Source organism: Flavobacterium sp. UBA2787 (assembly GCA_002352205.1).
Classification (GTDB): domain Bacteria; phylum Bacteroidota; class Bacteroidia; order Flavobacteriales; family Flavobacteriaceae; genus Flavobacterium.
Genome location: DEHZ01000014.1, coordinates 1 through 208,670, shown reverse-complemented (window position 1 = coordinate 208,670; position 208,670 = coordinate 1). Strand labels below are relative to the sequence as shown.

Sequence of the window (208,670 nt, the reverse complement as noted above, 5' to 3'; positions counted from 1 at the left end):
GCTCCGGGATAAACGGTGTTGTTTTCGTCGTCGCAGTCGCCACCAACGGAAACAAATCCTATAGGTTGTTCACATGCATCAATTGTCTCTTCATCATTTCCAAAACCGTCGTTGTCAGTATCTGCATACCAAAGGGTAGGAGGTGATGTTAAAACAGTTACAGTATTAGAATTTATAGATACTGAAGTTGCATCAGTTGAACGCACTCTGTAGTAATAATTTGTTTCTGCTTCCAAACCAGATACTTCAAGCGATAATCCATTTACTGGTGCATCTTCGTAGTTTACAACAAAACTTGGTACAAATATATTTTCATCGCCTGTTACAGTGATGTTATCTAAACCAATTCCTCTAGAACCTGTTGCATTAGGAGTTTCAAACCTTAGGCGAACTTGAGAGCCCAAATAACTATCCAAACTATAAGGTGCTGCTGGATTCAAACTTGAACCTGCTGCTGTAGTAGTTCCTAACGGAGACCAACTTACTCCATTATCAGTTGAAATGGAAATAACAACTTGATTACTGTTACCTGTTACACCACCAAAAGTTCTAATTAAAAAATTCAACTCAACTCCTGTAAAAGATGAAATGTTAAAAGCTGCAGTAATCACTTGAGAGGTAGGAGTTACCATTTGTAGAGCACCGGATGATATTGTTACATTTGTTTCAGACCAACCTGACAATCCCAAAACACCAGTATTGGATAATAATGTTTGTTCCGGATTTACAGTAACTGAACCAAAATTTGGAAAAGTACTCACATCCAACCCATAACCCGTAGCTCCTTCAACAGATTCCCAATTAGCCGTAAAGCTGTTACAAGTTGTATCTGATGCAGCAACAGCAGTTGGCTCAGAAATAGTAAGCGTTGTAAAAGTACCTTGAGAAGTATAAACTGATACATCATCAGCTCCTCTTGCAAAGGCTTTGTAATAGTATATCGTTCCTGTTGATAATCCTGTAACGTCTACAGAAAATGCACCCGTTTCAAATGAAGTGGAAGTTTCAGAGACTTTAGTTCCGGCACCATCTGCAAAACCGTTGGTAGTGCTGTAAAAAATTCCTCTTTCAATAATTTCACTACAACCTATAACAGTAATATCTCCACCTAAAGAAGCTTGAGTAGAACCAATCGTAGTACTCGTTGGTGAATTAATTGACGATGGGATTGAAACTCCTAAAGCACTTACAGCTTGAAACACAGAAGGAGCTCCAATGCTTGAAACTTCAATTGAATCACTAAAGTCAGCGACAGTAGTTGGAACAAATTTTATAAAAATTGTTTTAGAAGCTAAATCTCCACCAGAATGCATAAAATCAAGTGTAGTAGTATAAACACCATCAACTGTTTCAGAATATTCAAAGCCATCTAAGACTGCAAGTGATATATTTCCTGATTTTAAATTAGTTCCGGAAACTTCAAAAGATTCGATTTCGCTTTCTTGACCAACACAAACATCTTGAAATGATACTAGGTCTGAAATTTCAAGAGTTTCTATAACAGCATTTACTGTCATATCTAATGTTGTCAAAGTAGTATTAGAGTCTAAAGTTGAAGCATCAATAGTAATTGAAAAATTGGTAATATCTACATCAAAATCTTCATCATTGTAAGAGAAATTTACTTGTGCTTCAGTAGAATTTATCCATGTAATTTGATCTAAAGTAAGTCCTGAAGGAGCATTGTTTAAAGTAAAATCAGTAACTTCAAGTGTGTTTGTATTGAATGTGTCGTTTACTAATGTTAAAGTAACCACATCTGTATTCAAGCTATTTTCAGATAGAGTACCAGCAGCCACAACAGAAGGTGCATCTTGCGAAAGAATTGGCCCTGCCCAATTTCCAAACACTTCATCACCCGGTGTTGAACCACTTGTTGCAATAGGAATCACTCCAAAGCGAATATATTTTGCTAAATCTGCTGCGTCTAACGTATAAGCTATTGCATTTGCTCCTAAAATAGCTTCACTGTTCGTTCCTAATTCATCATCGGCACGATACCATTGGTAGGAGGAAATCCCTTCTAAATCATTATCAACATCGGCAAATGAATAGGTTGCTGAAACTTCTTCAGAAACATTTAAAATACCGGTTACATTTACAGAAGAAGCAACCGGACGTGAATTCACTAATTCCCAATCACTAAACGATTCAGAACCTTGAACATCATTAATATCTGTTGGAACAACTCCAAATCTCAGGTACTTTCCTTCATCGGCTAATTGAATAACATAGGTTAATGATGTTGCTCCTAAAATAGCTGACTGGTTTAAACCAAAGCCATCATCGGCCACATACCATTGATATTCTGAATCACCTTCTTCATCGCCGGGAAATTCAGAATATTCATAAGATCCTTCTAACGTTTCGCCAATATTTAAAATTCCGCTAAAACTTGTAGTAATAGGTAAGGCGAGTGTAGCTTGACTATTAGGATTATTAGTTGCAGTTGATACTAAGTAGTCGGTACTTGTACCTGAGCCATTGTATTCATAAACTCTAACCCAATACGTAGTGAAGGGATCTAAATTTGATAAGTTAACTGTAGAAGCCTCACCATTATAAACACAAAAATAACCTGAAGCTCCTAATTGAGTTCCGGCTGGAGCTCCATTATTCCAATTGTTATTGGCGGTAAATTCATCACCATCTGCAGGATCTTCAATTGTGCCCTGAGAACCTTCTTTTACAAAGACAACTCTGTTGGCTCCATTACCACTTGTCCAATTTATGGAAAGAGAATTTGTTGTAACATTTTCAAAAGAGATGTTACTTGCTTGAGTTGTAGGTTCTACGATAGGGTTGAACTGCGTTACATCAAAACCACTTAAATTAACATTTCCACTAAAATTGAATCGTACAAATGTATTGTTTGGTATTGAAATATTAGAAATAACTATTGTGCCGCAAACACTACTACTATTGATAGTTGAAGAAGAAGAAACACCTGTAAGTGCTGTGTATGGACCAGACAAAGTAGAAGAAGTTTCTATTGATGATAAATTTCGAATACTCGATCCACTACTTTGACCATGAATTACTATGTTGTTTGTAGCAGAACTGTTTAATCTTAGAATAACAGTGTTCATTTGAACTCTGTAAGTGGCACCAGAACAAATATTTCCTGTATTTCTATTATTCACAAAAGCAGTTCCGGCGGCATTTTGATACATAATATCACCAGAAGGGAAAGTGTAGGAGGTTGGTGCGGCACTAGGGTAGTTAGCCCCAATTCTATTGACTGTTACTTGTGCATAGGAAAAAATTCCTATCCAAAGGAGCACAAAGCTAAATAATAATTTTTTTTTCATAATATAAAAGGTTTTTGTTGTTTAGTAAGTGTAATGAAGGAATAGTGAATAAAAAAAAGTTGTATTAAACTTTTAATTATTACTAAACTATAATTGATATTTTATGTTAATTTATTACGGATTGATAATTTCAATATCATCAATTCTAAATTCTGTTGTAGATGCTGATGACCTGCTAAATCTTATAGTTTGAATGGTATTCGGAACATCGATTGCTAATACTCTTTGATACCAAGTATTTGTAGTCGCACCTGTTGGTAAATCAGTAACAGAAACATCAACCCAAACAGTTCCATCAAAATAATCAATTGTTAAATCTGAACCATTAGATGTAGTAGTACTTTTATAAATTAGCAATTGTAAAGTCAGAGGACCAGCATGTGCTGTTAAATCAATAGAGCCAATTGTAAAGTTTCTATTAGCACTAGCTTGTAAAAAAAGAAATCCTGATCCGGATGCCCCTGTAAATACAGTTGAAGATGTTGGAGCTGTATTTCTTATTTGAGGAGGAGAAGATGATGTATATGTATACGAACAAACTCCTGAATTATCAAAACCATTATTGGTATCATGAGTCAGTACACTTGTATTTGCAGTTACATTACCCATAGATTCAAAAAATACCGGTCCGGTTACAGGAGGAATTCCAAAACATGTTATGTTTTCCCATGCCATAGTAGAACCATTGTAAAGCTGTAAACATCGCAAACCACCTGGATAGGCAGTGTAAACAATTAATCCGTCTTCAGCAGCGGTTACAGGAATTGAATTTCTTTGAGCCAAAGTTACTCTTGGAGGCATAAAACCACCATAGTTTGTACCACCTAAATGGCTATTCAAATCCAAAACAGATGATGCATTTGGAGTTGTTGTGTTGATGCCCACTTGTGCGTTAGAGAAAATAGCACAATTTAAAAAGAACAATACAATTAATTTTTTTTTCATGTCTTATCGTATTAAAATTAGATAACCATAAAAGTGCTTTCTCGTCTGTGTAGTATGGATAGATCAGTGGGGCTAATCTGTGTAATATAATGTGAGCTTTGTCTATTTTCAACTCAACTGAACATAAACCGTCTAAAGTGATATTTAGACGGCCTGTTCACTAAAAATAATATGAAAAAACAATTGCTTTAAGCCTATTTCTTTATGATTTTTTGATCAATAACACCTTGATTTGTTTGGATTTTCACCATATAAACACCGCTAGTTAAATCATCCATGTTGATTGTTGTTACATTGCTTCCATCAACTGATTTTACCAATTGTCCAATCAAACTATAAATTGATATTTGCTCAACTGTAATAAAATTTGCTATTGAAATATTTAAATCATTCGTTACCGGATTTGGATATAAAATAATATCTTTCTTAGAAATCGGAGTATCTAAACTTAAATTGGTGTACGCTGTTTTGATATAATATAAATTGGCAACACTTCCTTTAGTTATTGTATGGCTTCCTGCTGGAACAGATGGAATAACAACTAAACCATTTGAAGCTGTGTAATTTACATTATCCAATTTAATTGTTCCGTTAAAGTTAGGATCTAGAACTAATGTTAATTCTGATTCTGCAAAAGTGGTATAACTAATAATTGTAGGTGTTTCTATTTTTAATCGAGCTGTCAAAGTCAAACCGTTATACGTAGTATTACCTGGTGTAGAATTCATATTAGCCGATGTAAAGGTGTAGAATGAACTATTTAAAACAGATTCTGTAAAGTTGTGAATTTCTTCTCCTTGAACAGTTCCGTCTCCAATAGAAATACTTCCACCACCTGATACCGGTGTTCCGGAAGTTCCAATTGTAGTTATTGTAAAATCTACATCATCAGTTGGTGTTCCTGAAACCGTTACCGTTTTAGCGGTCATATCTTTAACAAAACTAATTCCAAAAGAAGGTAAGCCGGCAACTGTTACATCTGTTGCTGTTCCGCCCCAAGTAAATACCATGTTAGCGATTGCAGTTTCTTCCGGAACTGTTTGATCGTTGTTAGAAGGTATAGAAAGTGTTTGTGTACTCACAACCGGATTACCAATTCCTTGCACAGAAACCAAAGAAGAAGTATAATTTTGTAATAATGCCAATAATCCTGGATTGATTGCATACGAAGCATCATCACCTGGGGCATCAAATGTCCAATCGATATCACCACCGCCAACTCTACCTGAATATTGAATAACTTTATCTCTAGCAACTTCAGGCTCATCAATTACTAAACTATTCACGTAATGTGAAGGATCTGTGTCAAAATTATTATATGTTGCTCCTCCTTGAAATGCACTAATACTGTTACTTATAACTTCACTTCTTGTTGTAGCCACATAAGCATCAAATTGATTAGGATTTGTTGCAGCATTATAAGGAAGGAAACTTTGTTGTCCAACCATAAAATTATTATACGCTTTGATTATTCCTCCGTTTTCGCCAGAGAAAGTTCCCGGAGCACCACCGGCTATATCTGATCCTTGTTTAGAGATCAACATTGGGTATTTTGAATTAAAGAAATAGTTTCCTTCAACAAATAGTGAAGATGCTAGAGTAGAACCCGCTCCATATTTTGAAACTCCATCATAAAAATTGTTGTAAATATGAACGGTATGACTTCTCACACGTGGATGACGACTATCAGAGTGATCATACCAATTGTGATGATACGTTAATAATCTTGGTGTTTCACTTCCATTTCCTAAAAGATTTGATTTTCCTGTATCCCAGAAGTGATTGTATGAAATAGTCACATTTCCTGATCTTTTTACATCCAATGCTCCATCTCCTTTAGCTTGATCGGAAGCACCACCGGGATTTCCGTAAAATAAATCGTTATTGTGAACCCAAACGTAGTCATTATCTTGCTGTAATCCGATGTTATCACCTTCGCCAGAAGCGGTTAGCATAAAACCAAGGTTACGAATTTCAATATTTGTTCCTTTTTTAATTCGAATTCCCCATCCATTTGCATAAGCATCTGAACCCACTCCTTCAAAAGTGATAGAACCGTTAACATTATTTTTATTTTCAATTACAATATCACCATTATACATATTACTAAAACCGGTAATATTACCAATTAATCGAATAATTAAAGGACGATTATCAAATCCTTTTTTAAATCCATCAATAATAGTTTGTAAACCAACACACGGATTAGAAGTAGCTCCCGTAACCGTTAATGAAACTGTGTTTTTGTTCTCTTCTGTAATATATAAAATTACTGCACCTGGTTTCACTAATCCAGTTAATGTATAACCTCCGGGTACTCTTCCGTTGCTGTGAGCAAATCCGTTTCTTTCTTGTGGTAAAACAGCAACACTATTTGATACAGCTTCTGCTCCCTCGACACCACCTGTAACAGGTACAACTTTAATAGTATAATCTCCAGCAGCTAAACCTAATACGTCTGCTCTGTAATAACTTCCATAATTTCTTATAAGCTGCGTGTCAATAGATTGATCTGTTAAACCTTCTCCTGTATAATAAACATTATAACTGTCAACACCTTCTAATGGAGTCCAAGTTACATAAGCAGTTTCAAGCCAACCGGTAGCTTGGGTAATTGTGACTTGTGCATTGATTTGCAAAGCCATAAACAAAAGTGTCAAAAAAGGTAAAACTCGTTTCATAATTAAAATTTGATAATATGTATTTATTTAAAGAATCTATGCAATGGATTACACAAAACTATATAATTAAAAATTATGTTCCAAATAAATTATAAATAATAAAATTATTTTGCTTATTTTTTAAGATATTAATTTTTTAAACCCTTTATTTTATTGAACTGTAGCGAATATTTATTTTTATTTTTAGACACTAAAACGATGTAGTTGATAAGAAAATTCTATCTATTTAAAATAATTTCAATTAGTTTTATTGATACGAAATTCTAAAAAGTATTGCTTTTAAAATGTTTTTATCCAAAATATCATTTATTATTTTTGAGTTTTATGCTATTTTAGTTCCTATTAATAAAGGAATTGAAAATTTTAAGCTTTAATTTTTATTAATTTAATATTTTTCATACTTTTGTGTAATCGATTGCAAATTTTCCAATAAAATAGTGTAATTACAAACAATACTATAATGTTATGTTGCTGATTAGAAGTAGATTGAACAAATAATTTATTTTATGAATAAACTACTGTATATCCTTGTATTAACTTTTTGTAATTTGATCTTTGCACAAGTTTCAAAAGATACATCCTATACTTTGTTTTCAGAATTTAATAAACAAATAAAAAAGTATCATTTTATAAAAAGTGTTCAATCAACTGAAAATGAGTTAATTAATGTTAAAAAAAAATATTATTTATCATACTGTTTCAAATAGAAATTTACATTTAGATAGCTATTGTAATAATTTTGAGAAAAAATTACCAGCAATTATTTTAATACATGGAGGAGGATGGAAGTCAGGAAATAAATCAATGCTTCAACCATTAGCTCAAAAAATTGCATTGGACGGATATCATTGTTTTGTTATAGAATACAGATTATCAGACGAAGCAATCTATCCTGCAGCTATTGAAGATATACTGAATGCTATTGATTTTATAAAAAATAATGCAACTAAATTTTCATTAGATAGCGAGAATATTGCAATTTTGGGATGTTCTTCCGGTGCACAAGTAGCTTCTTTAATTGGAACAAAATATCCAAAAGGAATAAAAGCTGTTGTTAACCTTGACGGAATTCTTGCTTTTCATCATCCGCAATCACAAGAAGGAAAATTGGCTTCGCAATGGCTCGGTGGAAGTTATGAAGAAAAACCGGAAGTTTGGGAAGATGCTTCGGCTTTAACGCACGTTAGCAAAAACACACCTCCTTTTCTTTTTATCAATAGTCAACACAAACGATTTCATGCCGGAAGAGACGAAATGATTGCTAAAATGAAGACTTTTAACATCGATTCAAAAGTAGAAACAATTCCAGATAGTCCGCACACTTTCTGGCTATTTCACCCTTGGTTCAACACAACAGTAAATTATATACTAACTTTCTTAAACGAAAAATTAAAATCATAAACAAATGAACTTTACAAAATCAATTGTTGCTTTGACTTCAATTTGTATGTTATCAAGTTGCAACACTACAAAAACAACAGCACAAAATTCAACTACTTCCAAAACATACGCAGAAATTTCAGTAAAAGAAGGAGGAAAGTGGAATAACAGAAAATATGAAGGCGGAACATTTAAAAATATTTCCGAATTAAAAGTTCCCGCAACACATACCGATCATTCCTTCTACATTAGGTACGAAGGTCCGGGTTGGGAAAGCAACAAAGTGGGCTATCGTTTGTATTTAGATTGGCGAAATGCTATTGATATTTTTGGAAAATTAACTGATGAAATGGTTTTACCGCAAGTTGGTCAAGACGGTTTTGATTCCTATCACAACATGAGCGATTGGGGAGCCGATATTCTAAAAGTGGGCAAAGGTCTCGGAATCGGTTCCATCGGAAGAATGGTCAACAACGAAATGCAACATTTTAAAGAAGTAGATTCTACTTTTGCAAAAGTGGATAACAGTAAAAATAAATCAGTTGTCAATGTTGATTATTTTGGATGGAAAACAAATGATCAAAAAACAAATCTCCAGTCAGAATTAACTATTTTTCCGGACGAAAGATATACGCAACACACCATAAAATCTTCCGTTCCTTTGAACGGAATTTGTACAGGAATCGTAAATTTGTATAATCTTCCAATGGTACAAAAAGTGAGTGAAAACAAAAAATGGGCTTACATTGCAACCTACGGAAAACAAACTCTGTTTGATGATAATCTCGGAATGGCAGTATTTTATGAAGTGTACACAGCCGAAAAAGTGTATCAAGGTCCTCACGATCATTTAATTCAGTTTAAACCAACCGCTAATGAAATTACGTTTTACTTTTTAGGAGCTTGGGAAAAAGAAGTTGATGGAATTAAAACTGAACAGCAGTTTTATAATTATTTAGATGAGAAATTGACTAAATTGAACAAATCAAACAAATTAAACTAACATGGAAGAAAGATTGAAATCAGTCCGCATATTTTTTTGGGCAATAGCATTCGCCGTTTTGTTGGTTATTCTATTTACGAATTGTAAACCGGCTTCCACAAGTTCTTCTGAAAAAATGGTTGTTTCAGATAAGTTAAAATGGTCTGAACGAATGGCTCAAACTCTAATGAAAAAGCATCCAAACGCATTTGAAATCGATGACAAAACCGCTCCAAAATGGGATTATGTGCATGGTTTAGTGATGACTTCCTTTGAAGAATTATACAAAAAAACGAATAATCAAATGTATTATGATTATTTGAAAGGGTATGCAGATGCTACGATTTCTCCTGATGGTTCAATTCCGAGTTACAGTATGGAAAAGTATAATATCGACATGATTGTTTCAGGAAATATTATGTTTTTTTTATACGATAAAACCAAAGAAGAAAAATATTTGAAAGCAATGCAAACGATGCGTGAGCAACTGCAAAATCAGCCTCGTACTTCCGAAGGTGGTTTTTGGCATAAAAAAATATACCCAAATCAAATGTGGTTAGACGGATTGTATATGGGTTCACCGTTTTACGCACGATATACCTTAAAATATGAAAACGGAAAGCAATTGGACGACGTTGCCAAGCAATTTGAATTAATTCAAAAAAACTTACTCGATCCCAAAACGGGTTTGCTTTACCACGGTTGGGATGAAAGCAAAGAAATGGCTTGGGCAAATAAAGAAACCGGTACGTCACCCAACTTTTGGTCACGTTCGTTAGGTTGGTATGCAATGGCTTTGGTGGATGCTTTGGATTATTTTCCTGAAAATCATCCTAAAAGAGGTGAGTTAATTTCGTATTTAAATTCGTTATCAAATACATTACTAAAATACCAACATTCATCCGGATTATGGTACCAAGTTACTGATCAAGGAAATAGGGAAGGTAATTATTTGGAAGCTTCCGGTTCGGCTATGTTTGCGTACGCTTTTGCAAAAGGTGTTAACAAAGGTTACTTACCAAAAGAGTTTAAAAACCATGCCAACAAAGCTTTTGACGGACTCACTCGCGATTTGATACAAGTTACTCCCGAAGGCTATACCATTTTAACTCAAGCATGTGCTGTGGCCGGTTTGGGTGGAAAACCATTTCGAGATGGTTCTTACGATTATTATATCAACGAACGCAAAAAAGACAATGATCCAAAAGCAACCGGACCTTTTATTTTAGCTGCTTTAGAATTAAATAAATAAGATGTTCAAAATCAAAAACATAGTTCATTTACTTGTGGTTTCACTTTATGTCTCGATTTCAAATGCACAAGTAAATGATCAATCTTGGCGAAATCTTATTCACAAAAGTGAGAAAGCTTGGTTCGGTTCAGCTGAAGCAAAAAAAATAGCCGAACAAGTGTTGTTGTATCAAAAAGAAAATGGTTGTTGGCCGAAGAATATTCAAATGCATCATCTACTTTCGGAAGATGAAAAAAAGGCGGTGATTGCAAAAAAATCAACGTTAAAAGATTGCACGATTGACAACGGAGCTACAAGTCAGGAAATGATTTTTCTATCAAAAGTCAACCAACAAATTCCTGATGAACGTTATGAAAAGGCGTTTCTTGCCGGATTGAATTATTTGCTCGAAGCTCAATACGAAAACGGTGGTTGGCCACAATTTTATCCCCTAAAAAAAGGCTATTCTTCACACATTACCTACAATGATGATGCGATGATTAATGTGCTTTATTTGCTAAAAGACATTAAAGATCAAAAGGATTTTATTTCGATAAAACCATCAGCTGAAATTGAAAATAAAATCACAAATGCCATCAATAAAGGAATAGATTGTATTTTAAAAACCCAATACAAACAAAATAATTTGCTCACGGCTTGGTGTGCTCAACACGATGAATTTACATTTTTGCCGGCAGATGCTCGAAGTTTCGAATTGGCTTCACTAAGTGGTGGAGAATCGGCTAAGATTGTTCTGTTTTTGATGGATGTAAAAAACCCTTCCAACAAAGTAATTAATGCCGTAAACAGTGCTGTTGCTTGGTTTGAAAAGACAAAAATCACCAATTTGAGAGAAGAATTAAAATTGGATGATAAAGGAAAAGTGATTGATAAAATTATGATTCCGTCACAAAATGAAAAACCAATTTGGGCTCGTTTTATGGAATTGAAAGACAATAAACCTTTCTTTTGTGATCGTGACGGTATCAAAAAAGATTCGATTTCGCAAATTGGTTTAGAAAGAAGAGTAGGATATGCTTGGTATGTGAATTGGCCTCAAAAAGTACTAGATAAGTACGAAAAATGGAAAATCAAAAATGTCATCAAACAACCTAAAGATGACCAAAATTTAGTGGTTTCTTTAGATGATACTGGTGATTTTGCATCCATTCAAGAAGCGATTGATTATTCGAAAGCTTTTCCGTATGAGCGAATTACCATTTTCATCAAAAACGGAAAATACAAAGAGAAAATTAAAATTCACGAATGGAATACAAATCTAACTCTCATCGGCGAAAGCCAAGAAAATACCATCATTACTTTTGATGATTATTTTGATAAGATGGGAATGGGAAGAAATAGTACGTTTTACACTTACACTTTACTAGTTCAAGCCGATGATGTGATTTTGAATAACCTAACCATCGAAAATTCTTCCGGTGAATTAGGTCAAGCAGTAGCTTTGTCAGTAACTTCCAATCGCGTAATAATCAACAATTGTAAATTACTCGGAAATCAAGATACATTGTACGCCAACGGAACCGGAAAGCAATATTATAAAAATTGCTATATAGAAGGAACCACCGATTTTATCTTCGGAAGTGCGACAGCTTACTTTGAAAATTGTCAAATTCACAGTAAAAAAGATTCGTATATCACGGCAGCATCTACACCAAAAGATACCAATTATGGTTATGTTTTTAAGGATTGTAAACTAACGTCGGATGAAAAAATAACAAAAGTGTATTTAGGTCGACCGTGGAGAATTTACGCAAAAACCGTTTTCATCAATTGTGAATTAGGAAAGCATATTCTACCCGAAGGATGGCACAATTGGTCAAAACCGGAAGCTGAAAAAACGACTTTTTATGCCGAATTTAATAGTAGCGGAGAAGGAGCTAATGCAAAATCAAGAGTAAATTGGTCGCATCAATTATCCAAACGACAAGCAAAAAAATATACGTTGAAAAACATTTTAAGCGATGATTCATCAAATCCATTATGGTATGACAAATTATAAATTAGTTCTACTTGCAGCCATTTTATTTTTAGGATGTAAAAGTGCTCAAACCGATGAAACTTCATCACCTGCGATCACCATTCACATGATTGGCGATTCCACGATGGCTAATAAAAAAAATCCAGATGAAAATCCGGAACGTGGTTGGGGACAAGTACTTCCGCAATTTTTTAATGAAAAAGTAACCATCAAAAATCACGCAGTAAATGGGCGAAGCACAAAAAGTTTCAGAGATTTAAATCATTGGCAACCCGTTTTAGATTCATTACAACCCGGAAATTATGTCTTCATTCAATTTGGGCATAATGATGGAAAAGAAACGGATCCGGCACGATATACCAATCCGCAAACGGCATATCGTTATAACTTAATTCGATACATCGAAGAAACGAGAGCCAAAGGAGCGATTCCGATTTTGTTTTCATCGATTGCGAGAAGAAAATTTAATCCCGAAGGTGTTTTGTTGGATGCTCATGGAAATTATACTTTGCAAGCTCGATTAGTAGCTCAAGAAATGAATGTTCCTTTTTTTGATATGCAATACCTTACTGAACAAATGGAAGTTTCGTTTGGTGTAGAAGAATCAAAAAAATTACACCTTCATTTTGTTGCAGGCGAAAACGCTTATTTTCCGGAAGGAATTACGGATAACACACATTTATCAATACTTGGAGCAACTGAAATTTGTAAACTATTTGTGAGTGAATTACGAAAGCAACAATTGCCTTTGGCTATGTTTTTGAAGTAAAAAAATAATTTCTATAAAACAAAAAAGTGACTCCGAAAAATCACTTTTTTTTATCTATTTATTCAACATCACGTTGTAGGTTGGATCTTCAATTACGTTTACTTCAATGATGCTTTCTGCATTTTTAATTAACGATCGGCAATCAGGACTCAAGTGTCTCAACTGTATTTTTTTTCCTTGTTTATGATAACGTTCAGTCAATCGGTTTAACGCTTCAATGGCCGACATATCTACGACACGGCTTTCTTTAAAATCGATGATAATTTCTGTTGGATCATTCAAAATATCAAACTTTTCAATAAAAGCGGTGGTTGAACCAAAGAATAATGGTCCGTAAATTTCATAATGCTTAATGCCATTGTCATCAATATATTTTCTGGCACGAATTCGCTTTGCATTATCCCATGCAAAAACCAAGGCAGCTATGATTACGCCAATTAAAACAGCTAACGCTAAATTATGTAGAAACACAGTTACTAAAGTTACCAAAACCATCACTAAAATATCTGATTTTGGGAATTTGGTAAATGTTTTTAAACTTGCCCATTCAAATGTTCCAATTGCCACCATAATCATTAATCCGGTGAGTGCTGCCATAGGAACTTTTTCAATTAAACTACTACCAAACATCACAAAAACCAAAAGCATTACCGAGGCTACGATGCCGGATAATCTCGCTCTTGCTCCATTGGACACGTTGATTAAACTTTGTCCAATCATAGCACAACCACCCATACCGGAGAAAAACCCCGATAAAATATTTGCTGTTCCTTGTGCAACAGCTTCTCTATTACTGTGTCCGTGACTTTCTGTTAATTCGTCAACAATGTTTAAAGTTAACAAACTTTCTATCAAACCAACTCCGGCAACAATGGCTGCATATGGAAAAATTATTTGTAATGTTTCAAATGTAAATGGGATGGAAGGGATGTGAAACGGCGGAAAACCTCCTTTGATTGAAGCGATATCACCAACCGTTTTAGTATCTAATTTTAAGAAATAAACCAATCCGAAAACTACTAATATTGCTGTTAATGAAGCAGGAATTGCTTTGGTTAATTTTGGTAAACCCCAAATAATTAACATAGTTAAAAATACTAAACTAAGTAATAAATAGAGATTTCCACCAGTTAACCAATTTCCGGAAACATCTTTAAATTGATCTAATTGAGACATAAAAATAATGATGGCCAAACCGTTTACAAATCCGAAAATTACGGGATGCGGAACCAATCGAATGAGTTTACCCAATTTTAAAAAGCCGGCTGCCATTTGAATAATTCCGGCAAGAATTACTGTTGCAAAAATATATTCCACACCGTGACTTTGGGCTAAAGTAACCACAACAACTGCAACAGCACCTGTAGCACCTGAAATCATTCCGGGACGACCACCTAAAATACTGGTCACTAATCCCATCATAAACGCGGCATAAAGTCCGACTAATGGTGAAACTCCTGCTATCATTGCAAATGCAACAGCTTCCGGAACTAAAGCCAAGGCAACGGTTAATCCTGATAGTATTTCTGTTTTATAATTTACTTTTTGTCTAAAATCGAATAAATTGATGATTTTTTGCATATAAATAGTTTGAATATGAATAAATTATGAACTCCTCCAAAAAAGAGTTGGATGTAAAAATGAGCCAATAAAAATCATTGGAGATTTAAAATAATGAACCGACCATCAAGGCGGCGTAAGCTCAAAAGTTTTGGTAGCTACTTTTTTCATGGAGCGGCAAAAGTAAGATAAAAAAACAAAAATAGCACTAAATAGGGGATTTGAAATGGTTATATGAAGTTAATGTTACCTAATCAAAAGCCTTTTCTTTAACTTCAAAAATACCAAAGCTGTAATAAAAGCATCACCTGAAGCAGTGTGTCGGTCGCTTTTTTCCACTTTTAAAATTTTACAAAGTTCATCTAACGTAGAGTGTTGATCTTCTTGCAAACCTTTGAATTTTTGATACATGGCATCGGTATCCATGTTGTCGTTTTTGAGTTTTCCTACATCTAACCGTTTGAGAGCTTGGTTAATCATTTCGATGTCAAAATTCACGTTATGGCCTACTAAAGTAGAATTTTTGATGAATTCTAAAAAGCGAATAATTGCTTCGGCTTCCACAATTTTTTCTTCTTTACCTTCTTTTAAAATACCGTGAATAGAAGCGGTTTCCGTTTTATAGAGATCTTGTTTTAAAAAAAGTTCAAGCGAATCGTTTACGATCACAGCATTTTCAACTACAGCAACTGCTCCGATTGATAAAATAACATCTTTTCGATGATCTAACCCAGTCGTTTCACAATCAAAAACCACATATCGTTTTGGTTGTGATTCATCGGATTCTTGCTCGAAATAATAGAGGTAATTTTCCCAAAATTTTGGATAATCTTTGCTAACTTTTTTAAACCAATCTAATACCATTTTTAGGTGAAATATGTGAGTTGAAAACGATTTTTGATAGCATCTTGAATATCGCGAATGGGTTGAAAAGCATTCTTAAGCTTTACTTTATCTGATTTAGATAACTCATTCAAATTCAAGTACCTACCATTGTTACTATTTAGCAAACCCTCTTCTGTTCTAAAGAGGGAAAGGGTAGAAAAAGCTTCTGCACAACTTTCAAACAAATCGGCGTTTTGAGGTTCAAATTCGGCTAATTTTTTATATCGTTGATAGGTATTATTGATTCCTTTTAAACCTTGACTTAACACCAATAAACGTGCTGCATCTATCAATGGCATTAAAGCACGACTTTTTATATCGAAAGTATCTTTGTGTTCACCATCATCTTCAACCAAAAACTGACGGAAAAAGCCCAATGGTGGTGGATTTTTCAATGCATCCGTACCCAAATAAGCAAAAAATAACTGGTTATTATGCACATTGGCAAAGATGTTTTCTGTAATTAAATCAACCAAACTTTCATCACCCACGATAAAATCATAATCAAAGAAAATGGAACACATTAAAATTCCTTTTTCACCGGGTTTATTAATCCACGAATTATATTGTTTGTTCCAATCTGTAACCGATTTGCACCACATAGGATTGCTGGCCATCATATCTGCCGGACAAAATTCGTAACCAACTTTATTGAGTGTTTTGGTCACTTTTTCGGCTAATTCGAGGAAATATTTTTTTACATCATCATAACGATCTTCTTCTACATCATCAAAAACTAACGCATTATCTTGGTCGGTCATCAACAATTGCTCTTTACGTCCTTGACTGCCAATGTTCATCCAAGCAAATCGGGTAGGGGGTTGCTCCTCCATTTTTTCAATGGCTAATTCCACCGCTCTTTTAGTGATAGCAATATTGATTTCGCCTACAATATTAGAAATATGTTGAATTGGAATGTTTTTATCTAACGAATTCTGAATCAAATCGTTCAGTTTTTCACGAACCGCTTTTAATTCTTTAGAACGTGTTGCACGTTTGGTTTGTTTAAGCAAAACTCCCGGATTATTTGCCTGAGCTGATACTACATCATGTTCAGAAATAATTCCCATAATTTTGGATTTATTTGTTCCGTCAACGGTAACACAAAGATGACCAACATTATGTTTGAGCATCATCATTTGGGTTTCTGCAATTGAAATGTTTTCTGCTACCGTAATCACCGGAGCAGACATGATTTGATCTACTGTAATATCAATAGGGAAGAGGCCTGTAGCGATTTTTGAACGTAAATCTTTATCTGTAACAATGCCAACCGGAAGATTATTATCCTGAATAATTACGCTACCAATTTTGCTTTGTGTCATCGTTTGAGCAACAAATTTCACAATATCTTTTCTGGATGCCGTAATTGGACTTTTTGTATACGATATTGGTTGAAAATATTGAATTTCAGAACTTTGTTCTGTATAAATGACATTTTCAGATATCAGTTTTCCTTTATTTTCTTTATCATAAGGGTTTCGTGTATTGGAAGCAAAACTTTCCAATAAAAAACTCAAAATTTCAGCATTTTGGCTTACATACGGTTTAAAAACATCAATCGGAATGGCATACAAAAGGCTTTCTTCACGAGCTTTGGCGGTCATTAAGTAATTGTCTTTGGCAAAAAAGGGGCGAAGACCAAGAATATCACCTTCATCACATTTATCAATTAACGTTTCTTCTGCATCGGAAGTAACAGAAAGTCCGATAGCACCTTCTTTTACAACATAAAAGAAAGGATGCGTTTTGTCACCAATTTTGAATAAAACATGATTTTTTTCAACATGAACTACCTGAATTTCATTGGAAATAGTGACCAATTCAGGATAAGTGAGACTGAAAAAAGGTGGAAAATTCTTGAGAAAATCCGCTATTCGTTCAGCAATTGAGTTTTTCATACTAATAGTAATTAAAATGATAAAGTTACATAAAATCTAGTAGTCGATTCAAATTTACAATCAGATTTGTTAACTTTATCAAAAATAGAATGATATGCAAAATAAAAAACTTTTTTCGCTTTTTGGTTTTATTTTAGGATGGTTTTCATTGATAGCCCAATTTGTTATTATGATGCAATCGAGTGAAGTTAGTGTTATTGATACAATCGTTCGTTTTTTTACTTTCTTTACGATACTGTCGAATATTTTGGTATCGATATGTTTTACTGCAGTTTTATTTAATTTTTCCTCCTTTTTTAAATCCTATAAAACTCAGACGGCTATTGCTGTTTATATAAGCATTGTAGCAATCGTTTATAATATTATTTTACGCTTTATTTGGGAACCAACCGGTTTGCAGAGAATTGTTGATGAATTGTTGCATGTTGTGAATCCAATAATTTTCGTGATCTATTGGTTTATGAGTAAAAATGAAATTTCTCTATCATATAAATACATTTTTAAAATTTTGATATTTCCATTGGTTTATTTGTTTACTGTTTTATTGATTGGAAGCTATACAAATTATTATCCATATCCGTTTTTAGATGTGAATGCAATAGGTTATACCAAGGTAATTATAAACAGTATTGGAATATCAACAGTATTTGCTATTGTTTCATTATTATTCGTATTCATCTGCAATAGAAGGGATTAATCTTATTTCACAATATATTCTATTTTACATAATATAAATTATAGTTCAAAAAGATGTGATCTTAAATTGTCATCCTTTTAATTTAAATAATCCAAATTATTACTTCAAATATAAATTACAAATTTTAAAAAATAGTGATTTTCAATACGGTCTATAAAATTTTTTTAAGATATAATAAATGTAAACTCAGTCATAAAAAATGATATAAAAACAATCAAATTATGATTAAAAAAATCATTGCAAATCAAAATCAAGTTGAAATTAAAAAATTTGCGTAATCATTTTCTTAAGTCACTGATAACGAGCTGTTCATAATTCTCACAAATCTTTAAAAAAAGTGAACCAAAACCTACATAAAATTATGTTAAAAATAGCAAATAATCTTACAATAAAAACGAAATAATGCATTTCATCGATTTTTAATGTATTTTTTTAACGTAGTTCATCGATAAAAAAATACATTTAATCTATATTTGAATCCGTAATACAATGAGCCACAACATCGTATTATACTAAAAAAACTAAAACGTTTAATCCGCTAACCCAAATTTAGCACAAAACTAACCTACTACTATGAGAAAAGTTTTTACCTTTTTTGGTGCTCTTCTGTTTATTTACGGAGGTGCACAAACAACTACAGTAACCTATACTGCTTCGAGTGCTAACTTTCCAAATCCAGAACGTGGATTTTATAAGTACAGTGATACTGAATCGTCATCGTCAAATGGTTACAATCTTTTGAACCAATCTTCCTTGACAAACTATAGAGTAAATCAAAATATTACATTAGTTTTCAGGTATTTTTATTTGAATGATTTTGTGAATTCTTCAATTCCTCAATCTTATTTAGATAACATGCAGACGGATTTTAACCGAATTCGTAATGCCGGATTAAAAAGTGTAATTCGTTTCGCTTATTCTGATGATTATGGTGATGATGTTGTTCTTGATGCCACCAAAGCGAGAATGTTGGAGCATATTAATCAAATTAAACCCATTTTAATAGCTAATACAGATGTAATTGCTGTTATGCAAGCAGGATTTATTGGTGCTTGGGGTGAATGGTATTATACAGACCAAGCCGAATTTGGCGGTTGGGGTTATAATGAAACTAGTTTGACGGCGGCTAATTATGCTCACAGAAAAAATATCACTGATGCTATTTTAAATGCTTTGCCAAACACGCGGGCTGTTCAAATTAGATATCCAAAAATGAAACAGCAGATGTACAACACTACTGCTCCTCTCCCACCAAGTCAAGCCTATACAAATACTAGTTTAGCTAGAATAGGACACCATAATGATTGCTTTTTATCTAGTAATACGGATGTTGGAACCTATTCAAATGTAAACACTGAATACCCTTATCTTGATCAAGAAACTCAATTTGTACCAATGGGTGGCGAAACATGTGCTGTTTTTGAATCCAGAACTAATTGTACAACAGCTCAATTTGAAATGGAAAAATTTCATTGGTCCTATCTAAATTTAGATTATCATCCAAGTGTAATTAATGGATGGCAAACAGGAGATTGCTATCAAGAAATTCAAAAAAATCTAGGATATCGATTTGTCTTAACTAGTGCTGTACTGCCACAAAGTATTTCACTCGATAATCAATTGTCTGTTACATTAAACATTAATAATGTTGGTTATGCCGCTCCATTTAATGAGCGATATGCTTATATTGTTTTGAAAAACCTTGTTACTAATGATGTGTTTTCAATTATGTTGGATTCTGATCCTAGAAATTGGCAAGATGAAGTTACTATAACAGAAAACTTAACATTACCCGATGGAGTTATTCCGGGTAATTATGATATGTTTTTACATTTACCTGATGCTTATGCATCGTTAGCAAACAGACCGGAATATGCAATTCGTTTTGCAAATAATAATGTTTGGGAATCCTCAACAGGTTATAACCGCTTAAACCATAAAATCGAAGTAACCGAAACACTTGGTATTGCTGACAACAATCGTTTGAAAGTTGTTTTGCATCCTGTTCCTGCAGACAACGAGTTAATTGTTGAAATGGATGCAGCATCTGAATATAGTTATGCCATTTACAATTCCGTAGGACAGCAAATGAAATTAAACTCAACTCAAAACGGTAATAAAGTAAGTTTTGATACACAAGTTTTATCAAATGGTGTTTATTTCATTCAATTTAATAATGGTGAAATCAATGATTCCAGAAGGTTTATAGTGAAACACTAAAACAAGTTCTTGTTTTTTTAAATGATGAAGTACAAACTTTTGTACTTCATCATTTTTTATTTGGTACGATTCTTTTCTCTAAAACTATGTTTTAAACCAAATTGAACTGTATTGGAATAGAATTTATCTTGATTAAATACTTCAAAACCGGCAACTAAAGCAGTATAGTTAAATAATCTATATGATATTGTTCCCGAAAATCGTTGAAATACTTCTGCATAATCATCAAAAAAGTAAGCAGCTTCAACTTTTGCTTTGAAATCATTAGCTTCCAAACCGTAGCTATAGCTTAATCCTCCTCCTCCAAATAAACGTTTATCCAGCATCCAATAGGGATATCCATCGCTTAAATCTGCAGATCCCGATTGTATAGAAGATTCTAAAAACGGAATCAATTTTGATTTTTTCTCTTCACCATCATCCCAACCAACTCTAAGTGTTGCTGAAATATCAATGTTATTATCGGTTATGAAATCGGTATTCGTCTTACTTTTGGTATAATAATTTGATTCGATTCCCAATGTTGCATTAATTTTTTTCATTAAAAAAACACTTTGGTAAAGAACAGATTGAACATGATAAATTTCTTTAGCATGTCCCGGAGCTGTTTGAACCGGGAAAACATTCACTTGGGCTGAACTAAAGTTTTTCTTGAATGTTTTATTGATACCGGCTCCAAACTGAAAATAAGTCTGTTGATAATTATCCATTTCAAATCTTATACGTGACCAATATTGATATTTATCAAACGAAAACGGATTTTTATATTGATATTCAACACCATAAACTCTGGTAAATTTATTGTCATCAGAAATTATCAATTGTTCGTTATCTTCTCTATTTTGTAAGCGTAAATTAGTAATAATCGTATCAACTGTGGATCTAATCAACGGGAAAAATTCAGAATACGTAGCCGCAAATCGATGAAGATTCTTCTTCTTGTCGTAAAAATTATAGGAATGTCTTGTCATTAACGAAGCCATTCTATCTTTGTTAGTTTGAACTTCATTTTCAGATTCAATAAAATTACCGTATTTTAAACGATTGGTTTTGGTAACGGCCATTTTTACATTATCTAAAAATAATTCGGGGTAATTGGCCAACAAATCCTGTTGAAGAAAGTCATCTTGATAAACAACATCAGCGTTTAGTGATTTTCTAAGCGATTCTTTTTCTTTTGATTCGGGTAATTCGCTTGCTAAAATCCATGCTTCTTTAAATTTACCCATGTCGTGGTAATAATTAGCCATTAAAGCTTTTGTTTTATAATCGTCAGGATTTTTTTCTATATGTGTATTATATTCACTTATAAGGTTATCATATTGTTTCAACTGAAAAAGCCATTCCATTTTGTTTGCAATATCAATTTCGTTACTATAAAACGACCAATCATAGGCTTTTTGATAATTTTTTTCGTTAGCATAGAGCCAAGTTATATTTGTTGCCATTTCACGATAATCGTTAGATGGTTCAATTTTTTCTAATTCAACTAAAGCACTTTGAGGTTCATACCAAAGTAAATGTTGAAGATAATTAAACATACTTTCTTTACCGGTATCAACACTTAAAAGAGCAATTAACGCTTGTTTAATTTTTTCTTTATTCTCTGGTGTATTAAAATTTGCAACATAACTATTTAATAAGTCTTTATCTCTTGGATTCACCAGTAATTGAGCATTGATCCATTTTTCCATTGCTAAATCATTAGGATAGCCAATTAGTTTTTCTAGTTCTTGCGAATACATCACGTTTTCTTTGGTTGGATATTTTGCACAATGTTTTTCGAGCATGGTCCAGACTTCTTCACCTTTATTATCCCAAGACATATATTCGGCATATTGATTCCAAGTTGGATAATCAATTTTTGATTCTGAAAGCATTCGTTGTTTTAATGCCGCTTTTTCCAATCGAATCTGTTCTTCATAATTTTCACCGCTTTCTTCTCCTTGCTCAAATTCTCTTACTTTGGCAGCATACGCATAGTAATCATTTTTTACTTTACTATAGATAAAGTCTAACTCTTTCTCTCTGTATTCGCGATAATCTTTGATTTTAATTATAGGTTCATTCGTATAAACAGAATATAAAAATCCATCTAAATAGTTAGTTTTGGAATAAATTACGGCTATTGATTTTAATTGAAGTTCAATATTCTCAGCATTTTCTGAAGTTCCGTAAAGAAACCAATATTGACTGTTAGACATTGAATTTTCCGGATTCAGCTCTTCCACAATATATTTTCCATCATACGTTTTGTGATTAAATTTAGAGGCTCTCCAATCTAATGCAATAAAACCGCCTTCACCAGCATTTAAAAAGCGAGATTGAGGAAATGCTGATGTAAATTCTTTTAGATATTTATCAAACTCCGCCAATAAACCACCCGATTTTCCTTTTGTTTTTCGCCAACCTAAACCTTTTGCATTTCTGAGTTCAAAATCTCCCGCACTTTTATTAAACGGACTTGGAATTTGATATACGTCGTCCGGATGAACGAAGTGATTCCAAATTCCTGTGTATAAATACATGGATTGAATATTGTATTTCGAATTATTATCTATTTGAAAACCACTTGAAATACGGGGATAATCGAACATGCCATGATGATACGGATCAAAATCAAATTCGCGATTTCCACCGTCATACGTTTCACCTAAATATAAACTACACATAAAACTAATTGATGGAAGCCCTTCTTTTAGTCTTTTTAAACCCATTTGATCGATATAATTTGATGGTGGAACATACGAAATCGGTAAATCACCAAAGCTGCTAACTTTCCATTTTTTCTGAACACCTTCTAATGCGGTAACGATAAATTCTGGTTTTTTCCAATCTCTTTTTACTAACGAAACGTGGTTATAACCATGAAAACCTAATTCGTGTCCGTTTTTCATACAATCTCTCATCAACCAGCTACTTGTTGGTTCTACTCTGCCTCCTAATGAAACTTTTTTAGCATCCCATTGGCTGAAAAGAAAAGGCGGATCTGTTTTAGCATTATAATCAAATGCAGGAACGGCAGTGTAGCTCATTTGATATTTTTTAGCTAAATCTTTCATGTCCGGCCACCAAACTTTTCTAACAAAATCGGAAATAGAAAGATTCATTTCAGATTTAATTGGTTCCATTTTCGTGTCATATAATGGAGAAGGAAAGTCATCTAGAAAAATGGTACTTGTATTTGCAATTGGGTAAGGAATCCCTTCTAAACCCATCATAACTCCTGAGAATAATAATCCCCTATCCATTTTTTCAAATTCAAAAGTAGAGTTCAAATTGATGACTCTCCCCTTCCCTATTTTGGACTCTAAAATAGCCGGAAAAGATGGATTATTAATTGATGTGGCATAGATTTTAATTTTAGTTAAATCGAAATTTTCCCCACTCATTCCGAAGTGTATAATCGATTCTCGAGTGGAAGTTCCCGCTAAAGTTGGAATAAAATTTTCTTTGAAGTTGATACCAACAGAAGTAACATCGGTTAAATAATCTGAATTTGTCTTCATACCTACCATAAAACCAAACCGTTTGTCTTCGCAAGCATAGGGCAAGTATAATGTTCCTCCATCAGAAACAAATTTTAAAATTTTTGCTACAGAAGCATCATTCAATTTTTTAGTTTCCAAAACACACAAAACTCGCGTTGATGGTGCAATTTCAAGGTTTGCATTCCACGCTTTTATATTGATGTTTTTATATGGAATTTTAGTATAACTACATACTTTTTTAATGTGGTTGCTGTATTTCACACTCATCGGATTTTCAAAATCCACGATATATTCAACCAAAGGAGGAAGATTCAAATCGGTGTCTGAATAATGTCTTAATAAACCATTTTTTCCTGCTTGATCTTTAGAGAATAAATCAATATTGTTGGGATTCATAATCGCATCAAAGTCGGCACAGCTTGAAAAAATCAACACAAACGCCATAAGGCTGTGTATCATTAATCGATTTAGGGTTGCACGGGTTTTCATACTTAATAGATTAGGTCATCAATCTTACTTGATTTGGGTTCATTTTCAATTTCATACACGTTTACATAGGGGCTTTCGTAATATAAAGAGACTTTTCTTCCTCTTTTTTCTAACGTGTTAAAATGTTCTTTTAAAAGTGGTTCTAATTGATTTTGATCTGCAAAGTGATTTTCTGATTCAGAATTATCATGATACACAAATACCAAAACACTTTTAGGAATTACATACTGTGGGTTTTCAACAAAAAACTTGGGTTTCATTTTATTGTGATGATAGATGGAATCACTTTCTAAATAACTAAATAAAAAATCTTCGTAATTGATGAAAAAGTGTTTATTTAAACTCAGTGTTTGAGCAATATTATCATTCACCACCGCATAGCTATGTGGAAAATATTCATGAAGAATCTTATCATAAGCGTCCAAAACCATTCGAGGAGTTTTGTCTGATGTTTTGATATTGTTTAGAGGTTGAATTTGTGAATATACTATTCCTCCAAATGCCAAAAGCGAAACTGCTACAGCAATTGGTATTTTATATCGAAATACTTTTTTGTAAATTGGAAACAATAATCTTAATAGAACAGCAGTAGTAATTCCGAAACAAATTGGAATAAAAACAGATAGTGCTAATCGTAATAGATCCGAATCAATCCATTCTACTTGTAAAAAACTTAAAGTAACTAATAGATTAAAATACAGCATAAATACTAACGATGGTTTCCATTGTTCTTTTTTATACCAAATTAAGAAGGGTAAAATAACAATACTAAACAAAGAACCATATTGATAGTATTTGAGTAATTCATCAAACGGAATAATCAAATTTGGCATGTAAGTAAAAGACGTTACTGAAATTAAACTTGATTGCAAGAATATTAAAAAATCATTTTGATAATAAACACACATAAAATAATAAGTTGCCAAAATAGAAGCTGTTCCAACAATGTAGGCCAATAAAGCTATCCATTTGAATGACAGGTAGTTTTTATTTACAAACACTAATGCAATTACAAAAAATGGAGGCATTAGTATTAATAATGTAAACAAATCGATTAATCCTATTGCAAAAAAACAAATCGTTAAACTGGTGAAATAATTAATTTTTTTAAAATTAATTACATCAGGCTTTAAAATATAAACCATACAGGGTATAGCAAAGCTTAAGGCCATTAAAACCGGCTCATTTTGCAATAAGTAATGTATTTCTATTGGTGAAAATGTATATAAAAACACATACGTAAGAAAAGCAATCATGGGGGCTAAAATTCGGGAAGAAGTGATTTTACGAATTGTCCAAAAAACCACAAGACTTAATATGATGTCTTCTAAAATTGATAGACTTTGCAAACCTACTTCTGGACTCACATCAACTAATTTAGAATATAAATTACTCATTGCCAATTCTCCTTCAGCTGAAACGGTGCCGTTAAACCAGATGTCTTCATCAAAAAGTATAACCTCATTTAAATTTGCTACCCATAAATCGGAAAGCAAATAGGTGTCATAAATGTAGAAATAATATCTTCCTATAAAAGCCGCTACAATTAAAACTAATGTTGCATAAAAGATAAAGACACGATCATCTTTTAATTTTTTAGGTTTTTCTAAGCGAATCAGATCAGTTAAAGGTTTTTTGTTTTCACTATCTTTTAAGAATTCAAAGAAACGAGATTTAGATACTTCTTTAAAATAACGTACCGGATTTTTAAAGTTTTTGATTCCAACTACATCAATTAAAATTACTAACATCATGATTAGTACATAATTAATTAAGCTGTAAACACTGCATTGAATCAATACAAAAATGATAACTAATGATAAGCTTCCATATTTAAACCATTCATTAACAATAAATTGCAATAAATTATGACTATATTCCCGTTTTACTAACTTATTGTTGCAGTAATACAGAAACATGAGCAAGAAAACGAGCCGAATGAAACCTATTAATATGGAACTAGAAAGTATCATTTTAATTTTGTAAAATTGGGGACAGATTGCAAATCTATTTTTCCAATAAAATATTCAAAGTTGGTTGATGAAAGACGTTTTACTATTTGATCGTGAAGCATAATATTATCTGCATATTCAATAAGTAAAACAGGTATTTTATATTTTGTACTTATTGCTTTTATATTTTTTAATCGTTCGATAAAATCATTGTTTTCACGAAGCTTATATGTATTTCCGTTAAAATTAAAATCAGTTGCTACAGACTCAAACAAAACCGATTCTATAAAGTTCTTGGTATCAGGTATTAATTCTAATCCTGAATTTTGAACCAAAACATGATTAGGATATTCTTTTTTAATTCTCTGAATTAAAGCAACCAAATCATTTCGTTGAGCAAATTGAGGTCCGAATGATGAAAAATTATCAATATTATCTAAAAATAAACCGTCGAATCCTTTATCTAAGACTTTTTTAATTAATGACATTAAGACAACAGGAGTTGTTTTATCTTTTAAATTTAAATAATAACTATCCCAATTATTGTTTTTTCCTAATGTTCTGTTTTTTAATATCTTATAATGTATTGCATTACTATTTACTTCACCTAAACTAATGTAGGCTAAAACATTTTTATTGTTCTTTTTTAGAATTGTTATTTCTTCCGTTTTAAAGTTTTTTTCTTCTAAAATAACATAATTATATCCTTTAATTTTTGCAGGATCTAATTTGCCATAGCACACCAAAACAGTACTCTTATTTACAGGATTACTGAAAACAGGTGTGGAAAGCAACGATGGCAAAAGCCATAAAAACAAATTAAAACGACGCATAATAATGATAATCTAGTTTTTTGAAAAAACGGAAAATATGCTTTAATGTATAAAACATAAAAAACATTGCACCAGCTAACATTCCCACGACACTATATTCAAAACTCACAAACCGGCTAAGAATAAAACCAATTGTTAGGTTAATAACAATTGCATAAATAATTCCTTTGAGCGGATGTTCAGTTTGACCTAATGTAAAGAGATATAGCGTATTAAGCATTCCCCAAGCTAGGAAAAAATACCCTAAACCACCAATGTAGGTAACTTTTACACTTAAAGCCTCTAACTCTTCATGAAATTGACCTTTGTAACCCCAAGAAGCAAACATCAGTTGATAAATAATTACAAATATAACCGCTGCAGTTAGTAGTAAAATAAGAATGTTTTGCCAATATAATTTGTGTAATTCTTTATTAAAAAGTTTTGAATTTTCAAATTGAACTAATTTTTGGGTAATGTCTAAAAAGCGAGTGAATGAAGCAATGCTAAATTCTAACACACCGGACAGCAATAAGAAAACTAAAATCGCCATATCCATTCCTAATTCGTAATCTTTTTCAAAATAAACCATAAATGGAAGTTGACCGTCTGCCGTAGTAGACCAAGCAAGGATTCTATCTATAAATATAAAAAGATAAATACAAATTCCGTACAAAAAATATCGGTGATTTTGATAAATAAACACAGATGTTTTAATATTTAAATCGGCTTTTGGTGGATGTTTTTTTAAGAAACTTCTAAAGAAAAAATACAAGTAAGTTTTTGCAGAAATTATAGCAATACTAATTCCAAACCAATGCGTATAATAAATTAATAGATTTGTATATTTATTTAAAACAACTGTTACAAATGTTCCCAAAACAACAGCAACAGTAATCATCCAACGTTGTCTGATTGTGTGTAACGGTGCTAATACCAATAATAGTAAGCCTATTAAAAACGCATAAGCAAATATGATAAATAATACCTTGTAGGGATAAATATGGATGAAGGAATTAATGAATAGAATAACAGCAAAAACGACAAAAAGTGTTTTTATTCCTAATTTTAAAAGGTAATCAATTGTTTTTTTGGTCATGGAATAGTCAAGATAATTCCAATAAAAAGTTGCTTGACGACCAATTACTTGAACAAATCCTCCGGTGGAAACAATACCAATGATTACTCCCAAAACAACTGCGGTTGACTGCAAATGATTAAAATGAACATGTGTCCACAACGAATAACCAAAAACAACAATGGCTGCAATTTGAAGAAAAACAGGAAGAAGATGAAAAATTCCTAAAGGGTAATATTGAGCAAAAATTTTAGCCTTTACAGCCATGTAATCAGAAAGCTGAATAGTTTCAGGATTAGTGACAATATACTCTCTTTCTTTAGCATTCAAGCTTTCTTTATGCTCCAAAGACGTTGTGAGTTGTCTGTACACATAGTTTGCTAAATCCTGAATGTCTGAAACACCATAATCAGCTTGTGTATCTATATCTCTAATACCAAAAGATTCAATGGTAGCAGCAACAACTCTGCTGCTTACAGGCTTACCAATTTTATCTTTTACATTATTTATTAATACCTTTATATTTTCACTATGCTTTTCCATTTTGCATTAGTAGAACACATACATTCTATTTTTTGGTTAGGTTTGGATTTAGGTGTAAATTTGGGTGGGGTTTATGAGGCTTTCACAGATTGAATTTCATCAAGTGATTGGATTAAAATTGGCATTTGTACTTCTTTAACTTCACGAGTAACAACTCTTTCATATACTTCTTCATAAGCATTAACGAATTTTCCAATAGTAAAATTCTCAATTACTTTTTTTCTCGCATTGATTCCCATTTGCTCTCTTAATTCTTTGTTATTAAGAAGCTCCACTACTCTATTTCCAATATCTTCGGCATCTTTTGGTTTACAAATATAACCACAAGAATTATCAAGAGCCTCAGTTACACCACCAACATCAGTTGCAACAACCGGAATTCCACAACTCATTGATTCCAATACAGTGTATGGAAAACCCTCAGATATAGAAGTTAATATCGAAATATCACCTTCACAAAACAATTCACTTGGCTTGTCATGGTAACCGGCTAATTTGAAATTTTCTTTTAAATCCAGTTCATCAATCAATCGTTCGCATTCTGCAGTATATTCAGGAACAGCATTGTTGTCACCATAAACCAAATACTGAATATTCGGTATTTGACGTTTTGCAACTTCACATGATTTTATCATTGTAACAATATCTTTCAAATCAAAAATACGAGCTGCTGCTACCACTGTTGGAATATCTTTTAAATGTTCCGGTTTTGGTGTAGGTTTAAACACATTGTGATCAATTCCGTTGTAAATGATTTCAATTTTTTCCGGATCAGCTCCGTACATTTTTTCCCATTTGATATTGAATTTGTTTACAGACAGAATTTTATCTGCTTTGTAGTAAACCAATTCAGTTACACATTCAGAAAATTTAATCAACATCTTTTTAAGGAAAAATGAATATTCTGATGAATTTATTGCTAACAAACGTTCACGGATAAAGACACCATGCTCAGTAACAATCATAGGAGTTCCGTATTTATACTTTAAAACCAAGGCCGGAATAACAGGAAAACCGGATAAGGTTAAATGCGAAACGTCAACTCTAGGAACATCAACAGAAAGCGGAATTAAAAAACGGTAAATCCAACGCATCCCGGAAGTTAAATCATATAAAGATACTTTTTCGTTTTCTTGTTCAGAATTCAAATCAGAAACCATGTAACAGAATGTTCTCCAAACTGGCTCACTCTTCATTGTTTTTTTATAATCATGCTTTTGAAAATAACGCCACATTTTTTGAATGGTTTCGTCAAAAGCTCTTACATCTCTATTGTTTGAGAAAATATGTCTTAGTAAATCTTGAAAAACAGGAATAAAAACTTGGTTGATTTTGTCTAAATCATTTTTCTCTTTCTGAGAAATAATTTTATAGTATTTTTTGCCATAATCAATCATTTCCTGTGGTTCCATAGGAGACCATAAAGGAACTTGGATTAGACTCTTTACGTTTTCACTTAATTTATATTTAGATTTAGACTCAAATTCTGCATTAATTGAATAAAGTGTAAAATTTGAATTTTTTACTTCATTACACAGCATATGTGCCCAAGTAGAAACTCCACCACCATTAAAAGGGTAAGTACCTTCTAAAATTAACATTACATCGTACTTTTTGCTCATAACTTTTAGATAATAAGATTCCATTCGTCGATGAGTCTGCCTATGCAGAACCAGACAATTTGGTGCACTTTAACAATCTTAGGGTGGTTTTGTGGTATTTTTTGGAACGCCGGCTCTTTGGGGACGACTTCAAAAAAGTAATTTAATTGACAAAAAAATACATTAACATCTTATTAATTAAAATTCAATCAGTTAAATCACAATTCAAATGTAGAACTAATTCTATATCAGACAAAATAAAAACCTTGAAATCTGTTGAAAACACTCATTTCATCGACGAAATACACATCAAAAAGATGAGTAACCCATAATGTCGATAAACGGTAAATTAAATTTTACAGAGTTTAAAATTAAGAGATATTTAACATCAAAAAAGACAGAATTATTCCTCTGAAAACAATTTTTCTCTAAATTTTCGACCAATAGCAACTGCAAGTCGTGTTTTATAATCTTCAATTAACCAATCGCGATAGTTTTTAGTTGAGCTGCTCAAACAATTGGTAAAATGGCGTACTCTACTTTCGATGTCATCTGCTAATTCTTTAGCCAAATATTTTGCTTCAATTAAAGTTTCCGAATTATCTACACACATCGAAGCATGATGATCTATTGATTTTTCAATCACTACTTTTGGACGTAGATTTTTTGCTAAAGCTATACGATATTCAGATTCTACATCAAAATCTATATCTGCAGTTTTGGCAAACTTAGCCCGAAGTTCAGGTGGCATTTTATAAAAGAAATTCAATTCAATTTCTACATCGCCTTTTAAATTATGAATGTATTGTTCCGGGTATTTAAAAATATGCTGCCAATCCAATTTATCAGTCCAAAGTCCAAACCGTGCCGCATTGTTTCCTAAATCGATAATAGTAAATTCATCTTTGTTTGGAAGTTTACGTGAACCGCGACCAATCATCTGAAAATAAAGTGTTAATGATTTGGTGGCTCGATTAAGAATAATAGATTCAACGGTAGGTTCGTCGAATCCTGTGGTTAGAATTCCAACCGAAGTTAAAATTGCATCAGGTGTTTCTTTAAACCATTTTAATATATCTTTTCGTTCTTCATTTGAATTGGTATTATCTAAATGTCGAATATTTTTAAAACCTGCTTCTTTAAAAACATCTAAAACACCTAAAGATGTAATTATTCCGTTATTAAAAATCAGGGTTTTCTTTCCAAGACAATGAGCAGTATAGGAATGTATCAATTTCTCCTGCATTGCCATGTTGGTATAGAGTTCATCTGAGGATTTTACTGTATAATCACCATTAATACCAATCTTTAATGAAGTTAAACCAACATCGTAACTATAAGTAGTTGCTTTGGCCAAATAACCTTTGTCAATCAATGAACCAATGCTATTTCCAACAACTAACTCATGATAGTTTTCATTCATTGGAAGTTTAATATTGGAGCTTAATGGTGTTGCAGTAACTCCGAGAAAAAAAGTATTTTTAAAAGCATGAAATAATTTTCGAAAAGAATTAAAATGAGCTTCGTCTATGATCAATAAACCAACATTATCAATAAGTAATTTTTCATCATTCAAACGATTTTTCAATGTTTCAACCATTGCAACAAAACAAGAATATTCATCTTGATCCGGTAATTCTTTTACAATGCTGTTAATAATTTTATTCTTCACATCAAACCCTTTCAACATTTTTGAGGTTTGTTTACACAACTCAATTCGATGCGTTAAAACAACTACTTTCTTATTATACTTTTCTAAATAACGACGTGTAATCTCAGAAAAAATTACGGTTTTTCCCCCACCGGTTGGCAATTGATAGAGTAAATGATAGTTGTGTGGAGCGTTTTCTATTTTATCAAAAATAAGGTCAATATCACCCAATTGATAGCTGTAGAGCTTTTTTTTCTCTTCAATTTCTAGCAATATATCTTTTTTTGACATTATGAAAATTTAAAAATTCGATTTTTGCAAAAATAAGCAGATAAAGTCCTACTATTCAATTTTTAGGTTAATTAATTTCAAAATTTCAATACACTATTGCTAAAAGGTTAAATTATACATAAAATCACATAAAAAAAAATCTCAGCGGTTTCATATTCAATGAATATTCTTAATTTTACACTCCTTTTCAGAAAGCCTTTAAAATAATATGAAGTATAGAATTAAAATCACTCCGATAGACAAATGGGTAATTGATCCTGTTAACCGGTTTATTGGTAAATCAACCACGGGCGGAATTGTTTTATTTCTATCTGCTGTTGTAGCTTTAATTTTAGCAAATTCTCCTTGGAAAGATGCTTATCATCATATTTGGGAACATAAAATAAGTTTCGGTATCGATAGTGATTTCTTGTTAGACAAAACTCTTCATCATTGGATAAATGACGGTTTAATGGCTGTTTTTTTCTTTGTAGTAGGATTAGAATTAAAACGAGAAATTATTGGTGGTGAATTATCTAATCCAAGGAAAGCAATATTACCAATCGTAGCAGGCTTTGGTGGAATGATTTTTCCGGCATTAATCTATTTGCTATTTAATCCTACGGGAGAGGCTCATAGCGGATGGGGAATTCCGATGGCAACAGATATTGCATTTGCTTTAGGTGTTTTGTTTTTACTTGGCAAGAGGGTTCCAACCTCACTAAAAGTTTTCCTAACAGTTTTGGCTATTGCAGATGATTTAGGTGCCGTTTTAGTAATTGCGTTTTTCTATACATCCGATATTTCTTTTACTAGTTTGATTGTAGGATCTATATTCTTAGTTCTATTAATTGCGTCAAACCTATTAGGAGTTAGAAATACATTTTATTATGGAATTTTAGGTATTGGTGGCGTCTGGATGGCTTTTATGTTATCCGGTGTTCATGCCACGATTGCTGGAGTTTTAGCTGCATTTACAATTCCGGCCAACGTTAAAGTTGATGAAATTGGTTTCATAGAAAAAATGAAAGATTATTTAAATAAATTTAAACATGCCGATCCAAATGGAGTGCCAACCGTTACACCGGAACAACTTCACATATTGGAAGATATGCGAACACTTTCCAAACAAGCAATGACACCGCTTCAACGTTTGGAACACGGAATGCATCCTTTTGTTACCTATGTTGTAATGCCGATTTTTGCTTTAGCTAATGCAGGCGTAACAATAACATCTGATTCAACCAGTTCAGGAATGAGTTTTGTTGCTTTAGGGGTAATTTTTGGATTATTATTAGGTAAATTTATTGGTATAGTTGGTGTTTCTACTTTATTTATTAAATTAAAATTAGCTCCTCTTCCAATAGGAATGACTATTAAACATTTAATTGGTGTAGGTTTATTAGCCTCCATTGGTTTTACAATGTCATTATTTATAGCAAACCTAGCTTTTAAAAATCAAGAATTAATTCAACAAGCAAAAATGGGAATTCTAATTGCATCATTAATTGGTGGTATAGTAGGATTCTTGTTTTTATATTTTAGCAACAACAAATCAGACGTAAAAATCACAGAAGCTGATACCCATTAATTATGCAACGCGAGAAAATTAAAAAAAATAAATGGAGGCAACTCCACATGTATTATACCTATACAGGTTTTTACAAATTCATTCTTGATGGATTAAAAAGTGCTTTTTTACCAACGGCATTAATAGTTGGTGCATTGTTTTATGTACATTATTATGTAATCAATATTAATGAAGGATTGACATTATTGACACAACGGTATAGTGATTTAACAATATTTTCAGTGTTTTTTGCTTCAGAATCAATTCTGGGTTTACTTCCACCGGACATTTGGATTGCGTGGACAAAAAATACCGACTACCCTATTCTTTACCTATCACTTTTAGCAATTTTGTCTTATTTGGGAGGAGTTGTTTCTTATTTATTAGGTAAAGCAATGTTGATTATTCCTTCTGTGAACAATTTTATGTTCAATAAAATGAGTAAACATATTGCCAACATGCGAAAATGGGGAGGTCTGTTAATTGCTGTTGGAGCACTACTACCACTTCCTTTTGCAATGGCAGCTATGGCGGCAGGAATGATTAAATTTAATTTTAAAAACTTTTTGTTGTTTGCATTATTAAGACTATTGCGTTTTGTTATTTATGGATTTGCAATCTATCAAATGTTGTAGTATGTTGGAGTTATTTAAAAAAACTGCTCTATTAGAAGGTATTTCGCTTTTGGCTCTTTTATTTTTTGCCATGCCAATGAAATATATGTTTGACCAAGAAATATATGTAAAAACTATCGGAATGGCACATGGAATTCTTTTTATAGTCTATATTATATTGTCAGTGATACTTAAATTCACTTTAAATTGGAGTTATAAATTATTAGCAATAATAGGTTTGGCTTCTATTATTCCATTCGGAACATTTTATGTAGAACGAAAATATTTGACTAACTAATTTATTATCTCTCAAGTCTGTCTTTTACATATTCAATTTTGGTTTTGCCGTGAGCAAGGGGTTTTCCATCATCACTTAAGTTGACCATAGTGATTGAATCCACAGAAATAATCGTTTCGCGTGTCATGATGTTTCGAACTTCGCAAGTAAGCGTAATAGATGTGTGCCCGAATTTAACAACATCTATTCCTATTTCAACTATATCGCCAGGTTTTGCTGAGCTTCTGAAGTTTATTTCAGACATGTGCTTGGTAACCACTTTTGCATTTTCCAACTGAATAATAGAATATAGAGCAACTTCTTCATCTATCCAAGCCAATAATCTACCTCCAAATAACGTTCCATTCGGATTCAAATCTTCGGGTTTTACCCATTTTCTGGTATGAAATCTCATCATTAACATATTAAATACACTCACAAAATTAAAATTAAAATCAGCAACTGCCAGAATTTTATAACATATTTAGCGAAAAGGTTTTCGTAATTCAACTAAATCATTTCTACCTTATTATGTAAGTAAACTACATGCATTTCATCGCTAACTTCTTTTAAACTAAGAGATTGTTTTTTATTTTTTTAAACAAAAAGGTTGATTATCTCAACTTTTAAACTATATTTGCACCCGTATAAAATTTGAATTTTAAATAAAATAAACACCAAAATGAAGAAAAACCTACTTATTATTTCTCTGTCAATCTTTGCATGTGCAACTTCTTTCGCACAAGATTCTACAGAAGTATCTAAAGTTGATGAATACAATAAATGGTCTATTGAGTTAAATGCAGGTCAAAGTAAAGGTATTAAGCCTTATTCTACAGGCTATTTCGCCAGTAATCCTGACAAAGTTTTAGGAAGTTTTACCGTAAACCACTACGAACTTGGAGTACGCTATATGTTTAGCCCTACTTTTGGTTTAAAATTAGACGGAGCATACGATAATCTTAAAAATTTAAGTGATGAGAGTTTAGATTTCGAAATGCAACAAATCAGAATTGGACTTCAAGGTGTTATTAACGCTGCACGTCTTTTTGATATACAAGAAAGTTTAGGCCGTTTTGGAATGTTATTCCATGGTGGTGTTCAAGTAGCTCAAATGACTCCTCAAATGGGAATCAACGAAGGACGTAACGAGTGGAATGGCGGAATCATGGTTGGTTTTACTCCGGAAGTTAGAATTACTAAAAATTTAGCTTTAACTGCTGATTTTACTTTAATATCAAATGTTAGACAACATTTCAATTGGGATGGTTCTTATTCTGATTCTAATAACAACTTAGCAGGTAGTATGTACACCACTTCATTAGGTTTATCCTATTCTTTTGGTCCTCACAAAGTTCACGGAGATTGGGCAACAATCACTAACAAACAACAAGAAGAAATTAATGCCCTTGAAAAACGTGTAGGTCAAATTGAAAATGATTTGAGTGATAGCGATCAAGACGGTGTGCCTGATTATTTAGATGTTGAACCAAACTCTATTGCGGGTGTTGCAGTTGATACTAAAGGAAGAATGGTTGATATTAACCAAAATGGCGTTCCGGACGAATTGGAGAGATACTTAAATAACACTTATGTAACCAACGAAAGTTATACTGCTGACGGAAAATCTTCTGAGATGATGAAAAAATTCATTAATGATGGTTATGTTGCAACTTACTTTGATTTCAACAAAAGACAACCAACAAATGTTTCTACAGAAGGAATTGACTTTATTAGAACTTATTTGTTAAACAATCCTACAGCTACTGTTGATATTATTGGTTATGCAGATGAAATTGGAAACACTCCATATAACAACAAGTTAGCTAATGATAGAGCTACTAACGTGAAAAACATCTTAATGAAAGCTGGAATTACTGAAGAAAGATTAAATGTAATTTCAAAAGGTGAAGATACATCAGTAGATAAAGATTCTGCAGGTGCAAGAAAATTGGTAAGAAGAGTAACTTTCAAAGTGAAATAATTAACAATCGATTCTTAATAACTATAAATCAACCTCTGTTTTACGACAGAGGTTTTTTTATAACTTTAAAATAAAAAATCATGACAACAAGAGATAGTTATATTATCGAAAACAGAGGTGAAGCTCTTGGCGTGGTAACAGAACAATCTTCTAACGAAGAAAGGTTTCAAAATCTAACCATCCGCCCTATTCTTAAACTTCAAAATGATTTGTTTGTTGATGTGTTTAAAAACTATATTTCAAAACACAAGAATGATTTTTATTCCTATTCAACGGAAAAGAAATTGCAGTTTATTGAGAATTCAATTCAAAAGGATATTAAGTTCAGAAACTCATTAAAAGGAATGGTGATCGGATTATTCACTATAAATGAATATGAAGACTACATTAAAAATTCATCAAACCTTAATAAAAGAATGATGAATATGTTGATTGAACGATTAAAAAGTAACATCATGCTGTTTGATACGCAGCAAGCTTCTTAATCTATTTTCTTAAAGATAACTTTCATGCCGTCTTGATTTATTAAATGCAAGCGATTGTTTTTAATTTTATATCCCGTAGAACTTTGTAAAGCTTTCAGAAATTCATTTTCCTTATTATTTTCGCCACAAGCCATTTTTGTGGAAATAATGTTCGTAAACCGTAGCAATTCTCTTTCTTGAAAAATTGTTCCGGAAATGCGATTGCAACCACCGTGACCACTAAATTTCTTTTCGGATGAATTTATTTCAATAATCGGAATTTCTTTAGCAAAATTATCTATCGTAACTTTTTTGCCTTCTAATTCTTCTAAAAGCCAAATGTCAAATAATCTATAGTCGGCAATATAATTTCCACAACCGGAATAGTTTACATTTTCCTTTTGATTATTTCTTCTCAAATTAATATCAACTTTATAATCATGTTTATTATCAGACATGCCGTCAGAACAGTTTTGCATACTAATCGTTACTTCTATTTCTCCACTTTCAGTGTTTACGCGATATAATTTCACATTCGAATCCATGGCACGAATGGGTTCCACGTGCGTTGAAGTAAAAAAATCACTTTCTTCAATTCCTTGAAAACGAATCATATCTTCAGAAATCTCTAAACTCCAAAATGGTTCTGTACCAATAGCTTTAAAATAACCTTCTGTTTTAGATTTCAACAAAGGAGCTTCCGGAATAATGGTTTTACTTTCTGTATTGGTTTTAGTGGAACATCCCACAAAAATTCCAATAATAACCATGTATACTATATTTTTCATCTCTTAACAAATTAAAAATTACTACACTAAATTTACATCTTTTAATTAAGATTTTTCATTCTTTCGATTAATTTATTTCACTTTTTTGATTGATTTAGTATGGTTTTAAGTACATTATTACTTATTCCTATCAAAAAAGAAGACATTTTTTTTGCAAATACTTAAATCGAATCCTTAAAATCAATAGTTTTTTTGAGCTTTTTACACACATTTTAAATTGTTAAAGACTATATCACAAAAATAATCAAAACTCAATATTTTGTATTTTAATATGATATTTTTTCATTATTATTGTTAAAACGAATGATATGAGAGAAGAATACTTCAAATGGCACTCCCCCAACCTTGGCAGAGAAATTCAAATGTTAGTTTTTGGTCACGCCGGTTATCCGGTAATTTTATTTCCAACTTCGATGGGAAGTTATCACGAAAATAGAGATCAAGGTCTGATTGCTTCTGCTAAATGGTACATCGAACAAGGATTAATTCAGATATTCTGTCCAGATAGTATTGATAAAGACAGCTTTTATAACAAAAAAATTCATCCTACACATCGAATTCAAAACCATGTTTGGTATGATAAAATGATTTGTCATGAAATTGTAGAACGAGTGAAAAACAATACCTATTCAGGAAAAGTTGCCGTTGCCGGTTGCAGTTTTGGCGGTTATCATGCGGCTAACTTTGCATTTCGTCATCCTGGTTATGTAAGCCATATGTTTTCGATGGGTGGAGCTTTTAATATCAAAAGTTTTATGGATGGCTTTCACGATGATAATGTTTTTTACAACAGTCCGGAAGATTATCTCCACGGATTAAATGATCGTGAATTGTGGAATATGGACATCGTACTAGGAACTTCTAACTGGGATATTTGTTTTGATGCCAATTTAAAACTCAGCCGAGTCCTCGCCCATCGCGATGTTCCACATTGGCTAGATGTCCGGCAAGACCGCGAACACGATTGGCCGGCTTGGAAAGAAATGTTTCCACACTATTTATCAAGAATTAAATTTTTTTAAACAACATAACACTTACCAACCATGAAGAAAATTGGAATTTTATTTGGAATGGAAGATACTTTCCCCCAAGCATTTATTGATCGAGTAAATTCAAAAAAAGAAAAAGGTATCGTTGCCGAAGCCGTTTCTATTGATAAAGTCGTACAAAACAAAGCCACAGAATATGCCGTTATCATCGACCGAATTTCGCAAGACGTACCGTTTTACAGAGCATACTTAAAAAATGCAGCTTTAACCGGAACTGCCGTCATTAATAATCCATTTTGGTGGAGTGCAGATGATAAGTTTTTCAACAACTGTTTAGCGGATGTTTTAGGCGTTCCGTTGCCAAATACAGTGATTTTACCATCTGCTGAACATCCAACAGACACAACCAGCAAATCTTTCCGAAATTTAGCCTATCCAATGGATTGGGAAGCGATTTTTGATTATGTAAAATTTCCGGCTTATATGAAACCGTATGCCGGTGGTGGCTGGAAAAATGTCTATCGTCTTGAAAACCGTGATGAATTTTGGGAAGTTCACCGTGAAACCGGACAATTAGTGATGCTTTTGCAAGAAGAAATTGTTTTTGATCAATATTTCCGTGTATATTGTTTAGGTGGAAAAGCAGTTAAAATTATGCCATACGAACCTAGAAATCCTCACCATTTACGTTATGTTGTCGATGGACCTCCGGCTGATAAAAAATTGTTGGCTACCGTAAAAGATTATACGTTGCGTTTGTGCAAAGGTTTAGGCTATGATTTCAATACGGTTGAATTTGCCGTTCGAGACGGAATTCCGTATGCCATCGATTTTGGAAACCCTGCTCCTGATGCTGAATTGACATCTGTTGGAAAAGAAAATTTTGAATGGGTTGTCGAAGAAGCAGCGAATATGGCTATTGAATACGCCAAAAAGCATAAAGATGGTCAAATGAACCTAACTTGGGGAACTTTTATGAAAGGTTCTGTAAACGACGCCAAACGATTTTAATAAACTCCTTTTTAAGAATAGAATAAAAGAACGACTATGAAGAAAGATTTACCCGTTTTTACACTCGGTGTAGAAGAAGAATACTTGATTATTGACCCACAAACGAGAGATTTGCGTTCGCATATGTCTAAAATTGTGGATGGAGCCAAAATCATTCTTCAGGAACAAGTGAAAGCCGAAATGCACCAATCTGTAGTAGAAGTTGGTACAAACATCTGTAAAAACGTTAAAGAAGCAAGAGAAGAAATTACATTTTTACGTAAAAAAATTGTCGAATTAGCCGCCAATCAAGGTTTGGTAGTTGGTGCTGCCGGAACACATCCGTTTTCCAAATGGCAAGACCAACCCATCACCGATGATCCTCGTTATCATATGATTGTCAATGAATTGCAAGATGCCGCTCGTTCCAATCTGATTTTCGGAATGCATTGCCACGTTGGAATTGAAAGCCGAGAAGTGGGTTTACAATTGATTAACCAAGCGTGCTATTTTTTACCGCATATTTTCTCGCTTTCCACAAATTCGCCTTTTTGGGAAGGAAGAAATACAGGCTACAAATCGTTTAGAACGAAGGTTTTTGACAAATTTCCTCGAACAGGTTTACCGGAATATTTTGATTCGGTTCAATCGTATGACAATTTCTTAGAAACATTAGTTAAAACGAATTGCATCGATAATCCGAAGAAAATTTGGTGGGATTTGCGTTTGCATCCTTTTTATAACACGATTGAATTCCGCATTTGCGATATGAGTTTAACAGTGGATGAAACAATTTGTATTGTCGCAATTATTCAAGCGATTGTAGCAAAATTGTATAAACTGAATACAGCAAACACGAGTTTCAATGTGTATCGATTGGCTCTGATTAAAGAAAATAAATTCCGTGCCGCTCGTTATGGTGTGCAAGGAAATATGATTGATTTTGGCTTACAAAAAGAAGTTCCAACCAAAGATTTAATTCTTGAACTACTTGAATTTATTGATGATGTTGTAGATGAATTAGGAAGTCGAGACGAAATCAATTATGTACACACCATTCTTCGTGAAGGAACCGGAGCCGCCAAACAATTAGCCATTTTCGAACAAACACAAGATCTAACCAAAGTAGTCGATTTTATTACAAGCGAGTTTACGAAAGGAATTTAGAACCATTTTTGTCATTCCGAAAGACGACGAAGTCGAAATAGGAATCTCCCGTTTTGACGGGCAAAAATGTTGAAAAGATTTCTAATAAACCAAAAAACAGCAAATAACTTATTCTTTTCAAAAAAGTTATCTTTGCATCAATAAATAGTTACCAAATGAATTCACACATAAAAATAGCGATTTTAGATATGTACGACGGCGAACCTAATCAGGGAATGCGTTGTATTTATGACATTATCAACCGATTTAATCAAATGGTTTCCTTTCAGGTTTTTGATGTTCGAGGTAAAAATGAATTACCCGACATTAAAAAATTTGATATTTTCATATCAACCGGTGGTCCCGGAAATCCATTGGAAGGGGACGGAAAATGGGACGTGAACTATTTCAATCTACTCGATTCATTGTGGAATTGGAATAATGAAAACGAAATGAAAAAGCACGTTTTATTCATTTGTCATTCATTTCAAATGGCTTGCAAGCACTTTGGTTTAGCCGAAATCACAAAGCGAAAAGACACTTCTTTTGGTGTAATGACTACACATAAAGTGAATGAAGGTCTGACAGATCCATTATTTGAAGGTTTGGACAATCCGTTTTACACAATAGATAGCCGTGATTTTCAAGTGATTCAACCCAAGTTGAAGAACATCAAAAAAATGGGTGCTCAAATCATTGCGTTAGAAAAAATCCGTGATCACGTGCAATACGAACGAGCGATTATGGGAATTCGTTTTTCCAATGAATTTGTTGGTTTACAATTTCATCCGGAAGCCGACCCATTGAGTTTCTTGGCTCATATGAAAAATAAAAGTTTCAAAGAAAAAATCATCAAGATGAAAGGTCGTCCGAAGTTTCTAAAAATGTTAGAAGATTTGGTGGATGAGGAAAAAATCTATCGTACAAACGAAACCATTATTCCAAACTTTCTTCGCATCGCCATCAACGATTTGATGAAACATAAAAAAATACTCTCTAACTAAGTTTCAAATTTTAAATTTTAAAAAAGGCACACTAGTAATTTCTTTTGTGTCTTTTTTTTAAAAATGTTTTACAATGAATACAGCTTTCAGAAAACAATTCAACGAAGAATTCTCAACCGAAAAATACAATCAGTTAATTGATTCAATCACCGCTGATTTTAATTATAAACCGACTTTCAGAATTGGAGAAACGCCTTTTTTCATTTCAAACGAGTTAAAAGCTCAATTATTAGAAGGTTGTAATGAAGTGATAGCTTTCATTCAACAAGACAACTTCAAAGAATTAACAAACAGAGCATTAGAATTAAACAGAAAAGTTCCAAACGAAGACAATCACACCACTTTTTTAGCCATCGATTTTGGTATTTGTGAAGAAAATGGAAAAGTTATTCCGAAGCTAATTGAAGTACAAGGATTTCCTTCATTGTTTAATTTTCAGAATCACTTGTCTCAAAAATTTGCTGACCTCTACCCTTTTCTAAATGAATTGACTCCTTATTTAAATGGTTTGGATAACGAATCGTATTTGAAATTAATCGAAGAAGTGATTTGCAATAATTACCCAAAAGAAAATGTCATTCTGTTGGAAATTGAACCGGAAAAGCAAAACACTAAAATTGATTTCTATTACTGCAAACGCGACATCGGAATTCCGGTAGTTTGTGTGACAGAATTAATTCAAAAAGGAAAAAAACTGTTTTATACCAATGATAAAGGAGTTGAAATTGAAGTAAAACGAATCTATAACCGAGTAATTTTTGACGAATTGGATTTGCGTACCGATTTGCAACTCAACTTTGATTTTTCTGCCGATTTAGACGTAGAATGGGCCGGACATCCGAATTGGTTTTTCCGTATCAGTAAATTTATTTTGCCTTATTTAAAAGGAAAATATTTTATTGAAACTACATTATTAAGCGATTTAAAAGAAATTCCGACCGATTTAGAAAACTATGTACTCAAACCGTTGTTTTCCTTCTCAGGAAGTGGTGTAATCTTCCACGTCAAAAAAGAAGACATCGAAGCCGTTACAGAAAAAGACTTATACATTCTCCAAAAGAAAGTAAATTATCTTCCCATCATTCAATCACCGGATGGCAAAGTAAAAGCCGAAGTTCGCTTGTTAGCCGTTTGGAAAAAAGATGCTCCCTCGCCTACCTTGGTTACCAATTTAGTCCGACTAAGCCGTGGCGAAATGATTGGTGTGAAATTCAATAAAGATAAAGATTGGGTTGGTGGAACAGTTGGGATGTTTGAGGATGAGTAGTTTATATTTAGTTAAATAAAAAATTATGACAGAAACTAAACAAGAAAATATAATTGCTAAATCTATAGATTATCAAAGATTGTTAAAAAATTTCAAAGATAATTTACCCTTAGGATTGGCAATTGCTTCAATATTAGGAGGAATCAATCAATTTTATAGCTTGTTATCGATAGGACCGTATTATGTTAGATTTTTTTCAGTTTCTCAGCTTTTGAGTGATGGTCTATGGATTTCATACTTGTTGTTGCCATTTTACTTTGTATTAATTTTTACTTTACCTTTCATAATAGCGACCGATGATGATTATCTAAGTATTTTTTATCCAACTAATAGTAAAGGAGGTTTTGACAAGACAAAAGTGAAAGCGGTTAATTTACTTATTATCATATTTGTATATGCACCCTTCTTCTATTATATTTTAACAGAAACATGGAAATATGGAAGTATTTTTACAATGATGACATCATTTGTTGCATTATTGGCAAATATGAAACTTGGGAAAAAATTTGATAAAGAAAATGTATTTGACATTTTTGCTGTCATTTCAATGTTGATTTTTATTTCTTCAATTTATTTTACATGGAAATGGACGTTCAGAGATAACCAAATTCCAAAAAACTTAATTAATAAATCAGTAATAGAAAAATCAATTGAAAAAAATCATCCTTCATATGAATATAAAATATTATATATGAATGATAAATACATTTTTTCAAAAATTTATTGTGATTCTATAAATGATCCAAATGCTAGAATTTTTATATTACCATCTGAGGTTTTTTCAGAATTAGAACTTAAACCTTAAATGGTCTCAATTTAACAGTTAGAATAAAGAAATTATTTTTTTATTAAGTTCATAAAAGATAAGTACTACATCATCCAATTCCTCCTCACCTCCCCAAAACTCATCCCATCATAAATCATTTTCGTCACAATTTTTTTTCGTAAACCCTCCAAATCCTCATACTCCAAATACTTCGCCCAATCTTCTTCATTCAAAATTTGTTTGATGTTTTTGATTGTTTTGGCAGTTTCAGAAGCATTTCGTAAAACGACTTTTCCATCATAAAACGACATATCTTTATGAAAAAAATCAATGGTTTTCTGTTCAAAATCCACTTGAATAAAGAATAAGTTGGCGGTTTCATCATTGGGGTAAAAATCTGTCCAGCGAGCAAAACCAATTTTGGTGTGTTGGTTTTTATAGTCGGTTAATGGTAGCAAACGCCAACGACAATTAGCGGCTCTTCCCCAATGGTTGGAGATGCGGTAAACACCATCTTCAGTAAAAAAATATTCACTACCTGACTTACTTTTGAAATGCGATTTTTGCAACTCAAAATCCGTTTGAGAAACTTCTTTCCAAAGGCAAAAAGTGTGTTTATGAAAATTATATGAATTATATTTTTTCATTTTGTAAGTTGCCACGAATTACACGAATTTCCACTAATTTTTAAAAAAAAGCAATACAAATAATTCGTGAAATTAGTTTAATTCGTGGCTAAAATTTAATGCAACTTCTTCACCGCCTGTTGTTCAGCAACTGTAGCAAAGTCTCTCACCAATCGCTCAGCATAATCATCTAATAATTCTCGAACTCGTTCGTGCTTATCACACTTGACAATCAATCCTGCGTGGTATTCCAACGGCACACGGAAACACACTTCACTATCATTAAATCCACTCAAATCTGGCTGTTCAAATTTGGATAACGTCAACACGATTCCTGCAAATTGTTTCTTTTGCGAAGGAACTTTGTATTCTTTTCCTCTTACCAACGCATCTTCAATTCTAGCCCATTCTCCCCATAAATTAATGTTGGAAGCGGCTTCAACCATCTCAGCCAAATGAGCTCCACCCACACGCGAAGAAGTTTCTAAAAAGTAAATTTTTCCATCTTCATTACATTTGATAAACTCGGTGTGAGTAGCTCCGTGTTTCATCCCAAACGCTTTCATCACTTGTTCATTCACTTTTTTAATGGCTTTGTCATCGGCAGAATTATACGGAATATTGGCACTTCTAAAAATTCCTCCACCTTGCGAAATTTCCATCGGTGTTGCCAAATATTGCGATGTTAAACTGAATAAAACTTTGCTGTTAAAATTCAATCCGTCACAATGATAAACTGCTCCCGGTTTGAATTGTTCCACTAAATATTTAATGCGATTTCCGCCTAATTCGTGTATTTTTTCCCATAACTCCTCTTTCGAATGTACTTTCATAATTCCGGATGCAGAAGCTTCCGAACGCGGTTTCAATACCCAAGGAGGCGAAACCGTTTCTGCAAAATGATTGATATATTCATCATTAAACAACGCACTAAATGGCGGAACCGGAACACCTTCGGCGTGAGCTTTTACTCGCATAGCTAACTTGTCACGGAAATACCTTCCGGTGGTTTGCCCCATTCCGTCAACACGCAAATTTTCACGCAAATAAGTTGCTTTTTCTACATCAAAATCGTCCAAAGCCACAATAGCATCTACTTTTTCAGTTCGCATTAATCCGGCGACACCTTGCAAAAGCATATCTAAATCCCAATCGATATCTTGGCCCGGCATATAAAAAATTTCATCAATCGAATCAAAAGCCCACGGTTTGTCACGCAGTTTTTCGGAAGTGATCAGAAAAACTTTGTTTCCTAATTTCTTCAAATTAATTAAAAAATCATTTCCTTTAAAATAATTGGAAATACAGATGAAGGTTTTGGTATTATTTTCCATATACTATTGGTTTTCAATAAAATTAGTAATTAAATGTACTCCAAAAGCCGTTGCGTGTTTGGTTTTGGCAAATTCATCATCCACGAAAGTGACACCGGCAATGTCAAGATGTGCCCAAGAGGTATGATTTTCGGTAAAAAATTCTAAAAATTTAGCTGCAGAAATCGCTCCGGCAACCGGTTTTCCTGAATAATTTTTTACATCAGCAATTTCACTTTCAATGTCCGATTTGTAAGCATCCCATAATGGTAATGGCCACAAACGCTCTCCTATTCCATCTCCAGCAAGTTGTAATTGTTTGACTAGCAATTCATTATTTGTAAACAATGCTCCACATTCATTACCAAAAGTGGCAACGCTACTTCCGGTTAATGTAGCTAAATCAATAACCGTTTCAGGTTTGAAATTTTTAATTAAATACGATAAACCATCGGCTAAAATCAATCGTCCTTCGGCATCTGTATCAATAATTTCGATGGAATGACCACTGTAACTTCCAATCACATCACTTGGCAAAAAGGAATTGGCATCCACCGAATTTTCACAAGCCGGGACAATCGCCGTCACTCGATAAGGAAGTTGTAAATCAGCAATCAATTGCATTGCTCCTAAAACTGCAGCAGCACCAGCCATATCGCATTTCATATGAACCATCCCGGCCGTTTTGATGTTGAGTCCGCCCGTGTCAAATGTGATGCCTTTTCCAACTAAACCGATGTGTTTTTTAGCATTTTCGGGTTGATAATCCATCACGATAAATTGCGATTCATTCGCACTTCCTTTTCCTACGGAAACAAAAGCATCTAAACCTAATTCTTTTGATTTTTGATGACCGAAAACTTCCACTGAAAATCCGAAATTTTTACCCGTTTCAATCGCCCAATCAGCTAAATGTTTTGGGGTAATTTTATTAGGAGGTAAATCTACTAAATGATACGTTTCTAATTGAGCATTGGCAATTTTTAGACCTTTATCAATGGCATTTTTGACATCCGAATACGAATTCACTTCAAAAATAAAATCGTCTGTTTCTAATGAATGTTGCTTTTTATCTTTTTTGTAATGACCTAATTGATAGGTTCCGAGCCATAAACCGGAAATAATCGCTTCGATATTATCTGTGGATAAATCGCCGGAAAGAAACAATTTGGCTTCTTCTTTAAAATAGGATTTTTGCTTCGTAGAAATTCTTCTGAAAGTAGTTTTAATCGATTTGTAATCCGGATCTTTTCCTAAACCAATGAATAAAAAGATATTTTCATCCTTTTCATAAAAATAAAGACTGTCTTTTTTTCCTGAAAAAATGGTTTTAGATAAATGGATTTCATCAAAAATAATCGCCTCTTCTGTTTCCAAAAGCGGAATTAAATTTAATTTTTTATGGGATTGATTGTTTGTATAATGGATTTTCATTGTAAATTTTTATTGATTTTTGACATTGATATTGTCATTGAAATTGATTTTATTCTTCTTTCGTACTAAAAAATAACCATTCAATTGCTTTCGGAAATTCATCACTCCAATACACTTCGTTGTGTTTTCCTTGTTCGTTAATGCTTAATCGTACTTTCATTTTATCGTTTAATGCATCTTTTTTGAGTAATCGCTTTTTGAAATTCTTCACGTGGTCAATCATCGTGGCACTTTCATCACCGCCGGCATACAAGTAAATTCGGGTATCTTGCGGTTCATCCATATCCAAAAAAGACAATTTTATTTTTGGAACAACCCAAAGTGATGGCGAAAAAATCATCAGTTTTCCAAACACTTCAGGATACATAATTCCACTAAAAATACTGACTAATCCACCCATTGAACTTCCTCCAATTCCTGTAAACTCACGTTCCGGTTTAGTTCTGAAATTTTCATCAATAAAGGGTTTCAAGGTATCAGTTAAAAATCGAATGTACTTTTTGCCCTGACCGGTTCCAAGAACCGTATTACCAACATTGTATTCTAAAATTCGTTCACTATCAGCGTGTTCGACGGCAATTACGATTATTTTTCCAATGCTATATTCAGCCATTACGGCTAACTTTTTATCAATTTCCCAGTTACCGTATTTTGCATTTTCATTAAATAAATTCTGAGCATCTTGCAAATACATTACCGGATAATGATCTTTTGAAGTCTCATAATCATACGGCAATAAAGCCCAAACTTTACGTTTTTTATTTAACTGCGGAATTTCAAATTCTTCGGAAACTAAATGCACTTTTGGTAAAAAATTGGGTTTAAAAGGCAACCAATTGTGACGCCATTTCGCTACATGTTCCTTTTTAACGCCACTATGTTGTTTGCACGAACGATTTTCTGTCCGATTTCCGTATTTATCAATTTCAACTTCGCTCCAATCACCTCGTGTAAATTTGTATAAAAGTTCGTCGGGATACTTAAAATCAAATGGGAATTTATAGTGATAAAGTCCTTTTCCAACTTTTTCCATTAGAAAATTCTTGTCTTGCGTAATCCAATTGTTAAAATTTCCGGATATGTAAACCGGCCGATCGTCATCTTCATCGGTGGTTAAAAGTAAATTGAGTTGGGGTTCAATAATTTCTTTTTCAGGCTGTTGGGGTAGTATATTTTCTGCTGGCTTCATGTAATCAATTTAATCGTAATCTTAATTATATATAAAAAGTAAATATAGGTTTTTGGTTTGTGATTAAAAATATTTTTTAACAGAATTTCGAAAAATGCAAGAATAATGAGTAATCGAATCAAATAGTAATAATTAAATAAATTTGAGCATTCATTTCATTCAAAAATCGTATTATTTTTAATAAATTAGCCACTTCAATTTTTACACAACAAACAAATGAAAAATACAGCGTTAACGCACATTCACGAAAGTTTAGGAGCTAAATTAGTACCATTTGCCGGATATAACATGCCGGTTCAATATGAAGGAGTAACTGTGGAACACGAGACAGTTCGCAACGGTGTTGGTGTTTTTGACGTATCACATATGGGTGAATTTTTATTATCGGGTCCTAATGCGTTGGCTTTGATTCAAAAGGTAACTTCCAACGATGCCTCTACTTTAACTATTGGTAGAGCTCAATACTCGTGTTTACCTAATAATCAAGGTGGTATTGTAGATGATTTAATTGTATACAAAATCAAAGAAGAACAATATTTATTGGTAGTTAACGCATCTAATATTGAAAAAGATTGGGATTGGATTTCGTCGCACAATGATTTAGGTGTGGAAATGAAAAACATTTCAGAAGATTATTCTTTATTGGCAATTCAAGGTCCAAAAGCGGTGGAAGCCATGCAATCATTGACATCAATCAATTTATCCGAAATTAAATATTATCATTTTGAAGTAGCTGATTTTGCAGGAATTGAAAATGTAATCATTTCTGCAACAGGCTATACTGGTTCAGGTGGATTTGAAATTTATTGTAAAAATTCGGAAGTAGAACAAATTTGGAAAAAAGTTTTTGAAGCCGGAGCATCCTTCGGAATCAAACCAATCGGATTGGCTGCGAGAGATACATTACGTTTAGAAATGGGCTTTTGTTTGTATGGAAACGACATCAACGACACCACTTCGCCATTAGAAGCGGGTTTGGGGTGGATTACCAAATTCACAAAAGAATTTACCAATTCTGAAAATTTGAAGAAGCAAAAAGAAGAAGGCGTAACCAAAAAATTAGTTGGTTTTGAATTGTTGGAAAGAGGAATTCCGCGTCACGACTACGAAATTTTGGATGCTGACGGTAATAATATCGGAATCGTAACTTCCGGAACCATGGCTCCTACAGTTGGAAAAGGAATTGGTATGGGATATGTGAAAACTGAATTTTCAACTCCTGATTCTGAAATCTACATTCAAATCAGAAATAATAAAGTAAAAGCGAAAGTGGTAAAAATGCCGTTTTACAAGAAATAAAACATTTTGAAATAACGGTTTAAGTATTATTTTTGCATCACAAATAGAATATTGAAATAAATAGAAATGGGAAGAGCATTTGAATTTAGAAAAGCACGAAAAATGAAACGTTGGTCAGCAATGGCCAAAACGTTCACCAGAATAGGAAAAGACATTGTAATGGCTGTGAAAGAAGGTGGTCCGAATGCGGAAACCAACTCTCGTTTGCGTGCCGTTATTCAGAATGCCAAGGCTGCCAATATGCCAAAAGACAATGTTGAAAGAGCAATTAAAAAAGCGTCAGACAAAGACACAGCCAACTTTAAAGAGGTTTTGTTTGAAGGGTATGCTCCACACGGAATCGCTATATTGATTGAAACAGCCACAGACAATAATAATAGAACAGTAGCAAACATTCGAAGTTACTTCAACAAATGCAATGGAACTATGGGAACGCAAGGTTCGGTTGAATTTATGTTTGATCATACCTGTAATTTCAGAATTCCAGCCGAAGGTCAAAATGTAGAAGATTTAGAATTAGAAATGATTGATTTTGGTGTAGAAGAAATTTTTGCCGATGAAGATGGAATTCTAATGTATGCTCCTTTTGAAAGCTTCGGAGCCATTCAAAAAGAATTGGAAAACAGAAACATCGAAATTTTATCTTCCGGTTTTGAAAGAATTCCACAAATCACCAAAGAAGTCACTGCAGAACAAATGGCAGATGTAGAAAAACTATTAGAAAAAATTGAAGAAGATGATGATGTGATGAATGTGTATCACACGATGCAGGAATAATTTCAAATTTTATAGTATAATGAACTCTCTTGAAAAAGGGAGTTTTTTTATGCTTCAATATTACTCCTCTTCCCTGTTCTGAAACTTCGTTCGTTTACTTCCTTCGTAAATATCATATTTCAACAATCTTGCTTCTAATTTTCCGTTGAATAATTTGATTTTTCGGGAAGGTTTTAATCCCACAAATTTCAACGCTTCCAAATTGGCTGTGATAAACCAAGCTTGCGTGTTGGGATAACTTTGCTTGAAAGTATCACCGATTTCTCTATAAAAACGTTCCATATCAATATCCAAGCGTTCACCATACGGCGGATTGAAAACCATATGAAGCGGACCTTCGGTTTGTTTTTCTGTTTCAAAAAAGTCTTTCTGTTCTATCGTAACATAATCATCCAGATTAGCATTTTGAATATTGTCTTGAGCTTTTCGAACTGCACTCGGAGCTTTATCAAATCCTTTTATTGTATAATGAAATTCACGTGTTTTCTTCATCAAACTATCAATAATTTGGTCGAATAAATCATTATCCCAATCATTCCATTTTTCAAAAGCGAATTCTTTTCGATTGATATTGGCGGGAATATTACAAGCAATCATCGCTGCTTCGGCTAAAATGGTTCCGCTTCCGCACATTGGATCGAGAAAATGAGAAGTTCCATCCCAACCGGAAAGAATCAACATTCCGGCTGCTAAAACTTCGTTAATCGGGGCAATATTCGTAGCCGAACGATAACCACGTTGATGCAATGACTCACCGGAAGTATCCAATGAAACTGTGCATTGATCACGATCTAAGTGAATGTGAATTCGTAAATCCGGAAAATCTTTATCAATACTCGGCCGTACTCCTGTTTTTTCACGAAATTGATCCACAATCGCATCTTTCGTTTTTAAAGCTACAAATTGTGAGTTGTTAAACGCTTCAGAATACAATGTGACATCGACAACAAAAGTCTGTTTTTCGTTCATAAACTGACTCCAATCAACACTTGAAATTCCATCATACAAACTCTTGTCATTAAACACTTTAAACCATTTAATTGGCTTCAAAATTTTAAGAGCTGTTCGCAACGATAAATTGGCTTTGTACATAAAACCTTTGTCGCCGGAAAAAGTGACAACTCGTGTCCCGGTTTGCACATCTTGTCCGCCTAATTGCTGCACTTCTTTGGCTAAAATATCTTCAAAACCAAAAAAGGTTTTGGCTACCATCTTAAAATTCTTCTCCATAACTGTTTAAATCTGTAAAACTTGGCAAAAATACACTAAATTTGCACGTTCTTAAAGCATCTATCCAATTAATGTCAGAATCTAAAATTCCTTCAACTCGCAACTCGCAACTCGCCACCGAAAACTGGTACGCCTCTTGGTTTGACACTCCGTATTATCATATTCTTTACAAAGACAGAGATTATGAAGAAGCACAGGCGTTTATGGATAATTTAACCGAATATTTGAATTTACCCGAAGAAGCCAAGATTTTAGATTTAGCTTGTGGAAAAGGTCGTCATTCGATTTATTTGAATCAATTGGGTTATGATGTAACAGGAGCCGATTTATCTGAAAACAGCATAAATGCAGCTTCAAAATCATCGAATGAAAAATTGCATTTTATGGTGCATGACATGCGAATTTCGTTTGAAGAAAAGTTTGATGCTATTTTCAATTTATTTACCAGTTTTGGTTATTTTGAAGATGATGCGGATAATTTAACAACACTAAAGGCCATTCGCGACAGCTTAACAGAATATGGATTTGCTGTAATTGATTTTATGAATGTGGATTTTGTGTTGGAAAATTTAAATCCGGAAGAAACTAAAACAGTCGATGGCATCGATTTTCATATTAAACGATATGAAAAAGACAATCATATTTATAAAGAAATTTCATTTTCGGATAAAGGAAAAGAGTTTCATTTCACCGAAAAAGTGCAAGCTCTCCGATTAGCTGATTTTGAAAAGATGATGGATGAAGCCGGAATCTATTTATTAGATGTTTTTGGAGATTATAAACTACGGAAATTCTATAAATCACAATCTGAACGTTTAATTTTGATTTTTAAATAATGCAGTATATCATCACTTTTTCGGCTGTTATTTTAGGTTTTTTGATTGCTTTGTTTTTAAAACCTCAAAAGAAAAAAAACATCAAATTATTACTGGCTTTTAGTGGAGCTTTTTTGCTTTCGCTAACGGTTTTGCATTTGCTTCCCGAATTATTTCACGAAGGTCATCACCACGTACACGAAGGCGAACACGAACATCACACGCTACCGGTTGGGGTTTTTATTATGATTGGAATTTTATTCCAAATTATTCTTGAATTTTTCTCGAAAGGTGCCGAACACGGTCACGTTCACGTGCATACAGATGAAAACAATGAAGTACATCAAATTCCGTGGTTATTGTTTATCAGTTTATGTATTCACGCGTTGTTAGAAGGATTTCCGATTCACGAAAACACTAATTTGGCTTATGGAATTGCGGTGCATCACTTCCCTATTGCAATTATTCTCACGCTGTTTTTTGTAAATGCTAAGATGAATAAATTGATGGTTTTTGCCTTTATGTTTTCGTTTGCATTGATGACGCCAATCGGAACGTTATTAGCGGAACAATTGCATTTTGCTCAACATTATTCTAAAGAAATTTCAGCCATTGTAGTGGGTATTTTATTTCACATTTCATCTACCATTATTTTTGAAAGTAATGAAGGTCACAAATTCAATTTAGCAAAAGTAACAATGATTGTATTGGGATTTTTATTGGCTTATGTGATGGAAATGGGGCATTCGCATTAAGGTTTTCTATTGTCGGTTGTCGGTTTTCTGATTTGAAGTGAAGTTATATTTCGTCATTGTAATCAAAAAAACTCAGCTTCTCAGTAACTCAGCAACTTTTTTTACTATTTTCAACTTTGGGAACATTCAAAATTCACTTATCTTTGAGTGAAAATTATAAGTATGTCTTTTACCATAACTACCGAACAATCCTCCAACTACGAACATCTGGAAAAGATGTCAGTTTCCGAATTACTACAAAACATTAATAATGAAGATAAAACCGTTCCATTAGCGGTTGAAAAAGCCTTGCCTCAAATTGAAAAAACCGTTCAAAAAGTGGTTAGTCAGTTAAAAAATGGCGGAAGACTTTTCTACATCGGAGCTGGAACTTCAGGAAGATTGGGTGTTGTAGATGCTTCTGAATGTCCGCCAACTTTCGGTGTTCCTTTTGATTTGGTTGTGGGAATCATTGCCGGTGGTGACAAAGCCATTCGAAAAGCAGTAGAATTTGCCGAAGATGATACCGAACAAGCTTGGAAAGATTTATCGGAGTTCAACATCAATCAGAACGATTTTGTAATTGGCATTGCGGCTTCTGGGACTACACCGTATGTGATTGGTGGTTTGGAAATATGCAATCAAAATAATATCCCCACAGGTTGTATTACTTGCAACGAAGGAAGTCCGCTATCAAACGTTTCACAATTTCCAATTGAAGTTGTGGTTGGACCCGAATTTGTAACCGGAAGTTCAAGAATGAAAGCCGGAACAGCTCAAAAGTTGGTTTTGAATATGATTTCAACCGCCACGATGATTCAACTTGGAAAAGTGAAAGGTAACAAAATGGTAGATATGCAATTGAGTAACAATAAATTAGTTGATCGTGGCATTCGAATGATTATGAGTGAAATTCCGGTGAGTTATGAAGAAGCGGGAATTTTGTTGGAAACGTATGGTAGTGTTCGGAAAGCAGTGGAGAATTTTCAGTCGCAGTAAGCATTAATCTACCATAGAAACTCAGTCACTCATAACCTTAGCAACTTAAAAAATATGGACAACAAAGAACTCCTCTTTAAAGGAATAAAATATGCAGTAGGTTCCATTCCTTTGATGTTTTTGGGACCAATCCTCATTCATAATGCGTTTATGAACAAACATACTTGGATTCATTACATCGTTTTGGGTGTAGGTATCTTTGTCTGTATTACTGCGGTTTCATTTATGTTTAGAGGAATAAAAATTATGATGAAAAGTTTATTTGATGGAAACGAAAACTAATTACCTCGAAAGTGTCAAAAAACAATTTCTTTACTATAAAACGTTGGGAGAAAAAGCAATGGAACAACTTGAACCGGAGCAACTTTTTATTTCTGTGAATGAAGACACAAATTCCATTGCAATTATTGTGAATCATATGGTGGGAAATATGCTTTCGCGATGGACCGACTTTCTAACCACCGACGGCGAAAAAGAATGGCGAAACCGTGATGCTGAATTTGAAGAAATTTTCACAACCAAACCTGAACTTGTAGCTCATTGGGAAAAAGGTTGGCAATGTTTATTTGATGCATTAAATGGTTTACAACCGGAACAACTGGACGAAATTATTTACATCAGAAACGAAGGCCATACAGTTATAGAAGCCATAAATCGTCAATTGGCTCATTATCCTTACCACATTGGTCAAATTGTTTTTTATGCCAAAATGTTGAAAAAAACCGAATGGCAAAGTTTATCCATTCCCAAAAATAAATCGAACAATTATAATGCAGATAAATTTTCTAAAGAGAAAAGCATTAAGAATTTTACTGATGATGAATTAAAAAAATTAAAATGAAAAAATTACTTCCACTTCTTAGTTTATTCCTTATTTCCTGCTATCAACAAGAACGAAATTGTGCTGATTTCAAAACTGGGAAATTTCAATTTGAACAAGAAATTGATGGCAAAAAAGAGATTTCAATTTTTGAACGAAATGATACTTTACAAATAGAAACCTTCCGTGGAAAAACAGATTCTTCCTCCGTTCGGTGGTTAAATGATTGCGAATTTGTCTTGCAAAAGCTTCATCCAAAAGGCATGAAAGAAAAAAAAGCAATTCACATGAAAATTTTAACAACAAACGAAAAAAACTATACATTTGAATATTCTTTTGTGGGCGAGGCGACTAAGCAGAAAGGCGTTGTAACAAAAGTAGACTAGTTGCGTATAAGTATAATTAATCACATCAAATTTTATGGAAGTATTTGCTAGTCCCGATGCGTGGATTGCCCTTTTGACATTGACTTTTCTTGAGATTATTCTCGGAATAGATAACATTATTTTTATCTCCATCGTAACCGGAAAATTACCTCAAGAAAAGCGAAAAAAAGCCACTCGAATCGGTTTATTTTTGGCAATGTTTATGCGAATTGCGTTGCTTTTTGGAATATCCATTTTAATTGCAATGAAAGCTCCTTGGTTCTCTGTTGATTGGGGTTGGTTTAGTGGAGGATTTACCGGACAAGCAGTAGTATTATTTTTAGGAGGATTGTTTCTGATTTATAAAAGTACTAAAGAAATTCACGAAAAAGTAGATCATAAAGGCGAAGATGAAAAAGATTTAAAAATATCTGCTGCCAAATCGTTTGGAAATGTGATTTTTCAAATTCTTTTAATTGACTTAATTTTCTCTGTGGATAGTATTTTAACTGCAGTCGGAATGACAAATGGTATTGAAGGTGCTCTTTATATCATGGTAACTGCTGTAGTGATTTCAGTGGGTGTAATGATGCTCTTTGCTGTTCCGGTTGGTAATTTTGTGAACGCAAATCCATCCATTCAAATACTTGGTTTGGCTTTCTTAATCTTAATCGGATTTATGTTGATTACCGAGAGTATGCACTTATCTCACGCAACTCTAGCCGGTCAAGAAGTAGGTGCTGTTCCAAAAGGCTATCTCTATTTTGCTATTGCTTTTTCACTAGCTGTGGAATTTATTAATATGAAAATGAGGAAGAAAAGCGTCCATTAGAAAAAAAATAAAAAAAGATGTAACAATTTTCATTGTGATGAATCAAAAGGAAAACTTTTAAAAATCACAACTTATGAAAACTGTTACATTTTTTATTTTATCACTTGTAAGTTCATTAGTAACTTCAATGTACGCTCAAAAATCATTTGACGTAACTATCAAAGGAAAAGGAGAACCCGTTTTTCTATTTCCAGGTTTTGGATGCACGGGTGAACTTTGGAACGATACTGTTTCCGAACTTTCTAAAACCCACGAATGCCACATTTTTACATTTGCCGGTTTTGGTGATGTTGATCCTATTGAAATGCCTTGGTTTTCTACTATCAAAGAAGAAATTATTACTTATACCAAATCAAATAAAATCAATAAACCTACTTTAATTGGGCACAGTTTGGGTGGAACATTGAGTTATTGGTTGACAGCTTCTGAACCTAATTTATTTAAAAAAGTGATTGCTGTAGATGCTCTTCCCTGCTCTGCCGCCTTGATGATTCCGAATTACAATGGAGAAAAAATTTCGTATGATAATCCGCAAAGTAAAATGATGTTGCAAATGGATGAAATTGCTTTCAAAGGAATGAATGCACAACAAGTTCAGTTTATGTGTAAAAATCAAGAAAAGCAAAAAGTAATTATTGAAATGATGAATAAAGCCGATCGAAAAACTTACGTTAATGGTTATATTGATATGTTGAATTTAGATTTGAGAGAAGAAATTTCAAAAATAAAAGTTCCTGTGATTATCTTAGCTGCTACATTTCCTGATAAAGCTACGGTTGAAAAAACCTATCAAGCACAATTTGAAAAATTACCTTCTGTAAAAATAAGTTATGCCGAAAATGCTGCTCATTTTGTAATGTATGATCAACCGGAATGGTTTATGAAAAATCTAATCGAAAATTTGAAATAACTTGGAAAAGCAATCCCAATTTAACGAACTATTCAACACACACTATCCCAAGGTTTTGCGATTATGCAAAGGATATTTCAATGGCGATTCTGATTTGGCTGCCGATGCTTCCCAAGAAGTTTTCATTAAAGTTTGGGAGAATTTAGATTCGTTTAGAAATGAGTCCAGCTTAAGTACTTGGATTTTCAGAATAGCTGTAAACACGTGTTTGGTGTATTTACGAAAGAAATCAATTAAAAAAGAAATTCGTTCTGATCAATTTCCAAACCTTGAAACAGAAAATTATTCTCCTGAAATTGAAGAAAAATTAAGCAAAATGTACGCTTGTATTCAAAAACTCGATGAAATGGGAAAAATGATTATTCTGATGGTTTTAGAAGGAATGGAGTATAGCGAAATTGCTCAAGTGGTGGGTTTGACCGAAGAAACGCTTCGAGTTCGAATTCATCGCATTAAAAAAAGTTTAACTCAATGTGTACAAAAATGACAGAATTTAATAACATACAAGAAATTTGGAATTCACAATCGGAGGCCAAACCAAACACCACTGCTTTGGCATTAATTGCTAAAGCAAATGAACATACCAAAACCTTAAAACACAATCATTATTGGACAATCGGAATTATTTCTGTGACCGTTTTGATTTTATTGTTTTACTTTTTTTGGACGAATTCGCATCAATTTAATTCACTCACGATTGGATTGAGTGTGATGATTTGTATGCTACTTTTTAGAATTATATTGGAAATCAACAGTTCAACCAAACTAAAAAGCATAAAACCGGATTTATCATTAATAGACTATTCTCAAAAAGTAAAAACATTTTATGAATGGCGAAAAAAGATTCATCTGATCCTAACACCAATTATTTACATCAGCTATTTTATTGGTTTTACTATGCTTTTGCCGACTTTTAAAGCTAATTTCAGCAACGGATTTTATATCTATTGTTTAGTGAGTGGTTATGGATTTTTCTTTGTCTTTGGCTATTTTTTAATCAAACAAATTAAGAAAGAATTAAAATTGATTGAATTTCTTAATCAAGTGAAATAATTTTAAGATTGAATGTTACAATAATACAATTGATTCGTCTTCAATATATTATTAATCAAAAAACAATCAATCATGAAAAAATTAATTTGTGCTGTAGCTGTACTTTTTATTTCCGTTTCTTCTTTTGCTCAATCTTTTGAAAAGTTTGAAAAAGAAGAAAATGTGAGTAGAGTTTCAATGAACAAGAGTTTATTCTCTTTAATTGGTAATTTATCAGAAAAAGAAAATTTATCCTCAGAAGATAAAAAAGTCGTAGATTTTATCAATCGTATCACATCATTTAAAATGTATTCCACCAGCGATACAAACTTGCGGAGCGAAATGAAATCTATTGCTAAAAAATTCAAAAAATCTAAAGAATTTGAAGAATTAATGCGAATTAATGACGGAGGAAAAGAAGTTGAATTTTTAGTAAAGAGCGGAAAAAACGATGAAATTAAAGAACTAATTATGTTTGTGGAAGGTTCCGGCGAAAATGAATCGGTTGTTTTTCAACTTACATTAAGCTAATTATTATTTCAAATTAAAAAGGTTCGCAAGGGAATTATTCTCTTTGCGAACCTTTTTTTTATTTTGATTTGAAATTAAAACCTAATCCAAACTCAACGTTATCTGACCATCATCATCCAATTCCGTTTGAATATCATCGGAAACATTATCTTCTCCTGAAACTTCCATTTCTTCAGGTGCTTCTTCTTCCGGTTCTTCGAAAGGTAAAGGTTCTAACAGATTGATTTGCTTAATTTTATCCGTCGTCAACTGATTTCCAAGAGCTTTTATTCCTTTTACAGCAATAAATTGTTCAATATCAACCGTTTGATTGTCTTTTTGAACTCCTTTTACTTTGGCATAAATAACCTCTGCAACCGGTCGCCAATCAGTTGAAACAATTTCTAACTGCGATTTTTCGTGTTCGGTGATGAAAATTTCTTCTTTGTTTTCGTTTTCAATTAAGAATCGTTTCACAAAATAGCGATCTTTTTCCCCATCATAATAAATAGCAGAAATTGGTTTTTTAGGATGCCATTTTTCCAACACAACCATATCTTCATCAAAATGTGTTGTCAATTCAGGAATGATTGTTTTTAATTTTCCGGATTGATTTACAACTAAAATTCGATCATTCGGACGGAATTCACCCAACAACTCGCCTCTTCCATCTACATTCAGACGTTGAACGGTGTCATCAAACCAAATTTTTCTTGGTCGTAAGGTCGAAATCCCTTTTTCCTTTAATTCGATTTTTTTAATCGGATATTTGGTTACGGTGTTTCCTCGGGAAGCTCTTCCTTTAATGGCAATATCGGCAAAATCTACATCCCATTTTAGTTTTTTGATGCTTCCTACTTGACGAAGTAAAATCGTAACCACTTCTGCTTCACCATTTGGATTAGCCGAAAAATAAGAAACCATCGAACCTGCTTTTTCCTGTGTTAGATCGTAAAATTTATCTCTCGTCACACCGGAAACATTGAATCGTTTGATGAAAGTGGAACCATTTTTACCATCGCGATAAATCATGTTGTAAATCGTTCGCTTATCGTTTTTATCAAAAATGGCAATGTGAATAATATCTTTTCCGATGAATTTTTTGTCATCTACTTTCGTCACCATCATTTTTCCGTCACGGAGAAAAACTATCACATCATCAATATCGGAACAATCGGCAACATACTCGTCTTTTTTGAGGCCGGTTCCCATAAAACCTTCTTCTTTGTTTACGTATAATTTGGTGTTTCGTAAAACTACTTTCGTTGCTTCAATCGTATCAAAACTTCGCAATTCGGTTTGACGTTCTCTGCCTTTTCCGTATTTGTCTTTCAATTTCAAAAAGAAATCAATGGCAAAATCAATAATATGATCCAAATGATGTTTCACTTGTTCCATTTCCGCTTCCAACTTCGCAATGGCATCATCCGCTTTATCCGAATCGAATCGTGTGATACGAATCATCGGAATTTGCGTTAATTTCTGCAAATCATCATCATTAATTTCTCGAACAAATGATTTTAAAAACGGCTTAAATCGATCATACATATACGTATACAACGATTCACGGTCGGAGTACAATTTAAAATCAATATACATTTCTTCGCGAATGAAGATTTTTTCTAACGTAGAAAAATGCCATTTGTTTTCGAGTTCATCCAATTGAATTTCCAACTCACGTTTCAACAAATCCACCGTTCGATGGGTCGAAATTTTCAACATATCGGAAACACCGATAAACAACGGTTTATGGTTTTCAATCACACAACCTAGCGGAGCAACCGAAGTTTCGCAAGCGGTGAAAGCATACAACGCATCAATGGTTTTATCAGGAGAAACACCCGGCGGAAGATGAATTAAAATTTCAACTTCGGCTGCGGTATTATCTTCAATTTTTTTGACTTTAATTTTACCTTTTTCATTGGCTTTCAAAATACTGTCAATCAACGTTCCGGTGTTGGTAGAAAACGGAATTTGCGTAATCACCAACGTTTGCTTGTCCAATTGCGAAATTTTTGCTCGCACACGCACACGACCGCCACGCATTCCGTCGTTGTAATTGGAAACATCGGCAATTCCGGCAGTTGGAAAATCGGGAAATAAGGTAAAAGGTTTGTTTTTTAATATTTTAATCGAACAATCAATCAATTCAATGAAATTGTGTGGTAGCACTTTCGTGGATAAACCAACGGCAATTCCTTCTGCACCTTGAGCTAACAACAGTGGAAATTTCACCGGAAGATTGACAGGTTCTGCACGACGACCATCATACGACATTCCCCATTCGGTAATTTTTGGAGAATATAAAATATCGTGACCCAACTTTGAAATTCGGGCTTCGATGTAACGGGAAGCTGCGGCACTGTCTCCGGTTAGGATATTTCCCCAGTTTCCTTGCATATCAATGAGCAAATCTTTCTGACCGATTTGCACCATCGCATCACCAATACTCGCATCTCCGTGTGGGTGATATTGCATCGTATGACCAACAATATTCGCCACTTTGTTGTAACGACCGTCATCGAGTTCTTTCATCGAGTGCATAATTCGGCGTTGAACCGGTTTAAAACCATCTTCAATAGCCGGAACCGCACGCTCCAAAATTACATAGGAAGCATAATCGAGAAACCAATCCTTATACATTCCAGTCACTTTGGTGATGGTATCTTCGGGGTTTTCGTCGTTTTCGTAAAAATGTTTGTTACTAAAAACTTTTACGTCGTCAAAACCTTGTTCTTGGCTTGACTCGTTCAGTTCTTCGTTTTCATCGTCTGGGATGATGTTTTCTTCGTCTTCGTTCATTTATGCTGAATTTATTTTCAGTATATTATTTACTTTCAATCAATCGTTTAAAATCTTCTTTGCTTGGTAAAATGGTTTTGTATTTACTGGCAAAAATTTGTTCATTTCCTTCCGGTAAAGTATATTCTACCAATAAGTTACTTTTGTTTTGACACAATACAATTCCGATGGTTTTGTTTTCGCCTTCTAATCTCATTTCTCTGTCATAATAATTCACATACATTTGCATCTGACCTAAATCTTGATGCTTGAGTTCGCCAATTTTCAAATCTATTAAAACAAAACTTCGCAACACTCTGTTATAAAAAACCAAATCGATTCTGAAATGCTTATCATCAAACGAAATTCTTTGTTGACGAGACACAAAAGCAAATCCTTGTCCTAATTCTAACAAAAAATGTTCTAGTTTATTGATGATTTCTTGTTCTAATTCTGATTCAGAATACTGATGCAATTCGGGTAATCCTAAAAATTCTAAAATATATGGATCTTTAATGATGTCTTTTGGTTTTTCAATTAGTTGACCTTCTTGAGACAATTTCAAAACACCTTCTTTGTCTCTACTTAAAGCTAATCTTGTGTACAATGCAGAATCGTATTGTCGTTTGAGTTCACGAACACTCCAATTGTTTTTTACTGATTCGATTTCATAAAATTTTCTTTCACTATTATCATCAATATTTAATAGAAAAATATAATGAGACCACGTGAGAATGAAATTTAATGTTAGGACAGGTTTTTCACTTATCAAAGAAATACTAGACACTGTCTCGGATTTTTTATTTTCTACTTTAGAAATACTAGACACTGTCTCGTAATTTGAATAAACAAAATATAACTTCCTCATATTCTGCAAATTATCTACAGAAAAACCTCGTCCAAACTCCTTTGTTAATTCCTTAGAAAGTTCTTTTAAAACTTGTTTGCCGTAGGCTGCTCTTTCTTTTCCATTTTGTTCTTCTTCTACAATCATTCTTCCTATTTCAAAATAGGTATAAACCATTGTTGAGTTGATGGTACGAATAACCTGTTGCTGAGCATTTTTTACTAACGCAACAACTTGTTGAAACAGCACTTTATTTTGAATTTCTCCTGACAATAGCAACAATTTTTAAACCACCTTAAACTTTTAAACCTTTAAACTCCTAAACTTTTAATTCTTCTCAATCGTATCCAACTCCACCTTCAAATTATTGATAATAAACTCTTGTCTATCCGGGGTATTCTTACCCATGTAAAATTCCAACAAGGTTTCGATGGAAGTAGCTTTATCCAACATAACCGGATCTAATCGAATACTTTCCCCAATAAAATTCTTGAATTCGTCGGGCGAAATTTCTCCTAATCCTTTGAATCGGGTGATTTCCGGTTTTGGTTTTAATTTTTCGATGGCATCTACTCGTTCTTGTTCCGAATAACAATAAATCGTTTCTTTTTTATTTCGAACACGGAACAAAGGCGTTTGCAAAATATACAAATGTCCGTCTTTGATTAATTCCGGGAAAAATTGCAGGAAAAACGTAATCAACAACAAACGAATATGCATACCATCCACATCGGCATCGGTAGCGATTACGATGTTGTTGTAACGCAAATCTTCCATCGATTCTTCGATATTTAAAGCGGCTTGCAACAAGTTGAATTCTTCGTTTTCATAAACGATTTTTTTTGTCATACCATACGAATTCAACGGCTTTCCTCGCAAACTAAACACGGCTTGTGTATTAACATCACGAGATTTGGTAATCGAACCAGAAGCCGAATCTCCCTCCGTGATAAAAAGTGTACTTTCTAAACTTCTCGGATTTTTGGCATCGGTTAAATGCACTCGGCAATCGCGTAATTTTTTATTGTGTAAACTCGCTTTCTTTGCTCTGTCTTTCGCTAACTTTCTTATACCGGAAAGTTCTTTGCGTTCTCGTTCTGCTTGAAGAATTTTCCGCAAAAGTGAATCGGCAACCTCAGGATTTTTATGTAAAAAGTTATCGAGTTTTTTCGAAATGAAATCGTTAATGAATGTACGAACCGTCGGCCCTTTTGGTCCAATATCTGTAGAACCTAATTTGGTTTTAGTCTGACTTTCAAAAACCGGTTCTTCAACTTTAACTGCAATTGCCGAAACAATTGATTTTCTGATATCTGACGGATCAAAATCTTTTTTATAAAACTCACGAATGGTTTTTACAATTGATTCACGAAATGCGTTCAAATGCGTTCCTCCTTGCGTTGTATTTTGTCCGTTAACGAATGAATGGTACTCTTCTGAATACTGTGATTTACTGTGTGTGATAGCAATTTCAATATCGTCTCCCGAAAGATGAATGATTGGATAAATCATATCTTCCTCCGTAATATTTTCTTCTAATAAATCTTTTAAACCATTTTCAGAATAATACTTTTCGCCGTTATAATAAATTGTTAATCCCGTATTGAGGTAACAATAATTTTTGAGCATTTTGATGATATACTCGTTACGGTATTTGTAGTTTTTGAAAATCGTTTCATCGGCAATAAACGCTACTTTGGTTCCGCGACGTTTGGTTGTTTCTTGAATGTCTTCTTCCAACGTTAAATTTCCGGCAGAGAATTCAGCTGCTTTTTGTTGGTTGTCACGAACGGATTCCACACGGAAATAATTGGACAAGGCATTCACGGCTTTTGTTCCAACTCCATTCAAACCAACTGATTTTTTAAAGGCTTTTGAATCGTATTTACCTCCGGTATTCATTTTTGAAACCACGTCGACAACTTTTCCTAACGGAATTCCACGACCGTAATCACGAACGGTTACCAACTTATCTTTAATGGTCACTTCGATCGTTTTTCCGGCACCCATAACGTATTCATCGATACAGTTATCTAACGTTTCTTTCAGTAAAATGTAGATACCATCATCGGGGGACGAACCATCGCCCAGTTTTCCGATATACATACCGGGTCGCATTCGGATGTGTTCTTTCCAATCGAGGGAACGAATATTGTCTTCGGTGTATTGATTTTGCTCTGACATAGCGGAAATATGGATTTTGTGCTAATATAGCGGATAAAGCAAAATTTTAAAAGGAATATGGTTTAAAGTTATTAAGAAACATATTGACAGAGTCACTGTTGTCGGTTGTCTGTTATCTGATAACTGTTTTTTATTGATAGTGATAGAAAATTCCTTTGTCTGCCGGAGTCCAAAAAGCAGCTTTCATATTGGCTTTTTTTAGGGCTTGGTTTGCCCACGTATTACAAGTATAAAACAAGTTGTAGGTTCGATGAGCTTCATAAAAACTGTCATTTTTGCCATAGGTTGTAGCGTCAATAAAAATGGGATTTCCGTTGGTATCATATTGAAAACTAGCTTCAATGAAAGTAATTAATTTTTGATATTGTTCTTTCGAAATTTCAATTTTTACACAACTTTCATTTTCTTGAATTTGTTTGTAAAAAGTGGTATGCATAGCCGAAGTTCCGAGGTTAAAGGCTGCGTTGAAAGCTGTGCTAAATTTTAAATCAGACCATTCCGGTGTGTCGAGATAAAAACCTTTGTCTCCCCAACCGAAAGCTAGAAATTGATGGGTCGAATCTTTAGATTTTATTTTTTCAAATTTTATTTTTTCTGACCAATCTTTTAAATCGGTTTTAATGGGTAAAACCAAATCAGTGTGAACGCCGTTTGATTTGATGTAAATTTCATATTCTTTTGCATTCTCCGATTGATTTTTATTAACCGGAATGATAGAAAAAATAACTGCTGAAATTCCGTAAATCAGTAACAATAAGATGATTGACAAAACAAATTTCAGCAGTAATTTGAAAGTTAATTTAACAATTTTCATCTACTATTTTTTAGGAGGTAGGACTTTAAAAGTTACAAAGGTTATATTCTCCAAATATATAGTAATAAATCTTCCGTATGATTTTTTATAGATAATTTCAAATTCAACTACATTATCCTCTAAAATTTTATGATTAAAAGGAATGCGTTGATTTGGTTTTCCTTCAAAAAGTATGCTTTCAATTTGGGTTAGATTTTTTAATCTAAAAGAAAGTTTTTGACCATCAACCGCTTGAAGAACACCTTTATTATCTAACAAAATAATTCCTTTTTCGGGAAATGGGAAATAATGTAACGGAAGATTTTCAAACCAATCTCTGTTTAACGTTTTGTCGAGCCACTTTCCGTCTTCGGGAAAATGTTTCATAAAAAAGAGTTGCTCAGGTGTGTCGAAATAGAAATCGTTGTATCTTTTACTGAATTTAGATGTATTGGATTCGGCAAAACCTGAACCCCAAGTAGCATCAAGTAGTATCCAACGATTATCGGCAAAAACGGCATTCCATGTGTGATTTAGCGGTTTAGATGAAACTCCAATTTGATTAGGTGAAACCCGACCAAAACCTGAAATAGATTGTACTTTTAACCCCACTCTTTCTGCAATTTCGTGGTATAATTCGGTGAAATGTTGACAAACTCCTTTTCGGCTACGGAAGGCTTGATTGATTCTTTTTTGCTTTAATTCTTCTACTTTTTTATCGAATTGTTCTTTTGATTCGTATTTAATGACATCGGTGGTTGGATTTTGTGCCAGTTTCATGTCATACGTTACTGAATTGGCTATCCAAACATAAATGGCTCTGGCTTTATCGTAGTCGGTGGTGAAATCGGATTGGATTTTGTCGGCTAATTTATCGATGGATGAAAAAGATTTTGGATAGTCTACTACTTTTTGATCGACGGGATGAATTTCTTGAGCAGAAAATGTGCTGAAAACAAATAGAAATATAACGGTTATGTTTTTGATAGTCATAAGATAGTTGAGTTGAGTTGAATTTGATTACTAAATTAGCAATTAACGTACCGTAAAAAGTTAGGTTCTTGTTAAAGTTGCGGGTTGCGAGTTACGGGTTGCTTATTTTTTTTGAAAAACGTTGATTGCACAGCTTCTGCCCCCGACCTGCCTACCGGCAGGCAGGTTGAAACGGAAAGCATTTTGCAGGCTTGTTGGACATTTTCTTGCCGAAAAAGAGCGACCTTGTGAAGCTCCTTTTTTGGCTTAGAAAATGCCAACAAGACAAAAAATCTTGGAGTGGAAAGCGGGAGATGGCAGCTTAATAGTTGGCAGTTTTCAGTCACAGTCACAGTGGGCAGAAAATAAAAAACTGCTGAATTTCTTCAACAGTTTAGTCTATTTTCTTTTCTCTTTTTTCTATTCTCTTTACACATTAAAACGGAAATGCATCACATCGCCATCTTTTACAATGTATTCTTTTCCTTCTACGCGAAGTTTTCCGGCTTCTTTTACTTTGGCTTCTGAACCGAAATTGGAGTAATCTTCAAAGGCAATTACTTCGGCACGGATGAATCCTTTTTCAAAATCGGTGTGAATCACTCCGGCTGCTTTTGGAGCGGTATCGCCAATGTTGATGGTCCACGCACGAACTTCTTTTACTCCGGCAGTAAAGTAAGTTTGCAGGTTTAATAATTTATAAGCGGCACGAATTAGAACGGCAGAACCAGGTTCTGTTAAACCCATATCTTCTAAGAAAACTTGGCGTTCTTCGTAGCTTTCTAACTCAGTAATATCGGCCTCTGCTCCTACTGAAAGTACGATGACTTCGGCTTGTTCGTCTTTTACTAATTCGCGAACTTGATCTACATATTTGTTACCGTTTACGGCTGAAGCTTCGTCTACATTACACACATATAAAACCGGTTTGGAAGTGATTAATTGAAATTCTTCCATTAAATCTTCTTCGTCTTGGTTTTGCGGAATGATTGTTCGAGCCGATTTTGCTTGTAATAAGGCTTCACGAATTCGGTCTAACAATGCTTTTTCTACTTGAGCTTCTTTGTTACCGGTTTTGGCGGCACGATTGGTTTTTTCTAAACGTTTTTCAACAGTTTCTAAATCTTTTAGCTGAAGCTCAATATCAATCGTTTCTTTGTCACGGATTGGGTTTACGTTCCCATCAACGTGAACAATATTATCGTTATCAAAACAACGCAATACGTGAATAATAGCGTTACATTCTCTGATGTTACCTAAAAACTGGTTTCCTAACCCTTCACCTTTGCTGGCTCCTTTTACTAATCCGGCAATGTCAACAATATCAACGGTGGCCATTTGAACACGTTCCGGTTTTACCAATTCTTCTAAACGAGCAATTCTCGGATCTGGAACGTTTACCACACCAATATTTGGTTCGATGGTGCAAAAAGGAAAGTTCGCACTTTGAGCTTTTGCATTTGATAAACAATTAAAAAGGGTTGATTTTCCAACATTGGGTAATCCTACAATTCCTGCTTTCATTTTTTAGGTAATGGGTTATTGGTAAAAGGTAATCGGTTTTAAACGGGTGCAAATATAGTTTATAATATTGAAAGATTAAAACTTATCAAATCAGCAAGTGTGAATTGTGTAAACCTTCGTTAAAATTGTGTAAGGCAAAGCTTTTGGTGAGATTGTATCTTTACATTATTAATTATATAAAATATCAAACCATGAAACTAGCAGCAATAATTTTATTCGTATTAACCTTCTCATTAAGTCAAGCTCAGAATAAAAATGTGGTTGATGAAACTAAAAAAACCATCATAACCGTTAATGATGGCGAAAAAGAAACAAAAACAGTTAAAAACGAGAATACTCGAGAGGTACAAATGATTGAATTGGATGGTAAGAAAGATGCAACGGTTAATCGTGACGTTAAACCTTCACCAACAGTAGTTGAACAATCAACTGAAATTATAAATCCGGATGGAAGTGTCAGAATTGTAGATGTTGACCGTACAAATTACTATACGTTAAACGGACAAAAATATAAAGTAGAACTTGATGCTCAAGGTTATTCGTTACTTTCTGAAAACAATAAGAATATTGGAAAAATCAGAAAAACTACTACTAACAGTTTCATTTTTGCAGGAAAAAACAAAACGGCAATTGCCTATTTTGATACCAATGGAAACTTAGTATTAGAATCGTATAATCCAAAAACAGATACGGTTACTTTTGAAACTTATACAGTTTTAAAAGATTAATTTAACCCTAAGTTCCCTTTAGAATCCTGAGTTTCGGCTCAGGATTTTTTTATTTTATTTGGGTTCAAAATCCAGTGGTAACATATCTCCAAACCTCTTTTTTGAAATTTCACCCGAAAAATCAATTTGATCAATGTGAGTATGATTTCCGAATGCATCAACATAAAATTCTGCCGTTTTAAAGATAATTTTCGATTGTTCTTTATTGTTATACAACGTGTTGAAACTTCTGTAGAATTTTTGAGTTGTCAACGAATTAGTAGTGATGTGTTTTCCTTTTACTTTAATCAATTTCATGTTATTCTCATCCAAAATTTCAAAGTGCAAATCGGCATCGGTGGCAAAACTTCCATCAAACAAGACAAATTCTTTCTTTCCCCATTTCTTTTCGATTAAATTTTTAAAAAAATGCTTGGGCGAGCCAAGATAAGCAGATGTTCTGTTCTTGTTGAACGATTTTCCTAAATCTTCAATTTCTTTAAAAAAGGAAGTAACAGCAAAGTAACTGCCTCTCAAATAATCATTTGACAATGTTCTTTTATTATATGCAACATAAAAATCGATTAAATCAACTTCAATGATGTATCCTAAATAATTATTTTTAACTCTTATCTTTTCATCGGCAAACGCAGCTAATTTGAATTCTTTTGAAGTGTATGAAAACTGAATTGCATCTTCATTAAGAATAACGCAATTTTTTCCACCTTTGGTTCTTCCTAAAAATTGTTCTCTAAAAACGGTCAACATTTCCTTTCGGGAAAACTGAATGGGTTCTAAAACAACTTCTTTTAAAACAATTGAACTTGGTTTTAGTTGAATGTTTATTGGCGATTGAATTGTATTTAAGTAAATTGACTCATAACCTATATAACTGATAACTAAGGTTGAGTTGGGTAAAGATTGCAGTTTTAACTCAAAAAAGCCATTGGTATCTGTGGTGGTTCCAATAGTTGTTCCGTCAAAATAAATAGAAACACCATAAAGAGGAGAATTATTTTCATCAACAATTTTTCCGTTGATTGTTTGAGCCTTTATTTGACTAAACCAAAAAAACATCATTAATGTCATCAATTTTACTTTCATAACTTAAATTCGTTCGTTTTTGAATAATGGATGTGGCTTTCGTTTTGTTCGTTTATTTACTTGAAGAATTGAAAAGATATATGGTAATGTAAAGATTAACACAAAAACAACAATCATTTCATTTGAAGTCAACCAAAAATGTGTCACCGTTGCCAAATATACCGGAGTGTTATTTTCGTTTAAAAGAATTTTAACTTTATCATTTACATAAAAACCGGTAGTAAATGCCCAAGAAGAATTCGTTATTTCAAGTTTTTGATTTTTGTGATAATATTCTAATGTTGGAATCATAACAAATTTGAAACTTGTGGGATAACGCGTCCCATTTTGTCCCTTTTTATAGTTTGCTAGGATTTCTTTTTTTACAGAAATCACCGTCGCTTCCACCTTTTTATGTGAAAGATAAATAATTGATTTGTATGAAAAAAACAAAATCAATACTCCAGACATAGTAGGTAAAAATATTCTGAGCATAGTAAAAAAAACCTCAAGAATTCTTGAGGTTAAAATGTGTTTTATTCGTTATGTAAAAACGCTTGCCTATTCAAAAGTGTTTCTTCACTTTCCACATGATTATCGTCGGGTACGCAACAATCTACCGGACAAACCGCAGCACATTGAGGTTCTTCATGAAAGCCTTTGCATTCGGTACATTTTCCGGGAACGATGTAATAAATATCATCTGAAATTGGGGTTTGAGCCGCTTCGGCATCAATTTCGGTTCCATCGGGCAAAATAACTTTTCCGCTCAATTTGGTTCCGTCTTTGTATCGCCAATCGTCTGCTCCTTCGTATATTGCCGTGTTTGGACATTCCGGTTCACAAGCTCCGCAATTGATACATTCGTCTGTTATAATGATTGCCATTTTTTCTTTAATTAAAATTTAAAGATAAGAAATACTATTAACTTTCAATAATTGACTTTTGCCAACTTTCTATTTCTTATTTTTGTGCAAAATTACAATCAAAAGACGTTATAAACAAGTATCAAATGTTACAAAAAAATAAAATTTTGAGTTTTATTGAACTAGGAAAGTTTTTGGCTCAATTTTCAGTGGATAATTCCCAGCTAAATCATGAGGTTCAACACAATGACCGCTTTTTTGATTCATTTGAAACATTGATGGCTTTGTCGCAATCACATAACGGTTGGTTTATAAAAGAACAGGTTTATTTTGCTGTGAATTCGTGGTCAAAAGCGTTGACTGATATAAATTTATCTAAATGGATTTCTAACTATGATTTTTCTAAAGTTCAGCCCAAAACCATTGGTTTAATTTTGGCAGGAAATATTCCACTTGTTGGATTTCATGATTTTTTATCGGTGTTGATTTCAGGTCATAAAGTTTTGGTGAAAACTTCTTCCAACGATCAACATCTAATTAAATTTTTAGCCAATTATTTGATTGCTGTAGATGAAAGTTTGGAAGAAAGAATAACTTTTACAGATGGAAAATTAGAAAATTTTGATGCTGTAATTGCCACCGGAAGCAACAACACTGCTCGTTATTTTGAATATTATTTTAAGGACAAACCTTCAATCATTCGTAAAAACAGAAATTCAGTTGCCATTTTAAATGGAAATGAATCCCACGAAGATTTAGTAAATTTAGGTGAAGATATTTTTCGCTATTTTGGTTTAGGATGCAGAAATGTCTCCAAACTTTTTGTTCCAAAAGGATATAATTTTGACGCTTTTTTTCAAGCTATTTTTGAATACCAAGACGTAATTCATTATGAGAAATATTCAAACAATTACGATTACAACAAAGCTGTTTTTTTGATGAGTAATTTCAAATTATTGGACAACGGATTTTTAACTTTAAAAGAAGATTCAAGCTACTCCTCTCCTATTTCCTCTGTTTTTTATGAATATTATGAATCTTTATCTGATTTGAAAAATCGTTTAAAAAATGATGAAGATCAAATTCAGTGCATCGTTTCCAATGGTTTAACGGAGAACAGCATCGCATTCGGACAAACACAAAAACCACAACTTTGGGATTATGCTGATAATGTTGACACGTTGGAATTTTTGATTTCGGTTTAGAATTTTTCTTATATTTGTAAGAAACAACATCAATCATGATTAGAAAACTACTTTTGTCGGTCTTTGTTGTATTTAGTGTCGGATTATTTGCTCAAACGAATTTAAGTGGATTCTATCCAAGTGAAAATGTTTCCGGATTGCGATTTGGAACTGAAACAGCAATGCATGACAATACTATTGTTGTGGCAAGTGAATCTTCTATTTTACCAACAACTATCGGGATGGTCTACGTATTTTCGCAAGAAAATCAAACAATAACACAAGAAAATGTTTTTTATCCGGACGATGCAGAATCTACCGATCAATATGGCAAATCGATTTCAGTAAATGAAGATTTTATTGTGGTTGGATCACCAATGCACGATGAAGGTTTAATAGATGCCGGGGCAGTATACATTTATAGAAAAGTAAATAATGAATGGAGCTTTTTTCAAAAAATAACCGCGAATGATGCTACATCAGATAAACAATTTGGAGCTTTTTTAAAAATTCAAGGAAATTCAATGTTCATCGCTGCTACAAATGATGTGAATCTGGACGGAATTGGAGCTGTTTATGTTTATACATTTAATGAAACAGAATGGATTTTTAGTCAAAAATTAACTGTTCCTAACACTGTCCATTTAGGAGAGAAAATTGAAATTGAAGATAATTTGTTAGTTATATCAGAACGAGTAAATTTTCAAATCAGCAAATACCATACTTTTATTTTCAACACAAATTGGAATTATAGTGATTCTACAGAGGAATTTGGTCATTTAGAAGAAAACAGTAAAGATTTTTCGCTTGAAAATCAACAATTATATATTACTACTTTAGCAATGACTACTGAATTTACTAATCGTTTATATATATTAAATAGAGTAAATAATTCTTGGGAACAAGAAACCATTTTAACAATGGATTTTCAAGATTTTCAAATCGGAAAAGTAGAAGTTTCGGGAGAGAATATGCTAATTGGATATGAATCTTATACTTTACAAATGAGTCGAAAGTTCCCTGTTTTTTATTATAAAAAAGTTGAGAACGAATGGCAAATGCAAACCTATTTTTTTGGAGAAGGACAAGCCGGAATGGATGATCGATTAGGTAATAGTATTTCCTTACAAGGTTCAAATTTAGTAATGGGAGCTTATACAGAAGGACCTATTAGCAACGGAAAAGCTTATGCTTTTAATCTGGAAAACTTAAGCTCTACTTCATTTGAAAAAAGCCAAATTTCTATTTTTCCTAATCCAACCGCTTCAACAATTACTTTTCAAAATAATTCATTAAATCAACCAAAAAACTACGAGCTTTTTTCATTAACTGGAAAATTACTTCAATCTTCCTCTTTGGATAATAATACTATTTCATTAGAAAATTTTCAAGCAGGACTTTATTTCTTAAAAATTAGTTTTGATAACGGATTATTTGAAACCCATAAAATTATTAAAAAATAGTATTTTAACTTTTCAACTACAACGTTTTTGTTAATAACCTATAATAAAAACCGCTTTCAAAAATCGGTCTTTTCACTATGAATTTCAGAAATTTGCAATTCAATTTTTTGAAATCAAACTTCCATAATGAAAAAACATAACTATAGTGCAGGACCTTGCATTTTACCACCAGAGGTATTTGAAAAATCTGCTCAAGCCATTTTAAATTTTAATAATTCAGGTTTATCGATATTAGAAATTTCACACCGTAGCAAAGATTTCGTTGCTGTAATGGATGAAGCAAGAGCTTTAGCTTTGGAACTTTTAGGATTAGAAGGAAAAGGTTATCAAGCTTTGTTTTTACACGGCGGAGCAAGTTTAGAATTTTTAATGATTCCGTACAATTTGATGAAAGTAAACGGAAAAGCAGCTTATTTAGATACCGGAACTTGGGCAAATTCTGCCATCAAAGAAGCTAAACATTTTGGTGAAACTGTAGTTGTAGCTTCTTCAAAAGGTGAAAATTACAATCATATTCCAAAGGGTTATACCGTTCCATCGGATGCTGATTATTTTCACTGTACATCTAATAACACCATTTTTGGAACACAAATAAAAGAATTTCCAAACCTTGAAATTCCAATGGTTTGTGATATGAGTTCTGATATTTTTTCTCGCACATTAGATTTTTCAAAATTTGATTTAATTTATGCCGGAGCTCAAAAAAATATGGGACCAGCGGGTACAACTTTAGTAGTTGTTAAAGAAGAAATCTTAGGAAAATCTGGAAGAACTATCCCAAATATGCTAGATTATGTTCAACATATTGAAAAGGAAAGTATGTATAACACACCGGCCGTTTTTCCGGTTTATGCATCGCTTTTAACCCTACAATGGTTGAAAAATTTAGGCGGAATTGCCACAATAGAAAAAGTAAATGAAGCGAAAGCAAATTTATTATATACAGAGATTGACCGAAATCCATTATTCAAAGGAACTGCCGTTGCCGAATTTAGAAGCAATATGAATGCAACATTTTTATTGAATGACGAAGCACACGCTCCTGCTTTTGATAAACTCTGGAAAGATGCCGGAATTTCAGGATTACCTGGTCATCGTTCAGTTGGCGGATACAGAGCTTCGATGTATAATGCTATGCCATTGGAAAGCGTTCAGGTTTTGGTGGATGTAATGAGAGAGTTGGAAGTTAGGAGTTAGGAGTTTTTGAAAGCGAATATTACACCAAACAAATCCATTTTCATCCTTCTAGCGAAGCTTAAAATCAGATTAAATCTATTTCATCCATAGAATCCGTGTTCCATTAATCAAGGAATAAATTGTAGATAAATAAAAAAATATTAATTTGAGAACGAGATTGTTTCGTTCCTCGCAATGACAAAAAAATGAAAGTACTAGCCAACGACGGAATTTCTCCAAGCGGAATTAAAGCCCTAGAAAAAGGAGGGTTTGAAGTAATTACAACCAAAGTTGCCCAAGAACAAGTGGCAAATTTTATTAATGCAAATCAAGTAAGCGTAATTTTAGTACGAAGTGCAACTAAAGTTAGAAAAGATATCATCGATAATTGTCCGAGTCTAAAAATCATCGGTCGCGGTGGTGTGGGTATGGATAATATTGATGTTACGTATGCTCGCGAAAAAGGAATTCATGTCATCAATACTCCGGCATCTTCCTCAGAATCGGTAGCCGAATTAGTTTTTGCTCATTTGTTTTCGGGTGTTCGTTTTCTGCATGATGCCAATAGAAATATGCCATTGGAAGGCGATACCAATTTTGAAGGTTTGAAAAAAGCCTACGCAAACGGAATTGAATTACGTGGAAAAACCCTTGGAATCATCGGTTTCGGTAGAATTGGTCAAGCAGTGGCAAAAATGGCTCTTGGTTTAGGAATGAAAGTAATTGCTTCCGATAAATATGTTGGCGAAGCCGTAATTCGTGTAGATTTTTATAATGATCAGTTTATTAATGTTGATATTGTAACCGAGCCGATTGAAGATTTACTTAGACATTCAGACTTTGTGACTTTACACGTGCCGGCTCAAGATGGCTACGTAATTGGTCGTGAAGAGTTTAACATTATGAAAGATAATGTTGGAATTGTTAACGCAGCTCGTGGTGGTGTAATTGATGAAGTTGCGTTAGTAGAAGCATTAGACGAGGGTAAAGTACTTTTTGCTGGTTTGGATGTTTTTGAAAACGAACCAACTCCGGAAATACAAATATTAATGCATCCGAAAATTTCGCTAACTCCACACATAGGTGCGGCTACTTTAGAAGCTCAAGACAGAATTGGAACAGAATTGGCAGAACAAATTATTAGCCTGTTGAAAACAGAAAAATAATATTGATTTATAAAAAGTTATGAATTTATTCTCTAACTTCGTATAAATAACTTTAAAAGCCAACAATATGTTAGATCAATTAACACAATTAGTACAACAATTCGGAGAGCAAGCAGTAGTGAAAAATAATGCGGTTCCAAACGAGTTGAATGATAGCGTAATGAAAGAAACCGAAAGTTCTTTACTTTCAGGATTGCAAAAAATGGCCTCCGAAGGAAAACTCGAGCAGTTGGCCGGACTTTTTCAAGGTAATAATGCAGGTTCAACCTCAAATCCCGTGGTTAAACAACTTATTGAACAAGTTTCAGGAAATTTAGGACAAAAAGTTGGTTTAGATAGTACTGCTGCCAATGGTGTAGCTGCGAGTATGATACCGCAAATATTAGGTTCATTAATTGGTAAAGCAAAAGATCCAAACGTAAAAGGTTTTGATGTTTCAGATTTAGTAAGTGCTATTTCTGGAGGTTCTGGAAATTCCAATTTAATGGATATGGTAACTAAATACGGTGGTCAGTTTGGATTAGATCAAAATAACGATGGAAAAGTAGATATGCAAGATGCGATGGCAGCCGCCACAAAAAAAGGCGGTCTTGGCGGATTGCTAGGTAAATTTTTCGGGAAATAAATTTTAAAATATAGATTTAATAACCACTTCTTTAGGAGTGGTTTTTTTGTTAAATAAACTTAATTGAGTATATAAATCATTGAATTTTTGTACTTTTATAATATGAAAAACGGAGTTGTTATATTCTTCTTATGTTATATAATTTATGCCTGTTCAGGTAATAAACCAAATTCTATTAGTACCGAAAATGAAATTGCATCTACTGCTTCTGATACAGTAAGAATTGCTAATGACGAACTGGAATATGAAATTATCATCATTGAACCTGGTTTTAATTTTTGGTTAGCCAGCAGAGCAATGCCTCGAAACTATTATTCACAAAGCTATCTTGAAGCACGGAATCAATTTTGGGTTACAGAATACAACAATCGTGTTCTACAACCAATGAGGTTTGATCAAAATTTATATCAAATGCAGATTGATTACCGAAGTGGTATTGACTACGGTTACGAAGTAAATTATATGCTCTTTAATTATTTGGTCTATTTTCAACAAACTTATAAACAGCAACTTGGCGGATTTGCTGCTAGAATTTAATGTAAACCTCATGATGCAAAAATTTGTTTATATTATCGTTTCCTTTCTGCTCGGTATATTTTTTGTCATTTTAGGAGCACTATTCAAAATAACACATTTTTCTAATGGTAATTTATTTTTGTTATTAGGAATGCTATTTAAATCTTTAGCTTTAATTTTGTTGATTATAAAAATCGTTAAGAATCCCAAAAAAGAAAAGATTTAATATTCTGGTTACTTTGAAAATCTACCACAATCTATGAAAAAATTAAAAGCCCGCTGGGGTGTTACGTCAAACTTTCAACTCGTTATTATTTTTATTGTTTTTGCAATTACCGGTTCGGTTTCTGCCTATTTATCGAAACCTTTTACAAATTATATTGGTCTTACAAGTGAAAATTTAGGCTGGTTTTATTTACCCTTTCGATTAATTGCTATTTTTCCAATTTATCAGATTTTACTCGTTTTGTTTGGTTTTCTTTTCGGGCAATTTGAATTCTTTTGGGCATTCGAAAAGAAAATGCTTCGCAGTATGAAATTAGGCTTTATTGCTAATTGGTTTGAAAAAAAGGCTACTGCAAAATAAAAAACTGCAATGATTAGATTGCAGTTCTGTTGATTTTTATTTCTTTTTTATCAGATAGGTATAAATCCAAGTTATGGTGAAAGTTGGAATAAAGTCTAGTCCCGGCATTAATTCTTCAACAAAAACTATAAAACCTCCGACAGTTCCTACTGTTCCTTTATACATTCTCATCAAAATTATACCGGCAATTGGAGCCCAAATAACATCGGATATTGCTCCAAAAAATGGAACTAAATAAGATAGCATTCCAATCCCGTCAAAAATGAGACTTAAAACTAAATCTCTCGATTTGGTATCTTTAACTGTTTGAACAGCAACTTCTTTTGTCATAATTTAAAATTAAATAATCTACAATTATAACGACAAAATTGATGCCAAATTATTTTTCCTTCTTCATTAAATTAAAAAAGTCATTTCTATTCTCTTTTTCAGAAAAAATTCCGCCATATTGAATGGTTGAAGTATAACTAGAACTGTCTTTTATTCCGCGACTTGACACGCACAAATGTTCGGCTTCCACCACAACTATCACATCTTCTGTATTTAAAACGGATTTTAATTCGTTAAAAATTTGCATAATCATTCGCTCTTGTACCTGTGGTCGTCTGGCAAAATAATCAACAATTCGATTTAATTTGGATAAACCAATCACTTTTCCATTCGAAACATAACCAATATGAGCTTTCCCGATTATTGGCAAAAAATGATGTTCGCAAGTTGAATTGAAACTGATGTTTGCTTCAACCAGCATTTTGTCATAATGATAACTGTTTTCAAAAACGGAAATTTTCGGTTTATTTGCAGGATTTAAACCGCTAAAAATTTCTTGAATAAACATTTTTGCCACTCGATGCGGAGTTCCACGTAAACTATCATCGGTCATATCCAAACCCATTTCTTCCATAATACTATGAAAGTGTTTTTCAATGGTTGCCATTTTCTCAGCATCCGATTTATTAAATGCATCCGGTCTCAAAGGTGTTTCTGCCGAAGTCATCTGATGTTCATCACCCAAAAGTTCAAATAATTCTTTTTCAATGTGGTTATTCATAGCGTTTGTTTTTTTGAGATTCTTATTAACTTTTGCGTAATTAATTTTTCAATTTATCTTTAAAATTCTTTTTCAATTTATCAATTTTAGGTGTAATGACATAACTGCAGTACGATTGAGTTTTGTTTAAATTGTAATAATTCTGATGATAATCTTCCGCTTCATAAAAAACAGAAGCCGCTGAAACTCTCGTCACAATTGGATCTTTAAACGTTTTTTCATTTGTCATCAATTTAATATAATCTTCAGTCAATTGTTTTTGGTTGTCATTATAGTAAAACACTTCGCTACGGTATTGTGTTCCTACATCATTTCCTTGACGATTTAATGTTGTTGGATCGTGTGTAGCAAAATAAATTTCCAATAATTCTCCAAATGAAACAATTTTTGGGTCAAAAGTGATTTGAATTGCTTCTGCGTGACCGGTCATTCCTGTTCCGATATCTTTATAAGTTGGATTTTTTGTTGTTCCGCCTATGTAGCCTGAAACTACTTTTTTAACGCCTTCAATTTCTAAAAAAACTGCCTCTGTACACCAAAAACATCCACCGGCAAAAGTGGCTAGTTCTAATCCGTTTTCTACATTCATTTTTACTGGTTGTTTATTTTCTAAAAAAGCACTTTTTCTTTCTTGCGATTGACATGAGAAATTTGAAAAGGCTAACACTATTAAAATTAATTTTTTCATTACTTATTTTTGTTTAACAAATATACCACAATATTAAACAAAACTACATCTTTAACGTAATTTTATTATTTATACTACGATAAATAGAACTGATACGGTTTCAAAATCTTTAAAATCTTTGTTACTTTGTAAAAATAGTTTCAGATGATACAAGTAAAAGGAATTCATAAATATTTTGACCAATTACACGTTTTAAAAGGTGTAGATCTCTCTATTAAAAAAGGAGAAGTTGTTTCTATTGTAGGTGCATCTGGTGCCGGAAAAACCACGCTTCTTCAAATTTTAGGAACTTTAGAAAAACCTTCAAAAGAAAACGGAACTTCCTTAGTAATTGATGGTGAATCGGTTTTAGATATGAATGACAAGCAATTATCGAAATTTAGAAACCAAAAATTGGGATTTATATTTCAATTTCATCAATTGTTACCTGAATTCACAGCGTTAGAAAATGTATGCATTCCGGCTTTTATTTCAGGGAAATCAAAATCTGAAGCTGAAGAAGAAGCGGTTAAACTACTTAATTATCTTGGCTTATCACATCGAATGGATCACAAACCTGCTGAACTCTCCGGTGGAGAACAACAACGTGTGGCAGTTGCCAGAGCTTTAATCAATAAACCGGCTGTGATTTTTGCAGATGAACCTTCAGGGAATTTAGATACCACTTCTGCCGAAAATTTACACGAATTATTTTTTAAATTACGAGATGAATTCGGACAAACGTTTGTAATTGTTACGCACAATGAAACCTTAGCGAACATGGCCGACAGAAAATTAATCATGAAAGATGGTTTATTTGATCAAAATTCAGGTTGGATTGATTTTTCATCCTTACCAAATGCAACTGTTTAATGAATCAAGCGGAATTAAAAGAATTTCTGGACGAAAAAGTTCAATTGTACAACCATCCAAAATTTATTGAAAGTGATCCAATTCAAATTCCACATCTTTATACCTTAAAAGAAGATATTGAAATTGCAGGATTCTTGGCCGCCACCATTTCGTGGGGAAATCGCAAAATGATCATCAATAATAGTCAAAACTTAATGGCTAAATTAGGTAATTCACCCTACGATTTTGTAATGAATCATAACGAAAATGATTTAGAGAGATTGAATGATTTTGTCCATCGCACTTTTAATGGAACAGATTGTGTTTCCTTTATCAAAGCATTAAAAAACATTTATCAAAATCACGATGGATTGGAATCTGTTTTCAGTAAAGATATACAAAGCAACACCTTACAACAAAATATTTCAAATTTTAAATCTGTATTTTTTGAAATTGAACATCAATATCGTACACAAAAACATGTTTCAGATCCAATGAATAATTCCGCCGCTAAACGAATTAATATGTTTTTACGATGGATGGTGAGAAAAGATAATGTAGGAGTTGATTTAGGCATTTGGAACTCCATTTCTCCCTCTCAACTTTCGTGTCCGCTTGACGTTCATTCCGGAAATGTAGCTCGAAAATTAGGTTTGCTTACGCGAAAACAAAACGACGCAAAAGCACTTTTTGAGTTAGATTCCAACTTACAAAATTTAGACAAAAGTGATCCTGTAAAATATGATTTTGCTCTATTTGGATTAGGTGTTTTTGAAGGATTTTAGTCCGATTTAGGCATTGATTTAAAATTCCGTACCTTTGCAAAAATTATCTTTTTTATGTCTACTTTTCTGGATTTTGATTTACCTAAATCATTGCAAAAAGCAATTGATGAATTAGGTTTTACCACCCCAACTCCTATTCAAATTAAATCGATGCCGGTTATTTTATCCGGTCGCGATATGATGGGAATTGCTCAAACCGGAACCGGAAAGACTTTTGCTTACTTATTACCGATTTTAAAACATTGGAAATTTCAAAATACCCACACACCACGGGTTTTGATTTTAGTTCCAACACGTGAATTAGTCGTTCAAGTTGCCGAAGAAGTCGTAAAATTGACCCAATATATGTCCGTTCGAACATTAGGTGTTTATGGAGGTGTAAACATTAACACTCAAAAAACAGCGGTTTATCAAGGTGTTGATATTTTAGTGGGAACACCGGGACGAGTGATGGATTTGGCTTTGGACAACGTTATTCGTTTTGATGAAATTCAGAAATTAGTGATTGATGAATTTGATGAAATGCTAAACTTAGGTTTCCGTTTTCAGGTTACTTCCATACTAACGATGTTAAAATCAAAAAGACAAAACATCCTTTTCTCAGCTACAATGACGGATGAAGTGGATGATATGTTGGATGAATATTTTGACTTTCCTGTCGAAGTTTCGTTGGCTCCATCGGGAACGCCTTTAGAAAAAATTACGCAAATTGGTTATAAAGTGCCAAATTTTCTAACCAAATTAAATTTACTAAAAGAACTTTTACACTCCGATGAAAGTATGTCGCGATTGCTGATTTTCATCAACAATAAAAAAACAGCTGATTTAGTTTCTGTAGCTTTGGAAGAAGAATTTCCGGATCAGTTTGGTTTGATTCATTCGAATAAATCGCAAAATTATCGTTTGAATACGATGGCTTCGTTTCAAGCAGGAGAAATCAGAGGAATTGTAACTACTGATGTAATGGCTCGTGGTTTGGATATTTCTGATATCACCCACGTTGTCAATATGGAATTTCCTGAAGTTCCTGAACAATATGTACACAGAATTGGTCGAACCGGTCGTGCCGATAAAACCGGTGTCGCAGTGAGTTTTGTGAGTCCGAGAGAAGAAGAAATTCAAATTGAAGCCGAAATTTTAATGGAAAAGGAAATTGAGTTTTTACCACTTCCTAACATCGAAATCGAAGAAAAAGTACTTGAATTCGAAAAAGAAAAGAGAAAAATGAAAGTGCTTTTGAAACGTCCAAAGAAAGAAGGTGGCGAAGCATTTCACGATAAAAAAGATAAAAATAAAAAGGTAAATCTTGGTGGTCCCGGAAAAAGAACGCCAAGAAAAACCGAATCGAGAAATCGAGGTGTGGAACGAAAAAGAGATGAGAAAAGAAAGAAAAAATAAATGTTTTTCTTCTCCCAAGCTTTCGCTTTTGCTTAACACTTTTGATTTGTGCTATTAAAATATAAAAGCTATCTTTGACAAACTTTCAATTAATGCAGTTTAAACATCCTGAAATTCTGTATTTCCTTTTTTTATTGGTGTTGCCAATTTTAGTCCATTTATTTCAACTCAGACGATTTAAAAAGGAATATTTCACTAATGTAAAATTCCTGAAAGAACTTTCCATACAAACCAGAAAAAGCTCTCAACTCAAAAAATGGTTGTTGTTATTAACACGATTGTTACTTTTAACAGCGTTGATTTTTGCATTTGCCCAACCCTTTTTTAAAGCCAAAGACAGTAAAGGAGTTACCAACGAATTATATCTTGTTTTAGACAATTCGTTTAGCATGCAAGCCAAAGGAAAACAAGGTGAATTATTGAAAAGAGCTGTTCAGGAATTATTAGAAAATACACCTGAAAGCACAACTTTTTCTCTCCTTACCAATGATGATGTATATTGGAATACAGACATCAAATCGATTCAAAAAGAATTGATGAATTTGGATTACAGTGCCACAAATTTTCAATTGGATCAGAGTTTAACGAAAATTAAATCCAGAAAGACTCCTTTTAATAAAGATGTTGTGGTGATTACTGATGCGATAAATCTTCAAGCAAATCAGTTAAAACCAATTGATGAAACGATTAATCCCATCTTTATCCTACCCAAATCGGAACAAAAAAATAATGTGTCGGTTGATAGTGTTTATCTTCAACAAACGTTAGATAATTTTTATGAAATTGGTGTAAAATTAAAAGCATACGGAAAGTCGGAACAAGAAATTCCTGTTGCCATTTACAATCAAAAACAACTGATTGCCAAAACACAAGTAAAATTGGATCAAACAGAAAAAGAACTTTTTTTCACTATTCCAAAAGCTGATTTCAACGGTTATGTTTTTATTGACGAACCTGGGTTGAGTTATGACAATTATTACTATTTCAGTATTTCTAAACCTGAAAAAGCTTCAATTTTAGCCATTGGTAATGCGGATAAAAATCAATTTCTGACGAAAATTTATACTGAGAATGAATTTGTCTTTTCGCAATTTGAATTAAAATCGTTGGATTATAATTTATTGGAAAAACAAGATGCTATTATTCTCAATGAAATAAAAGAAATTCCGCAAGCTCTTCAAACCACATTAAAAGCTTTTTATGATAAAGGAGGAAATATTATTTTTATTCCGTCAGAAGAAAATAATGCATTGAATATAAACAGTTTGCTTAGAAATTTTGGAACATTTTCTGTGGATGAATTACTTAAAAAAGAAGCACAAATTACTACCATTTCATTTTCTCATCCACTTTATAATGGTGTTTTTGAAAAGAAAGTTGCGAATTTTCAATATCCAAATACTAAAACAAATTTCACTTTAAAAAGTGCTTATCCTTCTATTTTGACGTATGAAGATCAAAGTCCGTTTTTAACAGCAGTTTCCAATTCGTTGGGTTCATTTTATGTTTTTTCGGCACCAATTAACAAGGGAAATTCTAACTTTAAAAATTCTCCTTTAATTGTTCCGACGTTTTATAATATGGCTTTTCAAAGTGCGAAAACGGGAATCAATGCCCTGACAGTTGGCACTTCTTCTCCCATAACAATTGACCAACTTTTGGCAAAAGATGAAATTATTTCTGTGGTTTCGGTAACTGATGAAAAAAGCGAAAAATTTATTCCGCAACAACAAATTCTGAACAATAAAGTAAAACTTACTTTTTCGGAAAGTCCAAGTCAATCCGGAAATTTCAATGCTTTAAAAGATAATACAATCATAAAAAATATAAGTTTTAATTATTCCCTAACCGAAAGTGATTTAGGCTTGGATAATTCAAATTTATTAGAATCTTACGAAAACGGTAATTCAATTGAATCTGTTTTTGATGCTTTGCAAACCAACCGAACAGATAACACAATTTGGAAATGGTTTGTGATACTTACATTATTATTTGTGGTACTGGAAATACTCATTCAAAAATTTGTGAAATGAATTTAATCATCCGAAATGCAACCATAATCGATCCAAACGGTGTGCATCACAACCAAAAAACCGACCTGAAAATTGTGGGCAAAAACATTGAAAAAATTGGTTTAAACTTACCCTCGGAAAAAGACTTTGAAGAAATTAGTTTAGAAAATCTACATATATCCAAAGGATGGTTTGATAGCTCAGTTTCTCTTGGCGAACCTGGTTTTGAAGACCGTGAAACCATTGCCAACGGATTATCGGTGGCGACAAAAAGCGGTTTTACAACTATTGCTTTGCAACCCAACTCGTTTCCGGTGATTGATAATCAGTCGCAAGTTCGATTTGTAAAGGAAAAAGCCAGAGATAACGCAGTAAATTTATTTCCAATTGGAGCGTTAACCAAAGGTTCGGAAGGAAATGATTTGGCTGAATTATTCGATATGAAAAATGCCGGAGCAGTTGCTTTTGGCGATTACGGGAAAAATATAACCAATGCTAATTTACTAAAAATAGGATTGCAATATGTGCAAGATTTTGATGGATTAGTGATTGCTTTTTCGCAAGATGAAAAAATAAAAGGAAATGGTGTGGCTCACGAAGGTGCTGTTTCCACTCGATTAGGATTAAAAGGAATCCCAACTTTAGCAGAAGAATTAGTGATTGCCCGAAACTTATTTTTATTAGAATACACCGGTGGAAAGTTACATATTCCAACGATTTCTACTGCAAAATCAGTGAAATTAATCAAAGACGCAAAAGCAAAAGGTTTACACGTTTCGTGCAGTGTAGCGGTTCATCATTTGGTTTTAACAGATGAAAAATTAAGTGAATTTGACACACGTTTGAAAGTGAGTCCACCCTTGCGAGATGAAAAAACCAGAAAAGCATTAGTGCAAGGTGTTTTAGACGGAACGATTGATATGATTACTTCCGACCATAATCCGATTGACATTGAGCATAAAAAAATGGAATTTGATTTGGCCAAAAACGGAACCATTGGCTTAGAAAGTGCTTTTGGAGCTTTATTAAATGTACTTCCCTTGGATGTGATTATTTCTAAATTATCAAATGGAAAAGGAACTTTTGGTATCGAAAATTCTTCAATAACAGAAGGTTCAACTGCAGATTTAACTTTTTTTAATCCTACATCAGAATGGACTTTTACGAAAGAAAATATTCTTTCAAAATCAAAAAATTCAGCCTTTTTAGGCGAAAAAATGATTGGAAAAGTATACGGAATTTATAATAATGGTAAATTAGTTTTAGGATAATGGAACAAAATAAAAATGCTGCAATTGTAGCTTACTTAACGATTATTGGATCTGTAATCGCAATTTTTATGAATAGTGAAAACAAAAGTTCATTCGCTAGTTTTCACATCAGACAAGCATTGGGAATCTTTTTGACCTTTTTTGCTTTAGGATATCCTATCGGTTATTTTGATAGTTGGATGATATCCTCGGCTTTTTACATTTTCTTTTTTATTTTATGGATTTTTGGATTCATGGGAGCATTGAATAATGAAGAGAAAAAAGTTCCTTTGTTGGGTGATTTTTACCAAAATATATTTAAAAGCCTATAATTATGTCGTTACAGTATTTAATTCGAGAGCCAAAAACAATTCAAGAAAAAAATCCCTTATTACTTTTATTGCACGGTTATGGCAGTAATAAAGAAGATTTATTTTCATTTGCATCAGAACTTCCGGAGGAATATTATGTGATTTCGGTACAAGCTCCGCATGATTTAATGTACGGAAGCTATGCTTGGTATGCTATCAATTTTGATGCAGACGACACTAAGTTTTCCGATATAAATCAAGCCAAACAATCGAGAGATTTAATCGTTGATTTTATAGATGAATTGGTTGCAAAATATCCAATTGATAAGGAGAAAATCACCTTAATCGGATTCAGTCAAGGAGCTATTTTGAGTTATGCTATCGCCCTATCCTATCCGGAAAAAGTTTCAAAAATTGTTGCGATGAGTGGTTATTTGAATACCGACATGGCGAAAGAGAATTTTGAGCAAAATGACTTCTCAAACTTAAAAATATTTGCTTCACATGGAACTGTTGATCAGGTAATTCCGGTGGATTGGGCAAGAAAAACAAGTCCGGTTTTAGAAAAATTAGGAATTAAATTTGTGTATAAAGAATATCCCGTTGGTCACGGAGTTGCTCCACAAAATTTTTATGATTTTAGGAATTGGTTGGAAGAAAATAAGTAAATTAATCCTCGTTTTTATCGCTTCCGGTGATTTTTGGTCCAACACCTCCATCGCCGGCAAATAAAATATCTTCTCCTTTTTTAAGTACAAATCCTTTCCACGGAATGAGCTGCCATTCGTCAAATTTCCAAGGTTGGCCTTCTTCGGGACGAATAAGAATTACTGATTTCACTTGATTAGGAAGAAATATTTCTGCTTCGTTTCCTCCATTCTCACCAAAAACAATGTAGGCATTTTTTGTTTCATCCTCATTATTTTGATTATCCTGAGGATATAAAGTGATTGCCGATTCATAGATTTTTATACATTCTTTATTCAATGTTGACCAAAAATAACCAGCTCCATCCAAACAACCATTTTCATCTTTGTCGATGCTGGTAATTGTGTCTAACAACGTTTGCTTTTTAAGCAATTCAGGTTCTACATCCTGATCAAATTTTTTGCAGGAAACAAAACTCAAAACCAATACAGCTAAAAGCAAACAATTTTTCATAGGAAAAAAATTAAGGACTTAAATATACAAAAGTTTACTGTTTTGGATACAATGTTGACTGAATAATTTTAAAATCTAATGATTCATCTTCTTCAATGAAATACTGCAACAATACTTCACCCCAAAGATCTCCGTTACTGAAATCGGCAATAATCCAACGATGGTTTAATACTTCAATTTTATTAATGATAAATTTTCTATCATCAATTTTACCAAAATCAACCAACGGATTTCCTTCCGGATTATCGTTTAATTCCATTAAATTGGCTTCAATTTTCGGAATTAATTTTTCAATAGAATAATCTTCTAAATAATTTTGAGCATTGTCATTATTTCGAAGCGTAAAATAATTTGCATCAAAAATCTGATTATTAAGTGTTTGAATTGTGTCATTCATCTTAGTCTTCAAATTTTCAAATCGTTCTGCTTCAAATTTTACTTTTTTACTATAATACATAAAAGTAAAAACTGTCATTAAAACACTGACAATGAACAAATAGAGAAATAATGATTTTTTCATTTTATTAAATTGAAATTTCTAAGTTATCGTATGCTAAATAAACGTTTTTTGGCAATTTTTGTTGTACTTCTTGATGAAATCCCAACAGATGACTAATGTGCGTCAAATAACTTTTTTTCGGATTGACCAAAGCTATGAAATTTAATGCTTCTTCCAAATTAAAATGTGTGCTGTGAGGTTCTTCACGTAAGGCATTGACAACCAATACATCTAAATTTTTCAGTTTTTCAAGTTCACTTTTTGCAATGGTTTTTACATCCGTTAAATAAGCAAAATTATCAATGCGATATCCAAATACCTGAAGGTTTCCATGCATCACCTCAATTGGAATAATTTTTTTTTGAGCGATTGAAAAATTTTGATTTGGAATTACTTCATGAACTGCTACAGAAGGAGCTCCAGGATATCTATCTTCCGTTTCAAAAATATAATCAAAACGTTTTTTCAAATTTTGAATTACTCTTTGATGAGCATAAATTGGAATATCACCTTGCTTGAAAAAAAATGGTCTGATGTCGTCTAATCCAGCAGTATGATCGGCGTGTTCGTGCGTAAAAAGAATAGCATCTAACTTCGTGCAACCGGAAGTTAACATCTGTTGTCTGAAATCAGGTCCGCAATCAATCACAAATGAATAGTCTTTGTCATAAATCCATACCGAAACTCGCAAACGTTTGTCTTTAGAATCAGAACTTTTGCAAACAGAATGATTACTCCCGATTACAGGAATTCCTTGTGATGTGCCCGTGCCTAAAAAATAAACCTTCAAGACGTTAAATTTTCACAAAAATAGCACTATTTATCTTTTATTACGGTATGATATTTGTTAACTTTGCATTGAACTATTACTGATTATGGAAAGAATTGCGATGGAAATAAAACTTAAAGGTGATCGAGCGATTGAACAAATTCCCTCGATAAAAGATAAAGCCCTGCGAATCAACCTTAACGAAAATATATACGGAACTTTTGCAGAAATTGGTGCGGGACAGGAAACTGTGCGTCACTTTTTTAGATCGGGAGGCTCATCCGGAACGATTGCAAAAGCGATGTCTGCATATGATAAAGATTTTAGTGATGCGATTTACGGTATTGAAAAAGACGGTAGATATGTAACTGAAAGTCGTTTGAAAAAAATGCTTTCCCACGAAGTAGATTTAATTGAAAAACGTTTGGATCGTGTAAAACACCCTAACAAAATGTTTTTCAGTTATGCAAATACCGTAGCAACCATTGATTTTGCAAAGCAATTTAAAGGTCACGGTTGGGTTGGTGTGAAATACCAAATTGAACCGGACGAAGATTATAACGAAATCATTCTTCATATTCGTTTTAAAGAAAATGATGCTCGATTACAACAAGAAACTCTAGGTATTCTTGGTGTGAACTTAATTTATGGTGCGTTTTATAAATACAATGATCCTAAAAAATTATTGCGATATTTATATGACCATTTAGACAAAGATCAGTTAGAAATTGATACGATTAACTTTTCCGGTCCTCGATTTGCCAATGTTGACAATCGATTGATGAGTTTACAATTGGTTAAAAACGGAATGACCGATGCCGTAATGTTTGGCCCTGATGGAAATAATATTCTTCCTGCTTCAATTTTATACAAGAAAAACATTTTAGCTCTTCGTGGAAGTTTTCGCCCGGTAACTCGTGTGAATATGGATATGTATGAAAAATCGCTTGAGATGTTTTTGTGTGAAAACAAAGTTGAAGCCGATAATACGTTAGTTATTTTTGAAATTACACTTTCCAATTTACGTTCGGAAGGTGAAATTGATGAACGTGATTTTATGGATCGTGCCGAATTACTTTGTTCACTTGGTCAATATGTAATGATTTCGAACTTCCAAGAATACTATCGTGTGGTTGAATATTTCTCCAGTTACACGAAAGCCAGAATGGGATTGGCGATGGGTGTCAACAACTTAGTGGATATTTTTGATGAAAAATATTACCGTCATTTAAGTGGTGGAATTTTGGAAGCTTTTGGTAAATTATTCTACCGTGATTTGAAAGTTTTCCTATATCCAATGAAAGATGAAAATGGTGAAATCGTCAATTCTGAAAACTTAAAAGTACATCCGAGAATGAAAGAATTATACAAATTCTTTAAATTCAACGGGAAAGTGGTCGATATTGAAATTGCCAACCAAAATAACTTGGAAATTTATTCTCGTCACGTGTTGAGAATGATTGCTAAAGGAACCGAAGGTTGGGAAGAAATGCTGCCAAAAGGTGTTGCCGAAATAATTAAAAAAGATAAATTATTTGGCTACGACTCCAAACCAAAAATTGAAGAACCAACGAATTAAAAGATAAAAGCCACGAATTCCACTAATTTCACGAATTAATTTGTGTGAATTAGTGGAATTTGTCGCTAAAATTACTTAGTTTTTTATCCTAAAATTTGTTCTGCGTGAGCTTTAGTTTTTACAGAAGTGATAACCTCATCAATAATTCCGTTTTCGTTGATTACAAATGTGGTGCGATGAATTCCGTCGTACTCTTTGCCCATAAATTTTTTGGGTCCCCAAACACCAAAGGCTTGAATGACTGCTTTGTCTTCATCGGCTAAAAGCGGAAATGGGAATTCGTATTTGTTTTTGAAATTTGATTGTGCTTTGGCATTGTCGGCACTCACGCCTAAAAGTGCATAATTGTTGGCTTCGAAACGGGCAAAATTATCACGTAAATCGCAAGCTTCGGCGGTACAGCCCGGCGTGTTGGCTTTTGGATAGAAGAAAACCACTAATTTTTTTCCTTTGTAATCGGATAAGGTGTGAACTTTTCCGTCTTGATCTTTTGCTGAAAAATTGGGTGCTTTGTCGCCTTTTTCTAATGTTGTCATATGTTGGATTTTTAGATTATTTGATTTTTGGATTGTTCGATTTTTGGATTGTTCGATTGTTGGATTTTTAGAAGATGTGAAAATCTAATAATCTGTTTTTCTAATAATCTGAAAATCAAAAAATCTAATAATTTTTTTTCTAACAATCTAAAAATCTAACAATCTCTTTTTCTTGCCCCAGATTGCAGTGGAAAGCTTTTATTGAAGAAAGCTAGTTTTTGTAAGGCTAAAAAAGCGACCAAAGGAAGCTCTTTTTGGACTTAACAAAAACAGCTTTGTGAAATAAAACTTGGAACGGAAAGCTGGATTAGGCACATAAAAATTAATAGTATAAATTTACAATCATAAAATTACGAAAATGACGAAGAAACAGCGTGCAACATTTGTTATAAATACGTTAAATGACTTATATCCATCGATTCCTGTGCCCTTGGACCACAAAGATTCGTACACTTTGCTGATTGCGGTATTGCTTTCGGCTCAATGCACGGATGTTCGGGTGAATCAAATTACGCCACTTTTGTTTGCAAAAGCCGATAATCCGTATGATATGGTGAAAATGAGTGTGGAAGAAATTAAGGAAATTATTCGTCCGTGTGGGCTTTCACCTATGAAATCGAAGGGAATTCACGGTTTATCAGAAATTTTGATTCAAAAGCACAATGGTTTGGTTCCGCAAAGTTTTGAAGCGTTGGAAGAACTTCCGGCTGTGGGTCACAAAACGGCGAGTGTAGTGATGAGTCAGGCATTTGGTGTACCCGCTTTTCCGGTGGATACACACATTCATCGATTGATGTATCGTTGGAATTTATCGGATGGAAAAAATGTCGTGCAAACGGAACGCGATGCGAAAGCTATTTTTCCGAGAGAATTGTGGAACGATTTGCACTTGCAAATTATTTGGTACGGACGCGAATATTCACCCGCAAGAGGTTGGAGTTTGGAGAAAGATGTGATTACGAAAACGATTGGAAGGAAGTCGGTTTTGAAGGAGTTTGAGAAAGTAAGAAAAGGGAATGATTGATGATGAAAATGAAGCTTGCTTCCAAATTATAAATTATTTTAAAATTTAAAAAAATATCACATATAATTTAATTAAGTTTGTTAATTGATAACCAAATTTTTAAAACTTATGAAAAAAATTTTACTATTTTTTTTTATTGCTTTATTTTCATTTGCCAATGCAAAGGATAACATTAGTTCTATTAACGAACCAAGAATTGGGGTTTTATTAGTTTATGAAGCTGGTTTAGCTAAAATAAAAGTAAAAAATCTTGGAGACGAAGTATTAACTAATATCTATGTATATTCAAATTCACCAGAAGTTTATTTTGAAACAAATATCGAAACATTACAAATTGGTGAAGAAACACCAATTTTACTCGTAGGGATTTCATTTGACTATTTAGATTGTGTACTATTTTTGGAGGCAATCGCAGAAGCTGAAACTGAGACGGGTGGTTACGTCTATGATATGTCTGCTGATCCGGGATCTTACTCAAACCCTAACTATGCAGATTTTTATGAACTAAACGAATATACATATGCCTATTTTGATGATTATATGTATGGTTCACAGTCGGGGGTATATCAGGATTTAAACAATAATTCAATAGTTGATGTTGGTGATGTTATAAATTACACCTATACTATTTATACCGATTTCAATATGGGTTATGAATTATCAGAAATAATTGACAATAATGCAACCGTAACAATATCGGGTAATACAGCAACCGGAATACACTACATCACTCAAGAAGAAATAGATTTTGGATACGTTTATAACACAGCCTATGGTGAAGGATTTGACTCTTGTGGTCAAAGTCAATTTTTCTATTTTGACGGTCAAAATTGTTCAGGTTGTCCAAATCCTAATAATGAATTTTCTATTGTTTCAATAACTCCACTTCCGCCTCATATAATTAGTGGAAACGTTAAATTCAATTTAAATAATGATAATTGTGCTAATGGTCTAAATTTTCCACGAAGAACAGTTAAGGCTATTACAAGTAGTCTGAATTATAGAACGTTTACCAATACAAATGGGGATTATTCCATAAATATTCCAAATATTAATGAATCATACACCATTACTACATTAGAAAATCTTCCTGCTAATTTTACATCAAATCCTTCAACGCGTAGTGTCAATTCTATTACTAATGCTGCATCAGTAAACTATAATAACCAAAATTTTTGTATTTCAAGTACCACAAGCATTAATGATTTATCAATTTTATTCACAAATATTAATGATGCAATTCCGGGGTTTACTGCCAATTACATGATTTTTTACCAAAACAATGGGACAACTGTTATGAATGGAACAGTATCATTATCATTTGATGGAACTAAATTAACGTTTAATAATTCAGCACCAAGTCCTGATAATGTGAATACTTCATCTTTAGAATGGAATTTTAGCAATCTGCTTCCTTTTGAAATAAGATCAATTCCTGTTACTTTCTCTGTGTTTACTCCACCAACTGTTGTTATGAACGATATACTTACTTTCACTGCTATTGTTAATCCCATAGCTAGTGATGTTACACCAATAAATAACACAAAAGTGATCAATCAAATTGTTGTTAGTTCGTTTGATCCGAATGATAAAACAGTTTTAGAAGGTGCTTATATAGAAGAAAGTCAGGCGAATGAATATTTAACTTACTTAACTCGCTTTCAAAATTCAGGAACAGCAAATGCCACATTTGTCATTATCAAAGAAATATTAGATGCTAATCTGGATTGGACAACTTTTACTCCGATTGCAGAAAGTCATAATGCAAACATAGAAATTAGAAACGGTAATGAATTAACTTATACTTTTCCAGATATAAATTTACCTTATGAAGAAATTGAGCCCGAATTAAGTAACGGTTGGATGCTTTACAAAATTAAATTGAAAAACAACTTTTCAATTGGTGATATTGCCAGTTCGTCTTCAGATATTTATTTTGATTTTAATCCTCCTATCATCACAAATACAGTTACTACACAATTTGCTCCTTTATCTATTACAGAAAATTTTAGAAATAACTTTAAAATAATTCCTAATCCTGCATCATCAATCGTAACTATCTCTATGGAAAATTTAGTTAATTCTACATATGAAATAGTATCTATCAACGGTAAGAAATTAACGGAAGGAACTGTGGAAAATTTTAAACCAATTGATATAAGTTATCTTAATAATGGCTTTTATTTCATCATCATTACCACTGAAAACAGTAAGTCAACATACAAACTCATAAAGAATTAATTTTTTAAAATCGCTTTATAAAAAATATAATTTTAAAAGAATTCAAAAAAAAACATCCCGACTTTAATCGGGATGTTCCTTTTAGTTAGCAATAGTTTCGAAAGACATGTTACCTACTTTAACAATGCTCAGTGCCTTGGAGTAGTTGAGCAAAAAACTTATAGTTTCTTTTTTAGGTAACATCTTTGGAGTCGCTAACTTTTTTCTAGTGTAAAGTTTTGCCATAGATAAAATATGTTTGTTTTAATCTACAACGAAAGACTTTTCCAAATATTGTTTAATTGGTTAAAATTATTTGATTTTTTTCGATTACTTTTCTCAAATTCATTAAAGCATAACGCATTCTGCCTAAAGCGGTGTTAATGCTGACTCCGGTTAAATCGGCGATTTCCTTGAAACTCATATCTTGATACATTCTCATTATCAATACTTCTTTTTGATCGGCTGGTAATTCTTCCAAAAGACGTTTTAAATCACTTTCTACTTGATCAGTAATCATTCGGCCTTCCACATTCATAGAATTGTCGCTCATATACGAAAAGATAGAATATTCTTCTGTTTCGCGTTGCATTGGCATTTTTTTATTTCTTCGGAAATGATCGACAACTAAATTATGAGCAATTCGCATTACCCAAGGTAAAAACTTACCTTCTTCGTTATATGAGTTTGATTTTAAAGTTTTAATTACTTTAATGAAAGTATCTTGAAAAACATCATCAGTAATATCGCGATCTGCAATTTTGGAATAGATAAATCCGTAAATTTTTGATTGATGTCTTTCTATAAGAATAGCCAACGATTGCTCATCACCAGCAATGTAATTCTTAACCAATAAAGCGTCTGGGAGTTGATTAACAGTAGCCATAGTAATACCTTTTTAATTTCGTGTTTTGAACTAAATTTTCTAAAAAAGTATTTTTTTCCTATAAGCAGTTGTTAAATAAAGATTAATTATTAGCCAAATGTAACACAATTTTATTTGAACAAACAAATTTTAATTGAAATTTTAACATTCAAAATGCAATAAATGTGGAAAACCATAATAAATTAGTCATATTTTGCATAAAAAAGATGTTTTTTTATAGCTTACAGGTTTCAGAAACCTATCAGGCGTAACTTCTGTGAAAGTAAAGTCCTGATTCCACAAAAAATAGAAAATCCCAACCTTTTAATTGAAATTTCAAATCACTATCTTTGCGATTCTTTCAACTTTGCTATGACACCAGAAGAATTTGCCCTACTCGAACCCAAGAAAAATATCCTAATTAAAGGAGCACAACTACACAATCTTAAAAACATTGATGTAGCGATTCCGCGAAATAAATTAGTGGTTATCACCGGACTTTCGGGTTCCGGAAAATCGAGTTTGGCTTTTGATACGTTGTATGCCGAAGGTCAGCGACGTTATGTGGAAAGTTTGTCGTCTTATGCTCGTCAATTCTTAGGAAGATTAGACAAGCCGAAAGTGGAATATATTAAAGGTATTGCTCCCGCCATTGCCATCGAGCAAAAAGTGAACACCACAAACGCTCGTTCGACAGTTGGAACCTCAACAGAAATATATGATTATCTGAAATTGCTTTTTGCTCGTATTGGAAAGACTTTTTCACCTGTTTCCGGTCAAGAAGTAAAAAAACAAAACGTTTCGGATGTTGTGAAAATCATTACTTCCTTTGAACCCGAAAGCAAATGGCTCCTCCTCGCTCCTATTCATTTGGAAGAAGGAAGAGCATTGGAAGACAAATTGAAAGTGTTACTTCAACAAGGTTTTATTAGGATTTTGGTTGACAATGAAATGATTCGTTTGGATGAATTAGAACAACACTCTTTAGACAATAAAGACATTCTGCTAATCATAGACCGAATCGTGGTGAAAGACGATGAAGAGTTCTTAAATCGTTTAGCCGACGCCGTTCAAACCGCTTTTTATGAAGGAAAAGGCGAATGTTATGTGCAAGAAGTAGCTACACAAAAAAGACTTGAATTCAGCACCAATTTTCAATTAGACGGTATCACTTTTTTAGAACCAAACGTGCATCTGTTCAGTTTTAATAATCCGTACGGAGCTTGTCCGACTTGTGAAGGCTATGGAAATATTATTGGAATTGATGAAGAATTGGTTGTCCCGAACACCGCTTTATCTGTTTATGAAAATGCTATTTTCCCTTGGCGAGGCGAAAGTATGGGATGGTATCGTGATCAATTAGTGAACAATGCTTACAAATTTGATTTCCCGATTCACAAACCGTATTTTCAATTAACAGAGGAACAAAAACAGTTGATTTGGAACGGAAATAAATACTTTACCGGATTACACGATTTCTTCAAAGAATTAGAAGAAAAAAATTATAAAATTCAAAACCGCGTAATGCTTTCTCGTTACCGAGGAAAAACAAAATGTCCGACTTGTAAAGGAAAACGGTTACGAATAGAAACCAATTATATTAAGGTAGGCAACAAAACCGTTTCTGAATTGGTTGATTTACCGATAAAAAATCTAATTGTCTTTTTTCAACAATTAGAACTTTCAGAATACGATCAAAAAGTTGCAAAACGATTGTTGATTGAAATTAATAACCGACTTAAATTTTTAGATGAAGTGGGTTTGAATTATTTAACGTTAAACCGAAATTCCGCTTCCCTTTCCGGTGGCGAATCGCAACGCATCAACTTGGCTACCTCGTTAGGAAGTAGTTTGGTGGGTTCGATGTATATTTTGGATGAACCCAGCATCGGATTACATCCAAAAGATACGGAACGTTTAATTGAAGTGTTGAAAAACCTACGAAACCTAGGAAATACAGTAATCGTTGTTGAACACGACGAAGACATAATGAAAGCCGCCGACCGCATCATCGATATTGGTCCCGAAGCCGGAACACACGGTGGTCATTTAGTTGCCGAAGGAGATTTTAGCGAAATTCTAAAAGCTGATTCTTTAACTGCTAAATATTTAAACGGCGAATTAGAAATCGAAGTTCCTAAAAAGAGACGGAAATTCAAGAATCATATCGAAATTATAGGAGCTCGTGAAAATAATTTAAAAAACATCGACGTGAACTTTCCATTGGATTGTTTAACCGTGATTACCGGCGTTTCCGGAAGTGGGAAAAGTACGTTAGTAAAAAAAATATTGTTTCCTGCTTTACAAAAGAAATTAGAAGGTGTGAGCGATAAAGCCGGACAATTCACTGAATTGCGAGGCAATTTCTCGCATATTAAACACATTGAATATGTAGATCAAAATCCGATTGGGCGAAGTTCTCGTTCTAATCCGGTGACGTACATCAAAGCCTACGATGATATTCGGGATTTGTTTACGAAACAAAAACTCTCGAAAATTCGTGGTTATTTACCGAAACATTTTTCGTTTAACGTTGATGGTGGTCGTTGCGAAACCTGCAAAGGCGATGGCGAAGTAACCATTGAAATGCAATTTATGGCCGATGTTCATTTGGAATGTGAAACCTGTGGCGGAAAACGTTTCAAAAAAGAAATACTCGAAGTACAATTTGAAGGAAAAAATATCGATAACATTTTGACAATGACCATCGATGATGCCGTTGCTTTTTTTGACGAACAAAAGCAAACCAAAATCATTCAGAAATTGAAACCGCTTCAAGATGTTGGTTTGGGTTATGTGCAATTGGGTCAATCCTCTTCTACTCTTTCGGGTGGAGAAGCTCAACGAATTAAACTCGCTTCCTTTCTAGTAAAAGGCACAACCAAAGACAAAGCTCTTTTTGTCTTTGATGAACCTACCACCGGTTTGCACTTTCACGACATCAAAAAATTACTTGCTTCGTTTGAAGCTTTGATCGAAAAAGGTCATTCAATCATCGTAATTGAGCATAATTTGGACTTAATTAAATGTGCCGATTACATCATCGACATTGGTCCGGAAGGTGGCGAAAATGGCGGACAATTAATGGCGTTCGGAACTCCGGAAGAAGTGGCAAAAGACAAAAAATCGATTACGGGGAAATATTTGAAGGAGAAGTTGAAGTAGTTCTCTGTTCTCTGTTCTCTGTTCTCTGTTCTCTGTTCTCTGTTGTCTGTAAACTGCGACTGAAAACTGCGACTGAAAACTTTCCAAGTAGGCGATTTGTTTACTTTCTAGCCCCGATTGTAGTGGAAATCCTCGCCTTTTGGCGAGATTGCAACGGAAAGCGGGAAAATGGATGGCTGAAAATGCCCGAACCATTCGCTTCTAAGTCCGTTATCAGTTCTCTGTTATCGGTTTGATTTTTCTAATTTCTCAAATTTTTAAAATCTGTGTTCTCCCTTTCTTGTCTCTTGCTTCTTGCTTCTTTCTTCTATAAAACACTAAAAAAACAACTACTTAAAAATCATTAACAACTCATTCACAACACAAAATTCATTTTTGGCACAGCAATTGAAAATAACTAAACAAGAAACTGAAACAAATCAGTTTTTAGTGAAAGCTGAAAAACTCAAGAGTAAGCAAAAAGTTTAAATCGAATGTGTCATGAAAAAAATTACCCTCTTAGTAGCCGCAAACTTACTGGTTGGAAGTTTGGCTTTAGCAGCAGAAAAAACCACTTTTTCTGATTTTGAAAGAAATGTTGCTTACTCAAATTACATGGACGCAGAACCAATTGTATTCATGGAGCGAGGTATCGAGTTCTTTGTATTCTTAAACGGTGATTTCGATTTCAACACTCGTCCACAAGACAGTCAAGGAGGCATCTTCTACCGCAGAGGAGGCACCCGAGGAAACACCGCAGTAGCCGTGAATTACGGAGTTCGGATTGAGCACGATAGTTTTGGAAGAGTTCGTCGCGTTGGCAACACCTTCATTAACTACGACAACAGAAACCGCGTAAGCCGTATCGGAACTGTCTATATGAGATACAACCGTTTTGCACTCTCTCAAATTGGTGGCATGCAAATTGTATATAACAACAGAGGAATGATCACCCGCACGATTGGTCAAGTGAATTTTACAAGAGGAAATTATGGTTACGCCCATAACACCTACTACGGAAGTTCAGAAAACTATAACAGCGGTTACACCTACAACGACAACAGTTACTACTACTACAAAGCAGATGGAACACGAGCGTTGGTTAAAGACAAAAAATAAGTAAATAAAAAATTGAGTTTGGTTAGTTAGATTAAAAAGTTTGGTTAAGTTTGGTTGAAGAAAGTCCTGCGAAAATCCCCAAGTAGCAGGGCTTTCTCTTTTTTATTATTTTGGATAGTCTTTTCTTCTATTTTCTAATTTTTTTGGGCATGACCACAAGGGTCGGGCTTTTCGTTCCAAGTCCTCGTTCCACCTACGCAAGCTCCGGCTTCTCTGTGGGCTTTCCTCTTCAATCCCTCATGCAGGTTGGTACTAGGAAGAAATTTGTATCTAACTTAAATGTGATAAAATAGTCGTTCATTAAATTCTCTTTTGTTTTTTTGAAAAATAATAAAGACAATTCAATTTATCTTTTTATTTTCATCAAAACTTTATCCATCACACCATTAATATCCTCAGAAATGGTTAGTTTGTAATTCAAACCCCAATAGAATACGACAATTAAAAGCGATTTTAATAAAATATTGAGAATCGGGTGAAAGGAAAAATTCCAGAAATAAAAGACAACAAAAGTTATGGCAATAATTGCCAATGAAACAATTGTTTTTTTGGTAAACGGAAACAAATCCATTTTAAAAACCACAAATAAAAATTTGGCTAAACTGTATAATCCAATAGAAATTAAAGTAGCAATGGCTGCTCCTTCAATACCAAAATTCGGAATAAAATACATATTCAAACTAACGGTTAATCCCACCAAACACAATCCTAAAAACAAAACCGTTCGGTAATATTTTGAATTAAAAATGATGGAATTATTGTTTCCCAACATCAAATCAAAGAATTTAGAAAAGGAAATCAAAAACACCACCGCTACTCCACCACTATATTTTTCAGGCAATAACGCATAGACTTGGTGAATATTGGTTAGAATTCCCAACATGATAAATCCGCCGATTACTTGCAAAGTAATGGCCGTTTTTTTGTATAAATCATTCAATTCGTCATGCTTTTTTCTCGCCATTAAATCGGTCGTAATCGGATGCGTAATTTGGTGCATCGCCCGCATGGGAACAGAAATCGTCAATGCAATAAAAATCGCAACCGAATAATAAGCCGCTTCATTAATTGGAATATATTGCCCAATCATAAATTTATCAATATCCAACAAAAGTACCGCGATACTGGAGGAAAATATGATAAAAGCAGAATAAACAATGACTTCTCTTTTTTCCTTTGGAAACTTCAAATGAAATTGCGGTTTTCGCACAGAAAAAGCGACCAATCCCATAATAACCATCATCGTAAAATAAATAAACACCAAACAATACACAAATTGCACGTTGGTTATCCAATCAAAGTATACAGCAAAAAGAAAAATGCTGATGAATACACGAAGTAAAACTTCTTTAACAAAATTGCCAAAAACGGATTTCAGATGCACTTTGACCCACGCATAAAAAATCTCGAAATAACCCATGAATAATCCGATGACCGGAATCATCCAAACGTAATCGTGAATAATTGGATTTTTTTGGGAAAGTAGATTGGCAGTTTCTCCATAAAACAGAAACAAAATCAAGAAAATTGGAATAATTATAACGAAAGGCAAAACCAAAACTAAATTCAGAAAACGGGATTTTTCTTCTTCCGATTTATGTTCGGAATAAAATTTCACTAATGTATTTTGAATTCCAAACGCCATCAATGGCATCATAATATTGGCTGAGGAAAGTAAAAATGCGGTTAATCCATAATAATCTTCTCCCAAAAAATGAGTGTACATAAACAATGCATTCGTAGCACCAATAGCAAAACCAATAAAGGTAATGATGGTGTTTTTGATGGATTGATTAAGTACGATTCCCATTTTGGATGATTGGATTGTTTGATTTTTATTCTAAACAGGTTTTTACCAACTTTTCAGTTAAATTTTTTCTGCTGTAATATTGCAAACCTACTGGATATACTTTCAAATTATTCTGCTTATACAATTGATATTGAGCAAAAATAGCTTCTTTTAATTTCCATTTTTCATCGTATGTAAAAAACTGACCGGTGTTTGTTTCTTTTATAATTTCTTCAAAATCGGATGCTTTAGGTCCAATTGCAATAATCGGACGATCAGAAACCATGTATTCAAACAATTTTCCGGGAATGATGCAACGGGTTTCTTCAGAATCTATTTCAATTAATAACAAAACTTGTGATGTTCGTTGATGAACAACTGCTTCATCATGCGAAAGATATCCTAAATTAGTAACAAATTTAGTCAGCTTGAATTCATCAATCGTTTCCAAAACATCCTTACTCACTTTTCCAATCAATTTCAATTGAAAATCAGCAGCAAATTCTTTGTTTTCTTTGACTAATTCTTTTAATGCTTTCCACAAAATTCTCGGATTTCTGTCGGATAAAAACGAACCGATGTGAGCGATGGAAAATTTCTCATCTAATTCGGTTTTAGTAACTTTTTCCACATCATAACCATTTGTAATTACTTCAATTGGTTTTGAAGTTAATTTAGAAAATTCGCTTTTTGTTGTCGGACTGGTAACAATAATTTTATCGGCAGAATCGAGAACTTTTTTCTCTAATTCTTTGTGTTTCTTCTCTGATTTCTCATTGAGCATCAATTCTTTGTGATAGCCAATGGTTGTCCACGGATCTCGAAAGTCAGCAATCCATTTGACATTACTTTGCTTTTTCAATTGTAAACCAATTAAATGCAAACTGTGTGGCGGACCGGTTGTAATAATTGTTTCTATTTGATGTATTTCAATATAGTCTTTCAAAAAAACAACTGAAGGTTTCACCCATAAAATTCGAGCATCGGGAATGAAAAAATTTCCGCGAATCCAAAGCATTAGCTTTTCAATCAAAGATTGTTTCTTTTTACTTGGAATGATTCCGGAACTTATTTGTTTAGTATTTTTTTTAGATAAAAATGAAGCCCAACGGTACGGTTCTTTGATTTTATTTTTGATGATGATTGCCTTGTCTGAAACTTGTTCTAATAATTTTACATCAACTATTGGATAGGTTGGATTTTCGGGAATGTAAACGTGCGGTTCATACCCAAAATCCGGTAGATATTTGACAAATTTTAGCCAACGTTGAACACCGGGACCACCGGCTGGCGGCCAGTAGTAGGTAATGACTAAAATTTTTTGTGCTTCTGTTTTCAGCTTATTTTTGGTTAAAGTTTTTTTTTGTTTTACTCTTTATCTGGATTATTGATTTTATTTAATTCCTCTAAATCTAATTTATCCTTTAATCGATTCGTTGCTTTTTTTGCGATAATTAGGTTATCGTAATCAATAAAATTTACAGCAACATTTCCCATAATAACTTTAGTTGCTTTTTCTAATAATTCTTCAAAAGGTACATTTTCTAGACCTTTAATTGAAGTCATCACATCTAATCGCAAACCAAAAAACAAAGTAAAATCTGTCCAACCTGGAATAAATTGCATAGTTTCTATTGATTCAAAATCTCCAATTCCAATTTCAATAAAAGCTTTTCTTAAATTTTTTCTGTTCTCTAATGAGTCTTCAATTAAAATATCCAAATCACCAGTGTTTCTCGTATAGCCATAAATATTGACAGCAAAACCACCAATTGTAATATATTTTACATTATTTACTTCAAAAACTTTCCAAATATTTATTATCGCTTCAATCATTTTTTATCTGGATAAACTTTAGGTGCATTCTTTAAAGCATAAGAAAGTTCCATTAACTTTAAGAAATTTTCAAGTCGTTGAGCATAAGAGAGTTTTTTTATTTCCTCAATTCTTTTTACTTCTTTTTCTTTCCTATTTTCTTTATTTATATGGGATTCTTTCATATTACTATCATTATAAGAAAATCTAATATTACGCTACTTTTTCTTAGTCTCAAAATAAATTCCACCAATTAATAACAGCAACATTCCAATTGAACTAAACAAAGCAATTGAACTTCCAGTTTTCACTACATCCGGTTCAAATTTGAATTCAATAGTATGTTTTCCTGCCGGAATTTCTAACGCTCTTAACACATAATTGGCTCTAATCTGTTCTGCTTCTTTTCCATCAATTGTGATTTTCCATCCTTTTGGATAATAAATTTCTGAAAAAATAGCCAAACCTTTATTGCTGTTTTGAGAAGTATATTTTAGATAATTCGGTTTGTATTCCTCTAATGTGATGGTTGCCAAACTATCTTTTACAAACGATTTTGAACTTACCGATTTCATGAATTCTTTGTCAACAACCGCTTCATTTTTAGTATCTAAACTATCCAAAGCACGAATTTCTTCATCCGCATTTTTAACGGTTTTTATATTACTCACAAACCATGCATTTCCATTTGCATTTGGGTTTTGAAGTGGAATAGGCTGACCTTCTTCGGTGGTTTGAATAACATATTTGACATTCAACATATTCAGAACTTGAATATTATTGTTCGCAATTTGATAATCGTATAATTGCTGAATACGTTGCGGTTTTACTGCACTATAGCCGCCAATCGCTTTATGAAAATAGGAAGTTCTACCTCCTGCCATTCCTTGCGAAGGTTCAAAAACACGGAAGTTTGGATCTTTATCCTCTAAAATTTTTAAATCAGCCTCAGTAGGTTGAAAAGGTTGATTGACTTGTCTTGCATTTACAAAATCATCAGCATTCACATAATTTTTATCAATCACATATAAATCTAAAACCATCAATGTTCCAACTAAAATAACCGCAAGAGTTTGTGACAATTTTTCTTTGATAAACAACCAAAAAAGAGTAAAAGCTACTAAAATGAATCCCATAGAACGAAGTAAATCGGAGGTGTACATTGAACGTCTGTCTTCCTTTAATGCATCAACAAAAGGTTGACCAATTTCGCCATACGCTTGTCTGAAATAACCGTCACTTTCTGCAGAAAAACTGAACATTGCTTTCAATACAAATAGCATAGCTAAGACGCCTAATGCAATTGCAGACGACTTCCAAAGTGCTTTCCATTGTTCTTCTTTTTCTACTTTAAAAAACGAATACAATCCTAAAACTGCTAAAACCGGAATACATAATTCTAAGATGACTTGTATGGAAGAAACCGCTCTAAATTTGTTATACAACGGAAAATAATCAATAAAAAAGTCGGTTAGGATTGGGAAGTTTTTGCCCCAAGATAACATCAATGAAAAAATGGCTCCAACTAAAAACGCATACTTCAATTTGCGTTTTTCAGTAAACATTGCCAATACAAAAAGGAAGAAAACTACCGCTCCAATGTAAGCCGGAGCAGCAACAATGGGTTGGTCTCCCCAATAAGTTGGTGCACTACTTGCAAAATCAAGAGCTTGAGATTCCGGAGCACCTAAACCAATAAACATTTCATATAAAGCACTATTCTCTCCGAGTTTTTCAGAATTTCCTCCACCAAATAAACGAGGAGCAATTAGGTTAAAACTTTCGGCAATTCCATAGCTATATTCGGTGATATATTCATACGTCATCCCAGATTTATTCTCCAACTTTTCACCTTCTAAACTAATGGTTAATTCGTTTTTACCTCGGGTGCTAAACTCGGTATATTCGGCTGTAGCCAATAAATTTGTGGCATTTGCTCCTAACGCTAAAAGTCCGGCAATAGCAAAAACTCCAAAAGCAATTCCAATATTTTTAAACTCTTTCGCTTTGATTAATTTATAAATGTAATAAACGGAAATCACAATTAACAACAACAATAAATAATACGTCATTTGAAAGTGATTCGCTTGAATTTCAAGAGCTGCAGCTGCCATCGTAAGCAATCCACCAACAATAAATCGTTTTTGAAAAACAAGTAAAACTCCCGCTACAACCATTGGCATATAAGCAATGGCATGAGCTTTGGCATTATGCCCAACTCCTAAAATAATAATAAGATAAGTGGAAAATCCAAAAGCCAATGCTCCAAAAAACGCTTTGAGTGGATCAACTTTTAAAACACATAAAAGAATATAAAAACCTAGGAAATATAAAAACAAATAATCAGCTGGACGAGGAAGAAAACGCAAAAAACCATCAACAGATTTCACATAATTATGCGGGTATTTTGCTCCTAATTGATAGGTTGGCATTCCACCAAAAGCTGCATTTGTCCAAAAAGGTTCTTCGTCAAACTCTGCTCGAAAATCGTTTTGTTCTTTTGCCATTCCGGTATATTGCACAATATCGGATTGCGAAATTTGTTTGCCTTGCAAAACCGGATAAAAATAAACCAGTGAAAGAATCACAAAACCAAAAAATGCTAAAAGATGCGGAAGAAATTTCTGAAAATATTTCATTCTAAGTTTTTATAAAATCAATGTAAATTTAAGCGAAAGTAATCATTCTAATCTACTTCTTCATAATCGATGTATTCTCCAACTTGCTTTTTAGATTTTGGTTTTTCAAATGAAGCAGTTGAATTTTGTGATTGCGTTGTATTTTGATTTGGATTATTCATTTGTTGCTTAAAATTTTGTTCGGCTTTTTGAACCATTTTTCTTAACAAGAAAGGCATTAATAAACGAGCTAAAATCTTAAAAGCATAGTAAATTCCAACAATAATTAAAATTGTTCTGATAAATCCCGGAACTGATGCTGTTTGCATAATTAATATTTTTGGTAAAAATAAGAAATACGTCAATCAAAATTAAACTAACAATCTTAAATAAATAATAAAAAGTCTTATTTTTGGTTTCTAATCAGTAATTCAACCTCATTACTACCATGAAAAAAATTCAAAATTTACTACAATTTGCATTCGTCTTAAGCTTTTCCAGCTTATTGGCTCAGCACACAGATATGATAAATTCTAATCGTCCCGGACTTTCGATGGCCGCATTTTCGGTTGGAAAAAATGTTTTTCAAATGGAAAGTGGTCTATATGGAATTAGAGAAGACCATAACCTTTCTCGTTATAATTCAAATGGATTTGGAGTTGATTTAGATGTTCGATACGGATTCCTTTTTGAACAATTGGAAGTAATTGGAAATTTCAAATACCAATATGATAAATATTATTCTCCTTTGGTTGAAACGTCTAGAAGCGGATTTAGAAGTACGACTTTTGGGGCTAAATATCTAGTCTATGATCCGTTTAAAAAAGGTGAAGACAAACCAAATTTATTAAGTTGGAAAGCCAATCACCGTTTTAAATGGAAACAATTTATTCCTGCTGTAGGTGTTTATGTGGGTATGAATTTTGGTTTTGCCAACGAAGATTATGCGTATGTCAATGAACCAAGCATGAGTCCGAAAGTAATGATTATTGCCCAAAACCATTTTGGAACACGATGGGTTTTAGTGACAAATATTTTTTATGACAAATTCACAACTGATTACAAATCACTAGGTTACATTTTAACATTAACTCGAGGATTCAATCAAAAATGGTCTGGATTTATTGAAAATCAAGGGATAAAAGGCGATTATTATTCGGATAGTATTTTTAGAATTGGTTCTGCTTATTTAATTCAAAACAACTTGCAAGTAGATGCTTCCATCAGTAAAAACTTTAAAGATACTCCCGATATTTTATATGGTGGAGTTGGTGTTTCTTGGCGATTTGATAAAAAACATAAACCAGTAAAAATGGAACGCGAAGAAGATGGGGGAAAAAGAGTAGATAAAAAGAAAAAAGATAAAAAAGATAAGAAAAAACGTGTTGATGAAGTTGAAGGAGGAGAATAATATGATACAAATTATTGAAGCAAATTCAAAAAAACTGCTTACTGATTATGTTAAGTTTCCATTTTCGTTATACAAAAATCATCCTTATTGGGTTCCTCCTTTAATTTCGGATGAATTAGAAACATTTAACAAACAAGAAAATCCGGCTTTTGATAATGCTGAAGCTTATTTTTATTTAGCTTACCGAGAAAATAAAATTGTTGGACGAATTGCTGCCATTATCAATTGGGAAGAAGTTAATAATCAGCAAAAAAGAAAAGTGCGTTTTGGTTGGTGGGATGTGATTGATGATGTTGAAGTGACTAGAGCCCTGTTGGAGAAAGTATATGAATTAGGCAGAAAAAACAACTTAGAATATGTTGAAGGTCCGATGGGGTTTTCAAACCTTGACAAAGTAGGGGTTTTAACCGAAGGTTTTGATCGTTTAGGGTCGATGATTACATGGTATAATTATCCTTATTACAAAGATCATTTAGAGCAGCTGGGCTATGTGAGAGAGAAGGAATATTTTGAAAGTGTATTTTCGTTTTCAAATGTAAATCCGGATACTTTCATGAAAGCAAGTGAATTGATTCAAAAGCGATACGAATTAAGAACAATCACGTTTACAAACACAAAAGACATTCTTCCGTATGTTGACAAAATGTTTGATTTGTTTAATTCAAGTTATGAAAAACTAGCTTCTTTTGTTGCTGTTTCAGAAAGGCAAAAGGAATATTTTAAAAAGAAATACATTCCGTTTGTTAATCCTGAATATATTTTATTTGTGGTAGATAAAAACGATAAAATGGTTGCTTTCAGTATTGTAATGCCCGGTTTTTCTGAAGCTTTACAAAAAGCAAATGGTCGTTTATTTCCATTTGGGTTTTATCATCTTCTGAAAGCCAAAAAACACAGTAAAGAAGTTTTGTTTTATCTCATTGGTATTGATCCTGAGTACCAAAACAAAGGAGTAACAGCACTTGTTTTTAGAGAATACTATCGTGTTTTTAAAGAAAAAGGTATCACACAATGCAACAGAACTCCCGAATTAGAAGAAAACAATGCCATTCATAATTTATGGAAAAATTTTAACTCGGTGGTTGACCGAAAACGAAGAACATACCGAATCGATTTATAAAAACAAAACCACTCGTAAAAGAGTGGTTTATTATTTATAGTTATTATAAAAATTTAAGAAACATCTACCGTAGTAGCGTCTGCAATCTTTTTATAAATTCCGTTTTCTAATTTTTCACGAATTGCTTCAAAAGCAGTAAGTGTTTCATTAATATCATCAATAGTGTGAGAAGAAGTTGGAATCATTCGCAACAAAATTATTCCTTTAGGTATTACCGGATAAATTACGATAGACAAGAAAATACCGTAGTTTTCTCTTAAATCATTCACCATCACCATTGCTTCCGGCACACTTCCTTCTAAATAAACCGGTGTAACACAAGTGTTTGTATCACCAATGTTAAAGTTTCTTTCACGTAAACCTGATTGTAAAGCATTTACGTTTTCCCACAATTTATCTTTTAATTCAGGGTGATTTCGCAATAATTCCAAACGTTTTAAAGCTCCAACCGTTTGAATCATTGGTAATGCTTTTGCAAACATTTGCGAACGTAAATTATATTTTAAATAATCAATTATGTCTTTATCCGCAGCAATAAATGCTCCGATACTAGCCATTGATTTGGCGAAAGTTGAAAAATAAACATCAATTCCGTCTTGGCAACCTTGCTCCTCGCCTGCTCCTGCTCCAGTTTTTCCTAACGTTCCAAAACCGTGAGCATCATCAACTAATAAACGGAAATTGTATTTTTCTTTCATGGCAACAATTTCTTTCAACTTTCCTTGTTGACCACGCATTCCAAAAACACCTTCGGTAATAAAAAGAATTCCTCCACCCGTTTCTTCTGCCATTTTGGTAGCACGTTGAAGGTTTTTCTCCATACTTTCCAAATCGTTATGACGGTAAGTAAAACGTTTTCCCATGTGTAAACGAACACCATCAATAATACAAGCATGTGCATCTACATCATAAACAATAATATCGTTTTTAGTAACCAAAGCATCAATGGTTGACATAATTCCTTGGTAACCAAAATTCAATAAATAAGCTGATTCTTTCATTACAAAAGCAGCCAATTCATTCTCTAATTGTTCATGAGCATCAGTATGCCCGCTCATCATTCTGGCTCCCATTGGATAAGCTGCACCATATTGCTTAGCCGCATCAATATCTGCCTGACGAACTTCAGGATGATTTGCTAACCCTAGATAATCGTTTAAGCTCCAATTTAAAATATTTTTACCTTGAAATTGCATTCTTGGTCCAAGTTCGCCTTCTAATTTTGGAAAAACAAAGTAACCTTCTGCTTGAGATGCCCATTTTCCTAGTGGACCTTTATTGTTCTGAATTCTTTCGAATAAATCTTTTACCATGATTTTTTGTGTGTTAAAAAACGTGGCAAAAATAAGGATTTCAAATCTACTTTCATAATATTTTTTGTAGAATGATTTTGAATTGATATCAACTTTTATTTTATTCAAAAAAAGTGTAATGAGAATGTGTTAATATCTGTATATTTGATTTTATAATTCGATTTTTATGAGTAAACACGACGATAATGATTTAAAATTAGCTGTTTTGATTGATGCCGATAATGTTCCGTTTAGCAATATTAAAGGTATGATGGAAGAAATTGCAAAATACGGAACACCCACAACAAAACGAATTTATGCCGACTGGACTCGCCCGAATGCAAACGGTTGGAAAGGTGTTTTGTTGGAAAATGCCATTACGCCAATTCAACAATATGGTTATACGACAGGAAAAAACTCTTCGGATTCGGCTTTGATTATTGATGCAATGGATTTGTTGTATTCCGGAAAATTAGACGGTTTTTGCATTGTTTCAAGTGATAGTGATTTTACGAGATTAGCTATTAGATTAAGAGAATCGGGCATGAAAGTAATTGGCATTGGGGAACAAAAAACGCCAAAACCATTTATTAGTGCTTGCGACCGATTTATATTTATTGAAGTGTTAGAAGGTGCAAAAAAGAAAAAAACTACTGCAACTTCGACTGATAAAAAGAAAGAAGAAAGAATATTTACAAAAATTGATGTGGAAACCATCGATATTATCGAATCAAGTATTGAAGACATTGCAGATGATGACGGATGGGCATTTTTGGGTGACGTTGGAAATCTGATTGTGAAGAAAAAACCAGAATTCGATCCAAGAAATTTTGGCTTTACAAAACTAACTCCGCTAATGAAATCGCTTACACATTTGTTAGAAATTCACGAACGCGAATCAGATAAAAAAGGAATTAAACATGTTTATGTCCGGTTAAAATAGATTTTATGCTTAAATTTTTCAGAAAAATTCGTTTCAACCAACTCAAAGAAGGTAAATTTTTGAACTACTTAAAATATGGAGTTGGAGAAATTATTTTAGTTGTTATTGGAATTCTGATTGCGGTAAACATTAATAATTATAATGAAAAGAGAAAGCAAAAAAATCTACAATCATCTATCTTTAAAATAATTGAAGAAGAGATGATTAGTGATACTTTAACTATTCATCAATCGAATGAAAGTTTTACTTATTTAGATAGCATTTACAACAGAATTCTATCCGGAAAAATGACAAACGAAGATTATATTTCTTGCGAAGTATGTGCCAATTTGGTTGGTATGCACAATCCACATAAATTTAAAAACAAAGGTTTCAAAATGTTAGAAAGTTATGTGGAAAGTGAAAATAAAATCAAAGATTCACTTTCTACAGACATTCTTACTTTTTATAATCAAATGGATGAATTGATGAATGTTATCAACGAGTATTCTAAAGATGATGTTCGTGAAAACTTAAAGAATTGGAAAGAAAATTACGATTGGTTTTATTTGAGTCATCAAGAAAGAATTAAAAAAAACGAATATCTTGCCTATCTTCAAAGTGCTGATTTTAAAAATAGAATTGCCATGCAACAAGTGCTTGTCATCAGAAATAAAAAAGGAATGCTTGATGCATTTAATAAAAATGCACAAATTATTCTCCCAAGAATAAAAAGGCGAATTAATCAAGATTGATTAAACACCAACTAATTCTGCAATATTTTTATATAATAACTCTTTATCAACGGGTTTAGACATGTACTTGTTCATGCCGATTTCCATTACACGTTCTTTTGTTGTTTCCATTACATCGGCGGTTAAGGCGATAATTGGAATATTTTTTTTCTCATCGCCCGCAGCACCATTTCTGATGGCAATCGTGGCTTCATAGCCATCCATAACCGGCATTTGTAAATCCATTAGAATCAAATCGAAGTGATTTTCTTGTAAAGCCGTAACGCCTTCTTGACCGTTATTGGCGAAAACGACAGTGGTATTTAACCACTTTTTGGTAATCATTTTAATGACCATTTGGTTCATGGCGTTGTCTTCTACCACAAGAATATTTTTGCCTTTTAAATCATAATCAGCCACTTCAACAACAGGAATTTGTTGTTTTTCTACTGCAATGGTTTTGTATTCTAAAGTGATTTTGCAAACAGTTCCTTGGTCCAAAATACTTTGTAAATCAACTTTACCATTGTGCAAATCGGCCAAAGTTTTTACGATGTAAAGTCCTAGACCTAAACCGCCGAATTTTCGTTTATTGTTGATACTTTCTTGTGTAAATGACTCAAATATCGAATTCATTTTTTCTTTTGGAATGCCTACGCCGGTGTCTGCGATTGTAAAAATCAAATCAACAGTATTCCCTTTCTTTTGCTTACACTCCACTTTGAAAGTTACAAAACCGTGCGTTGTAAACTTTAATGCATTGCTCAACACATTGTTGATCATTTGTGTCAAACGCATTTTATCACCTAAAATCATTTCGGGCAAATCAGGAGAAATGTCTAAATTAAATCCGAGACCTTGATTTTTAGCTCGGTACACCATGTTTTTTGCTAAATGTTCAAGCAATGGTTTTGGACTAAATTCTTCTAAATCTAATTTTAATTCGCCTTTTTCTATTTTAGAAAAATCTAAAATATCGTTTACAGAACTCAACAAACTATAGGATGAATCTTTGATTAATAAACTGTTTTTCTGAATGTTTTCGTCTTTAGAATCTTTGGAAATTTCTTTGGATAAATTCAAAATGGCATTCAAAGGTGTGCGAAGTTCGTGGCTAATGTTCGAAAGAAAATAGGACTTCATTTCGTTCATTTCTTCCGATTTTTGAAGAGCTACCACTTGCAATTCCTCTCGTTCGTCACGCAGTTTTCTGATTAAATTTGCCATAGAAAGCGAAAGGAAAATAACTTCCATTCCGGTTCCTAATTTTGATCCGTTTTCGGTCATAAACGTAACCGGAAGAATACTGAAATTCTTTAGAATAAACACTACAAAACCAGCTACTAAAAAGAAAATACCAATCACGAAAAATTTATCAATTTTTCTTGTTTTGCTATAAATTACAACTACTGAAGAAATAATCAAAATAAGCAAAAACAACCCTAAAATATTGGCTATTGGATAGGAAATTTCTAATGCTTTTGGATGTATGAATAATGAAATTAAAAGAATGAAATCTAAAATAAAAACAACATAGAATGCATTGTTTATAAATTTGCTATACTTTCTTATTTGAAGAAAAACTTGAGCATATCTTCCAAGGAAAAAATTAGCAATACAAGCAGATAAAATAACCGCATTTAAACAAAGCCAACCCGAATTTGGAGAAAATAACTGATAGAAATAACCATCTAATGAAAATTGCAGCATTCCAATAAAAACAACATATAAGCTGTAATACAAGAAACTACGTTCTTTCATTGCGAAAAAGAAGAACATATAAATTATGGCTGCAATGAGAAGAATACCGTAGAAAATTCCGAAAATAACTTGTTCAAAAGACAGGGTTTGAATCAAATTATCCATTGTTCTGAGTATGATTCCGGCATTAATTACTTCACCATCACTTTTGAGATGAAGAAAATAGGAATAATCAGAATTTGGCTGAAGCGTGATTTTAAAGAGAATTTTTCTGTTTTTTAAACTTCTCTCCTTGAACGGAATTGCATCTCCGCTAATTTGTTTTGAGATATTTCCTTTTTCATCAATGGTATAAAATTCGGCAACATCAACAATTGGCCGGCAAGCTTCTAAAAAGTATGTTTTTTCGGTATCGGTTTCATTGTGAATATCAAATTTTATCCAATAATTATTATTGGTAAAACCTAAATCAGTGTTTTCGTTTGGTAAAGTTTCGAAAACTAATTTTTCATCAAGAATAATTTGCTCAACTGTTCGCTTATTTTGTTCTAAGTTGGCAATTTTTGCGTAAGGATGTAAAGAAATTTCATCCGAAAAACTATTGTCTTTAATAACAAATTGTGCATTTACATGAAAAGTACTTACTATAAAAAGGAAGGATAAAGCACAGAAAACTGAAAACGATGGGGCTTCGTAATTATGTTTCATTTTGTGTATTTAGTTTTATTGGTACTCTATTTACGACAATTAAATTAGTTTGGTTTTATTTTTTGAAATAAATTTTTAAATAAAACTTAACTACCTGACATAGAAACTACACAAGTATAAACATAAAAAATAATAAAGGAATTATATTTAACTATTGTTGAAGTAGAAAAATTAAGAGGATAATAGAAGAAATTCAACACTTAAACACTTAAATAAATAGAAACAAAATGAGCAATTGTTCCAAAAAGAACGAAAAAATGCCAAATGGTGTGATAGTAAAATTTATGGTCTTTCATGTAAAAATAAACACCGATAGTATAACTCAATCCGCCAATTAAAATCCACATAAAAACTGAAAATGGCATGGTATGAATGAGTGGTTCTATTACAAAAACTATCATCCAACCTAAAGCTAAATAGAGTAAAACTGAAACAAATCTGAATTTTTTAGTAAAGAAAATTTTAAAAATGATTCCAATAGCCACAATTGACCACATTATTCCTAAAAAAACAGTTGCCGTTTTTGGTTGCAAATAACGAACCATCAGCGGTGTATAGGTTCCCGCAATTAGAAAGTAAATACTGATGTGATCACCAATTTGTAAAATATCTTTTACTTTGGGGTTTTTCACTGCGTGAAACAAGGTAGAAAATGTATAAACCAGCAACATTCCAACTCCAAAAGCAAGAACTGATATAAAATTGGATAATTGATTTTCATTGAACGAATCAACTAATAAAAACGGCATCGCAACAAGACAAAATAGAATTCCAATACCATGTGTGATGGCATTTACAATTTCTTCTTTTCGGGTTTGTTCTCGTTTTGACATACTACAAAATTAACTAAAAAGTTAATTATCCTTTGAATTAAATAGAGCAAATAAATCTAAACTAATGTATTTTCCATCTTTAAATTCACATTCATTTAACGTACCCTCATATAAAAATTTATTTTTCTTCATGACGTTTTGACAAGCTAAATTTTCAGTTTCAACTTGAGCTTCAATGCGATGCAAACCTAGACTTTCAAAAGCATAAGCACAAACTGTAGGTAAAACTTCAGAAATAATTCCCTTTTTCCATCTTTCAGGAAGTAGCCAAAAACCAATTTCGGCTCGTTTGTGTTGCTTATTCAAATTATTAAAACCAATTGCTCCACAGAATTCTTGATTTTCAATCGATTCAATTGCCCACCAAATACCGGTTTCGTCTTTTTCCAATTGCGAAAACCAACTCATCTGTTCTTTTGTTGCTTCCAAAGAATCAAAACTAATTCCGTAGTACTTGATAACTTCCGGATGAGAAAGCCCTTTGTAAACGTTTTGCAAATCGTTGTCTGTAAACTGCCTAAGTAAAAATCTATTAGTTGTCATCAAAATCAAAAAAATTAAGCTCTTAAATTTATAAATAAACTTCAAAAAATGAACTATTTTTACAAATCAAATTTAGTTACAAAAAAATGAAACTTGCACTTGTTTTCGCTTCAAATAATCCAAATAAAATTAAAGAAATTCAGTTATTACTTCCAAATGAAATTACGATTTTAAGCTTAGAAGAAATTGGTTGTTTTGAAGATATTCCCGAAACAGCACCCACCATTGAAGGAAATGCTATCCTAAAAGCCAATTATGTAACCGAAAAATATGGTTATTCCTGTTTTGCCGATGATACCGGTTTGGAAGTGGCAGCATTAAACGGCGAACCCGGTGTTTATTCAGCACGTTATGCAGGAGAACAAAAAAATGCAGATGACAATATGAATAAATTACTTGCTAATTTAGCTGATAAAGAAAATAGAAATGCTCAATTCAAAACCGTTATTTGTTTAAATTTGGATGGAAATCAACACTTATTCGAAGGTATAATCAAAGGTGAAATCATCAACAAAAAAATAGGCTCAGAAGGATTTGGTTACGACCCAATTTTCATACCAAACGGCTATTCTAAAACCTTCGCAGAGATGCCAATTGCCGAAAAATCCAAAATTAGTCATCGTGGTTTAGCAGTTGAAAAATTGGTTGCGTTTTTAACTAAATAATTTGTATTTCAAGCAAACTTTCTGTCTTATCTTCCATCTTCCCTCTTCCATCTCCCATCCTTTTCTCCCAACTATTTAAAAATCAATCACTAACATCATTAGCTTTTGTAATTTTAAAACCGTACCTTTGCACCCAATTTAAAATATTTTATGAGTAAATTTGAACAATTAGGATTGAGTGAGTCGCTACAACGTGCGATTATCGATCTAGGATTTGAAAATCCGACCGAAGTACAGGAAAAAGCGATTCCCCTCTTATTGGAACAAGAAACAGATTTAGTTGCGTTGGCTCAAACTGGGACAGGGAAAACGGCAGCATTTGGTTTCCCGCTAATCCAAAAAATTGATGCGAACAATAGAAATACGCAAGCTTTAATTTTATCACCAACTCGCGAACTTTGTTTGCAGATTACGAACGAAATTAAGTTGTACTCCAAGTACGAAAAAGGCCTGAATGTAGTAGCTGTTTATGGTGGTGCTAGCATCTCCGAACAAGCCAGAGAAGTAAAACGTGGTGCACAAATCATCGTGGCAACCCCAGGAAGAATGCAAGACATGATTAACAGAGGGTTGGTAAACATCACTCAAATTAATTACTGTATTCTTGACGAAGCAGACGAAATGTTGAATATGGGATTCTACGAAGACATCGTAAGCATTCTTTCAACAACTCCTGACGAAAAAAATACGTGGTTATTCTCGGCTACAATGCCGGTTGAAGTTTCTCGTATTGCCAAAAAATTCATGCACGATCCGGTAGAAATTACCGTGGGTACAAAAAATTCAGGTTCTGCTACAGTTTCACACGAATTTTATTTAGTGAATGCTCGTGATCGTTATGAAGCGTTAAAACGTTTAGCCGATGCCAATCCGGATATCTTTTCGGTAGTATTTTGTAGAACCAAAAGAGATACACAAGCTGTTGCCGAAAAATTAATCGAAGACGGATACAATGCTGCTGCTTTGCACGGCGATTTATCGCAAGCTCAACGAGATGGCGTAATGAAATCGTTCCGTGGTCGTCAAATTCAAATGTTAGTTGCGACCGATGTTGCTGCTCGTGGAATTGACGTTGATAACATCACTCACGTGGTAAACTATCAATTGCCGGATGAAATTGAAACCTATAATCACCGTTCAGGCCGTACTGGTCGTGCCGGAAAATTAGGAACTTCCATCGTAATTGTAACGAAAAGTGAATTGCGTAAAATTTCGTCTATCGAAAGAATCATCAAACAAAAATTTGAAGAAAAAACAATTCCTTCCGGAATCGAAATCTGCGAAATCCAATTATTACACTTAGCTACTAAAATTAAAGATACCGAAGTAGATCACGAAATTGACAACTATCTTCCGGCAATCAACGAAGTTTTAGAAGGTTTAAGTAAAGAAGAATTAATTAAGAAAATGGTTTCTGTTGAATTTAACCGCTTCATTAATTACTATAAAAAGAACAGAGATTTATCTTCACAAGCTTCCGGTTCAGACCGTCGTGAAGAAAGAGCACCAAGAGAAAATACCAGCGGAGCAACGCGTTACTTCGTAAACATCGGATCTAGAGACAATTTTGATTGGATGCAACTGAAAGATTTCTTGCGTGATACTTTGGAATTAGGTCGCGAAGATGTGTATAAAGTAGATGTAAAAGAAGGTTTCTCTTTCTTTAATACAGACGAAGAACATACTGATAAAGTAATGGGAATTCTTAACGGAATGGAAATTGAAGGTCGCAGAATCAACGTAGAAATTTCTAAAAATGATGGTGGCGGAAGACGTGACCACAACGGAAGAAGTTCTGGTGGTGGCGGTGGATTCAGAGGAGAAAGAAGCTCAGGACAACGCAGCGGTGGTTTCGGACCAAGAAAAGAAGGTGGCGGAGCTCCAAGATCAGACAGACGTGAAGGCGGATTCAGACCAAGAACAGAAAGCGGATCGTCAGACAGACCAAGAAGAACAGAAGGCGACAGACCAGCAAGCCGTTCTTTTGAAGCTGCAAAAACCAGAAGACCAAGAAGAAGCTAACATCATTTGTTAATTTTCTTATAATTATACAGAAACTACAAAATATATTCTTGTGATTTAGTACTTTTAAACCGTTAAATCATTTTATGAAATATTTTGTAGTTTTTTTATTGTTTATCGCTTTTCAACTTACCGCTCAGGATAAAGAAAGAACCGAAAAAGTATCCGGAACGGTACTTAACGATAGTGATTCTAAACCGCTGTCAAATGTGAACATTATCAATATGAATTCTGTTCGCGGAAGCATCTCAGACAACAATGGTGTTTTCGAAATCAGCGTGCAAGTCAACGATACACTACATATTTCGTTAATCGGGTTTCAATCTATTCGTGTTCGTGTTACAAACGACTGGATCAAATCAAAAAATACACAAATAAAACTAACCGAAAAAGCAATTGCTTTAGAAGAAGTAGTTTTAACACCTTATAATTTAACCGGCTACCTTCAAGTAGATGCAAAACTTATTCCTATAAACAGCAATCAACGTTACGGAATTTCAGGTCTAAACTATGGCTACGAAGCCGGACAATATTCGCCAAATGCATTCAATCGAGTACTTGGCTCAATATTTAATCCTACCGACATGCTCTACAATTTCTTCGGAAACAAGCCCCGCGAACTCCGTAAGCTAAAAGAAATGAAGAAAGATGATACGGTACGAAACCTATTAGAATCCAAATTCGATCGCGAAACGATTGCCATCATGCTTGGCATCGACAAAAAAGAAATACCGGAAATTTTAGAACGCTGTAATTACTCCGAATCCTTCATCAAAACCGCCAACGATCTTCAGGTTTTAGATGCAATTAATGATTGCTACGAAGAATACAAAATCTTAAAAAGAAAATAGTTTTCAGTTGTCTGTTGTCCGTTGTCTGTCAACCGATAACTGATAACCGACAACGGATAAGAAGCGAATGGCTCGGGCATTTCCAGCCATCCATTTTCCCGCTATCCGCTCTATCTTTTGTTCCGTAAACTCCACAAAAGGATGCCGCTACTATCGGGGCTAAAAAGTAAACAAATCGCCTACTTGGAAACAAAAACCGGCTAAAAAAATTTCTCACAGAAAACACAGAATCCACAGAAAATCCGAAACCCGAAACCCGCAACCCGCAACTCTCACCCCTCCAAAAACCTCTCCTCAATCCTATCAATATCCTTAATCGATTTTCTAGCCCAATCAATTCGTTTCAAAAAAATTTCCTCATCACTCAATTTCCAATTCAACTCAGAATTCCGTAATCGATTTGTCAAATTTTGCAAAATAATCGCTGCCGCAACCGAAATATTCAAACTTTCAGAAAATCCTACCATCGGAATTTTCAAAAAACAATCGGCTTGAGCCATTACATCTTCTGATAAACCATCTCTTTCCGTTCCAAAAAATAATGCCGATTTTTTAGAAACATCAAAATCATCCAACAAGTATGAATCATTATGAGGAGAAGTGGCCACAATTTGATATCCTTTTTCTTTCAAAGCATTTATGCACGATTGATTCGTTTGATATTGATTTACATCTACCCATTTTTGAGCTCCCATGGCAATTTCTGCATCAATACTTTTACCAAATTTCTGTTCAACCACATGAAGTTCCTGAATTCCAAAAACATCACAACTCCGCATAACGGCACTTGTGTTATGCATTTGAAACACATCTTCAATGGCTACGGTAAAATGTTTTGTTCTAAATTGTAATACTTCTAAAAACTTTGATTTTCTGCTTTCGGTCAAAAAACCTTCTAAATAAGCAAGGTATTCAATCGTAGTTAACTTTTCATTCATACAAAATTGGTTTTTAACTCTTAAGTTATTATCTTGGCTACATCAAAAAAAAAGGTATGACACAAGAAGAATTATTGCCCCTAATTTACAAAAAAGATGATAGGGCCTTCACACTTTTGTATGACATGTACTCAAAAAGTCTCTTTGGTGTAATCAGCAACCTGATTAAAGACCGTGAAGAAGCTGAAGATGTTTTGCAAGATGTATTTGTAAAAATATGGAAAAATATCGATTCTTATAGTGAAGACAAAGGCAGGTTTTATACTTGGATTGTCAATATAGCCAGAAATAGTTCTATTGATAAGCTTCGCTCAAAAGGATTTAATAACAGTCAAAAAAACCTATCGGCAGATAATTTCGTACATCTACTTGACGATAACACAAGAATGAACAATAAGATTGATTCCATCGGAATTCAAGAATTTGTTAAAAAACTAAAACCTAAATGCATTAAGATTATCGACTTATTATTCTTTAAAGGCTACACCCAACAAGAAGCGTCAGACGAACTTGAAATTCCGTTAGGAACCGTTAAAACACAAAACAGAAACTGTATTAACGAATTAAGAAACTTATTACAAGTATCATGAGTACACAAGAATATATAGAATCAGGAATTCTGGAATTGTATGTCTACGGTAAATTAAACGACTCCGAAGTTGAAGAGGTCGTTAAAATGGCCAAACAACATGCGGAAATTCGAGCGGAAATTATTGAGATAGAAAACGCAATGGTTTATTTATCAGGAAGCGTTGCTCCTCGTTTGTCCGGCAAAAATTATGAAGCCATCAAACAACAAATTTTTGGTAGCGAAACCAAAGTAGTCGATTTAAAACCGGAAGTAAAACCAAAATCGGGCATCAGTCAGTATCTCGGATGGGCGGCAGCAATTGTTTTCCTTGTGGGAGGCGGTTATTTATATCAGCAAGTGGAAGGTAAAAAAGAAGCTATTGCTAACATCGAAAAAGAAAAAGGCAAATTACAAGAAGCCGTTGTTGATTTGGAATTGAAAAACAAAGCAAACGAAGAAGCTTTGGCATTGGTTAGAGATCCAAAAAATACGATTGTGCCTTTAGCCGGTCAAGAAGTTTCGCCAACCTCTTTTGCTAAAGTATATTGGAATCAAGAAACACAAACGGTTTATATCGATGGAGCCGGATTACCTGAACCACCGGAAGGTTATGTCTATCAAGTCTGGGCTTTAAAATTAAACCCTTTAACTCCATTAAGCATTGGTCTTTTGGATGACTTTAAAGGAGATAACAAACGTCTGTTCCCGGTTGACAATGTCGTAGAAGCCGAAGCCTTCGGTATCACATTAGAACCCGCAGGCGGAAGTGTAAGTCCAACTTTAGAACAGTTGTACACCTTAGGAAAAGTTTAAAAATATATAAATCAAAACCCTTTCACATTGAGAGGGTTTCTTTTTGCTTATGAAAAAATTAGTAGTTTTAAGTGGAGCCGGAATTAGTGCAGAAAGTGGCATCAAAACCTTTCGTGATGCTGACGGACTTTGGGAAGGTCATGACATCATGGAAGTAGCTTCTCCACTGGGTTGGAATAACAATCCAGAACTTGTTTTAGATTTTTACAATAAAAGAAGAAAGCAGTTGCATGAGGTTCAACCCAATCAAGGACATTATATTTTAGCCGAATTAGAAAAACATTTTGATGTGCATATCATCACTCAAAACGTAGATAATTTGCATGAAAAAGCAGGAAGCACTAAGGTTTTACACTTGCATGGCGAATTATTAAAAGTCAGGAGCACAAAAGATGAAAATTATATTTTGGATTGGAGTGACGATTTAACCACTGCTCATAAAGATCCTAACGGAAACCAAATGCGACCCCATATTGTTTGGTTTGGCGAAGATGTTCCTGCTATTGAAGAAGCTATTGATTTGGCAGAGCAAGCTGATATTTTTATCGTAATCGGAACTTCATTACAAGTATATCCGGCAGCCGGAATCATGCATTATACAAAGGCTGAAACTCCTGTTTTCTATATTGATCCAAAACCGGCAAGTGTGGTTCAATTAGCAAATTCGTTAGAAATAATTCCGCTTTCCGGTTCAGAAGGAATAATGAAGCTGAAAGATCGATTATTGCTATTGAAATAATTATTTTAAGAAAATATTCTTCCAAACTTTGTAATAAAATCCTATAATTACAAGTGTAAAAGCTAATGGAATTCCTGTTTCAACTAATTCTTCAGGTCGGTTATCCAAAAACAAATGAAGAATAAAAATATTGAATATAATAGGTAATAAAACAATTGCTCCTACTAATCTGGTTCTTGGAATAAGCAACAAAATTCCAGACAAAATCTGAAAAAAACCAACCACTTTTAACATCCCTGATTGACACATTCCGGTAATAACCTGCTGATATACTAACGGAATTGTACTAGTTTCATCATACACTTTACAAGGTGATAAAAAATGTTTATTTAAACCTTTGTAGATAAAAAATAAACCTAAAATGATACTTAATACAACAATCAAAAGTTCTAAACCTCTCTTCATGTTTTTTTTTATTTTTAATTAATCTAAATTGCAATTGCAATAATACTATAATTTTATAAAAAAACATAGAATCTAACAAACTTTTTCATTTCCTTTTCTTGACTAGAAAAACTATATTTGCAGTTCGAAAAAACCTGATAAATTCGAAAAATCAACCCAACAACACAACTACTATGCATCCTTTAAATGAACTTAACGCCATTTCTCCAATAGACGGAAGATACCGCAATAAAACCGTTTCGTTAGCAGCTTACTTTTCAGAAGAAGCTCTAATAAAATACAGAGTTTTGGTTGAAATTGAATATTTTATTGCTCTTTGTCAAATTCCTCTACCACAATTAAAATCGGTGGATGCAAGTGTTTTTGAAAAATTGAGAGATTTGTATCGTAACTTTTCTACTGAAGATGCTTTATCCATCAAAGAAATTGAAAAAACGACCAATCACGATGTAAAAGCAGTTGAATATTTTATCAAAAATGGATTTGACAAATTAGGTTTAGAAAATCACAAAGAATTTATTCATTTTGGGTTAACGTCACAAGACATCAATAATACAGCGATTCCGCTTTCTGTGAAAGAGAGTTTTGAAAAAGTATATTTACCACTTTTAGTCAATGTCATTTCAAAATTAAAAGACTTGAGTCAGGAATGGAGAGATGTTCCAATGCTTGCACGTACACACGGGCAGCCTGCCTCTCCTACCCGCTTAGGAAAAGAATTTAGTGTTTTTGTAGAACGTTTAGAAGAACAAATGCGTCAGTTATTCAACATTCCGTTTGCAGCAAAATTTGGTGGTGCAACCGGAAATTATAATGCTCATCACGTAGCTTATCCGCAAATTGATTGGAAAAAATTCGGAACTTCTTTTGTGGAAGATACATTAGGACTTCATCATTCTTTCCCAACCACACAAATAGAACATTACGATCATATTGCAGCTTATTTTGATTGTTTAAAAAGAATCAATACCATTTTAATCGATTTAGATAGAGATATTTGGACGTATGTTTCGATGGATTATTTCAAACAAAAAATTAAAGCAGGCGAAATTGGTTCATCGGCCATGCCACATAAAGTAAACCCAATTGATTTTGAAAATTCAGAAGGAAATTTAGGTATTGCCAATGCTATTTTTGAACATCTTTCAGCCAAATTACCGCTTTCTCGTTTGCAACGCGATTTAACTGATAGCACGGTTTTACGTAATATCGGTGTGCCTATCGGACATACTTTAATTGGTTTTGAAGCCACTTTGAAAGGATTAGGTAAATTGCTTTTAAACCAATCCAAATTAGAAGAAGATTTAGAACGAAATTGGGCAGTTGTAGCCGAAGCAATTCAAACTATCTTGCGAAGAGAAGGTTATCCAAATCCGTATGAAGCATTGAAAGGTCTGACTAGAACCAATGAAGTGATGAACCAAAAAACAATTCATGAATTCATTCAAACGTTAGCCATTTCTGAAGATATAAAAGCCGAATTACTGCAAATTACACCAGCCAATTATTTAGGAATCTAGTTTTATTTTAAAAAAACAAACCTCATTTTACAAAAAAAAGCTGTAGATTTAAAGCATGCCACAAAACAAAATTTTAATTCTATTTGCTCATCCCCTGTTTGAAAAATCGTTTGTCAATCAGGAGCTCGTTCGTCATATCCCTTTTTCAAACCACATTACTTTTCATGATTTGTATGAAGAATATCCTGAATTTGATATCAATGTAAAACACGAGCAAAATTTATTGGAAAAACACGATATTATTATATGGCATCATCCCATGTATTGGTATAGTTGTCCACCATTACTAAAACAATGGATTGATATGGTTTTAGAATACGATTGGGCTTACGGTAAAAACGGAAATGCCTTAAACGGAAAATCAATTTTTCAAGTAATAACTACCGGCGGAGCTAAGGAAAACTATTGTGCAACGGGAAAAGACCGTTTCTCAATTCCTGAACTATTAGAGCCTTTTAATCAAACCGCAAAAGTTTGCAAAATGAATTATTTGCCACCTTTTGTTGTGCACGGTACGCATAAAATGAACGAAGAAGAAGTTTTTAATCATGCTAAAACCTATGCTGAATTATTACTTTTTTTAACCAAAAACGAAATCAATTCCGAAGAAATCAATCGTAATTTCTACATGAATGAATGGTTTTTAAAAATAAAATCAAATGGATAACGGATTTTTTATACAAGCCATCATCTATTTAACTTCGGCCATTGTTTGTGTTCCGATAGCTAAGAAATTGGGATTAAGTTCCATTTTAGGCTATCTTTTTGCCGGAATTTTTATCGGTCCGTTTGTTTTAGGATTCATTGGTAACGAAGGCGAAGACATCATGCACTTTGCAGAGTTTGGTGTGGTTATGATGTTATTCCTTATCGGATTAGAACTTGATCCCTATAAATTCTGGAAGATGCGAAAATTCATCCTTGGAATGGGTTCTATGCAATTAATTGGAAGTGCAATTGTCATATTTATACTTTGCCAACTATTTTTAGATTGGTCTTGGCAGACAACAGTTGTGATAGCCTTGGCACTTTCACTTTCTTCGACAGCTATAGTTTTACAAACTTTAAAAGAAAAAGGACTTTCACAAACTTCGATGGGAAGATCTTCTTTTGCCGTTTTACTTTTTCAAGACATTGCAGTGATTCCAATTTTAGCGATTATTCCGCTAATGGTTTCAGGAAGTACTGTTGAAGCAGAGAATTTACATTCCTCATTAATATCCGATTTTGATGCTTGGATTCAGACACTTATAGTTGCTGCGACAATTATTGCAGTATATTTTAGCGGAAGATTGATAGTAATTCCGGTTCTTAGAATGGTTGCAAAAACTCGTTTGCAAGAATTGTTCACAGCATCTGCTTTATTATTGGTTGTAGCCGTTTCCTATTTGATGCAATTGGTGGGATTAAGCCCTGCTCTTGGTGCATTTTTGGCCGGAGTTGTATTAGCCAATTCTGAATTCCGACATGAATTAGAAGGCGACATTGCTCCGTTTAAAGGATTATTGTTAGGTTTATTTTTTATTGGTGTTGGAGCTTCCATTAATTTTAAATTAATTATTGATAATCCGATTTTTATTCTAGTATTTGGAGCAATTTTTACTGCGGTTAAGTTTTTTGTGCTTTTCGGAATTGGGAAATTTTATAAAAAAAGTAATGACCAAAACTTATTGTTTTCGTTTGGATTAAGTCAAGCCGGTGAATTTGGTTTTGTAATTCTTAGCTTTTCGATGCAATTGAATATTTTACCAAACATATTAGCCAATCAAATGATGGCGATTATTGCATTGAGTATGCTTTCGACTCCTTTTTTACTTTTAATTAATGAAAAATGGATTGATCCTTATTTTGGAGTAAAAGAAAAAGATAATAGAAAACATGATGAGATTGATGAACATAACGAAGTCATCATTGCCGGTTTTGGACACTTCGGAAGCACGATTGGACGTTTATTACGTGCCAATGGAGTAAGTGCAACTATTTTAGATAATGATTCAGATCGCGTTGATTTACTTCGTAAAATGGGTTTTAAAGTATATTATGGCGATGCCACTCGTTTAGAATTATTAAAAGCAGCCGGTGCCGAGGATGCCAAAATATTCATTGCCGCCATTGATAATCCTGAAGTGAATCTGAGTGTGGTTGAAATTTTACGTAAACATTTTCCACATTTAAATATTTTAACCCGAGCCAGAAATCGTGTGGATGCCTATGAATTAATTGATCATGGTGTTGATAAAATTTATCGTGAAACACTTTATACCGCTGTTCATTTGGGTGTTGATGCCTTGACTCAATTGGGACACAGAAAATATTCTGCCACACGTCAAGGACAGCGATTTATCAAATATGATGAAGCAGCCATTCGAAAGTTAGCTGCTAAACGACACGATAAAATGGCTTATTTAGCCACCGTGAAAGATGAAATTGAAATGCAAGAACAGTTGCTTAAAAATGATTTACATATCAATTTTTCTGCCTCAGATCATGCGTGGGATAGTGAACTTTTGAAAAAACAAATTTCTGAATAATTTTACATAAAAAAACCACGAACTCAATTGAATTCGTGGTTTTTAAATTTAATTTTTAATTAGTTATTCTAAAAGAAAACTAACATTTATGTTGGTTATAATCTCAATTTCTCCTATGGCCAGTGTTTCTTGTGAAGAATCCATTGCTTCTGCTTTCATCATCACATTTCTGTACATTGGTGGTTGATACATCGGTTGAGAATTATCCGTAATCAAGATTGCTTTTCCTACTTTTTGATTTAAGGCCGAAGCAAAATCTTCGGCTTTTTTCTTCGCATCCAAAACAGCTTGTTTTCTTGCCGTAACTTTATGCTCTTCTAATTTAGATGATTTGAATTCAATACCATTGATGTTATTAATTCCTGTATCAACCAATCCCATCATTAATTCATCATATTTTTTGATATCTTTTAAAGTAATTGTGATGGATTGTGAAGCTTGAAAATTATGTTTCTTTTTTTCATAATCATACGATTTATACAAGCTCACATTAGTGGTTTGAAAATCGGAAGTTGCAATTCCAAATTTTTTGATATACTTCACCACTTTATCCACTGTTTCATCGTTCATTTTTTTTACTTCCGCTGCATCTTTACCAGTGTTTTGAACACCTAAATTGATGACAACTTGGTCTGGAGCAACTTTTACTTTTCCTTCTCCGGAAACGGAAATCTGTGGAACTAGTTTGTTTTCTTGTGCATTCATTGACGTAGCGACTAACGTTAATAAGATAATAATTGACTTTTTCATTTTGTTTTGATTTATTTTAAAGGTCTATTTCAATTTGTATGCCAAAATTTATTCTCTTTAAATTTTTCCCATTTTAGTCAAGACAAAAAGAATAATAATCGGAATTGCCAAAAGAATTACCATCAACGTATTTTCTGTTAGCATTTGCGGTTCTTTGGAAAGTGTAATCAAATAGCCTCCAATCGCTCCGCCAAAATGTGCTGTATGACCGATGTTGTCTTTTCTGGATTTCATTCCATAAATAGAATAAAGCAAATAGCCAATTCCAAAAATATAAGCCGGAATTGGAATTGGGATAAAAAACAAATACAAATTCATATCCGGTCTAAGCAATATAGCTGCATACAAAATCCCTGTCACAGCTCCAGAAGCTCCTACTGCACGGTAATGATACTCATTTTTATGAAATTGCAAAGTCAATAAGCTCCCACACAGCAAACTTCCAAAATAAACCATTAAAAACGAAGGTACTCCTAAAAAAGCAATGACTGTTGGTGCAAAAAAATACAAGGTTAACATGTTAAAAGCTAAATGACCAATATCCACATGTAAAAAAGCAGACGTAATCATTCGAAGATGTTCACCCGAACGAATGCTACCAATGTGAAACTCATATTTTCTGAAAAAAAACTGATCATCAAATGCTTTAAAACTAATTAAAGCATTGGCAACGATAATGACAATTAAGGCAATACTCATACTAAATTTTTAGAACTGTAAAAATAACAATTGTTTCTTTACCATTTGTTAAACCTTGATTTATAAAACTGGAAATTGCTGTATATTTGCAAAAATTTTTAGCATGCAATTCATCGCTTTTATTCTGATTTACCCCCTGCTTTGGATGATTTCCATGCTTCCTTTTCGATTATTGTATTTATTATCAGACTTTTTATTCGTAATTATGTATTACATTGTTGGATATAGAAAAAATACTGTACGAAAAAATCTTTTAATTTCATTACCTCATTTGACCGATAAAGAGCGTTTGGTTATTGAAAAAAAATCATATCATCATTTGTGTGATTTGTTTTTAGAAATGATTAAAACACTAACCATTTCAGATAAAGAAATGAATAAGCGTTTCATTACCAAAAACATCGAAGTAATCAAAGAATTAGAAACAAAAGGAAAAAGCATAGCTATCATGACTGGACATTACGCCAGTTATGAATGGTCGATTTCGATGAATAAAAGTTTTAGTTTTCAAGGTTATGCCATTTATAAGAAAATTGCAAATAGTTATTTTGATAAATTGGTGCGTGACATACGATCAAAATTTGGTGCAACTTTAATTACAACCAAAGAAACGATTCCAACCATCGAAGAAAACTTTAAAAAAGGACATTTAGGGATTTATGGTTTTGCCAGTGATCAATCTCCAAAACCAACAAAAGCATTTCATTGGGGTATTTTTTTTGGAACTTCAACCCCACTTCAAACGGGAGCCGAAATGCTTTCGAAACGATTTGACATGAATATCGTTTTTATGCGAATTAGAAAAATAAAACGTGGTTTTTATGAGGCCGAGTTAGAAATTCTCTCGGATAATCCAAAAAGTGTGCCTGATTATGAGTTAACAGATTTATTCATGAAAAAGTTGGAAGATCTTATTTTAGAAGCTCCGGAATATTATTTGTGGACGCACAAACGATTTAAACTCATAAAATAGATCAAAGAAACCAGCCTTTGACCATCTCTTTTTCTAAAACCAAATCATTTTTATGACGGAAGTTATTTGTTTTTCCATCGTACAAATAATCCTCAGCCCAAGTTATATGATTTTCGGCTAATTGTTTGATACTTTCACAAACAAATTTAATTTCTTCCGTTGTGGTGGTTGGATGAATAGACATTCTAATCCAACCCGGTTTTTTGATTAAATCTCCTGATGAAATTTGACAAACCAATTCATTGGATGTTTCTTCGTCCACATGAAGCAAATAATGTCCATAAGTACCTGCACAGCTGCAACCGCCGCGGGTTTGAATTCCAAATTTATCATTTAGAATTTTAACCCCTAAATTAAAATGTAAATCTTTTATGTAAAACGAAATCACACCCAATCGATCTTTATGTTGATTGGCTAAGATGGATAAATTTTCAACATTTTCAAGTTGTTCAAAAACATAATCAACCAACTCATGCTCGCGATCAAGAATATTTTGAATACCCATTTTTTCCTTTAACTGAATAGCTAAAGCGGTTTTAATAACTTGTAAAAAACCAGGAGTACCACCATCTTCTCTATCTTCAATATTGTCGATGTATTTATGTCCGCCCCACGGATTAGTCCAAGAAACAGTTCCTCCTCCGGGACAATCCGGAACATTATTTTTGTATAAATTTTTATTAAAAACCAAAACTCCTGAAGTTCCCGGTCCGCCTAAAAATTTATGTGGAGAAAAGAAAATAGCATCTAAATAACCCTCATTATCCGGATGCATATCAATCTCAACATAAGGTCCGGAACAAGCAAAATCAACGAAACAAACACCATTATTTTGGTGCATTATTTTAGCTACTTCGTGATACGGTGTTTTAATTCCGGTAACGTTAGAGCAAGAAGTTATTGAGGCAATTTTAAAACTTCTATCGCTGTATTGTTCAACTAATTTTTTAAATTCATTTATACAAAAAAGCCCTTCTGAGTCAGCAGGAATCAAGACAACATCAGCAATTGTTTCCAGCCAGGAAGTTTGATTGGAATGATGTTCCATGTGCGAAATAAACACAATTGGTTTAATTGCTTTTGGAATTTCGGTAAACTCTTTTAGATTTTCAGAAACACGTAAACCTAAAATTCGTTGAAATTTATTCACAACTCCTGTCATTCCTGTTCCATCGGTAATCAACACATCATTTTCATTAGCATTCACGTGCTTTTTGATGATGTTTCTCGCTTGATGATAAGCCATCGTCATCGCCGTTCCTGAAATCGTTGTTTCAGTGTGTGTGTTAGCAACATACGGACCAAACTCATTCATCAATTTTTCTTCAATCGGACGATATAACCTTCCACTGGCGGTCCAATCAGTATAAACCATTTTTTGCTTGCCAAAAGGCGAAACAAATTCCTGATTGATTCCGATTATATTTTCACGAAATTGTTGAAAATACAATTCCAATTGTGTTGTCATTTCCGTAGTAATCATAACAAAAGAGTTTTGACAAAGATACATTTTTTTGGTAAATTCTATCGAATATGAAAAATGGCTTGTATTGTTAAAATAATTAAAATGTCGATTTTTTATTCTTCTATTAAAGTATATTTGAATAGTGCTTTTAAATTTTCGTAAGATGGCAAAATATCTGCTTTTTATTTTTTTCATTTCTTCAATTGCTTCATCGCAAAATAATATTTCGGTTGAACCGGCTTTTGAATTCCTTTCAAACTACCATCACGTAAGAGATTTTACGATTTCTTCCAATCAAAACGAAGCTTACTTTTCAATAGTGAGTCCGAATGAAAAATTATCAGCCATTGCATTTATGAAAAAAGTAAAAGACCAATGGAGCAAACCGGAATTAGTTTCATTTACCGGAAAATATAGAGATTTAGAACCTTTTTTATCAATCGATGGATTGAAACTTTATTTTGCTTCCAATCGACCTCTGACTGAAAATGGAGAGCCAAAAGATTTTGATATTTGGTATGTGGAACGAAAAAACAATAAAAGTGAATGGTCTGCTCCTATCAATGTTGGAAGTCCGATAAACACTACTGCCGATGAATTTTATCCCACCGTGGCAAACAACAAAAACCTTTATTACACCTCTGATTCTGATAAATCAATGGGAAAAGATGATATTTTCATGAGTGTTTGGAATGGAAAAAATTATGAAAATCCGATTCGTTTAGATGAAAGCATTAATAGTAAAGGGTATGAATTCAATGCATACATTTCTCCTGATGAAACGTTCTTGATTTATACAATTTATGGTTCGCCTGATGGTTTGGGAAGTGGCGATTTATATATTAGTTTTAAAGATAATGATGGCAATTGGAAAAAATCATTCAACTTGAAGGAATTCAATTCTGAAAGTATGGATTATTGTCCGTTTTATGATGCTTTCACACAAACATTATATTTTACAAGTAAAAGAAGTCTTCCAACCACAAAATCCTTTCAAAACTTAAAAGAATTTGAATCTGAAATTCAAAAGTATCAAAATGGATTGAGTAGAATTTATAAAGTTTCGTTGAAAGAAATAATCGAAAAAAAATAAAGTTGATGAAATTCTCTATTTTACTTTTCTTAATGTGTTTTGGATTTTGTAATGCTCAAACCATTCAAAACAACAATTACGGTACAACCGGCTATATTAAAAACGACGGAACTATTCAGGACAGAAATTACAGAACGGTTGCCTACATCAAAGAAAACGGAACAATTCAGAACAGCAATTATTCAACAATTGGTTACATCAAAAACGACGGAACCATTCAAAACAATAATTATTCTACTGTTGGTTATGTGAAAGAAAACGGAACGGTTCAAAATAACAACTATTCCACTTTAGGCTACATCAAGGATGATGGAACCGTTCAAAACAACAATTATTCTACTATTGGCTATGCTAAAGGAGTCAGAAAAGAATGGGCTGCTGTGGTGTTTTTCTTTTTTAAATTTGAAAATTAGTTGCGTCTCAATTTCTTTTTCAAAAATAAATTCACATCATTATTAATCGATTGAACATCCCAATTGGTTTGTTCACTAATTCTATCGGTAAACAAAATTCCGTTTAAATGATCTTCTTCGTGTTGAAAAATAACGGCTGTAAAACCTTCCACTATTTCTTCTTTAAAATTTCCTTTTAAATCAAAATAAGTGACTTTGATGGTATAATTTCGATATACATCTCCTCGGTCTTCGGGAATAGAGAGACACCCTTCCATTCCTTTTCGCAACAAATCGGAACGCCAAACAATTTTCGTATTAATATAAAATTCAAACGGTTCGCCGGGTTTGTCTAATCGCTGCACCCAAAATAAATTTCTATTAATCCCAACTTGCGGAGCGGCAATACCAATTCCGGGATTTTCAGGATTTTGCATTGCCAAAAGCATTCGTTTTGCTACAATCGGAATTAATTTATCTTTAGGATTCACATCGGTTGAAACTGCTTTCAAAATTTTCAATTCATTGGGTTCAGTTATCTGAATTACTTTGAACATTTGGGTTGAATCGGCTTCCAAAATAAAATCACGTTCTTCTTTAGTGAACTTTTGAGAAAAAGTCACAATCGAAATCAATAAAAAAGAAACCAGAATAGATTTTTTCATTTTATTTTGAAATAACGGCTTTAATTTCATCAATAATTCGCAAAGCCAATGCATCTGCTGCTTGTTGCGTTGGAGCTTCCGTATAAATTCTAATTATAGGCTCTGTATTCGATTTTCGTAAGTGAACCCATTCGTTTGCAAAATCAATTTTCACCCCATCAATGGTCGAAATTTGTTCGTGAGCATATTTAGCTGTCATCGCAACCAAAATGGCATCCACATCAATTTCGGGAGTCAATTCAATTTTGTTTTTGCTCATATAATATTGTGGATAGGAAGCACGAAGTTCAGCCACCGTAACATCTAAATTCGCTAAATGCGTCAAAAACAAAGCCACACCTACCAAACTATCACGACCATAATGCGACTCAGGATAAATGATTCCTCCGTTTCCTTCTCCACCAATAATAGCATTCGTTGATTTCATCAATTCCACCACATTTACTTCACCAACAGCACTGGCTTGGTATTTACCGTTGTGTTTTTCCGTAATATCACGTAAAGCTCTTGACGATGACATGTTAGAAACTGTATTTCCGGGAGTTTTACTCAACACATAATCAGCAACTGCCACCAAAGTATATTCTTCGCCAAACATTTCGCCATCATTTGAAATAAAAGCCAAACGATCAACATCCGGATCAACTACAATTCCGAAATCGGCTTTTTCCTTTACAACCAATTCGCAAATATCCCCTAAATGTTCTTTCAAAGGTTCCGGATTGTGAGGAAAATGTCCGTTTGGTTCACAGTATAATTTCACGACTTCCACACCCATTTGTTCTAACAAATTTGGAATAATGATTCCGCCCGAAGAATTTACACCATCAACCACCACTTTAAATTTACGTTTGGCAACGGCTTCAGCATCCACCAAAGGCAAATTCAACACTTCATCAATGTGAATATCCATGTAGGCATCATTCACAGTAACTTCACCTAAACTATCTACATCGGAAAAATCAAATGCTTCACTTTCAGCAATTTCTAAAATCTTTACACCTTCCGCACCATTTAAAAATTCACCTTTTTCATTCAATAATTTCAATGCATTCCATTGTTTTGGATTGTGCGAAGCGGTTAAAATAATTCCACCATCCGCTTTTTCCAATGGAACTGCAATTTCAACTGTTGGCGTAGTTGAAAGCCCTAAATCAATTACATCAATACCTAAACCAATCAATGTGTTCATCACTAAATTATGAATCATTGGACCGGAAATTCGGGCATCACGGCCGATTACGACTTTAAGTTTCGAGTTACGGGTTGCGGATTGCGAGTTTTTTAAAAATGTTCCGTAAGCCGAAGCAAATTTTACTGCATCAACCGGAGTGAGATTATCACCAACTTTTCCGCCAATTGTTCCTCTGATTCCTGAAATTGATTTAATTAATGTCATACTATATTTGAATTGAATTTCTAAATTTTATAAAATTTAATCACAAAGATATAGAAATGAAAGTATCTAAAAGTGATTTAAAATTCAATTTTTCAAGAATTAATTCCTACTTTAGGCAAATGAATTTTTTAGCTCACATCTATCTTTCCGGTGACAACGAACTGCTTCAAATCGGAAATTTTATGGCCGATGGCATTCGTGGCAACGATTATTTGAATTATCCTCCGGAAGTTCAAAAAGGAATTATTTTGCACAGAGCCATTGATACGTTTACTGATGCTCATCCCATTTTTAGGAAGAGTAAGCATCGTTTGCATGAAAAATACGGACATTATTCGGGTGTAATTATCGATATTTTTTACGATCATTTTTTGGCTAAGAATTGGGGCAACTACTCCAATCAGCCTTTAGAGAAAGTGGCGAACGATTTTTATGAAAATTTGCGAAGTCATTATGACATCTTAACCGAAAGAACCAAAGGAATGATGCCTTATATGATTGCCCGAAATTGGTTGGTGAGTTATGCCTCAATTGAAGGTTTATCGATGATTTTATTTCAAATGGACCATCGCACAAAAAACCGAGTTGATATGCATCTTTCAATAAACGAATTACAAGAATTTTATACGGAATTTGAAGAAGAATTCACTGCCTTTTTTGAAGAATTACAAATCCATTGCCAAGAAAAATTAGCTACTTTATGAGAACTATTTCATTACTTTTTTTATTGATTTTAATGGGATGCAAATCGGAGCAAACAACTATTCCAACAGGATTAGTAACCGAAAAAGCGATGGTAGTTTCTGCCCGTCAAGAAGCATCTCAAATAGGTGTAGAAATCATGAAACAAGGCGGAAATGCGTTTGATGCAATGATTGCTACTGAATTAGCTTTGGCAGTTGCCTATCCATACGCAGGAAATATTGGCGGAGGCGGATTCATGGTTTTTAGAAAATTTTCCGGTGAAACTGGGAGTTTAGATTACCGCGAAAAAGCTCCATTAGCCGCTACTTCAAGTATGTTTTTAGATGAAAAAGGAGATGTCGTAAGCGGAATGAGCACCGAATCTGCCAAAAGTACTGGCATTCCCGGAACTATTGCTGGCGTTTTTGCTGTGCATGAAAAATTTGGAACGCTTCCGATAGAAACTATTTTAAAACCGGTAATTGAATTAGCAAAAAAAGGAGTTATCGTAACCAAAAAGCAAGAAGAACGATTGAACTATTATCGAAATGCAATTATTAAAGTAAACGGAAATGAATCGCTATTTTCAAAATCATACAAGGAAAATGACACAATTCGATACTTTGCTTTAGCCAATACATTAGAACAAATTGCCAAAAATGGTCGAGATGAATTTTATAAAGGTGAAACAGCTAAGAAATTAGTTATGTACATTCAAACCAAAGGCGGAATTATAACGTTAGAAGATTTAGAAAAATATCAAGCGGTTTGGCGTGATCCAATTTCAATTGATTATAAAAATTACAAAGTAACTTCGATGGCTCCACCCAGCAGCGGCGGAATTACATTGGGTCAGATTTTAAAAATGATTGAACCGTATGACGTACATACATTGCAACATAATTCGGAAAAGTACATTCAACTTTTGGTGGAAGCCGAACGAAGAGCTTATGCCGACCGGAATCATTATTTAGGTGATCCTGATTTTGTAAAAATTCCGAGTAAAGAACTATTGGATGATGTGTATTTGAAAAGCCGAATGAGTAATTTTTCATTTGATGAAGCGACCAAATCAAGTGATGTTTCAAAAGGAAACGTTCAATTTTCGGAAAGCATGGAAACCACTCATTATTCAATTATTGATCAATTTGGCAATGCAGTTTCTGCCACCACTACAATTAATGATGCGTATGGTTCAAAATTGTATTGCGATGAGTTGGGCTTTTTCTTAAACAATGAAATGGATGATTTTTCAGCAAAACCCGGCATACCAAATATGTTTGGTTTAACTGGTTCCGAAGCCAATAGCATTGCTCCTCAAAAAAGAATGTTGAGTTCGATGACTCCCACCATTATAGAAAAAGACGGAAAACTTTTTATGATTTTAGGAACTCCGGGCGGTTCAACCATTATAACTTCCGTTTTACAAACTTTTTTAAATGTTGCTGCATTTGAAATGAGCATGCAAGAAGCTGTGAATGCTCCTCGTTTTCATCATCAATGGCTACCGGATGAAGTGATTTTTGAACCGGAAAGTTTTTCTAAAGAAATTCTTCAATCGTTAAAGAAGAAAAATTATCTCATCAACGAAGAAGCCACTCCAATTCTTGGAAAAGTCGATGCCATTTTAGTTCTACCCGACGGAAAATATGAAGGTGGAGCAGACAAAAGAGGCGACGATAAAGCAGTTGGTTTTTAATTTTAGTTTTATCTTAGCGGTTTAAAACCGAATTTTCATGCCAAACGAAAAAAAATCAATCTTTAAAACATTTTTCAGAAAGAACTTCAGAAGACTGGAAGGATTTATTTTTTATCTAAAATCATTTCTTTCCCCCAGACAATTTATTTATCTAGCCTGTTTTTTGGTAGGAGTTTCGTCTGCTTTGGCTGTAATTGTTTTAAAAACATTTGCACACTGGGTTTACATTTTTGCACAATACATCGATTCCATTTTTCACTTGCCGTACAGTAACAGTACGCTTCCCATCATTGGAATTGTGCTAACCGCTTTTGTGGTAAAAAAAGTATTGGATGGTTCCATCGAAAAAGGTACTTCTCAAATTATGTATGCCGTTGCAAAAAAGTCAGGCATCATGCCTAAAAAGCAGATGTACGCACAGATTATAACCAGTTCACTTACGGTTGGTATGGGTGGATCGGCCGGATTAGAATCGCCTATCACCATTACAGGAGCTGCTTTTGGAAGCAATTTTGCCCAAAATTACCGTCTGAGTTACAAAGACCGAACGTTGCTTTTGGCTTGTGGTGTGGCTGCCGGAATTGCTGCTGCGTTTAACGCTCCAATTGCAGGAGTTCTTTTTGCAATTGAAGTTGTATTGATGGATGTGAGCATCACAGCATTTATTCCCATCATGATTTCGTCTGCAACCGGAGCAATAGTTTCGGCTGTTTTGTTGAAAGATGAAATTTTATTCACGTTCAGCAAACAATTGGATTTTGATTATCATAACTTACCTTTTTATATTTTGTTGGGAGTAGTTTCAGGCTTTGTTTCCATAAATTATGCCCGAACTTTTAGAAAAATTGAACATCATTTTGAAAAATCAAAACTCAAACCCATACGAAAAGCATTGTACGGAGCTTTTCTATTAGCTATTTTGATTTTCTTTTTCCCTACGTTGTTTGGCGAAGGATATGAAAGTATAAAAATGCTCGCCAATACCAATCCGCAACAAATTTTAGATAATACAGTACTCCAAGGTTTTAAAGATAATATTTGGATTTTACTCCTTTTTGTGGGAGCGACTATGTTAATTAAAGTGTATGCCACAAGTATCACCATTGGAAGTGGTGGAAACGGCGGAAACTTTGCTCCTTCCCTATTTGTGGGTTCTTATTTGGGATTTGTTATTGCTACATTTTTTAACCAAATCGGATTTAAACTTCCAGTAAGTAATTTTACACTGGTTGGTATGGCAGGAATTCTGAGTGGACTGTTCCATGCTCCGCTGACTGCTATATTTCTAATTGCAGAAATTACAAGTGGATATAGTTTAATGGTGCCGTTGATGGTGGTTTCATCCATTAGCTTTGCTATTTCCAAAAGGTATGAACCGTATTCTTTTGATATAAAAAATCTGGCAGCCAAAGGCGATGTATTTACCGATGATCGAGATAGAAATATTCTTTCCGGCATTACACCTTCCAATCTCATTCAAACTAATATTCAAACGTTGAAATTATCAAATTCATTGGAAGAATTAGTAGCGAAAATTTCTTCTCATAATCAATCTGTTTTCCCGATAGTAAATGATAAAAATGAATTGATTGGTATGGTCTATTTTGAAGATATCCGTGCTTATATTTTCAATTCTTATAAAGTAAAATATACAAAAATTCAAGAAATCATGCGTCCTGCGAAGGAACAAATTAATTATGATGAAATCATGGATACCATCATGGAGAAATTTGATCGTACTGAAGAAGATTTTCTTCCGGTTTTAAAAAATAATCAAGTAATTGGTTTGTTATCAAAAACTTCAATTTTAGAAGCTTATCGAATTCGATTGAAGAACATGATTATTGAATAATTTCTTAATATCGGATAGATTTATTTTTTTATCCTACCGATAATTGTATATTTGTGGCGTTATGTGGAAAATTGATACATCATACCGCCCAGAATTTCAATCAACTTTTGAACGATTGTATGAAAAGCTGACTGTTTTAAAACAAAGCAGACCGCTTCCTACCATTGCATTGCAAAAAATCAAAGAATCGTTGACTATTGAATGGACATATAATTCCAACAGTATTGAAGGAAACACATTGACTTTGCGTGAAACTCAAATGGTTTTGCAGGAAGGAATTACCGTAAAAGGCAAATCGCTTCGAGAACATTTTGAAGCCAAAAATCATGAAAAAGCAATTGACTATTTATATTCTTTGGTTGATGAAAGTTATACTTTACGGAGCATTGATATTTTATCATTACACGAATTAGTTTTGCGAATGATTGAAGATGAATTTGCAGGAAGAATCAGAAATGGTGGTGTTCGTATTACCGGAGCCAATTTTGTTCCGCCCAATGCAAATAAAGTTTCAGACTTGTTGGATGAATTAATTGATTTTGTCAATACAAATCCACTTGGTTTGAATGATATTGAATTGGCGACCGTTTTTCATCATAAATTAGTTTGGATTCATCCCTTTTTTGATGGAAATGGAAGAACAGTTCGTTTAGCCATGAATTTATTGCTAATGCGGAAAGGTTTTCCTCCCGCTATCATTTTAAAAAATGACCGAAAGAAATATTACGAAGCACTCAATCAAGCCAATTCCGGTAACTATCAAAAATTAATTTTGTTGATGAGTCAAGCTTTGGAAAGAACGCTGAACATCTATATAAGTTCATTACCAGATAATGATTATGATTTTCAGGAAATTTCCAACATAGTTAGCGAACCAAATGAATTGCCATACGGACAAGAATACATCAGTTTATTAGCCCGTCAAGGAAAAATTGATGCTCATAAAGAAGGTAGAAATTGGTTTACCACCAAAAAAGCTATTGAAGAATACATGGCGAATAGAAAACGGATGAGGTAGTTTTCAGTCGCAGTCTCAGTTAGCAGCAAATCCTGCCAACTGAGACTGTAAACTGAGACTATTTACTCTTCTCTCCCACAAAATAATCATTCGTGCTTTTAAACAACACATTAAATGTAGTTAAACTACCGTAAATTCTTGTAATATATTGTTGCAAATCAACTTTTTCGGATGGGTCGAGGTTACTTGCGTTTACTTTTTGTTCCATCACTCTCAAACGATCTCGAACCATAATAATTTTATGGAAAAAAGTGTCAATTGGCACTTCCTTGTTTTGCGTTGCCGTTCCCGGTTCCATAATTAGTTTTCCGCCTTTCCATTTATCGGCAATCGGAACAATTTGCGAAACATCAGACCATTTTTGCAGTAGATTTTTCAAGGTTCTTTCCACTTCATAAAAACTTACTGAATCTACTTCGTCTTCCAAGGCTTCAATAACTTCAAATTCGCTGTCAACATCAATGGTTTCTAATCCGCTTTCGATAAAAGTTACCCAATAATGTTTGGCCGTAACGTTTGTAACTACTCCTGCTCCGTGTTCCGGATGTTTAATTCTGGAACCAATTCCTAGTATTTTCATATCGTCTTTTAATTTTTTCAAAAATAGAAATTGTTTAACAAATTCTTCTTATCTGTCTGTATAAATCTTGCTGTTAAAATCGTAACTTTGCGTTTTGCCAAAAAATTATGCAACAACCAGACGAAACGATTGAAATTTTAGGAGCTCGGGTTCACAACCTTAAGAACATTGACGTATCCATTCCAAGAGAAAAATTGGTGGTCATTACCGGACTTTCAGGTTCGGGAAAATCATCGTTGGCTTTTGATACTATTTATGCGGAAGGACAGCGACGATACATCGAAACTTTTTCGGCGTATGCCCGACAATTCTTAGGCGGATTAGAACGTCCGGATGTCGATAAAATTGACGGACTTTCTCCTGTAATTGCTATCGAACAAAAAACGACCAGCAAAAGTCCACGTTCAACGGTTGGAACCATTACTGAAATTTATGATTTCTTGCGTTTGTTATTTGCTCGTGCCGCCGATGCTTACAGTTATAACACCGGCGAAAAAATGGTTTCCTATTCTGATGAGCAAATCAAAGAATTGATTATTGAAAATTTCAAAGGAAAACGCATCAATATTTTGGCTCCGGTCATTCGTTCACGTAAAGGTCATTATGCCGAATTATTTCAGCAAATTGCCAAACAAGGATTTGTAAAAGTTCGTGTGAATGGCGAAATTGTTGACATCACAGCCGGAATGAAATTGGATCGATACAAAACCCACGACATCGAAATTGTCATTGACAGAATGCAAATTGATGAAGATGAAAATACTGATAAACGTTTAGCCGATAGCATCAAAACAGCGATGCATCACGGAGATGATGTAATGATGGTGATTGAACACGAAAGTAATGAAGTTCGGTTTTTCAGTCGAACGTTAATGTGTCCGACATCGGGAATTTCGTATCCGAATCCGGAACCAAATAATTTTTCGTTCAATTCGCCCAAAGGTGCTTGCGATCATTGCAATGGATTGGGTACAGTGAACGAAATTAATTTGAAAAAAATTATTCCCAACCCAAAATTAACAATAAAACAAGGTGGTTTTGCTCCGCTTGGCGAATATAAATCGAATTGGATTTTTAAACAATTGGAAACGATTGGCGAAAAATATGGTTTTAAATTAACCGATTCAGTTGATAGTATTTCAACCGAAGCAATGGAAATGATTTTGAATGGCGGAAAAGAAAAATTTTCAGTTCAATCAAAAACATTAGGAATCACCAAAGAATATAAAATTGAATTTGAAGGAATTTCTAATTTCATTAAGAATCAATTTGACGAAAGCAGTTCAACATCCATCAAACGTTGGGCAAAAGAATTTATGGATGAAATTGAATGCCCGAATTGTCACGGTTCTCGATTAAAAAAAGAAGCATTATATTTTAAAATAAACGATAAAAATATCGCCGATTTATCGCAAATGGATATTTCGGAATTAGCAAATTGGTTTATCAGTTTAGACGAAAATTTATCCGACAAACAAAAAGCCATCGCCATTGAAGTTTCCAAAGAAATCAAAGCTCGATTACAATTTTTGTTGGATGTTGGTTTGAATTATTTATCGTTAAATCGAAGTTCTAAGTCACTTTCCGGTGGTGAAGCACAACGGATTCGGTTAGCCACCCAAATTGGTTCGCAATTGGTTGGTGTTTTATATATTTTGGATGAGCCAAGCATTGGATTGCATCAGCGAGATAACGAACGTTTGATTAATTCGTTAGAAAATCTTCGCGATATTGGCAACTCTGTTTTAGTAGTCGAACACGATAAAGATATGATTGAACGTGCCGATTGGGTCATCGATATTGGTCCGAAAGCCGGACGTTTTGGCGGAAGAATCATCAGCGAAGGAACTCCAAAGCAATTGTTGTTAGAAAACACGATGACGGCTCAGTATATGAGTGGGAAGATGAAAATTGAAATTCCCAAAAAACGTCGTGAAGGAAACGGAAAAGTCCTGAAATTATCAGGAGCAACAGGAAATAATTTAAAAAATGTTACGACAGAATTTCCTTTGGGAAAACTAATTTGTGTAACCGGAGTTTCAGGCAGCGGAAAATCTACTTTAATCAATGAAACCCTCTATCCTATTCTGAACGAACACTTTTTTAATGCTGTAAAAAAACCACAACCATTCAAAAAAATTGAAGGTTTGGAACATATTGATAAAGTCATCGACATCGACCAAAGTCCGATTGGAAGAACTCCACGAAGCAATCCTGCTACTTACACCGATGTTTTTTCGGAAATCAGAAGTCTGTTTACGCAAACTCCGGAAGCAATGATTCGCGGATACAAAGCCGGACGTTTTAGTTTTAATGTAAATGGCGGAAGATGTGAAACCTGCGAAGGTTCCGGTGTTCGAACCATCGAAATGAGTTTCTTGCCGGATGTTTATGTGGAATGTGAAACGTGTATGGGAAAACGTTTTAACCGAGAAACTTTAGAAATTCGTTTTAAGGGAAAATCGATTTCTGATGTGTTGAATATGACAGTTGATGAAGCGGTTGAATTCTTTGAAAACATTCCGAAAATATATCGAAAAGTAAAAACAATTCAAGATGTTGGATTAGGCTATATTACATTAGGCCAGCAAAGTACAACGCTTTCAGGTGGAGAAGCTCAACGAATTAAATTGGCTACTGAATTATCTAAAAAAGATACGGGAAATACCTTTTACATTTTAGACGAACCCACGACGGGCTTGCACTTTGAAGATATTCGTGTGTTGATGGAAGTCATCACAAAATTAGTAGATAAAGGAAATACCGTGCTGGTTATTGAACATAATATGGATGTTATCAAGTTGGCCGACCATATTATCGATATTGGTTTAGAAGGCGGAAAAGGCGGCGGAGAAATCATTTGCAAAGGAACTCCGGAAGAAATTGTGAAAAACAAAAAAAGCTTCACAGCCCAATTTCTAAAAAAAGAATTACTTTAGCACGTTTGTTTAATTAAAAAATAGAAGAAAATGTCAGTACATAATTACGAAAATGAAGATGATAGAATCCAGGCTAAATTCAAACAGAAAAACTGGAATGAAATAAGAACAAATGATTCTTGGGCGATTTTTAAAATCATGTCCGAATTTGTAAATGGTTACGAGAGTATGGCCAGAATTGGTCCGTGTGTATCCATTTTTGGATCTGCGAGAACAAAACCGGGCGAAAAATATTATGAATTAGCCGAAAGTGTAGCATATAAAATTAGTAAAGCAGGTTATGGTGTAATAACCGGCGGTGGTCCGGGAATTATGGAAGCAGGAAATAAAGGAGCTCATCGAGGCGAAGGAACTTCGGTTGGATTAAATATTGAATTGCCTTTTGAGCAACATTTTAATCCATATATTGATAAAGATAAAAATTTGAATTTTGATTATTTCTTCGTTCGAAAAGTAATGTTTGTCAAATATTCGCAAGGATTTGTAGTAATGCCCGGCGGATTTGGGACATTGGATGAATTGTTTGAAGCCATCACCTTAATCCAAACCAAAAAAATTGGTAAATTTCCAATTATTTTGGTGGGAACAGAATATTGGTCAGGTTTATTAGATTGGATAAAAAATGTAATGATTGACAAGCAGAAAAATGCAAGTCCGGATGATATGAACCTAATCAAATTAGTTGATACCGAAGATGAAGTAGTTGAAGTGCTCGATGCATTCTACAAAAAGTACAATTTGAGTCCGAATTTCTAAACATAAAAAAACCGCAAATTTCAATTGAATCTGCGGTTTTTCTTTTCTAAAACGAATCTATAAAGTAGGTTCGTTTTTTATTTTATGATGATTTTCTTAGTCAATTTTTGATTATCCGTTTCGATGTTCATCAAATACATTCCTGAAGCTAAATTCAAATTCAATTGCGTAAATCCGTTAATTTTAGATTGATAAACTTGAACTCCTTCCAATGAAAAAATTGTCACATTCGCATCATTTTCAATTCCACTGATATTGATTTCATCTTTTGCAGGGATTGGATACACTTTTACATCACTAAAATTATTATCCTCTAAACTTAACGGAGCAAACCATTGATCACCAAAATTAGAACCAAAAATATAGTTAGCTAATTCCGGATAATCGATGAACGGATTGCGGTTCATTTGCCAAGTATAAATGTAATTATTTCGATTCATTTCGAAATCATCCGAAGGATCAGTTTCATTCCACGTTAACAAAGAAGCTAAATCACCCATTTGACCCATTGTATTGTCTGGCGGATTTCCATTCACTAAATTCAAACCATTGTAACGAACAGCCATATAAAACAGAGAACGAGCCACATCACCTTTCCAAGAACCTACATTTCCATTAGGACCATTGTAATCGCTTAATCCATAATCACGGTTTCCTCTAGAGCTATTTTCCTGTCCATCTTCTGCTCTTAAGTGATGAGCATCAGAATGTCCGGTTAGAATATCATCTGCATTAGTTGGTAACCAAATATCAATACCGTCTGGAAACGAAGAAGTTCCTCCCGAAAAACCACCTCTTGATTGAGGCCAAATGTGTTCACGATTCCAAAAGCCAACAATACTTGCTCCGGTTTGGTAGTCAATTTTTGTTTGCGGACGTTCCACATACATTAACCAAACTTGATTATTGTTTGCCGGATTTTGATCGGCGTTGAATAAAATTTCAACTACATCTCCATAGGAATGAGCACGAACAACATTCGGATCAGCAATAATATCTTGAACTGCTTGTTTTAATGCTGCTCCTGAAAGACCTTCTAAAGAATCATAATAACCTGCCGGTGCAGTGCTATTAACATTACCAAAGGTTGGAACCATTGGTGTTCCCCAATCGGATTCTTGAAAATTAACATCCAACACACGAACTATTACACTATTGTTTAATGTGATATATCCTTCAGGCAAAGAACCAACAACAATAGACATTTCTTCATCACCATCATTAATTCCGTCATTTGTAACTTGAATTTGTGTTGATGCAGATGAACTTCCCATAGGAATTGTTAAAGAAAGATTTCCTGTAAAATCGGCTGTTGTAAATGTTCCGTTGTTTAGGTTTAAAGTGAAATTTAACGTTTCAGCAACCGGAGTATCTGTTTCAAAAGAAATTGTTACACTTTCACCTTCATTGACTAAAGATGTAGATGTTATCACTTCAATACCATTATAAACAATTCCGCTTCCATCATTATTTGCTCGTGGAGTTGGTGCTTTTACTTCATAAGTACCATCATTTTTTCTTTGAATAGATTGAGAAGCAGCTAAGCCATTCGCATTTTCATTAGTTTGAACAAAAATATTCAATGCGTTTTGAAGAGCTGTTGCTTGAGTAGCATTATTACCATAAATCAAAGCGTCAATCAAATTTGTAGTTGTTGCCGGAGTATCAATAGGGAAAGTATCAATAACATCTTGGTAAATGGCTATTGCATCCGGACCGTTTTGTACAGTATTTTGAGGAAAAAGTCTGGATGGCGATGGATTAACCTGCGAATTTCCTAAAAGAACAATCCCATTTCCATCTGTTACTAAACCATTTAAGTCAATCGTATAGTAGCTTAAAGTACCTGAGCCGGAACCACCATTAAAAAGAACTAGTATGTAGCCATCTAAAGCAAAATAAGGCGTTTCCGATTTTAATTCTATAATTTCTAAAACGTCAAGGCCAGGAGTATCTGCGTCTACTTCATTAATTACCACTTGCGAATAGAAACAAAATGGCAATAGAAGGCAGACCCAAAGATGTAATCTTTTTGTCATAAGTATTTAGTTTGGACAAATTTACTGAATTTAAGCTGAAGAGGTGGTATTTTTAACAATTTAAACATTTTAATAACATTTTGATGCAAATAATTTAATATCTTTCAACCTAAAAAATTGCAGTTGAATTCTTTTATTAAAATTATCTTTTGCCTTTCTACTTTGTTGATTGGTAAGTGTTTATTTGCTCAAAACAGTAACTCACTTTATGTTGAATTGCTTCCGGAACAAAAATCACTAACCGTTCAACAGGAAATTATTTTTCAAAATACAGGAACAGACAGTCTTAGTAAAATCATTTTGAATGATTGGAATAATGCCTTTTCAGATAAAAACACGCCGCTTGCCAAACGTTTTTCGGATGAATTTGTAAGAAGTTTTCATTTGGCTAAACCATATGAAAGAGGAAATACATCCGATTTAACCATTATTCATGAAAACAAATCATTTTTAAATTGGTGCCGACCCGAAAGGCATCCGGATTTGATAGAAGTAACACTAAGTGAAAAGTTAGGTCCAAATGAAAAAGTTAAATTCAACCTCACCTATCGTGTTAAAATTCCAAGTGATAAATTCACTAAATATGGTTATACTAACGAAGGTGGTTTTAATCTTAAAAATTGGTTTTTAACTCCTGCAAGATTTGAAAACAATGAGTTTTGCATGAATAGTAATTATAACGTAGATGATATAACTAATGCTCCATCTGATTATAATGTCACTTTCAAAACACCACAAAATCAAAAGCTTTTTACTGACTTGACTTTTATTTCATCTGAAAAAAATGGAAAACATACCATTTATACCTTAGAAGGAAAAGACAGAGTGGATTTCAGCATTTATACAGAAGAAATCATCTCTTTCAATCGTTATAAAAATTCAATCGCTGATGTTTATACCAACCTAAAAGACAATCGCCTTGATGATATTCAAAAAGCTGTAATTATTGATAAAATTGTAAAATTTGCTAATGAAAATATTGGTTCATCCAGTAACTCAACCATAATTGTATCGCAAGCTGATTATGAACGAAATCCATTCTATGGATTAAATCAACTTCCTGCTTTTATCAGTCCCTATCCTGATAATTTTTTATATGAAATTAAGTTTCTAAAAACCTACGTAAACAGATATTTAAAAAATAATTTAAAGCTTAACGCTCGCGAAGATAATTGGATTTATGATGCAATTCAGGTGCACATTATGATGAAATATATTGATGAACATTATCCTGACATGAAAATGATGGGAAACATCTCTAAACTCAAAATTCTTAAAGGTTTCAACTTATTTAATTTAGATTTCAACGAACAATACAGTTATTATTATTTGTTGATGGCCAGAAAAAATTTAGACCAGCCCATCGGAAATCCCAAAAATTCTTTGCTTAAATTCAACGAACAAATTGCCGGAAAATATCGTGCCGGTTTAAGTTTAAAATACCTTGATGATTATTGTGGAAATAATTTAGCCTCCAAAAGTATTCATTCGTTTGTAGAATTAAACCGCAACCAACAAACCTCAGAAAAAGATTTTGAAAACATACTTAGGCAAAATTGTCCAAACAACATCGATTGGTTTTTTGATACGATTATAAATTCCAGAGATATTGTTGATTATAAGTTCACAGATGTTTCCAAAACAGAGGACAGCATTACTTTTACAGTTCGAAATAAAACCGGAGTAGTTGTTCCAATCCCTATTTTTGGTTTAAAAGAGGGTAAAGTTGTATTTAAAGAATGGCTTCAAAATATAAAAGGCGACAGTACTATCACAACGAGTCGAAACGATGCCGACCGGATTGTGCTGAATTATGAAAACGAAGTTCCTGAATATAATTTACGAAATAACTGGAAATCGCTCAAAGATTATTCGTTTAATGACCGACCTCTTAAATTTAATTTTTTAAAAGATCTCGAGGATCCTTACCATAACCAGATACTCTATGTGCCAACCTTGGAATACAATCTTTACAATGGATTGATGCCCGGAATGCGTTTTCACAATAAAACTTTTTTAGACAAGCCCATAATTTTTGATGTTAATCCTGCTTACTCAACTTTAACTCAAAAAATGATTGGAAACTTTCGTGTTGTTGGGAATCAATTTCGAAGAGAAAGCAACATTTACCTCATTCGTTACCAGTTTTCAGGTCAATTCTTTGATTATGCACAGGATGCCAGCTACATTCGTTTTAATCCGATGATACAGTTCTTCAAGCGGCCGGATAACTATCGCGATAACAGAAAAGAATCACTTATGATTAGACAAGTTATTGTTGAACGAGAGGAATCACCGTTTGTTTCGCTTGAGGGAAGAAATGAAAATTATTCCATTTTTAACATTCGGTATTTTAATGTAAAAACGGAAGTAAAAAATCATTTTGGCTTTAGAACAGATTTACAAATAGCCAATTCCTTCGGAAAAGCTTCCGTTGAACTCGAATACCGAAAACTTTTTGAAAGTAACAGACAAGTCAATCTTCGTTTTTATGCAGGATCATTTTTATACCGAAAAACAAATTCCGATTTCTTTAGTTTTGCATTAGATCGACCAACCGATTATATGTTTGATTATGGTTTGTATGGACGCTCTGAAACATCCGGTTTATTCAGTCAACAATACATTGTTGCCGAAGGTGCTTTTAAATCACAACTCGATACACCTTTTGCCAATCAATGGATTACAACTTTAAATACAAGCGTTAATATTTGGAATTGGATTGAAGTATATGGCGACATAGGTGCTTTAAAAAACGAAAACGAATCCGCCAAATTTGTCTATGATAGCGGAATCCGATTAAATTTAGTTACCGATTATTTTGAACTTTATTTCCCAATTTACTCTTCCAACGGTTGGGAAGTTGATAATAAAAATTACGGAGAACGCATCCGATTTATGGTAACTTTAAGTCCGAATGTGTTAGTCAGTTTATTTACTCGAAAATGGTTTTAATTGATTGAAAAATCTCTAATAAATTACATTTTATTCATCAATACGAGTATTTTTCAATTAAAAATACAAACATACATCCCATATCAACATTTTTTTTATCAATAGTATAAATTTATTTTTATCTAGATTGTATTGTTTTTCCAAGTTTTTACTTAAATTTGTTCATTACAAGAATTTTTTTGACTTATGACAGCACCAGAAACCAAACAAGCCATGACGTTTGAAGATTTCCGAACAGAAGTTTTAAACGACTACAAAATTGCAATTACCAGTAGAGAATGTTCCCTTTTAGGGCGACGTGAAGTGCTGACCGGAAAAGCCAAATTTGGTATTTTTGGTGATGGTAAAGAAGTACCGCAATTGGCCATGGCAAAAGCGTTTAAAAATGGTGATTTCCGTTCAGGTTATTATCGCGATCAAACGTTTATGATGGCAATTGGTCAGTTAAACATTCAACAGTTTTTTGCCGGATTATACGGTCATACCGATTTGGAACACGATCCAATGAGTGCCGGTCGACAAATGGGCGGACACTTTGCTACGCATTCACTTGACGAAAACGGAAACTGGAACGATTTAACCAAACAAAAAAATTCAAGTGCCGACATCTCTCCTACTGCCGGACAAATGCCGCGATTGTTAGGATTGGCTCAGGCTTCTAAAATTTATAGAAATGTATCGGTTTTACCGAAAAAAAATAAATTCTCCGATAACGGAAACGAAATAGCTTGGGGAACGATTGGAAATGCAAGTACTTCCGAAGGTTTGTTTTTTGAAACTATCAACGCAGCCGGTGTTCTTCAAGTGCCAATGGTCATGAGCGTTTGGGATGACGAATACGGAATTTCCGTGCATGCTCGCTACCAAACCACCAAAGAAAATATCTCCGAAATCCTAAAAGGTTTTCAACGAGACGAAGACAATAAGGGGTACGAAATCATGAATGTGTTAGGATGGGATTATGCCGCTTTGGTAGGAACCTATCAACGTGCCGCTCAAATTGCTCGCGAAGAACACGTTCCGGTTTTAATTCACGTAAGCGAATTAACGCAACCGCAAGGTCACTCTACTTCGGGAAGTCATGAACGCTACAAAAATGCAGAACGATTAGCTTGGGAAGCCGAATTTGATTGTTTGGCTCAAATACGTTTGTGGATGATCGCCAACAACATTGCCACTGCCGAAGAAATTGATGAAATTGACAATGTAACTAAAAAAGAAGTTTTAGAAGGCAAAAAAGCGGCTTGGACAGCGTTTGTGGAACCTTTCAAAAAAGAGCAAAACGAATTAGTTGCTTTGTTGGAAAGTATCGCTTCCACAAGTGTGAACCGAGTTTTTATTCAAAAATTTGCCAACGACTTAAAAGATATTAAAGAACCGATTCGCAAAGATATAATCACCACAGCCCGAAAAGTGCTACGCATGATAGTGGGAGAAAAATCGCAACCGCAATTGGCAACGTGGATTAAAAACTACATGTCAAAAATCCAACCGAAATTCAGTTCGCATTTGTTTTCTGAATCGGCTCAACAAGTAACTTCGGTAAAGGAAGTATTACCAACTTATGATGCGTCTGCCGAAGAGGTAGATGCTCGTTTAGTACTTCGTGATAACTTTGATGCCATTTTCAGCAAACATCCTGAAGTCTTGATTTTTGGAGAAGATTCCGGAAACATTGGCGATGTAAACCAAGGTTTAGAAGGTATGCAAGAAAAATTTGGCGAAATGCGTGTGGCCGATGCCGGTATTCGTGAAGCCACCATTTTAGGACAAGGAATCGGAATGGCCATGCGTGGCCTCCGCCCTATTGCCGAAATTCAATATTTAGATTATCTGCTGTATGCCATTCAAATCATGAGTGATGATTTGGCAACATTACAATACCGTACCAAAGGCCGTCAAAAAGCACCCTTGATTATTCGTACTCGTGGACATCGTTTAGAAGGCGTTTGGCATTCCGGTTCACCAATGGGAATGATTATTAATGCCGTTCGTGGTATTCACGTGTTGGTGCCTAGAAACATGACCAAAGCAGCAGGATTTTATAACACTTTATTAGAAACCGACGAACCGGCTTTGCTCATTGAGTGTTTGAACGGATATCGTTTAAAAGAAAAAATGCCAACCAATTTAGGAGCGTTTAAAACGCCAATTGGTGTGGTGGAAACTATCAAAAAAGGAACAGATATTACCATCGTTTCCTATGGTTCAACGTTACGTTTAGTAGAGCAAGCTGCAAAAGAATTGTTAGAAGTTGGAATTGATTGCGAAATCATTGATATACAATCACTTTTACCATTTGATATCAACCATGACATTAAGAAAAGTTTAGCCCAAACAAACCGTCTTTTAGTGGTAGATGAAGACGTTCCGGGAGGTGCTTCTGCGTTTATCCTGCAACAAGTCTTGGATGTGCAAAACGGCTATGATTATTTAGACAGCAAACCACAAACATTGGCTGCCCAACCCCACCGTCCAGCGTATGGAACAGATGGCGATTATTTCTGCAAACCTTCTGCTGAAGACATCTACGAAAAAGTATATGCTATGATGCACGAAGTCAATCCAAAAGAATTTCCATGTTTATATTAAAGCTATATTGAAAACCGCTAATTGGCGGTTTTTTTTATACTTTTTTTGGGGCGTTCCCCTCCGCAAGCTACGGGTCGGGCTATCCGCTGCAAGTCCTCACTCGTCGTGCCTCCTCGCTGTGGGCTTTTCGCTTCTATCCCTAACGCGAATGAGTGCTAATAAGAAACTTATTTTTAAAATTCAATTTGATTCTTTACGATCTTACTCAAAACAACAGAAATTTATACGCACGTTGGCACCAAAAATATTCAACAAATAAAAAGTCCGTTTGATGATCTGTAAGATTTTTTTATTAAATTTGAGAAAATAAATCTGACGATTGTCAGACATATAGACCCAATTTGGGGTAAATAAGTCTGATTTTGTCAGACATATATATAAGTTACCGGCAAGCTTAAACCAGCTATGAAAAAAATCAGTATTCTTTTCGCACTCTTTATTATTCTACTTTCTTGTACCAAACAAGAACGTAAAATAGAAATCTACTTACTGAAATCAAGAGCAGAAAACATTAAAGGGATTCCTTTGAAAGAATATATAAAAAATGTGGAATGGAAAATTGACACAGCAAATTTTAAATATGTAACGTATGACACAATAGAAAAGAATTTTGTTTATGCTGGTGAATTTGACATTTCAAAAAGTATTTTAGAAGACAAACCTTTTATTGAAGACGAGGAAATTGAATATCTTGATTTAAAAAGAAATATAATTGTATTCAAAAAATCTGCTGGAAGAAAAATTGGCTCATTAAAAGGCAAAATGACAGAAGGTCATCAATTTGTAATTACTGAAAACGGAATTCCAATATTTGGCGGTTATTTTTGGAGTATTTTTTCATCTTATAAAAATAATTGGAATACTATTCTTCATGTTCATCAAATTAAAAGTCATGAACCAAAAGAAGATAGTGAATATCCTATTTTTATAGAAAATGGAATGAATGAACCTGACAGCAAAATTGATTTTAAAAAGCATCCAAAGCTGATTGAGGCTTTAAAAAAATCTAACAAAATAAGGGAATAAAGCCAGCCGGTAACAACTGTTTTGCCTAATGCTGGCTAATTTACTAACTTTAAACGTCTTACAATAATAAACTAAAGGCTTAACTGACAGTGACGGACTCCAAAAACCAGCACTAGGCAAAGCAGCAATACGTTGTAAAACATTAAAGCAAAAAAATGAAAAAATTAAAAATCTATCACTTACTTATTTTATTACTAATTTTTGGTTGTAGTTCAGATGATGATTCGAATAACAACACACAAAATATTGCAGAAGACATAGTTGGAATATGGAATCTAACCGGGTATTCAAGTAATTCAAATACAATCGAAACAGGACGAATTGTTACAGAAAGTTTATCAAGTTCGGATTACAGTCTTGAATTCACTGATAATCCAAAGGAGATTAATGTAAATGGAACATTGGAAGTTCTAGTTGAAGAAACGAATAATGGAAACACAAGTGATTTTACTTATCTTGTAAACGGTAATTTTGATGAAGGATTTCATACTGGTGAATGGCGAATAGAAAACGGTAATTTAATAACTCGCTCTTTTGAAAACGACCCGAATGAAGAAGGTGCATTTGATTTAATTACAGAAATTGTTGAATTGACATCTAATAGTTTGATTTTGAAAATTGACAATGCTCAGTATAGTTCTGAAAACAGTACCCAAACTGGAATTAGAACATTAACTTATTCGAAACAATAAGGTTTTAAACATTTGCTATAGCAAATTCAGGCCAAAGTACTAAGATGAAACTAATTACATAAGAATTAAAAGAATAGATTTTCTAAAAAATATCACTATCCCCTTTACCCTCTCGAATCACAACCGGCTCTCCTTCTGATAAATCAATAATGGTAGAAGGTTGATTATCGCCATAACCTCCATCGACTACAACATCAACAAGGTTTTGCCATTTCTCAAAAATGAGTTCGGGATCTGTGGAATATTCCAACACTTCATCATCATCATGAATAGAAGTTGATACAATTGGATTGCCCAATAACTTGACGATTTCAAGTACAATATTATTATCAGGCACACGAATACCAACCGTTTTTTTCTTTTTAAATTCTTTTGGTAAATTGTTATTTCCGGGAAGAATAAAAGTATAAGGGCCAGGCAAAGCACGTTTCAGAATCTTAAAAGTAGCCGTGTCAATTTGTCGCACATAATCAGAAATATTACTCAAATCATGGCAAATGAATGAAAAATTAGCTTTTTCGAGTTTTATACCTTTAATTTTTGCAATGCGTTCCAAAGCTCTGGTGTTGGTAATATCGCAACCCAAACCATAAACCGTATCGGTAGGATAAATTACTAATCCGCCATCTTTTAAAACTTTAACCACTTTGGCAATGGCAGCTTCGTTGGGATTCTCCGGATATATTTTAATAAATTGAGCCATAGGACAAATTTAAACAAGTTAATACTTATACAGTATAATTATTAATGTATTTTTTCAAAATAAAAAAGCATAAAAAAACCCTACCGAAGCAGGGTTTTAAAGTTTTTTGTGTTTGAATATTATTGCTCAGCAATAATTTCATATGGCAAATCAATCACAACGTTTCTGTGTAAACGAATAGTTGCATTGTATTTTCCGGTTCTTTTTACTGTACCGGAGGTAACAAATTTTCTATCGATTGGTTGTCCGGCTTTTTCCAAAGCTTCAACAATATCAATATTGGTTACAGAACCAAATAATTTTTCACCACCTGCTTTTGCAGTAATTTTAATATCTAAAGCTTTTAATGTTTCGGCCAATTTCTTAGCATCATCCACCACTTTTTGCTCTTTGTGTGCTTTTTGTTTCAAGTTTTCAGCCAATACTTTTTTAGCTGATGGTGTTGCTAATGCAGCAAAACCTTGAGGAATCAAAAAGTTTCTTCCGTAACCCGGTTTTACAGAAACGATATCGTCTTTAAAACCTAAATTTTGAACGTCTTGTTTTAAGATTAGTTCCATGTTGTTGTCCTTTTTTTAGAGAAGTTAGCCCGCCAATGGCGAGGCAACAACTTAATTAATTATTATTTTAATAAATCCGCCACATATGGCATTAAAGCTAAATGTCTAGCTCTTTTAACTGCCACAGACACTTTTCTTTGGTATTTTAATGAAGTTCCAGTTAAACGTCTTGGTAAAATTTTACCTTGCTCGTTTACAAATTTCAATAAAAAGTCTGCATCTTTATAATCAATGTATTTAATACCTGATTTTTTGAAACGACAATACTTTTTAGTTTTGTTTGTATCTATATTCAAAGGAGTAAGATATCTGATATCCCCTTCTTTTTTTCCTTTTGCTGATTGCTCGATTGTTGACATAGTAATTATGCTTTAACTTTTAATTTTTCTCTTCTTCTCTCAGCCCAAGAAATTGCGTGTTTATCTAAACTTACAGTTAAGAAACGCATAATTCTCTCGTCACGTCTTAATTCAGTTTCAAAACCTAAGATGCTATCTGCAGGTGCTTTGAATTCGAATAAATGGTAAAAACCACTTTTCTTGTGTTGGATTTCGTAGGCTAACTTTTTAAGTCCCCAATCCTCTTTGGATACCATCTCTGCCCCTTTGGCTGTAAGAAAATCTTCGAATTTGCTTACTGTTTCCTTTACCTGTTGTTCAGATAAAACGGGATTCAAGATGAAAACAGCTTCATAATGATTCATAATAATTTACTTTAAAATTGTTAAATTGGGTGCAAAAGTAAGAATTTAATTTTAATAACCAAGCCATATACCAAAATAATCGACATAAGGTAAAAAAAACCGAAAAAAATTATTTTTTATCGATGAAATGCATTATGTTTGTTTCACCAAATCTATAATAAATCGAATTATGAAACTAAATTGTGTCGTAGTCGATGACAGTTCTATCCAAAGAATGATCATCACAAAGTTAGTGAATAATCACCAGAGTTTACATCTTGTGGGTGATTTCTCTAACGCTATTGAAGCAAAGAGTTGTATGTCTATACACTCCGTTGACCTTATTTTTCTCGATATCGAAATGCCAATTATCAATGGTTTCGATTTTCTTGATGGTTTAAAAAATAAACCACAAATTATTTTTATCACATCAAAAGCGGATTATGCCGTGAAAGCTTTTGATTATGATGCCACTGATTACTTACAAAAACCAATTTCTGTTGATCGTTTCGATTCTGCTGTAAAAAGAGCAATCGATATGCACAAACTTAGAAATGAAGTTTCTGAAGAAGAAGGTGATTACATCTTTATTAAAAGTAATTTGAAAAAACTAAAAGTATTCACTTCTAAAATTAAGTGGATTGAAGCCTATGGTGACTATGTAAAAGTAGTTACTGATGAAGACAGCAATTTAGTGCTTTCTACTATGAAATCGTTTGAAAATGATTTGTCGAAAGACAGATTCCTTCGAGTACACAAATCATTTATTGTGAACATCGACAAAATTGAACGTTTCAATAGCAAGTTTGCCGAAATTGGTGTAACAAAAATTCCTTTAAGCAGAAACAAGAAAGACGATTTGAAGAAAGCTCTTGCTATCGCCTAACCAAAATCAACATTTACTACAAGCTTTATAGATCTATATTGCGAAATAACATCAAAACTATTCAATATTTTTTGGATAGTTTTTTTTGTGCCTTGTGGCGAAACATCATCCGGAATTTTAATCACAATTGTTCTGATGTATTCATTTCTAATTTTGCTTACAGCCGGCTCTTCCGGTCCTAAAACCGGCATTTTTAAGTGTTGACTCAAAACTTGATACAACCACATCGAACTTTCTTTCACTTTTTCATATTCTTTATGACGAAGTGTAATTTTGATTAATTTAAAAAATGGCGGATATTTAAAAATCTGTCGCTCATACAACTGTTCTTTATACATTCCAACATAATCATTGTGCGTTACTTGCTGAATGGTGTTATGATTCGGATTATACGTCTGAATCACTACTTTCCCTCTTTTTTCTGCTCTTCCTGCCCTACCCGACACTTGTGCCATCATCTGGTAACTACGTTCAAAAGCTCTGAAATCTGGGAAATAAAGCATGTTGTCGGCATTCAAAATTCCAACCAAACTTACATTATCAAAATCCAATCCTTTGGCGAGCATTTGCGTACCAACCAAAATATCAACTTCTCTATTTTGAAATTTATCGATAATCGTATCATATCCAAATTTTCCTCTGGTGGTATCTTGATCCATTCGGAGTATTTTTTTCTTGGGAAAAAGCGTGGCCAATTCCAACTCAATTTGCTCAGTGCCGAAACCTTTTGTCGTTAAATCAACACTTGAACATTGATGACAATTAGTTGGCTTTGCAATCGAATGTCCGCAATAATGACATCGGAGTTGGTTTTTAAATTTGTGATAAGTTAAACTCACATCGCAATTTGGGCACTGCGGAATGTGTCCGCATGTCACACATTCTAATAAAGGTGCATATCCTCTTCTGTTTTGAAAAAGTATCACTTGTTCACCTAATGATAAAGCAGATGTAATTTCCTCAATCAACGTATCACTAAAATGACCGTTCATTCGCTTGCGGAAATACTTATCTTTTAAATCAACCAAAATAACTTCCGGTAAAGGAGTATTATTGAAGCGTTCAAAGAGCTCAACTAATGCATACTTCTGATTTTGAGTATTATAATAGGTTTCCAAACTCGGTGTAGCCGAACCTAATAGTACTTTTGCCTGATGAAATTTAGCTAAAACCGTTACTGCATCGCGAGCATGATAACGTGGAGCAGGATCGGTTTGTTTGAAATTTTGTTCATGTTCTTCATCCACAATCACTAATCCCAAATCAGAAAAAGGTAAAAACATAGCCGACCGAGCACCAATAACCACTTGTGCTTTCGGAGAATTTTGCAAAACCTGATTCCAAACTTCCACCCGTTCATTATTACTATATTTGGAATGGAAAACGGCAACTTTATTACCAAAGAACTTTCGCAAACGAGAAACTAATTGTGTAGTCAGAGCAATTTCCGGCAATAGAAATAAAATTTGCTTGCCGGTTTGCATTGTTTCTTGGATGAGTTTGCTGTAAATTTCCGTTTTACCACTGGAGGTTACACCATGCAATAAACAAACATCTTTGGATTCAAATTGCTTTTTAATTTCAACTAAAGCAGTTTGCTGTGATTGACTTAAGGAAAGGTTTTTAGCTTTTTCATCATCCTTAAAATCGGTTCGATCATGAATGAGATGGTATTCTTCGAAGATTTCTTTTTCAATCAGTTTCTTTAAAACAGCCGATGTTGAAGATGAAAAATCAATCAATTGTTTGGCAGAAATTGGTTTCTTTTCCGAAGCATTTAACTGAAAATAGCCTAATATAAGTTCCTTTTGTTTTTCGGCTTTGATGGAATTCAACAATTCATTCAAACTTTCATCGGTTGTGTAATTTTGATGAAGTTTGATGTATCTCACTAATTTGGGTTTGTATGATTCATGCATTTCCTCTTGAAGAGAAATTACACTTTTATCAATCAATTTTTGAAGAACGGGAAAAACATTTTTTTTGCTCAGAATAGAAATGACGTCACTTACTTTTAGTGAACTTTGGTGTTGAAGAGCTTCAAATACCAAAAATTCATCATCGGATAATGTTTTTTCATCTACAAGTTCACCTTGCTTTAATGAAATTACCGTCTCACTTTCTAACAAAAAACCTGAAGGTAACGCTGCACGAAAAACTTCGCCGATGGAACACATATAATAAGACGCAATCCACTGCCAATGTTTTAATTGTACTTCATTTACAATTGAATTCTCATCCAAAATTTGATGAATTTCTTTTGCTTCGTATAAAGTAGGTGGATTTTGATGCGTTTCAATTGCCAAAGCAGTGTACATTTTACTTTTACCAAACGGAACAGCAATTCGCATTCCGGGTTTAATGTACTTAAACTCAGCTTCAGAAACTTGATAAGTAAAGGTTTTATCGAGTGCTAAGGGCAAAATAACTTCAACGAAGTAAGACATAAATTGACTATTGTTTCATCAGAAAAAGAAATTAATCAAATAGATTTTTCCTTTTTAATTTGTTAATGGAGGCATTCAATTCAAAACCAAGCAACAGAATCATGCAGTTAATCCAAATGTAAAACATCAGAATTAACAGTGTTCCGATAGAACCGTAAAGTTCGTTATACTTAGCAAATTTCACAACATAAATTCCAAAAACATACGAAGACAAAAGAATTAAAATGGTTGTAAAAACCGACCCAATACTAATAAGAGGGATTTTTGAAGTTTCTTTTGCTCCAAATTTAAATAAAAGCGAAGTTGTTATTAAAACCATTAAAATCACAAAGCCGTATCGGGTAATTTGAATTAAGGTAATATCGGTATAAGCAAATTGCTCAAATTGAATTTGTTGAATAATTACTTCAGAAATTACAATGGCTGCAACAGTAATAATTAGAATCATCGAAAAAAGCAATGACATGACCAATGCTACGAAATACTGTCTAAAAAAGCTTCTGGAAATCGTGATGTGATAGGAAGTTTCAAATCCACCTAAAATCGCATTTATTCCATTAGACATCAAAAAGATAGATAGAATAAATCCGGAAGATAATAATCCTTGATAACTGTTATTTAAAATATCATCGATGATGTTTTTGATGGCTTCAAATGTATTGGGCGGAACTCCTTCTTCTACAAATTGTAGAAAATCTTGCTGAAATCCTTCAATTGGAATGTATGGTATTAAGTTTAAGATAAATAAAGCAAACGGAAACAAGGCCATGAAAAAACTAAATGCAATGGCACCCGCTCTATAGGAAAAAGTTCCTTGGGCAATTCCAATGATGTATAATTCCATTAGTTCATAAAACGACAAGCCCTCTAACCAAGGTAGTTTTATGTTTTTAGTAAATCGAACGATGTGTTTGATTACCGGAATTTTATCGAGTTTTTGCTCTGTTTCTGATGACATAATTTTGTCTGATACAATTTTTTATTTCTTTTTTTAATGGAACGCTGATTTGCACAGATTTTGATAGCTTCGCTATAATGGATTTTCACGGATTTTCGAAATGCTGTAACTGCGACCGAAAACTCCTTACTCCTTACTCCCAACTCATTCTAAAAAGCCTTCAAACTCAAATCCATATTATAAACCGAGTGCGTCAAAGCACCGGATGAAATGTAATTCACGCCACATTCTGCATAATGACGAATTGTTTTTTCGTTGATGTTTCCTGAACTTTCGGTTAAGCATTTATTGCCAATAAGCTTTACGGCTTCTTTTGTCATTTCGTAATCAAAATTGTCTAGCAAAATTCGGTAAACGCCTCCACTATTCAGAATTTCGTCTACTTCATTTAAGTTTCTGGCTTCTACAATTATTTTTAAATCCAACTTATTCTCGTTTAAGTAATCTTTTGTTTTTTGAATCGCTTTCGAAATTCCACCGGCAAAATCATTGTGATTATCTTTCAACATAATCATATCATATAACGCAAAGCGATGATTTTCGCCACCGCCGATTTTTACAGCCCATTTCTCAGCTGCACGAAATCCGGGAGTAGTCTTTCGGGTATCTAATACTTTTGTAGAAGTTCCTTCCAACAAATCAACATACATTTTTGTTTTGGTAGCAATGGCACTCATGCGTTGCATCGAATTGAGCACCAACCGTTCGACTTTCAAAATAGATTGCGAACTTCCGGAAACATGAAAAACAATATCGCCATAGTCTACTGAACTACCGTCTTGAATAAATGTCTCCACTTCTAATCCAGAATCAACATGTTTAAAAATCAGTTTAGCGAATTCAACTCCGGCAATTATTCCTTTGTCTTTTACTAACAATTTTGCTTTACCAATGGCTGATTTTGGAATGCATGCCAGCGAACTGTGATCGCCTTCACCAATATCTTCTCTGATTCCGTTTTGGATGATGAGTTTTAATTCGTTTTGAAATTGGGCTTCTGTAATCATAACTAAATTTTGTATCGAATGGCTAAAATAGGAAATCGTTTTTATTATTTTGGTAAATTCTTGTATAAAAAAACCACGAAATCCGTGGTTTTATATTTATTGAAATTTCATTTTATTTCTTTCTTTTTACCTCGCAGGTACTTTTTCCAACCAAAGCATAGAGCGGACAAAAGGTGGCAAATGCGGTGATGATTAAAATCATACTCACACCCAAAACAATCCATTGTAGTAAATTGTTTTCAATGACTCCGGACATAAAAAGAATCAAAAGAATAATGCCAAACATTACTCTAACAAATCGATCGGTATTGCCTACATTTTTTTTCATAATCTCTAATTTTTTGGTTTTGGAATATAAAAATAGGAAAAAAAAGCTATAAAACTGCAATAAATGCAAATTTAGTTTGGTTCAATAATTGGTCCATTCCATTCTGAAATGCCGCCTGAAAGATTAAACGTTTTTTCAAATCCCAATTGTTGCATTACTTCACACGCTTTTGCACTGCGACTTCCGGCATGGCAATAGACATAGTAATTTTTAGATTTATCTAATTCTTCTACCATATAAATAAACCCTTGTCCTTTATAGATATCAATGTTGATTGCATTTGGAATAATGCCACGCTCAAATTCTTCCGCTGTTCGCACATCTAAAATAACCGCGTTTTCATCGCTTTGGGCATCTACCCACCATTTTTCTTGTTGTAAATTCATTTTTTTCTGAGTTGTTGAGAGGCTGAGTGTTTGAGTTGCTTAGATACTGAGTAGCTGAGAGGCTGAGAGGCTGAGAAAATTAAATGCTGAGAAAAAACTCAGTCGCTCAGAATCTCAGCTACTCAGCAACTTTACTAAGCTTTATTGGAACAACCGATTGCTTTAGTTGTCTTTACTTTTACTTCTTGTTTTTTCAATAACGCATCAACAGCGTTTTCAACATATTTTTGTTTCACAGCTGTTTCGTCTGAATGATTATCATCTATTGCACCAATGTATTGCACAACATTTCCTTTGTCTGTTTTTTGCAAAATGTAAACATGAGGCGTTTTAGTTGCTCCATATTGTGGATAAATTTTCTGCCCATCATCAAACAAATACGGAAAAGTGAATCCTTTTTCTTTGGCACGCACTTGCATTTTATCAAAACTATCGTCCTTTTGCTTTTCAGGATTGTTTGGATTAATGGCAATTACAGGATAACCTAACTTTTTATATTTTTTATCTAAATCGATAATTCGATCTTCATACGCCACTGCATACGGACAGTGATTACACGTAAAAATTACAATAAAACCTTTTGCATCTTTATAATCTTTTAATGACACATTTTTATTGTCTACATTTTTTAGTGAAAAATCAGTAGCAATTGAACCAATTTCGTAACCGGCTGGATTCGTTGATGTAAAAGCCGTAATCAATCCGGCTACAAGCACTAAAAAGGCAATTTTGAATTTTTTCATAGTTTTTAATTTAGTTAATGAATGATTTTATTTCTGTTTCTAATTCGTCTTCTGTAAACGATTGTTCATAGAACTTTCGCTTATCATTTTTATAAATAATGGTTGCCGGAATGGCTCCCGACCACTCTTTTGCAACTTTTTCAATCCAACTATTGGCGTCGGGATCATTTAGAACAACAACTTCTGCTTCCAAATTTTTATTTTTAATGAATGGAATAACTCGACTTTCTATCATCTTAGGAAAATCTAAACTCACTAGAATCATTTTGAATTTTCCTGATTTGTATTTTTGATTTAGTTTTTCAAAATGAGGCAATTCTTTTACACAAGGAACGCACCACGTTGCCCAAAAGTTGACGACATAAATGGTATCATTCTTTTGATTCAAATACGGTTGTAATCCATCGAAATTATATGATTTTAATGTAATTCCATCTTTCTCATAGACTTTTAATGGTTTATTCTGTGAATATCCATTCCCTAACAAAAAGAATTGAAATACAATCAACAATAAAAGTTTTTTATAGTTTGTCATCGCCACACAATTATCTCATAAAATTAAACCTTCCACTTTCCTCTTAAAAATCTTTAACAAAAATTTAATAGACATTTGTATATACAATAAAAAAATAGAATTACATTTGTACATACAAATTTTGTAATTACAAATGAAGATAGAAGAAATCATAAAATCCAATTCACCCATTAGCATCGAAAAGCGAACTGTACTAAATATCATGTTCACTCAAAATGTTATTGCAGATGCTTTTAATGATATTTTAAAATCCTTTGATTTATCGGTTGAACAATTTAATGTTTTGCGAATCCTACGTGGCCAAAAAGGAAAACCTGCAAATATGTGTGTAATTCAAGAACGAATGATTGCTAAAACAAGTAACACTACCCGATTGGTAGATAAATTACTATTGAAAGGTTTAGTAAATCGTGAAGTCTGTGAAGAAAACAGACGCAAAATGGAAATCACCATCACCGAAAAAGGACTAAAATTATTAGCCGAACTAGATCCGAAAATTGAAGCACATGAAACTTTATTTTCCACTAATTTAACTTCAGAAGAATTAGAAAATTTGAACAACTTGTTAGAAAAATATAGAACAATTTAATTTACCAAAAAAAAAAATGAGCGACTTCATTACTAATCAAAACTGGCGTTATGCCACCAAAAAATTTGATGCCACCAAAAAAATCTCTTCAGAAGATTTGGAAACATTAAAAGAGGCAATTCAATTGAGCACTTCCTCTTATGGATTGCAACCTTACAAAGTATTTATTATCGAAAATCCTGAGTTAAGAGCTAAAATTCAACCTTTTGCATGGGGACAATCGCAAATTGTAGATGCTTCTCAGCTATTAGTTTTCGCAAATATTACTAACTTTGGAGAAACCGAAATTGATAATTACATTGCTAATATGGCAGAAACAAGAGGGATTTCTGCTGAAAGCGTAAAAGGATATGCCGATTTCATGAAAATGAAAATAACCGCATTAACAGAAGAGGATAGAAATAACTGGACATCTAAGCAAACCTATTTAGCTCTAGGAAACTTACTAAACGCCGCAGCAGAACTAAAAATTGACGTAACACCAATGGAAGGTTTTGAACCGGAAAATGTAAACGAACTATTAGGCTTAAAAGCACTAGGTTTAAATGCCTCATTGCTTGCCACAATCGGTTACCGTCATGAAGAAGATGCCACGCAACATTATAAAAAAGTGCGTAAACCAAAAAACGAATTATTTATCAATTTATAAAAACAACCTTAAACAATTAAATCAATGAAAAATTTAAAAACAATTGCATTAGCATTTATAGTAGCTGCAGGAACATTCACCGCTACTGCTCAAAACAAAAAAATTAACGTAGATAAAAGTAAAATTACGTGGGTTGGAAAAAAAGTAACCGGACAACATGACGGAACTATCAATTTTAGTTCAGGAACATTGGTTTTTGAAGGAAAAAAATTAAAAGGTGGTTCTTTTGAAGTGGATATGACTTCTATAACTGTTGCCGATTTGCAAGCAGGAAAAGGAAAAGAAAAGTTAGAAGGACACTTGAAAGCTGATGATTTCTTTGGTGTAGATAGACACCCTTCTTCAACTTTAGAATTCAAAACAATAGCTTCAAAAGGAAGTGATGTTTATACTGTAACAGCCGATTTAACCATCAAAGGAAAAAAATTACCGGTAACTTTTGATTTAGCCATTGGAGATGGAACTGCCAGAACATCTTTTAAAGTGGACAGAACTAAATACGGAATTGAATATGGTTCAGGTAGCTTTTTTGATAGCTTAGGCGACAAAGCTATCAACGACGATTTCGAATTAACAGTAGTGTTAGTTTACTAAAAAACAAATGGGGAAAATTGCTAAATCCTGATTCGAAAAAAGTTTCAGGATTTTTTTTGTTTAAACAAATCATAAAAATTGATAATTTTAAGCAAATCGTTTGCTTATTCAAATTTCATCCCTACATTTGTCATTCAAAAGAAAACATGAACACATTTTTAAATACAGCTTGGTGGTGGAACAACTTACGTCGGTCGTCGTGAGCTAGCTACCTATAGTTATATTTTTCAAAATATTTAAAAGGGCTTGTCAAACACGACAAGCCCTTTTTCTTTTTAATTCAATCAAATATGAAGCAATACAAATTAAATACAACATACAAATCGGTTTTAGCCGACACCATCACGCCGGTGAGTGTTTACTTAAAAATTCGGGATAAATTTCCAAACAGTATTTTATTGGAAAGTTCCGATTATCATACGAGCGATAATAGTTTATCCTATATCTGTTGTAATCCGATTGCGAGTTTTAAGGTTGAAAACAATGTGATTACAACACATTTTCCGGATGGAAGTTCTGAAAATCATCCTATAAAAAATGAAACTTCAATTACGAATGAAATTTCAAACTTTATGCAAAAGTTTGAAGTAAATGGTCCGAATCTAAAGTTTGCCTACAACGGACTATTTGGATTTACAAGCTATGAAGCCATTCGTTATTTTGAAAAAATTGAAATTTCAAAAAAGGACGATTCCATTGTAATTCCTGAAATGTATTACGCCATTTATCAAAACGTCATCGCCATCCATCATTTTAACAATGAAGCATTTCTTTTCTGCCATAGTATTTCTGATTATTCTAATAATAATGAAATTGAACAATTGCTCCAAGTGAAAAATTTTGCTTCTTTTTCGTTTTCAAAAGTGGGAAAAACGGTTTCCAATTTAACCGATGAAAATTTTAAAGAACAAGTTACTTTAGCCAAAAAACACTGTCATCGTGGTGATGTTTTTCAATTGGTTTTATCACGACGATTTTCGCAAGAATTCAAAGGCGATGAGTTTAATGTGTATCGGGCTCTTCGAAACATCAACCCTTCACCCTATTTGTTCTATTTTGATTATGGCGATTTCAAATTATTTGGTTCTTCGCCCGAAGCTCATTTGATTGTAAAAAACGGTGAAGCCGAAATTCATCCCATCGCCGGAACTTTCAAACGAACCGGAAATGATGAAAACGATGCCATTCAAGCCAAAAAATTAGCCGAAGATGTCAAAGAAAACAGCGAACACGTGATGCTTGTCGATTTAGCCCGAAACGATTTAAGCAGAAATTGCAATCAAGTGAAAATTGAGAAATACAAAGAAATTCAGTTCTTTTCGCACGTTATTCACTTGGTTTCAAAAGTTGTTGGAAAACTAAAACCAGAAGCTAAAACAGTGGATTTAGTGGCTTCCACTTTTCCTGCAGGAACTTTAACCGGAGCTCCAAAACACAAAGCAATGCAGTTAATCGAAAAAATCGAAAACACCAACCGAAGTTTTTACGGTGGAGCCATTGGTTTTATAGATTTTAATGGTAACTTCAATCACGCAATACTGATTCGCACATTCTTGAGTAAAAACCATCATTTGCATTACCAAGCCGGAGCCGGAATTGTAGAAAGTTCCTCCGAAGAAAGCGAAATGCAAGAGGTCTACAATAAATTAAACGCGTTAAACAAAGCCTTAGAAATGGCAGAAAAAATATAATTTCGATGAAAAAAATTATCATTATCGACAACTACGATAGTTTTACCTACAATTTGGTTCACTATTTAGAAGATTTGAATGCCGAAGTTACCGTTTTTAGAAACGATGAATTTGAGTTGAACGAATTAGAAAAATTCGATAAAATTCTTCTTTCACCCGGCCCAGGAATTCCCGAAGAAGCCGGTTTGTTGCTGGATGTTATCAAAAAATATGCTTCAACCAAAAGTATACTTGGCGTTTGTTTGGGTCAGCAAGCCATTGGGGAAGTTTTCGGTGGAAGTTTAATCAACTTAGAAAAAGTCTATCATGGAGTAGCTTCCAAAGTGAAAATCACCAAAGAAGATTCTCTTTTCAATAATTTGCCAACTGAATTTGAAGTCGGTCGCTACCACTCTTGGGTCATCAATCCTGATGATTTTCCGGAAGATTTAGAAATCACTTCCGTGGATGAAAACGGCGAAATTATGTCCATTCGACACAAAACATTAGATGTAAAAGGTGTTCAATACCATCCCGAAAGCGTTTTAACGCCGAATGGGAAGAAGATTTTGGAAAATTGGCTGGAGAGTTAGACCGTTGTCGGTTGTCGGTTCTCAGTTGTCTGTTGAAGCTTGACTAATTACCAATTACTATTCACTAATCACTAAAAAACTATGAAAAACATACTCAATCAATTAATCAATCACAAAACGCTGACGAAAGAAGAAGCGAAAAACGTGTTGATTAATCTTTCTTCCGGACAATACAATGCCAGTCAAATGGCGGCATTTATGACGGTTTATATGATGCGAAGCATTACGATCGAAGAACTAACCGGTTTTCGGGAAGCGTTGTTGGAACTTTGCGTCCCAATCGATTTTTCAGACTATGAAACCATCGATTTGTGCGGAACCGGTGGCGATGGAAAAGACACATTCAACATTTCTACTTTAGCTTCCTTCGTAGTTGCCGGAGCGGGAATTAAAGTCGCAAAGCACGGAAATTATGGAGTTTCGTCCATTTCAGGTTCCAGTAATGTGATGGAAAATTTAGGCGTAAAATTTAGTAACCAACAAGATTATCTCGAAAAATGTCTGGAAGAAGCCAATATTGCCATTCTTCACGCTCCGTTATTTCATCCGGCGATGAAAAATGTGGGTCCGATTCGAAAAGAATTAGGTGTAAAAACTTTTTTTAATATGCTCGGACCAATGGTAAATCCGTCTTTTCCAAAAAATCAATTGGTTGGCGTTTTTAGTTTGGAATTAGCTCGAATGTATGCTTATTTGTATCAAAATACTACAACCAATTTTTCTATTTTATATGATTTAGAAGGTTTTGATGAAGTTTCATTGACCGGAAATGTCAAGATAATTTCCAATTCATCGGAAAAAATTCTAAAACCGGAAGATTTCAATACCAAATCGGTCACTTTGCATCAAATCAAAGGTGGCGAAACCGTTGAAGAAGCAGCCAACATTTTCATGACAATTCTATCCGGTAACGGAACGCAAATGCAAAATGACGTGGTTTTTTCGAATGCGGCCTTAGCAATTTCAATGATGAAAAAAATATCAATTGATGAAAGTTTAGAAATCGCTAAAGAAAGTTTGATGAGCGGAAAAGCTCTCGAAAAATTGAAAACACTTCAAAATCTCAGTCGATAATGAACATTTTAGATCAAATAATCGCTTCCAAAAAAAGAGAAGTTGAGTTAAAAAAATCCATCATCCCGATAAAACAATTGGAACAATCGGTTTTGTTTAAAAGAAAAACGAATTCATTGGTTCATCGTTTATTGAATAATTCAAGTGGAATAATTGCTGAACATAAGCGTCGATCGCCTTCCAAATCAGTCATCAACCAATCGGATGCCGTGGAAGATATTGTAAAAAGCTATGATAATGGAGGATCTTCAGGAATATCAATTCTGACTGATAATCAGTATTTTGGTGGATCATTAGACGATTTAATTTTAGCGAGAGCCACCACCAATTTACCACTTTTGCGAAAGGATTTTTTGGTAGATGAATTCCAAATTATTGAAGCAAAAGCTTTTGGAGCGGATGTGATTTTACTGATTGCAGCGGTTTTGACTCGAGAAGAAATCAAGCAGTTTTCTGAATTAGCAAAATCACTCAACTTAGAAGTTTTATTAGAAATTCACAACCAAGAAGAACTGAATAAATCGATTATGCCAACTTTAGATTTAATTGGTGTGAACAATCGGAATTTGAAAACATTTGATGTCAATTTAGAATACAGTAAGCAATTAGCGGAACACATTCCATCAGGATTTATCAAAATTTCGGAAAGCGGAATTGATTCCACAGAAGCAATTCTAGAGCTAAAAGAATATGGTTTTAAAGGTTTTTTAATGGGTGAATATTTTATGAAAAGTGAGAACCCAGAAAGTGAAATGAAGAAATTTATCAATAAAATAAAAATATGAAATTAAAAATTTGTGGGATGAAAGATCAGGAAAATACGCTTTCAATAAGTGAATTGCAACCTGACTTTCTAGGATTTATTTTTTGGAAAAATTCCAAACGTTATTGCGAAAATGTTATCCAAGATATTCCGAGCACAATTCAAAAAGTTGGCGTTTTTGTGGATGCTGATTACAATGAAATTGTTGATAAAATCATTTCGCACAAATTAGATTTTGTGCAACTGCATGGTGAAGAAACAGCAGATTTTTGCTTAGAAATGCGAAAAACTAATATTAAAGTAATTAAATCAATAACTATTGATAATAATTTTAATTTCAATGAATTGGATTACAAAAATGAGTGTGTAGATTATCTTTTATTTGATACAAAAGGAGAACTTCCCGGCGGAAACGGAACTACCTTTGATTGGGAAATTTTAAATCAGTACAAAGAAGACATTCCGTACTTTTTAAGTGGCGGAATTGGGTTGGATGAACTACCAAAATTGGAGAAATTTCTTCAATCAGAATCCGCTAAAAACTGTTTTGCGATTGATATAAACAGTCAATTTGAAGATGATTTTGGTATCAAAAACAAAGAAAAAATTAGAGAATTTCAAGAAAAATTAAATCAATTGCGATGAATTATCAAGTAGATGAAAAAGGATTTTATGGCGAATTTGGCGGAGCTTTCATTCCTGAAATGTTGTACCCAAATATCGAAGAACTTCGGATAAATTATTTAAAGATTACAGCTGAACCTAGTTTTAAAAAAGAATTTATGGAATTGCTGGTAGATTATGTCGGTCGTCCTACTCCACTCTATTTTGCCAAGCGATTATCCGAAAAATACAACACTAAAATCTATTTGAAAAGAGAAGATTTGTGCCATACCGGAGCTCATAAAATCAATAACACGATTGGTCAAATACTGATTGCCAAACGATTAGGAAAAACCAGAATCATTGCCGAGACAGGAGCCGGTCAACACGGCGTTGCCACAGCCACCGTTTGTGCGTTAATGGGTTTGGAGTGTGTGATTTATATGGGTGAAATCGACATCAAACGTCAAGCTCCCAATGTAGCACGAATGAAAATGTTGGGTGCAGAAGTCAGACCCGCCACTTCAGGTTCAAAAACCCTGAAAGATGCAACCAATGAAGCGATTCGCGATTGGATTAACAATCCCGAAAACACCTATTACATCATTGGTTCTGTGGTTGGACCTCATCCCTATCCGGACATGGTTGCACGTTTTCAAGCCGTAATTTCTGAGGAAATCAAAGCTCAATTAGAAGAAAAAGAAGGGACAGAATTTCCAAACTACGTGATTGCGTGTGTTGGCGGCGGAAGCAATGCAGCCGGAGCTTTTTATCATTTTCTAGACGATGAAAACGTGAAATTAATTGCTGTGGAAGCTGCCGGAAAAGGTGTTGAATCCGGCGAAAGTGCAGCGACTTCTATTTTGGGTAAAATCGGTATCATTCACGGAAGTAAAACGCTTTTGATGCAATCGAATGATGGACAGATTACGGAACCTTACTCGATTTCTGCAGGTTTGGATTATCCCGGTGTTGGTCCGCTTCATTCACATTTACATCAAACAAAACGAGCTGAATTTATTGCGATAACCGATGATGAAGCAATGCAATCGGGTTGGGAATTATCACAAACAGAAGGCATCATCCCAGCGATTGAAACTGCTCACGCCTTTTCGATTTTAGATAAAAAACAATTCAAACCAACTGATATTGTGGTAATTAATCTTTCCGGACGAGGCGATAAAGATTTGAGCACCTACATTGATTATTTTAATTTACATTAGAAATGAATCGAATAAATAAAAAATTGCAAGAAGATAAAAAGCTATTATCTATCTATTTCACAGCTGGTTATCCTAATTTGGATGATACAACCAAAATCATTTCTGAATTAGAAAAAAGTGGTGTTGATATGATTGAAATCGGCTTACCCTTCAGTGATCCGTTAGCGGATGGTCCAACGATTCAAGCGAGTTCCACACAAGCACTGCGAAACGGAATGACGACAGAACTATTGTTTGAACAACTGGCGAATATTCGTGAAAGCGTTGAAATTCCTTTGATTATCATGGGATATTTTAATCCAATCATGCAATTTGGAGTAGAAAATTTCTGCCAAAAATGTAATGAAGTTGGAATTGACGGCTTAATTATTCCTGATCTGCCTTTAGAAATCTATGAATCGGAGTATAAAGAATTGTTTGAAAAGTATGATTTGAAGAACATTTTTTTAATCACACCACAAACTTCAGATGAGCGAATTCTGAAAATTGATGACTTATCCAACAGTTTTATTTACATGGTTAGCTCATCAAGTGTAACCGGAAATCAATTAGGATTTAATGAAATTCAGGAAAATTATTTTGAGAGAATTGCATCCATGAATTTAAAAAATCCGCAAATTATTGGCTTTGGAATTTCGGATAAAACAACTTTTCTGCAAGCAACAAAACATCAAAAAGGAGCGATTATTGGAAGTGGATTTATCAATTTTATCAAAAATAATCCTGTAGAAAGCACTTCTGAATTTATCAAAAAATTACTTTAAATAAATAGCCACAAAGACTTCTTAATCAATTACATAAATTATCACTATAAATTTTGTCTATATTGAAAAATTAACAATATAAGGCTTAATTTTTGACTTCGTATTAAAAAAAATTACTCGTTTAAAAAGAAATCTTTCAAAAATTATTTTAACATTTTCTTGTAACTTTTTGTAAAAGTCCACGTATAAAAGTTGTAACCAAACCAAAACTCAATTTATGGAATTTCTTGAAGGATTAGATCCATTACTAAAAACCTATTGGTACATTGCTTTACCAACAAGTTTGTTTTTTTTATTGCAAACCGTTTTAACTTTTATAGGATTTGGCGGTGCAGATGCAGATGTTGACATGGTAGAAGGACACGATTCGGCAGATGCTCCTTTTGAATTGTTTTCACTTAGAAACCTCATCAACTTTTTATTGGGTTTCAGTTGGACCGGAATTTCGTTGTATGACAGCATCGAAAACAAAACTGTTTTAATTATCATCTCAGTTGTGGTGGGAATTATTTTTATTGCTCTTTTCTTTTTCCTTATCAAACAAATACTAAAACTAGGAGAAGACAATTCGTTTAAATTTGAAAATACCATCAACCAAACGGCTACAGTATATCTAACCATTCCTGAATCAAAAACAGGTGTAGGAAAAGTACAAATAAGTGTAAAAGGTTCTTTTCACGAATTGCAAGCCATGACAGAAGCCTCCGAAAAAATAGCGACCGGAAGCCTCGTAAAAATTAAAAATATTGAAAATAATATCCTAATCGTCGATAAACTTTAAACTCTAACCATATGACCCAATTAATTATTATTGTTGTTGCTGTTTTTATTGTCTTTGTTCTTTTTGTTACTTTAGTTTCGCGTTACAAACGCTGTCCTTCAGACAAAATTCTTGTTATTTATGGAAAAACGGGCGGTTCTTCTGCCAAATGTGTTCACGGTGGTGGTGCTTTCATCTGGCCGGTTATTCAAGATTATCAGTATTTGGATTTAAAACCGCTTTCGATTGAAGCCAATCTAACAAATGCTCTTTCAAGACAAAATATTCGTGTAGACGTTCCTTGTCGTTTTACGATTGCCATTTCAACAGAAACAGATAGCATGAATACGGCTGCTGAACGTCTTTTAGGACTTTCTCCTGAACAAATTCAGGAATTGGCTAAAGATATTCTTTTCGGTCAATTGCGTTTAGTTATTGCAACAATGACGATTGAAGAAATTAACTCTGATCGTGATAAATTCTTAGACAATATTTCTAAAAACGTAGATTCTGAGTTGAAAAAAATCGGTTTAAAATTAATCAACGTAAACGTTACCGATATTAAAGACGAATCCGGATATATTGAAGCATTAGGAAAAGAAGCCGCTGCAAAAGCCATTAACGAAGCGAAGATTTCGGTAGCAGAGCAAGAAAAAATCGGGGAAACCGGTAAAGCAATGGCCGATCGTGAAAAAGACGTTCAAATTGCTGAAACCCATAGAGATCGTGATGTGAAAATCGCCATCACCAATAAAGATAAAGAAGTAAGTATTGCCGAAGCGTTTAAAGACGAAAGTATTGGTAAAGCCGAAGCTCAAAGAGATACTCGTGTGGCTACATCAGAAGCCAATGCGATTGCGATTCAAGGGGAAAACGAAGCGAAAATTGCGATTGCACAATCGGATGCTTCACGTCGTGAAAAAGAAGCTGAAGCGTTGCGTATTGCCTTAGCTTCTGAAAAAGTACAACAAGCAAAAGCATTGGAAGAATCCTATGTGGCCGAACAAAAAGCAGAATCTGCTCGTGCGGAAAGAGAACGTTCGACCCAAAATGCGAACATTGTAATTCCGGCCGAGATTGCGAAACAAAAAGCCATTATTGATGCCCAAGCTGAAGCTGAAAAAACACGTGTTCAAGCCAAAGGTGAGGCCGATGCAATTTTTGCCAAAATGGAAGCGGAAGCAAAAGGTTTATATGAAATCTTAACCAAACAAGCAGAAGGTTATCGTGAAGTGGTGAATGCTGCCGGTGGCGATCCAACCAAAGCTTTCCAGTTGTTATTAATTGAAAAACTTCCTGAGTTGGTGAAAACACAAGTGGAGGCCGTGAAAAACATCAAAATTGATAAAATTACCGTTTGGGATTCAGGAAATAATGCTGACGGAAACGGTTCTACTGCCAATTTTGTATCAGGAATGATGAAAACCGTGCCGCCGTTGAATGATTTATTCAACATGGCCGGATTGAATTTGCCAACGTATTTGAAAGGTGAAGATAAAGTCGAAGATGTGAAATCTACTGATGTTTCGTTGGATCCTAAACCAAATACAGAGAAATAGTAATTTATTTAGTAACTAATTATAAATCCCAAATTCAAAGTTATGAATTTGGGATTTTTTCTTACTTTTACATACATCAATAAATTTTTAATGGAAATTATAATTCAAACAAGCAACCTTAATTTTCAATATTCAAAACATAAAAGCGTTATTGAAAACTTATCCATCAATGTTCCTAAAGGAAGTATTTATGGATTTCTTGGTCCTAATGGTGCAGGAAAGTCAACTACGATGCGACTACTAACAGGAATAATTCCTGATGATAACAATGCAATTAAAATTTTTGGAAAAGGTTTAAATGAGCAAATACCATCTATTTTTTCTAAGATTGGTGCTTTAGTGGAAAGTCCTGCATTATATCTTCATTTATCGGGTTATAACAACCTTTTGTATATCGCAACAGTCAAAAACATTAATCCTGACAAAATTGATGAAGTGCTTGAATTGGTTGAGTTAACCTATGCTAAAAATCAAAAGGCAAAACAATATTCGCTTGGCATGAAACAACGATTAGCAATTGCAATGGCACTCTTAGGCGAGCCCGAATTGTTGTTTTTAGACGAACCTGTTAATGGACTAGATCCAAATGGAATTGTTGAAATAAGAAAACTTTTAATCAAAATTAATAAAGAAAAAGGCGTAACTATTTTTGTGTCAAGTCATTTGCTAAGTGAAATCGAAAAAATGTGTACACACATTGGTATCATTGCAAAAGGTAAACTAAAATTTGAAGGTACAATGAATCAATTGTCTACAAGTTTTAATACATGCAAAATTGAAATAACGATTGACAATGCTTCAGATTGGCAAAAAAAATTAGAAGAGAATGACGTTAAAACAGAATTAAACGAAGCTAATAAAATTGCCGTTGTCTTGAATTCCAAAGATGAAATTCCAACTTTTATAAAAAAATTAATTGAAGCAGGTGCGTTAATTTATGAAGTTAAAATACTTGAAGGATTAGAAGAATGGTTCATGAACTTAATTGAAAATTAAAAATGAAAAATAGTATAAATAATTTATTTACTGCCATTCAAGCCGAACACATAAAAAAACGCGGCACAGGCTTATATTCGCTCAGTTTTATTTTTGGTCTTATTATCCCTTTACTCTATACAATTGTTGTTGTTCTTAATCCAGAACCAAGTAAACCTATTGCCTTTTCATTTAATATTTTTACAAAACATCTGGATGATATTTTGGATTCATTCACAGTTTTTATTTTTCCATTACTAATTATTCTAATTACAAGTAAAATAGCTCAATTAGATCATAAAAACGGTGGTTGGCAACTGATGGAAACCACACCTTTGCAAAAGACTTCCATTTACCTTTCCAAATTTTGCATTGTTTTGATTGCCAATATTATCGCTATTTCCACTTTCTTATTTTTTAGTGTAATTTCTACCTATCTAATTTATCTCTTTACAGAAGCTCCTGAAGTGGCCGATTTTAGCATACCTGTTACCTATTTATTGCACATTTTTATACGATTATTTATTGCAAGTCTTTATTTAACAGCCTTTCAATACTTCTTAGCTGTAAAAATATCAAGTTATATTTGGTCAGTTTTAATCGGTTTTTTTCTGTTGATAGGATTTTTAATTATATCAAATCTAGTTACGATACCGGACTGGTTTCCTTTTGAAATTTTAAATAGAGTTTCAAAGTATCCGGAGGGTAGCCAAGTAGGAAATTGGTTTTTATTTACAGAAAAAAACAGTTTGATTGGTACAGCTTTCTTTTTGTTTTTAGGTTACTATTGGTATAGCTTTAAATCGATTTTCAGAGCATTTTTTAGTACCAAAAAAAGAGTACTACTTTCATTATTTGTTCTTTTAATTACACTATTTTCCTATTTGTTTCTCTCACAAACTCATCAAGTAAAATTAAATGACAAAACAATAATTGCCGGTGAAATTAAAAGTGATATACAATTTGGGAAAGCCTATCTAATTCATCCAATTATTGAAGATACACTTGCCGCTTTAGAAATTAAAAACAATAAATTTCATACTGTTTTAAGCAATAAAATTCCATTGGATAATTATAAAATAATCATTGATAATTCTTTACCAGTAGATTTATTATTTGCTTCGAATGATAGTATTTTTGCTTCCATTGAATTTAAAAATAATGAATTAAAAACGGAATTATTTGGTACACGATTTCCCGAAAACGATTATAAAAAAAGCAACAGTATTAGTTGGAGTTATTTAAGTTATCAAATTAATGAAAATGTCAATTTAGACAACTCAAAGAGAATTCAAGAGGAATTATATGATGAATGGGAAGAAAAGTTCAACGCAGCAAATACCTTTAGAACGGCTGATAATTATACTCCAAAGCAAGATTTTATTGAAAAAGAAAAAAAATTAATTACAGTTGAATATCTTAATCTTCTTAATCAATTTCTTGATAAAAGAAAAGCATTATTTCCAAACGAAAAAACAGTTCTAACGGATGATATTGCCTCTTTGAAGTCAAAAATTTCTTTACAAGATGAGACTTTGATTGGGAACGAAAATTATTTGATCTACTTACTTTATGAACTAACTAAAAATGATGATCGTGATATTGATAAAAATCTGAAAGAAATTGATGCCATTTCAACCTTAGAACCAAGTCAATTCAAAAACAGATTGCTATTTTATTATTTAAAAAATAACATTAAAGAGGCAAATTCTTCTGAAAACAGATTGCAATTAGTTGAAAATTATGCTAATAAAATAACTGATTCAAAACTAAATAAAAGTATTCTTCATCTTTTCAAAACCTATGAAAGATTAGGAAGAGGAAAAATAGCTGATGAAATTTTAGCCACCAATTTAGATTCAAAACCCATTAGTTTAGCAAATTTTAAAGGAAAATATGTGGTAATTGATGTTTGGGCAACTTGGTGTGGTCCATGCTTATTTCAATCGCCATATTTTGAAAAAATGGCCATTAAATATAAAAAAGAAAACATTCAATTTATTGCGTTGAGTACAGATAAAGATATTACAAAATGGTACGTAAGTGCCAAGTTAAAATCAAAATCTGTCTTGCAATTGCATGCCAATGATATGGAAAAACTTAGGAAAGATTATAACATTGAATCAATTCCGAGATTCATATTAATTGATACCGATGGTAAAATATATAATTCAAACATGCCATTTCCCACAGAACCGGCTTTTGAAATGATTTTGCGAAAAGTATTAAATTTGAAAGAAATGGAATAAATTTAGTGTTAAACGCCGCACAAAAGTCTGTTAAATCAGTTTAACCAAAAGCCAATTACATTTACTTTTATAAAAAAATCATAAAAGATGAAAATAGGTTTCGTTTTACTGATGGCGATTTTTAACACAACTATGATATACGACTTCAACCAAAACTCCTCCCCACGCGATTGGCGAATCATTGACGATGGTGTGATGGGCGGTTTATCGCAAGGGAATTTTTCTATTGATACGGAAGGAAATGGCGTTTTTGCAGGAACTGTTTCGTTAGAAAATAATGGTGGTTTTTCGTCCGTACGTTATCAATGTGATAAAGTGAAGGTGACCAAAGACAGTAAAGTTCGCATTCGTTTGAAAGGCGATGGCAAAAACTATCAATTCAGAATCAAAGACAAAGCAACTTCCTATTACTCGTACATCACGACTTTTAAAACTTCCGGCGATTGGGAAACCATTGAAATTAAACTGAGTGAATTATATCCTTCGTTTAGAGGACAAACCTTGAATTTACCGAATTTTGATAGTAATTCTTTTGAAGAAATCGTGTTTTTAATCGGTAACAAAAAGAACGAATCGTTTCAGTTGGTTTTGGATAAAATTGAGTTGGAATAAAATTAATTCCTTTTCGCTTATCTTTACGACTCAATCAAATACATGAGTCCTACCCTATTATCCTCGCCTTTACAAGGTTTTACCGATTTCCGTTTTCGAAATGCGTTTCACAGCTATTTTGGTGGTATCGATACATTTTATGCTCCGTATATTCGTTTGGATGGAAAACTGATAATCAAAAATTCGTACCAACGAGATTTGCAACCCGAAAACAACAAAGTCTCCGAATTGATTCCGCAAGTAATGACGAATGATGCCGATGAGTTTTTGTTTGTAGTGAAATACATTCAGGAATTGGGTTACAAAGAACTGAACTGGAATTTAGGTTGTCCCTACCCGATGGTGACTAAAAAAGGAATGGGTTCCGGGTTGATTTGTGAACCGCAACGGATTGACCATATTTTAAACCGCGTGCACAACGAAACCGACGTCATTGTTTCGATGAAAATGCGAATGGGTTATGAACATCCCGAAGAAATCTTAGATGTTTTCCCGATTTTGGATAAATACCCGATTAAAAACATTGCGATTCACGCCCGAATTGGTAAGCAATTGTATAACGGCGGTGTAAATTTAGAAGCTTTTCAACGGTGCACCGAAAACACCAAACACAAATTATATTACAACGGCGACATCACCTCAGTTGCCAAGTTTAAAGAAATGCAAGAACGTTTTCCAAGTATTGATCATTTTATGATTGGTCGCGGTTTAATTGCCGACCCGTTTTTGCCAAGCATGATTAAAACCAACACCACAGAATACCCAACCAACCGTTGGCAAATCTTCAAGGAATTTCACGACTCGATTTACCAAGAATACGATGCCGCTCTTTCCGGCCCCACGCCTATCAAAATGAAAATGTTAGGTTTTTGGGAATACTTTTCCACTTCTTTCTCCAACCCTCAAAAGACATTGAAAAAGATTAAAAAAGCTCAAAATCCGAAAAGTTATGTGGAGGCGGTGAAGGAGATTTTTGGTGGGGAGAGGTAGCATTATCAGACTTTTTTTTATATTCCATTTTTGTTTATATTTGCCTTAATCAAGTTTTTTTACAAGCCATTCAAAACAAATAATTATGAACATCAACAAAGAAATTATTTTACAAGCCATCCAAGAGTCCGATTTCGTTTTAACTTCTTCACACAACAAGCTTTGTCTTCCTATTATCAATAGAATCTACAAAAAAATGATTCATGGTATAAAATTTGACGATATAAAAATCTGTGAAACGCTGATAATTGATGGACATCATCGATACATTAGTTCTATTTTGGCGAATGTAAAACTAGAAAGAGCTAAATCTTCCAAAACAAGTGCAACAATTGAATATGATTGGTTAGATGTTGAATTTGTTGAAGAAGAATGGGATACTGAAGATAAAATACTAAGATTAAACGAATTAGACGCTCTTTACAACAACATTTCTTTGGAGAAAATTATTGAACTAACAAAATAATTGTAGTATTTTTGCATCATGTTACTATATTTAGACATAGATGGAGTGATGGTACCTGCCAACGCATGGCGAAAACCGGAAATTTTAGAAGATGGTTTCCCTGCGTTCAGTTCAAATGCCGTTCGATCGCTTGATAGAATTATTTCTAGTTCAAGTGCCAATATTGTCTTGACCACCTCGCACAAATACAAATACACGTTAAAAGAATGGAACAACATTTTTAAACGAAGAAACATCAACGTAAATAAAATTACGCGACTTCCAAAGAATCCGAATCATTTGAATCGAAAAGAAGAACTTTTACAATGGTTTAACACGAAAAATGTGGATGAAAAATTCATCATCATCGACGACGATAAATCGCTGAACGGATTGCCCGACTTTTTAAAAAGTAAATTAATCCAAACAAGCGGCTCAGTTGGTTTAACAGAAAGTCTCGCCGATGAAGCGATAGATAAAATTAAAATGTATTAAATTCATCCACTCAAAATATGAAAAGTTAATTGGAGTTTTTTTCAATTAACTTTTTTTATTAATGAAAATGTTAGGTTTTTGGAAGTACTTTTCCTCTTCCTTCTCCAACCCACAAAAGACGCTGAAAAAGATTAAAAAAGCTCAGAATCCGAGAAATTATGTTGAGGCGGTGAAGGAGATTTTTGGTGGGGAGAGGTAGGTTTTTGGTTTGTTTTTTTTATTATATTTGAAGGATAATGTATGATTTTTTCATACATAGAAACGAGTTTGCTGACATCTTTCGAAAACTATGAAAAATCACGAGGATATTATTAGAGATAATTTGGCTTCAAATCTTAAACTTATTAATTCTGAATTTATTCTTATTAGTACTGAACATTATATTCCAGAATCAAAAACAACAAAGAGTTTTATTGATATTTTGGCTAAGGATAATAACAATAATTATGTAATTATAGAGGTTAAACGTTCAAATCAATCATCAAGACAAGCGATTCACGAAATTTATAAATATACCGAAGCAATTAAAGCTGAGTATAAAGTTAAATCAAGCGAAATAAAAGCTGTAATAATCTCTACTGAATGGAAAGAACTATACATACCATTCTCAACATTTGCAAACGAATCAAAGATTAGTATTGAGGGTTTTCAAATAGAAACTGATAATAATCTGAATATTTTAAAAGCTACAAAAATTAAGCCTTGCAAAACAAATAACGGACGATTATTTTCCCCAATTCACGAATGCAATCTATACTCAAATCTTGAAAATCTTGAAAAAGGTATTGAAAGTCATAAAAAAATATATGAATTAAAAGGTATTTTTGATTATGTCTTAATTATATTGAAAGGTGCTGAATTTAACAACGAAAAATACAAAAAAGATTTAGAACAAGTTATGTCTAATCTTTTAGGAATTGATAAATCAGAATTTGTTGGCCATTTTGATAATATGGAAGTATATAAATATATGATTTATTCAGTATTTCAAAGATTAACAATTGAAGAATATTACGAGATTTTAAAACGTGATAAAACTGAATATAAACAAACAAAAGAATATATCAAATATTGCGATTTTAAAGATGAAGATGACATATTAGCAACTTTAGAAAATAATGTATTAGGTAACTTAAAACCTTGGTTCTATTCTGATTCATCTGAAATTGGATATCCAGCAAAGTTTGCTAATAAAATTATTGATGAAGAAAAATGGGAAATTACTGAGTTAATTCGTTCTTCATCATTAATAAAAAATAAATTATTAACGGATGATAAAATTATTTCAGAAACAAAAGGATTGTCAGGAATCGGCAATTCCGTTTTGCAAGATTCTTGTAGTCCTAATCATAAGTCTAAATTCATAGAATTAAAAGAAACGATAAACAAAACATTAAAAAACAACATTGTTTGGAAAAATAATCTTAAATTAATATTTGATGAGAATGACTTTTTAAAATATGACAAATTAAATATAGAAATTTTAACAACTAAAAATATCTTATTATCTATAATCAACATTGTTGTAAATGAGAATTCTTTAGAATACTTACCTTTTTATAGTCTTGAAGTAAAAAACGAAATAGAAAATGAAATTTATTTAGGCTCTTTTAGTTGGAATGGAGAAAAACCTAATTTTGAAAAATTTGTAAATAAATATTTCAACAATGAACCTGGAAATATTATTATGATGATGACTTGGGGAATTAGTGAAATAGAAAATGAATCAATTTTTGAAGATTTAGGACTTACTTATGAAACTTATAAAATTAAAAATTTAATTGATAAAGATTTTTATATTTTAAAAAATTATAAATTTAAAAAGGTAAGTGAACTAAAAAACGGATTAATAGATTTCATAAACTCAAACCAAGAATTTATTGATAAATTAGTTATTACACATAATAACCATTTTCATAAAGCTAAAATTGAATTTAAAAAATAATACGTCAACTAACAGAGGTTTCAAGAAATTGGGGTTTTAGACTAATTCTAAAGTTTGTTTTGTACTTTAGATTTTCTGAGTTTATCTAAAAATTTTGAGTCTACAAACCAGCCCGCTCGTGCGAGCGACTCGCTCATACAAACACCTGTAAGTAAACCTTAATAACATCGGAAAAGTCTAAAAAGACATATCCGTAAGTTAGAAAAAATTGTCAAACCCTAATTACCGGTCACTTTTATTTTTTACTTTAAACTTTTCAAACTTATCTCCATTTTGTTTGTAAACGCCATCATTATCTGTACCTAGCCAAAGAATTCCGTTTTTGTCTTGGTAGATTGAAACTAGTAAAATATCTTCTATTTCACTATTGATTTCAAACTTTGATAGTGTTTTTCCATCATATTTCCAGACACCACCGCTGTAGGTTGCCATCCATAAATTTCCTTTATTATCTGATAATCCGGAATTGAAATAGTGAGGATGGTCTTTTTCAATTCCTTTTAATTTTTTATACGCTGATCCGCTTGCTTCGATTTTATATTTGCTTATAAAATTGCTCAACCAAAAATATCCATCTTTGTCTTGAATTATTGAGCGAACTGCTGGAACTCTTCCATCCGGAAGTGTGGAAAGTTCTTTTTCATCAAACCACAAAAACGATTTTCCATCGTATCGGAAAGCACCAGCTATAAACGTTCCAAACCAAATATTTCCGTCTTTGTCTTTATTTACACCATAAACCGAATAAGGATTATTACGATTAAAAGGGCTGATTAACGTGTCAATTCCAAACGCTTTTTTTAAATCTTGTCGTGGTAATTTTAATTCGTAAAGTGAATCACCATCATAACGATATAAATCGTTTGCATTGTAGAAACCAAACCACAAGTCATTCGGTTCAAGTTTCCATTGGTTTTGAGACGATCTTATTACTTTTAAAGTGGTGAATTTCCTTCCGTCAAACTTGCTTATTCCTTTGTGTGTTTCGATGTAAATAGTTCCGTCCGCATCTTCTTGAATACCACGTATTGAGTCGTTCACTAATCCGTCTACAGTTGTAAATTGTTTCAGCTCGTTTCCGTTTAAATGATAGATACCTTTTCCATCACTTCCAAACCAGTACTTTCCTTTTGAGTCTTGAAATATTCTCCAAATTTTAGTATGAAGTTCAGAAGCTGATTTACCGATTTCTAACGTTTCTGCTTTAGTCTGTTTTTGTTCAGATTTCTTTTCATCAGCAGAGAGTAGATTTGGAATTGGCTTTTTAGGAGTTTCCGTAGTAATTTCACGATTAGCAACCCAGTCGTTGTTGAACTGAGTTAAACTAAGCACCAGTCCGCCAATTACTGCCAACATTAAGATAAGTATAGAAATGATTTTTTTCATATTATTTATTGATTATACGAATGCTTTATAACGACTGAAAACTGACAACAGACAACTGATAACAGACAACCAACAACTGATAACAGACAACCAACAACAGTTAACACCCATCCATCTTCACACTCAACTTTCCATCCACATACGAAAGAATAAAAGGAATTTTTTCTAATGAACATCGCGGTTCAATCGTAAATTGGATGTAGCCATAGACTTCAAAATTTTCGTTGGAAAGTACTTTTAATGATTGTTTGTAATGCGTGTTTTCTCGAACCCATTTTACAAAACCTTCGTTTTCATCCACATTTGATAAAGGTGTTTCGATAATTGCTTCATTAGTTTGTAGATGTTTCGGTTCGGTAAGTACAATCGTAAATTTTCCTGTAAAAGAACCGGGTTCTGTTGGCGAAACAAAATAGCTATTATTCTTTAAATTCATTTGAATGGAAAGTAAATGTTCCTTGTTGCTTTGTTTGTCAACGCGAACGATAGCGGTGTAAAGCGGATCTTCCCGCACCACATCATCGCTAAAATGAGTTTGCCCAACATACACGCTGTCAACCGCTGTGGTGTTTATAGCCATGTCTTGCGAGTTTACTTCCGCACAATTGTAATTGAACGAAAGTAGTAATAAGCCAAATAATAACTTGTTGTTCATGATTGATGATTTTAATGATTTATAATAAATTGATTTTTTTATTTTCTTTTACCATGGTCCATTTCTTGTAACATTCACAAAGGCATTGTTTTCAAAACGATACGCTCCTTTAAAACCTACAAACCAGATTCGTTGTTGTCGGTCTTGGTAGATTTGAAATGGGAAAGGTGAAAAATTACCTTCTTGCTTTTGTTGGTCTTGGTTAACTTCAAAGGGCAATACTATATAATCGCTTATTTTAATTTTAGCTTCAATTTTCTGAAATGTTTTGCCGTTATAATTATAGATATCACGCTTATACGCAATAAACCAAATCGTACCGGTTTTGTCTTCAAAAATACAGCCTACTCCTTCATCCTTACCCAATAACTTTTCGGTGATACTTTTAAACGTAGTCCCATCGTAGAGAAAAAGTCCGTTTACGGTTGAAATCCAATACGTTCCATCTGCTCTTTCAATAATTCGATTTACAAAATTGGAAAGCGATTGGTCTTTAGCTGAAATGTTCGTTAATGTATTTCCGTCAAACCTATATGCTCCGCCATTGGTGGCAAACCATATATTACCTTTACTGTCCTCAGTAATGGAGTGTATCATTTTAGAAGTGCTAACTCCAAAGTTTGGATTTACTTTTCCTTCCGGAATTTCAAACGGTGTAAATGCTTTGCCATCAAAAGTAAAGACACCCTGCGTGGTTCCAATCCAAAGCGTTCCTTTTGAGTCCATTAGCATGCTCCAAAGTCCGCCGGTTGTCAGGATATCTTTTTCATGATAATTGGTAAAATACGTTCCGTCATATTTAGCAATTCCACCTCCATAGCCAATCCAAATTGCACCTGTTTTGTCTTCAAGGATCACATGAACAGTTACTCCCTGACCAGTACGATTTTTAATATCAAAATAAACAAGTCCATTTTTGTCTTTTCGACAGAGTCCGCTTTGTGTTCCAAACCAAAAATTTCCCTTACTATCTTGAAAAACAGTTCGAACCACGCCACTGATTTGATTTCCCTGGTAGTCTTTATCATGTACGTCCACTCTATATTCGGGTAAAGTTTCTGCTTTTAAACTTATACTGTCAGCATGTATTTTCGTTTGCTCCGGTATAAATTTTAATGGTGTAGCGTTTTTTTCAATTTGCCCGGCACAAGAAGTTATAAACAATAAACATATTGATAAAAAAAATGATTTTAAAATAAGATTATGTAATTGCTTGTATCTCATAATTGATTTCATATTAGTAAAAAGTGTATGTTAATAAAGTTTCTTCATCCGAACAAACTTGGTGTAAAACTAGCCCAATCAATTCATTGAAATGCAAAAAAAATGTAAAAGAAGTGTCAACAGTTTTAAAAAATCACAAAATTGTATGTTATTTGCAGAACTTATGAATCAACGAAAAATATATTTTTACGGTAGTGTTTTGATTGCCATTTTTGCTGCGATCATGGTTTTCACTTCTAGTAAAAAAGACGAAACCTTTTCTGAATTAGTCAAAATTGCCTTGCGGGATGTGGGCAATAAATTATTATTAGCCAATCAAGACAGCACATCACTAATATTGCCGATTCAAAAAGTAGAAAAATCAAAATACCAACTTTCCTTTGAAAAAGAACTGACGATTTACCCGGACACTTTGGTAAAAGTTGTGCAAGAAAGTTTTCAAAAAGCCAATCTTCCCTCCCATTATCAACTTGAAGTGAAACAATGTAAAGATTTGGAAGTGGCGTATAGTTTTTTACAAAATGCCAACGTTGAGAAAAGTATCGTTCCTTGTAGTGGACGAACAATACCGCAAAAATGCTATACGATTGAAGTAAGATTCTTAGAAAAAGGAGAAGCTTCAACCAACAAAATCATTTGGATAGTACTTTTGTCATTAAGTATAATAACTGCTTTTATCTTCTTTCCGAAAAGAAAAAAAACAAAACAACCTCATTCCACTATCGAAAATGGAATTCCATTGGGTAAATTTCTATTTTATCCTGAAGAGAGTAAATTGCTATTGACCTCAAATGAAATCAGTCTTTCAAAAAAAGAAGTGGAATTATTGACTCTTTTTGTAGAAAATCCCAACAAAATCATCAAACGAGAAGAACTCTCCAAAAAAGTTTGGGAAGATCACGGTGTTTTTGTGGGAAGAAGTTTGGATACGTATATTTCTAAATTACGCAAAAAATTGAGTGATGATGAATCAATTAAGTTGACGAATGTACACGGGATTGGGTATGTATTGGAGGTGAAAGACTAACACTCTTAATGGAACACGGACCTGCCTGCCGGCAGGCAGGTTGAACGGATTTGCTCCGCAAAACGCAGATTTTCACAGATTTTGATAGCTTCGCTATAAAAGGATAAAAGCGGATTTATTACTTCAAACTTGCAATTCTAAGCAGAATTCCAAACTTGAAACCTGAAACTTGAANNACCTGAAACTTGAAACCTGAAACCTGAAACCTGAAACTAATAAAAACCTACCTCGTAAACACCAACCTATTCCCTTTACTCAAATTCGCATCAAAAGCATAGCCTTCATAATTAAACCCTTTTAAATCCTCAATTGTTTCAGCATTCGTATCGATGATGTAGCGTACCATCATTCCTCTCGCTTTCTTAGCAAAAAAGCTAATCATTTTTAATTTTCCGTCTTTGTAGTCTTTGAATTCGGGAGTGATAACAGGTACTTTTAAAGCTTTTACATCCACCGCATCAAAATACTCATTACTAGCTAAATTGATAAAAAGTTCGCCTTTTGTCAGTTCTTTATTTAATTCTTTTGTGATTTTTGTTTTCCAAAATTCATATAAGTTCTTGCTTTTACCAATCGGAAATTTAGTTCCCATTTCCAATCGATACGGCTGCATTAAATCCAACGGTTTTAATAAACCATACAATCCGGAAAGAATGCGGAGTTTGTCTTGCAAAACGTCTAATTTTTCAGTTGGTAAGGTTTTAATATCCAAACCAATATAAACATCGCCGTTAAAAGCATAAATCGCTTGACGTGAGTTTTCAGGTGTAAAATTATCCAAATCACGTTCTTGGTTGCGTTGCCAATTCAAATCGGCCAACTTATCTGAAATATCCATCATTTCCATCAACTTTTTTGGCTTTTGCTTTTTTAATTGACGGTTGATCATGTTTGCTTCTTTCAAAAAACAAGAAATGGTCGATTGATTGGTTGGCAACGGACTTTCGTAATCCAATGATTTAGCCGGAGATATAACGATTTTCATAGATTTATTTTATAATTTCAAAAATACAAATTGATTCCCAAAAATCATCTACGTAAAAATGGAAAGTATTGATTGTTCCATCAACTAAAATTATATCGGCATTTCCTGCACTTGAACGAAAAAAATAGGTGTTGGCAATTCAATTTTCTACATTTGAGTGTAAATTACTTAATAATGAGAACCTTATCAGTTTCAATACTATTGCTTTTTTTGCCGATTTTTGTGGCGGGTCAGACTCATTTTGAAGAAGTTGCAAAACCTTTGACGATCAATAATGAACTAAAAGGAAACTCAATTTTGCATAACAGCCAAAAAATCCGTGAAGCAAAAAATGCCGGAATGGCTTTTCTTGGGTTTGAGGTGAAAAACATAGCACTTGACTATTCGGAAGAAATGATTCCAACTTCTATTGAAAAAATAGTATTAGAAGAAAATCATTGTTTAGTAAAATTTAGTGCTCCTAGCAACTGCGGCTATTCCTTTTTAGGCGAAATCGAAATTGTAGACGACACGCTAAACCTCATCTATCATGGCTACGGAACAAATTGTTTTGGAAATTGCTTGTTTTCTTTTCAGTACGAAATTCAGAAAGACATCTCCAATGAAAATATCCTGAATTTAAAGTATTTTATGATAAACGGAAATCTTTCTACCAAAACAGAGCTAAGCAAAAAACTTGTGGATTAAATCCAAAACCAAGTCAAATTGCTCCTTTTTAGTTAAGGTAGAATTATCAATTTCAATCGCATCATGAGCTTTTACTAATGGAGAATCATCACGATGTGTATCAATATAATCGCGTTCTTGCACGTTTTGAAGCACTTCTTCATACGTAACCAATTGCCCTTTTTCGGCCAATTCATCAAAACGGCGTTTCGCTCGTGTGTGAGCACTCGCAGTCATGAACAATTTCAGTTCTGCATCCGGAAAAACGACCGTTCCAATATCCCGACCATCCATAACAATTCCTTTATTTTTGCCCATGGCTTGTTGTTGCTCAACCAATTTGGCTCTCACTTCTGAGATTTCGGCAATTTTGCTTACCAAACGAGAAACTTCGATGGTGCGGATTTCATTTTCTACATTTACATCATTCAAAAACATTTCTGCAAATCCTAAATCGGCATTAAACTGAAAATGAAGTTTGATTTCCGGTAGTTTATTTAATAAACCTTCTTTGTCTAAAAAATCTTCTGAAACCAACTTATGCTGCATGGCAAAATAAGTCACAGCACGGTACATTGCACCCGTATCCACATAAACATAACCTAAATGGTTGGCTAATTGTTTGGCTAAAGTACTTTTCCCTGTAGAAGAAAATCCGTCGATGGCAATGGTAATGTTGTTCATTTTTTGAGATGCTGAGTCGCTAAGTTTCTGAGTGGCTAAGATACGTTTTTTCAAAAATCAATAGCAATTTAAAAAATCAAAATTTCTCAACTTTTTAAACTTTAAACCTTAAACTTTTAAACTAATTTTTAAGTGGGTGTGCCCCTCCGACAAGCTCCGGGTCGGGCTATCCGCTACAAGTCCTCGTTCGTCGTGCCTCCTCTCTGTGGGCTTTCCGCTGCTATCCCTCACACAATTCAGTGAAACTTCGCATTTCAATGGAAATCCTCTTCACTAAACATAAAAATGGAACGCTGATCTGACTGATTTGCTTTGCAAAACGCTGATTTTCGCTGATTTTAATAGCTTCTTATTAACCCGAAACTCGTAACCCACAACCCGCAACCAGTATTACTGCAAATTAATCATCAACCCAAACAAACTTGTATTAGCTGCCACAGTATATCTGGAATAAGAATAATCAAAACGAACTTTATTAAATCGCAAGCTAAAACCTGCAGAAATACCCGAAAAATGGCGTTGATCTACAATTCGTAATTCTTCACCACGTCTAAAATTATAACCTAATCGAAGGTTAAATGCTCTTCCTGGAAATAATTCGGCACCCAAAATCACGTGACGAAGTGCATTATTAAAAAAAGAAACTTTTTCTTCTTGTTGGCCACCATCTAAGTTACCTTCCGCTCGGGCAGGATTGGAAAAAGCAATATTCCATTGCTGTAAATTTTCTAACGTAATATGCCATCTAATCGGAACATTTTCAACTTCCTGCGAAATTCCGGCTATAATTTCTAATGGCAATTTTTCATGTGTTCCTGCATACGTAGTAAACTGGGTTCCAATGTTTCGGATAACTAAAGCGAAATTGATATCATTTCGTTCATCAATATACAAAGCACCAAGATCCAATGCTCCACCAAATGAATTATAACTTTCTAATGTTGAGGTAATTAATTTAGCATTTGCTCCAATATAAAAATCGGTAAAAGGTAAATTATAAGAATAACCAAAAGACAAAGCGGCTTCGCTACCTGAAAAATCAGCTGTTCTTGTTCCGTTTTCATCATAACCTTCAAAAGTTCCATAGTTGACATAACTTACTCCTGCATGGAATGTTTGCACATGACGATCATACGTGTAAGCGTATGCGGCAGTTCCATAAGTAATTTCGCCAAAATAATTTCCGTAATTAACCGAAAGATGATTATCCATTTCGTTGTTGATGCTGGCAGGATTAAATATTCCTGCATTTACATCATAATCATAATGAGTGATTACTTTTCCGCCCAAAGCAGCTTGTCTGGGAGAAGTAACTAAGTTCAAAAACTGATACACGGATTGACCACCAATTTGGCTGTAGCTCACAGAACAAAAAAGAACAATAAAAAGACGTAAAAAGTTTTTAAACATTATAAACAGAACTCAGTTAGCTTAATGATAACGGTAATGCGAAGATATTATTTTTTGCTCAGTAAATTAATCTTAAAAATAAAAATAAGCCAATAAAAAAGTTGGTGCTTTTTAAGACACCAACTTTAAAAAATTATATTCTATTTAAAGTGTTTTAGCGTTTTTTACCTTCTGATTTGTGATTGCTAATGCAATTACTTCACTCATTTCTTTCACATAATGAAAAGTCAAACCTTCTAAATACTCAGCCTTAATTTCATCTATATCATACTTATTATCTGCACACAAAATGATTTCTTTAATATTTGCTCTTTTGGCAGCCAGGATTTTTTCCTTAATCCCACCCACAGGAAGCACTTTTCCGCGAAGGGTAATTTCACCTGTCATAGCCAAATTCTTCTTCACTCTTTTTTGGGTTAAAACAGAAACTAACGAAGTTAGCATTGCAATTCCGGCACTCGGTCCGTCTTTTGGCGTGGCTCCTTCAGGAACGTGAATATGAATATTATAATTTTGGAGAATTTCTTGATTAACACCAAGTAATTCAGCATTCGACTTAATATATTCCATGGCAATAGTTGCCGATTCTTTCATCACCGTACCTAAATTTCCGGTTAAGGTAAGCGTTCCTTTTCCTTTGGAAATCAATGATTCAATAAATAAAATATCTCCACCAACGCTTGTCCATGCCAAACCTGTAACTACACCTGCAACTTCATTTCCTTCCGATTTATCTCTTTCTAAACGAGGTGCTCCTAAGCTTTTGATGATATCCTCATCAGTTACTTTTACATTATACTCCTCCTCCATGGCAACTGATTTTGCCGCATTTCGGATTACTTGTGCTAATTTTTGTTCTAAGGCTCTAACACCGGATTCACGGGTATAACCTTCAATTATTTTTTCTAACTGACGTTTTCCGATGGTTAGATGTTTATTAGTTAATCCATGTTCTTTTAATTGTTTTGGAAATAAATGTTGACGAGCAATTTCTACTTTTTCTTCAATCGTATAACCGGTCATTTTAATGACTTCCATCCTATCTTTCAAAGCGGGTTGAATGGTTGTCATGGTGTTAGATGTGGCAATAAACATCACTTTAGACAAATCAAATCCCATTTCAAGGAAATTGTCGTAAAACTCCTTGTTTTGTTCAGGATCCAACACTTCTAACAAAGCAGAAGACGGATCTCCGGAATGACTAACCGACAATTTATCAATTTCATCTAATACAAAAACCGGATTAGAAGTTCCTGCTTTTTTCAAACTTTGCAAAATTCTACCGGGCATAGCACCAATATAGGTTTTACGATGACCGCGAATTTCAGCTTCATCTCGTAATCCACCTAATGACATGCGAACATACTCTCTACCCAATGCTTTGGCAATCGATTTTCCAATGGATGTTTTTCCAACTCCCGGAGGACCTGTTAAACAGATTATTGGCGATTTCATATCATTTCGCAATTTCAAAACTGCTAAATGCTCGATGATACGCTTTTTTACATCTTCAAGACCGAAATGATCTTTGTCTAATATTTTTTGAGCTCTTTTTAAATCAAAATTATCTTTGGAAAAATTATTCCATGGTAATTCTAGAAAAAGTTCTAAATAGTTACGAAGTATTCCAAAATCTGGCGATTGCGGATTTGTTCTTTGTAGTTTTGATATTTCTTTTTCAAAGTGTTTTTCAACTTTCTCATCCCATTTTTTTCCCTTTGCCTTTGCACGCATCTCATCAATTTCCTGATCATACGAAACGCCTCCCAATTCTTCTTGAATGGTTTTCATTTGCTGGTGCAAAAAATATTCTCTTTGCTGTTGATCTAAATCAACACGAACTTTTGATTGAATATCATTCTTCAATTCCAACTTTTGCAATTCAGTATTCATATACCGCAAAGTTGAAAGTGCTCTTTCTTTCAAGATATTCATCGATAACAAATCTTGTTTCTCTTTCACATCTAAATTCATGTTGGAAGAAACAAAATTGATTAAGAACGATTGGCTTTCAATGTTTTTGATGGCAAAAGTAGCCTCTGTTGGAATATTTGGACTTTCCTTTATAATTTTAATAGCAATTTCCTTGACAGAATCAATGATAGCTCCAAATTCTGTATCGGTAACACTTGGTCTTTTTTCAGGAACTTCTTTAATCAATGCATTGATATAAGGTTCTTCTGAAATGACTTTGCTGATTTGAAATCGTTTTTTTCCTTGTAAAATTACAGTTACATTTCCATCAGGCATTTTTAATACACGAAGAATTTGAGCTACCGTTCCAATTTGATGAATATCATCTCGGGTTGGATCTTCAATATCTTCGTCTTTTTGAGCAACAACACCAATTACTTTTCCAGCTGCATTGGCATCATTTATCAATTTAATTGATTTATCTCTTCCGGCGGTAATAGGTATAACGACTCCTGGAAACAAAACTGTGTTTCGAAGAGGTAAAATAGCTAGTGAATTCGGCAATTCTTCGTTTGCCATTTCTTCTTCATCTTCGGGTGTGAGAAGCGGAATTAAATCGGCTTCGGTATCGAAATCATGAAGTGACATTTTGTCAAGGGTTAAAATATTGTGATTCGACATATACTAAATAGGGTCAATTTGTCATTAATAATTTTCTGATAAAGAGAATCAAATATAAGGCATCTGATTGATAATGAGTAAGGAATACTTACAAAAACGATGAAATGCAGTTTCTCTACTTTGAATAGTCAAAATACATGCCATAAAAAAACCGTCTAATTAGAATTAAACGGTTATAATCATTTTTTAAACTCTTAATTTAACGAATAAGAAACCAGTTCACTTGTAGTATTAGTTCCTTGTATAATATTTTGATATTTCACCACGCCAACATCTTTTGCAAACCAATAATAGTTAGTATTAACCTGGCCTTGTGTGTTTTGAACAACTTCAACTTTAATTACATTTTCAAACGTAGTTGTTCCCACTTGTAATGTTGAATCTCTTTCCAGAACCTTTCCGGTAAGATTCACTGCAGTAGTTATTGGTGGTAATCCTGTAATTGTAGTTGTTTGAGTTAAGTTTTGCGTCCACGTTTGATCAACTTCTAAAAAATCTTTCAATACAATTATCTCCAAAGGAGAAACAGAAATTGCTGGATTTCCGCCTACTGATGGAATGTTTACTGCAGCTAAATAATAATAAACGCCATTTTCCTTTCGTGTTGCAATAATTCCCTCAAATTGATCCCCAGCAGTTGAAACACCAAATAGATTATCATAACTGTAATATGTTTTGCCGTTATATTGCTCAGTTCCTATTATTTTCATTGGTGCTTGTTGAACACCGGATTGGGTAAAAACCCACTGATTATTAACTGCCATTGGCCAATAATCTCCTGTTGATACTCCACCTCCATTGTTACCGCCGCCATTATTTCCTCCTCCTCCGTTATTTCCTCCTCCATTGCTAGGGATTTGAATTGCTGGATCAACTGGCTCAAACTCTTCAGAACATGATGTAAAAAAAGCGACACAAAAAATAAACAAAAAAGATAATAGTGTTTGTTTTTTCATTAGGATTAAAATTAATTTTTCAAATATAAAAAATTGTTAGTAGGATTACATAAGATTTAATAATTTATTTTTACAAAACTGTAACATTTCTTTAAACTATCTGTCATTATATCAAATCAAAGTCAACCGATTGAGTTTAGCAAACGAAAATATTGAGCAACTGATATCGCTCTGCAAGCAAAATAATCAAAAAGCACAATTAGAGGTGTATAATCGCTATTGCAAAGCGATGTATAACGTGGCTCTTCGAATTGTGAAAGACGAACATTTTGCTGAAGATGTGATGCAAGAAGCTTTTTTGAAAGCGTTTCAAAAACTTGAAACATTCAAAGGTGAAGTCGCTTTTGGAGCTTGGTTAAAACGAATTGTGATTAATTATAGTATTGATTTTTATAAAAAAAACAGCTTTTTTAATCATGATGATTATGAAGCTCAAGCATACAAAATTGAAGATACTAACGAAGACGATCTAATCGATCATACAAATCTGAAAGTACAAGAAATTATGAATGCTATGCAAAAACTGAAAGAAAGTTATCGGATGATTTTGACTTTGGTTTTAATAGAAGGTTATGATTTAGAAGAAGTTTGCGAAATCATCAACATCAGTTATGCCAACTGCCGGACGACTTTGAGCAGAGCAAAAGAAAGTTTACGAATGCAATTAGCATCAAAATAAAAGAGTATGAAAGAGAAAAAAGATTCAATCGAAACGTTGTTTAGTCAATTTGAGAATCAATGGGATACCGAAACACCACGGCTAGGTCATTCTGATCGATTTTTGAAAAAATTAAACGCAGAACCCGTTCAAACAAAAAAGAAAAATTGGATGCCGCTTTCGTTGGCTGCTTCACTTCTGTTGATTGCCGGAATCATCGGTTTTTATCAACTAAAAGACAATCAGCCAACTAATCAATGGCAGAATGCTTCAGCTCAGACCAAAGAAACCCACGATTACTTTGCCTCTGTAGTTGAAAAAGAGTTGACCGATTTAAAATCAAAACAAACTCCGGAAACGGAACAAATTATCACCGATGCTCTCACTCAAATGAAAGTATTTGAAAAAGATTATCAAAAAATCATCAATGAATTACAAAAAAACGGAGACACCAAACAATTGCTTCACGCTATGATTCTGAATTTTCAAACGAGAATTTCATTTCTGGAAGAAGTAATCAAAAAAATTGAAATCATTAATCATCAAAAAAACATCGAAAATGAAAAATCTATATAGTTTATTATTAATTTGTTTTGTTGTGTTATCAGGTTTTGCAACCGAACACAACGGAAAATATACAAAACAAAAAAACGTTAAAAAAGCAGTTATCGTAAATTCAGATGCAACTGTTGACATTGACAACAAATACGGAAATGTATTTGTGACGACTTGGGCAGAAGATAAAATTGAAATTGACGTAGTCATCACCGTGAGTGGCGATAGTGAAAGTTGGGTTGATAAAAAATTAGCTTCCATTTCAATTGAATTTGGTGGAACAAAAAGTCTTTATTCGGCTAAAACTATCTTTGGAAATGTAAGTAGCTCAGGCAGAAGAACCAGTATGGAAGTGAATTACACCGTGAAAATCCCGAAAAACGGAAACGTGAAAATTGAAAATCAATACGGAAATATTGTGACGCACGATTTAAACGGAAGTACTGATATTCTTTGCAAATACGGAAAGATTTCAATGGGAAAATTGAATAATTCTTCCAATAACATTAAAATTGATTATTGTTCAAAATCAACAATTGAAAGCTTGAAAAGTGCCGTGATTAATGCAAAATATTCAGGTTTGACAATTGGATCTTTTACTACTTTAGATTTGAATACAAGTTATACTGATGTAACAGTTTTAAATGGAAGTAATCTAAAATACGACAGCAATTACGGTAAAATCGCGATTGGAAAAGTGAACAATGTGGAAGGAAGCGGAAATTACTTAACCATTAAAATTGATGAAATTGAAAATAATTTGAAACTAACTACCAATTACAGTAATTTTTCACTGAATGGTGTTTCGGCTAAAGCGAGTAATATTTCAATTTCAGCGGGGTACACCAATATTAAAGTGAACCACAGTGTCAATTATCATTTTGACTTTGATGTTTCTACTAAATATGCCAACTTTAAAAGCGAAGCACCATTGGAATATAGTGCAAGAGTAGAAACGCAATCCACGAAATCATATAAAGGTTATTATAAAAAAAGTGGAGCCAATAAAATGACAATTTCGTCAAACTACGGAAATGTAAACTTAAATTTATCTAATTAATCAATCAAAAAAATAATCAAAATGCAAAAATTAATCACATTAGTAGCTGTTCTTACCGTTTCAATTGTTTCGGCACAATGGGGACAAGAAAAAATTAAAGGAAATGGAAATGTAGTTTCCAAAGAAATTACAACTTCTGATTACGAATCGATAAGTGTCGCAGGATTTTTCAATGTGACTTTAGTGGAAGGAAAAGAAGGCAAAATCATAGTAAAAGGGGAAGAAAATCTACTGGAATTTATTGTAATTGAAAACAATGGAACCGACTTAAAAATTCGCACCGAAAAAGGATATAACCTAACCACTTCAAGAAAGCACAAAATTGAAATCACTGTTCCTGTAGAGACAATTGAAAAAGTTAGCTTAGCCGGATCAGGCAACATTGTTGCTAATTTCACATTGAAATCATCTGATTTTAAAGCTACTTTGGCCGGTTCAGGTGATATTAAATTAACGGTAGATTCACAAAATGTAGAAGCAAAAGTAGCCGGTTCAGGTGATATTGAATTGAAAGGAAAAACTAAAAATTTGGAATTAACTGTTTCAGGTTCAGGAGATATCGAAGCGTTTGGTTTACAATCTGAAAACAGCAAAGCAACACTTTCCGGTTCAGGGAATATTTCAACCACTTGTTCAGAATTAATTGAAGGTCGTGTAGCCGGTTCAGGCGATATTGAATACAAAGGAAATCCAAAAAAAATTGACACGAAAGTGGCTGGTTCTGGTAAAATTAAGATGATTTAAGATTTTTTTGCCACGAATTTCACAAATTACACGAATTTGAATAGATTAATTCGTGCTAATTCGTGAAATTCGTGGCTTATTTTATTTAACATTTGTGAACAATTTTCTGAAAAATTATTCTGCTTCAATAGTTTCATTTTTTGGTACTCGAAGCAACAATAACAATCCGGCTACAAAGAAAACCATCAAAAATACAATGGCATTTCGCATACTTCCGGTAATTTGATCGATTGTTCCATAAATCGCCATCCCAATCACAATTCCGATTTTTTCGGCTACATCATAAAAACTAAAGAAAGAAGCTGTATCTTCTGTTTTTGGTAAAAATTTAGAATAAGTTGAACGAGAAAGTGCCTGAATTCCTCCCATCACTAATCCAACAAAACCTGCTGTCACATAAAAATGAATTGGTTCTGTCACAAAATAAGCAAACACACAAATGATTGCCCAAATGGCGTTTATTACAATCAACGTTGGAATATTTCCAAATTTTTCTGAAGCTTTTGAAGTTAAAGTTGCACCAAGAACAGCAACCAATTGAATCACTAAAACACTAACTATTAAACCAAATCTTTTTTGATCATCATCAATCCAATTAATTTCTTCAGAACCAAAATAAGTTGCAACTAACATTACTGTTTGAACCGCCATACTATACACAAAAAAAGCAACCAAATAGCGATAAAGTCGTAGATTTTGGTATAATTGACTTTGTACTTTTTTCAGTTCTCGAAATCCGTTTAAAATAACATCTTTTGTAATTTTATCTTTGTTTTTATTTCCTTTCGGAAGGTACCAAAAAGCATATTGAGCGAAGAAAATCCACCAAATTCCGGTCATTGCAAAAGAAACTCGCATTGCGTGAAGAGCATCCTCTCCTTTTTTACTTAAAATAACTGCTAAACTTATTCCCAGTAAAATAACACTTCCCACATATCCAAACGAATACCCTTTTGCACTCAAACTGTCTTGTTGCTCTTTGTACGCAATGTCGGGCAAATAAGAATTATAAAACACCAAACTTCCCCAAAATCCAATCAATCCAAAAAAGAAACATACAATTCCGAAATAAATATTATCCTTCGTAAACCAATACATTCCAATGCAAGATAAAGCTCCCAAATAGCAGAAAAACTGCATAAATCGCTTTTTATTTCCTGCAAAATCGGCAATTCCTGATAAAATTGGTGAAATAATAGCAACGCATAAAAATGCAAAAGCTGTGACAAAACTAATAAGTGCAGTACTTTTAAATTCATACCCTAAAAAAGGAATATTCGGATTTTCTTTTGGGAATAAAAATCCATAATACAAAGGAAAAATGGAGGATGAAATAACTAATGGATAAACCGAATTGGCCCAATCATAAAATGCCCAAGCGTTGGTTAATTTCTTACTTCCTTTTGCAAGTGTTGCCATAGTTGAAATTTTTGGTCATAAAAAAAGCTGCTCTTTTCAGAACAGCTTCGAAGATACTAATTTTTTACTTGAATACTACACCGTATTTTGCGGCTTCAGCCTTCGCCTCAGGAATCCACTTTCTAAGATTTGAAACCCTTGTGTTATGCGAAGGGTGCGTACTCATAAACTCTGCAGGAGCTTGTCCGCCCGACGCTGCACCCATTCTTTCCCAAAAAGGAACTGAAGCTTCAGGGTTATAACCTGCAATTGCCATCAAAATTAAACCAATTTTGTCGGCTTCACTTTCATGACTTCGGCTAAATGGTAACATCCCAAACATTTGAGATCCAGCTCCATAAGCTGTCATCGCAATGGCCTGTGTTTGCTCATTTTTTTCACCTACTGCCAAGCCAACTCCAACAGCTCCGGCTTGTTGTAACATTCCGGCACTCATTCGCTGTTGACCGTGGTTTAAAAGTGCGTGAGCAACTTCGTGACCCATAACTGTCGCTAAACCTGCTTCATCTTTGGTAACAGGCAAAATTCCTGTGTAAACTACAATTTTTCCGCCCGGCATACACCAAGCATTCACAGCATCATCTTGAACCAACTTGTATTCCCATTGATAATCTTTCAGATAATCTGAATGACCCACAGCAGCTAACCATTTTTCGGCTGCTAATTTAATTTTTATCCCAACAGCTTCTACCCTTTTTGCATCGGCTGTTCCTGTAACCACTTTGTTTTCTTTCAAAAAAGTGTCATACTGTTGAAATGCAGATGGAAAAATAGAACTGTTATTCACCAAAGCTAAGGTGCTTTTTCCTGTTAACGGATTGGTAGCACACCCCATCGTTAGTACTAATGCACTAAACGAACAAAACGCAATAATTCTTTTCATTTTATTTATAATTAGGCTAATATTTTTACAAAATTAGTAATCTATTTGCCAACAATATGTAATTCCGTAAAGAATTTATCAACCAACAACGAATTTTTTCCGTCAAAAAAAGCAGATTCTAATGAAACCTTCTCATTATCAATTTCGATGGAAGAAATTTTAAACGGTAAACCAATTATATTAATTCTAAATTTTGAATAATTAGTTAAAAATTCTCCCACCTGATGCAACTGAATAATCAATTCTTTCTCTTTTCCGGTAAGGTTGAATGTGCGTAACGAAAACCTTCCTTTATTGTAATCATAACCATCTTGAGCATCTTCATATAAAACGGATTTTTCTTTTCCAAATTTATAATAAACATCCAATGAGATTTCTTCAAATTCTTTTTCGCCTACAAATTGTTGAATAGGATATTTAGGAATGATAGCTCCTTCTTTTATGAAAATCGGAATTTGATCATAGTCTGTAGCGACCCATAACTCCCTCTTACCTTCAACCAATTCATTAGTCCAATAATTATACCAGTTTCCTTTTGGAAGATACATTCGTCGTCCCACTGCATTTGGTTCTAAAATCGGACAAACTAGAATTTGATTACCGAAAATAAATTCGTCTGTTCGATATAACGTTTGAACATCTTCCTGATCAAAGTAAACTAAAGGTTTCAACATCGCTTCACCTTCATTTACATATTTCCAAAACATTGTGTACAAATAAGGAAGCAATTGGTAACGAAGATTGACAAATTTTCGAGTAATATCAACTACTTCTTCCCCAAACGACCAAGGTTCTTGCTCACCGTGATCACCGGAAGAATGCGTTCTGCAAAACGGATGAAAAACACCTAATTGAATCCAACGAGCATATAATTCGCCCGAAGGTTGTTCGGCAAAACCGCCAATATCAGAACCGGTAAAACCCATTCCGCTAATCGACATTCGTTGCATTTGAATATTGGCAATCCACAAATGTTCCCAAGTTGCTACGTTATCGCCTGTCCATGATGAAGAGTAACGTTGAGCACCTGAATAAGCCGAACGAGTAATAATAAATGGACGTTTTGGATAAGCAAATCGCTTCACACCTTCGTATGTTGCTCTTGCCATTTGGGTTCCATAAATATTATGAGCTTTTCGGTGACTACACGGATGACCATCATAATCATGACGCACATCCATTGGGAAGGTTTTTCCGGGAACATCCATTACGGCTGGCTCATTCATATCGTTCCAAACTCCTTTTACGCCAATATCTGAAATTAATTCTTTGAATAATCCTGCCCACCATTCGCGAACTTCAGGATTTGTATAATCGGGAAAATTACATTCACCCGGCCAAACTTTTCCTTTCATATAAGGTCCGTCGGCACGTTTGCAGAAATAATCTTTTTCTAAAGCTTCTTGATAAACCCAGTAATCTTTATCAATTTTTATTCCGGGGTCAATAATCACAACGGTTTTAAATCCGTCTTTCGCCAATTCAGCCACCATTCGTTTAGGATCGGGAAAATATTCTTTGCTCCAAGTGAAACAACGAAATCCTTCCATATAATCGATATCCAAATAAATAGCATCACATGGAATTTGCAATTTTCTGAAAGTTGAAGTAATTTCTTTTACTTTACTTTCAGGATAATAACTCCATTTACATTGATGATAACCCAACGTCCACATTGGCGGAAGCTCGGGTTTTCCGGTTAAATGCGTATAATTTGTGACCACATCTTTCATTTTCGGACCGTAGATGAAATAATAATTCATCTCGCCACCTTCTGCCCAAAAACTGGTTACATTTCTGCGTTCATGACAAAAATCGAAAAATGTTCTGAAGGTATTGTCAAAAAATATTCCATACGCATTATTATGATGTAAACCGATATAAAACGGAACTACTTTGTACAATGGTTCTTGTTCACGATGAAAAGCATATTGATCGGTTGCCCAATTTTCAACTCGTTTTCCTTTTAAATTAAGATGCGTAGCTTTGTCACCCATTCCATAATAACATTCACCATCATTGGCTTTCTTACTCATTTTTACGATGTTTCCGCCAAATTCATAGCTTTCTTCCCAATGAAAACCAATTTCATCATCCAAAATTTGAAAACCTTCTAAATCAAAAATCGAAACTTTTGCATTCTGTTTATTGATTTTACAAACTATTTTGCTGGTTGTAATCGTATAAAAAGCTTTGTGCTCTTCCACAGCCAATTCGTTATAACCGTGCGACTGACCTTTATCAATGGCATACGAAAAGTCTTTGTTGAAATAACCTTTGGTTGTGTAGCGAAATCGAATCATGCTATCACGAAGAATGGTGATTTTGAGCACAACATTATTTTCTGTATAGAAAAAGACATTGTCAACATCTTGATTGAATGACACTATCTTGGAAGGAAACTGATCGCCTTTGTGTTCTAATTCAGTATTTGTAATCATAGTAATTGGATTATAATTGTCAAATTTACAAAGTTGAAACTTTTAATCACTTTTTAATTTGAGGTTTTATTAACTCAAACGTTTGCGTTTATGGATAAAATGGAAATCCCTCTTTGTTAGAGGGATTTTATCGTATTACGATATTTTAAAAACCGAAACACCCAAAGGCGGTAATGTCAATTCTGCCGAAAAATCTCTACCATTCCAATGTTCTTTTTCAATTTTAATTGCTTTCTTGTTGTTGATGCCACTTCCGCCATATTCAACTTTATCAGAATTAAAAATTTCAGTCAATTTTCCTTTAGAAGGCAATCCGATTCGATAATTCTCGCGAACAACCGGTGTGAAATTACAAACCACCACTAAATTTTCTTTTTCATTTTTTCCTTTACGGATGTAGCTCAGCACCGCATTTTGATGGTCGGAATAATTGATCCATTCAAAACCTTCTGGACTAAATTGATTTTCAAACAAAGCGGGATTCGTTTTATACAATTCATTCAAGTCTGAAATACATTTTCGTGTGCCTTCGTGATAACCATAATTCAATAAATGCCAGTCTAAACTTCCGTCAAATTTCCATTCGGCTCGTTGACCGAATTCGGAACCCATAAACAGTAAATTCGTACCCGGATGCGTAAACATATAGCCATAAAGCAAACGTAAATTGGCAAATTGCTGCCATTCGTCGCCTGTCATTCTTCCTAAAATGGATTTTTTGCCATATACAACTTCGTCGTGTGAAAGCGGCAACATAAAGTTTTCAGAAAACGCATACGTCATCGAAAAAGTCAAATCATTTTGATGGTATTTTCGGTAAATCGATTCACGTTTGAAATATTGCAAGGTGTCGTGCATCCATCCCATCATCCATTTCATACCAAATCCTAAACCGCCCACCGAAGTCGGTCTGGAAACCATCGGAAACGATGTACTTTCTTCGGCAATCGTCTGAACTCCTTCATAATTAGAATAAACCGCTTCGTTAAAATCTTTTAAGAAACTAATCGTGTCTAAATTTTCTCTTCCGCCAAAAATATTCGGCTCCCACTCCCCTTCTTTTCTGGAATAATCCAAATACAACATCGAAGCTACGGCATCAACGCGAAGACCATCCGCGTGATAATAATCCAACCAAAATAAGGCATTGGAAATCAAAAACGAACGCACTTCATTTCTGCCGTAATTAAAAACTAAACTTTTCCAATCGGGATGATAGCCTTTTCTTCGATCGGGATGTTCATACAAATTGGAACCGTCAAAAAATCCTAAACCGTGAGCATCGTCTGGAAAATGAGACGGTACCCAGTCTAAAATCACGCCAATTCCGGCTTGATGTAATTTATCTACCAAAAACATAAAATCCTGCGGTTTTCCAAATCGGGAAGTTGGTGCAAAATAGCCAATCAACTGATAACCCCAAGAAGGATCATACGGATATTCCATAATTGGCATAAATTCCACGTGCGTGAAACCGGTTTCTTTTACATAATTCACCAAATCTTCCGCCAATTCTAAATAAGTGAGCGAACGATCTTGCTCTAAATTGCGTTTCCACGAACCCAAATGCACTTCATACACCGAATACGGTTTGTCTAAATCATTTTTATCTTTTCGGGAATCCATCCATTTTTTGTCTTTCCATTTGTATTCCAAATCCCAAATAACTGACGCAGTTTCCGGTGGTTTTTGACAATACAACGCAAACGGATCCGCTTTTTCAGTGATGATACCGTTGTTGTTGGATTGAATTTTATATTTGTATTTTGTTCCTTTATCAATGTTGGGAATGAATCCTTCCCAAATTCCGGAAGCATCCCAACGCACATTCAATTGATGCTCGCCTTGAATCCAATAATTAAAATCGCCCACGACCGAAACGGAACGTGCAGACGGTGCCCAAACGGCAAAATAAACGCCTTTTACGCCGTTGACCTCCGTGAGATGAGCTCCTAATTTTTCGTATAATCTAAAATGTTTTCCGGCTTTGAATAAGGCGATGTCAAAATCGGTGAATAAGGAATGTGGTTGTACTTGGTTCATTGTTTGTTTTTTAGAATTGGGTTTCATTTTTAATTTTGACATATTCTACTTTAAAACCATTTTCGGTACCAGTAAGTTTTTGTGAATTTGAATATGTTAAATCGCAAACGAAATATTCATCTTTTTCTTTAATTTTTAATTCATTAAAATTACGAACTTTCTTAATAAACTGAATCTTTTTTTCAAATGGTAAATAATAAAAATGTAGTATTTCAAATTGAAAATAACTAGATTTATTGTTTATTATTAAGATTTTATCTTCATTAATTTGATATTTATAACTTTCTACAACTTTATTATCATTATCATACTTTGTAAAATTCCAATTCCCTCTAATAATTTGAGTGTTTTTATATGTAGATAAGAAAGTATTTGCTTCATTAATTCTCTGTTGAATTAATGAATTTTCATTTTTTAATTTATCAACTTCTTTATTTTTAGCATCTAACTCAATTAAAAATTTACTTTCGCTCTCTATAATTTCTTCTAAACTTTTTGTTTTTTCTATATAATTATCTCTTAATGCAAGATACTTATCAATTCCAATTTTACTATCCTTAGAAATTTTTAAATTCCAATCTTCACCCCATTTAATTATCCAAGTCTGAAAAGCATTCACAAGATTTCTAAAAATTGGAAAAACAAAAGTATATAGTAAAGCGATTAAAAAAGGCATAAATAACTTTCCTTTATTATCCCACCTATTTCTAATAAATTCAAAAATGGATTTAAAGCCCTCAGCTTTAATTTGATTATAGTCGTTGTAAAAAATTGATAGAGTAATCTCCCAGTTATAAACCAAGAATGCTATTAAAAAAGAAAACAAAAATGGATTTGAAAGTCTTTCTTTAATGTTGTTAAAAATGTCTTTTATTTTTTCTTCCATTTTTTTTAATAATTCATAATACTCTGAATACCCCTCAACGGAATCACCGCCCAACGTGGTCTGGAATTCAATTCGTAACCCAACTCGTAAACCGCTTTTTCCAACAAACAATACTTCAACAAAAAGTCGATTTCGTGGTTGTAACCAATGTTTAAATTACCGGATTGAGCTTTTTCAATGTAGGTTTCCAAAAAGACACCTACAAAATATTTATACAAAATTTCTCCGGCTTTAAACAATTCTTCTTGTTCAAACGGATATTTTTCTTTATTGTTAAAAATCGTCGCATAAATAGCATAATGAAACGAACGGAACATTCCTGCGACATCTTTCAACGGCGGTTGTTTTACTTTTCTGTCACGAATGGTACTTTCCGGTTCGCCTTCAAAATCCAAAATATAAAAATCATCGCCATTCACTAACACTTGTCCTAAATGATAATCGCCGTGAATTCTGATGCGTTCCGATTTCATTTTTGTCCAATCGAAATCTACAAAATGTTTCCGAACTAACTTCTTATTTTCCATAAATTGATGAGCCAATTCCAACGCTAATCCGTCTAATTTATGCAAACTGTTTTCAATGATATTCAATCGATTTTGAAATTGATACAACATTCTGTTTTTCAACCAAACGGTATAATCGCCGTTGTAAGTGGTTGGTGTAAAAGCCGTTTCGTGAATATCACTTCCCAACGCAATGTGCATTTCTGCTGTTCGCAAAGCCAACGTTTGAATGCGTAAAAACAAACTCAACCCAACCCAATCAATAATTTCGGGTGGAATTTCATTAATTCGCAACCGTTTAAACATCGCAATATCGGGTAATTTATCGATTTTGATTTTTTTGCGTTTCAAATTATCAAAAACACCGTCAATTTGTTCGAGCATAAATTTCCACGCATCACCTTGATTTGAAACCAATTCTTGCATTAAACCAAGCGTAATATTTCCTTCGGCTAAAGCCAAATTAATACTTCCGGTATAGCGTGGTGTATTTTCAAAATGCATTCGTTCCGTTAAAAAACGACTGATTTCATAATCGGGATTTGTGCTCACATAAATGCGTCTGAAAATCTTCAACACAAACGAATCATTGTAAATAATTGAAGTATTACTTTGCTCCAATCCCATAAAACGAGATGATTGATAATCCTCTTTTTCAATGGTTGAACCCTTGTGAAAAACCAATTTCAATCCGGGTGTTTCTTTTGACTTTACAATGTTGTCAAACAACAACTTACGAAAATCTTCTTGATGTAATGCATCAACTAAATAACCGGTTTGTTTTCCCATGACAACGGGAGCAATAACGGTACTCGTATCCAACTCTTCTTTGGCCATAAAAGCCAATGGCATAAAATAATGTTGGTAAAAGGCTTCCTTGAAATTTACTTCCAACAATACACCATAATAGGTATTTTTCTTTGAAGTTATTTTAAACTGATCAACCACCTCGATGTACTTTAACGTACTCGCTTTTCCACCATACCATCGTTTGTTGATGATATAATTTTCTAAAATATCCGAAGAAAAAACCTTGACAAAATCATCATCTTCAAAACAAGTTTCCCACGTTGTTTTAAATTCGAATGTACTGGTAAAAGTATCTTGGTTGGTTGTATTCATTATCGTTCAATTTTAAATAAATGAAAAGGTAAGGCAGGATGTAATTCAACAAAATTCCACTCTCTATCCCAATAATAACTGTTTCCAGTGATTAAATCGGTCACTTTAATGGGTTGATTTCCAATTTCTTCCAAGGGTAAACGAACAACGGCTTGCAACGGATTTTGTGCATTCAAACTACAAACCATCAACGTATGATCGGTTTTAGCATCATTAAATTTATAATACGCAATCAACTGTTCGTTATCCGTTTTACAAAAAACAATATTATTGGTTTGTTGCAAGGATTCTTGCTGTTTTCGTAGGTGATTGATGCGAGTAATCAACGTAGTCAATTTGTTCTTCGCTTCCCAATCCCAATGATATACTTCGTATTTTTCTGAATTCAAATATTCTTCTTTTCCTTTTGCCATCGGTTGATGAACCAAAAATTCATAAGCCGGACCATAAATTCCAACACTTGAACTCAGTGTCGCAGCTAAAAAATATTTTTGTAAATAAACCGATTCATTTCCGGTTTGCAACGCAAATGGCAGAATATCAGGTGTATTTGGCCAGAAGTTCGGACGGAAGAATTCCTTTTGTTCGGTTTGCGTTAATTCGGTGACATATTCAATCAATTCGGCTTTCGTATTTCGCCACGTAAAATAGGTATACGATTGTGAAAAACCTTGCTTCGCCAATTCAGCCATAATTTTCGGACGCGTAAAAGCTTCCGATAAAAACAACACATCCGGATGTTTTTTCTTAATCTCGCCAATCAACCATCCCCAGAAATAAAAGGGTTTGGTATGTGGATTATCAACACGATAGACTTTAATTCCGCATTCTTCAATCCAAAACAAAGCCACGTCTAATAACTCTTTCCACAAATTTTTCCAATCGCCGCTTTCAAAATAAATCGGTTGAATATCTTGGTATTTTTTTGGTGGATTTTCAGCATATTGCACCGTTCCGTCCGGTCGCCATTTGAACCATTGCGGAAAATCCTTCACATACGGATGGTCGGGAGCCGCTTGCAACGCATAATCCATCGCAATTTCAATTCCCATCGATTGGGCTTTTTTAACCAACGCTTTAAAATCATCAATTGTTCCCAATTCAGGATGCGTCGATTTATGTCCGCCAAACTTTGAACCAATTCCCCAAGGCGAACCCACATCGCCTTTTTCAGCCGTAGTAGCATTGTTTTTTCCTTTTCGATTTACTTCTCCAATTGGATGAATCGGCGGAAAATACAACGTATCAAAACCCATTTCCACCACTCGTGGCAATAATCGTTCGCAATCTTTAAATGTTCCGTGCTTGCCTGGAGTTTCTGAAGTTGAACGCGGAAAAAATTCATACCAAGTGCTGAACAACGCTTTTTTACGATCTACATAAACCTTCAACTCCGCAGATGAATTCGCCAATGTTCGAGTTGGATACTTTTTAAAAATCTGATGCAATTCATCCGATAATGCAATGGCTATCGCTGAATCATATAATTTTGCATCTTGAAACGCTTTAATGGCGGAATTCAAATAGGCTTTTTCTTCTTTTGTAACTTCTTTCAAAATCGCTTGACAGTACTCTGCTCCTTCCAACAACTCCGATTTAACGTGTTGATTATCGTTAATTTTTCGTTCGGTTCCGTGTTGCCAATTCAATGCATAATCCACCCAACCTTCGATAAAATAGGAATAGAAACCTTGTTTTTCAACCAAAAATCCGGCTTCCCATTCATCATTTTCGGTTGGATTCATTCGCACTTCACTCCACTTTTTATCTTTTTCGTGTTTAAATTTCACACAACATTCCACCACATCGTGACCGTCGGCAAAAACGTGAGCAGATACGTTAACTGTTTGGTTGATAATTCGCTTTATAAAAAAAGAACCTCCATCCAACTGAGGCTTCACACTTTCAATAATGATACGCGTCTGATTTTGCATTTTAAGTAATTTTTATGAACTCTAAATTTATAAAAAATAATTTTAAATCATACCTTGCGTTAAAATTTATTGAAATGTCAAAAAAAACCAAGTCTGACAATCAATCCTTGCAGATTCCGAAGCCAATTCTCATAACCGCTAAATTTTTGCAAGCAATTTCACCAAAATTAGCGACTCAATTTGCTGCAAAACTTTTTACAACACCCATAAAACACAAAATTCCGAAACGGGAATTTCAAATGGATAAACAAAGTATTCAACACGATGTTTTAATTCCGTCCATCAATAAAACCATTAAAACTTACCAATACGGCAACAGCCCGAAAAAGATTCTACTCGTTCACGGTTGGTCGGGTCGCGGCACACAATTAGTCAAAATTGCAGACGAACTCATAGAAAACGGCTATTCCATCGTCAGTTTCGATGCTCCCGCACACGGCAAAAGCAAAGGAAATTCGTCGATTATGACCGAATTTATCGCCAGTATTCTCGTCCTCGAAAAACAGTATGGTCCTTTTGAATTTGCCGTTGGTCACTCGTTGGGCGGAATGGCAATCATCAACGCCATCAAACAAAACCTGAACGTCAAAAAAGCCGTAATTATAGGTAGTGGCGATTTAATTCAGGATATTATCTCCGATTTTATTCGAAATTTAGGTCTAAAACCACAAATTGGCGACAGAATGAGAGAACATTTTGAAAAGAAATTCGGCGAACCAATGAACAATTATTCTACATCGGTTGTGTCCAAAAACATCGAAACACCAGTTTTCATAATCCACGACAACGACGATCACGATGTAAATGTAAAATGTGCTCACAACATTCACAGCCATTTAAAAAACAGCAAATTAATGATAACCAATCATTTAGGACATAGAAAAATACTAGGAAACGAAAAAGTTATCAATGAAATCAGTAATTTTATCAGAAGCTAATCCAGCTATCCGCTACAACTCCTCGGCCTTCAAGCCATTTTTCTAACGCTTTTTCGTGGCTTCTTTGGTCGCCCCAAAAAGCGAAGAAAAATTGGCTTTCAGTCCTGCGAGGTTTCCGCTACTATCTGGGCTAGGATATGTGCAAATAAGGAAATAATAATGAAATTCGTGGCAAAAACTAACAAGAAAGCTTAGCTCTGTGAAATTCTTAATCTGTGATAATTAGTGAAATTCGTGTCAAAAAAATAAAAAACTATGAAAAAATTAATTTTAATCCTGTCTATCTTTACCTTAACCTCGTGTCAAGGACAAAAAAAAGAAACTAAAAAGCCCTTAAAAGTCGTCAAAACCGAAGCTGAATGGAAGGCTGAACTAACACCCGAACAATACGAAGTATTGCGTAAGAAAGGCACAGAAAGAGCTTTCACCGGAGAATACTGGAATCACTTTGAAGAAGGACAATACGTATGTGCCGCTTGTGAAAATCCATTATTTGTTTCCGAAACCAAATTCGAATCTGATTGTGGTTGGCCATCGTTTGACCAAGCTATCAAAGGTTCTGTAATCTATGAAAATGATTACAGTTATGGCATGTCACGTGTAGAAGTTATGTGTGCAAACTGTGGCGGTCACCTTGGTCACGTTTTCAACGACGGTCCAAAAGAAACAACAGGAAAACGTTTTTGTACCAACTCTGTTTCTGTCAAATTCAAACCAAAAACCAAATGAGTTACAAAATCCAAAAAACCGAAGAAGAATGGAAAGCCCAATTAGGCTTAGAAAAATATAAAATCCTCCGTCAAAAAGGGACTGAATTTCCACACACCGGAGAATACAACCTTCATTTCGAAAAAGGAAACTATTGTTGTGCAGCTTGTGGCGAAGTTCTATTTGAAAGCGATTCCAAATTTGATGCTCACTGCGGTTGGCCATCCTTCGATCAATCCATCCCCGGAAAAGTTGAATACATCAAAGATGCATCCCACGGTATGATTCGTACCGAAATCCTTTGTGCCAGCTGCGGAAGTCATCTTGGCCACGTTTTCGATGATGGTCCAACTGAAACCGGAATTCGTTATTGTGTAAATTCGCTTTCGATTGATTTCAAAGAGTAAAAAATGAATTTATTTGAAGAAACACCTAATTGGAAAGAAAAATTAACTCCTTTAATTAATCAATACAAAGGAAAAAAGCATCCATTGGATTACCAAAATGCTTATCAATTGCTAGTTATGGTTGTGCTTTCTGCTCAAGATTCAGATGCCAATATCAACAAAATTGCACCTGAATTATTCAAAAACTTTCCCAACATGGAGGCATTAGCCGCTTCAAACGCAGAATCGTTAATTCCTTTTATTAGTAAAGTGAGAAATTTTGCAACAAAAGCAAATTGGCTTATTGAAATTGCTAAAACCGTAAAAGAAGATAAATACATCCCAACAAATCTTGAAAACTTGACTGCTCTAAAAGGAATAGGAAGAAAATCAGCCAATGTAATTCTCCGTGAAACCAACCAAAAAGCAGAAGGAATTATTGCGGATTTACATGTCATGCGAGTAACTCCAAGAATTGGTCTAACCGACGATAGTAAAGACGGTATCAAAATTGAAAAACAACTCATGAAAATCCTTCCACCGGAAGTCTGGAATGAAATCGGAATGTCAATTTCATTTTTAGGAAGAGAAATTTGTCGCCCAACTAATCCAAAATGCAACCAATGTATTATCCAAAAAGATTGTCAGTATCCATTTAAAATAATTTAATTATTTTTATATACTTAAACTTTACTCTTTCTAGTTTATGAATAAAGAAAAACCGAAATATTTATTAGCTGTAATGCCTAGTCTGGAAATTTCAAGCTGTGTTAATGAATGGAAACAATCTCTAATAAAAGAAATTGGTAGATTTGGAAGTGATAAATCTCTTGCTCATATCACTGTGATGGGTTTTAACGCAGACTCAAATCAATTATCTCTTTGGATCAATGGAATTTCAACCTTTTGTAACAATCAACCTAATCATGATATTGGTTTCAATGGTTTTGCTTCCTTTGGTTCTTATGCATATTATGTTAAACCTGATAATAGTTCAGAAAAATATCTTAATAATTTAATCAGAAACATTCATCATCATTTGGGTTTTAAAATTAAAAGTGTTAAATCACATATGACCATAGCTCGCGAGTTGGATGAAATAAGAATAGAAAGAGCATCTAAATTATTTAAAAATCATGATACAGATTTTAAATTTTTATGTGATGGTTTTACACTCAGAAAATTCAATGAAACTAACAAACAATATTCTGATTTAATAGCTGAATTCAAATTTAGTGAACAGCAACTAAAACTTTTTTAAAAAACATTTTGACGTGCCCCTCCGCAAGCTCCGGG

At 33.6% G+C, this 208,670-nt stretch carries 189 protein-coding genes and 1 pseudogene; 109 read left to right on the top strand and 81 right to left on the bottom strand.

Annotated features, from left to right (window positions below):
- From B4N66_RS13160 to B4N66_RS13150, 3 genes and pseudogenes are all read right to left on the bottom strand, one after another.
- Window positions 1-3,311, bottom strand: a pseudogene (locus B4N66_RS13160) (hypothetical protein); the annotation flags it as partial.
- 114 nt (window positions 3,312-3,425) lie between these two features.
- Window positions 3,426-4,256, bottom strand: a complete 831-nt coding sequence (locus tag B4N66_RS13155; RefSeq protein WP_291095302.1) for a hypothetical protein — start codon at window positions 4,254-4,256, stop codon at window positions 3,426-3,428.
- A 194-nt stretch (window positions 4,257-4,450) separates the two neighbouring features.
- Entirely contained in the window at window positions 4,451-6,937 is a 2,487-nt protein-coding gene (locus B4N66_RS13150; RefSeq protein ID WP_291095301.1) for a T9SS type A sorting domain-containing protein, read from the bottom strand.
- A gap of 666 nt (window positions 6,938-7,603) precedes the next feature.
- On the opposite strand from B4N66_RS13150, the gene B4N66_RS13145 reads away from it, so the two are divergent.
- Genes B4N66_RS13145 through B4N66_RS13125 form a run of 5 tightly spaced genes read left to right on the top strand, consistent with a single transcriptional unit; the run spans window position 7,604 to window position 13,298 of the window.
- Entirely contained in the window at window positions 7,604-8,338 is a 735-nt protein-coding gene (locus tag B4N66_RS13145; protein WP_291095300.1) for an alpha/beta hydrolase, read from the top strand.
- Window positions 8,339-8,342: 4 nt separating this feature from the next.
- Window positions 8,343-9,320, top strand: coding sequence for a DUF4861 family protein (locus tag B4N66_RS13140; protein WP_291095299.1), 978 nt, complete (start codon window positions 8,343-8,345; stop codon window positions 9,318-9,320).
- 1 nt (window position 9,321) lies between these two features.
- Window positions 9,322-10,551, top strand: a complete 1,230-nt coding sequence (locus tag B4N66_RS13135; RefSeq protein ID WP_291095298.1) for a glycoside hydrolase family 88/105 protein — start codon at window positions 9,322-9,324, stop codon at window positions 10,549-10,551.
- Between the two features lies 1 nt (window position 10,552).
- The gene (gene pelA / locus B4N66_RS13130; protein ID WP_291095297.1) at window positions 10,553-12,550 is read left to right on the top strand and encodes a pectate lyase; all 1,998 of its coding nucleotides are present in this window, start codon (window positions 10,553-10,555) and stop codon (window positions 12,548-12,550) included.
- Complete coding sequence (locus B4N66_RS13125) at window positions 12,513-13,298, top strand: rhamnogalacturonan acetylesterase (protein ID WP_291095296.1); 786 nt, start codon at window positions 12,513-12,515, stop codon at window positions 13,296-13,298. The genes pelA and B4N66_RS13125 overlap by 38 nt, the downstream gene beginning before the upstream one ends.
- A 54-nt stretch (window positions 13,299-13,352) precedes the next feature.
- Here the strand turns inward: B4N66_RS13125 and B4N66_RS13120 are convergent, their stop codons facing one another.
- The 3 genes from B4N66_RS13120 to B4N66_RS13110 all read right to left on the bottom strand — a co-directional run bounded on the left by B4N66_RS13120 (window position 13,353) and on the right by B4N66_RS13110 (window position 17,644).
- On the bottom strand, window positions 13,353-14,879 hold the full coding sequence (locus B4N66_RS13120; protein ID WP_291095295.1) for a SulP family inorganic anion transporter: 1,527 nt from the start codon (window positions 14,877-14,879) through the stop codon (window positions 13,353-13,355).
- 225 nt (window positions 14,880-15,104) lie between these two features.
- Window positions 15,105-15,722, bottom strand: coding sequence for a 3'-5' exonuclease (locus B4N66_RS13115; RefSeq protein WP_291095294.1), 618 nt, complete (start codon window positions 15,720-15,722; stop codon window positions 15,105-15,107).
- Window positions 15,723-15,724: 2 nt separating this feature from the next.
- Entirely contained in the window at window positions 15,725-17,644 is a 1,920-nt protein-coding gene (locus B4N66_RS13110) for a DUF294 nucleotidyltransferase-like domain-containing protein (protein WP_291095293.1), read from the bottom strand.
- Between the two features lie 94 nt (window positions 17,645-17,738).
- Between B4N66_RS13110 and B4N66_RS13105 the strand changes: the two genes are divergently transcribed.
- Window positions 17,739-18,341 carry a Pr6Pr family membrane protein gene (locus tag B4N66_RS13105; protein WP_291095292.1) on the top strand — a complete coding sequence of 201 codons (603 nt, stop codon included), beginning with the start codon at window positions 17,739-17,741 and terminating at the stop codon, window positions 18,339-18,341.
- A gap of 573 nt (window positions 18,342-18,914) precedes the next feature.
- Window positions 18,915-20,561, top strand: a complete 1,647-nt coding sequence (locus B4N66_RS13100; protein ID WP_291095291.1) for a DUF4832 domain-containing protein — start codon at window positions 18,915-18,917, stop codon at window positions 20,559-20,561.
- A gap of 56 nt (window positions 20,562-20,617) precedes the next feature.
- Here the strand turns inward: B4N66_RS13100 and B4N66_RS13095 are convergent, their stop codons facing one another.
- The 6 genes from B4N66_RS13095 to B4N66_RS13070 form a co-directional block, all read right to left on the bottom strand.
- Window positions 20,618-24,511: a DUF2194 domain-containing protein gene (locus B4N66_RS13095; protein ID WP_291095290.1), complete on the bottom strand. Its 3,894-nt coding sequence runs from the start codon at window positions 24,509-24,511 to the stop codon at window positions 20,618-20,620.
- 32 nt (window positions 24,512-24,543) lie between these two features.
- On the bottom strand, window positions 24,544-26,295 hold the full coding sequence (locus B4N66_RS13090) for a hypothetical protein (RefSeq protein WP_291095289.1): 1,752 nt from the start codon (window positions 26,293-26,295) through the stop codon (window positions 24,544-24,546).
- 215 nt (window positions 26,296-26,510) lie between these two features.
- Window positions 26,511-27,326 carry an endo alpha-1,4 polygalactosaminidase gene (locus B4N66_RS13085; protein ID WP_291095288.1) on the bottom strand — a complete coding sequence of 272 codons (816 nt, stop codon included), beginning with the start codon at window positions 27,324-27,326 and terminating at the stop codon, window positions 26,511-26,513.
- Entirely contained in the window at window positions 27,313-28,926 is a 1,614-nt protein-coding gene (locus tag B4N66_RS13080; protein WP_291095287.1) for a hypothetical protein, read from the bottom strand. Before B4N66_RS13080 ends, B4N66_RS13085 begins: the two co-directional genes overlap by 14 nt.
- Before the next feature lie 71 nt (window positions 28,927-28,997).
- A complete protein-coding gene (pelF, locus tag B4N66_RS13075; RefSeq protein ID WP_291095286.1) occupies window positions 28,998-30,548 on the bottom strand; it encodes a GT4 family glycosyltransferase PelF in 1,551 nt (516 codons plus the stop codon).
- A 382-nt stretch (window positions 30,549-30,930) separates the two neighbouring features.
- Window positions 30,931-32,469 (bottom strand): DEAD/DEAH box helicase, encoded by a 1,539-nt coding sequence (locus tag B4N66_RS13070; protein ID WP_291095285.1) that lies wholly within the window; start codon window positions 32,467-32,469, stop codon window positions 30,931-30,933.
- A gap of 208 nt (window positions 32,470-32,677) precedes the next feature.
- Between B4N66_RS13070 and nhaA the strand changes: the two genes are divergently transcribed.
- Genes nhaA through B4N66_RS13055 form a run of 3 tightly spaced genes read left to right on the top strand, consistent with a single transcriptional unit; the run spans window position 32,678 to window position 34,930 of the window.
- The gene (gene nhaA, locus B4N66_RS13065) at window positions 32,678-34,039 is read left to right on the top strand and encodes a Na+/H+ antiporter NhaA (RefSeq protein ID WP_291095284.1); all 1,362 of its coding nucleotides are present in this window, start codon (window positions 32,678-32,680) and stop codon (window positions 34,037-34,039) included.
- A gap of 47 nt (window positions 34,040-34,086) precedes the next feature.
- Complete coding sequence (locus tag B4N66_RS13060) at window positions 34,087-34,653, top strand: short-chain dehydrogenase (protein ID WP_291095283.1); 567 nt, start codon at window positions 34,087-34,089, stop codon at window positions 34,651-34,653.
- A gap of 1 nt (window position 34,654) precedes the next feature.
- Window positions 34,655-34,930 (top strand): DUF3817 domain-containing protein, encoded by a 276-nt coding sequence (locus B4N66_RS13055; RefSeq protein ID WP_291095282.1) that lies wholly within the window; start codon window positions 34,655-34,657, stop codon window positions 34,928-34,930.
- Between the two features lie 4 nt (window positions 34,931-34,934).
- Here B4N66_RS13055 and B4N66_RS13050 read toward each other — a convergent pair whose 3' ends face one another.
- Window positions 34,935-35,324, bottom strand: a complete 390-nt coding sequence (locus B4N66_RS13050) for an acyl-CoA thioesterase (protein ID WP_291095281.1) — start codon at window positions 35,322-35,324, stop codon at window positions 34,935-34,937.
- A 267-nt stretch (window positions 35,325-35,591) separates the two neighbouring features.
- Between B4N66_RS13050 and B4N66_RS13045 the strand changes: the two genes are divergently transcribed.
- Together B4N66_RS13045 and B4N66_RS13040 are read left to right on the top strand one after the other, a co-directional pair.
- A complete protein-coding gene (locus tag B4N66_RS13045) occupies window positions 35,592-36,893 on the top strand; it encodes an OmpA family protein (protein WP_291095280.1) in 1,302 nt (433 codons plus the stop codon).
- 80 nt (window positions 36,894-36,973) lie between these two features.
- Window positions 36,974-37,378 (top strand): glyoxalase, encoded by a 405-nt coding sequence (locus B4N66_RS13040; protein ID WP_291095279.1) that lies wholly within the window; start codon window positions 36,974-36,976, stop codon window positions 37,376-37,378.
- On the opposite strand, the gene B4N66_RS13035 is transcribed toward B4N66_RS13040, so the two are convergent.
- A complete protein-coding gene (locus B4N66_RS13035; RefSeq protein WP_291095278.1) occupies window positions 37,375-38,145 on the bottom strand; it encodes an META domain-containing protein in 771 nt (256 codons plus the stop codon). The genes B4N66_RS13040 and B4N66_RS13035 overlap by 4 nt on opposite strands.
- Before the next feature lie 308 nt (window positions 38,146-38,453).
- Here B4N66_RS13035 and B4N66_RS13030 point away from each other — a divergent pair, with 308 nt between their 5' ends.
- The 6 genes from B4N66_RS13030 to B4N66_RS13005 all read left to right on the top strand — a co-directional run bounded on the left by B4N66_RS13030 (window position 38,454) and on the right by B4N66_RS13005 (window position 44,346).
- On the top strand, window positions 38,454-39,167 hold the full coding sequence (locus B4N66_RS13030; RefSeq protein ID WP_291095277.1) for an esterase family protein: 714 nt from the start codon (window positions 38,454-38,456) through the stop codon (window positions 39,165-39,167).
- A gap of 21 nt (window positions 39,168-39,188) precedes the next feature.
- A complete protein-coding gene (locus tag B4N66_RS13025; RefSeq protein ID WP_291095276.1) occupies window positions 39,189-40,145 on the top strand; it encodes an ATP-grasp domain-containing protein in 957 nt (318 codons plus the stop codon).
- 36 nt (window positions 40,146-40,181) lie between these two features.
- The gene (locus tag B4N66_RS13020) at window positions 40,182-41,291 is read left to right on the top strand and encodes a carboxylate-amine ligase (protein ID WP_291095275.1); all 1,110 of its coding nucleotides are present in this window, start codon (window positions 40,182-40,184) and stop codon (window positions 41,289-41,291) included.
- A 155-nt stretch (window positions 41,292-41,446) separates the two neighbouring features.
- Entirely contained in the window at window positions 41,447-42,274 is an 828-nt protein-coding gene (locus B4N66_RS13015) for a type 1 glutamine amidotransferase (protein ID WP_291095274.1), read from the top strand.
- Between the two features lie 73 nt (window positions 42,275-42,347).
- Window positions 42,348-43,541 carry a hypothetical protein gene (locus B4N66_RS13010; protein ID WP_291095273.1) on the top strand — a complete coding sequence of 398 codons (1,194 nt, stop codon included), beginning with the start codon at window positions 42,348-42,350 and terminating at the stop codon, window positions 43,539-43,541.
- A gap of 25 nt (window positions 43,542-43,566) precedes the next feature.
- Window positions 43,567-44,346 carry a hypothetical protein gene (locus tag B4N66_RS13005; RefSeq protein ID WP_291095272.1) on the top strand — a complete coding sequence of 260 codons (780 nt, stop codon included), beginning with the start codon at window positions 43,567-43,569 and terminating at the stop codon, window positions 44,344-44,346.
- A 65-nt stretch (window positions 44,347-44,411) separates the two neighbouring features.
- On the opposite strand, the gene B4N66_RS13000 is transcribed toward B4N66_RS13005, so the two are convergent.
- From B4N66_RS13000 to B4N66_RS12985, 4 genes are all read right to left on the bottom strand, one after another.
- On the bottom strand, window positions 44,412-44,954 hold the full coding sequence (locus B4N66_RS13000; RefSeq protein WP_291095271.1) for a hypothetical protein: 543 nt from the start codon (window positions 44,952-44,954) through the stop codon (window positions 44,412-44,414).
- A gap of 95 nt (window positions 44,955-45,049) precedes the next feature.
- On the bottom strand, window positions 45,050-46,267 hold the full coding sequence (locus B4N66_RS12995; protein ID WP_291095270.1) for an ATP-grasp domain-containing protein: 1,218 nt from the start codon (window positions 46,265-46,267) through the stop codon (window positions 45,050-45,052).
- A gap of 3 nt (window positions 46,268-46,270) precedes the next feature.
- Window positions 46,271-47,680, bottom strand: coding sequence for a leucyl aminopeptidase family protein (locus B4N66_RS12990; protein ID WP_291095269.1), 1,410 nt, complete (start codon window positions 47,678-47,680; stop codon window positions 46,271-46,273).
- Window positions 47,681-47,729: 49 nt separating this feature from the next.
- Complete coding sequence (locus B4N66_RS12985; protein WP_291095268.1) at window positions 47,730-48,869, bottom strand: alpha/beta hydrolase; 1,140 nt, start codon at window positions 48,867-48,869, stop codon at window positions 47,730-47,732.
- A 216-nt stretch (window positions 48,870-49,085) separates the two neighbouring features.
- On the opposite strand from B4N66_RS12985, the gene gcvT reads away from it, so the two are divergent.
- Window positions 49,086-50,168 (top strand): glycine cleavage system aminomethyltransferase GcvT, encoded by a 1,083-nt coding sequence (gene gcvT / locus B4N66_RS12980; RefSeq protein WP_291095267.1) that lies wholly within the window; start codon window positions 49,086-49,088, stop codon window positions 50,166-50,168.
- Window positions 50,169-50,234: 66 nt separating this feature from the next.
- The gene (locus B4N66_RS12975) at window positions 50,235-50,945 is read left to right on the top strand and encodes a YebC/PmpR family DNA-binding transcriptional regulator (protein ID WP_248433913.1); all 711 of its coding nucleotides are present in this window, start codon (window positions 50,235-50,237) and stop codon (window positions 50,943-50,945) included.
- Between the two features lie 60 nt (window positions 50,946-51,005).
- Here B4N66_RS12975 and B4N66_RS12970 read toward each other — a convergent pair whose 3' ends face one another.
- Entirely contained in the window at window positions 51,006-52,175 is a 1,170-nt protein-coding gene (locus B4N66_RS12970; protein WP_291095266.1) for a THUMP domain-containing class I SAM-dependent RNA methyltransferase, read from the bottom strand.
- Between the two features lie 71 nt (window positions 52,176-52,246).
- Here B4N66_RS12970 and B4N66_RS12965 point away from each other — a divergent pair, with 71 nt between their 5' ends.
- The 11 genes from B4N66_RS12965 to B4N66_RS12915 all read left to right on the top strand — a co-directional run bounded on the left by B4N66_RS12965 (window position 52,247) and on the right by B4N66_RS12915 (window position 59,213).
- Window positions 52,247-53,011 (top strand): class I SAM-dependent methyltransferase, encoded by a 765-nt coding sequence (locus tag B4N66_RS12965; protein ID WP_291095265.1) that lies wholly within the window; start codon window positions 52,247-52,249, stop codon window positions 53,009-53,011.
- Entirely contained in the window at window positions 53,011-53,745 is a 735-nt protein-coding gene (locus B4N66_RS12960) for a ZIP family metal transporter (RefSeq protein WP_291095264.1), read from the top strand. Before B4N66_RS12965 ends, B4N66_RS12960 begins: the two co-directional genes overlap by 1 nt.
- A gap of 162 nt (window positions 53,746-53,907) precedes the next feature.
- Window positions 53,908-54,723 carry an N-acetylmuramic acid 6-phosphate etherase gene (gene murQ, locus B4N66_RS12955; RefSeq protein ID WP_291095263.1) on the top strand — a complete coding sequence of 272 codons (816 nt, stop codon included), beginning with the start codon at window positions 53,908-53,910 and terminating at the stop codon, window positions 54,721-54,723.
- A gap of 54 nt (window positions 54,724-54,777) precedes the next feature.
- Window positions 54,778-55,005 (top strand): DUF6095 family protein, encoded by a 228-nt coding sequence (locus tag B4N66_RS12950; protein WP_291095262.1) that lies wholly within the window; start codon window positions 54,778-54,780, stop codon window positions 55,003-55,005.
- On the top strand, window positions 54,989-55,564 hold the full coding sequence (locus B4N66_RS12945; protein WP_291095261.1) for a DUF1572 domain-containing protein: 576 nt from the start codon (window positions 54,989-54,991) through the stop codon (window positions 55,562-55,564). Before B4N66_RS12950 ends, B4N66_RS12945 begins: the two co-directional genes overlap by 17 nt.
- On the top strand, window positions 55,561-55,929 hold the full coding sequence (locus tag B4N66_RS12940; protein ID WP_291095260.1) for a DNA topoisomerase IV: 369 nt from the start codon (window positions 55,561-55,563) through the stop codon (window positions 55,927-55,929). Before B4N66_RS12945 ends, B4N66_RS12940 begins: the two co-directional genes overlap by 4 nt.
- 34 nt (window positions 55,930-55,963) lie before the next feature.
- Window positions 55,964-56,740, top strand: coding sequence for a TerC family protein (locus B4N66_RS12935; protein ID WP_291095259.1), 777 nt, complete (start codon window positions 55,964-55,966; stop codon window positions 56,738-56,740).
- Window positions 56,741-56,813: 73 nt separating this feature from the next.
- Entirely contained in the window at window positions 56,814-57,650 is an 837-nt protein-coding gene (locus B4N66_RS12930) for an alpha/beta fold hydrolase (protein ID WP_291095258.1), read from the top strand.
- Window position 57,651: 1 nt separating this feature from the next.
- A complete protein-coding gene (locus B4N66_RS12925; protein ID WP_291095257.1) occupies window positions 57,652-58,137 on the top strand; it encodes an RNA polymerase sigma factor in 486 nt (161 codons plus the stop codon).
- Window positions 58,134-58,703, top strand: coding sequence for a hypothetical protein (locus tag B4N66_RS12920; protein ID WP_291095256.1), 570 nt, complete (start codon window positions 58,134-58,136; stop codon window positions 58,701-58,703). Before B4N66_RS12925 ends, B4N66_RS12920 begins: the two co-directional genes overlap by 4 nt.
- A gap of 72 nt (window positions 58,704-58,775) precedes the next feature.
- Complete coding sequence (locus tag B4N66_RS12915; protein ID WP_291095255.1) at window positions 58,776-59,213, top strand: DUF4252 domain-containing protein; 438 nt, start codon at window positions 58,776-58,778, stop codon at window positions 59,211-59,213.
- 81 nt (window positions 59,214-59,294) lie between these two features.
- On the opposite strand, the gene B4N66_RS12910 is transcribed toward B4N66_RS12915, so the two are convergent.
- The 6 genes from B4N66_RS12910 to ychF all read right to left on the bottom strand — a co-directional run bounded on the left by B4N66_RS12910 (window position 59,295) and on the right by ychF (window position 68,293).
- Window positions 59,295-61,994 carry a DNA gyrase/topoisomerase IV subunit A gene (locus B4N66_RS12910; protein WP_291095254.1) on the bottom strand — a complete coding sequence of 900 codons (2,700 nt, stop codon included), beginning with the start codon at window positions 61,992-61,994 and terminating at the stop codon, window positions 59,295-59,297.
- A gap of 25 nt (window positions 61,995-62,019) precedes the next feature.
- A complete protein-coding gene (locus B4N66_RS12905; protein WP_291095253.1) occupies window positions 62,020-63,093 on the bottom strand; it encodes a PDDEXK nuclease domain-containing protein in 1,074 nt (357 codons plus the stop codon).
- A gap of 54 nt (window positions 63,094-63,147) precedes the next feature.
- Window positions 63,148-65,004: a DNA topoisomerase IV subunit B gene (locus tag B4N66_RS12900; RefSeq protein ID WP_291095252.1), complete on the bottom strand. Its 1,857-nt coding sequence runs from the start codon at window positions 65,002-65,004 to the stop codon at window positions 63,148-63,150.
- Between the two features lie 130 nt (window positions 65,005-65,134).
- Window positions 65,135-65,818 (bottom strand): TIGR02117 family protein, encoded by a 684-nt coding sequence (locus tag B4N66_RS12895; protein WP_291095251.1) that lies wholly within the window; start codon window positions 65,816-65,818, stop codon window positions 65,135-65,137.
- Window positions 65,819-65,821: 3 nt separating this feature from the next.
- Window positions 65,822-66,790 (bottom strand): transglutaminase domain-containing protein, encoded by a 969-nt coding sequence (locus tag B4N66_RS12890; RefSeq protein WP_291095250.1) that lies wholly within the window; start codon window positions 66,788-66,790, stop codon window positions 65,822-65,824.
- A gap of 408 nt (window positions 66,791-67,198) precedes the next feature.
- Window positions 67,199-68,293, bottom strand: a complete 1,095-nt coding sequence (gene ychF / locus B4N66_RS12885; RefSeq protein ID WP_291095249.1) for a redox-regulated ATPase YchF — start codon at window positions 68,291-68,293, stop codon at window positions 67,199-67,201.
- 191 nt (window positions 68,294-68,484) lie between these two features.
- Here ychF and B4N66_RS12880 point away from each other — a divergent pair, with 191 nt between their 5' ends.
- A complete protein-coding gene (locus tag B4N66_RS12880) occupies window positions 68,485-69,021 on the top strand; it encodes a hypothetical protein (protein ID WP_291095248.1) in 537 nt (178 codons plus the stop codon).
- Between the two features lie 54 nt (window positions 69,022-69,075).
- Here the strand turns inward: B4N66_RS12880 and B4N66_RS12875 are convergent, their stop codons facing one another.
- Genes B4N66_RS12875 through B4N66_RS12865 form a run of 3 tightly spaced genes read right to left on the bottom strand, consistent with a single transcriptional unit; the run spans window position 69,076 to window position 70,970 of the window.
- A complete protein-coding gene (locus B4N66_RS12875) occupies window positions 69,076-70,104 on the bottom strand; it encodes a carboxypeptidase-like regulatory domain-containing protein (protein WP_291095247.1) in 1,029 nt (342 codons plus the stop codon).
- A gap of 3 nt (window positions 70,105-70,107) precedes the next feature.
- Entirely contained in the window at window positions 70,108-70,578 is a 471-nt protein-coding gene (locus tag B4N66_RS12870) for a hypothetical protein (protein ID WP_291095246.1), read from the bottom strand.
- Window positions 70,579-70,619: 41 nt separating this feature from the next.
- Window positions 70,620-70,970 (bottom strand): 4Fe-4S dicluster domain-containing protein, encoded by a 351-nt coding sequence (locus B4N66_RS12865; protein WP_248433628.1) that lies wholly within the window; start codon window positions 70,968-70,970, stop codon window positions 70,620-70,622.
- Window positions 70,971-71,095: 125 nt separating this feature from the next.
- Here B4N66_RS12865 and B4N66_RS12860 point away from each other — a divergent pair, with 125 nt between their 5' ends.
- The 8 genes from B4N66_RS12860 (at window position 71,096) to B4N66_RS12830 (ending at window position 77,665) form a co-directional block, all read left to right on the top strand.
- Window positions 71,096-72,154 carry an acyl-CoA reductase gene (locus tag B4N66_RS12860; RefSeq protein WP_291095245.1) on the top strand — a complete coding sequence of 353 codons (1,059 nt, stop codon included), beginning with the start codon at window positions 71,096-71,098 and terminating at the stop codon, window positions 72,152-72,154.
- 35 nt (window positions 72,155-72,189) lie between these two features.
- Window positions 72,190-73,596 (top strand): T9SS type A sorting domain-containing protein, encoded by a 1,407-nt coding sequence (locus B4N66_RS12855; protein ID WP_291095244.1) that lies wholly within the window; start codon window positions 72,190-72,192, stop codon window positions 73,594-73,596.
- Between the two features lie 126 nt (window positions 73,597-73,722).
- On the top strand, window positions 73,723-74,793 hold the full coding sequence (serC, locus tag B4N66_RS12850; RefSeq protein WP_291095243.1) for a 3-phosphoserine/phosphohydroxythreonine transaminase: 1,071 nt from the start codon (window positions 73,723-73,725) through the stop codon (window positions 74,791-74,793).
- 185 nt (window positions 74,794-74,978) lie between these two features.
- On the top strand, window positions 74,979-75,938 hold the full coding sequence (locus B4N66_RS12845; protein ID WP_291095242.1) for a D-2-hydroxyacid dehydrogenase: 960 nt from the start codon (window positions 74,979-74,981) through the stop codon (window positions 75,936-75,938).
- Between the two features lie 67 nt (window positions 75,939-76,005).
- Window positions 76,006-76,563, top strand: a complete 558-nt coding sequence (locus tag B4N66_RS12840; RefSeq protein WP_291095241.1) for a hypothetical protein — start codon at window positions 76,006-76,008, stop codon at window positions 76,561-76,563.
- Between the two features lie 102 nt (window positions 76,564-76,665).
- Window positions 76,666-77,100 (top strand): DUF6146 family protein, encoded by a 435-nt coding sequence (locus B4N66_RS12835; RefSeq protein ID WP_291095240.1) that lies wholly within the window; start codon window positions 76,666-76,668, stop codon window positions 77,098-77,100.
- Between the two features lie 10 nt (window positions 77,101-77,110).
- On the top strand, window positions 77,111-77,305 hold the full coding sequence (locus tag B4N66_RS16395) for a GldL-related protein (protein WP_414654150.1): 195 nt from the start codon (window positions 77,111-77,113) through the stop codon (window positions 77,303-77,305).
- A gap of 33 nt (window positions 77,306-77,338) precedes the next feature.
- A complete protein-coding gene (locus B4N66_RS12830; RefSeq protein ID WP_291095239.1) occupies window positions 77,339-77,665 on the top strand; it encodes a DUF6787 family protein in 327 nt (108 codons plus the stop codon).
- Between the two features lie 36 nt (window positions 77,666-77,701).
- Here the strand turns inward: B4N66_RS12830 and B4N66_RS12825 are convergent, their stop codons facing one another.
- Genes B4N66_RS12825 through msrA form a run of 3 tightly spaced genes read right to left on the bottom strand, consistent with a single transcriptional unit; the run spans window position 77,702 to window position 79,404 of the window.
- Window positions 77,702-77,995 (bottom strand): hypothetical protein, encoded by a 294-nt coding sequence (locus B4N66_RS12825; RefSeq protein WP_291095238.1) that lies wholly within the window; start codon window positions 77,993-77,995, stop codon window positions 77,702-77,704.
- Window positions 77,996-78,044: 49 nt separating this feature from the next.
- Entirely contained in the window at window positions 78,045-78,716 is a 672-nt protein-coding gene (gene folE / locus B4N66_RS12820) for a GTP cyclohydrolase I FolE (protein ID WP_291095237.1), read from the bottom strand.
- A gap of 40 nt (window positions 78,717-78,756) precedes the next feature.
- A complete protein-coding gene (gene msrA / locus B4N66_RS12815; protein ID WP_414654148.1) occupies window positions 78,757-79,404 on the bottom strand; it encodes a peptide-methionine (S)-S-oxide reductase MsrA in 648 nt (215 codons plus the stop codon).
- A 144-nt stretch (window positions 79,405-79,548) separates the two neighbouring features.
- On the opposite strand from msrA, the gene B4N66_RS12810 reads away from it, so the two are divergent.
- From B4N66_RS12810 to B4N66_RS12780, 7 genes are all read left to right on the top strand, one after another.
- On the top strand, window positions 79,549-80,256 hold the full coding sequence (locus B4N66_RS12810; protein WP_291095236.1) for an ABC transporter ATP-binding protein: 708 nt from the start codon (window positions 79,549-79,551) through the stop codon (window positions 80,254-80,256).
- Window positions 80,256-81,020: a TIGR02757 family protein gene (locus B4N66_RS12805; protein ID WP_291095235.1), complete on the top strand. Its 765-nt coding sequence runs from the start codon at window positions 80,256-80,258 to the stop codon at window positions 81,018-81,020. The genes B4N66_RS12810 and B4N66_RS12805 overlap by 1 nt, the downstream gene beginning before the upstream one ends.
- Before the next feature lie 54 nt (window positions 81,021-81,074).
- Entirely contained in the window at window positions 81,075-82,418 is a 1,344-nt protein-coding gene (locus B4N66_RS12800) for a DEAD/DEAH box helicase (protein ID WP_291095234.1), read from the top strand.
- A 92-nt stretch (window positions 82,419-82,510) separates the two neighbouring features.
- Entirely contained in the window at window positions 82,511-84,451 is a 1,941-nt protein-coding gene (locus B4N66_RS12795) for a vWA domain-containing protein (protein ID WP_291095233.1), read from the top strand.
- On the top strand, window positions 84,448-85,701 hold the full coding sequence (locus B4N66_RS12790) for a dihydroorotase (protein ID WP_291095232.1): 1,254 nt from the start codon (window positions 84,448-84,450) through the stop codon (window positions 85,699-85,701). The genes B4N66_RS12795 and B4N66_RS12790 overlap by 4 nt, the downstream gene beginning before the upstream one ends.
- Complete coding sequence (locus tag B4N66_RS12785; protein ID WP_291095231.1) at window positions 85,701-86,012, top strand: DUF4870 domain-containing protein; 312 nt, start codon at window positions 85,701-85,703, stop codon at window positions 86,010-86,012. Before B4N66_RS12790 ends, B4N66_RS12785 begins: the two co-directional genes overlap by 1 nt.
- Window positions 86,013-86,014: 2 nt before the next feature.
- Window positions 86,015-86,659 (top strand): alpha/beta hydrolase, encoded by a 645-nt coding sequence (locus B4N66_RS12780; RefSeq protein WP_291095230.1) that lies wholly within the window; start codon window positions 86,015-86,017, stop codon window positions 86,657-86,659.
- A gap of 1 nt (window position 86,660) precedes the next feature.
- Here B4N66_RS12780 and B4N66_RS12775 read toward each other — a convergent pair whose 3' ends face one another.
- The 3 genes from B4N66_RS12775 to B4N66_RS12765 are packed head-to-tail and all read right to left on the bottom strand — an operon-like array spanning window position 86,661 to window position 88,441.
- Window positions 86,661-87,152: a hypothetical protein gene (locus B4N66_RS12775; RefSeq protein WP_291095229.1), complete on the bottom strand. Its 492-nt coding sequence runs from the start codon at window positions 87,150-87,152 to the stop codon at window positions 86,661-86,663.
- A 34-nt stretch (window positions 87,153-87,186) separates the two neighbouring features.
- A complete protein-coding gene (locus B4N66_RS12770) occupies window positions 87,187-87,672 on the bottom strand; it encodes a hypothetical protein (protein WP_291095228.1) in 486 nt (161 codons plus the stop codon).
- 4 nt (window positions 87,673-87,676) lie between these two features.
- The gene (locus tag B4N66_RS12765; RefSeq protein WP_291095227.1) at window positions 87,677-88,441 is read right to left on the bottom strand and encodes an MBL fold metallo-hydrolase; all 765 of its coding nucleotides are present in this window, start codon (window positions 88,439-88,441) and stop codon (window positions 87,677-87,679) included.
- A 94-nt stretch (window positions 88,442-88,535) separates the two neighbouring features.
- On the opposite strand from B4N66_RS12765, the gene B4N66_RS12760 reads away from it, so the two are divergent.
- Window positions 88,536-89,999, top strand: coding sequence for a TonB-dependent receptor (locus tag B4N66_RS12760; protein ID WP_291095306.1), 1,464 nt, complete (start codon window positions 88,536-88,538; stop codon window positions 89,997-89,999).
- An 83-nt stretch (window positions 90,000-90,082) separates the two neighbouring features.
- On the opposite strand, the gene bcp is transcribed toward B4N66_RS12760, so the two are convergent.
- Window positions 90,083-90,535: a thioredoxin-dependent thiol peroxidase gene (gene bcp, locus B4N66_RS12755; protein WP_291095226.1), complete on the bottom strand. Its 453-nt coding sequence runs from the start codon at window positions 90,533-90,535 to the stop codon at window positions 90,083-90,085.
- A 358-nt stretch (window positions 90,536-90,893) separates the two neighbouring features.
- On the opposite strand from bcp, the gene B4N66_RS12750 reads away from it, so the two are divergent.
- Both B4N66_RS12750 and B4N66_RS12745 read left to right on the top strand, forming a co-directional pair.
- The gene (locus B4N66_RS12750; protein WP_291095225.1) at window positions 90,894-91,559 is read left to right on the top strand and encodes an endonuclease III domain-containing protein; all 666 of its coding nucleotides are present in this window, start codon (window positions 90,894-90,896) and stop codon (window positions 91,557-91,559) included.
- 108 nt (window positions 91,560-91,667) lie between these two features.
- Entirely contained in the window at window positions 91,668-93,800 is a 2,133-nt protein-coding gene (locus B4N66_RS12745; protein WP_291095224.1) for a T9SS type A sorting domain-containing protein, read from the top strand.
- A gap of 277 nt (window positions 93,801-94,077) precedes the next feature.
- Here B4N66_RS12745 and B4N66_RS12740 read toward each other — a convergent pair whose 3' ends face one another.
- Window positions 94,078-94,665, bottom strand: a complete 588-nt coding sequence (locus B4N66_RS12740) for an RNA polymerase sigma factor (RefSeq protein ID WP_291095223.1) — start codon at window positions 94,663-94,665, stop codon at window positions 94,078-94,080.
- Window positions 94,666-95,016: 351 nt separating this feature from the next.
- On the opposite strand from B4N66_RS12740, the gene uvrA (B4N66_RS12735) reads away from it, so the two are divergent.
- Together uvrA (B4N66_RS12735) and B4N66_RS12730 are read left to right on the top strand one after the other, a co-directional pair.
- The gene (gene uvrA, locus B4N66_RS12735) at window positions 95,017-97,809 is read left to right on the top strand and encodes an excinuclease ABC subunit UvrA (RefSeq protein WP_291095222.1); all 2,793 of its coding nucleotides are present in this window, start codon (window positions 95,017-95,019) and stop codon (window positions 97,807-97,809) included.
- A gap of 480 nt (window positions 97,810-98,289) precedes the next feature.
- Window positions 98,290-98,907: a hypothetical protein gene (locus B4N66_RS12730; protein WP_291095221.1), complete on the top strand. Its 618-nt coding sequence runs from the start codon at window positions 98,290-98,292 to the stop codon at window positions 98,905-98,907.
- Between the two features lie 346 nt (window positions 98,908-99,253).
- Here B4N66_RS12730 and B4N66_RS12725 read toward each other — a convergent pair whose 3' ends face one another.
- Genes B4N66_RS12725 through B4N66_RS12700 form a run of 6 tightly spaced genes read right to left on the bottom strand, consistent with a single transcriptional unit; the run spans window position 99,254 to window position 105,458 of the window.
- The gene (locus B4N66_RS12725) at window positions 99,254-100,717 is read right to left on the bottom strand and encodes a lipopolysaccharide biosynthesis protein (RefSeq protein ID WP_291095220.1); all 1,464 of its coding nucleotides are present in this window, start codon (window positions 100,715-100,717) and stop codon (window positions 99,254-99,256) included.
- 25 nt (window positions 100,718-100,742) lie between these two features.
- Complete coding sequence (locus B4N66_RS12720; protein WP_291095305.1) at window positions 100,743-102,035, bottom strand: glycosyltransferase family 4 protein; 1,293 nt, start codon at window positions 102,033-102,035, stop codon at window positions 100,743-100,745.
- A gap of 29 nt (window positions 102,036-102,064) precedes the next feature.
- Entirely contained in the window at window positions 102,065-102,532 is a 468-nt protein-coding gene (locus B4N66_RS12715; protein ID WP_291095219.1) for a nucleotidyltransferase, read from the bottom strand.
- Entirely contained in the window at window positions 102,529-102,696 is a 168-nt protein-coding gene (locus B4N66_RS12710) for a hypothetical protein (RefSeq protein ID WP_291095218.1), read from the bottom strand. The genes B4N66_RS12715 and B4N66_RS12710 overlap by 4 nt, the downstream gene beginning before the upstream one ends.
- Window positions 102,697-102,729: 33 nt before the next feature.
- Window positions 102,730-105,150 carry a YfhO family protein gene (locus B4N66_RS12705; protein ID WP_291095217.1) on the bottom strand — a complete coding sequence of 807 codons (2,421 nt, stop codon included), beginning with the start codon at window positions 105,148-105,150 and terminating at the stop codon, window positions 102,730-102,732.
- A 47-nt stretch (window positions 105,151-105,197) separates the two neighbouring features.
- On the bottom strand, window positions 105,198-105,458 hold the full coding sequence (locus B4N66_RS12700) for a DUF4834 domain-containing protein (protein WP_291095216.1): 261 nt from the start codon (window positions 105,456-105,458) through the stop codon (window positions 105,198-105,200).
- 119 nt (window positions 105,459-105,577) lie between these two features.
- Between B4N66_RS12700 and B4N66_RS12695 the strand changes: the two genes are divergently transcribed.
- Complete coding sequence (locus B4N66_RS12695) at window positions 105,578-106,540, top strand: transporter (protein ID WP_291095215.1); 963 nt, start codon at window positions 105,578-105,580, stop codon at window positions 106,538-106,540.
- A 1-nt stretch (window position 106,541) separates the two neighbouring features.
- Window positions 106,542-107,660 carry a GNAT family N-acetyltransferase gene (locus tag B4N66_RS12690; RefSeq protein WP_291095214.1) on the top strand — a complete coding sequence of 373 codons (1,119 nt, stop codon included), beginning with the start codon at window positions 106,542-106,544 and terminating at the stop codon, window positions 107,658-107,660.
- 53 nt (window positions 107,661-107,713) lie between these two features.
- Here the strand turns inward: B4N66_RS12690 and B4N66_RS12685 are convergent, their stop codons facing one another.
- On the bottom strand, window positions 107,714-108,973 hold the full coding sequence (locus tag B4N66_RS12685; protein WP_291095213.1) for an aminotransferase class I/II-fold pyridoxal phosphate-dependent enzyme: 1,260 nt from the start codon (window positions 108,971-108,973) through the stop codon (window positions 107,714-107,716).
- A 166-nt stretch (window positions 108,974-109,139) separates the two neighbouring features.
- Here B4N66_RS12685 and B4N66_RS12680 point away from each other — a divergent pair, with 166 nt between their 5' ends.
- Both B4N66_RS12680 and B4N66_RS12675 read left to right on the top strand, forming a co-directional pair.
- Entirely contained in the window at window positions 109,140-109,895 is a 756-nt protein-coding gene (locus B4N66_RS12680) for an NYN domain-containing protein (protein ID WP_291095212.1), read from the top strand.
- A 5-nt stretch (window positions 109,896-109,900) separates the two neighbouring features.
- The gene (locus B4N66_RS12675) at window positions 109,901-110,629 is read left to right on the top strand and encodes a hypothetical protein (RefSeq protein ID WP_291095211.1); all 729 of its coding nucleotides are present in this window, start codon (window positions 109,901-109,903) and stop codon (window positions 110,627-110,629) included.
- On the opposite strand, the gene B4N66_RS12670 is transcribed toward B4N66_RS12675, so the two are convergent.
- From B4N66_RS12670 to B4N66_RS12660, 3 genes are all read right to left on the bottom strand, one after another.
- The gene (locus B4N66_RS12670; protein WP_291095210.1) at window positions 110,630-113,017 is read right to left on the bottom strand and encodes a hybrid sensor histidine kinase/response regulator; all 2,388 of its coding nucleotides are present in this window, start codon (window positions 113,015-113,017) and stop codon (window positions 110,630-110,632) included.
- Window positions 113,018-113,217: 200 nt separating this feature from the next.
- Window positions 113,218-113,850 (bottom strand): PAQR family membrane homeostasis protein TrhA, encoded by a 633-nt coding sequence (trhA, locus tag B4N66_RS12665; RefSeq protein WP_291095209.1) that lies wholly within the window; start codon window positions 113,848-113,850, stop codon window positions 113,218-113,220.
- 21 nt (window positions 113,851-113,871) lie between these two features.
- Window positions 113,872-114,393 (bottom strand): GNAT family N-acetyltransferase, encoded by a 522-nt coding sequence (locus tag B4N66_RS12660; RefSeq protein ID WP_291095208.1) that lies wholly within the window; start codon window positions 114,391-114,393, stop codon window positions 113,872-113,874.
- A gap of 86 nt (window positions 114,394-114,479) precedes the next feature.
- Here B4N66_RS12660 and B4N66_RS12655 point away from each other — a divergent pair, with 86 nt between their 5' ends.
- From B4N66_RS12655 to B4N66_RS12645, 3 genes are all read left to right on the top strand, one after another.
- Window positions 114,480-115,058: a non-canonical purine NTP diphosphatase gene (locus B4N66_RS12655; protein WP_291095207.1), complete on the top strand. Its 579-nt coding sequence runs from the start codon at window positions 114,480-114,482 to the stop codon at window positions 115,056-115,058.
- Window positions 115,059-115,208: 150 nt separating this feature from the next.
- A complete protein-coding gene (locus B4N66_RS12650) occupies window positions 115,209-117,080 on the top strand; it encodes a DEAD/DEAH box helicase (RefSeq protein ID WP_291095206.1) in 1,872 nt (623 codons plus the stop codon).
- A gap of 86 nt (window positions 117,081-117,166) precedes the next feature.
- Window positions 117,167-117,931 carry a carboxypeptidase-like regulatory domain-containing protein gene (locus B4N66_RS12645; protein ID WP_291095205.1) on the top strand — a complete coding sequence of 255 codons (765 nt, stop codon included), beginning with the start codon at window positions 117,167-117,169 and terminating at the stop codon, window positions 117,929-117,931.
- 272 nt (window positions 117,932-118,203) lie between these two features.
- On the opposite strand, the gene B4N66_RS12640 is transcribed toward B4N66_RS12645, so the two are convergent.
- Window positions 118,204-118,869: a TrmH family RNA methyltransferase gene (locus B4N66_RS12640; protein ID WP_291095204.1), complete on the bottom strand. Its 666-nt coding sequence runs from the start codon at window positions 118,867-118,869 to the stop codon at window positions 118,204-118,206.
- Window positions 118,870-118,925: 56 nt separating this feature from the next.
- Between B4N66_RS12640 and B4N66_RS12635 the strand changes: the two genes are divergently transcribed.
- From B4N66_RS12635 to B4N66_RS12625, 3 genes are read left to right on the top strand one after another with little or no spacing between them, the layout of a single operon-like run.
- On the top strand, window positions 118,926-119,459 hold the full coding sequence (locus tag B4N66_RS12635) for an RNA polymerase sigma factor (RefSeq protein ID WP_291095203.1): 534 nt from the start codon (window positions 118,926-118,928) through the stop codon (window positions 119,457-119,459).
- Window positions 119,456-120,253, top strand: a complete 798-nt coding sequence (locus B4N66_RS12630) for an anti-sigma factor (protein WP_291095202.1) — start codon at window positions 119,456-119,458, stop codon at window positions 120,251-120,253. The genes B4N66_RS12635 and B4N66_RS12630 overlap by 4 nt, the downstream gene beginning before the upstream one ends.
- 49 nt (window positions 120,254-120,302) lie before the next feature.
- Window positions 120,303-120,992 carry an SIR2 family NAD-dependent protein deacylase gene (locus B4N66_RS12625; RefSeq protein WP_291095201.1) on the top strand — a complete coding sequence of 230 codons (690 nt, stop codon included), beginning with the start codon at window positions 120,303-120,305 and terminating at the stop codon, window positions 120,990-120,992.
- Here B4N66_RS12625 and B4N66_RS12620 read toward each other — a convergent pair whose 3' ends face one another.
- The gene (locus B4N66_RS12620) at window positions 120,993-121,397 is read right to left on the bottom strand and encodes a hypothetical protein (RefSeq protein ID WP_291095200.1); all 405 of its coding nucleotides are present in this window, start codon (window positions 121,395-121,397) and stop codon (window positions 120,993-120,995) included. It lies immediately after the preceding gene.
- Between the two features lie 173 nt (window positions 121,398-121,570).
- Here B4N66_RS12620 and purB point away from each other — a divergent pair, with 173 nt between their 5' ends.
- The 3 genes from purB to B4N66_RS12605 are packed head-to-tail and all read left to right on the top strand — an operon-like array spanning window position 121,571 to window position 125,448.
- Window positions 121,571-122,917, top strand: coding sequence for an adenylosuccinate lyase (purB, locus tag B4N66_RS12615; protein WP_291095199.1), 1,347 nt, complete (start codon window positions 121,571-121,573; stop codon window positions 122,915-122,917).
- Between the two features lie 55 nt (window positions 122,918-122,972).
- On the top strand, window positions 122,973-123,584 hold the full coding sequence (locus B4N66_RS12610; protein WP_291095198.1) for an NAD(P)H-dependent oxidoreductase: 612 nt from the start codon (window positions 122,973-122,975) through the stop codon (window positions 123,582-123,584).
- Complete coding sequence (locus tag B4N66_RS12605; RefSeq protein ID WP_291095197.1) at window positions 123,577-125,448, top strand: monovalent cation:proton antiporter-2 (CPA2) family protein; 1,872 nt, start codon at window positions 123,577-123,579, stop codon at window positions 125,446-125,448. The genes B4N66_RS12610 and B4N66_RS12605 overlap by 8 nt, the downstream gene beginning before the upstream one ends.
- Before the next feature lie 63 nt (window positions 125,449-125,511).
- Here the strand turns inward: B4N66_RS12605 and B4N66_RS12600 are convergent, their stop codons facing one another.
- Together B4N66_RS12600 and B4N66_RS12595 are read right to left on the bottom strand one after the other, a co-directional pair.
- Window positions 125,512-126,198 (bottom strand): SIMPL domain-containing protein, encoded by a 687-nt coding sequence (locus B4N66_RS12600; protein WP_291095196.1) that lies wholly within the window; start codon window positions 126,196-126,198, stop codon window positions 125,512-125,514.
- Between the two features lie 57 nt (window positions 126,199-126,255).
- Complete coding sequence (locus B4N66_RS12595; RefSeq protein WP_291095195.1) at window positions 126,256-126,897, bottom strand: rhomboid family intramembrane serine protease; 642 nt, start codon at window positions 126,895-126,897, stop codon at window positions 126,256-126,258.
- Window positions 126,898-127,000: 103 nt separating this feature from the next.
- Here B4N66_RS12595 and B4N66_RS12590 point away from each other — a divergent pair, with 103 nt between their 5' ends.
- A complete protein-coding gene (locus B4N66_RS12590; protein ID WP_291095194.1) occupies window positions 127,001-127,870 on the top strand; it encodes a lysophospholipid acyltransferase family protein in 870 nt (289 codons plus the stop codon).
- A gap of 1 nt (window position 127,871) precedes the next feature.
- Here B4N66_RS12590 and B4N66_RS12585 read toward each other — a convergent pair whose 3' ends face one another.
- A complete protein-coding gene (locus B4N66_RS12585) occupies window positions 127,872-129,353 on the bottom strand; it encodes an aminotransferase class V-fold PLP-dependent enzyme (protein ID WP_291095193.1) in 1,482 nt (493 codons plus the stop codon).
- Window positions 129,354-129,498: 145 nt separating this feature from the next.
- Between B4N66_RS12585 and B4N66_RS12580 the strand changes: the two genes are divergently transcribed.
- Together B4N66_RS12580 and B4N66_RS12575 are read left to right on the top strand one after the other, a co-directional pair.
- A complete protein-coding gene (locus tag B4N66_RS12580) occupies window positions 129,499-130,428 on the top strand; it encodes a TolB family protein (protein WP_291095192.1) in 930 nt (309 codons plus the stop codon).
- A 5-nt stretch (window positions 130,429-130,433) separates the two neighbouring features.
- Complete coding sequence (locus B4N66_RS12575) at window positions 130,434-130,841, top strand: 5-fold beta-flower protein (protein ID WP_291095191.1); 408 nt, start codon at window positions 130,434-130,436, stop codon at window positions 130,839-130,841.
- Here B4N66_RS12575 and def read toward each other — a convergent pair.
- Complete coding sequence (gene def / locus B4N66_RS12570) at window positions 130,838-131,485, bottom strand: peptide deformylase (protein ID WP_291095190.1); 648 nt, start codon at window positions 131,483-131,485, stop codon at window positions 130,838-130,840. The genes B4N66_RS12575 and def overlap by 4 nt on opposite strands.
- A gap of 1 nt (window position 131,486) precedes the next feature.
- Window positions 131,487-132,884 carry a phosphoglucosamine mutase gene (glmM, locus tag B4N66_RS12565; RefSeq protein WP_291095189.1) on the bottom strand — a complete coding sequence of 466 codons (1,398 nt, stop codon included), beginning with the start codon at window positions 132,882-132,884 and terminating at the stop codon, window positions 131,487-131,489.
- Between the two features lie 119 nt (window positions 132,885-133,003).
- On the opposite strand from glmM, the gene B4N66_RS12560 reads away from it, so the two are divergent.
- From B4N66_RS12560 to B4N66_RS12545, 4 genes are all read left to right on the top strand, one after another.
- Complete coding sequence (locus B4N66_RS12560; protein ID WP_291095304.1) at window positions 133,004-133,588, top strand: ACP phosphodiesterase; 585 nt, start codon at window positions 133,004-133,006, stop codon at window positions 133,586-133,588.
- Entirely contained in the window at window positions 133,585-135,267 is a 1,683-nt protein-coding gene (gene ggt, locus B4N66_RS12555; protein WP_291095188.1) for a gamma-glutamyltransferase, read from the top strand. The genes B4N66_RS12560 and ggt overlap by 4 nt, the downstream gene beginning before the upstream one ends.
- Window positions 135,268-135,304: 37 nt before the next feature.
- Window positions 135,305-137,119: a chloride channel protein gene (locus B4N66_RS12550; protein ID WP_291095187.1), complete on the top strand. Its 1,815-nt coding sequence runs from the start codon at window positions 135,305-135,307 to the stop codon at window positions 137,117-137,119.
- Window positions 137,120-137,180: 61 nt separating this feature from the next.
- Entirely contained in the window at window positions 137,181-138,137 is a 957-nt protein-coding gene (locus B4N66_RS12545) for a Fic family protein (RefSeq protein WP_291095186.1), read from the top strand.
- Window positions 138,138-138,195: 58 nt separating this feature from the next.
- On the opposite strand, the gene B4N66_RS12540 is transcribed toward B4N66_RS12545, so the two are convergent.
- Window positions 138,196-138,717: a hypothetical protein gene (locus B4N66_RS12540; RefSeq protein WP_291095303.1), complete on the bottom strand. Its 522-nt coding sequence runs from the start codon at window positions 138,715-138,717 to the stop codon at window positions 138,196-138,198.
- Between the two features lie 107 nt (window positions 138,718-138,824).
- Here B4N66_RS12540 and uvrA (B4N66_RS12535) point away from each other — a divergent pair, with 107 nt between their 5' ends.
- Both uvrA (B4N66_RS12535) and B4N66_RS12530 read left to right on the top strand, forming a co-directional pair.
- Window positions 138,825-141,656, top strand: coding sequence for an excinuclease ABC subunit UvrA (gene uvrA / locus B4N66_RS12535; RefSeq protein WP_291095185.1), 2,832 nt, complete (start codon window positions 138,825-138,827; stop codon window positions 141,654-141,656).
- Window positions 141,657-141,686: 30 nt separating this feature from the next.
- Complete coding sequence (locus tag B4N66_RS12530; protein ID WP_291095184.1) at window positions 141,687-142,412, top strand: TIGR00730 family Rossman fold protein; 726 nt, start codon at window positions 141,687-141,689, stop codon at window positions 142,410-142,412.
- Window positions 142,413-142,489: 77 nt separating this feature from the next.
- On the opposite strand, the gene B4N66_RS12525 is transcribed toward B4N66_RS12530, so the two are convergent.
- Complete coding sequence (locus B4N66_RS12525; protein WP_291095183.1) at window positions 142,490-144,451, bottom strand: endonuclease; 1,962 nt, start codon at window positions 144,449-144,451, stop codon at window positions 142,490-142,492.
- 123 nt (window positions 144,452-144,574) lie between these two features.
- On the opposite strand from B4N66_RS12525, the gene B4N66_RS12520 reads away from it, so the two are divergent.
- The 4 genes from B4N66_RS12520 (at window position 144,575) to B4N66_RS12505 (ending at window position 151,716) form a co-directional block, all read left to right on the top strand.
- The gene (locus tag B4N66_RS12520; RefSeq protein ID WP_291095182.1) at window positions 144,575-147,406 is read left to right on the top strand and encodes an aminopeptidase; all 2,832 of its coding nucleotides are present in this window, start codon (window positions 144,575-144,577) and stop codon (window positions 147,404-147,406) included.
- Between the two features lie 186 nt (window positions 147,407-147,592).
- Complete coding sequence (locus B4N66_RS12515) at window positions 147,593-149,998, top strand: alpha-ketoacid dehydrogenase subunit alpha/beta (RefSeq protein WP_291095181.1); 2,406 nt, start codon at window positions 147,593-147,595, stop codon at window positions 149,996-149,998.
- Window positions 149,999-150,403: 405 nt separating this feature from the next.
- On the top strand, window positions 150,404-151,024 hold the full coding sequence (locus tag B4N66_RS12510) for a hypothetical protein (RefSeq protein ID WP_291095180.1): 621 nt from the start codon (window positions 150,404-150,406) through the stop codon (window positions 151,022-151,024).
- 155 nt (window positions 151,025-151,179) lie between these two features.
- Window positions 151,180-151,716, top strand: a complete 537-nt coding sequence (locus tag B4N66_RS12505) for a hypothetical protein (RefSeq protein ID WP_291095179.1) — start codon at window positions 151,180-151,182, stop codon at window positions 151,714-151,716.
- An 82-nt stretch (window positions 151,717-151,798) separates the two neighbouring features.
- Here the strand turns inward: B4N66_RS12505 and B4N66_RS12500 are convergent, their stop codons facing one another.
- The 4 genes from B4N66_RS12500 to rpsF all read right to left on the bottom strand — a co-directional run bounded on the left by B4N66_RS12500 (window position 151,799) and on the right by rpsF (window position 153,682).
- Window positions 151,799-152,419, bottom strand: a complete 621-nt coding sequence (locus B4N66_RS12500) for an L-threonylcarbamoyladenylate synthase (protein ID WP_291095178.1) — start codon at window positions 152,417-152,419, stop codon at window positions 151,799-151,801.
- Between the two features lie 119 nt (window positions 152,420-152,538).
- Complete coding sequence (gene rplI / locus B4N66_RS12495; protein WP_291095177.1) at window positions 152,539-152,979, bottom strand: 50S ribosomal protein L9; 441 nt, start codon at window positions 152,977-152,979, stop codon at window positions 152,539-152,541.
- A 62-nt stretch (window positions 152,980-153,041) separates the two neighbouring features.
- Complete coding sequence (gene rpsR / locus B4N66_RS12490; RefSeq protein ID WP_112087383.1) at window positions 153,042-153,338, bottom strand: 30S ribosomal protein S18; 297 nt, start codon at window positions 153,336-153,338, stop codon at window positions 153,042-153,044.
- 5 nt (window positions 153,339-153,343) lie between these two features.
- Entirely contained in the window at window positions 153,344-153,682 is a 339-nt protein-coding gene (gene rpsF / locus B4N66_RS12485; RefSeq protein WP_112087384.1) for a 30S ribosomal protein S6, read from the bottom strand.
- Between the two features lie 169 nt (window positions 153,683-153,851).
- Here rpsF and B4N66_RS12480 point away from each other — a divergent pair, with 169 nt between their 5' ends.
- A complete protein-coding gene (locus B4N66_RS12480) occupies window positions 153,852-154,547 on the top strand; it encodes a LytR/AlgR family response regulator transcription factor (protein ID WP_291095176.1) in 696 nt (231 codons plus the stop codon).
- Here B4N66_RS12480 and priA read toward each other — a convergent pair.
- The 7 genes from priA to B4N66_RS12445 form a co-directional block, all read right to left on the bottom strand.
- Window positions 154,544-156,994, bottom strand: coding sequence for a replication restart helicase PriA (gene priA, locus B4N66_RS12475; RefSeq protein WP_291095175.1), 2,451 nt, complete (start codon window positions 156,992-156,994; stop codon window positions 154,544-154,546). The genes B4N66_RS12480 and priA overlap by 4 nt on opposite strands.
- 31 nt (window positions 156,995-157,025) lie before the next feature.
- Window positions 157,026-157,952 (bottom strand): YihY/virulence factor BrkB family protein, encoded by a 927-nt coding sequence (locus B4N66_RS12470; protein WP_291095174.1) that lies wholly within the window; start codon window positions 157,950-157,952, stop codon window positions 157,026-157,028.
- A 149-nt stretch (window positions 157,953-158,101) separates the two neighbouring features.
- Entirely contained in the window at window positions 158,102-158,959 is an 858-nt protein-coding gene (gene nadC / locus B4N66_RS12465; protein ID WP_291095173.1) for a carboxylating nicotinate-nucleotide diphosphorylase, read from the bottom strand.
- A 112-nt stretch (window positions 158,960-159,071) separates the two neighbouring features.
- Window positions 159,072-159,287, bottom strand: a complete 216-nt coding sequence (locus B4N66_RS12460) for a YgaP family membrane protein (protein ID WP_291095172.1) — start codon at window positions 159,285-159,287, stop codon at window positions 159,072-159,074.
- Between the two features lie 71 nt (window positions 159,288-159,358).
- Window positions 159,359-159,673, bottom strand: coding sequence for a rhodanese-like domain-containing protein (locus B4N66_RS12455; RefSeq protein ID WP_291095171.1), 315 nt, complete (start codon window positions 159,671-159,673; stop codon window positions 159,359-159,361).
- A 134-nt stretch (window positions 159,674-159,807) separates the two neighbouring features.
- Complete coding sequence (locus B4N66_RS12450) at window positions 159,808-160,416, bottom strand: thioredoxin family protein (protein WP_291095170.1); 609 nt, start codon at window positions 160,414-160,416, stop codon at window positions 159,808-159,810.
- 10 nt (window positions 160,417-160,426) lie between these two features.
- Window positions 160,427-160,951 (bottom strand): TlpA disulfide reductase family protein, encoded by a 525-nt coding sequence (locus B4N66_RS12445; RefSeq protein WP_291095169.1) that lies wholly within the window; start codon window positions 160,949-160,951, stop codon window positions 160,427-160,429.
- Window positions 160,952-161,084: 133 nt separating this feature from the next.
- Between B4N66_RS12445 and B4N66_RS12440 the strand changes: the two genes are divergently transcribed.
- The 19 genes from B4N66_RS12440 (at window position 161,085) to B4N66_RS12345 (ending at window position 179,503) form a co-directional block, all read left to right on the top strand.
- Window positions 161,085-161,540, top strand: a complete 456-nt coding sequence (locus tag B4N66_RS12440) for a MarR family winged helix-turn-helix transcriptional regulator (protein ID WP_291095168.1) — start codon at window positions 161,085-161,087, stop codon at window positions 161,538-161,540.
- A 16-nt stretch (window positions 161,541-161,556) separates the two neighbouring features.
- Window positions 161,557-162,189: an NAD(P)H-dependent oxidoreductase gene (locus B4N66_RS12435; RefSeq protein WP_291095167.1), complete on the top strand. Its 633-nt coding sequence runs from the start codon at window positions 161,557-161,559 to the stop codon at window positions 162,187-162,189.
- A gap of 24 nt (window positions 162,190-162,213) precedes the next feature.
- On the top strand, window positions 162,214-162,783 hold the full coding sequence (locus tag B4N66_RS12430) for a YceI family protein (protein ID WP_291095166.1): 570 nt from the start codon (window positions 162,214-162,216) through the stop codon (window positions 162,781-162,783).
- Between the two features lie 290 nt (window positions 162,784-163,073).
- Window positions 163,074-164,474: an anthranilate synthase component I family protein gene (locus B4N66_RS12425; protein ID WP_291095165.1), complete on the top strand. Its 1,401-nt coding sequence runs from the start codon at window positions 163,074-163,076 to the stop codon at window positions 164,472-164,474.
- Window positions 164,475-164,479: 5 nt separating this feature from the next.
- Window positions 164,480-165,046, top strand: a complete 567-nt coding sequence (locus tag B4N66_RS12420; protein WP_291095164.1) for an anthranilate synthase component II — start codon at window positions 164,480-164,482, stop codon at window positions 165,044-165,046.
- Between the two features lie 81 nt (window positions 165,047-165,127).
- Window positions 165,128-166,120, top strand: coding sequence for an anthranilate phosphoribosyltransferase (trpD, locus tag B4N66_RS12415; protein WP_291095163.1), 993 nt, complete (start codon window positions 165,128-165,130; stop codon window positions 166,118-166,120).
- A complete protein-coding gene (gene trpC, locus B4N66_RS12410) occupies window positions 166,120-166,905 on the top strand; it encodes an indole-3-glycerol phosphate synthase TrpC (RefSeq protein ID WP_291095162.1) in 786 nt (261 codons plus the stop codon). Before trpD ends, trpC begins: the two co-directional genes overlap by 1 nt.
- Window positions 166,902-167,528 (top strand): phosphoribosylanthranilate isomerase, encoded by a 627-nt coding sequence (locus B4N66_RS12405; RefSeq protein ID WP_291095161.1) that lies wholly within the window; start codon window positions 166,902-166,904, stop codon window positions 167,526-167,528. The genes trpC and B4N66_RS12405 overlap by 4 nt, the downstream gene beginning before the upstream one ends.
- Window positions 167,525-168,709 carry a tryptophan synthase subunit beta gene (trpB, locus tag B4N66_RS12400; RefSeq protein ID WP_291095160.1) on the top strand — a complete coding sequence of 395 codons (1,185 nt, stop codon included), beginning with the start codon at window positions 167,525-167,527 and terminating at the stop codon, window positions 168,707-168,709. Before B4N66_RS12405 ends, trpB begins: the two co-directional genes overlap by 4 nt.
- Window positions 168,710-168,711: 2 nt before the next feature.
- Window positions 168,712-169,473: a tryptophan synthase subunit alpha gene (gene trpA / locus B4N66_RS12395; RefSeq protein WP_291095159.1), complete on the top strand. Its 762-nt coding sequence runs from the start codon at window positions 168,712-168,714 to the stop codon at window positions 169,471-169,473.
- Window positions 169,474-169,690: 217 nt separating this feature from the next.
- A complete protein-coding gene (locus tag B4N66_RS12390) occupies window positions 169,691-170,254 on the top strand; it encodes a serine protease (RefSeq protein ID WP_291095158.1) in 564 nt (187 codons plus the stop codon).
- An 11-nt stretch (window positions 170,255-170,265) separates the two neighbouring features.
- The gene (locus B4N66_RS12385; protein ID WP_291095157.1) at window positions 170,266-171,792 is read left to right on the top strand and encodes a flotillin family protein; all 1,527 of its coding nucleotides are present in this window, start codon (window positions 170,266-170,268) and stop codon (window positions 171,790-171,792) included.
- Window positions 171,793-171,882: 90 nt separating this feature from the next.
- On the top strand, window positions 171,883-172,788 hold the full coding sequence (locus B4N66_RS12380; RefSeq protein ID WP_291095156.1) for an ABC transporter ATP-binding protein: 906 nt from the start codon (window positions 171,883-171,885) through the stop codon (window positions 172,786-172,788).
- Between the two features lie 2 nt (window positions 172,789-172,790).
- Window positions 172,791-175,016 (top strand): redoxin family protein, encoded by a 2,226-nt coding sequence (locus B4N66_RS12375; protein ID WP_291095155.1) that lies wholly within the window; start codon window positions 172,791-172,793, stop codon window positions 175,014-175,016.
- 87 nt (window positions 175,017-175,103) lie between these two features.
- Window positions 175,104-175,628 carry a CIA30 family protein gene (locus tag B4N66_RS12370; protein ID WP_291095154.1) on the top strand — a complete coding sequence of 175 codons (525 nt, stop codon included), beginning with the start codon at window positions 175,104-175,106 and terminating at the stop codon, window positions 175,626-175,628.
- 42 nt (window positions 175,629-175,670) lie between these two features.
- Complete coding sequence (locus B4N66_RS12365; protein ID WP_291095153.1) at window positions 175,671-176,618, top strand: tRNA dihydrouridine synthase; 948 nt, start codon at window positions 175,671-175,673, stop codon at window positions 176,616-176,618.
- Window positions 176,619-176,703: 85 nt separating this feature from the next.
- On the top strand, window positions 176,704-177,084 hold the full coding sequence (locus tag B4N66_RS12360) for a hypothetical protein (protein ID WP_291095152.1): 381 nt from the start codon (window positions 176,704-176,706) through the stop codon (window positions 177,082-177,084).
- Between the two features lie 18 nt (window positions 177,085-177,102).
- On the top strand, window positions 177,103-177,558 hold the full coding sequence (locus B4N66_RS12355; protein ID WP_291095151.1) for an HAD domain-containing protein: 456 nt from the start codon (window positions 177,103-177,105) through the stop codon (window positions 177,556-177,558).
- Window positions 177,559-177,847: 289 nt separating this feature from the next.
- Window positions 177,848-179,503, top strand: a complete 1,656-nt coding sequence (locus tag B4N66_RS12345) for an endonuclease NucS domain-containing protein (RefSeq protein ID WP_291095150.1) — start codon at window positions 177,848-177,850, stop codon at window positions 179,501-179,503.
- Between the two features lie 222 nt (window positions 179,504-179,725).
- On the opposite strand, the gene B4N66_RS12340 is transcribed toward B4N66_RS12345, so the two are convergent.
- From B4N66_RS12340 to B4N66_RS12330, 3 genes are all read right to left on the bottom strand, one after another.
- Window positions 179,726-180,889: a ligand-binding sensor domain-containing protein gene (locus B4N66_RS12340; protein WP_291095149.1), complete on the bottom strand. Its 1,164-nt coding sequence runs from the start codon at window positions 180,887-180,889 to the stop codon at window positions 179,726-179,728.
- A gap of 100 nt (window positions 180,890-180,989) precedes the next feature.
- A complete protein-coding gene (locus B4N66_RS12335) occupies window positions 180,990-181,544 on the bottom strand; it encodes a hypothetical protein (RefSeq protein WP_291095148.1) in 555 nt (184 codons plus the stop codon).
- A 48-nt stretch (window positions 181,545-181,592) separates the two neighbouring features.
- Window positions 181,593-182,780: a ligand-binding sensor domain-containing protein gene (locus B4N66_RS12330; RefSeq protein ID WP_291095147.1), complete on the bottom strand. Its 1,188-nt coding sequence runs from the start codon at window positions 182,778-182,780 to the stop codon at window positions 181,593-181,595.
- Window positions 182,781-182,913: 133 nt separating this feature from the next.
- Here B4N66_RS12330 and B4N66_RS12325 point away from each other — a divergent pair, with 133 nt between their 5' ends.
- Window positions 182,914-183,795, top strand: a complete 882-nt coding sequence (locus B4N66_RS12325; protein ID WP_291095146.1) for a winged helix-turn-helix domain-containing protein — start codon at window positions 182,914-182,916, stop codon at window positions 183,793-183,795.
- A 223-nt stretch (window positions 183,796-184,018) separates the two neighbouring features.
- Here the strand turns inward: B4N66_RS12325 and yaaA are convergent, their stop codons facing one another.
- Window positions 184,019-184,780 carry a peroxide stress protein YaaA gene (gene yaaA / locus B4N66_RS12320; protein WP_291095145.1) on the bottom strand — a complete coding sequence of 254 codons (762 nt, stop codon included), beginning with the start codon at window positions 184,778-184,780 and terminating at the stop codon, window positions 184,019-184,021.
- Window positions 184,781-184,954: 174 nt separating this feature from the next.
- Between yaaA and B4N66_RS12315 the strand changes: the two genes are divergently transcribed.
- Window positions 184,955-185,467, top strand: coding sequence for a hypothetical protein (locus tag B4N66_RS12315; RefSeq protein WP_291095144.1), 513 nt, complete (start codon window positions 184,955-184,957; stop codon window positions 185,465-185,467).
- On the opposite strand, the gene cmk is transcribed toward B4N66_RS12315, so the two are convergent.
- The 4 genes from cmk to B4N66_RS12295 all read right to left on the bottom strand — a co-directional run bounded on the left by cmk (window position 185,444) and on the right by B4N66_RS12295 (window position 191,091).
- A complete protein-coding gene (gene cmk / locus B4N66_RS12310; RefSeq protein ID WP_291095143.1) occupies window positions 185,444-186,130 on the bottom strand; it encodes a (d)CMP kinase in 687 nt (228 codons plus the stop codon). The two genes, B4N66_RS12315 and cmk, sit on opposite strands and share 24 nt — an antisense overlap.
- A gap of 390 nt (window positions 186,131-186,520) precedes the next feature.
- Window positions 186,521-187,540: a type IX secretion system protein PorQ gene (gene porQ / locus B4N66_RS12305; protein ID WP_291095142.1), complete on the bottom strand. Its 1,020-nt coding sequence runs from the start codon at window positions 187,538-187,540 to the stop codon at window positions 186,521-186,523.
- Between the two features lie 144 nt (window positions 187,541-187,684).
- On the bottom strand, window positions 187,685-190,135 hold the full coding sequence (gene lon, locus B4N66_RS12300) for an endopeptidase La (RefSeq protein WP_291095141.1): 2,451 nt from the start codon (window positions 190,133-190,135) through the stop codon (window positions 187,685-187,687).
- Between the two features lie 194 nt (window positions 190,136-190,329).
- Window positions 190,330-191,091: a hypothetical protein gene (locus B4N66_RS12295; RefSeq protein WP_291095140.1), complete on the bottom strand. Its 762-nt coding sequence runs from the start codon at window positions 191,089-191,091 to the stop codon at window positions 190,330-190,332.
- 130 nt (window positions 191,092-191,221) lie between these two features.
- Here B4N66_RS12295 and B4N66_RS12290 point away from each other — a divergent pair, with 130 nt between their 5' ends.
- From B4N66_RS12290 to B4N66_RS12275, 4 genes are read left to right on the top strand one after another with little or no spacing between them, the layout of a single operon-like run.
- Window positions 191,222-191,770: an RNA polymerase sigma factor gene (locus B4N66_RS12290; protein ID WP_291095139.1), complete on the top strand. Its 549-nt coding sequence runs from the start codon at window positions 191,222-191,224 to the stop codon at window positions 191,768-191,770.
- 6 nt (window positions 191,771-191,776) lie between these two features.
- Window positions 191,777-192,325 carry an anti-sigma factor gene (locus tag B4N66_RS12285; RefSeq protein ID WP_291095138.1) on the top strand — a complete coding sequence of 183 codons (549 nt, stop codon included), beginning with the start codon at window positions 191,777-191,779 and terminating at the stop codon, window positions 192,323-192,325.
- Window positions 192,309-193,364 carry a hypothetical protein gene (locus B4N66_RS12280; protein ID WP_291095137.1) on the top strand — a complete coding sequence of 352 codons (1,056 nt, stop codon included), beginning with the start codon at window positions 192,309-192,311 and terminating at the stop codon, window positions 193,362-193,364. Before B4N66_RS12285 ends, B4N66_RS12280 begins: the two co-directional genes overlap by 17 nt.
- A 21-nt stretch (window positions 193,365-193,385) precedes the next feature.
- Window positions 193,386-194,108, top strand: coding sequence for a head GIN domain-containing protein (locus B4N66_RS12275; RefSeq protein ID WP_291095136.1), 723 nt, complete (start codon window positions 193,386-193,388; stop codon window positions 194,106-194,108).
- Between the two features lie 114 nt (window positions 194,109-194,222).
- Here the strand turns inward: B4N66_RS12275 and B4N66_RS12270 are convergent, their stop codons facing one another.
- The 7 genes from B4N66_RS12270 to B4N66_RS12240 form a co-directional block, all read right to left on the bottom strand.
- Window positions 194,223-195,527 (bottom strand): MFS transporter, encoded by a 1,305-nt coding sequence (locus B4N66_RS12270; protein ID WP_291095135.1) that lies wholly within the window; start codon window positions 195,525-195,527, stop codon window positions 194,223-194,225.
- A gap of 64 nt (window positions 195,528-195,591) precedes the next feature.
- The gene (locus B4N66_RS12265; protein ID WP_291095134.1) at window positions 195,592-196,410 is read right to left on the bottom strand and encodes a M48 family metallopeptidase; all 819 of its coding nucleotides are present in this window, start codon (window positions 196,408-196,410) and stop codon (window positions 195,592-195,594) included.
- 41 nt (window positions 196,411-196,451) lie between these two features.
- Window positions 196,452-198,851: a glycoside hydrolase family 31 protein gene (locus B4N66_RS12260; protein WP_291095133.1), complete on the bottom strand. Its 2,400-nt coding sequence runs from the start codon at window positions 198,849-198,851 to the stop codon at window positions 196,452-196,454.
- A gap of 135 nt (window positions 198,852-198,986) precedes the next feature.
- Complete coding sequence (gene glgB, locus B4N66_RS12255) at window positions 198,987-200,894, bottom strand: 1,4-alpha-glucan branching protein GlgB (RefSeq protein ID WP_291095132.1); 1,908 nt, start codon at window positions 200,892-200,894, stop codon at window positions 198,987-198,989.
- Between the two features lie 10 nt (window positions 200,895-200,904).
- A complete protein-coding gene (locus B4N66_RS12250) occupies window positions 200,905-201,780 on the bottom strand; it encodes a hypothetical protein (RefSeq protein ID WP_291095131.1) in 876 nt (291 codons plus the stop codon).
- A 5-nt stretch (window positions 201,781-201,785) separates the two neighbouring features.
- A complete protein-coding gene (locus B4N66_RS12245) occupies window positions 201,786-203,408 on the bottom strand; it encodes a maltokinase N-terminal cap-like domain-containing protein (RefSeq protein ID WP_291095130.1) in 1,623 nt (540 codons plus the stop codon).
- On the bottom strand, window positions 203,408-205,342 hold the full coding sequence (locus B4N66_RS12240) for an alpha-1,4-glucan--maltose-1-phosphate maltosyltransferase (RefSeq protein ID WP_291095129.1): 1,935 nt from the start codon (window positions 205,340-205,342) through the stop codon (window positions 203,408-203,410). Before B4N66_RS12240 ends, B4N66_RS12245 begins: the two co-directional genes overlap by 1 nt.
- Window positions 205,343-205,416: 74 nt before the next feature.
- Between B4N66_RS12240 and B4N66_RS12235 the strand changes: the two genes are divergently transcribed.
- The 5 genes from B4N66_RS12235 to B4N66_RS12215 all read left to right on the top strand — a co-directional run bounded on the left by B4N66_RS12235 (window position 205,417) and on the right by B4N66_RS12215 (window position 208,635).
- Window positions 205,417-206,280 carry an alpha/beta fold hydrolase gene (locus tag B4N66_RS12235; protein ID WP_291095128.1) on the top strand — a complete coding sequence of 288 codons (864 nt, stop codon included), beginning with the start codon at window positions 205,417-205,419 and terminating at the stop codon, window positions 206,278-206,280.
- Between the two features lie 255 nt (window positions 206,281-206,535).
- Window positions 206,536-207,009 carry a peptide-methionine (R)-S-oxide reductase MsrB gene (gene msrB / locus B4N66_RS12230; RefSeq protein ID WP_291095127.1) on the top strand — a complete coding sequence of 158 codons (474 nt, stop codon included), beginning with the start codon at window positions 206,536-206,538 and terminating at the stop codon, window positions 207,007-207,009.
- Window positions 207,006-207,395, top strand: a complete 390-nt coding sequence (gene msrB / locus B4N66_RS12225; RefSeq protein WP_291095126.1) for a peptide-methionine (R)-S-oxide reductase MsrB — start codon at window positions 207,006-207,008, stop codon at window positions 207,393-207,395. The genes msrB (B4N66_RS12230) and msrB (B4N66_RS12225) overlap by 4 nt, the downstream gene beginning before the upstream one ends.
- 3 nt (window positions 207,396-207,398) lie before the next feature.
- Window positions 207,399-208,043 carry an endonuclease III domain-containing protein gene (locus B4N66_RS12220; RefSeq protein ID WP_291095125.1) on the top strand — a complete coding sequence of 215 codons (645 nt, stop codon included), beginning with the start codon at window positions 207,399-207,401 and terminating at the stop codon, window positions 208,041-208,043.
- Window positions 208,044-208,080: 37 nt separating this feature from the next.
- The gene (locus B4N66_RS12215) at window positions 208,081-208,635 is read left to right on the top strand and encodes a 2'-5' RNA ligase family protein (RefSeq protein ID WP_291095124.1); all 555 of its coding nucleotides are present in this window, start codon (window positions 208,081-208,083) and stop codon (window positions 208,633-208,635) included.
- Window positions 208,636-208,670: the final 35 nt, after the last annotated feature.

Coding starts and splice junctions, on each gene's coding strand:
- msrB (WP_291095126.1), top strand. CDS start 207,006: ATGAGTTACAAAATCCAAAAAACCGAAGAAGAATGGAAAGCCCAATTA.
- B4N66_RS12550 (WP_291095187.1), top strand. CDS start 135,305: ATGCCAAACGAAAAAAAATCAATCTTTAAAACATTTTTCAGAAAGAAC.
- B4N66_RS13000 (WP_291095271.1), bottom strand. CDS start 44,954: ATGAAAAAATATAATTCATATAATTTTCATAAACACACTTTTTGCCTT.
- B4N66_RS12795 (WP_291095233.1), top strand. CDS start 82,511: ATGCAGTTTAAACATCCTGAAATTCTGTATTTCCTTTTTTTATTGGTG.
- B4N66_RS12420 (WP_291095164.1), top strand. CDS start 164,480: ATGAAAAAAATTATCATTATCGACAACTACGATAGTTTTACCTACAAT.
- B4N66_RS12505 (WP_291095179.1), top strand. CDS start 151,180: ATGAAAAAATTAAAAATCTATCACTTACTTATTTTATTACTAATTTTT.
- B4N66_RS12460 (WP_291095172.1), bottom strand. CDS start 159,287: ATGAAAAAAAATGTAGGCAATACCGATCGATTTGTTAGAGTAATGTTT.
- B4N66_RS13060 (WP_291095283.1), top strand. CDS start 34,087: ATGTATTATACCTATACAGGTTTTTACAAATTCATTCTTGATGGATTA.
- purB (WP_291095199.1), top strand. CDS start 121,571: ATGCATCCTTTAAATGAACTTAACGCCATTTCTCCAATAGACGGAAGA.
- uvrA (WP_291095222.1), top strand. CDS start 95,017: ATGACACCAGAAGAATTTGCCCTACTCGAACCCAAGAAAAATATCCTA.
- folE (WP_291095237.1), bottom strand. CDS start 78,716: ATGAATAACCACATTGAAAAAGAATTATTTGAACTTTTGGGTGATGAA.
- B4N66_RS12260 (WP_291095133.1), bottom strand. CDS start 198,851: ATGATTACAAATACTGAATTAGAACACAAAGGCGATCAGTTTCCTTCC.
- B4N66_RS12380 (WP_291095156.1), top strand. CDS start 171,883: ATGGAAATTATAATTCAAACAAGCAACCTTAATTTTCAATATTCAAAA.
- B4N66_RS12935 (WP_291095259.1), top strand. CDS start 55,964: ATGGAAGTATTTGCTAGTCCCGATGCGTGGATTGCCCTTTTGACATTG.
- B4N66_RS12385 (WP_291095157.1), top strand. CDS start 170,266: ATGACCCAATTAATTATTATTGTTGTTGCTGTTTTTATTGTCTTTGTT.
- B4N66_RS12655 (WP_291095207.1), top strand. CDS start 114,480: ATGAAACTTGCACTTGTTTTCGCTTCAAATAATCCAAATAAAATTAAA.
- B4N66_RS12930 (WP_291095258.1), top strand. CDS start 56,814: ATGAAAACTGTTACATTTTTTATTTTATCACTTGTAAGTTCATTAGTA.
- B4N66_RS13015 (WP_291095274.1), top strand. CDS start 41,447: ATGAATTCACACATAAAAATAGCGATTTTAGATATGTACGACGGCGAA.
- B4N66_RS12605 (WP_291095197.1), top strand. CDS start 123,577: ATGGATAACGGATTTTTTATACAAGCCATCATCTATTTAACTTCGGCC.
- B4N66_RS12635 (WP_291095203.1), top strand. CDS start 118,926: ATGACACAAGAAGAATTATTGCCCCTAATTTACAAAAAAGATGATAGG.
- B4N66_RS16395 (WP_414654150.1), top strand. CDS start 77,111: ATGATGCAAAAATTTGTTTATATTATCGTTTCCTTTCTGCTCGGTATA.
- B4N66_RS12840 (WP_291095241.1), top strand. CDS start 76,006: ATGTTAGATCAATTAACACAATTAGTACAACAATTCGGAGAGCAAGCA.
- priA (WP_291095175.1), bottom strand. CDS start 156,994: ATGTCTTACTTCGTTGAAGTTATTTTGCCCTTAGCACTCGATAAAACC.
- ychF (WP_291095249.1), bottom strand. CDS start 68,293: ATGAAAGCAGGAATTGTAGGATTACCCAATGTTGGAAAATCAACCCTT.
- B4N66_RS12695 (WP_291095215.1), top strand. CDS start 105,578: ATGAAAAAAATTCAAAATTTACTACAATTTGCATTCGTCTTAAGCTTT.
- B4N66_RS12240 (WP_291095129.1), bottom strand. CDS start 205,342: ATGCAAAATCAGACGCGTATCATTATTGAAAGTGTGAAGCCTCAGTTG.
- B4N66_RS12375 (WP_291095155.1), top strand. CDS start 172,791: ATGAAAAATAGTATAAATAATTTATTTACTGCCATTCAAGCCGAACAC.
- B4N66_RS12785 (WP_291095231.1), top strand. CDS start 85,701: ATGGAACAAAATAAAAATGCTGCAATTGTAGCTTACTTAACGATTATT.
- B4N66_RS12295 (WP_291095140.1), bottom strand. CDS start 191,091: ATGAAAAAACAAACACTATTATCTTTTTTGTTTATTTTTTGTGTCGCT.
- B4N66_RS12600 (WP_291095196.1), bottom strand. CDS start 126,198: ATGAAAAAGTCAATTATTATCTTATTAACGTTAGTCGCTACGTCAATG.
- B4N66_RS12880 (WP_291095248.1), top strand. CDS start 68,485: ATGAAACTAGCAGCAATAATTTTATTCGTATTAACCTTCTCATTAAGT.
- B4N66_RS12740 (WP_291095223.1), bottom strand. CDS start 94,665: ATGGCTACTGTTAATCAACTCCCAGACGCTTTATTGGTTAAGAATTAC.
- B4N66_RS12335 (WP_291095148.1), bottom strand. CDS start 181,544: ATGAACAACAAGTTATTATTTGGCTTATTACTACTTTCGTTCAATTAC.
- B4N66_RS12750 (WP_291095225.1), top strand. CDS start 90,894: ATGACGAAGAAACAGCGTGCAACATTTGTTATAAATACGTTAAATGAC.
- B4N66_RS12725 (WP_291095220.1), bottom strand. CDS start 100,717: ATGGGAATCGTACTTAATCAATCCATCAAAAACACCATCATTACCTTT.
- B4N66_RS12215 (WP_291095124.1), top strand. CDS start 208,081: ATGAATAAAGAAAAACCGAAATATTTATTAGCTGTAATGCCTAGTCTG.
- B4N66_RS12590 (WP_291095194.1), top strand. CDS start 127,001: ATGCAATTCATCGCTTTTATTCTGATTTACCCCCTGCTTTGGATGATT.
- yaaA (WP_291095145.1), bottom strand. CDS start 184,780: ATGAAAATCGTTATATCTCCGGCTAAATCATTGGATTACGAAAGTCCG.
- B4N66_RS12715 (WP_291095219.1), bottom strand. CDS start 102,532: ATGATTGAAGCGATAATAAATATTTGGAAAGTTTTTGAAGTAAATAAT.
- B4N66_RS13110 (WP_291095293.1), bottom strand. CDS start 17,644: ATGAAAAACTCAATTGCTGAACGAATAGCGGATTTTCTCAAGAATTTT.
- rplI (WP_291095177.1), bottom strand. CDS start 152,979: ATGGAACTAATCTTAAAACAAGACGTTCAAAATTTAGGTTTTAAAGAC.
- trpB (WP_291095160.1), top strand. CDS start 167,525: ATGAATTATCAAGTAGATGAAAAAGGATTTTATGGCGAATTTGGCGGA.
- B4N66_RS12855 (WP_291095244.1), top strand. CDS start 72,190: ATGATTAGAAAACTACTTTTGTCGGTCTTTGTTGTATTTAGTGTCGGA.
- B4N66_RS12510 (WP_291095180.1), top strand. CDS start 150,404: ATGAAAAAAATCAGTATTCTTTTCGCACTCTTTATTATTCTACTTTCT.
- B4N66_RS12275 (WP_291095136.1), top strand. CDS start 193,386: ATGCAAAAATTAATCACATTAGTAGCTGTTCTTACCGTTTCAATTGTT.
- B4N66_RS12285 (WP_291095138.1), top strand. CDS start 191,777: ATGAAAGAGAAAAAAGATTCAATCGAAACGTTGTTTAGTCAATTTGAG.
- B4N66_RS12280 (WP_291095137.1), top strand. CDS start 192,309: ATGAAAAATCTATATAGTTTATTATTAATTTGTTTTGTTGTGTTATCA.
- B4N66_RS12895 (WP_291095251.1), bottom strand. CDS start 65,818: ATGAAAATTGTTAAATTAACTTTCAAATTACTGCTGAAATTTGTTTTG.
- B4N66_RS13035 (WP_291095278.1), bottom strand. CDS start 38,145: ATGAAAAATATAGTATACATGGTTATTATTGGAATTTTTGTGGGATGT.
- B4N66_RS13090 (WP_291095289.1), bottom strand. CDS start 26,295: ATGATGTTAGTAATTTTAATTGATGTAGTTGGAATCAAAAACTTTAAA.
- B4N66_RS12670 (WP_291095210.1), bottom strand. CDS start 113,017: ATGAAACATAATTACGAAGCCCCATCGTTTTCAGTTTTCTGTGCTTTA.
- B4N66_RS13030 (WP_291095277.1), top strand. CDS start 38,454: ATGAGAGAAGAATACTTCAAATGGCACTCCCCCAACCTTGGCAGAGAA.
- B4N66_RS12770 (WP_291095228.1), bottom strand. CDS start 87,672: ATGAAAAAATCATTATTTCTCTATTTGTTCATTGTCAGTGTTTTAATG.
- B4N66_RS12480 (WP_291095176.1), top strand. CDS start 153,852: ATGAAACTAAATTGTGTCGTAGTCGATGACAGTTCTATCCAAAGAATG.
- trpA (WP_291095159.1), top strand. CDS start 168,712: ATGAATCGAATAAATAAAAAATTGCAAGAAGATAAAAAGCTATTATCT.
- B4N66_RS13095 (WP_291095290.1), bottom strand. CDS start 24,511: ATGATACACAGCCTTATGGCGTTTGTGTTGATTTTTTCAAGCTGTGCC.
- B4N66_RS12945 (WP_291095261.1), top strand. CDS start 54,989: ATGGAAACGAAAACTAATTACCTCGAAAGTGTCAAAAAACAATTTCTT.
- B4N66_RS12960 (WP_291095264.1), top strand. CDS start 53,011: ATGCAGTATATCATCACTTTTTCGGCTGTTATTTTAGGTTTTTTGATT.
- B4N66_RS12435 (WP_291095167.1), top strand. CDS start 161,557: ATGAGCGACTTCATTACTAATCAAAACTGGCGTTATGCCACCAAAAAA.
- B4N66_RS12845 (WP_291095242.1), top strand. CDS start 74,979: ATGAAAGTACTAGCCAACGACGGAATTTCTCCAAGCGGAATTAAAGCC.
- B4N66_RS12325 (WP_291095146.1), top strand. CDS start 182,914: ATGTTATTTGCAGAACTTATGAATCAACGAAAAATATATTTTTACGGT.
- B4N66_RS12270 (WP_291095135.1), bottom strand. CDS start 195,527: ATGGCAACACTTGCAAAAGGAAGTAAGAAATTAACCAACGCTTGGGCA.
- B4N66_RS12975 (WP_248433913.1), top strand. CDS start 50,235: ATGGGAAGAGCATTTGAATTTAGAAAAGCACGAAAAATGAAACGTTGG.
- B4N66_RS13070 (WP_291095285.1), bottom strand. CDS start 32,469: ATGTCAAAAAAAGATATATTGCTAGAAATTGAAGAGAAAAAAAAGCTC.
- B4N66_RS13140 (WP_291095299.1), top strand. CDS start 8,343: ATGAACTTTACAAAATCAATTGTTGCTTTGACTTCAATTTGTATGTTA.
- B4N66_RS13120 (WP_291095295.1), bottom strand. CDS start 14,879: ATGCAAAAAATCATCAATTTATTCGATTTTAGACAAAAAGTAAATTAT.
- B4N66_RS12990 (WP_291095269.1), bottom strand. CDS start 47,680: ATGAAAATCCATTATACAAACAATCAATCCCATAAAAAATTAAATTTA.
- B4N66_RS12730 (WP_291095221.1), top strand. CDS start 98,290: ATGAAAAAAATTACCCTCTTAGTAGCCGCAAACTTACTGGTTGGAAGT.
- gcvT (WP_291095267.1), top strand. CDS start 49,086: ATGAAAAATACAGCGTTAACGCACATTCACGAAAGTTTAGGAGCTAAA.
- B4N66_RS12745 (WP_291095224.1), top strand. CDS start 91,668: ATGAAAAAAATTTTACTATTTTTTTTTATTGCTTTATTTTCATTTGCC.
- B4N66_RS12445 (WP_291095169.1), bottom strand. CDS start 160,951: ATGACAAACTATAAAAAACTTTTATTGTTGATTGTATTTCAATTCTTT.
- B4N66_RS12675 (WP_291095211.1), top strand. CDS start 109,901: ATGCTTAAATTTTTCAGAAAAATTCGTTTCAACCAACTCAAAGAAGGT.
- B4N66_RS12345 (WP_291095150.1), top strand. CDS start 177,848: ATGAAAAATCACGAGGATATTATTAGAGATAATTTGGCTTCAAATCTT.
- B4N66_RS12515 (WP_291095181.1), top strand. CDS start 147,593: ATGACAGCACCAGAAACCAAACAAGCCATGACGTTTGAAGATTTCCGA.
- murQ (WP_291095263.1), top strand. CDS start 53,908: ATGTCTTTTACCATAACTACCGAACAATCCTCCAACTACGAACATCTG.
- B4N66_RS12245 (WP_291095130.1), bottom strand. CDS start 203,408: ATGAATACAACCAACCAAGATACTTTTACCAGTACATTCGAATTTAAA.
- B4N66_RS12965 (WP_291095265.1), top strand. CDS start 52,247: ATGTCAGAATCTAAAATTCCTTCAACTCGCAACTCGCAACTCGCCACC.
- B4N66_RS12830 (WP_291095239.1), top strand. CDS start 77,339: ATGAAAAAATTAAAAGCCCGCTGGGGTGTTACGTCAAACTTTCAACTC.
- nhaA (WP_291095284.1), top strand. CDS start 32,678: ATGAAGTATAGAATTAAAATCACTCCGATAGACAAATGGGTAATTGAT.
- B4N66_RS12940 (WP_291095260.1), top strand. CDS start 55,561: ATGAAAAAATTACTTCCACTTCTTAGTTTATTCCTTATTTCCTGCTAT.
- B4N66_RS12870 (WP_291095246.1), bottom strand. CDS start 70,578: ATGCTCAGAATATTTTTACCTACTATGTCTGGAGTATTGATTTTGTTT.
- B4N66_RS12250 (WP_291095131.1), bottom strand. CDS start 201,780: ATGGAAGAAAAAATAAAAGACATTTTTAACAACATTAAAGAAAGACTT.
- B4N66_RS13115 (WP_291095294.1), bottom strand. CDS start 15,722: ATGGTATTAGATTGGTTTAAAAAAGTTAGCAAAGATTATCCAAAATTT.
- B4N66_RS12915 (WP_291095255.1), top strand. CDS start 58,776: ATGAAAAAATTAATTTGTGCTGTAGCTGTACTTTTTATTTCCGTTTCT.
- B4N66_RS12660 (WP_291095208.1), bottom strand. CDS start 114,393: ATGACAACTAATAGATTTTTACTTAGGCAGTTTACAGACAACGATTTG.
- msrB (WP_291095127.1), top strand. CDS start 206,536: ATGAAAAAATTAATTTTAATCCTGTCTATCTTTACCTTAACCTCGTGT.
- B4N66_RS12365 (WP_291095153.1), top strand. CDS start 175,671: ATGAGTCCTACCCTATTATCCTCGCCTTTACAAGGTTTTACCGATTTC.
- trpD (WP_291095163.1), top strand. CDS start 165,128: ATGAAAAACATACTCAATCAATTAATCAATCACAAAACGCTGACGAAA.
- B4N66_RS12470 (WP_291095174.1), bottom strand. CDS start 157,952: ATGTCATCAGAAACAGAGCAAAAACTCGATAAAATTCCGGTAATCAAA.
- pelF (WP_291095286.1), bottom strand. CDS start 30,548: ATGAGCAAAAAGTACGATGTAATGTTAATTTTAGAAGGTACTTACCCT.
- B4N66_RS12360 (WP_291095152.1), top strand. CDS start 176,704: ATGAACATCAACAAAGAAATTATTTTACAAGCCATCCAAGAGTCCGAT.
- B4N66_RS12440 (WP_291095168.1), top strand. CDS start 161,085: ATGAAGATAGAAGAAATCATAAAATCCAATTCACCCATTAGCATCGAA.
- rpsR (WP_112087383.1), bottom strand. CDS start 153,338: ATGTCAACAATCGAGCAATCAGCAAAAGGAAAAAAAGAAGGGGATATC.
- B4N66_RS13020 (WP_291095275.1), top strand. CDS start 40,182: ATGAAGAAAGATTTACCCGTTTTTACACTCGGTGTAGAAGAAGAATAC.
- glgB (WP_291095132.1), bottom strand. CDS start 200,894: ATGAACCAAGTACAACCACATTCCTTATTCACCGATTTTGACATCGCC.
- B4N66_RS12405 (WP_291095161.1), top strand. CDS start 166,902: ATGAAATTAAAAATTTGTGGGATGAAAGATCAGGAAAATACGCTTTCA.
- trhA (WP_291095209.1), bottom strand. CDS start 113,850: ATGTCAAAACGAGAACAAACCCGAAAAGAAGAAATTGTAAATGCCATC.
- B4N66_RS12625 (WP_291095201.1), top strand. CDS start 120,303: ATGAAAAAATTAGTAGTTTTAAGTGGAGCCGGAATTAGTGCAGAAAGT.
- B4N66_RS12890 (WP_291095250.1), bottom strand. CDS start 66,790: ATGACTATCAAAAACATAACCGTTATATTTCTATTTGTTTTCAGCACA.
- B4N66_RS12430 (WP_291095166.1), top strand. CDS start 162,214: ATGAAAAATTTAAAAACAATTGCATTAGCATTTATAGTAGCTGCAGGA.
- B4N66_RS12455 (WP_291095171.1), bottom strand. CDS start 159,673: ATGAATTTACAACAAGAAAAATGGTGGGTAGATGCCCAAAGCGATGAA.
- B4N66_RS13080 (WP_291095287.1), bottom strand. CDS start 28,926: ATGGAAAAGCATAGTGAAAATATAAAGGTATTAATAAATAATGTAAAA.
- B4N66_RS13055 (WP_291095282.1), top strand. CDS start 34,655: ATGTTGGAGTTATTTAAAAAAACTGCTCTATTAGAAGGTATTTCGCTT.
- B4N66_RS13010 (WP_291095273.1), top strand. CDS start 42,348: ATGAATACAGCTTTCAGAAAACAATTCAACGAAGAATTCTCAACCGAA.
- B4N66_RS12710 (WP_291095218.1), bottom strand. CDS start 102,696: ATGAAAGAATCCCATATAAATAAAGAAAATAGGAAAGAAAAAGAAGTA.
- uvrA (WP_291095185.1), top strand. CDS start 138,825: ATGCAACAACCAGACGAAACGATTGAAATTTTAGGAGCTCGGGTTCAC.
- B4N66_RS12595 (WP_291095195.1), bottom strand. CDS start 126,897: ATGAGTATTGCCTTAATTGTCATTATCGTTGCCAATGCTTTAATTAGT.
- B4N66_RS12265 (WP_291095134.1), bottom strand. CDS start 196,410: ATGAAAAGAATTATTGCGTTTTGTTCGTTTAGTGCATTAGTACTAACG.
- B4N66_RS13135 (WP_291095298.1), top strand. CDS start 9,322: ATGGAAGAAAGATTGAAATCAGTCCGCATATTTTTTTGGGCAATAGCA.
- B4N66_RS12900 (WP_291095252.1), bottom strand. CDS start 65,004: ATGTCAGAGCAAAATCAATACACCGAAGACAATATTCGTTCCCTCGAT.
- B4N66_RS13125 (WP_291095296.1), top strand. CDS start 12,513: ATGATTCATCAAATCCATTATGGTATGACAAATTATAAATTAGTTCTA.
- B4N66_RS12835 (WP_291095240.1), top strand. CDS start 76,666: ATGAAAAACGGAGTTGTTATATTCTTCTTATGTTATATAATTTATGCC.
- serC (WP_291095243.1), top strand. CDS start 73,723: ATGAAAAAACATAACTATAGTGCAGGACCTTGCATTTTACCACCAGAG.
- B4N66_RS12630 (WP_291095202.1), top strand. CDS start 119,456: ATGAGTACACAAGAATATATAGAATCAGGAATTCTGGAATTGTATGTC.
- B4N66_RS12585 (WP_291095193.1), bottom strand. CDS start 129,353: ATGATTACTACGGAAATGACAACACAATTGGAATTGTATTTTCAACAA.
- B4N66_RS12620 (WP_291095200.1), bottom strand. CDS start 121,397: ATGAAGAGAGGTTTAGAACTTTTGATTGTTGTATTAAGTATCATTTTA.
- B4N66_RS12545 (WP_291095186.1), top strand. CDS start 137,181: ATGTGGAAAATTGATACATCATACCGCCCAGAATTTCAATCAACTTTT.
- B4N66_RS12610 (WP_291095198.1), top strand. CDS start 122,973: ATGCCACAAAACAAAATTTTAATTCTATTTGCTCATCCCCTGTTTGAA.
- def (WP_291095190.1), bottom strand. CDS start 131,485: ATGAAAAAATCTATTCTGGTTTCTTTTTTATTGATTTCGATTGTGACT.
- B4N66_RS13040 (WP_291095279.1), top strand. CDS start 36,974: ATGACAACAAGAGATAGTTATATTATCGAAAACAGAGGTGAAGCTCTT.
- B4N66_RS12790 (WP_291095232.1), top strand. CDS start 84,448: ATGAATTTAATCATCCGAAATGCAACCATAATCGATCCAAACGGTGTG.
- B4N66_RS12530 (WP_291095184.1), top strand. CDS start 141,687: ATGTCAGTACATAATTACGAAAATGAAGATGATAGAATCCAGGCTAAA.
- B4N66_RS13145 (WP_291095300.1), top strand. CDS start 7,604: ATGTTAAAAAAAAATATTATTTATCATACTGTTTCAAATAGAAATTTA.
- glmM (WP_291095189.1), bottom strand. CDS start 132,884: ATGACATTAATTAAATCAATTTCAGGAATCAGAGGAACAATTGGCGGA.
- porQ (WP_291095142.1), bottom strand. CDS start 187,540: ATGTTTAAAAACTTTTTACGTCTTTTTATTGTTCTTTTTTGTTCTGTG.
- B4N66_RS12330 (WP_291095147.1), bottom strand. CDS start 182,780: ATGAAATCAATTATGAGATACAAGCAATTACATAATCTTATTTTAAAA.
- B4N66_RS12910 (WP_291095254.1), bottom strand. CDS start 61,994: ATGAACGAAGACGAAGAAAACATCATCCCAGACGATGAAAACGAAGAA.
- B4N66_RS12920 (WP_291095256.1), top strand. CDS start 58,134: ATGACAGAATTTAATAACATACAAGAAATTTGGAATTCACAATCGGAG.
- B4N66_RS12995 (WP_291095270.1), bottom strand. CDS start 46,267: ATGGAAAATAATACCAAAACCTTCATCTGTATTTCCAATTATTTTAAA.
- bcp (WP_291095226.1), bottom strand. CDS start 90,535: ATGACAACATTAGAAAAAGGCGACAAAGCACCCAATTTTTCAGCAAAA.
- B4N66_RS12650 (WP_291095206.1), top strand. CDS start 115,209: ATGAGTAAATTTGAACAATTAGGATTGAGTGAGTCGCTACAACGTGCG.
- B4N66_RS13025 (WP_291095276.1), top strand. CDS start 39,189: ATGAAGAAAATTGGAATTTTATTTGGAATGGAAGATACTTTCCCCCAA.
- B4N66_RS13155 (WP_291095302.1), bottom strand. CDS start 4,256: ATGAAAAAAAAATTAATTGTATTGTTCTTTTTAAATTGTGCTATTTTC.
- B4N66_RS13085 (WP_291095288.1), bottom strand. CDS start 27,326: ATGCGTCGTTTTAATTTGTTTTTATGGCTTTTGCCATCGTTGCTTTCC.
- B4N66_RS13105 (WP_291095292.1), top strand. CDS start 17,739: ATGCAAAATAAAAAACTTTTTTCGCTTTTTGGTTTTATTTTAGGATGG.
- B4N66_RS12390 (WP_291095158.1), top strand. CDS start 169,691: ATGGAATTTCTTGAAGGATTAGATCCATTACTAAAAACCTATTGGTAC.
- lon (WP_291095141.1), bottom strand. CDS start 190,135: ATGTCGAATCACAATATTTTAACCCTTGACAAAATGTCACTTCATGAT.
- B4N66_RS13005 (WP_291095272.1), top strand. CDS start 43,567: ATGACAGAAACTAAACAAGAAAATATAATTGCTAAATCTATAGATTAT.
- B4N66_RS12950 (WP_291095262.1), top strand. CDS start 54,778: ATGGACAACAAAGAACTCCTCTTTAAAGGAATAAAATATGCAGTAGGT.
- B4N66_RS12540 (WP_291095303.1), bottom strand. CDS start 138,717: ATGAAAATACTAGGAATTGGTTCCAGAATTAAACATCCGGAACACGGA.
- B4N66_RS12865 (WP_248433628.1), bottom strand. CDS start 70,970: ATGGCAATCATTATAACAGACGAATGTATCAATTGCGGAGCTTGTGAA.
- B4N66_RS12525 (WP_291095183.1), bottom strand. CDS start 144,451: ATGACAAAAAGATTACATCTTTGGGTCTGCCTTCTATTGCCATTTTGT.
- B4N66_RS13150 (WP_291095301.1), bottom strand. CDS start 6,937: ATGAAACGAGTTTTACCTTTTTTGACACTTTTGTTTATGGCTTTGCAA.
- B4N66_RS12985 (WP_291095268.1), bottom strand. CDS start 48,869: ATGAAGCCAGCAGAAAATATACTACCCCAACAGCCTGAAAAAGAAATT.
- B4N66_RS12810 (WP_291095236.1), top strand. CDS start 79,549: ATGATACAAGTAAAAGGAATTCATAAATATTTTGACCAATTACACGTT.
- B4N66_RS12705 (WP_291095217.1), bottom strand. CDS start 105,150: ATGAAATATTTTCAGAAATTTCTTCCGCATCTTTTAGCATTTTTTGGT.
- B4N66_RS13100 (WP_291095291.1), top strand. CDS start 18,915: ATGAGAAAAGTTTTTACCTTTTTTGGTGCTCTTCTGTTTATTTACGGA.
- B4N66_RS12775 (WP_291095229.1), bottom strand. CDS start 87,152: ATGAAAAATTGTTTGCTTTTAGCTGTATTGGTTTTGAGTTTTGTTTCC.
- B4N66_RS12970 (WP_291095266.1), bottom strand. CDS start 52,175: ATGGAGAAGAATTTTAAGATGGTAGCCAAAACCTTTTTTGGTTTTGAA.
- B4N66_RS12355 (WP_291095151.1), top strand. CDS start 177,103: ATGTTACTATATTTAGACATAGATGGAGTGATGGTACCTGCCAACGCA.
- rpsF (WP_112087384.1), bottom strand. CDS start 153,682: ATGAATCATTATGAAGCTGTTTTCATCTTGAATCCCGTTTTATCTGAA.
- cmk (WP_291095143.1), bottom strand. CDS start 186,130: ATGAACAACATTACCATTGCCATCGACGGATTTTCTTCTACAGGGAAA.
- B4N66_RS12575 (WP_291095191.1), top strand. CDS start 130,434: ATGAAATTCTCTATTTTACTTTTCTTAATGTGTTTTGGATTTTGTAAT.
- B4N66_RS12825 (WP_291095238.1), bottom strand. CDS start 77,995: ATGACAAAAGAAGTTGCTGTTCAAACAGTTAAAGATACCAAATCGAGA.
- B4N66_RS12640 (WP_291095204.1), bottom strand. CDS start 118,869: ATGAATGAAAAGTTAACTACGATTGAATACCTTGCTTATTTAGAAGGT.
- B4N66_RS12425 (WP_291095165.1), top strand. CDS start 163,074: ATGAAGCAATACAAATTAAATACAACATACAAATCGGTTTTAGCCGAC.
- B4N66_RS12450 (WP_291095170.1), bottom strand. CDS start 160,416: ATGAAAAAATTCAAAATTGCCTTTTTAGTGCTTGTAGCCGGATTGATT.
- B4N66_RS12690 (WP_291095214.1), top strand. CDS start 106,542: ATGATACAAATTATTGAAGCAAATTCAAAAAAACTGCTTACTGATTAT.
- B4N66_RS12220 (WP_291095125.1), top strand. CDS start 207,399: ATGAATTTATTTGAAGAAACACCTAATTGGAAAGAAAAATTAACTCCT.
- B4N66_RS12315 (WP_291095144.1), top strand. CDS start 184,955: ATGAGAACCTTATCAGTTTCAATACTATTGCTTTTTTTGCCGATTTTT.
- B4N66_RS12685 (WP_291095213.1), bottom strand. CDS start 108,973: ATGGTAAAAGATTTATTCGAAAGAATTCAGAACAATAAAGGTCCACTA.
- B4N66_RS13045 (WP_291095280.1), top strand. CDS start 35,592: ATGAAGAAAAACCTACTTATTATTTCTCTGTCAATCTTTGCATGTGCA.
- B4N66_RS12560 (WP_291095304.1), top strand. CDS start 133,004: ATGAATTTTTTAGCTCACATCTATCTTTCCGGTGACAACGAACTGCTT.
- nadC (WP_291095173.1), bottom strand. CDS start 158,959: ATGATTACAGAAGCCCAATTTCAAAACGAATTAAAACTCATCATCCAA.
- B4N66_RS12860 (WP_291095245.1), top strand. CDS start 71,096: ATGTTACAAAAAAATAAAATTTTGAGTTTTATTGAACTAGGAAAGTTT.
- B4N66_RS12500 (WP_291095178.1), bottom strand. CDS start 152,419: ATGGCTCAATTTATTAAAATATATCCGGAGAATCCCAACGAAGCTGCC.
- B4N66_RS12780 (WP_291095230.1), top strand. CDS start 86,015: ATGTCGTTACAGTATTTAATTCGAGAGCCAAAAACAATTCAAGAAAAA.
- B4N66_RS12680 (WP_291095212.1), top strand. CDS start 109,140: ATGAGTAAACACGACGATAATGATTTAAAATTAGCTGTTTTGATTGAT.
- msrA (WP_414654148.1), bottom strand. CDS start 79,404: ATGAAAAAATTAATTTTAATAGTGTTAGCCTTTTCAAATTTCTCATGT.
- trpC (WP_291095162.1), top strand. CDS start 166,120: ATGAACATTTTAGATCAAATAATCGCTTCCAAAAAAAGAGAAGTTGAG.
- B4N66_RS12235 (WP_291095128.1), top strand. CDS start 205,417: ATGTCAAAAAAAACCAAGTCTGACAATCAATCCTTGCAGATTCCGAAG.
- B4N66_RS12645 (WP_291095205.1), top strand. CDS start 117,167: ATGAAATATTTTGTAGTTTTTTTATTGTTTATCGCTTTTCAACTTACC.
- B4N66_RS12800 (WP_291095234.1), top strand. CDS start 81,075: ATGTCTACTTTTCTGGATTTTGATTTACCTAAATCATTGCAAAAAGCA.
- pelA (WP_291095297.1), top strand. CDS start 10,553: ATGTTCAAAATCAAAAACATAGTTCATTTACTTGTGGTTTCACTTTAT.
- B4N66_RS13050 (WP_291095281.1), bottom strand. CDS start 35,324: ATGAGATTTCATACCAGAAAATGGGTAAAACCCGAAGATTTGAATCCG.
- B4N66_RS12370 (WP_291095154.1), top strand. CDS start 175,104: ATGAAAATAGGTTTCGTTTTACTGATGGCGATTTTTAACACAACTATG.
- B4N66_RS12340 (WP_291095149.1), bottom strand. CDS start 180,889: ATGAAAAAAATCATTTCTATACTTATCTTAATGTTGGCAGTAATTGGC.
- B4N66_RS12580 (WP_291095192.1), top strand. CDS start 129,499: ATGGCAAAATATCTGCTTTTTATTTTTTTCATTTCTTCAATTGCTTCA.
- ggt (WP_291095188.1), top strand. CDS start 133,585: ATGAGAACTATTTCATTACTTTTTTTATTGATTTTAATGGGATGCAAA.
- B4N66_RS12875 (WP_291095247.1), bottom strand. CDS start 70,104: ATGAAAGTAAAATTGATGACATTAATGATGTTTTTTTGGTTTAGTCAA.
- B4N66_RS12805 (WP_291095235.1), top strand. CDS start 80,256: ATGAATCAAGCGGAATTAAAAGAATTTCTGGACGAAAAAGTTCAATTG.
- B4N66_RS12700 (WP_291095216.1), bottom strand. CDS start 105,458: ATGCAAACAGCATCAGTTCCGGGATTTATCAGAACAATTTTAATTATT.